This is a genomic window from Uliginosibacterium sp. 31-12, from assembly GCF_030548425.1.
In the GTDB taxonomy this organism is placed as follows: domain Bacteria; phylum Pseudomonadota; class Gammaproteobacteria; order Burkholderiales; family Rhodocyclaceae; genus Uliginosibacterium; species Uliginosibacterium aquaticum.
This window is the reverse complement of record NZ_JAUOOA010000004.1, coordinates 112,926-334,201: the sequence shown is the minus strand read 5'-3', so window position 1 is coordinate 334,201 and position 221,276 is coordinate 112,926. Positions and strand designations below refer to the sequence as shown.

The 221,276-nt window shown below is 63.3% G+C and carries 225 protein-coding genes and 2 tRNA genes (2 of these 227 cut by a window edge); 119 read left to right on the top strand and 108 right to left on the bottom strand.

Annotated features, from left to right (window positions below; all coding sequences use genetic code 11):
* From Q3Y64_RS10580 to Q3Y64_RS10565, 4 genes are all read right to left on the bottom strand, one after another.
* A protein-coding gene (locus Q3Y64_RS10580) for an alpha/beta hydrolase (RefSeq protein ID WP_303561642.1) crosses the window boundary here: on the bottom strand, nt 1–442 show its beginning. It extends 491 nt beyond the left edge of the window; only the first 442 of its 933 coding nucleotides appear in the window; it begins with the start codon at nt 440–442; its stop codon lies beyond the left edge, outside the window.
* A 108-nt stretch (nt 443–550) separates the two neighbouring features.
* Nucleotides 551–766: a hypothetical protein gene (locus Q3Y64_RS10575; protein WP_303561640.1), complete on the bottom strand. Its 216-nt coding sequence runs from the start codon at nt 764–766 to the stop codon at nt 551–553.
* Entirely contained in the window at nt 763–1,365 is a 603-nt protein-coding gene (locus Q3Y64_RS10570) for a TMEM175 family protein (RefSeq protein WP_101940628.1), read from the bottom strand. The genes Q3Y64_RS10575 and Q3Y64_RS10570 overlap by 4 nt, the downstream gene beginning before the upstream one ends.
* Before the next feature lie 23 nt (nt 1,366–1,388).
* Nucleotides 1,389–2,090 (bottom strand): rhamnogalacturonan acetylesterase, encoded by a 702-nt coding sequence (locus Q3Y64_RS10565; RefSeq protein WP_101940627.1) that lies wholly within the window; start codon nt 2,088–2,090, stop codon nt 1,389–1,391.
* 179 nt (nt 2,091–2,269) lie between these two features.
* Between Q3Y64_RS10565 and Q3Y64_RS10560 the strand changes: the two genes are divergently transcribed.
* The 3 genes from Q3Y64_RS10560 to Q3Y64_RS10550 all read left to right on the top strand — a co-directional run bounded on the left by Q3Y64_RS10560 (nt 2,270) and on the right by Q3Y64_RS10550 (nt 3,278).
* The gene (locus Q3Y64_RS10560; protein WP_101940626.1) at nt 2,270–2,626 is read left to right on the top strand and encodes a NirD/YgiW/YdeI family stress tolerance protein; all 357 of its coding nucleotides are present in this window, start codon (nt 2,270–2,272) and stop codon (nt 2,624–2,626) included.
* Between the two features lie 27 nt (nt 2,627–2,653).
* The gene (locus Q3Y64_RS10555) at nt 2,654–2,797 is read left to right on the top strand and encodes a hypothetical protein (RefSeq protein WP_158239107.1); all 144 of its coding nucleotides are present in this window, start codon (nt 2,654–2,656) and stop codon (nt 2,795–2,797) included.
* Nucleotides 2,798–2,870: 73 nt separating this feature from the next.
* Nucleotides 2,871–3,278 carry a hypothetical protein gene (locus Q3Y64_RS10550; protein WP_101940625.1) on the top strand — a complete coding sequence of 136 codons (408 nt, stop codon included), beginning with the start codon at nt 2,871–2,873 and terminating at the stop codon, nt 3,276–3,278.
* Between the two features lie 48 nt (nt 3,279–3,326).
* Here the strand turns inward: Q3Y64_RS10550 and Q3Y64_RS10545 are convergent, their stop codons facing one another.
* Nucleotides 3,327–4,961 carry a PAS domain-containing methyl-accepting chemotaxis protein gene (locus Q3Y64_RS10545; protein ID WP_303561633.1) on the bottom strand — a complete coding sequence of 545 codons (1,635 nt, stop codon included), beginning with the start codon at nt 4,959–4,961 and terminating at the stop codon, nt 3,327–3,329.
* Nucleotides 4,962–5,356: 395 nt separating this feature from the next.
* Between Q3Y64_RS10545 and Q3Y64_RS10540 the strand changes: the two genes are divergently transcribed.
* Complete coding sequence (locus Q3Y64_RS10540) at nt 5,357–5,854, top strand: LexA family transcriptional regulator (RefSeq protein WP_101940624.1); 498 nt, start codon at nt 5,357–5,359, stop codon at nt 5,852–5,854.
* A gap of 104 nt (nt 5,855–5,958) precedes the next feature.
* Nucleotides 5,959–6,402 carry a hypothetical protein gene (locus Q3Y64_RS10535; RefSeq protein WP_303561630.1) on the top strand — a complete coding sequence of 148 codons (444 nt, stop codon included), beginning with the start codon at nt 5,959–5,961 and terminating at the stop codon, nt 6,400–6,402.
* Nucleotides 6,403–6,416: 14 nt separating this feature from the next.
* Here the strand turns inward: Q3Y64_RS10535 and Q3Y64_RS10530 are convergent, their stop codons facing one another.
* Both Q3Y64_RS10530 and Q3Y64_RS10525 read right to left on the bottom strand, forming a co-directional pair.
* The gene (locus Q3Y64_RS10530) at nt 6,417–6,992 is read right to left on the bottom strand and encodes a DUF5610 domain-containing protein (RefSeq protein ID WP_303561628.1); all 576 of its coding nucleotides are present in this window, start codon (nt 6,990–6,992) and stop codon (nt 6,417–6,419) included.
* A gap of 198 nt (nt 6,993–7,190) precedes the next feature.
* Nucleotides 7,191–8,585: a right-handed parallel beta-helix repeat-containing protein gene (locus Q3Y64_RS10525; RefSeq protein WP_303561627.1), complete on the bottom strand. Its 1,395-nt coding sequence runs from the start codon at nt 8,583–8,585 to the stop codon at nt 7,191–7,193.
* A 300-nt stretch (nt 8,586–8,885) separates the two neighbouring features.
* Here Q3Y64_RS10525 and Q3Y64_RS10520 point away from each other — a divergent pair, with 300 nt between their 5' ends.
* Nucleotides 8,886–9,338 (top strand): DUF441 domain-containing protein, encoded by a 453-nt coding sequence (locus tag Q3Y64_RS10520; RefSeq protein WP_303561625.1) that lies wholly within the window; start codon nt 8,886–8,888, stop codon nt 9,336–9,338.
* Between the two features lie 31 nt (nt 9,339–9,369).
* Here the strand turns inward: Q3Y64_RS10520 and bla are convergent, their stop codons facing one another.
* On the bottom strand, nt 9,370–10,224 hold the full coding sequence (gene bla, locus Q3Y64_RS10515; RefSeq protein ID WP_303561623.1) for a class A beta-lactamase: 855 nt from the start codon (nt 10,222–10,224) through the stop codon (nt 9,370–9,372).
* Nucleotides 10,225–10,445: 221 nt separating this feature from the next.
* Between bla and pelA the strand changes: the two genes are divergently transcribed.
* A complete protein-coding gene (gene pelA, locus Q3Y64_RS10510) occupies nt 10,446–12,155 on the top strand; it encodes a pectate lyase (protein ID WP_303561620.1) in 1,710 nt (569 codons plus the stop codon).
* 74 nt (nt 12,156–12,229) lie between these two features.
* Here pelA and Q3Y64_RS10505 read toward each other — a convergent pair whose 3' ends face one another.
* The 4 genes from Q3Y64_RS10505 to polA form a co-directional block, all read right to left on the bottom strand.
* Complete coding sequence (locus tag Q3Y64_RS10505) at nt 12,230–13,258, bottom strand: alpha/beta hydrolase (protein ID WP_303561618.1); 1,029 nt, start codon at nt 13,256–13,258, stop codon at nt 12,230–12,232.
* 121 nt (nt 13,259–13,379) lie between these two features.
* Nucleotides 13,380–14,435, bottom strand: a complete 1,056-nt coding sequence (locus Q3Y64_RS10500; RefSeq protein WP_303561616.1) for a zinc ribbon domain-containing protein — start codon at nt 14,433–14,435, stop codon at nt 13,380–13,382.
* Between the two features lie 109 nt (nt 14,436–14,544).
* The gene (locus Q3Y64_RS10495; protein ID WP_303561613.1) at nt 14,545–15,582 is read right to left on the bottom strand and encodes a hypothetical protein; all 1,038 of its coding nucleotides are present in this window, start codon (nt 15,580–15,582) and stop codon (nt 14,545–14,547) included.
* Nucleotides 15,583–15,707: 125 nt separating this feature from the next.
* A complete protein-coding gene (gene polA, locus Q3Y64_RS10490; protein WP_303561611.1) occupies nt 15,708–18,494 on the bottom strand; it encodes a DNA polymerase I in 2,787 nt (928 codons plus the stop codon).
* Nucleotides 18,495–18,607: 113 nt separating this feature from the next.
* Between polA and Q3Y64_RS10485 the strand changes: the two genes are divergently transcribed.
* From Q3Y64_RS10485 to Q3Y64_RS10465, 5 genes are all read left to right on the top strand, one after another.
* Nucleotides 18,608–19,336, top strand: coding sequence for a TIGR00730 family Rossman fold protein (locus tag Q3Y64_RS10485; protein ID WP_101940614.1), 729 nt, complete (start codon nt 18,608–18,610; stop codon nt 19,334–19,336).
* 101 nt (nt 19,337–19,437) lie between these two features.
* On the top strand, nt 19,438–19,794 hold the full coding sequence (locus Q3Y64_RS10480; protein ID WP_303561608.1) for a hypothetical protein: 357 nt from the start codon (nt 19,438–19,440) through the stop codon (nt 19,792–19,794).
* Complete coding sequence (locus tag Q3Y64_RS10475) at nt 19,791–20,141, top strand: hypothetical protein (protein ID WP_303561606.1); 351 nt, start codon at nt 19,791–19,793, stop codon at nt 20,139–20,141. Before Q3Y64_RS10480 ends, Q3Y64_RS10475 begins: the two co-directional genes overlap by 4 nt.
* An 18-nt stretch (nt 20,142–20,159) precedes the next feature.
* Nucleotides 20,160–21,149 carry a Gfo/Idh/MocA family protein gene (locus tag Q3Y64_RS10470; protein ID WP_303561604.1) on the top strand — a complete coding sequence of 330 codons (990 nt, stop codon included), beginning with the start codon at nt 20,160–20,162 and terminating at the stop codon, nt 21,147–21,149.
* A gap of 23 nt (nt 21,150–21,172) precedes the next feature.
* Nucleotides 21,173–22,855 (top strand): tetratricopeptide repeat protein, encoded by a 1,683-nt coding sequence (locus Q3Y64_RS10465; RefSeq protein WP_303561602.1) that lies wholly within the window; start codon nt 21,173–21,175, stop codon nt 22,853–22,855.
* A 50-nt stretch (nt 22,856–22,905) separates the two neighbouring features.
* On the opposite strand, the gene Q3Y64_RS10460 is transcribed toward Q3Y64_RS10465, so the two are convergent.
* A complete protein-coding gene (locus Q3Y64_RS10460; RefSeq protein ID WP_303561599.1) occupies nt 22,906–23,400 on the bottom strand; it encodes a nucleoside 2-deoxyribosyltransferase in 495 nt (164 codons plus the stop codon).
* Between the two features lie 67 nt (nt 23,401–23,467).
* Nucleotides 23,468–24,367 (bottom strand): recombination-associated protein RdgC, encoded by a 900-nt coding sequence (locus tag Q3Y64_RS10455; protein WP_101940610.1) that lies wholly within the window; start codon nt 24,365–24,367, stop codon nt 23,468–23,470.
* An 87-nt stretch (nt 24,368–24,454) separates the two neighbouring features.
* Here Q3Y64_RS10455 and Q3Y64_RS10450 point away from each other — a divergent pair, with 87 nt between their 5' ends.
* Genes Q3Y64_RS10450 through murB form a run of 3 tightly spaced genes read left to right on the top strand, consistent with a single transcriptional unit; the run spans nt 24,455 to nt 25,906 of the window.
* Nucleotides 24,455–24,667 carry a hypothetical protein gene (locus Q3Y64_RS10450; RefSeq protein WP_303561597.1) on the top strand — a complete coding sequence of 71 codons (213 nt, stop codon included), beginning with the start codon at nt 24,455–24,457 and terminating at the stop codon, nt 24,665–24,667.
* 24 nt (nt 24,668–24,691) lie between these two features.
* The gene (locus Q3Y64_RS10445) at nt 24,692–24,853 is read left to right on the top strand and encodes a hypothetical protein (protein ID WP_303561595.1); all 162 of its coding nucleotides are present in this window, start codon (nt 24,692–24,694) and stop codon (nt 24,851–24,853) included.
* 30 nt (nt 24,854–24,883) lie between these two features.
* Nucleotides 24,884–25,906, top strand: a complete 1,023-nt coding sequence (murB, locus tag Q3Y64_RS10440; protein WP_303561594.1) for a UDP-N-acetylmuramate dehydrogenase — start codon at nt 24,884–24,886, stop codon at nt 25,904–25,906.
* Here the strand turns inward: murB and Q3Y64_RS10435 are convergent.
* The gene (locus Q3Y64_RS10435) at nt 25,903–26,076 is read right to left on the bottom strand and encodes an oxidoreductase-like domain-containing protein (RefSeq protein ID WP_101940607.1); all 174 of its coding nucleotides are present in this window, start codon (nt 26,074–26,076) and stop codon (nt 25,903–25,905) included. The two genes, murB and Q3Y64_RS10435, sit on opposite strands and share 4 nt — an antisense overlap.
* A 74-nt stretch (nt 26,077–26,150) precedes the next feature.
* Here Q3Y64_RS10435 and Q3Y64_RS10430 point away from each other — a divergent pair, with 74 nt between their 5' ends.
* The 5 genes from Q3Y64_RS10430 to purU all read left to right on the top strand — a co-directional run bounded on the left by Q3Y64_RS10430 (nt 26,151) and on the right by purU (nt 28,967).
* Entirely contained in the window at nt 26,151–26,609 is a 459-nt protein-coding gene (locus tag Q3Y64_RS10430; protein ID WP_303561590.1) for a hypothetical protein, read from the top strand.
* A gap of 80 nt (nt 26,610–26,689) precedes the next feature.
* Nucleotides 26,690–27,310, top strand: a complete 621-nt coding sequence (gene thrH, locus Q3Y64_RS10425; protein WP_303561588.1) for a bifunctional phosphoserine phosphatase/homoserine phosphotransferase ThrH — start codon at nt 26,690–26,692, stop codon at nt 27,308–27,310.
* 37 nt (nt 27,311–27,347) lie between these two features.
* Nucleotides 27,348–27,740 carry a hypothetical protein gene (locus tag Q3Y64_RS10420; RefSeq protein ID WP_101940604.1) on the top strand — a complete coding sequence of 131 codons (393 nt, stop codon included), beginning with the start codon at nt 27,348–27,350 and terminating at the stop codon, nt 27,738–27,740.
* Nucleotides 27,741–27,743: 3 nt separating this feature from the next.
* Nucleotides 27,744–28,103: a 5-carboxymethyl-2-hydroxymuconate Delta-isomerase gene (locus Q3Y64_RS10415; RefSeq protein WP_303561586.1), complete on the top strand. Its 360-nt coding sequence runs from the start codon at nt 27,744–27,746 to the stop codon at nt 28,101–28,103.
* Nucleotides 28,104–28,106: 3 nt separating this feature from the next.
* Nucleotides 28,107–28,967, top strand: coding sequence for a formyltetrahydrofolate deformylase (gene purU / locus Q3Y64_RS10410; RefSeq protein WP_170022157.1), 861 nt, complete (start codon nt 28,107–28,109; stop codon nt 28,965–28,967).
* An 87-nt stretch (nt 28,968–29,054) separates the two neighbouring features.
* On the opposite strand, the gene Q3Y64_RS10405 is transcribed toward purU, so the two are convergent.
* From Q3Y64_RS10405 to Q3Y64_RS10390, 4 genes are all read right to left on the bottom strand, one after another.
* Nucleotides 29,055–30,704 (bottom strand): hypothetical protein, encoded by a 1,650-nt coding sequence (locus Q3Y64_RS10405; protein WP_303561583.1) that lies wholly within the window; start codon nt 30,702–30,704, stop codon nt 29,055–29,057.
* 200 nt (nt 30,705–30,904) lie between these two features.
* Nucleotides 30,905–32,395 (bottom strand): ammonium transporter, encoded by a 1,491-nt coding sequence (gene amt / locus Q3Y64_RS10400; protein ID WP_303561581.1) that lies wholly within the window; start codon nt 32,393–32,395, stop codon nt 30,905–30,907.
* A 19-nt stretch (nt 32,396–32,414) separates the two neighbouring features.
* Nucleotides 32,415–32,753 (bottom strand): P-II family nitrogen regulator, encoded by a 339-nt coding sequence (gene glnK / locus Q3Y64_RS10395; RefSeq protein ID WP_101940599.1) that lies wholly within the window; start codon nt 32,751–32,753, stop codon nt 32,415–32,417.
* 53 nt (nt 32,754–32,806) lie between these two features.
* Nucleotides 32,807–33,592 (bottom strand): TorF family putative porin, encoded by a 786-nt coding sequence (locus tag Q3Y64_RS10390; RefSeq protein WP_303561580.1) that lies wholly within the window; start codon nt 33,590–33,592, stop codon nt 32,807–32,809.
* Between the two features lie 269 nt (nt 33,593–33,861).
* On the opposite strand from Q3Y64_RS10390, the gene Q3Y64_RS10385 reads away from it, so the two are divergent.
* The 7 genes from Q3Y64_RS10385 (at nt 33,862) to Q3Y64_RS10355 (ending at nt 38,373) form a co-directional block, all read left to right on the top strand.
* Nucleotides 33,862–34,113, top strand: coding sequence for an accessory factor UbiK family protein (locus Q3Y64_RS10385; protein ID WP_101940597.1), 252 nt, complete (start codon nt 33,862–33,864; stop codon nt 34,111–34,113).
* A 53-nt stretch (nt 34,114–34,166) separates the two neighbouring features.
* A complete protein-coding gene (locus tag Q3Y64_RS10380; protein ID WP_303561576.1) occupies nt 34,167–35,669 on the top strand; it encodes a YifB family Mg chelatase-like AAA ATPase in 1,503 nt (500 codons plus the stop codon).
* 50 nt (nt 35,670–35,719) lie between these two features.
* Nucleotides 35,720–36,619, top strand: a complete 900-nt coding sequence (locus tag Q3Y64_RS10375; RefSeq protein WP_303561574.1) for a hypothetical protein — start codon at nt 35,720–35,722, stop codon at nt 36,617–36,619.
* A gap of 69 nt (nt 36,620–36,688) precedes the next feature.
* Nucleotides 36,689–37,228 carry a DUF2628 domain-containing protein gene (locus Q3Y64_RS10370; protein WP_303561572.1) on the top strand — a complete coding sequence of 180 codons (540 nt, stop codon included), beginning with the start codon at nt 36,689–36,691 and terminating at the stop codon, nt 37,226–37,228.
* Nucleotides 37,229–37,307: 79 nt separating this feature from the next.
* The gene (locus Q3Y64_RS10365; RefSeq protein ID WP_101940593.1) at nt 37,308–37,688 is read left to right on the top strand and encodes a hypothetical protein; all 381 of its coding nucleotides are present in this window, start codon (nt 37,308–37,310) and stop codon (nt 37,686–37,688) included.
* Nucleotides 37,685–38,071 (top strand): YchJ family protein, encoded by a 387-nt coding sequence (locus Q3Y64_RS10360; protein ID WP_303561569.1) that lies wholly within the window; start codon nt 37,685–37,687, stop codon nt 38,069–38,071. Before Q3Y64_RS10365 ends, Q3Y64_RS10360 begins: the two co-directional genes overlap by 4 nt.
* A complete protein-coding gene (locus tag Q3Y64_RS10355) occupies nt 38,068–38,373 on the top strand; it encodes a hypothetical protein (protein WP_303561568.1) in 306 nt (101 codons plus the stop codon). Before Q3Y64_RS10360 ends, Q3Y64_RS10355 begins: the two co-directional genes overlap by 4 nt.
* Nucleotides 38,374–38,397: 24 nt before the next feature.
* Here the strand turns inward: Q3Y64_RS10355 and queC are convergent, their stop codons facing one another.
* The 10 genes from queC to Q3Y64_RS10305 all read right to left on the bottom strand — a co-directional run bounded on the left by queC (nt 38,398) and on the right by Q3Y64_RS10305 (nt 45,791).
* On the bottom strand, nt 38,398–39,078 hold the full coding sequence (gene queC / locus Q3Y64_RS10350; RefSeq protein WP_303561567.1) for a 7-cyano-7-deazaguanine synthase QueC: 681 nt from the start codon (nt 39,076–39,078) through the stop codon (nt 38,398–38,400).
* A gap of 104 nt (nt 39,079–39,182) precedes the next feature.
* Entirely contained in the window at nt 39,183–39,572 is a 390-nt protein-coding gene (locus tag Q3Y64_RS10345; RefSeq protein ID WP_216821617.1) for a group II truncated hemoglobin, read from the bottom strand.
* A gap of 18 nt (nt 39,573–39,590) precedes the next feature.
* Nucleotides 39,591–40,616 carry an RNA 3'-terminal phosphate cyclase gene (gene rtcA / locus Q3Y64_RS10340; RefSeq protein ID WP_303561565.1) on the bottom strand — a complete coding sequence of 342 codons (1,026 nt, stop codon included), beginning with the start codon at nt 40,614–40,616 and terminating at the stop codon, nt 39,591–39,593.
* Between the two features lie 132 nt (nt 40,617–40,748).
* Nucleotides 40,749–41,075 (bottom strand): low molecular weight protein tyrosine phosphatase family protein, encoded by a 327-nt coding sequence (locus Q3Y64_RS10335; protein ID WP_303561563.1) that lies wholly within the window; start codon nt 41,073–41,075, stop codon nt 40,749–40,751.
* The gene (locus Q3Y64_RS10330; RefSeq protein WP_303561561.1) at nt 41,072–41,380 is read right to left on the bottom strand and encodes a nucleotidyltransferase domain-containing protein; all 309 of its coding nucleotides are present in this window, start codon (nt 41,378–41,380) and stop codon (nt 41,072–41,074) included. The genes Q3Y64_RS10335 and Q3Y64_RS10330 overlap by 4 nt, the downstream gene beginning before the upstream one ends.
* 134 nt (nt 41,381–41,514) lie before the next feature.
* A complete protein-coding gene (locus tag Q3Y64_RS10325) occupies nt 41,515–42,543 on the bottom strand; it encodes a hypothetical protein (RefSeq protein WP_303561559.1) in 1,029 nt (342 codons plus the stop codon).
* A 61-nt stretch (nt 42,544–42,604) separates the two neighbouring features.
* The gene (locus Q3Y64_RS10320) at nt 42,605–43,822 is read right to left on the bottom strand and encodes an RtcB family protein (protein ID WP_303561557.1); all 1,218 of its coding nucleotides are present in this window, start codon (nt 43,820–43,822) and stop codon (nt 42,605–42,607) included.
* 11 nt (nt 43,823–43,833) lie between these two features.
* Nucleotides 43,834–44,244, bottom strand: coding sequence for a zinc-ribbon domain containing protein (locus Q3Y64_RS10315; RefSeq protein ID WP_101940583.1), 411 nt, complete (start codon nt 44,242–44,244; stop codon nt 43,834–43,836).
* Nucleotides 44,245–44,319: 75 nt separating this feature from the next.
* Nucleotides 44,320–45,459: a slipin family protein gene (locus Q3Y64_RS10310; protein ID WP_303561554.1), complete on the bottom strand. Its 1,140-nt coding sequence runs from the start codon at nt 45,457–45,459 to the stop codon at nt 44,320–44,322.
* A 261-nt stretch (nt 45,460–45,720) separates the two neighbouring features.
* Nucleotides 45,721–45,791 (bottom strand) — tRNA-Ile (locus Q3Y64_RS10305).
* A 326-nt stretch (nt 45,792–46,117) separates the two neighbouring features.
* Between Q3Y64_RS10305 and rtcR the strand changes: the two genes are divergently transcribed.
* On the top strand, nt 46,118–47,713 hold the full coding sequence (gene rtcR, locus Q3Y64_RS10300; RefSeq protein WP_303561552.1) for an RNA repair transcriptional activator RtcR: 1,596 nt from the start codon (nt 46,118–46,120) through the stop codon (nt 47,711–47,713).
* On the opposite strand, the gene Q3Y64_RS10295 is transcribed toward rtcR, so the two are convergent.
* Nucleotides 47,700–48,278, bottom strand: a complete 579-nt coding sequence (locus Q3Y64_RS10295; protein WP_303561550.1) for a 5-formyltetrahydrofolate cyclo-ligase — start codon at nt 48,276–48,278, stop codon at nt 47,700–47,702. The two genes, rtcR and Q3Y64_RS10295, sit on opposite strands and share 14 nt — an antisense overlap.
* 68 nt (nt 48,279–48,346) lie before the next feature.
* Between Q3Y64_RS10295 and Q3Y64_RS10290 the strand changes: the two genes are divergently transcribed.
* From Q3Y64_RS10290 to Q3Y64_RS10275, 4 genes are all read left to right on the top strand, one after another.
* Nucleotides 48,347–50,299, top strand: a complete 1,953-nt coding sequence (locus tag Q3Y64_RS10290; protein WP_303561549.1) for a lytic transglycosylase domain-containing protein — start codon at nt 48,347–48,349, stop codon at nt 50,297–50,299.
* A 128-nt stretch (nt 50,300–50,427) separates the two neighbouring features.
* Nucleotides 50,428–51,066, top strand: coding sequence for a glutathione S-transferase family protein (locus tag Q3Y64_RS10285; protein ID WP_101940579.1), 639 nt, complete (start codon nt 50,428–50,430; stop codon nt 51,064–51,066).
* On the top strand, nt 51,066–51,464 hold the full coding sequence (locus Q3Y64_RS10280; RefSeq protein ID WP_303561547.1) for a VOC family protein: 399 nt from the start codon (nt 51,066–51,068) through the stop codon (nt 51,462–51,464). The genes Q3Y64_RS10285 and Q3Y64_RS10280 overlap by 1 nt, the downstream gene beginning before the upstream one ends.
* A gap of 3 nt (nt 51,465–51,467) precedes the next feature.
* Nucleotides 51,468–51,851 carry an RNA-binding S4 domain-containing protein gene (locus Q3Y64_RS10275; RefSeq protein ID WP_303561546.1) on the top strand — a complete coding sequence of 128 codons (384 nt, stop codon included), beginning with the start codon at nt 51,468–51,470 and terminating at the stop codon, nt 51,849–51,851.
* Nucleotides 51,852–51,932: 81 nt separating this feature from the next.
* On the opposite strand, the gene Q3Y64_RS10270 is transcribed toward Q3Y64_RS10275, so the two are convergent.
* From Q3Y64_RS10270 to dksA, 3 genes are all read right to left on the bottom strand, one after another.
* Nucleotides 51,933–52,835: an AEC family transporter gene (locus tag Q3Y64_RS10270; RefSeq protein ID WP_368506648.1), complete on the bottom strand. Its 903-nt coding sequence runs from the start codon at nt 52,833–52,835 to the stop codon at nt 51,933–51,935.
* 121 nt (nt 52,836–52,956) lie between these two features.
* Nucleotides 52,957–54,180: an STAS domain-containing protein gene (locus Q3Y64_RS10265; RefSeq protein WP_303561544.1), complete on the bottom strand. Its 1,224-nt coding sequence runs from the start codon at nt 54,178–54,180 to the stop codon at nt 52,957–52,959.
* Between the two features lie 83 nt (nt 54,181–54,263).
* Entirely contained in the window at nt 54,264–54,671 is a 408-nt protein-coding gene (gene dksA, locus Q3Y64_RS10260) for an RNA polymerase-binding protein DksA (RefSeq protein WP_101940574.1), read from the bottom strand.
* A 141-nt stretch (nt 54,672–54,812) separates the two neighbouring features.
* Between dksA and ybgC the strand changes: the two genes are divergently transcribed.
* The 9 genes from ybgC (at nt 54,813) to Q3Y64_RS10215 (ending at nt 60,888) form a co-directional block, all read left to right on the top strand.
* On the top strand, nt 54,813–55,244 hold the full coding sequence (gene ybgC, locus Q3Y64_RS10255) for a tol-pal system-associated acyl-CoA thioesterase (RefSeq protein ID WP_303561542.1): 432 nt from the start codon (nt 54,813–54,815) through the stop codon (nt 55,242–55,244).
* On the top strand, nt 55,241–55,918 hold the full coding sequence (gene tolQ, locus Q3Y64_RS10250; protein WP_101940572.1) for a protein TolQ: 678 nt from the start codon (nt 55,241–55,243) through the stop codon (nt 55,916–55,918). Before ybgC ends, tolQ begins: the two co-directional genes overlap by 4 nt.
* A gap of 3 nt (nt 55,919–55,921) precedes the next feature.
* Nucleotides 55,922–56,332 (top strand): protein TolR, encoded by a 411-nt coding sequence (tolR, locus tag Q3Y64_RS10245; protein ID WP_303561540.1) that lies wholly within the window; start codon nt 55,922–55,924, stop codon nt 56,330–56,332.
* Between the two features lie 20 nt (nt 56,333–56,352).
* The gene (locus Q3Y64_RS10240; RefSeq protein ID WP_303561538.1) at nt 56,353–57,165 is read left to right on the top strand and encodes an energy transducer TonB; all 813 of its coding nucleotides are present in this window, start codon (nt 56,353–56,355) and stop codon (nt 57,163–57,165) included.
* Nucleotides 57,162–58,463, top strand: a complete 1,302-nt coding sequence (gene tolB, locus Q3Y64_RS10235; protein ID WP_235943840.1) for a Tol-Pal system beta propeller repeat protein TolB — start codon at nt 57,162–57,164, stop codon at nt 58,461–58,463. The genes Q3Y64_RS10240 and tolB overlap by 4 nt, the downstream gene beginning before the upstream one ends.
* Before the next feature lie 51 nt (nt 58,464–58,514).
* Entirely contained in the window at nt 58,515–59,042 is a 528-nt protein-coding gene (pal, locus tag Q3Y64_RS10230) for a peptidoglycan-associated lipoprotein Pal (protein WP_303561535.1), read from the top strand.
* Nucleotides 59,043–59,114: 72 nt separating this feature from the next.
* Nucleotides 59,115–59,885 carry a tol-pal system protein YbgF gene (gene ybgF / locus Q3Y64_RS10225; RefSeq protein WP_101940568.1) on the top strand — a complete coding sequence of 257 codons (771 nt, stop codon included), beginning with the start codon at nt 59,115–59,117 and terminating at the stop codon, nt 59,883–59,885.
* Nucleotides 59,886–59,887: 2 nt separating this feature from the next.
* The gene (queE, locus tag Q3Y64_RS10220; protein ID WP_101940567.1) at nt 59,888–60,541 is read left to right on the top strand and encodes a 7-carboxy-7-deazaguanine synthase QueE; all 654 of its coding nucleotides are present in this window, start codon (nt 59,888–59,890) and stop codon (nt 60,539–60,541) included.
* A 182-nt stretch (nt 60,542–60,723) separates the two neighbouring features.
* Nucleotides 60,724–60,888, top strand: coding sequence for a hypothetical protein (locus tag Q3Y64_RS10215; protein ID WP_303561533.1), 165 nt, complete (start codon nt 60,724–60,726; stop codon nt 60,886–60,888).
* Between the two features lie 215 nt (nt 60,889–61,103).
* Here Q3Y64_RS10215 and Q3Y64_RS10210 read toward each other — a convergent pair whose 3' ends face one another.
* The 4 genes from Q3Y64_RS10210 to Q3Y64_RS10195 form a co-directional block, all read right to left on the bottom strand.
* Nucleotides 61,104–62,477, bottom strand: a complete 1,374-nt coding sequence (locus tag Q3Y64_RS10210) for an efflux transporter outer membrane subunit (protein WP_303561532.1) — start codon at nt 62,475–62,477, stop codon at nt 61,104–61,106.
* Nucleotides 62,478–62,479: 2 nt separating this feature from the next.
* On the bottom strand, nt 62,480–64,435 hold the full coding sequence (locus Q3Y64_RS10205) for a MacB family efflux pump subunit (protein ID WP_101941005.1): 1,956 nt from the start codon (nt 64,433–64,435) through the stop codon (nt 62,480–62,482).
* A gap of 105 nt (nt 64,436–64,540) precedes the next feature.
* Nucleotides 64,541–65,863 (bottom strand): efflux RND transporter periplasmic adaptor subunit, encoded by a 1,323-nt coding sequence (locus tag Q3Y64_RS10200; RefSeq protein WP_303561530.1) that lies wholly within the window; start codon nt 65,861–65,863, stop codon nt 64,541–64,543.
* 404 nt (nt 65,864–66,267) lie between these two features.
* Nucleotides 66,268–68,247 (bottom strand): UvrD-helicase domain-containing protein, encoded by a 1,980-nt coding sequence (locus Q3Y64_RS10195; protein WP_303561712.1) that lies wholly within the window; start codon nt 68,245–68,247, stop codon nt 66,268–66,270.
* 266 nt (nt 68,248–68,513) lie between these two features.
* Between Q3Y64_RS10195 and Q3Y64_RS10190 the strand changes: the two genes are divergently transcribed.
* Nucleotides 68,514–69,026, top strand: coding sequence for a hypothetical protein (locus Q3Y64_RS10190; RefSeq protein ID WP_303561528.1), 513 nt, complete (start codon nt 68,514–68,516; stop codon nt 69,024–69,026).
* A gap of 94 nt (nt 69,027–69,120) precedes the next feature.
* Here Q3Y64_RS10190 and Q3Y64_RS10185 read toward each other — a convergent pair whose 3' ends face one another.
* Entirely contained in the window at nt 69,121–70,365 is a 1,245-nt protein-coding gene (locus tag Q3Y64_RS10185) for a TIGR03862 family flavoprotein (protein WP_303561526.1), read from the bottom strand.
* Between the two features lie 340 nt (nt 70,366–70,705).
* Here Q3Y64_RS10185 and Q3Y64_RS10180 point away from each other — a divergent pair, with 340 nt between their 5' ends.
* The 6 genes from Q3Y64_RS10180 (at nt 70,706) to pta (ending at nt 78,259) form a co-directional block, all read left to right on the top strand.
* Complete coding sequence (locus tag Q3Y64_RS10180; RefSeq protein ID WP_303561524.1) at nt 70,706–71,689, top strand: DmsE family decaheme c-type cytochrome; 984 nt, start codon at nt 70,706–70,708, stop codon at nt 71,687–71,689.
* An 18-nt stretch (nt 71,690–71,707) separates the two neighbouring features.
* On the top strand, nt 71,708–73,945 hold the full coding sequence (locus tag Q3Y64_RS10175; RefSeq protein ID WP_303561522.1) for an MtrB/PioB family decaheme-associated outer membrane protein: 2,238 nt from the start codon (nt 71,708–71,710) through the stop codon (nt 73,943–73,945).
* A 61-nt stretch (nt 73,946–74,006) separates the two neighbouring features.
* Nucleotides 74,007–74,954 carry a cytochrome c3 family protein gene (locus Q3Y64_RS10170; protein WP_303561521.1) on the top strand — a complete coding sequence of 316 codons (948 nt, stop codon included), beginning with the start codon at nt 74,007–74,009 and terminating at the stop codon, nt 74,952–74,954.
* Nucleotides 74,947–75,618, top strand: a complete 672-nt coding sequence (locus Q3Y64_RS10165; RefSeq protein ID WP_101940561.1) for a cytochrome b/b6 domain-containing protein — start codon at nt 74,947–74,949, stop codon at nt 75,616–75,618. The genes Q3Y64_RS10170 and Q3Y64_RS10165 overlap by 8 nt, the downstream gene beginning before the upstream one ends.
* Nucleotides 75,619–75,649: 31 nt before the next feature.
* Nucleotides 75,650–75,988, top strand: coding sequence for a c-type cytochrome (locus tag Q3Y64_RS10160; RefSeq protein ID WP_303561518.1), 339 nt, complete (start codon nt 75,650–75,652; stop codon nt 75,986–75,988).
* Between the two features lie 219 nt (nt 75,989–76,207).
* Entirely contained in the window at nt 76,208–78,259 is a 2,052-nt protein-coding gene (gene pta, locus Q3Y64_RS10155) for a phosphate acetyltransferase (RefSeq protein WP_101940559.1), read from the top strand.
* A 109-nt stretch (nt 78,260–78,368) separates the two neighbouring features.
* On the opposite strand, the gene Q3Y64_RS10150 is transcribed toward pta, so the two are convergent.
* Nucleotides 78,369–78,653: a DUF2917 domain-containing protein gene (locus Q3Y64_RS10150; RefSeq protein WP_170022127.1), complete on the bottom strand. Its 285-nt coding sequence runs from the start codon at nt 78,651–78,653 to the stop codon at nt 78,369–78,371.
* 108 nt (nt 78,654–78,761) lie between these two features.
* On the opposite strand from Q3Y64_RS10150, the gene gcvA reads away from it, so the two are divergent.
* A complete protein-coding gene (gene gcvA, locus Q3Y64_RS10145; protein WP_303561515.1) occupies nt 78,762–79,706 on the top strand; it encodes a transcriptional regulator GcvA in 945 nt (314 codons plus the stop codon).
* Nucleotides 79,707–79,881: 175 nt separating this feature from the next.
* On the opposite strand, the gene Q3Y64_RS10140 is transcribed toward gcvA, so the two are convergent.
* From Q3Y64_RS10140 to ybaL, 3 genes are all read right to left on the bottom strand, one after another.
* A complete protein-coding gene (locus tag Q3Y64_RS10140; protein WP_303561513.1) occupies nt 79,882–80,385 on the bottom strand; it encodes a DUF6622 family protein in 504 nt (167 codons plus the stop codon).
* 125 nt (nt 80,386–80,510) lie between these two features.
* Nucleotides 80,511–80,930, bottom strand: coding sequence for a helix-turn-helix domain-containing protein (locus Q3Y64_RS10135; protein WP_303561511.1), 420 nt, complete (start codon nt 80,928–80,930; stop codon nt 80,511–80,513).
* A gap of 226 nt (nt 80,931–81,156) precedes the next feature.
* On the bottom strand, nt 81,157–82,845 hold the full coding sequence (ybaL, locus tag Q3Y64_RS10130) for a YbaL family putative K(+) efflux transporter (RefSeq protein ID WP_101940553.1): 1,689 nt from the start codon (nt 82,843–82,845) through the stop codon (nt 81,157–81,159).
* An 83-nt stretch (nt 82,846–82,928) separates the two neighbouring features.
* On the opposite strand from ybaL, the gene Q3Y64_RS10125 reads away from it, so the two are divergent.
* From Q3Y64_RS10125 to Q3Y64_RS10110, 4 genes are all read left to right on the top strand, one after another.
* Complete coding sequence (locus Q3Y64_RS10125; RefSeq protein ID WP_303561507.1) at nt 82,929–83,225, top strand: helix-turn-helix transcriptional regulator; 297 nt, start codon at nt 82,929–82,931, stop codon at nt 83,223–83,225.
* 111 nt (nt 83,226–83,336) lie between these two features.
* Nucleotides 83,337–84,362, top strand: a complete 1,026-nt coding sequence (gene arsB, locus Q3Y64_RS10120; RefSeq protein WP_303561505.1) for an ACR3 family arsenite efflux transporter — start codon at nt 83,337–83,339, stop codon at nt 84,360–84,362.
* Between the two features lie 117 nt (nt 84,363–84,479).
* Complete coding sequence (gene arsC, locus Q3Y64_RS10115) at nt 84,480–84,899, top strand: arsenate reductase (glutaredoxin) (RefSeq protein ID WP_303561503.1); 420 nt, start codon at nt 84,480–84,482, stop codon at nt 84,897–84,899.
* Between the two features lie 51 nt (nt 84,900–84,950).
* Nucleotides 84,951–85,514 carry a sigma-70 family RNA polymerase sigma factor gene (locus Q3Y64_RS10110; protein ID WP_303561501.1) on the top strand — a complete coding sequence of 188 codons (564 nt, stop codon included), beginning with the start codon at nt 84,951–84,953 and terminating at the stop codon, nt 85,512–85,514.
* A 27-nt stretch (nt 85,515–85,541) separates the two neighbouring features.
* On the opposite strand, the gene Q3Y64_RS10105 is transcribed toward Q3Y64_RS10110, so the two are convergent.
* Genes Q3Y64_RS10105 through Q3Y64_RS10095 form a run of 3 tightly spaced genes read right to left on the bottom strand, consistent with a single transcriptional unit; the run spans nt 85,542 to nt 91,318 of the window.
* Entirely contained in the window at nt 85,542–87,008 is a 1,467-nt protein-coding gene (locus Q3Y64_RS10105) for an efflux transporter outer membrane subunit (RefSeq protein WP_303561499.1), read from the bottom strand.
* Nucleotides 87,005–90,139 (bottom strand): efflux RND transporter permease subunit, encoded by a 3,135-nt coding sequence (locus Q3Y64_RS10100; RefSeq protein ID WP_303561497.1) that lies wholly within the window; start codon nt 90,137–90,139, stop codon nt 87,005–87,007. The genes Q3Y64_RS10105 and Q3Y64_RS10100 overlap by 4 nt, the downstream gene beginning before the upstream one ends.
* A gap of 12 nt (nt 90,140–90,151) precedes the next feature.
* Entirely contained in the window at nt 90,152–91,318 is a 1,167-nt protein-coding gene (locus tag Q3Y64_RS10095; RefSeq protein ID WP_303561495.1) for an efflux RND transporter periplasmic adaptor subunit, read from the bottom strand.
* Between the two features lie 152 nt (nt 91,319–91,470).
* Here Q3Y64_RS10095 and Q3Y64_RS10090 point away from each other — a divergent pair, with 152 nt between their 5' ends.
* Nucleotides 91,471–92,865 carry an ATP-binding protein gene (locus Q3Y64_RS10090; RefSeq protein WP_216821616.1) on the top strand — a complete coding sequence of 465 codons (1,395 nt, stop codon included), beginning with the start codon at nt 91,471–91,473 and terminating at the stop codon, nt 92,863–92,865.
* Complete coding sequence (locus Q3Y64_RS10085) at nt 92,862–93,575, top strand: winged helix-turn-helix domain-containing protein (RefSeq protein ID WP_303561491.1); 714 nt, start codon at nt 92,862–92,864, stop codon at nt 93,573–93,575. Before Q3Y64_RS10090 ends, Q3Y64_RS10085 begins: the two co-directional genes overlap by 4 nt.
* Here the strand turns inward: Q3Y64_RS10085 and Q3Y64_RS10080 are convergent.
* The 3 genes from Q3Y64_RS10080 to Q3Y64_RS10070 all read right to left on the bottom strand — a co-directional run bounded on the left by Q3Y64_RS10080 (nt 93,562) and on the right by Q3Y64_RS10070 (nt 95,957).
* The gene (locus Q3Y64_RS10080; RefSeq protein ID WP_303561489.1) at nt 93,562–94,428 is read right to left on the bottom strand and encodes an NAD(P)-dependent oxidoreductase; all 867 of its coding nucleotides are present in this window, start codon (nt 94,426–94,428) and stop codon (nt 93,562–93,564) included. The two genes, Q3Y64_RS10085 and Q3Y64_RS10080, sit on opposite strands and share 14 nt — an antisense overlap.
* 2 nt (nt 94,429–94,430) lie before the next feature.
* The gene (locus Q3Y64_RS10075; protein ID WP_101940545.1) at nt 94,431–94,943 is read right to left on the bottom strand and encodes a polyketide cyclase; all 513 of its coding nucleotides are present in this window, start codon (nt 94,941–94,943) and stop codon (nt 94,431–94,433) included.
* Between the two features lie 144 nt (nt 94,944–95,087).
* On the bottom strand, nt 95,088–95,957 hold the full coding sequence (locus Q3Y64_RS10070; RefSeq protein WP_101940544.1) for a LysR family transcriptional regulator: 870 nt from the start codon (nt 95,955–95,957) through the stop codon (nt 95,088–95,090).
* Between the two features lie 100 nt (nt 95,958–96,057).
* On the opposite strand from Q3Y64_RS10070, the gene Q3Y64_RS10065 reads away from it, so the two are divergent.
* Complete coding sequence (locus Q3Y64_RS10065) at nt 96,058–96,759, top strand: type 1 glutamine amidotransferase domain-containing protein (RefSeq protein WP_303561485.1); 702 nt, start codon at nt 96,058–96,060, stop codon at nt 96,757–96,759.
* A gap of 75 nt (nt 96,760–96,834) precedes the next feature.
* Nucleotides 96,835–97,938 (top strand): NADH:flavin oxidoreductase/NADH oxidase, encoded by a 1,104-nt coding sequence (locus Q3Y64_RS10060; RefSeq protein ID WP_101940542.1) that lies wholly within the window; start codon nt 96,835–96,837, stop codon nt 97,936–97,938.
* Between the two features lie 96 nt (nt 97,939–98,034).
* Here Q3Y64_RS10060 and Q3Y64_RS10055 read toward each other — a convergent pair whose 3' ends face one another.
* Nucleotides 98,035–98,943 carry a LysR family transcriptional regulator gene (locus Q3Y64_RS10055; RefSeq protein ID WP_303561484.1) on the bottom strand — a complete coding sequence of 303 codons (909 nt, stop codon included), beginning with the start codon at nt 98,941–98,943 and terminating at the stop codon, nt 98,035–98,037.
* Between the two features lie 21 nt (nt 98,944–98,964).
* Nucleotides 98,965–99,477 carry a disulfide bond formation protein B gene (locus Q3Y64_RS10050; protein ID WP_158239099.1) on the bottom strand — a complete coding sequence of 171 codons (513 nt, stop codon included), beginning with the start codon at nt 99,475–99,477 and terminating at the stop codon, nt 98,965–98,967.
* Between the two features lie 190 nt (nt 99,478–99,667).
* On the opposite strand from Q3Y64_RS10050, the gene Q3Y64_RS10045 reads away from it, so the two are divergent.
* A complete protein-coding gene (locus tag Q3Y64_RS10045) occupies nt 99,668–100,603 on the top strand; it encodes a DMT family transporter (RefSeq protein WP_303561482.1) in 936 nt (311 codons plus the stop codon).
* On the opposite strand, the gene Q3Y64_RS10040 is transcribed toward Q3Y64_RS10045, so the two are convergent.
* The 6 genes from Q3Y64_RS10040 to crcB all read right to left on the bottom strand — a co-directional run bounded on the left by Q3Y64_RS10040 (nt 100,588) and on the right by crcB (nt 104,347).
* Nucleotides 100,588–101,742: an HPP family protein gene (locus Q3Y64_RS10040; RefSeq protein ID WP_303561480.1), complete on the bottom strand. Its 1,155-nt coding sequence runs from the start codon at nt 101,740–101,742 to the stop codon at nt 100,588–100,590. The two genes, Q3Y64_RS10045 and Q3Y64_RS10040, sit on opposite strands and share 16 nt — an antisense overlap.
* Before the next feature lie 123 nt (nt 101,743–101,865).
* Nucleotides 101,866–102,207, bottom strand: a complete 342-nt coding sequence (locus tag Q3Y64_RS10035) for a hypothetical protein (RefSeq protein WP_303561479.1) — start codon at nt 102,205–102,207, stop codon at nt 101,866–101,868.
* 18 nt (nt 102,208–102,225) lie between these two features.
* Complete coding sequence (locus Q3Y64_RS10030; RefSeq protein WP_170022101.1) at nt 102,226–102,456, bottom strand: thioredoxin family protein; 231 nt, start codon at nt 102,454–102,456, stop codon at nt 102,226–102,228.
* A gap of 12 nt (nt 102,457–102,468) precedes the next feature.
* Entirely contained in the window at nt 102,469–103,512 is a 1,044-nt protein-coding gene (locus Q3Y64_RS10025; RefSeq protein ID WP_303561476.1) for a permease, read from the bottom strand.
* A 66-nt stretch (nt 103,513–103,578) separates the two neighbouring features.
* Nucleotides 103,579–103,896, bottom strand: coding sequence for a DUF190 domain-containing protein (locus Q3Y64_RS10020; protein ID WP_101940535.1), 318 nt, complete (start codon nt 103,894–103,896; stop codon nt 103,579–103,581).
* Nucleotides 103,897–103,963: 67 nt separating this feature from the next.
* Nucleotides 103,964–104,347: a fluoride efflux transporter CrcB gene (gene crcB / locus Q3Y64_RS10015; protein WP_303561473.1), complete on the bottom strand. Its 384-nt coding sequence runs from the start codon at nt 104,345–104,347 to the stop codon at nt 103,964–103,966.
* A gap of 89 nt (nt 104,348–104,436) precedes the next feature.
* Here crcB and Q3Y64_RS10010 point away from each other — a divergent pair, with 89 nt between their 5' ends.
* Nucleotides 104,437–104,868, top strand: a complete 432-nt coding sequence (locus tag Q3Y64_RS10010; RefSeq protein ID WP_101940533.1) for a copper chaperone PCu(A)C — start codon at nt 104,437–104,439, stop codon at nt 104,866–104,868.
* 304 nt (nt 104,869–105,172) lie between these two features.
* Complete coding sequence (locus Q3Y64_RS10005; RefSeq protein ID WP_303561469.1) at nt 105,173–106,726, top strand: amino acid permease; 1,554 nt, start codon at nt 105,173–105,175, stop codon at nt 106,724–106,726.
* Between the two features lie 143 nt (nt 106,727–106,869).
* On the opposite strand, the gene Q3Y64_RS10000 is transcribed toward Q3Y64_RS10005, so the two are convergent.
* Nucleotides 106,870–107,787, bottom strand: coding sequence for a LysR family transcriptional regulator (locus Q3Y64_RS10000; RefSeq protein ID WP_303561467.1), 918 nt, complete (start codon nt 107,785–107,787; stop codon nt 106,870–106,872).
* 94 nt (nt 107,788–107,881) lie between these two features.
* Here Q3Y64_RS10000 and Q3Y64_RS09995 point away from each other — a divergent pair, with 94 nt between their 5' ends.
* Entirely contained in the window at nt 107,882–108,883 is a 1,002-nt protein-coding gene (locus tag Q3Y64_RS09995; RefSeq protein WP_303561465.1) for a sodium-dependent bicarbonate transport family permease, read from the top strand.
* 11 nt (nt 108,884–108,894) lie between these two features.
* Here Q3Y64_RS09995 and Q3Y64_RS09990 read toward each other — a convergent pair whose 3' ends face one another.
* The 3 genes from Q3Y64_RS09990 to Q3Y64_RS09980 are packed head-to-tail and all read right to left on the bottom strand — an operon-like array spanning nt 108,895 to nt 112,073.
* Nucleotides 108,895–109,950 carry a chemotaxis response regulator protein-glutamate methylesterase gene (locus tag Q3Y64_RS09990; protein ID WP_101940527.1) on the bottom strand — a complete coding sequence of 352 codons (1,056 nt, stop codon included), beginning with the start codon at nt 109,948–109,950 and terminating at the stop codon, nt 108,895–108,897.
* Between the two features lie 7 nt (nt 109,951–109,957).
* A complete protein-coding gene (locus Q3Y64_RS09985) occupies nt 109,958–111,697 on the bottom strand; it encodes a chemotaxis protein CheA (protein ID WP_303561462.1) in 1,740 nt (579 codons plus the stop codon).
* Between the two features lie 22 nt (nt 111,698–111,719).
* Nucleotides 111,720–112,073, bottom strand: a complete 354-nt coding sequence (locus tag Q3Y64_RS09980) for an STAS domain-containing protein (RefSeq protein ID WP_328824907.1) — start codon at nt 112,071–112,073, stop codon at nt 111,720–111,722.
* 89 nt (nt 112,074–112,162) lie between these two features.
* Between Q3Y64_RS09980 and Q3Y64_RS09975 the strand changes: the two genes are divergently transcribed.
* From Q3Y64_RS09975 to Q3Y64_RS09965, 3 genes are all read left to right on the top strand, one after another.
* Nucleotides 112,163–113,029 (top strand): fused MFS/spermidine synthase, encoded by an 867-nt coding sequence (locus Q3Y64_RS09975; RefSeq protein WP_303561459.1) that lies wholly within the window; start codon nt 112,163–112,165, stop codon nt 113,027–113,029.
* Between the two features lie 4 nt (nt 113,030–113,033).
* Nucleotides 113,034–114,242, top strand: coding sequence for a radical SAM family heme chaperone HemW (gene hemW, locus Q3Y64_RS09970; RefSeq protein WP_303561458.1), 1,209 nt, complete (start codon nt 113,034–113,036; stop codon nt 114,240–114,242).
* Nucleotides 114,243–114,390: 148 nt separating this feature from the next.
* On the top strand, nt 114,391–114,882 hold the full coding sequence (locus Q3Y64_RS09965) for a GNAT family N-acetyltransferase (RefSeq protein WP_303561455.1): 492 nt from the start codon (nt 114,391–114,393) through the stop codon (nt 114,880–114,882).
* Between the two features lie 63 nt (nt 114,883–114,945).
* Here the strand turns inward: Q3Y64_RS09965 and Q3Y64_RS09960 are convergent, their stop codons facing one another.
* The 18 genes from Q3Y64_RS09960 to rpmH form a co-directional block, all read right to left on the bottom strand.
* A complete protein-coding gene (locus tag Q3Y64_RS09960; RefSeq protein WP_303561453.1) occupies nt 114,946–115,758 on the bottom strand; it encodes a polysaccharide lyase family 7 protein in 813 nt (270 codons plus the stop codon).
* Entirely contained in the window at nt 115,755–116,153 is a 399-nt protein-coding gene (locus Q3Y64_RS09955; protein WP_101940520.1) for a hypothetical protein, read from the bottom strand. Before Q3Y64_RS09955 ends, Q3Y64_RS09960 begins: the two co-directional genes overlap by 4 nt.
* Before the next feature lie 30 nt (nt 116,154–116,183).
* Entirely contained in the window at nt 116,184–116,528 is a 345-nt protein-coding gene (locus tag Q3Y64_RS09950) for a cupin domain-containing protein (protein ID WP_303561450.1), read from the bottom strand.
* A complete protein-coding gene (locus Q3Y64_RS09945) occupies nt 116,525–117,433 on the bottom strand; it encodes a hypothetical protein (RefSeq protein WP_303561448.1) in 909 nt (302 codons plus the stop codon). Before Q3Y64_RS09945 ends, Q3Y64_RS09950 begins: the two co-directional genes overlap by 4 nt.
* A gap of 354 nt (nt 117,434–117,787) precedes the next feature.
* The gene (locus Q3Y64_RS09940) at nt 117,788–118,204 is read right to left on the bottom strand and encodes a type II toxin-antitoxin system VapC family toxin (RefSeq protein ID WP_303561446.1); all 417 of its coding nucleotides are present in this window, start codon (nt 118,202–118,204) and stop codon (nt 117,788–117,790) included.
* Nucleotides 118,204–118,425, bottom strand: a complete 222-nt coding sequence (locus Q3Y64_RS09935) for a hypothetical protein (protein WP_303561444.1) — start codon at nt 118,423–118,425, stop codon at nt 118,204–118,206. The genes Q3Y64_RS09940 and Q3Y64_RS09935 overlap by 1 nt, the downstream gene beginning before the upstream one ends.
* A gap of 208 nt (nt 118,426–118,633) precedes the next feature.
* Nucleotides 118,634–119,575: a tetratricopeptide repeat protein gene (locus tag Q3Y64_RS09930; protein ID WP_303561442.1), complete on the bottom strand. Its 942-nt coding sequence runs from the start codon at nt 119,573–119,575 to the stop codon at nt 118,634–118,636.
* A 22-nt stretch (nt 119,576–119,597) separates the two neighbouring features.
* Nucleotides 119,598–120,452, bottom strand: a complete 855-nt coding sequence (locus Q3Y64_RS09925; protein ID WP_303561439.1) for a ParB/RepB/Spo0J family partition protein — start codon at nt 120,450–120,452, stop codon at nt 119,598–119,600.
* Between the two features lie 13 nt (nt 120,453–120,465).
* The gene (locus Q3Y64_RS09920) at nt 120,466–121,236 is read right to left on the bottom strand and encodes a ParA family protein (protein WP_303561437.1); all 771 of its coding nucleotides are present in this window, start codon (nt 121,234–121,236) and stop codon (nt 120,466–120,468) included.
* A 4-nt stretch (nt 121,237–121,240) separates the two neighbouring features.
* The gene (rsmG, locus tag Q3Y64_RS09915) at nt 121,241–121,867 is read right to left on the bottom strand and encodes a 16S rRNA (guanine(527)-N(7))-methyltransferase RsmG (protein ID WP_303561436.1); all 627 of its coding nucleotides are present in this window, start codon (nt 121,865–121,867) and stop codon (nt 121,241–121,243) included.
* Nucleotides 121,864–123,771 (bottom strand): tRNA uridine-5-carboxymethylaminomethyl(34) synthesis enzyme MnmG, encoded by a 1,908-nt coding sequence (gene mnmG / locus Q3Y64_RS09910; RefSeq protein WP_303561434.1) that lies wholly within the window; start codon nt 123,769–123,771, stop codon nt 121,864–121,866. Before mnmG ends, rsmG begins: the two co-directional genes overlap by 4 nt.
* Nucleotides 123,772–123,912: 141 nt before the next feature.
* Nucleotides 123,913–124,665, bottom strand: a complete 753-nt coding sequence (locus Q3Y64_RS09905) for a TSUP family transporter (protein ID WP_101940513.1) — start codon at nt 124,663–124,665, stop codon at nt 123,913–123,915.
* Between the two features lie 24 nt (nt 124,666–124,689).
* The gene (locus Q3Y64_RS09900) at nt 124,690–125,022 is read right to left on the bottom strand and encodes a hypothetical protein (RefSeq protein ID WP_303561431.1); all 333 of its coding nucleotides are present in this window, start codon (nt 125,020–125,022) and stop codon (nt 124,690–124,692) included.
* 1 nt (nt 125,023) lies between these two features.
* Nucleotides 125,024–126,376 carry a tRNA uridine-5-carboxymethylaminomethyl(34) synthesis GTPase MnmE gene (mnmE, locus tag Q3Y64_RS09895; RefSeq protein WP_303561429.1) on the bottom strand — a complete coding sequence of 451 codons (1,353 nt, stop codon included), beginning with the start codon at nt 126,374–126,376 and terminating at the stop codon, nt 125,024–125,026.
* A complete protein-coding gene (gene yidC / locus Q3Y64_RS09890) occupies nt 126,351–128,078 on the bottom strand; it encodes a membrane protein insertase YidC (protein ID WP_101940998.1) in 1,728 nt (575 codons plus the stop codon). The genes mnmE and yidC overlap by 26 nt, the downstream gene beginning before the upstream one ends.
* 42 nt (nt 128,079–128,120) lie before the next feature.
* A complete protein-coding gene (gene yidD, locus Q3Y64_RS09885; protein ID WP_101940510.1) occupies nt 128,121–128,330 on the bottom strand; it encodes a membrane protein insertion efficiency factor YidD in 210 nt (69 codons plus the stop codon).
* Nucleotides 128,327–128,728, bottom strand: a complete 402-nt coding sequence (rnpA, locus tag Q3Y64_RS09880) for a ribonuclease P protein component (RefSeq protein WP_254048164.1) — start codon at nt 128,726–128,728, stop codon at nt 128,327–128,329. The genes yidD and rnpA overlap by 4 nt, the downstream gene beginning before the upstream one ends.
* A 2-nt stretch (nt 128,729–128,730) precedes the next feature.
* Nucleotides 128,731–128,865, bottom strand: a complete 135-nt coding sequence (rpmH, locus tag Q3Y64_RS09875) for a 50S ribosomal protein L34 (protein WP_018604832.1) — start codon at nt 128,863–128,865, stop codon at nt 128,731–128,733.
* A 272-nt stretch (nt 128,866–129,137) separates the two neighbouring features.
* Between rpmH and dnaA the strand changes: the two genes are divergently transcribed.
* The 18 genes from dnaA to Q3Y64_RS09785 all read left to right on the top strand — a co-directional run bounded on the left by dnaA (nt 129,138) and on the right by Q3Y64_RS09785 (nt 147,880).
* Nucleotides 129,138–130,562 (top strand): chromosomal replication initiator protein DnaA, encoded by a 1,425-nt coding sequence (gene dnaA / locus Q3Y64_RS09870; protein WP_216821615.1) that lies wholly within the window; start codon nt 129,138–129,140, stop codon nt 130,560–130,562.
* Between the two features lie 640 nt (nt 130,563–131,202).
* Nucleotides 131,203–132,306: a DNA polymerase III subunit beta gene (gene dnaN, locus Q3Y64_RS09865; RefSeq protein WP_101940509.1), complete on the top strand. Its 1,104-nt coding sequence runs from the start codon at nt 131,203–131,205 to the stop codon at nt 132,304–132,306.
* 77 nt (nt 132,307–132,383) lie between these two features.
* Nucleotides 132,384–132,701, top strand: coding sequence for a hypothetical protein (locus tag Q3Y64_RS09860; RefSeq protein ID WP_303561419.1), 318 nt, complete (start codon nt 132,384–132,386; stop codon nt 132,699–132,701).
* A 43-nt stretch (nt 132,702–132,744) separates the two neighbouring features.
* Entirely contained in the window at nt 132,745–135,222 is a 2,478-nt protein-coding gene (gene gyrB, locus Q3Y64_RS09855) for a DNA topoisomerase (ATP-hydrolyzing) subunit B (RefSeq protein ID WP_101940507.1), read from the top strand.
* 171 nt (nt 135,223–135,393) lie between these two features.
* Nucleotides 135,394–136,488 carry a Fic family protein gene (locus tag Q3Y64_RS09850; protein WP_303561416.1) on the top strand — a complete coding sequence of 365 codons (1,095 nt, stop codon included), beginning with the start codon at nt 135,394–135,396 and terminating at the stop codon, nt 136,486–136,488.
* A 205-nt stretch (nt 136,489–136,693) separates the two neighbouring features.
* On the top strand, nt 136,694–138,085 hold the full coding sequence (locus tag Q3Y64_RS09845) for an amino acid permease (protein WP_303561414.1): 1,392 nt from the start codon (nt 136,694–136,696) through the stop codon (nt 138,083–138,085).
* 73 nt (nt 138,086–138,158) lie between these two features.
* Nucleotides 138,159–138,635, top strand: coding sequence for an Lrp/AsnC family transcriptional regulator (locus Q3Y64_RS09840; protein WP_101940499.1), 477 nt, complete (start codon nt 138,159–138,161; stop codon nt 138,633–138,635).
* 89 nt (nt 138,636–138,724) lie between these two features.
* Nucleotides 138,725–139,339 carry a YitT family protein gene (locus Q3Y64_RS09835; RefSeq protein WP_303561410.1) on the top strand — a complete coding sequence of 205 codons (615 nt, stop codon included), beginning with the start codon at nt 138,725–138,727 and terminating at the stop codon, nt 139,337–139,339.
* A 205-nt stretch (nt 139,340–139,544) separates the two neighbouring features.
* Complete coding sequence (locus Q3Y64_RS09830; protein WP_101940497.1) at nt 139,545–140,741, top strand: amino acid aminotransferase; 1,197 nt, start codon at nt 139,545–139,547, stop codon at nt 140,739–140,741.
* 29 nt (nt 140,742–140,770) lie between these two features.
* Nucleotides 140,771–141,670: a histone deacetylase gene (locus Q3Y64_RS09825; protein ID WP_303561407.1), complete on the top strand. Its 900-nt coding sequence runs from the start codon at nt 140,771–140,773 to the stop codon at nt 141,668–141,670.
* Nucleotides 141,671–141,779: 109 nt separating this feature from the next.
* Nucleotides 141,780–142,661 carry a helix-turn-helix transcriptional regulator gene (locus Q3Y64_RS09820; protein WP_303561405.1) on the top strand — a complete coding sequence of 294 codons (882 nt, stop codon included), beginning with the start codon at nt 141,780–141,782 and terminating at the stop codon, nt 142,659–142,661.
* 81 nt (nt 142,662–142,742) lie between these two features.
* Nucleotides 142,743–144,143 (top strand): MATE family efflux transporter, encoded by a 1,401-nt coding sequence (locus Q3Y64_RS09815; RefSeq protein ID WP_303561403.1) that lies wholly within the window; start codon nt 142,743–142,745, stop codon nt 144,141–144,143.
* 101 nt (nt 144,144–144,244) lie between these two features.
* Entirely contained in the window at nt 144,245–144,508 is a 264-nt protein-coding gene (locus tag Q3Y64_RS09810; protein WP_101940492.1) for a DUF2282 domain-containing protein, read from the top strand.
* Nucleotides 144,509–144,529: 21 nt separating this feature from the next.
* Nucleotides 144,530–145,366, top strand: a complete 837-nt coding sequence (locus tag Q3Y64_RS09805) for a DUF692 domain-containing protein (RefSeq protein ID WP_303561399.1) — start codon at nt 144,530–144,532, stop codon at nt 145,364–145,366.
* Nucleotides 145,359–146,153 (top strand): DNA-binding domain-containing protein, encoded by a 795-nt coding sequence (locus Q3Y64_RS09800; RefSeq protein WP_303561397.1) that lies wholly within the window; start codon nt 145,359–145,361, stop codon nt 146,151–146,153. Before Q3Y64_RS09805 ends, Q3Y64_RS09800 begins: the two co-directional genes overlap by 8 nt.
* A complete protein-coding gene (locus tag Q3Y64_RS09795) occupies nt 146,150–146,629 on the top strand; it encodes a DoxX family protein (protein ID WP_303561395.1) in 480 nt (159 codons plus the stop codon). Before Q3Y64_RS09800 ends, Q3Y64_RS09795 begins: the two co-directional genes overlap by 4 nt.
* Nucleotides 146,630–146,636: 7 nt before the next feature.
* On the top strand, nt 146,637–147,152 hold the full coding sequence (locus Q3Y64_RS09790; RefSeq protein WP_101940488.1) for a sigma-70 family RNA polymerase sigma factor: 516 nt from the start codon (nt 146,637–146,639) through the stop codon (nt 147,150–147,152).
* Nucleotides 147,149–147,880: a DUF3379 family protein gene (locus tag Q3Y64_RS09785; protein WP_303561392.1), complete on the top strand. Its 732-nt coding sequence runs from the start codon at nt 147,149–147,151 to the stop codon at nt 147,878–147,880. The genes Q3Y64_RS09790 and Q3Y64_RS09785 overlap by 4 nt, the downstream gene beginning before the upstream one ends.
* 37 nt (nt 147,881–147,917) lie before the next feature.
* On the opposite strand, the gene bamE is transcribed toward Q3Y64_RS09785, so the two are convergent.
* On the bottom strand, nt 147,918–148,391 hold the full coding sequence (bamE, locus tag Q3Y64_RS09780; protein ID WP_158239096.1) for an outer membrane protein assembly factor BamE: 474 nt from the start codon (nt 148,389–148,391) through the stop codon (nt 147,918–147,920).
* 99 nt (nt 148,392–148,490) lie between these two features.
* Between bamE and dusA the strand changes: the two genes are divergently transcribed.
* Entirely contained in the window at nt 148,491–149,495 is a 1,005-nt protein-coding gene (gene dusA, locus Q3Y64_RS09775) for a tRNA dihydrouridine(20/20a) synthase DusA (RefSeq protein ID WP_303561388.1), read from the top strand.
* Between the two features lie 21 nt (nt 149,496–149,516).
* Here dusA and Q3Y64_RS09770 read toward each other — a convergent pair whose 3' ends face one another.
* The 7 genes from Q3Y64_RS09770 to Q3Y64_RS09740 are packed head-to-tail and all read right to left on the bottom strand — an operon-like array spanning nt 149,517 to nt 157,202.
* Complete coding sequence (locus tag Q3Y64_RS09770) at nt 149,517–150,044, bottom strand: hypothetical protein (RefSeq protein WP_303561386.1); 528 nt, start codon at nt 150,042–150,044, stop codon at nt 149,517–149,519.
* A 5-nt stretch (nt 150,045–150,049) separates the two neighbouring features.
* Nucleotides 150,050–153,904: a pilus assembly protein gene (locus Q3Y64_RS09765; protein ID WP_303561385.1), complete on the bottom strand. Its 3,855-nt coding sequence runs from the start codon at nt 153,902–153,904 to the stop codon at nt 150,050–150,052.
* Nucleotides 153,905–153,935: 31 nt separating this feature from the next.
* Nucleotides 153,936–154,535, bottom strand: coding sequence for a hypothetical protein (locus tag Q3Y64_RS09760; RefSeq protein WP_303561383.1), 600 nt, complete (start codon nt 154,533–154,535; stop codon nt 153,936–153,938).
* Nucleotides 154,536–154,538: 3 nt separating this feature from the next.
* Nucleotides 154,539–155,702 carry a PilW family protein gene (locus Q3Y64_RS09755; RefSeq protein WP_303561381.1) on the bottom strand — a complete coding sequence of 388 codons (1,164 nt, stop codon included), beginning with the start codon at nt 155,700–155,702 and terminating at the stop codon, nt 154,539–154,541.
* Nucleotides 155,699–156,127: a hypothetical protein gene (locus tag Q3Y64_RS09750; protein WP_303561379.1), complete on the bottom strand. Its 429-nt coding sequence runs from the start codon at nt 156,125–156,127 to the stop codon at nt 155,699–155,701. Before Q3Y64_RS09750 ends, Q3Y64_RS09755 begins: the two co-directional genes overlap by 4 nt.
* Nucleotides 156,124–156,729 carry a GspH/FimT family pseudopilin gene (locus Q3Y64_RS09745; protein WP_303561377.1) on the bottom strand — a complete coding sequence of 202 codons (606 nt, stop codon included), beginning with the start codon at nt 156,727–156,729 and terminating at the stop codon, nt 156,124–156,126. Before Q3Y64_RS09745 ends, Q3Y64_RS09750 begins: the two co-directional genes overlap by 4 nt.
* A complete protein-coding gene (locus Q3Y64_RS09740; protein ID WP_303561375.1) occupies nt 156,723–157,202 on the bottom strand; it encodes a type IV pilin protein in 480 nt (159 codons plus the stop codon). The genes Q3Y64_RS09745 and Q3Y64_RS09740 overlap by 7 nt, the downstream gene beginning before the upstream one ends.
* Nucleotides 157,203–157,374: 172 nt before the next feature.
* On the opposite strand from Q3Y64_RS09740, the gene Q3Y64_RS09735 reads away from it, so the two are divergent.
* The 4 genes from Q3Y64_RS09735 (at nt 157,375) to Q3Y64_RS09720 (ending at nt 160,302) form a co-directional block, all read left to right on the top strand.
* Nucleotides 157,375–157,899 (top strand): DOMON-like domain-containing protein, encoded by a 525-nt coding sequence (locus tag Q3Y64_RS09735; protein ID WP_101940478.1) that lies wholly within the window; start codon nt 157,375–157,377, stop codon nt 157,897–157,899.
* A gap of 94 nt (nt 157,900–157,993) precedes the next feature.
* Nucleotides 157,994–159,208, top strand: coding sequence for a DUF1343 domain-containing protein (locus Q3Y64_RS09730; RefSeq protein ID WP_303561372.1), 1,215 nt, complete (start codon nt 157,994–157,996; stop codon nt 159,206–159,208).
* Nucleotides 159,209–159,239: 31 nt separating this feature from the next.
* Nucleotides 159,240–159,818, top strand: coding sequence for a DUF4337 domain-containing protein (locus Q3Y64_RS09725; RefSeq protein ID WP_303561370.1), 579 nt, complete (start codon nt 159,240–159,242; stop codon nt 159,816–159,818).
* A gap of 145 nt (nt 159,819–159,963) precedes the next feature.
* A complete protein-coding gene (locus Q3Y64_RS09720) occupies nt 159,964–160,302 on the top strand; it encodes a zinc ribbon domain-containing protein YjdM (RefSeq protein ID WP_101940476.1) in 339 nt (112 codons plus the stop codon).
* Nucleotides 160,303–160,400: 98 nt separating this feature from the next.
* On the opposite strand, the gene Q3Y64_RS09715 is transcribed toward Q3Y64_RS09720, so the two are convergent.
* Nucleotides 160,401–160,796 carry a hypothetical protein gene (locus Q3Y64_RS09715; protein ID WP_170022050.1) on the bottom strand — a complete coding sequence of 132 codons (396 nt, stop codon included), beginning with the start codon at nt 160,794–160,796 and terminating at the stop codon, nt 160,401–160,403.
* Between the two features lie 155 nt (nt 160,797–160,951).
* Here Q3Y64_RS09715 and tyrS point away from each other — a divergent pair, with 155 nt between their 5' ends.
* Entirely contained in the window at nt 160,952–162,226 is a 1,275-nt protein-coding gene (gene tyrS, locus Q3Y64_RS09710; RefSeq protein WP_303561366.1) for a tyrosine--tRNA ligase, read from the top strand.
* Nucleotides 162,227–162,244: 18 nt separating this feature from the next.
* The gene (locus tag Q3Y64_RS09705; protein ID WP_303561364.1) at nt 162,245–163,072 is read left to right on the top strand and encodes an AraC family transcriptional regulator; all 828 of its coding nucleotides are present in this window, start codon (nt 162,245–162,247) and stop codon (nt 163,070–163,072) included.
* Here Q3Y64_RS09705 and Q3Y64_RS09700 read toward each other — a convergent pair.
* Complete coding sequence (locus Q3Y64_RS09700) at nt 163,069–163,656, bottom strand: LysE family translocator (protein WP_303561362.1); 588 nt, start codon at nt 163,654–163,656, stop codon at nt 163,069–163,071. The two genes, Q3Y64_RS09705 and Q3Y64_RS09700, sit on opposite strands and share 4 nt — an antisense overlap.
* Nucleotides 163,657–163,961: 305 nt before the next feature.
* On the opposite strand from Q3Y64_RS09700, the gene Q3Y64_RS09695 reads away from it, so the two are divergent.
* From Q3Y64_RS09695 to Q3Y64_RS09680, 4 genes are read left to right on the top strand one after another with little or no spacing between them, the layout of a single operon-like run.
* On the top strand, nt 163,962–165,353 hold the full coding sequence (locus Q3Y64_RS09695) for a diguanylate cyclase (protein WP_101940472.1): 1,392 nt from the start codon (nt 163,962–163,964) through the stop codon (nt 165,351–165,353).
* 4 nt (nt 165,354–165,357) lie between these two features.
* On the top strand, nt 165,358–166,641 hold the full coding sequence (locus tag Q3Y64_RS09690) for a glycosyltransferase (RefSeq protein ID WP_303561359.1): 1,284 nt from the start codon (nt 165,358–165,360) through the stop codon (nt 166,639–166,641).
* 1 nt (nt 166,642) lies between these two features.
* A complete protein-coding gene (locus Q3Y64_RS09685) occupies nt 166,643–168,721 on the top strand; it encodes a TolC family protein (protein WP_303561357.1) in 2,079 nt (692 codons plus the stop codon).
* On the top strand, nt 168,718–169,767 hold the full coding sequence (locus Q3Y64_RS09680; RefSeq protein ID WP_303561355.1) for an HlyD family secretion protein: 1,050 nt from the start codon (nt 168,718–168,720) through the stop codon (nt 169,765–169,767). Before Q3Y64_RS09685 ends, Q3Y64_RS09680 begins: the two co-directional genes overlap by 4 nt.
* A 4-nt stretch (nt 169,768–169,771) precedes the next feature.
* Here the strand turns inward: Q3Y64_RS09680 and Q3Y64_RS09675 are convergent, their stop codons facing one another.
* The 16 genes from Q3Y64_RS09675 to Q3Y64_RS09605 form a co-directional block, all read right to left on the bottom strand.
* Entirely contained in the window at nt 169,772–171,034 is a 1,263-nt protein-coding gene (locus Q3Y64_RS09675) for a Zn-dependent hydrolase (protein WP_101940468.1), read from the bottom strand.
* A 13-nt stretch (nt 171,035–171,047) separates the two neighbouring features.
* The gene (gene hydA / locus Q3Y64_RS09670) at nt 171,048–172,502 is read right to left on the bottom strand and encodes a dihydropyrimidinase (protein ID WP_101940467.1); all 1,455 of its coding nucleotides are present in this window, start codon (nt 172,500–172,502) and stop codon (nt 171,048–171,050) included.
* A 24-nt stretch (nt 172,503–172,526) separates the two neighbouring features.
* Nucleotides 172,527–174,047 carry a CoA-acylating methylmalonate-semialdehyde dehydrogenase gene (locus tag Q3Y64_RS09665; protein WP_254048162.1) on the bottom strand — a complete coding sequence of 507 codons (1,521 nt, stop codon included), beginning with the start codon at nt 174,045–174,047 and terminating at the stop codon, nt 172,527–172,529.
* A complete protein-coding gene (gene preA, locus Q3Y64_RS09660; protein ID WP_101940466.1) occupies nt 174,044–175,351 on the bottom strand; it encodes an NAD-dependent dihydropyrimidine dehydrogenase subunit PreA in 1,308 nt (435 codons plus the stop codon). The genes Q3Y64_RS09665 and preA overlap by 4 nt, the downstream gene beginning before the upstream one ends.
* A 27-nt stretch (nt 175,352–175,378) precedes the next feature.
* Nucleotides 175,379–176,743, bottom strand: a complete 1,365-nt coding sequence (locus Q3Y64_RS09655) for an NAD(P)-dependent oxidoreductase (protein WP_303561347.1) — start codon at nt 176,741–176,743, stop codon at nt 175,379–175,381.
* 48 nt (nt 176,744–176,791) lie between these two features.
* Nucleotides 176,792–178,150: an aspartate aminotransferase family protein gene (locus tag Q3Y64_RS09650; RefSeq protein ID WP_303561345.1), complete on the bottom strand. Its 1,359-nt coding sequence runs from the start codon at nt 178,148–178,150 to the stop codon at nt 176,792–176,794.
* A 513-nt stretch (nt 178,151–178,663) separates the two neighbouring features.
* Complete coding sequence (locus Q3Y64_RS09645) at nt 178,664–179,032, bottom strand: VOC family protein (RefSeq protein ID WP_170022037.1); 369 nt, start codon at nt 179,030–179,032, stop codon at nt 178,664–178,666.
* Nucleotides 179,033–179,091: 59 nt separating this feature from the next.
* On the bottom strand, nt 179,092–179,406 hold the full coding sequence (locus tag Q3Y64_RS09640) for a luciferase family protein (RefSeq protein ID WP_303561344.1): 315 nt from the start codon (nt 179,404–179,406) through the stop codon (nt 179,092–179,094).
* Between the two features lie 119 nt (nt 179,407–179,525).
* A complete protein-coding gene (locus Q3Y64_RS19505) occupies nt 179,526–180,260 on the bottom strand; it encodes a competence protein CoiA (protein ID WP_368506649.1) in 735 nt (244 codons plus the stop codon).
* 161 nt (nt 180,261–180,421) lie between these two features.
* A complete protein-coding gene (locus tag Q3Y64_RS09635) occupies nt 180,422–180,988 on the bottom strand; it encodes a hypothetical protein (protein ID WP_303561342.1) in 567 nt (188 codons plus the stop codon).
* Nucleotides 180,989–181,391: 403 nt separating this feature from the next.
* A complete protein-coding gene (locus Q3Y64_RS09630) occupies nt 181,392–182,081 on the bottom strand; it encodes a TetR family transcriptional regulator C-terminal domain-containing protein (protein ID WP_303561340.1) in 690 nt (229 codons plus the stop codon).
* A gap of 103 nt (nt 182,082–182,184) precedes the next feature.
* Nucleotides 182,185–183,201: an ABC transporter substrate-binding protein gene (locus Q3Y64_RS09625; RefSeq protein ID WP_170023162.1), complete on the bottom strand. Its 1,017-nt coding sequence runs from the start codon at nt 183,199–183,201 to the stop codon at nt 182,185–182,187.
* Nucleotides 183,202–183,254: 53 nt separating this feature from the next.
* Nucleotides 183,255–184,388, bottom strand: coding sequence for an ABC transporter permease (locus Q3Y64_RS09620; protein ID WP_303561338.1), 1,134 nt, complete (start codon nt 184,386–184,388; stop codon nt 183,255–183,257).
* Nucleotides 184,385–185,263 carry an ABC transporter permease gene (locus Q3Y64_RS09615; RefSeq protein WP_101940458.1) on the bottom strand — a complete coding sequence of 293 codons (879 nt, stop codon included), beginning with the start codon at nt 185,261–185,263 and terminating at the stop codon, nt 184,385–184,387. The genes Q3Y64_RS09620 and Q3Y64_RS09615 overlap by 4 nt, the downstream gene beginning before the upstream one ends.
* On the bottom strand, nt 185,260–186,093 hold the full coding sequence (locus Q3Y64_RS09610; protein WP_101940457.1) for an ABC transporter ATP-binding protein: 834 nt from the start codon (nt 186,091–186,093) through the stop codon (nt 185,260–185,262). The genes Q3Y64_RS09615 and Q3Y64_RS09610 overlap by 4 nt, the downstream gene beginning before the upstream one ends.
* Nucleotides 186,094–186,498: 405 nt before the next feature.
* Nucleotides 186,499–186,574 (bottom strand) — tRNA-Phe (locus tag Q3Y64_RS09605).
* Between the two features lie 145 nt (nt 186,575–186,719).
* Here Q3Y64_RS09605 and Q3Y64_RS09600 point away from each other — a divergent pair.
* The 16 genes from Q3Y64_RS09600 to pdxH all read left to right on the top strand — a co-directional run bounded on the left by Q3Y64_RS09600 (nt 186,720) and on the right by pdxH (nt 207,472).
* Nucleotides 186,720–188,030, top strand: coding sequence for an HD-GYP domain-containing protein (locus Q3Y64_RS09600; RefSeq protein ID WP_101940456.1), 1,311 nt, complete (start codon nt 186,720–186,722; stop codon nt 188,028–188,030).
* Complete coding sequence (locus tag Q3Y64_RS09595) at nt 188,027–189,925, top strand: PAS domain-containing hybrid sensor histidine kinase/response regulator (protein WP_303561334.1); 1,899 nt, start codon at nt 188,027–188,029, stop codon at nt 189,923–189,925. Before Q3Y64_RS09600 ends, Q3Y64_RS09595 begins: the two co-directional genes overlap by 4 nt.
* A 71-nt stretch (nt 189,926–189,996) precedes the next feature.
* Entirely contained in the window at nt 189,997–190,308 is a 312-nt protein-coding gene (locus tag Q3Y64_RS09590) for a ferredoxin (RefSeq protein WP_101940454.1), read from the top strand.
* Nucleotides 190,305–190,961, top strand: a complete 657-nt coding sequence (locus Q3Y64_RS09585) for an alpha/beta hydrolase (RefSeq protein WP_303561329.1) — start codon at nt 190,305–190,307, stop codon at nt 190,959–190,961. The genes Q3Y64_RS09590 and Q3Y64_RS09585 overlap by 4 nt, the downstream gene beginning before the upstream one ends.
* 117 nt (nt 190,962–191,078) lie before the next feature.
* Nucleotides 191,079–191,687, top strand: a complete 609-nt coding sequence (locus tag Q3Y64_RS09580; protein ID WP_303561327.1) for a glutathione S-transferase — start codon at nt 191,079–191,081, stop codon at nt 191,685–191,687.
* Nucleotides 191,687–192,616, top strand: a complete 930-nt coding sequence (locus tag Q3Y64_RS09575) for an ATP-binding cassette domain-containing protein (RefSeq protein ID WP_101940451.1) — start codon at nt 191,687–191,689, stop codon at nt 192,614–192,616. The genes Q3Y64_RS09580 and Q3Y64_RS09575 overlap by 1 nt, the downstream gene beginning before the upstream one ends.
* A complete protein-coding gene (locus Q3Y64_RS09570) occupies nt 192,609–193,394 on the top strand; it encodes an ABC transporter permease (RefSeq protein ID WP_101940450.1) in 786 nt (261 codons plus the stop codon). Before Q3Y64_RS09575 ends, Q3Y64_RS09570 begins: the two co-directional genes overlap by 8 nt.
* Before the next feature lie 101 nt (nt 193,395–193,495).
* Nucleotides 193,496–195,364, top strand: coding sequence for a sensor histidine kinase (locus Q3Y64_RS09565; protein ID WP_101940449.1), 1,869 nt, complete (start codon nt 193,496–193,498; stop codon nt 195,362–195,364).
* 29 nt (nt 195,365–195,393) lie between these two features.
* Nucleotides 195,394–195,717 (top strand): divalent-cation tolerance protein CutA, encoded by a 324-nt coding sequence (gene cutA / locus Q3Y64_RS09560; protein WP_303561323.1) that lies wholly within the window; start codon nt 195,394–195,396, stop codon nt 195,715–195,717.
* The gene (dsbD, locus tag Q3Y64_RS09555; RefSeq protein WP_303561321.1) at nt 195,714–197,528 is read left to right on the top strand and encodes a protein-disulfide reductase DsbD; all 1,815 of its coding nucleotides are present in this window, start codon (nt 195,714–195,716) and stop codon (nt 197,526–197,528) included. The genes cutA and dsbD overlap by 4 nt, the downstream gene beginning before the upstream one ends.
* Nucleotides 197,525–197,881 carry a RidA family protein gene (locus Q3Y64_RS09550; RefSeq protein WP_101940446.1) on the top strand — a complete coding sequence of 119 codons (357 nt, stop codon included), beginning with the start codon at nt 197,525–197,527 and terminating at the stop codon, nt 197,879–197,881. The genes dsbD and Q3Y64_RS09550 overlap by 4 nt, the downstream gene beginning before the upstream one ends.
* A gap of 175 nt (nt 197,882–198,056) precedes the next feature.
* The gene (locus Q3Y64_RS09545) at nt 198,057–201,980 is read left to right on the top strand and encodes a DUF3683 domain-containing protein (protein WP_303561319.1); all 3,924 of its coding nucleotides are present in this window, start codon (nt 198,057–198,059) and stop codon (nt 201,978–201,980) included.
* A 170-nt stretch (nt 201,981–202,150) separates the two neighbouring features.
* Nucleotides 202,151–202,579, top strand: a complete 429-nt coding sequence (locus Q3Y64_RS09540) for a hypothetical protein (protein WP_143707313.1) — start codon at nt 202,151–202,153, stop codon at nt 202,577–202,579.
* Nucleotides 202,580–202,701: 122 nt separating this feature from the next.
* The gene (locus Q3Y64_RS09535) at nt 202,702–203,760 is read left to right on the top strand and encodes an efflux RND transporter periplasmic adaptor subunit (RefSeq protein ID WP_303561316.1); all 1,059 of its coding nucleotides are present in this window, start codon (nt 202,702–202,704) and stop codon (nt 203,758–203,760) included.
* 10 nt (nt 203,761–203,770) lie between these two features.
* Entirely contained in the window at nt 203,771–206,842 is a 3,072-nt protein-coding gene (locus Q3Y64_RS09530) for an efflux RND transporter permease subunit (protein WP_101940442.1), read from the top strand.
* Nucleotides 206,843–206,878: 36 nt separating this feature from the next.
* Nucleotides 206,879–207,472: a pyridoxamine 5'-phosphate oxidase gene (gene pdxH / locus Q3Y64_RS09525; protein WP_303561312.1), complete on the top strand. Its 594-nt coding sequence runs from the start codon at nt 206,879–206,881 to the stop codon at nt 207,470–207,472.
* 96 nt (nt 207,473–207,568) lie between these two features.
* On the opposite strand, the gene Q3Y64_RS09520 is transcribed toward pdxH, so the two are convergent.
* Nucleotides 207,569–208,627 (bottom strand): ABC transporter ATP-binding protein, encoded by a 1,059-nt coding sequence (locus tag Q3Y64_RS09520; RefSeq protein ID WP_303561309.1) that lies wholly within the window; start codon nt 208,625–208,627, stop codon nt 207,569–207,571.
* Nucleotides 208,628–208,719: 92 nt separating this feature from the next.
* Between Q3Y64_RS09520 and Q3Y64_RS09515 the strand changes: the two genes are divergently transcribed.
* Both Q3Y64_RS09515 and Q3Y64_RS09510 read left to right on the top strand, forming a co-directional pair.
* Nucleotides 208,720–210,345: an iron ABC transporter permease gene (locus Q3Y64_RS09515; protein ID WP_303561709.1), complete on the top strand. Its 1,626-nt coding sequence runs from the start codon at nt 208,720–208,722 to the stop codon at nt 210,343–210,345.
* A 62-nt stretch (nt 210,346–210,407) separates the two neighbouring features.
* Nucleotides 210,408–212,060: a GGDEF domain-containing protein gene (locus Q3Y64_RS09510; protein ID WP_303561307.1), complete on the top strand. Its 1,653-nt coding sequence runs from the start codon at nt 210,408–210,410 to the stop codon at nt 212,058–212,060.
* 46 nt (nt 212,061–212,106) lie between these two features.
* On the opposite strand, the gene Q3Y64_RS09505 is transcribed toward Q3Y64_RS09510, so the two are convergent.
* The 3 genes from Q3Y64_RS09505 to Q3Y64_RS09495 form a co-directional block, all read right to left on the bottom strand.
* Nucleotides 212,107–213,120: a Fe(3+) ABC transporter substrate-binding protein gene (locus Q3Y64_RS09505; RefSeq protein WP_101940437.1), complete on the bottom strand. Its 1,014-nt coding sequence runs from the start codon at nt 213,118–213,120 to the stop codon at nt 212,107–212,109.
* A gap of 132 nt (nt 213,121–213,252) precedes the next feature.
* Nucleotides 213,253–214,311: a hypothetical protein gene (locus Q3Y64_RS09500; protein ID WP_303561304.1), complete on the bottom strand. Its 1,059-nt coding sequence runs from the start codon at nt 214,309–214,311 to the stop codon at nt 213,253–213,255.
* A 223-nt stretch (nt 214,312–214,534) separates the two neighbouring features.
* Nucleotides 214,535–215,584 carry a hypothetical protein gene (locus Q3Y64_RS09495; RefSeq protein WP_303561303.1) on the bottom strand — a complete coding sequence of 350 codons (1,050 nt, stop codon included), beginning with the start codon at nt 215,582–215,584 and terminating at the stop codon, nt 214,535–214,537.
* A gap of 393 nt (nt 215,585–215,977) precedes the next feature.
* On the opposite strand from Q3Y64_RS09495, the gene Q3Y64_RS09490 reads away from it, so the two are divergent.
* The 8 genes from Q3Y64_RS09490 to Q3Y64_RS09455 all read left to right on the top strand — a co-directional run.
* A complete protein-coding gene (locus Q3Y64_RS09490; RefSeq protein WP_101940434.1) occupies nt 215,978–216,394 on the top strand; it encodes a DUF2170 family protein in 417 nt (138 codons plus the stop codon).
* Nucleotides 216,395–216,406: 12 nt separating this feature from the next.
* On the top strand, nt 216,407–217,141 hold the full coding sequence (locus Q3Y64_RS09485; protein ID WP_303561299.1) for a PspA/IM30 family protein: 735 nt from the start codon (nt 216,407–216,409) through the stop codon (nt 217,139–217,141).
* Entirely contained in the window at nt 217,138–217,479 is a 342-nt protein-coding gene (locus Q3Y64_RS09480; protein ID WP_101940432.1) for a hypothetical protein, read from the top strand. The genes Q3Y64_RS09485 and Q3Y64_RS09480 overlap by 4 nt, the downstream gene beginning before the upstream one ends.
* A 112-nt stretch (nt 217,480–217,591) precedes the next feature.
* Nucleotides 217,592–218,215: an OB-fold-containig protein gene (locus Q3Y64_RS09475; protein ID WP_216821612.1), complete on the top strand. Its 624-nt coding sequence runs from the start codon at nt 217,592–217,594 to the stop codon at nt 218,213–218,215.
* 64 nt (nt 218,216–218,279) lie between these two features.
* Complete coding sequence (locus Q3Y64_RS09470; protein WP_303561295.1) at nt 218,280–220,382, top strand: flotillin family protein; 2,103 nt, start codon at nt 218,280–218,282, stop codon at nt 220,380–220,382.
* Nucleotides 220,383–220,397: 15 nt separating this feature from the next.
* The gene (locus Q3Y64_RS09465; RefSeq protein WP_101940429.1) at nt 220,398–220,637 is read left to right on the top strand and encodes a hypothetical protein; all 240 of its coding nucleotides are present in this window, start codon (nt 220,398–220,400) and stop codon (nt 220,635–220,637) included.
* Nucleotides 220,637–221,179, top strand: a complete 543-nt coding sequence (locus tag Q3Y64_RS09460) for a zf-TFIIB domain-containing protein (protein WP_303561293.1) — start codon at nt 220,637–220,639, stop codon at nt 221,177–221,179. Before Q3Y64_RS09465 ends, Q3Y64_RS09460 begins: the two co-directional genes overlap by 1 nt.
* Nucleotides 221,180–221,223: 44 nt before the next feature.
* Nucleotides 221,224–221,276, top strand: the start of a protein-coding gene (locus tag Q3Y64_RS09455; RefSeq protein WP_303561291.1) for a DNA repair ATPase. Its footprint extends 5,206 nt past the window's final position; 53 of the gene's 5,259 nt are visible here — the first part of the coding sequence; the start codon lies at nt 221,224–221,226; its stop codon lies off the right edge, out of view.

Below are 221,276 nucleotides of genomic sequence, written 5' to 3'. Positions count from 1 at the left end.
AGCCGGCCGCCTTGCCCTGCGCGAAGGCAAGCGCCCGGGCCACGTCTTGGGCCTGCTCGTGCGGAGGGGTGGGCAGCAAGCGGTAGTTGGTCGAGATGAAAATCACGCCGCGTGCCAGCCAGCGCGCCGCCTTGTTGTCCACCACCCGGCTCATGGCCTTGTCGCCAGTACGCCAGGCGCCACCATGCACCATCAGGATCACCGGCGCTTGCTTCGGCGCGGCCGGCAGATAGACGTCCAGACGCTGACGGGCATCCGGACCGTAGACCAGATCGCGCAGCACCCGGCTACCGGCAGGCAGCTTGCCGGCGCTCGCGCCATCGGCCTCCTCGCCCCACTCCGCACGCTCGGCACGGCGCTCACGCAGGCGATCGAGCAAAGGGCCGGCCTGGGCGGCCTGCAAGCCCAGCACGATCAGGGTCACGGATAGTACGGCTCGCATCGTTAACTCTCCTCGGAAGCGATTCACGATTCATTCGCAAAAGCCTGCAGGGCTGACCTCGGCCCGCCAGCACCAGAGGGGCGACGGAGCTCGCACCTGCGTTCTTGTTCAGCCAAACAGACCGCTGCCGGCCACAAGCATCAGGCCTAGCAACAGGATCAGGGCGGCAGCCTTCAGGCTGCGTGGCCAGTCCCGCGCCAGGTGCTGCAAGGGGCGCGCCCGGGTAGGTGGGGTGGCCGCGGCCAGGCGCGCCCGCAACTTCAGCAGTGCCGCATCCTTGGCCTGATCATCGCGCGCGAAAAGCTCGCGCTCAAGCTGGGTCATGGCGCGCTACCGTTTTGCTCGCCCCGCGCACGCAAGACTCGTTCGATCCGCGTATCCGGCACCAGCCACAGAATCGCCACCAGCACGTAGATCGCGCAGGCCAGCCAGGCCGACACAAAGGCCAGGCCAATCGCCACGGCGTACAGCAGGACCGAGCCATAACCCTTCCAGTCTGGTCCGATAGCCTTTTTCAGGAGCGAGCCCGAGCCCTGCGCACAGATGATGACGTGGGCCAGGATCCAGTAGGCCACCGCCGCCATCAGCAGCACAAAACCATACAGCGCGGCCGGAGCGGCAGCGAAGTGGTTCTCGCCGAGCCAACCGGTGGCGAAGGGAATCAGCGACAGCCAGAACAGCAGGTGCAGGTTGGCCCACAGGATGCCGCCAGTCACCTCGCGCACCGTGTGCAGCATGTGGTGATGGTTGTTCCAGTAGATGCCGATGTAGATGAAGCTCAGCAGGTAGCTGAGAAACACTGGCAGCAGAGGCTGCAGCACCGCCAGTTCGCTGCTGTGCGGCACTTTCAGCTCCAGCACCATGATCGTGATGATGATGGCGAGCACGCCATCACTGAAGGCTTCAAGCCGGGTTTTGCCCATCGTGCGTCTCCTTTCTGCAGGGCTCAGTCCAGCCCGCTGACGCGCTGCGCCAGGGGCGTATCGAGGCCTTTGATCGCCCGCGCCATCAGCTTCGCGATTTCGGCTGCGCCGGCGGGCAGGAAATGGGTGTCGTCCTTGCCGTCCTGGGCGGCGACAAAGAGCTTGATCGTCGCGCTATAGCCGATCTTGCTGTAGTAGGCCTCGCTCAGCGCGGTGAGGTCGATGGCCAGCACGCCCTTCTTCTTCGCCAGCTCCAGCATCGCATCCGGGTAGCGCCCGTGCGAGCCCGGCCCACTGGAGCGCTTCAGCCCGCCGCGCCCGACCGGCGTGACCAGCACCGGTATGCCGCCGGCCTTCTGCGTGTCTTCCACATAGCGCGAGAGAAACTCCTGATAACTGCCGAAGGGATCGGTGCTGCGCGCTGCATCGCGCTTCTGGTCGTTGTGGCCGAACTGGATGAAAACGTAATCGCCGGGCTGGACCGCGGCAGCCACCGGTGCCCATGCGCCCTCCTCCAGGAAGCTCTTCGAGCTGCGCCCGGAGAGGGCGAAGTTCTTCACCGCCACCTCCGGCGTGAAGTACTGACCGATCACCTGGCCCCAGCCATTGCGCGGATCCGGCGGGGTGTAGCTGGAGACGGTGGAATCCCCGATCAGGAACACGGTTTCTGCGGCCGCGCTGGTCGCCACAAAGGCCAGCGCGAGGAGGAGGGAATGGAGTTTCATGCCGGGCTTTCGTGGATCAGGACTCGATCAGCCGGAGCATAACGGCATCCGCAGTCCTCGCAAGCCCTAAGCCGCCGGAACGCGCCGGCAGGCATTCATCCGACGTTCAGGATCCGCTCACTAGACTGGTTTCCATGCCGCGCTGAAGACCAGCCGGCCCCATTCCAAAGGAGTTGAAAATGAAATCCCTGCTCGCCCTCTGCAGCTTGTCCGCCCTGCTCTGCGCCGCCCCGGTCACGGCGCAATACGTCGGCCCGAACAGCGCGGCCACCCATATCAATCAGCTGAGCGGCCTGTCCAGCCACGACCAGTTCGTCACCCTCCAGGGCCACATCACCCGCCGCGCCAGCAAGGATCTCTACGCGTTCACCGACGGCAGCGGCAACATCTATCTCGATATCGACGACAAGCACTGGGCCTGGCCCCTAGGCAGCCCGGTAGATGCGAAGACCCGGCTCGAAATCCAGGGCAAGTACATCGGCAAGGCCTTCGGTTTCAGCAAGGTGAAGGTCATCGGCATGCGCGTGCTGAACTGAGCCGACGCAATCCAAGGGGCTGACATCATGTTCGACCTGCTGTGCTTCGCGCTCTGCTTCATCCGCTGCCCCTCCGCCACCGGCGCGCTCCTGGGCGCCGTATTGCGGCCGGCCTCCTTGCCCCGGGCGAGCGTCAACGAAAGCCTTCGCCAGGCAGCCCGCAGGATTTGACCTGCATCGATTCCCCGCCTGCCCACTTGCGCCAAGCTGACGTTTTCCGATGCTTCAGCGAAAGGCGCAGGCGATGAAGATAGCTATCCCGACCAAGGATTTCCGGACGGTCTGCGGCCACGCCGGTCAGGCCCGCCGCTGGCTGCTCTACACCCTGCCCGCACCGGTGGGCCTTACCCAGACCCTGCCTGCCGCCGAGGAAATCGAGCTGCCGAAGGAGATGGCCATCCATCATTTCAATGATCAGGGGCCGCATCCGCTGGATGGCGTCGACCTGATCCTGAGCTTCAGCGCCGGCGATGGCTTCTTCCGGCGCATGGAGCAACGCGGCACTCGCGTGCTGCTCACCGGCGAGCCTGATCCGGTGATCGCGATCCGCAACTTCCTGGCCGGAGACGCGCAGCCCAAACCGCCTTTCGATATCACGGCAAAGTTCTGCAAGATTCACGACCTCTTTTCGCGCCATCGCAAACCGGCCTGAGCCTGTGATGGGTGAATGGATAGCCATCCAAAGTTCGTGAGCGGCCGCTCACACCCGGTACTGGGTCACTGCCCGCCGCATGCGTTCCACGCTGCGTTCCAGCTGATGGGTGGTGTCGTCCGTGGCGTGTGCCACCCCCAGATTGCTTTCGGTCTGCCGCGCAATAGCTTCGATGCCGCCGGCCATGTGCTCCATCGCACCGCGCTGCTCCTGGGTGGAATGCGCGATTTCGCCGATGCGCTCGAGCATGGTGTCCACCTCTTGCGTGATGCGGCGCAGCGCAGCCTCGGCATCATGCACCAGCGCCACGCTCTGCCCCACCTGCTCGGCGCTGCGACGCATGCCTTCGACGGCCTCGCCGGTATCGCCCTGAATCCGGCCGATCATGGTGTCGATCTCCTGGGTGGCCTGGCGGGTACGCTCGGCCAGCTTGCGCACCTCGTCCGCCACTACCGCAAAGCCGCGGCCCTGCTCGCCGGCCCGCGCGGCCTCGATGGCGGCATTCAGCGCGAGCAGATTGGTCTGGTCGGCAATATCCTTGATCACCCCAGCGATCTTGCCCACCTCCTGGGTGCGCTGCCCAAGCTGCTCCACCGTTTCGGCGGAGTGCCCGACCGTGACCGACAAGGCGCTGATGGTCTGGCTGGCCTCCACGGACAGGCGCGCGCCGGCTTGCGCTTCCTCTTCCACCTGACGCGAGATGCGATGGGCTTCCTGCACATGCGTGGCCACCTCGCCGATGGACACCGTCATTTCCTCCACGCTGGCCGCCGCACCTGAAGTGTCGCGGCTCTGCTGTTCGGAGGAAGTGAGCAGCCCGGCCATGTCACTGCCCAGCCGCGTCGTGGCTTCGGCCACCTCACGGGTGGTATCGCCAATGATCTGCAGAGTGGCGCGGGTGGCCGCCAGCAGGCTGTCGACACGCCGGGCGATATCGCCGATCTCATCGTTACGCGTCGAATTCAGATTGCTCAGCAGATCGCCATGGCTCAGCACATCGTCCAGACTGCGCCGCATGCTGCGCAGCTCGCCACACACCCGCGGCATCTGCCAGACCACCAGCCACAGGCTGGCGAGCAGACTCAGCCCGGCCAGAGCGCCAGCCAGCGTGCGCGTGAGCGCCCCGGGCCACAGCAGCAAAGCCAGGCAGCTCAGTGCGGCCAGGCAGGCCAAGGCCGCCACGGCTGCCATCTGCACCGGAAAGGCCGTTGCCGCGCGCACCAGCGGGCCGTGATTGCGCCGCACCAAGCCCTGCTCCACGCGCAGGCTACGATCGCCAGCACGCAGGCGGGCGTAGGCCGCGCTGGCCGCTGCAATCTGCTGCGCCGTGGGGCGCGTACGCACCGACTGAAAGCCGACCACCTGGCCGTTTTCGCGCACCGGCGAAACATTCGCCTCCACCCAGTAGAAACCGCCATCCTTGCGCCGGTTCTTGACCACTCCGCGCCAGGGCGTACCGGCCTTGAGGGTACGCCACATGTCATCGAAAGCGGCTTCCGGCATGTCCGGGTGGCGCACGATGTTGTGCGGCTCGCCGATCATTTCCTCGCGCAGAAAACCGCTGATCTCGGCAAAGGCTGCATTGGCCTCGGTAATGCGTCCCTTGAGATCGGTACGCGAATAGATGAACACCCCGCTGGGGATGATTGTCTCGACTTGAGTGACGGGAAGGTTGCTGCGCATGTTGGGGGGCTCCATTGGGTTATTGCCTGTCTTCTGGCCGCCCCTGTGCAGGTGATCTTGCCTGTCAAACTTTGCATGTCTTGCTGCTTGAAACTAACGAAAAGTCGTCAAACAACTTTAGCCCGGATACCTTTCATATAGGCCTTTGGATATAGAGGGTCATTCCGCCCAAAAGCGCCCTTAAATATCCAATATTCCATTTATTAACAATGCGTTGCATTAAAAGTTCAATACCCACTCAAGCACTGCGTGCTTGTGAAAACATTTGTCATACCAATTGCATGGATCTGCAGCCTTAAGCACGAGCCGACCCAAGCCCCGCTTACAACCCACGCGGTGCTTGACAGCAACAGCCACACACTCGGATACTGTATTTATTTACAGCATCTGCCGCCATGACCGATCAGATCCCGCTTCCCTTCGTCAGCCTCGTCGGTGCCTCGCCGTCCGCGCCGCCGGAAGCGCTGCCGGGCATCCGCCGAACCCGTCGCAACCCTGCACGCAGCCGGCCCTTGCTGGTGGCAGGCCGGGCGGCAGAAGCTCCGCCGCTAACAAGCGCCGACGACGACAGCAACAGCCTCGATGTGCACGACTATCTGGTGCGTCGCGACGAAGCGAGTTTCGTCTTCGAAGCGCGTGATGACGCGATGACCGGCACCGGCATCTTCGAGGGCGACCTGCTGATCGTGGACAAGCGCATCCAGCCGGTGCACGGACACATCGTGCTGGCCTTCGTGAACGGCGAGCGCCTGGTGCGCCGCCTGCACCACCGCGGGCATAAAACGGCGCTGCAGGCCGACCACCCGGATCTGCCCGAATTGCTGCTCGAAGCCGGCAGCGAGCTGACGATCTGGGGCGTGGTGGTCGGCAGCTTCAAACGCTTCTGGGCCTGAGCAAAAGAGCCCAGGCCAACCTGGAGCCCACAGGATCAGCCCTGATGGCAAGCCAGGCACCGCCGGATCTATAGTGCAGTTCAGCGTATCCGGCGAGAAATGCCATGTCCCATCCCCCTCATGGTGAATGCAAGGTTTACTGGTGCGATCAGGCATGCTTTGCCGTACTGCAAGGCAGCTTCAACCGCGAAGGCGTGCTGGTCATGACGGCCACGATCCAGCAAGCCTGGCGTGACGCTGGGCAGCCCACGCATTGGGCGCATGTCATGGATCTGCATCAATGGCAGGGCGGCACCGAAAGCGGCTTTGCCGCCTCGCACGATCTGCTGGTATGGGCCACCAGTCATGGCGCAGATGCCATCATCCGCATCCACACCGTGGGCTTCCTGGCCCGCGTGACTGAAAACCAGGGGGTGTTCGACGGCATCGAAGTGCCGGTCATCACCGTCAGCACGCGTGAGCAGGCCTGGGAATGGCTCAGCGCGAACGGCTTTGAGTGTGAAGCCTGCAAGAGGCTGGCAGCGGCCGGAGACTGTCCGGTCGCGTAAAGCCGGCGCTCCGCCTACCCCGCCCGGTCTGCCAGAGGCTCAGCAGCCCTGGTGGTGTGCGCCGCTTCAAAATCGGCATAGCCTTGCAGCACCAGCGCATGGGTCTTTTCGATATTGCTCGCGATATCGCCCTCGAACACCTTCAGGCCTTTGAGGATATCGACGGCTTCCTTGAAGCCTCTCTCAAAACCGCTGCGGATCGTGGCCATGAAGTTCTGCAGCACCTCGGCTTCGTCTTCCCCCGCGTGCTGGGTCTTGAAAGCCTCCAGAAAGCCGGTGGAGAGAGCCACGATGCGCCCGGCAGTGCCTTCCGGCGTGTTGTCCTGACTCATCGCCGCCTGCAGCGCGTTGTCACCCAGCTCCGGCTGCAGAGCTTCATTGATGGCATCAATCGCCGATCTGTACAGCAGCGCCAGTGGCTCATTCCTTGAACTGATCGACACATCGAGCGATGCCTGCAGGATCGAGGCATTCAGCTGGGCACGCGATCGCGCACCGGTAGTGGTGTATTCCTCCGGCGTTCCCACCGCATCAACACTCCGCAGGCGGGGAACAGCGCTTGAATCAATGGCATGCACAGGCATCGTCATACGGGCCTCCTGACCGGGCGCCAGAGAGGCGCCCTGCCCGCTTTGAGTATAGGTCCGCACAAATAGCGTGCTGCGTTCATTTCCCCCGGCAAGCACCTGGTGCATCTGGCCAGCCCCGGGCAGGTATCGCAACTCACGAAAAAGCCCCGCCGGGCGAACCGACGGGGCTTTTCATCAGTGTCTGCCGGAGGGCGTGAATCAATAGACCCGGTAGGAGCACTTGTTCGGCCGGCCACCCGGATCAGAACCAAAGCTGGCGACCGTGCAGCTCACCGCATGGCCGGTTCCGATGTACTTGGTGACCCAGTTGCCCTTGCGGCCAAAGGCCACCCAGCCAGCGCCGGTCTTGACCTTGCAGATCTCGCCGGCGTCGGCACACTTGGTGTAATTCTCCATGTAGTCACCTGCCGGAGCATGACGATCATGCATGTCGTGTTCGTCATCATCACGCCCCAGGCAGGCAACAGGCGTCAGCTGCTTGAGCTTCTTGCCCACACCGGCGTACTTGCGCAGCTTGTTCTTCACGCACTGCGGGCTGACCGATTCGTACACATAAGGCAGTGTCTTCGGGAAAACAGCAGTGGTCTTCCACTCGATGGCAGTCACGGTATTGATGCCGTCATCCGGCGTCCAGGCTATGCCATAGCGGTTGAAATCGGCCGGGCTTTTCACGTTGTTGTTGCGCAGATCCCACCAGCCGCACAGCGTGGCGTCATAACGGCAGACCACCGGATTGACCGAGTTCTCGAACCAGTTCTGCTCGATCAGCGCATAGCCTTCACGGCGCACGTTGATGCCGGAATCGGTGATGCCGCTGTAGAGGTTGTTGTACATGTGCGTCCAGCCACCGCGCTGCAGGGGCAGGCGCTGGCTCACGTTCGAGTACAAATTGTGGTGGAAGGTGATCTCGCGGCCGCCGGCGATGTCGGTGCCGGAGGAGCCATCCAGGCCGACCTTCTTGTGGTCATGGATGTAGTTGTAGGAAACGGTGACGTTGTGCGAGTTCTTCTTGATGTCGATCGCGCCTTCGAAGGTCAGGTCGCCTTCGGGCGAACCGTTGCATTCGTGGCTGTTGCTGAGCAGCTCGTTGTGGTCGATCCAGACATTCGAGGAAGAATCGACGCGCAGCAGGTCGGCATCCTTGGCCGCGCCGCCGAGCGCGCCAAGCTTCATGTTACGGATGACGACATTGCTGGAGTTGGTCAGCGTGATGCCGAAGTTGCCGGAGGAGCCGTCGGCCCCGAGGATGGTCAGGCCGGCGGTATATCCGGTGACGGCCACCTGGCGGTAAGCGTCGTTCCAGTGCGGGTTCGGGCAATTGCCGGCTGCATCCGGATTGTGATCCATCACGATCGTGGCGATCGCGGCATCCTCGTTGCCGGTGTAGGTAATGACCAGCGGATAGGCGCCACCGGGGACGGTGGATGCGCTGGTGATGATGTTGTTGATCTCCTGGTAATTCGCGGCAGTGAAATACCGTGCGCCAGGCAGATCACCGCCATCAGCGGTTGCGAAACCACCGGTACGGGCGGCAAATGCGTTGCCTGCCAACAGCAGGATCGCTGTGGCAAGGATTGTGGGGGTGAGCTTCATGCGCTAGGTCCCGGGCAAGGGTGATGTTGAAGAAATCTGCCGGCGTGGCAGTGCCAGACAGGCATTCCCTCCGCGCTGCTGACACTCAAAAGTAGGGGTTTACTCTTACATTTTTAGCATCAGGCTCAGCGCAGGCCCGATGAACGGGCGTAAAGCAGGCTCAGACGGACGGGCGGCATCGATTTGCCCTGAACAGGCCGGCCAGCTTTCTTGGCTAGATCCGCCAGACATGCTCAGGCAAGGGCGACTAGACTCCACACATCCCCAGTACGACGGTGGCCCTTGATGGGTCGGATCCCCATGAGTTTCGAAAACCTGCCCCTCCTCCTGATCCTTGCGCTGGCCGTGGTCGGCAACAACAGCTCGGTTGCCATCGCGGCGAGCGCCCTGCTCCTGCTGAAATTGCTCGGGCTCACGAGCTGGCTGGGCACGGTGGAAACGCATGGCCTCACCACCGGGGTGATCATCCTGACCGCCGCCGTACTGGCGCCCCTGGCCTCAGGCAAAATCGACCTCGCCGGGCTCGGCAATACCTTCAAATCACCGGCCGGCGTGATCGCGGTAATCACCGGGCTCGCCGTCGCCTGGGTGGCCGGGCGGGGCGTGAGCTATATGCAGGCCTCACCCGAGATCGTCACCGCCCTGATGGTCGGCACACTGATCGGCGTGTGCTTTTTCAAGGGACTCGCAGTTGGCCCGCTGATCGCCGGCGGCATGGTGGCCCTCATCGTTGGCCTGTTTCACCTCAAGTAAGGGCAGCACACACACGCCCTGACCCGCGCACTCAGGGACGATAGGCAGCGAAAACCTCACGGCCGATTTCTGCCACGCTGCGATTGAGCTCGGGCATGTCAGCACGGGTCCCGGTCAGGTACAGGCTGACAATCAACGGCGCGCGCTGCGGCGGCCACAGGATCGCCGTGATGCCGCGCGAGCCGTTGTCGCCAGCACCGGAGCGATCAGCGATCGCCCAGCCAGGGGGCAGCGTAGCGCGAAACAACGGGCCGGCCACCTCGTTGCCCCGCATCCACTGCAGCAGCCGGTCGCGCGAAGCCGGCCTCAGCACATCCCCGAAGAGCAGCGCTTGCAAGCTGCGCACCATTGCCACCGGGCTGCTCGTATCGCGCGGATCATCCGCCAGAGCGGAGTTGAGCTCTGGCTCGATGCGGTCCAGCCGGGTCACATCGTCGCCAAGGCCGCGCATGAAACGCGTCACCGCCGCCGGACCACCGATGGCCTCCAGCACCAGATTGGCTGCCGTGTTGTCGCTCGTGTGCATCGTTGCGTCACAGGCCTGCTGCAGGCTGAAGGACTGGCCGACAAATTTTCCGGTCACCGGCGAGTAGCTCAGCAAGGCCTCGCGCCTGATCTCCACCTGTGTCTCCAAACGCAGACGCCCGACATCGACCTCCGCTAGCAGCGTTGCGCACGCCAGCGTCTTGAAGGTGCTCATCATCGGAAACCGCTGCGTACCCTTTACCGTCTGCAGCGCGCCGCTACCGGTATCGAGAATAGCCAGACCGATGCGCCCGCCCAGACGCGCCTCATGGCTCGCCAGGATGTCTTCGAACGAAGCCGCCTGCGCAAATGGACCGAGAAGCATCAGGAACAAAACCCACAAGCGGAAGGAATGAAGCATGCGGTTATCCGTCATGAAAGCTGATGCGGGTATTTTCGGTCAGGGACGGCGAAAGAAGTGGCCGAAACTCCGCCGCCGGGCCGCAAAAACATGACCAAGGCTTGCCAGAATTCATTTGTCCGACTACGTTAGCATTCTTTATGTAAGAACTTTTCTTACAACCAAAGTCTTATCACACGAGCGCGCCCGAAGAGTCGCGCCATCCATTCCGGAGACAAGCAATGCAGAGCAAATGGTTGTTGGGCGGTGCTGCCGCCCTGATTCTGTCGGTACCGGCGCATGCCGCAAGCGATGCGCCCACGGGCTACACGAAGTGCGCACAAGTGGGCGGTGCCTGCAGCATGAGCGGCACGCACAGCGTCGCGCTGGGCAAGTCCGGCAGCTTCGTCTACGCCACCTTGAGCGGCAATTTCACCTGTTCGAAATCCCTGTTCACCGGCGGCAGTGCCCTCTCCGACTCGGCCTGGTGCTCGGTTGGCCCGGTCAGCAGCAGTGCCTCCTCTGCAGCCCAGTCCTCAGCAGCAGCTTCATCCGCAGCCGCGTCCTCGATTGCAACCTCGTCCAAAGCCTCTTCCGCTGCATCGTCGGCCGCGGCTTCTTCCAAGGCAGCCTCTTCTGCCGCAGCAAGCAGCACCGGCAATGACGGCGCCTGTGTCAGCGCCTGCACGGATTACATCCGCCAGAACGTGAAGGCCAAGCCCCTGACCCAGGCTCGCATCGACAGCGAGGCCGGCAGCCTCAAGAGCGCCTTCACCACCTACCTGAGTGCCTCGAACTCTGCCCTGGCTGCCGACAAGGCCGCGCTGAAGGCCGAACGCGCGGGCCTCTCCTCGGTGCCCTCGGCACGCGGCTCAGACAAGACCGGCCCGGACACCATGCCGCTCTCGGAAACTGCCTCCTACTACGCCGGCAGCAAGGCCCTGTCGATCGCCCGTGAGATCGTCAGCTTCCAGATCCCGTCCGGCGGCTGGGCCAAGAATATGGTGAGAACCGGCGTTGTACGCGCCAAGGGCCAGTCCTGGACCGGCGGCGGCATTGATCCAAACAGCTCCGATCCGGCCAACTGGCCTTACGTTGGCACCATCGACAATGGCGCCACCATCACCGAGCTGCGCTACCTGGGCAAGGTGCAGGCTGCCCAGAGCACCGACCGCACCAGCATCCAGGCCTCAATCACCAAGGGCCTGAACTATCTGCTCGCCGCACAGACACCCAACTGGGGCTGGCCGCAGGTCTACCCGCTCAATGGCGACTATCACGACGCCATCACGCTCAATGACGACGCCATGCTCAGCGTGATCAAGCTGCTGCGCGAAATCGGCACCAGCGCCAACAGCGACTTTGCCTTCGTCGACACCCCGCTGCGCAACAAATGCGCTACGGCAGCGAGCAACGGCACCAGCTGGCTGCTCGCCAATCAGGTCTTCGTGAATGGCAAGCGCACCGTATGGGGCCAACAGCATGACGTACTGAGCGGCGCCCCGACCCCGGCCCGTGCCTACGAAATGCCGTCACTGACCTCGCAAGAAAGCGCCAAGATCGTCAGCTTCCTGATGAGCCTGCCGAACCCGGATGCCACCACGCGCGAAGCGGTCTATGCTGCGGCCGACTTCTTCAAGGCCAGCCAGATCAACGACAAGAAGTGGTCCAGCGGCGTGCTCTCCAGCGTCTCCGGCACCAACGCCTGGTCGCGCTACTACGACCTGTCGGTCTACAACCCTACGGCCAGCACCGTCACCGCCCGCGTGCGCATGCTCTTCGGTGATTTTGCCGACCGCCACGGCAGCGCCAGCACGGTGTACGGCCTGATCTTCGGCTCGACCACTTCAGTGTCTGCCGAACGCCTCACCGGCTACGCGCAGTACAACAGCACCGCCCAAGCCATGCTGACAAACTTCGCCAGCTGGAGCAGCAAAAACGCCCGGCCGTAAGCTTCGCTTGGCGCGCCAAAAGAAAACCGGGCCTTGCGCCCGGTTTTTTTGTCTCGCGAATCAGCACATCCGACTCACAGATTGGCCTTGTCATCCCGGATAGCCGGCACACGCTTGAGGGGCTGGCCCAGGGTCTGCCGGAACCAGCTGGTAACCCGCTCGATCACCGGGGCCTGAAACCAGGTCAGATCTCCATGGCCCGCGCCTTCTACCAGCACATACTCGGCCTTGTTGCCACCGGCAACCAGAGCCCGATAAAGCTGGGCACTCTGCTCCGGGGAAACATGTTGGTCGGCGCTGCCGTGAAAGAGCAGGAACGGCGGCTTCCGGCCCTTCACGTGTCCCATAGAGCTTGCGTCTAGCGCCTTCTCAGGCGTGCTCTGCACCGACGCGCCCGCAAAGCCCGCAAACGCCGGGCCATTCAGCAGCAGGGCTTCGGTCACCGCAGGCGATTCATGAACCAACCGGAGCTTGTCCGGAAAACCGGCGCCAATGTTCAGCAGGCTGGAAATGCCATACAGGCTGACCACGGCCTGCACGTCACCGGACTTGTCGAGAAAGACGCCCTTGTCGAAGCGTTTTTCGCCCGTTGCTGCACCGAGCAACTGCGCCACATAGCCCCCAGCCGAATCCCCCAGCGCGCCAATCCGCGCCGGATCGATGCCGTACTCCGCCGCGTGCTCACGCAAGTAACGCACGGCCGCGCGGGCATCCTCAAGCGGCGCCGGGAAGCGATCGGGCACCGTGCGGTACTCAACCGCCGCCACGACAAAACCCGCCCGGGCCAGTGCCATGCGCATCTCGATGAACTTCTCATGTTCAGACGAGATAAAGCCTCCTCCCGGGAAGTACACAATCGCAGGCTTCAGCTCATCGGTGCGGGGCACAAGCAAGGCCATGCGCATCTGGCGAACCGATCGCGTCGATTTCCATTGTGCATAGATCACCCCGCTGATGCTGTCGACCTGGCCCGTCTCCTGGGCAATCCGGATCACCTGGGCCCCCTCGGTATAGCCCGCCAAGTCGGCAGGCCCGCTGGCCTGCGCCCACTGGGTCGAACCCAGCATCCCGATCAGCAGCAGCAGCAAGAGGGAGCGAAACATGATGGCAATCCTTTCAGATAGAAGCTTGTGGCGATCGGCTCGGGTTAGCGCAACCCGGCCTGGCCGGGCTGTCATTCTGCTCTTTGTCCTGCCCGCGCGAGCCCGGAAATGAGCGCGAATTTCATGCGGCCTTGGCGACCGAAGCCTTGGCCGAGGCCCCGCACGCGTAGCAGTAACGCGCAAACGCGTTTTTGCGCGTGTTGCACTGGCCACAGTGATCGAACAGGCTCAGGCCGCAGTGCGGGCAGAAGTCGGTTTTGCCGTCGCTCATATTTACCGTGCGCTCGCAGCCTGGGCAGATGTTTTTCGACATGCGTGTCTGCGCCAGGTCGTAGTCCATCTCGCGTTGGCGCTGCTGTGCCGGTTGCGCCTCGGCCTGCTTCTGCTGCTCCAGATAGCGCTGCAGGGCCTGGATCGCATAGCGCCCGCCCACCACCGTGATCACGATGCCCACGATGTAGCGCACATAGCCGCCGTAGCTCGGCAGGTAAGGCACCAGCTCCACGAAGAAGGCGAACAGCGCAAAGATGATGAAGCCCCACACGAAGGGCCAGGAACTCGTCTTGCGCTTCTTCGCGAACAGCCAACCCGCCGCCGCCAGCAGGGGCAAGGTCAGCAGCAAACGGTAACCAAAGACGCGCAACTCCTGTGCGCGTAGCGCGCTCAAATATGCGTCGCGAGCGCTGTCCTGCAGGCTCTGCAGTTCACGCTGGGCGCGCTCCTTGGCCTGACGCGCATCCAGCGCCGCCTGCTGCTGCTTCTCCATGCCGGCCAGCGCCTCGCGTTCGGCCTGCCGCAATGCGTCCAGCTGCTGGGTGCGGGCAATCAGCTCCTGATCCTGCTCGGGCCGCGCGGTGGCCTTGCGCGTCGCCAGCCAGTTGCTGAAGGTCTCGCGCGCGGCGCGATTGTTCGCCGCCGCCGACTGATGGCCCAGCTGCGCCTGTTCGAGTGCGTCCTGCGCCTCGCGGGCATTGATCTCGGCCACGCGGATGGCCTCTTTCACGGCTGGGGCACGCGCCGGATCCAGATAATCATCCAGCGAGCGCCGCACCTCCACCTGCGGCAAATCGCCCACGATGGTATTGCCCAGCCCCACCAGAAACCACGCAAACAACAAGGCCACCAGCCACAGGCCGCGATGAAACCATTTCTCGGAAAAACGCAGGGTTTTGCTCATGAAATGCTCCTTGTTGTTGAACCTAGTGGCGTAGTTTCAAACCAGCAGTGGCTGAAACAGTTGGGGCAAAAAGCAAGGCTTGACCCCAGCCTTTTCCGGGTTATGGCCTTTACGCTCGACTCCCCCTCGTGGAACACACTCCGTGTGCTGCCATCGCGTCGTTAAAGTAGGTCACCGCCAACTTATAACGTGTATAGAAAACGTAAATGTCAGTGTGGAATTTTTCACCACTCAATATATCTGCCAATCGATAAGTATCCTCCGGCAGAATTTTCTCCGGCAGAGGAGCTCCAGACAGCACTTGCGTCACGACGGAAAGCGGCCTCGCCGAATCGGGGCAAGTCACAGCCAGCGGGGGCAGTACCTTCAACACTTCATCAATGCGCTTCTTTGCCTGCGAGAAGTCGCGAGCATCCTCGAGATATAGAGTCGCCCGCCGCAAGACACAGTAACTATCCTGATCTTCGCAAGGGCTACCAAACAGCGACGAAGAGGCCCCCTGCTCTGGAAATTCTTGTTTGAATTGAAAGCTGAAGACAAATGCCAACATCCACACACAAACAGGAATAAGGATTGCTGCCCGAAACAATTGTCCCAACATTCCATCACTCTTTTCTTTGGCCGCATCCACCCCCAGCGTCTCAGCATATTCAGCAGACACGCCCGTTTCGCGAGCTTCCATCGTTGCATTCGCAAAACTCACTTCAAGCTCACCCCTCCAGATCAAGACAATGGCGGTTATCGCCAGAGAAAGCATCAAAGCTTTGAAACCAAGCTCAAAAAAGAAATAAGCCTGGCTTGACGCAGAAAACCTCGGCACCCAAGCTAGGGCAAAAACCAGCAGCAAATTCAAGCAGCAAATCACCAACTCACTTCGCCAATCAAGCCTTTTCAGGCCAAAGCGATTCCGTACGCCTCGCAAAATCAGATAGCTACTCCCGCAAACAATGGGCACACCACACAGCAACGTTGTGGTCCAGAACCCGAACTCCCAGAAAATGGCCGGCGTTCCGAAAAATCCCAGAAAAGTAGCCCCCATGCTCCCGGCAGCACCCGCAATCAAACCACTCGTAACTCCAATGATGAAAACCATCGACAACACCGAACTGGTCTTTGACAGCACCTTTTGAAACTTTGAACTGAGCATGCTCTCTTCCCCTATTGTTTTTTATTTTGGTCACATTCGAAAATCTGGGTAAGCAAGCCCGGTTACTAGATCAACGATTAGCCCTGTTGAGACATAGTCGGATCCAGGTCGCCCGGACCTTGTCTTCAATGCGCCTCATCCCAATTTGCTCCCACCCCAACTTCTGCCAGCAAGGGCACCTTCAGCTCCGCTACCCCCGCCATCAGTTTCGGCAGCATTTCCTTCACCAGCGCCAGCTCTGATTCCGGCACTTCGAGGATCAGCTCGTCATGCACTTGCAGCAGCAATTTACTCTGCAAGTTTTCGGCATTCAGCCAGTCATACACGCGGCGCATCGCGAGTTTGACGAGATCGGCCGCCGTGCCCTGCATCGGGGCGTTGATGGCGGCGCGCTCGGCGCCCTGGCGGCGGCCGGCGTTGCTGCTTTTGATCTCGGCGAGCCACAGGCGACGGCCGAAGACGGTTTCCACAAAACCTTGGGTGCGCGCGGCGATGCGGGTGTGCTCCATGTAGCGGGCGACGCCGGGGTAGCGGGCGAAGTAGCGGTCGATCCAGCTTTGCGCAGCGCTGCGTTCGATTTCCAGCGAGCGTGCGAGGCCGTGGGCGCTCATGCCGTAGATCAGGCCGAAGTTGATGGTCTTGGCATAACGGCGTTGTTCGCTGCTGACTTCACTGCTCGGTACGCCGAAGACTTCGGCGGCGGTGGCGCGGTGCACGTCTTCCCCCTTGGCGAAGGCTTCGAGCAGGCGCTCATCTTCTGAGAGGTGGGCCATGATGCGCAGCTCGATCTGCGAATAGTCGGCCGAGACGATGCTGTAGCCCGCCGGGGCGATGAAGGCCTGGCGGATGCGGCGGCCTTCCTGGGTGCGCACGGGGATGTTCTGCAGGTTCGGCTCGCTGGAGGCGAGGCGGCCGGTGATCGCGCCGGTCTGCGAGAAGCTGGTGTGCACGCGGCCGGTGGCCGGGTTGACCATGCGCGGCAATTTATCGGTGTAGGTGTTCTTGAGCTTGGCCATGCTGCGGTATTCGAGCAGCAGGCGCGGCAGCGGGTAATCGAGGGCGAGTTCGGCGAGCACTTCTTCGTCGGTGCTCGGCGCGCCGCTGGGGGTCTTTTTCTTCACCGGCAGCTTGAGCTGATCGAAGAGGATTTCGCCGAGCTGCTTGGGGCTATTCAGGTTGAAGGGCTGGCCGGCCGCCTCATAGGCTTGCGCTTCGATGGCCATCATCTTGCGTCCGAGTTCGTCGCTCTGCTGAGCGAGCAGGCTGGAATCGATCAGCACGCCCTGGCGCTCCATGGCCCACAGCACTTCCTGCACCGGCAGCTCGACTTCGCGATAAACGCGGGTGAGGCCTGGCTCGGCCGCGATCAGCGGGCTGAGCTTCTGGTGCACGCGCAAGGTGACATCGGCATCCTCGGCGCCGTAAGCGGTGGCGAGGGTGAGATCCACGTCGGCAAAGCCGATGGCTTTCGCACCCTTGCCGCAGACATCGGCGTAGGAGAGGGTTTCCATGTTGGTGTAACGCTTGGCGAGGCCGTCCAGATCGTGGCCCTTGTCGCTCTCCCACGCGGCGGATTCGAGCAGGGTGTCTTCCGCCACGCCGCGCAGGCGGATGCCATGGTTGGCAAGCACATGCATGTCATATTTCAGATTCTGACCGAGCTTGGGCTTGCTCGCGTCTTCGAGCCAGGGCTTCAGCGCGGCGAGCACTTCATTCAGCGCTAACTGATCCGGCACACCGGGGTAACGATGGGTGAGCGGCAGGTAGGCGGCCTCGCCCGGGGTGACGCAGAAACTCATGCCCACCAGCAGCGCCTGCATGCCATCAAGGCTGTCGGTTTCGGTGTCGAAGGCGGTGAGCGGCGCGGCATTGATTTTCGCCAGCCATTTCTCCAGCGCCTCGCGGGTGAGGATGCATTCGTAGGCCTCGCGGTGGGCGGCACTGCGCTCGGTGGGCGCTTCATCGGCTTCGCGCACCGGCGCGGCGGGAGCGCGCAAAGCGGGCGCGCTGCTGTCACCAAAGAGGCCGCCCTGCTCGCCGACTTCGGCTTTCGGGGCCGCGGGTGCGTCGCCCTGAAGGCCGCGCAGCCAGCCACGAAATTCCCAGCGGGTGTAGTGCTCCAGCAGGGTGGCGTTGTCCGGCTCGCGCCAGGTGAGTTCGTCGAGCGATTCGGCGAGCGGCACATCGGTGACGATGGTGACCAGCTTTTTGCCCATGGGGATGAAGTCGAGCGCCTTGCGCAAATTCTCGCCGACCACACCCTTGACCTTGTCGGCGTTGGCGACGAGGTTATCCAGCGTGCCGTATTCGGTGAGCCATTTCACGGCGGTCTTGGGGCCGCATTTCTCGACGCCCGGCACGTTATCGACGGTGTCGCCCATCAGCGTGAGGTAGTCGACGATGCGCTCGGGCGGCACGCCGAATTTCTCCAGCACGCCGGCGGAATCGAGTGATTCGTTCGTCATGGTGTTCATGAGCGTCACGCCGGGCTGCACGAGCTGGGCCATGTCCTTGTCGCCGGTGGAGATGATCACCTCGAAGCCGCGCTCCACGGCCTGGCGCGTGAGCGTGCCGATCACGTCATCCGCCTCCACGCCGGGCTCCACGATCACCGGCCAGCCGAGCGCACGCGCGCAGGTCTGGATCGGCTCGATCTGCGGAATCAGATCCTCGGGCGTGGGTTTGCGGGTGGCCTTGTATTCGGGGAACCAGTCGTTGCGGAAGGTCTTGCCCTTGGCATCGAACACGCACACCGCGTGGGTGGCGCCGATGGAATCCCGCAACGGCATGAGCATGCTGAGCACACCGCGCAGCGCGCCGGTGGGCTCGCCGGCCTTGTTGCGCAGATCAGGTAGCGCATGGAAGGCGCGGAACAGGTAGCTGGAGCCGTCGACGAGCAGGAGTTTGGACATGGTGGATTCTGGAATACGGACTGGGAAAGAGTGAAAGCCGGGCAAGCGGCTTGCCTGATACGGCGAATTGCACGCAGACTGTCTGCTCAAGTCCGACAAGAACAGGATGAGCCATGAGTACCAAACACAAGCTGCCGCCGTTTCGCGCCCCTTCGCTTGCCGAGCAAGGCGAACTGGCCCGCGAGGCCTGGCGGATCTTCGGGATTATGTCAGAGTTCGTGGAGGCCACTGAGCGCCTGAAGCCGATCCGCCCGGCCGTTTCGATCTTCGGCTCGGCCCGCACCAAACCCGATCACCCTTATTACGAACTCACCGAAAAGATCGCCCGCCTGCTGTCGGACTCCGGCTTCTCGGTGATTTCCGGCGGCGGCCCCGGCATCATGGAAGCAGCCAACAAGGGCGCCTTTGCCGGCAAGAGCCCCTCGGTAGGCCTGAACATCCAGCTGCCGCACGAGCAGAGCGGCAATCCGTATCAGGACGTATCGCAAACCTTCCGCCACTTCTTCCCGCGCAAGGTGATGTTCGTGCGCTTCGCCCAGGCCTATGTGGTGATGCCCGGCGGCTTCGGTACGCTGGATGAAGTGATGGAAGCGCTGACCCTGATCCAGACCGGCAAGGGCCGCAAGATCCCGGTGATCCTGGTCTGCAAGGATTTCTGGGCGGGCCTGATCGACTGGTTCCGCAATACGCTGGTGACCGAGAAGATGATCAACCCGGCCGACATGGACCTGATCCAGATCATCGACGACCCGGAGGAGATCGTTGCCGCGATCTTCAAGCACTACGAACAGCGCGGTTTCAATGATCTGCCGGACGAGCACGAGCTGATGCTCAATCTTTGACACTGCGCGGGGCACCCTCTGCCCGCGCATGGCAAACTGCCGGCCGCCCTGCGAGGCATGCCCAGCCATGGGCACTGATATTCAAACCACAGGAGACACACTTGATTGCCAGGAAACTTCAGGGCCTCGCCCTGCTGCTGCCTGCATGCCTGCTGCTGCAGGCATGCAGTTCAGCCCCTACCATGGTCGCCCCGCAGCCGCCGGCCAAATACCAGAAGCTCGGCCGCGCTGAAGGCCAGGCTTGTGGTGCGCTGGGCATGGTCGCCACGGCTTACTACGCCATCCCTATGGGCCTCAACAGCCGCGTGGAACGCGCCTACGCAGCTGCGCTGGAGAGCGTGCCGGGTGCCACCAGCCTGATCAACGTGGAAATTCAGGAGCAATGGACCTGGGCCGTGCTGGCCACCGCCCGCTGCACCACCGTGACCGGCGACGCGATCAAGGAGAACAAGGAATGAAGAAGACTCTCACCCCCCTCCTGCTCGCCCTGAGCCTGCTACTGGGTGCCTGCGCCAGCCCGGTGGTGAAGCTCGGCAGCGTGAGCTCGCTGGAGCAGATCGACACCAGCAAGGGCGAGAAGCTCACCGCCTCGGCCTCCGGCTTTCAGCTGCTGCTGTTCATCCCGATCGCGGTCAACGGCCGCCAGCGCAATGCCTACGACAACCTGCTCGAACAGGCCGGTGATCGGCTGCTGACGGATGTGAAGATCACGGAATCGTGGACTTACGCTTTCATCGGCACGGTCTATACCACCACTATCGAGGCCACCGCGTATCCGAAACGCACGGCCGACGTGAAGCAATAAGCAGCAAGGAGCGTGACGATGACGGCGAACGGCAATCCTGCACTGAAAATCCGCTGGGGCATTCTCGGCTGCGGTGAAGTCACCGAAGTAAAAAGCGGCCCAGGCTTCCAGAAGGCGGCCGGCGCCGAACTCGTCGCCGTGATGCGCCGCAATGGCGAGCTCGCCGCCGATTACGCGCGTCGCCACGGCATCGCGCGCAGCTACGACGACGCGGCCCGTCTGATCGCCGATCCGGAGGTGGATGCGGTCTATGTCGCCACCCCGCCCGGCGCCCACCTGCCGCTCGCCCTGTTGTGCGCCGAGGCCGGCAAGCCCTGCTATGTGGAAAAACCGCTGAGCCTGAACCATGCCCAAAGCCTGCAGATGGTGGAAGCCTTCGCCGCACGCGGCGTGCCGCTGTTCTCCGCTTATTACCGGCGTGCCATGCCGCGCTTCCAGAAAATCCAGGCCTTGCTCGCCAGTGGTGCCATCGGCGCACCGCGCTATGCAAACCTGCAACTGCATCAGCCGATCCCGGCCGAGGACCTCGATCCGGACGGACCGGGCTGGCGCGTAAATCCAGCCCTCTCCGGCGGCGGACGCTTTGTGGACATGGGCTCGCACCAGCTCGATTTCTTCGACTACCTGTTCGGCCCGGTGAAGGATGTCCACGGCTTTGCGGCCAGCCATGCCGGCCTGCCGGCGGAAGACACGGTGAGCGCCGTGCTGCGCTTCGAAAACGGGATATCGGCCAGCGCCAGCTGGTGTTTTGCGGCCGGTGACCGGCTCGATCGCTGCGAGATCGTGGGCGATGCGGGGCGCATCGTGTTCGCTACATTCGACGACAGCCCGGTACGCCTCTTCAATACCGAAGGCGAACAGGCCTTCGCCATCCCGAATCCGGCCCATGTGCAGCAACCACTGATCCAGAACGTGACGGACTGTCTGCTGGGCCGCGCCGAAGCGCTCTCCACCGGTGCAAGCGCGGCACGCACGGACGCGGTGATTGACCGGATTCTGGGGCGCTGATTTTCAAATCTAAGATCAAGGTCATGCTGCTTGACGTCCTCTTTGATGCTTTCCGGGAACGCAGAGCCATTCGGTTAAACAACCGAGGTGATCAGCTCTGGCAGCAGGGGCGCACTGCCGAAGCGGAAAATTGTTTTCGGTCGGCAATCAGAACGGATCCTTCATGTGCCCTAGCATTCAGTAATCTCGGAATGCTATTGATGGCGCGCCACCGCTACGAAGATGGATTCAAACTGATCAAGCGTGCCGCTGCACTGAACCCGACTCACTCCGGCATTTTGGTTAATTACGGCAATGGTCTGATGATGGCAGGCCAAGTACAGGAGGCTGTTCGCCAGTACCAGAAGGCGCTAGAACTGGATCCAAACAATTCAAGGCTCGCGGCGAGTTTGGTTCGGCCTTTACTAGATGTATGCGACTGGGACGGAATTGACCAGCTCCTTGCACGTACCCGGTCCAGACAGGATACGGATACAGCGCTGGACGTTATTCAACCATTCAACGCACTGTTCCTGCCTCTATCTCGTCGGGAGCAACTAAATATTGCTCGCAATTGTGCCAAGGCTTATGAAAGAGAATTCACACCACTCAAGCCACGTACAGCGCGCTCCAGTCCCCGCATCAAGGTTGGGTATCTGTCCGCGGATTTTCATGACCATGCAACGGCGCACCTAACCTTGGGACTCTACCATCGTCACGACCGCTCTCGTTTCGAGGTGTATGCCTACTCTCTGGGACATCCAGACGAAGGGCTTTATCGCAAGAAAATCATGGGGGACTGCGACCACTTTTTGGACGTTCATTCTCTCGATGATGCACAAATCGCTACCCGCATTCAGGCTGATGGCATCGATATACTTCTGGATATGAAAGGCTATACGGGCGGCAGTCGCCCAGGGATTCTTGCTATGCAACCGGCTCCAGTCCAGGTTAATTACCTAGGGTACCCGGGAAGTATGGGTGCGGATTTTGTCCCCTATCTGATTGCTGATCCGGTTCTTATTCCGGAGTCCCACGAAATCGATTATTCAGAGCGAATCGTACGCCTGCCAGATAGTTACCAACCCAATGATGATCAGCAAGCCATCTCCGAGCGCTTCCAGTCTCGTGAGGAGGCGGGTTTGCCGGCAAAAGGCTTCGTCATGTGTGGGTTCCACGCCAGTGCCAAGATAACTCGGAGCACTTTTACCGCATGGCTGGAACTGTTGAAACGCATACCAGGTTCAGTTCTGTGGCTACTGAAGCTTCCCCCGGAAGCGGAAAGTAGGTTGAATAATGCCTGCGCGGCGGCAGGCATTGACCCATCACGCATGATTCAAGCCCAAGCATTGCCGAAAGCTGATCATCTGTCGCGACTGCGTTTTGCGGACGTATTTTTGGATACTTTCACTTGTAATGCCCACACGACTGCCAGCGACGCTCTTTGGGCAAAGGTTCCGGTTGTAACCTTGACTGGTGAAACCTTCGCGTCACGAGTTGCCACCAGTCTTCTCCATGCCGTCTGGCTGCCGGAGTTGTGCGCACGATCTGAGATTCAATATCTCGAAATCGTTTCAAACCTAGCAGCTGACCCTAGACTTTTATCTCATCTCAAGCTGCATTTAGCACAGGGGAATGCTCTGCCATTGTTCAATACGGATCGTTACGTCAAGAATCTGGATAATGTTCTTGAGCAACTGTTGGCTAAGCATAAGGTAACAACGTAAAACGGGCAGGGCTTCTAACACTGCTCTAACCCTCGCGATAGAACCAGCCCCTAGCAGCCCTGCGGTTGCGCCAGCGCCTTGAACAATGCCTCGTCCAACCCGCCCACCACAATCTTCGCCGGCACGGCCAGCATGAGGTTGAGCGGCAGGCCGAAGTTCTCCACGCTCAGGCCGTCGCGATCAAGCACGTGGCACTCGCTCTGAGTCAGTTCAGCCCCTTGCCAACGCGCAACGCGCGCGGCATGGCTGCAGGCTTCGTCCACATAGCCAATCACCGGCTTGCCTAGCGCCAGCGCAAAGCCGACCTCGAAGCTGGTGCCGGAGTCCGGCTCGGCGCCACGAAAGGCATTCAGGTTGGCCAGCACCACGTCGGCCGCTCGGATCATGGCGATGTTCTGCGCATAGATGCCGGCCGGGGTGGTGGCATCCCCATCCAGCGGGATCAGGGCCTCAACGCCCCGCGCCGCGCACAGGGCACGTGCGTCTTCCGCCCAACGCAAAACGTCGGGGCGGAACACATCAGGGCCGGCCAGGTAGGCTTTCATGCTTGAAATACTGTCGGAGCAGTTCTGGCCGCGAACGGCATTTGCGGCGACAGCCGCTCCTACAAGATCAGATCGTCTTCACTTCCCCACCCAGCGCGTCCAGAAGCGCCGGGAAGAGCTTGCCGAGTTCCAGGCTCATCAGTGCGAAGTCGGCGTCGAACTGCTCTTCGCGGCTCTTGGCATCGCCCTCTTCCTTGCTATTGAGGGTGTCCAGCGCTTGCACACGCTTGACCTCGAACTTGTCGGTCAGGATGAAGCTGATGCGGTCATCGAAGGTCAATGCAAGCTTGCTGACCTGCTTGCCGCTGGCGATATGCTCGCGTATTTCCTCGCCTTCGAGGCTGTGGCGCACATAACGCACGGCACTCGCTTCGTCGGTGAGGGCACGTAGTTCGCAATCCTGATCGATGGTGAAACCGGCCGGGGCTTCGCCGCCGGCGAGCCAGTCGGTCATCGCGGCGCCGGGGCTGCGCTCGGTGTTGAGCAGTTTGAGGGGCAGCTCATCAAGTGCCTTGTGCAGAGCTTCAACCAGCGGTTCGGCAGAGGTACGGCTGGAGGCGTCGACGGCCAGCCAGCCATTCTTCGGGTCGATCCAGGCGTAGGACTTGCGGCGGCGCGTGAAGGCGCGCGGCATCAACTCCATGGTGACCGCTTCCTTGAGCTCCTTCATCTGCTTGCGGCCGGGCTTGAAGCCTTGCTGGGCTTCGATTTCCTCGGCGCGATCATCGCATTCCTGCTTGATCACCGAGGAGGGCAGCAGACGCTGCTCCACCCCGAGGGCGATCAGCCACTGGCCACCCACGCTGTGGACCAGACTATCCTGAATCACCGGCGCCCAGCCCTGGCTGGACAGATCCTGGCTGCCGCAAGGCTGGAAAGTGAGGCGTTCGAGTTGCTCGGAGAGGCGATCAGCGGTCATGTCCCACTGTTCGGGCAGGCGGTAGAGTTGAACGTTACGGAACCACATGGCGGGATCAAGGGTATTTGAAGGAAGGCGGCATGATACGTGTCCGCTTGCCCCCGGTCATCCTGCTTGACGCGAAGGAGCTCGAGAATGAAGAAGTCGATTTGTGTATCCTGCCTGCTGCTGGTGCTGAGCGCCTGTGGCGTTTCCGAGACAGCCGTGACGGCCGCCGCCGTGGGCAAGAGCAAGGCCGAGGAGATCAAGCAGGGCCAGCAGACCATGCAGAAAGTGCAGCAGGACATCGATGCTGCCAACCAGCAGGCCGAGGCCCAGCGTAAGGCTACCGAGCAGGCGGCGCAGTAAACAATCTTCCAGAAGGAGTCACCGATGCAGTTCAAACCCAGAAATCCGATCGTGCCGGCCATGGCGCAGCGCCGCGGTGCCGGCGCGCACAAAAAAACCGCCAAGGCTCGCCGCCAGGATGAGAAGCGCGCCCTGCGCCGCGCACGTGACGAAGCGGGTTTTGTTCAGCACATGCGTGTGTGCTGAACAAAACCCGCTTCACTACCCACTGACCCGATGCCCTTTCCCTTCCAGCCAGACTTTGCGCTCGACGCGCTGAACACTTTCGGCCTGCCCTGCGTGGCTCGCCGCTATGGCGAGATTCTGTCCGCCAGCCAGCTCGCCAATCTGGTCCGCAGCGGCGAACTGAACGGGGATCGCGTGCTGGTGCTGGGGGGCGGCAGCAACATGCTGCTGCCGGAAAAGTTCGAGGGCACCGTGTTGCGCATGGCCATCCCGGGCCGGGAGCTGATCGGCAGCGACGACGATCACCACTTCGTGCGTGCCGGCGCCGGCGAGAACTGGCATGCGTTCGTGCGCTGGACGCTGGAGATGGGCTGGCCGGGTCTGGAGAACCTGTCCCTGATCCCCGGCACGGTGGGGGCTGCACCGGTACAAAACATCGGCGCTTACGGGCTGGAGATGTATGAGCGCTTCCTGGTGCTAGAGGCCGTGGACCTGAAAAGTGGCAGCACCGTGAGCTTCGATTTCGACAGCTGCCATTTCGGCTACCGCGATAGCGTGTTCAAACAGGAGGCGGCCGGCCGCTTCGCGATCTGCTCGGTGACTTTCCGCCTGCCCAAGCGCTGGACACCGCTGACCCGTTATCTCGACGTGAGCAAGGAACTGGCTGCGCGCCACATCATCGATCCGAGCCCGCTGGATGTCTCCGACGCGATCATCGCGATCCGCGAGCGCAAGCTGCCGGACCCGGCCCGCATCGGCAATGCCGGCAGCTTCTTCAAGAACCCGGTGGTCAGCGCTCCGCACCATGAAAAGCTGCTGGCGACCTTCCCGGCCCTACCGAGTTACCGCCAGCTCGATGGCAGCTTCAAGCTTGCCGCCGGCTGGCTGATCGAGCAGGCGGGCTGGAAAGGCAAGGCGCTCGGCCCGGTCGGCATGTACTCGGAACAGGCGCTGGTAATGGTCAATCAGGGCGGCGCCCGGCGCGCCGACGTGGAACAGCTCACCGAAGCCGTGCGCCGCGAAGTCGACACCCGCTTCGGAGTGAAGCTCGAAGTGGAACCGGAACGCGTCTAGTCTTCCTGCTCCAGCTGACGCAACTGCCAGGCTTCCAGCTCCAGTGCATAGCGCCGCTGGGCATGCTGGTAGATGGTCCACACACAAGCCTCGCCGCATTCATTGCCACAGCAGGCAAAGGCATCCGGCTCACGCGGCGGTTCGGGGCGGGGGTCAGGTATCTGGCTCATGGCCTGATCTTACCCGGTGGTGCTGGCGCGCATAACTGCTACATTTCCGGGGTCTTTCACGGAAGGATTTCCTCATGCGTATTCCCATCCTGCTGGCCGCCCTGCTCGCTTCCGCCAGCATCCAGGCCCAGACGCCGCCCATGCCCAAGCTGCTGCCACTCACGACAACGGACATCCCGCAGGAGTGCGGCTGCAGCTTCGGCGTGAAGAAGGGCGAGACGCTGATGTTCTGGAGCTGGGAGAACGACAAGCAGCACGCCCTGATCCGCGAGGAAGGCGACGGCCTGCGCAGCCTGCGCCTGTTCAGCGAAAAGTATTTCCCGGCCCAGCACGAACCGCCGCGCCCCGGCGAGCGCATGACCCTGCAGCTCTCCTACGGCAACTGGAGCATCCAGAGCGCCAGCGAAGTCACGCGAGCCTGCTCGCCCAAGGCCAAGAGCTGCACCGGCACCGATTACCGCAACCTGATGGTGCTGCAGTGGGCCGGGCGCCAGCGCCTGGAGCTCAAGGGCTGGGCGCACTGCGGCTGTTGAGTGCGGCTGCAGCACACATGATCCCGCTTGCCCGGACGGGTACAATGCCGGGTTTTCGACTTTAGCTCCGAAGGTTCATCGTGCAGATCGTTTGTCTCGACATGGAAGGCGTGCTGGTCCCTGAAATCTGGATCGAGTTCGCCGAACGCACCGGCATCCCGGAGCTACGCCGCACCACCCGCGACGAGCCGGATTACGACAAGCTGATGCAGTACCGCCTGGCTATCCTGCGCGAGCACAAGCTGGGCCTGCCGGACATCCAGAAGGTGATCGGCGAGATGGGCCCAATGGAGGGCTGCGTCGAGTTCCTCGATGGCCTGCGCCGTGATTACCAGGTGGTCATCCTGTCCGACACCTTTTACGAATTCGCCAAGCCGCTGATGGCGCAGATGAGCCAGCCCACGCTCTTCTGCCACCGCCTCGAAGCCGATGCGGCGGGCATGCTGGTGAATTACCACCTGCGCATGCCGGACCAGAAGCGCCACGCGGTGGAAGCCTTCAAAGCTCTCAACTTCACCGTGATCGCCGCCGGTGACAGCTACAACGACACCGCCATGCTCGGCGCCGCGCACGCCGGCATCCTGATGCACCCGCCCGAAAACGTGGTGCGCGAGTTCCCGCAATACCCGGTGGTGCGCGATTACACCGCCCTGCGTGCCGAGATCGACAAGGCCGCGGCGCGCCTCGGCGAAGCGGCCTGAGCCTCCCCATTCCAATCGGTACCAACAGGAGTCGTTCATGAACACCCCGGTGAATCCTTATCAGGCCCCCAAGGCCAGCGTTGGCGATATCCATGATGGCCTGAACACTTCCGGCGGTGGCAAGGATGCCGTGATTCCGGAAGGCGTGAAGGGCTGGAGCTGGGGAGCCTTCCTGCTCAACTGGATCTGGGCCATCGGCAATAAGACCTGGATCGGCCTGCTCGCGCTGGTGCCCTACATCGGCTTCATCGTGGCCATCTACCTGGGCATCAAGGGCCGCGAGCTGGCCTGGCGCAACAAGGAGTGGGACGACCTCGAGCACTTCAACCGGATCCAGAAACGCTGGTCCGCCTGGGGCGTCGGCCTGATCATCGTGCCGGCCCTGATCGGCATCCTTGCCGCCATCCTGATCCCGATGTTCAATCGCTGAACCATGCCGCATCTCGTCCTTGAATACACCGCCAACCTGCTGCCGGACTTCGAACCGGCCCAGGCCCTGCATCGCATGAACACGGTACTGCTGGCGTCCGGCGAATTCATCCCGGATCACATCAAGAGCCGCGCCGTGCGCCTCGACGATTTTCTCGTCGGCGATGCCGCTCCGGGCGGTTTCCTGCATGCGCGCCTGCACCTGCGCGCCGGGCGCAGCGCTGAAACCAAGCAGGATCTGGCCGAAGGTCTAGTCGCCGCCCTGCGTTCCTGCGTGATGAGCAGCCCGGTGCTGCCGGTGCAGATCACGGCCGAATCACGCGACATGGATCAGGCCTACGCCAAGGCCATCGTTCAAAGCTGAATCATGCACACCCAACGCTTCTACACGCTGACCGCCTCCTGCCCAGACCGCAGCGGCATCGTCGCCCGCGTCTCCGGCTTCCTCGCCGAGCACGGCGGCTGGATCTTCGAATCCAACATGCACACCGATCACGACACGCAGCGCTACTTCCTGCGCATCGAGATCCGCGCTGACTCCATCCCCTTCATGCTGGCCGAGTTCCGCGAGCGCTTCCGCCCGATCGCCGAAGAGCTGAAGATGGACTGGAAGATCACTGACAGCACGGTGAAGAAGCGCGTAGTGCTGATGGTCAGCAAGCAGGAACACTGTCTGTACGACCTGATCGGCCGCTGGCAGAGCAAGGAACTCGATATCGAGATCCCCTGCGTGATCTCCAACCACGAAACCTTCCGTGGTCTGGTCGAATGGCACGGCATCCCCTTCCATCATGTGCCGGTCACCGCCGACAACAAGCCTGCCGCCTACGCCGAAGTACGCCGCATCTTCGAGGAAGTGCGCGGCGACGTAATGGTGCTGGCGCGCTACATGCAGATCATCCCGCCGGACATGTGCCGTGATTACCCTGGCCAGATCATCAATATCCACCACAGTTTCCTGCCCAGCTTTGTCGGCGCCAAGCCCTATCACCAGGCCTACACACGCGGCGTGAAGCTGATCGGCGCCACCTGCCACTACGTGACGGAAGAGCTGGATCAGGGCCCGATCATCGATCAGGACGTGATCCGCGTCGACCACTCCGACTCGGTGGAAGACATGGTGCGTTACGGCAAGGACATCGAGAAAGCCGTGCTGGCCCGCGGCCTGCGCTACCACCTTGAAGACCGGGTGCTGGTGCACGGCAACAAGACGGTGGTCTTCCGCTGACAACTGCAGGCGCAGCCGCCAACTTCGAGCTGCATCGCACCCAATAAAAAACCCACCGCAGCGGGTTTTTTATTGTCCTCAGGCATTTCAGGCCACCGTCAGCGGGTAGATATCCTTGATGTCCATGATGTTCTTCTTGCTACCGTCCTCGATCTGGATATCGCCGTGGATGTAGCCACCCTGTGAGCGGAAGCCCGGAACAGCTTCGGGGCAGCCGCGCTCGGTAGCGATCAGGGTCAGCAAGGCCAGCGCATCGGTGTCGTCGAAGCGGCAGTGGATGTGCTTCTCACTCGGCACGAACATGCCGCGATGGGCATGCTTTTCCATGATCCGCTCGCCGATACTCCTGGCCAGTTCCAGATAGGCCGGCGCGCCAGTACTGCGAGCAACTTCCAGCACCGCGAAGAGCAGGATCGCGTCGGCTTTGGTGGCCACCAGCGGACCCTTGGGCGCTTTCGGGTCGGCGACATTCCATTCGCCAAGGCCGAAATTCTTTGCCATCGCCACCACGTGCTGCCACAGCGAATCGCGCCCGGAGATGGTCCAGGCCGTCACTGTGCTGAGGAACACGATGGTATTGATCGGCTTGCGCTCGAAGACCCAGCCCTTCTTACCGTAGAAACCACGGCGCTTGAATTCCTGGCCGGTAAGGTCCTTGCCATCGGCGAACATCGGCTTGATCTGGTTAGTTTCCGGCACGTAGGCATAGTGGAGCCAGGCTTCCAACCCATCTACCGCCCATTTCTTGAGCTTCTCGCCTTTGACGCCGAGCTGGCGCGCGAGGGTCAATTGCGCCAGGGTGCTATCACCATAGATGCCTTCCGGTCCGTTCATGGCGTCCGGGTCCATCTTGAAGAGCACCCAGGCTTCCTTGGCGACTTCGCCATACTCCGGGCCGAACTGGCGCTCGGCACGATCGCCGTAGAAGGAATAGGTGAATTGCGGATGGTTCTCGTCGGTCGGTGCTTCTTCGCGTTTGACCGGGCGGTTGAACTGGTAGCAGCCCAGGCCGGTCGCGGGATAGCGTGTGCGCACATATTGCCAGGCCATGAATTCGGCCCAGTCGAGCGCCTTCTCCTCGCCCGGCACCATCTGGCCCAGCAAACCGGCGGAATAGATCAGGTCATTGCCGATGTTCACGAAAGACAGGCCCTTGGCCTCGCGCATGATTTCGAGATCCGCATGCATCGGCTTGTCCCAGAAGCCCTCTTCGACCAGCGGACGGCCGTAGCTGCCGTGGCGGGTGAGTTCGAGGGTTTCCCAATTGTCGATGTGACAGTTCCACTCGGCTTTAATGAGCTTCGCCGCAGCCTGCGGATCGACTTCGAACATCAGTTCGTAGAAGGGGTAATGGTGCTTGATCTCATGCACCTTGTTCTTGCCCTCCGGGCCAACGGTGTCGAGGGTCTTCAGATCAAGGAAGCAATGGCCGCCCCAGGTCAGCAGACCACTCGGGTCAGCATGCTCGAAGTGCCACTGGATGGCAGCCTTGGCGGCCTCCTTGTATTTCGCGTCACCGGTCAGCGCAGAGAGCGCTGCCAGGGTGCGAAACAGGTTCTGCTGCGAGGCGATATTGGAGGGCTCCCAGTCGGTCCCCTCCATGTTGCGCCATTTCACCGGCTCGCCGGTGAAGGTATTCATGCCGTCGAAAAACAGCGGCGTGCCGTGATAGGGGTCGCGATACTTCTCGAGAATGGTATCGGCGTACTGGCGAATGTAATCAAGCATCGGGGTCATGGCGCATTCCTGATCTTCTGGAAGGGTGCGCTGCAGCAAGCGGCAGTGCGGGTCTTTCGTTCCATAGCTTACGACATTCGTAGCAGCCGACTTGAGCATTGGCTCAACTATTGATTCGATAAACGAAAAAAAACGGGCAGCCCTGAGGCTGCCCGTGGATCCTGGATCCGCCGCTCGCGCGACGGACTCCTTTCATATGCTCAGTAGTGGTAAGCCGATTCGCCGTGGCTGGTAACGTCCAGACCTTCGCGCTCTTCGTCTTCCGGCACACGCAGACCGATGAACATATCGACCAGCTTGTAAGCCACCACCGCCACGATACCGGACCAGATGATGGTCAGGCCGACAGCCTTGGCCTGAATCCACACCTGACCAGCGATCGAGTAGTCAGCCGAAACTGCGTTCGCAACGTAGTCGAAGATGCCCATGCCGCCCAGCGAAGGTGCAGCGAACACGCCGGTCAGCAGGGCGCCGAGGATACCGCCCACGCCATGCACGCCGAACACGTCAAGTGCGTCATCGGCACCGATCAGGCGCTTCAGGCCATTCACACCCCACAGGCAGATCACACCGGCAGCCAGGCCAATGATCAGTGCGCCACCCACGCCGACGAAGCCGGCAGCAGGCGTCACGGCAACCAGACCCGCCACGGCACCCGAAGCGGCACCCAGCATGGAAGGCTTGCCCTTGATCAGCCATTCAGCGATCAGCCAGGACATGGTGGCAGCAGCGGTGGCAACCCAGGTATTCACGAAGGCCAGACCCGCGTAGCCGTTGGCTTCCAGAGCGGAACCGGCGTTGAAACCGAACCAGCCCACCCACAGCAGCGAAGCGCCGATCATGGTCATGGTCAGGCTGTGCGGAGCCATGGATTCGCGACCGAAACCAATACGCTTGCCAACCATGAAGGCGCCGACGATGCCGGCCACTGCGGCGTTGATGTGCACCACGGTACCGCCCGCGAAGTCCAGCGCGCCCAATTGGAACAGATAACCTGCGGTGGCACCGGCAGCAGCACCCGCTTCAGCCGAGGTATAGGCATCGGGACCCGCCCAGAACCAGACCATGTGGCAGACCGGCAGATAGGAGAAGGTGAACCAGATCACCGAGAAGGCCAGCACGGCGCTGAACTTGATGCGCTCGGCAAAGGCGCCGAGGATCAGGGCCACGGTGATGGCGGCGAAGGCACCCTGGAAGGCCACGTAGATCAGTTCGCTGACATAGGAGCCCTTCGAGAAGGTGCCCGCTACGCTCTCCGGCGTCACGCCGGCGAGGAAGAGCTTACTGAAGTTGCCGATAAAGGCATTGCCTTCAGTGAAGGCCAACGAGTAACCGTAGACGATCCACAGCACGGTGATCAGCGCGAACACCACGAAGACCTGGATCAGCACCGACAGCGCATTCTTGGTGCGCACGAGGCCGCCGTAGAACAGGGCCAAGCCAGGAATCGACATCAGAATCACGAAGGCGGCAGAAACCAGCAGCCAGGCATTGTCACCCTTGTTAGCCACGGGCACGGCGGCAGCTGCCGGAGCCGAGGCTTCAGCCGCCGGAGCGGCGGCCGGGGCGGCAGCGGCCGGGGCCGCAACGGCCTCAGCAGCAACCGGGGCACTGGCGGCTTCCTGAGCCAGCGCAGCGCCGGAAAGCATGACGGAGAAAGCCGTCAGTGCAATGGCGAGAAACTTTTTCATTGTCTCTACTCCTGAAAGATCACAGAGCTTCCGAGCCGGTTTCACCGGTACGGATGCGGATGGCTTGCTGCAGGTCGAACACGAAGATCTTGCCATCGCCAATCTTGCCGGTGTTAGCAGCCTTCTCGATGGCTTCGATGACCTGATCGAGCAGCGCATCGTCGATGGCGATTTCAACTTTGACCTTGGGCAGGAAGTCGACGACATACTCAGCGCCACGGTACAGCTCGGTGTGGCCCTTCTGACGACCGAAACCCTTCACCTCGGTGACGGTGATGCCCTGCACGCCGATGGCGGACAGCGCCTCACGCACTTCGTCGAGCTTGAAGGGCTTGATGATGGCGGAAACGAATTTCATGGGTGGCTCCTTTGTTGGGCGCACTGCGAAGCAGCCCGCCCTGGTTGGAATGATCAGAAGGTCTTGCCGACGGTAAACACGACTCGGTCGGAGCCCAGATCACGGTTCAGTGCGCTGCGGTAGAAATCGCCAGAGCTGGCCTTGGCCGTAGTGGTCACGTAAGCCGCGCCGAGTGCCCAGCCCTTCAGGTCATAGGTCACGCCAATCTTGTAGTCGTTGTAGGAGGCGCCGGGGAAGTTGGCGACCAGCTGACGACCGGCATGCAGGTTCAGCACGAAGCCAGCGCCCAGTTCAGGATTCAGAGAGAGATCAAAGTACTGGCTGCCTTCGGACTTCTTGGTCGAACCATCCTCCTGAACGGCCTGGGCACCGAACAGGTTGGTGAAGGAGTAGGAATACTTGAAGGTGGCGAACTTGTAGCTGGTGCCGAAGTAACCTTCCAGCGTTTCCGGGTTCACAAAGCCGGCCGGGTAGGTGCCCGGGTACCAGTACTTCAGCACGCCCACATCAAGGGTCACATCGCCCACCGGCAGCTTGAAGCCGCCATAGGTGTCCACTTCAACCGAAGAGCTGACCTTGGCATCCGTGGCGCTCAGGTCCGACAGCCAGCTGATGTTTGAAGCCCAGGCACCGGCATACACGCCGCTGCTGTGGCTGTAATCCGCACCACCCTGGATGGCCGGCTTGCGATTGGTCTGGGCGATGCCGCGATAGATGTACTCGGAGGCCAGCGTCATGTTGCCGGTAAAAGTGTGAGCCGAAGCCGGCTCGTCAGCCGCAAAGGCCGGAACAGCAGCAAAAGCCGACAGCAGGGATGCAGCAATGATGGACAGACGCATGTGATTCGCTCCTTGAAAGAAAGAGACCAGAAACTGGTGTGCGGAGTCCTTAGCCGGTTTCGTGCCACTTTATCGAAACCCTCTCCAAATGGTCGTTTCTGCTCTTTATCCAGTCTCTGCCCGAAAGGGCTGGCGCACGCTTGTTGAGCATCATCAAGAAGGCTGCACCAAAGCCATGCATCAAGCTGGTGCATCCTCTGCGGCGTGTCGCAGTGTAAGCAAAAGCACTACACTGCCGGCGATTCCCCACCCTTCCGGAGCACGAAACCATGATTGATCCCAGCAAACCCGCGCAGATCTTCGAAGAAATGGGCAACAAGTTCAGCGAACTGATGCAAAGCGGCCCGGCCAAGGATTTCGAAAAGAACGCTAAGGCCATGCTGGCCGCCGGCTTTTCACGTCTCGATCTAGTCACCCGGGAAGAGTTTGAAGTGCAGAAAGCCCTACTCGAGGCAGCCTGTGCCCGGATCGAGGCACTGGAAAAGCGCCTCGCTGAGCGCGACAACCAGCCCCCTGCCTGATACCCATGGGCAGGCCACGGCCTGCCCCGTACGGACGGCTTAGACTCGGGCGCATGTCACTTGCCCTGATCAAAAGCCGCGCTCTGGCCGGCATGGATGCGCCGGAAGTCACCGTCGAGGTGCATCTGGCGGGTGGTCTGCCGGCCGTGTCGCTGGTCGGCCTACCGGATACCGAAGTCAAGGAAGCGCGCGACCGGGTACGCGCGGCCCTGCTCACCGGTCAGTTCGAATTTCCCAACAAACGCGTCACGGTCAACCTCGCACCGGCCGATCTGCCCAAGGAATCCGGGCGCTTCGACCTGCCGATCGCCATCGGTATCCTGGCAGCCTCGGACCAGATCAAGGCCGCCACGCTCGACCAATACGAACTGGCAGGCGAACTCTCGCTCTCCGGCGAGCTGCGCCCAGTGCGTGGCGCCCTGGCCATGGCCTGGCGCGCGGCGCAGGCAGGCCGTGCGCTGATCCTGCCCCTTGAAAACGCGGCCGAAGCAGCGCTGGTGCAAGGCATCACCATCCTGCCGGCGCGCAACCTGCTTGAAGTAGCCGCCCATTTCAACGGTCACGCCACACTCACGCCCTATTCCGGTGCGGTGCTCGGGAACGAGCCGGTATACCCGGATCTGGCGGACGTCAGAGGTCAAGCGCAGGCGCGTCGCCTGCTGGAAGTCGCAGCCTGTGGCCTGCATTCACTGCTGCTCTACGGCCCACCCGGCACCGGCAAATCGATGCTGGCGAGCCGCCTGCCGGGCCTCCTGCCACCACTATCGGAAGCCGAGGCGCTCGAATCGGCGGCCATCCAGTCACTGGAGGGGCGCTTCGATCCGGCGCGTTTTCGTGCCCGCCCCTTCCGCAGCCCGCATCACTCCTCGTCCGCACCTGCACTGGTTGGCGGCGGCATGATTCCGCGCCCCGGCGAGATCAGCCTGTCGCACCACGGCGTGCTCTTTCTCGATGAGCTGCCGGAATTCGACCGGCGCGTGCTCGAAGCCCTGCGCGAGCCGCTGGAAACCGGCCAGATCACGATTTCGCGCGCGACCAGCCGGGCCGAATTTCCGGCCCGCTTCCAGTTCGTGGCGGCCATGAACCCGTGTCCCTGTGGTTTTCTGGGACATCCTAAGCGGGCCTGCCGGTGTACGCCGGATCAGGTCGCACGCTATCGCGGCAAACTCTCCGGCCCCTTGCTCGATCGCATCGACCTGACCATGGAGGTCGGTAGCCTCAGCGCTGATGAGTTGCAGGCTGCTCCCTCAGGTGAAGCCACCAGCACCGTACGCGCCCGCGTGATCGCCGCCCATGCACGCCAGCACGCACGCCAAGGCAAAGCCAACGCCCATCTTGCGGCGGGTGAGGTCGAAACCCACTGCGTAGCTGACGATAAGGCGAAGGCGCTGTTGAGACAGGCCATCGAACGCCTGGGCCTCTCAGCCCGCGCCTATCACCGCAGCCTGCGCGTGGCGCGCTCGATTGCCGACCTTGCCGGTGCAGAAGTAATCGGCGCCGCCCACGTGGCCGAAGCCGTGCAATACCGGCGTGGCCTGCCCGGAGGCGGGCCATAGCTCAGGCGCCTCCGGCATAATGACGGCGCTTTCTCCCGTGCCTGCCTCTCGTGCTCCTGCTGCGCCTTCTCACCTTACTGTTCTGCCTCACCAACCTGCCCGCCACAGCCGCCAGCCTTTTCTGGTGCAATGGCCGCTTTCTTGATCCGGCCGCCAAACCTTTCGACAACCAGCACCTGAAGGTTGCGCAGCGCGGCTATCTGTACGCCGTGGCGGCGGCACTGGTCCTGCAACAGGACAATGCCGAAAGCCGCGCTCATTACTTCAGCCGGCCCGAACGCCTGCGCGAAATCGATCGCCCACGCCGCGACCGCTCGGGGTTTGAGGCAGCGGCCTTCGAAGTGCTGGACGCTCCGGGCGGCAGGCCCAAGGAGCTGGTGATTGCCTTCGCCGGCTCGAATGACGACGCGGACTGGCAGAACACCAATTTCGGGTTTGACACCCGCCAGTACACGCTGGCCCGCGCCTATTTCAAGCGCCTCGCCAGCCGCCCGGAGTACGCGGGTCTGCGCGTGATTGCCAGCGGCTTTTCACTCGGCGGGGCACTCGCTGTGCACGTCACCAAGCACCACGACACGCGTACCCTGGTCAGCGAGACCTGGGCCTTCAACCCCAGCCCCAAGATCTATGCCAGCAATCGGCAGGACCCGCGCATCTGGCTTGCCGCCACCGCCAACGATGGCGTCGGCCTCGCCCGCGAATGGGCTGCCGCCGCCGGCCTGCTGCCGGGCCTGGCCAGCATCGGCGCACCGGCCAGCCAGCGCGCCGAAGGCTACTACCTGCTCGACGCCAACCCGGTGATCAGCCACTACCGCTGGGTGCTCACACGCAACCTGCTCCATGCGGCCGATCTGGCCGTGCAGGAGGAACAAGGGCCAGACGCCCCCAGTGAGCCGCTGGCCATTCTGGAAGCCTCTCACTTCAGCGCCTGTGCCAAGGGTAGGCACTGAAACCGACACATGCCGAAAGCAATACTAATGTCATAATCCCGTGATTCTCAGCAATCTGCCGGATCCGTCATGAATCAGCCGGTCAATCCCTATCAGCCGCCCACTGCAGAATTGCTGCATGTGCCCGTCATCGAACAGCTTGATCTGCAGGAACAGCGTCTGGCCAACTTCGTGGGCACCAAATACCCCATCTATCGCGACAAATGGGCTGCCGCCGCGCTCAAGCGCCAAGCCACTAGCTGGAATTGGGCTGCCTTCGTGCTCGGCCTGTCCTGGCTGGCCTACCGCAAGATGTACGCCTACTGCGCCATTTTCATCGCCATCATCGGCCTGGAAACCCTGCTGGAACTGGTCATCGGACTACCGGACAGCCTCAGCTACGCCATGAACATCGGTACTTCGGTCATGTTCGGCTTGTATGGCAACACCCTCTATCGCCACTTCGCACAAAGCCGCATCGCCGCGATCGAGGCCGCAGGCGGGCCCCCGGAGCAGATCGAGGCCGAGATCACGCGTGCAGGCGGCACCCATCTTGGCGCAGCCTTCGGCTTCATGCTGCTGCTTTGCGTGCTGCTCGTCTGCCTGGCGCTGATGTTTCCGGGCGACTGAGCTGGCGACTGTTTCCTTGCGCACAGTTCCTGCTTTAAGTCGCTAAACTCGATCTCTCGAACGCACTGGACTCTCGCTCATGCCCTCCTCACACCAACGTGGCGCAGCCCTGCTAATCCTCGCCCTGATCCTCGGCGGCCTGATCCTTCTCGTGACGCTCTATACCTGGATCGCCCTGAGCTACAACTACTCCGATGGCGAACGGGCTGGCTACGTGCAGAAGCTTTCGCGCAAGGGCTGGGTCTGCAAGACCTGGGAAGGCGATCTGGCGCTGGTCAACCTGCCGGGCCAGCCTGCGGAAATCTTCCAGTTCTCGGTACGAGATGATGCGATTGCCGAGCAGATCAACAAGCTGGTCGGCAAACGCGTCGCACTGACCTACGAGCAGCATATCGGCTTGCCGACCACCTGCTTCGGTGAAACCCAGTACTTCGTCACTGCCATCCAGGCGGTGGAATGAAAGCCGGGCTACCCTGCCCCTGCGGCCTGCCCGCAAGCTATGAGCACTGTTGTGGCCGCTATCACGGTGGGCAGGCTGCGCCCACGCCAGAAGCGCTGATGCGCTCGCGTTACAGCGCTTTCGCGCTCGGCCTCGGTGACTATCTGATTGCGAGCTGGCATCCCGGCAGCCGGCCCACCGAACTGGATCTGAGCACCCCGCCGCTGGCGAAATGGATCGGCCTGAAGATCGTGAGCACCGCGCTGCAGGATGCCGATCACGGCACGGTGCACTTCATCGCCCGCTGCCGCGTAGGTGGCCGCGCCGAACGTCTGGAAGAGCTCAGCCGCTTTGTGCGCGAAGACGGTCGCTGGTTCTACCTGGACGGGAAAATCGCAGCATGAAAGGCTGGCAATCAGGCCTCCTGGCCCTGCTTCTGGCTGCCTGCGCGACCGAACCTGGCGAACGGCGCGAGGCGCCACGCCCGCTGGAGCATTGCGACGCCTTCGGCTGCTGCGTGGACGATTTCGGTCGGCGCTACTGCTGTGACCCGCGCTTCGACCCTTACTGCTCCCCCTACTCCGACCGCTACCGGCGCGAACACGAAACCACCCGTCAGCGCTCCCAGGACAACGAGCGCAACCGCAACAGCCTGCCGCTGCCGCCTGTGCCCCGGCTTCCGGCGCCAGGCCTGCCTCGTCTGTGAAACTCAGCCCTTGCGGGCAACGGCTCAGGCGTAGCGCGTCGGATCAACGAGCCCGGCAGCCTCAAAGCCAGCCCGGCGCAGGCGGCAGGCATCACACTGGCCACAGGCACGACCTTCGTCGTCCGCCTTGTAGCAGGACACAGTCATGCCGTAATCCACGCCCAGCGCGCTACCGCGCTGCACGATCTGGGCCTTGGAGAGCGAGATCAGCGGCGCGTGGATGGAAAGCTTGAGGCCTTCCACGCCAGTCTTGGTGGCCAGGTTGGCCATCTTCTCGAAAGCGGCAATGAATTCGGGGCGGCAATCCGGATAACCGGAGTAATCCACCGCATTCACGCCCACGAAGATCGCATTAGCCTTCAGCACCTCGGCCCAACCCAGGGCCAGCGAGAGCATCACGGTATTGCGCGCCGGCACGTAAGTCACCGGGATACCGCCGGCTTCCACGCCCGAGGTCGGCACTTCGATGCTCGCATCGGTCAACGCCGAACCGCCGAACTGCCCCAGATCCACATGTCCCACACGATGTTCTTTAGCGCCCAGCGCGGCGGCCACACGCTCAGCGGCGGCCAGCTCGGCGGCATGGCGCTGACCATAAGCCACCGACAGGGCGTAGGTTTCAAAACCCTCGGCACGAGCAATGGCGAGGCAGGTGGCGGAATCGAGTCCGCCGGAGAGCAGGACGACGGCGCGGGGAGCAGACATGGGGCTTACTTCCGGGGAAATGCGATGAACAGGACGGGATTATCCCCCGCACGAGGCCACAGCCGCCAGCCGCGTTTACACATGTCCATCATTCAGGAAGCCATTCAGCCTTCCCGATTACGCATCCAGTCAGCCAGCCCCACCACCCTTTGCCAGAACGCATCGCGCGGCTCGCCAGGCGGCAGCACCTCATCAAAGGCCTGCGCCATGCACAGCAGCCAGGCATCGCGCTCAGCCTCGCCGATGGCAAAAGGCATGTGCCGCGCGCGCATCCGCGGATGGCCATACTTTGCCTCATACAGCGCAGGCCCGCCGAGCCAGCCGCAGAAGTACTCAAAGAGCTTCTGGCGCGCACTGGCGAGATCGTCCTGATGGATCTTGCGGATCACGTAAGCCTCGGGCAACGCGTCCATCAGATCGTAGAAACGATCCACCAGGCGGCGCACGGTGGCCTCGCCACCGAATTCTTCGAAGGGCGTTTTTTCAGTGCTCACAGCCATTCCCGGTCAGGATCAAGAGAGCGCAATTCTATGTGCACTCGCTTCTGCTGCAATCGAGAATTCCACCGGCAGGAATTTCTGGATGACTTCAATGTTCGTCTGCAGGTGCGAAGAGAGCGTGCTGGTGCAGAACGATCCCGCCCCCGCCAGTGCAATCGGCAGCAGCAACTGATCGGCCAGATGCTCGCCCACGGCCGAATTGCTGCGGTGAAAGGCCACTACCTCCTGCGCCAGCCGGCAGGCCACGGTCTGCGCGGGTAGCCCCTTCTCACCAAAGGCCGTGAACAATTCGGTGGCGCCTGCATACTGCAACTCAAGCAGCAGAGCATTACCCGGCCCTTCGCGTGAGGACAGGCCTCGAATCTCGCCTGCCACCTCACCCAGCGCGCCGGCCAGCGCCTCGTTCAGCGTATCCAGCTCACGTTTCGCTACATCGCCAGGCACACCCGCCACAATCGCCGTGGCGCGCGCCTGGAGCAGTTCGCCGCGCTCCGGCAGATGCAAGGATTGCAATGCCTTGAGCGGCTGCACGCGCGCCTGCAGCTCACCGCCCCCCGCCGGGTAGAAACCGTGCCGCAGCAGTTCCAGCTCCATCTGCACGCCCATCCGCAGCATCAGCGGCAACCAGGCGCGCTGCAGGAAGTCCGCCGGCGGCGCGGCGGAATTATGCGTGCCACCGCTCAGCGTCACCGTGCTCGGCGCATCGGCGAACCACAGCGCCGGCAATACCGTCTGCAGCACCAGCGTGCAACTACCTGCCGTGCCGATGGCATAACGGTAGTCGCCGCCGCGAATCCTGCCCGGCACGAAGCTGAGGCTCAGCGAACCAGCCTCGGCGCCTTCCACCTGGGCACCGCAGATCTCGGCCGCAGCCTTCACGGCCGTCAAATGCTGCCGCAACAGCCCCGGCTTGCTGCGCTTCGCGCGAATGCGTTCGATGCGAAACGGCGTGCCGGTGATCATCGAAAGCGTGAGCGCCGTGCGCAGAATCTGCCCGCCGCCTTCGCCTTGCGAGCCATCGAGTTCAATCATGTTCATGTCGTGGCCTTTTCAGGCACACGCCTTAAATAATTTTCGTCGTTCCAGCGCAAGCGGGAACCCAGTGTCTGGGTCCCGCGAACTTCACGTCGCTGGACTCCAGCCTTCGCGGAAATGACGGCCGCCGTCGCATCACGCCGGCAAATGCGGCGCCACCTTCTTCTCCAGCAGCGCAACCAACGCCGGCTCCATGAAGCGGTAGTTGTCCGGGATGTTGAGGCACACCACGCGCTTGTCGTGCAGATGCTCGCCAAAGCGCGCCTGCAGCTTGCTGCGCTGCGCCTTCTCCATCACGAAGATCAGCTCGGCCCATTCCAGCAACTCCGGTGTCAGCGGGTTCTCGGCGTCGTGGTTGAGCCCCGCCGACGAACACCCGATGCCCGGATACTCCGCAAATACCTGCTCGGCCGTCGGGCTACGCAGCTTATTCTGGCTGCAGAGGAACAGCACATTCGTCATCGTGATGCTTCCTGCGCCATCACCACATCCATCAGGAAGCGATCCAGCTCGTCGCTGATCGGCAACTCGATCACGTCGCGCTGCGGCTCCACCGTCAGGTACCAGGGCAGGCGATGCACGTAGACGAAGCGCACGTCGTAGTCGCTATCGGGCGAGGCAAAGCCCCAGCCGCGACTGCCGGACTCACAGGCGAATAACACCTTCACCTCATGCTCGGCCTCGCTCTGGTCGAGGGCCTGCATGACGCGTGCGCGGATGCTGTCGTCGATGGGATGGGCGCTCAGCAGCGCGGGTTTTGTGTTCATTTCAATTGCTCGTTGTTCTGGCGCTCACGGACCGCCGATGTAGCCCGGATGCAGGCCGTAGGCCGGAATCCGGGGTTGTTGTTATTGATCGTCCGCCTGTCCCGGATTCCTCTGCGCTGCATCCGGGCTACTTGCTATTTGCTTGTTAGCCCCGCACGCTTCATTAAATTTTGGCATGCCCAAGGCGGTAGAACGAGGTTGTGAATTGTCTGAAAAACAGTTTCCTTTTTGTCATGTTCGGGCAGTGGTAACTTGAACGCCAGATCGACATGGCTCTCGTAGACACATAAGCCGGCTGGCGTTATGGCCAAACAAAAATCAGGCTCGACATCGAGAGCCATAATCTCTGGCGTTCGAAACAGTCCGTTGTTATCGGCAACCTCCTCCGCGAGGACCTCTAAGCAGTCGAACAGGTAGTCGCATGCCTTACCTACCTTGAGTGAGGTAGCCGCAGATGTCAGGCCTCCACCTGGGCCCATGTACATCGAGTTGTGGAGTGAGATTGGGATGATTAGTCCAGCAGCCCTTAGCTGATGTATCTCATTCTGTGTCCAAGTCCTATCTGTGGGCATCATGCCTTTCAGCTCGAACGGACTCATGACGTCCGGCCAGTTCCTTGCCACCGTCCTGATCAACTCGGGGTTTGCAAAGTCGCTCGTTGTTCCATGTGGCAATACATCAATCACCGCAAGTACGTTTCCTCCGACCAAGCAAAAGGCTAGATAGTCAGCACGTGGTGAGAAGTACTCATCATGTGGCAAAGGATCGGTGCTGAGGTGGAAGTGATGGATACCCCATTCCGCCCATAGCAAGTCGGTGCGCCTCCCCTTCTTGTCTCCGCTGAAGTCGTTGTGCAGGCTCAACCCCTTTCCTTGGTAAGGGTTCAAATCGCCACCGCTTTCAACTCGTTGTACAAACTGCTTGAGAGCATCTCTCGTCGCGCGTGGAAGACCCGACTTCGGAAACCTATCCGAGAGAACAACCGGCCGAGGCATTGGATCTACGTAGCGAAACCTGAAGTCCAGCCAACGCATGGTCGCTTGACTCAGTTCTGGCACTTCCTGCTTGAACCTCAAGCTGTAAGCCGCTATCAAGTCCTTCGATATTTCTTCGACATCGTTGTAGAACCTCTGCTTCAAGACGGATTTGCGATCGTTGTTCATGGCTAGTCAAAGGATTGGTTGGGAATAGACAAAGCGATGAGAGTGCATGGGCAGTTGTAACTCACCCCTTCACACAAACAACCTGCCGCAGCGTATGCACCACCTCCACCAGCTCACGCTGCGCCTCCATCACCGCATCAATATCCTTGTACGCCATCGGGATTTCATCAATCACTTCGGCGTCCTTGCGGCATTCAACGTGAGCGGTCGCAGCCACCTGGTCGGCAACCGTGAAGCGGCGCTTCGCTTCGTTGCGGCTCATGGTGCGACCCGCACCGTGGCTGCATGAGCAGAAGGCTTCTTCGTTACCTAGCCCGCGCACGATGAAGCTCTTCGCCCCCATCGAGCCGGGGATGATGCCGAGCTGGCCTTTCTGGGCCGACACGGCGCCCTTACGGGTGACGAGAACCTCGGCGCCGAAGTGTGTTTCCTTCTGCACATAGTTGTGGTGGCAGTTCACTGCTTCCACGTCGGCGTCGAAGGGTTTGGCGATCACGCTGCGAGCCGCAGCGATGACGTTCTGCATCATCACGGCGCGGTTGCGGCGGGCGAAGTCCTGCGCCCAACCGACGGCCTCGACGTAGTCGTCGAAGTGCTGGCTGCCTTCTTCGAAGTAGGCCAGATCCTTGTCCGGCAGGTTGGCGATGTGCTGTTGCATGTCTTTCTGCGCAAGCTCGATGAAGTGCGTGCCGATGGCGTTACCCACTCCACGAGAGCCGGAGTGCAGCATGAACCACACGCGGTCGACCTCGTCGAGGCAGACTTCGATGAAGTGGTTACCCGTTCCCAGCGTTCCGAGGTGCTTGTGGTTGTTCGTCTTCTTCAGGCGCGGGTGCTTTTCGCAGATGCGCCCGAAGCCTTCAACCAGTTCGCCCCACATGCTGTCGACAGTCGCGGGCGGTGTATCCCAGGCGCCCTTGTCGCGACCAGCACGTGTGTTGCTGCGACCATGTGGCACGGCGCGTTCGATGGCGCTGCGCAGGCCGGCGAGGCTGTCGGGCAGGTCGCTGGCGACGAGCGTGGTGCGCGCGGCCATCATGCCGCAGCCGATATCCACACCGACAGCGGCCGGGATGATGGCGCCCAGGGTGGGGATCACGCTGCCGATGGTCGAGCCCTTACCGAGGTGCACGTCGGGCATCACGGCCATGTGCTTGTAGATGAAGGGCATCTTCGCCGTGTTCATGAGCTGCTGACGCGCTTCGTCTTCGACGGGCACGCCTTGCGTCCACATCTTGATGGGCTTGCCGTTTTCGACTTCGAGAAGCTGGTATTCCATTTCACTTTCCTTTACTTCACAGCGGCAGCCTGCTTTGCCAGCAGACCTGCGTGATGAACTTCGCGAGCCTGCGCCTTGCGAGCCCGCTCGATGGCGCGGCAGGACTTGCATCGTACTGCGCGCGTTTCCACATTGCCCTTGGCGACTTCGTACCACCACTTCTGCCGCGCGGCTGTCCAGATGCCTTCGGCATCGCAATCCTTGCAGCGGAAAGCGGTATCAACGTAGTAGCCGCGAAACACGAAGGCGGGTATCCCATAGCTATTGCTGGGCGCAAGCTGGTTTGCATCGCACACCACCACGCCTGCAGGCAAGCGCTTGGGCTTGATCTTGGGCGTGCAAGACACACTGGCCTTAAATCGGGCTACGCGTTGCAGGCGAGCCGCCTTGATTTCTGCCTTGCGTTGTTTTCCGCTTTTCATTTTCAAACCCGATCATGGCGATGGGCTTCTCTGGCCTCTCATCCTCCCCCGCTCATGCGAGGGAGGATGAGAGGCTCATGCGCCCTTGATGCTGACCAATCCGTTCAGAACCTGATCCAGCCCACCGAACACGGAGATGCGGTCGATCCTTTCGGCCACGCGCTCAAGGGTTTCCAGCTCCTTGAGACGCAGGGCGGTAGGGTTGTCTTCCATCACCTTTGCCGTGTTGAGCAGCGAGCGGGTCGCGGCGGTTTCTTCGCGACGACGAATCACGTTCGACTCGGCGGCCTTTTCGGCTTCTACGACCTTGGCGAGGATGGTCTTCATCTCGCCGGGCAGGACGATATCCTTCACACCGATACTGCCGACCTCGATGCCAAAACCATCGAGCTTGCGCGCCACGTAAGTACTCACCACCTCGTCGATCACCTGTTTGTTTTCAAGCAGCTCATCAAGCGTCCGCGTACCTACTGCAGCACGCAAACCGAACTGCAATTCGCGGTAGAGGTGATCTACGGGCTTGGCCAGCTTCTCGAACGAGAGCAGCACATCGGTGTAGCGCCAGGTCGCGGCAAGGTTGAGACGCAAGCTCACCTTGTCGCGCGTCAGGATGTCCTGTCCGCTCACTTCCATGCTCTGCAGCCGCGTATCGACCAGCTCGACCTGCACCTCGCGGTTGAAGCGCCAGAAGGCTTCCGCACCCGGCTTGAGCAGACGTTCGATCTTGCCGTCGACACGCAACACGCCGAGGTGATACGCCGGCACCTGCGCCAGCAACACGCCGTTCAAGCCGCTGATGGCACGGCCGCGCAGATTGGGCTGCACAAGGCGCGCAGTCAGCACGGCCGGCAAACCATAGCCCTCGCTTAGCCGAAGCTTCTCCAAACGCTGCGCCAGCAAGCCTTTCCAATACACACGACGCGAACCTGGCGCCAGAACCTCAACCAGAAATTCGTTCTCGTATCGCAACCCGGCTTCGTCTTCACCCAGCTCCATGGATTCGAAACACTCGGCGGCGGTATCGGGGTCGTTCTGCACAAGGTAGTCGACCAACGCCACATCGTTCATGGGGGTGTCGAGCTTCCAGGTTTGCACCGCGAGGCTGCCAAGCGGGTCGAAGAAGTAGTGACGACCGGCATTCAGGATGCGTTGGTAATCGCCGTCCCTGAGCAACACACCACGTTCGTTCTTCTTGATCACAAAGCGCTTCAACATTTTCATTCCCCTTTTGATTTCAGTTTGTGCCGGTCTTCACCGGCCCGGAGGGCCTGCCCTTCGACACGGACGGGGAGGCGGGCGGTGGAGGCTTCAGTCCGGGTTGCGGTAAGGGTCAAAAGGCCCGCACCACTCCAGACGTCTGCCTCTCACCGGACGCCCTGCCACCTGTGTGGGCGGGAGGCCGATCCGGGCCGGTGGCGGGTGCTCACGCATTCCGCGACCGACGGGTACTGCATTTCCAACACTGCCTTGTTAAGGCTGGAGCGGGATTCGAACCCGCGACCCATCGGTTATGAGCCGATTGCTCTACCCAATTGAGCTATCCAATTTGGGGGTGACCCGGGAATCGAACCCGGCCAGCTCCCAACGAGATCACCCGTTCATCGCAGTCGTCTGCGGCGGCATACCGGCGAACGACAGATCGGAATCCGGCTCTCCGGCACCAGCGGGGCTTTGATCCCCTGCTCGTGGGCTGTTGCTTCAGGCTGCAATGCACTCTGTATTGCGAGTTGCGTGCCAGTGCATGCGCCAAGTGCTACCGGGCTTACAGAGTATTGTTTTAATTGATATTTTTGTTCTTGCGACAAATCCTGCTCGCCGATCAATGCCCTGCGTTGATAGACTTAAATATCGCTTCTTATCTTTTTAGATAGCCATGAAGAAAAATGTCGTCATCGGATTCCTTGGCACTCAGCTCGACTACGGCGGCAAGGGTTCCCAGCGCTGGGAGAAGTGGCGGCCGACGGTGGGCCTGTGCCAGCAGGAAGATCTGGTGGTGCATCGACTGGAGCTGTTGCACGACGTGCGCAGCCAGAGCCTGTTCGATCGCGTGAAAGGCGACATCGCCGCCGTGTCGCCCGAGACCGAGGTGGTGAGCGTGCTCACGGCGCTGCGCGACCCCTGGGATTTCGAAGAGGTCTACACAGCGCTGCACGACTTCGCACGGGGCTATGCCTTTGACGTAGAGGCCGAGGACTACCTGATCCACATCACCACGGGCACGCACGTGGCGCAGATCTGCTGGTTTCTGCTGGCCGAGGCGCGTTACCTGCCGGCGCGGCTGCTGCAGACCTCGCCGCCACGCAAGAAGGAGGTGGCGGACACGATTGGCAGCTATGCGCTGATCGACCTCGACCTGTCGCGCTACAACAAGATTGCGCAGCGCTTTGCGCGCGAGCATGACGACACGGTGAGCTTTCTGAAGTCGGGCATCGCGACGCGCAACGCGGCTTTCAACCAGATGATCGAGCAGATCGAGAAGGTGGCCGGGCGTTCAAAGGCGCCAATGTTGATGGTGGGGCCAACCGGGGCGGGCAAGTCATTCCTGGCGCGACGGGTGTATGAACTAAAGCATCAGAAGCAGCGCCTGGTCGGGCGCTTTGTGGAGGTGAACTGCGCGACGCTGCGTGGCGACTCGGCGATGTCCACACTCTTCGGCCATGTGAAGGGCGCCTTCACCGGCGCGCAGACCGAGCGGCCGGGCCTGCTGCGTGCGGCCGATGGCGGGCTGCTGTTTCTCGACGAGATCGGCGAGCTGGGGCTGGACGAACAGGCCATGCTGCTGAAGGCCATCGAGGAGAAGCGCTTCTTCCCCTTCGGCGCTGACCGCGAAGTCGAGAGCGACTTCCAGCTCATCGCCGGCACACATCGCGACCTGCGTCAGTGGGTGACCGAAGGGCGCTTCCGCGAAGACCTGTTCGCGCGCATCAACCTGTGGACATTCGACTTGCCGGGGCTGGCACGGCGGCCTGAAGACATCGAACCGAATCTGGACTTCGAGCTGGAACGCTTCGCGCGCGAGCACAACCTGCAGGCGCGCTTCAACGTCGAGGCGCGCCGCCGCTATCTGGACTTCGCCAGTTCGCCCGATGCGCGCTGGAGTGGCAACTTCCGCGAGCTGTCGGCATCGATCACGCGCATGGCGACGCTGGCCGAAGCGGGGCGCATCACCGAGCAGAATGTGCAGGACGAGGTGGCACGGTTGCGCGCGGGTTGGTCAGGCAGTGCGGCGCAAGATGTGGTCGCCGAGGTGCTGGGCGATGGGGCCGACACGCTGGACCTGTTCGACCGCTGCCAGCTCGACGCCGTCATCAAGGCCTGTCGTGCTGCGAGCAGCCTGTCGGAGGCTGGGCGGCGCATCTTTGCGGTGTCGCGCCAGGAGAAGAAGGTCGCCAACGATGCCGACCGACTGCGCAAGTATCTGGCGCGCTTCGGGCTGGCCTGGCAGTCGGTTCGGGCTAATCAGGGCTGACGACGACGCCATCCTCGGTCAGGATCCAGTCCAACGGCACGTCGTGCGGCTCCGGCTGCACGTCTTCAAGGCGGGCGATTTCAAAACCCACGCCGACAGTGACCGGCTTCGGCTGCAGCGCGGCGAGGGTGCGGTCGAAGAAACCGCCGCCGTAACCAATGCGATAGCCGCGTGCATCGAAGCCATTTACTGGCACGATCAGCACATCCGGATGCAGGACGGCCGTGCCTTGCGGGGCGGGAATGCCGAAGCGATCTGGCGCCATTGGCACGCCGGGGCGCCAGGCATGGAAGGCCATACTCGCCGCCTGCTCATGCACCACCGGCAGGGCCAGCTCACGACCACGCCCCTGGGCGCGCCAGAGGCTGAGGAATTCACGCAAATCGGGCTCGCCACGATAAGGCCAGCAGAAACCCAGCACGCTCGGCTCAAGGCGATCCAGCAAGTCCCCTAGCGGCGGGAGCAAGGCGTGGGTCAGCTGCAGGCGCAACATCGGCGCTTGTGTTTCGCGCTCGGCTATCAGGGCTTCGCGCAGGGCGCGGCGGTCAAGGGCGGCGGAACTCACGTAACATGCGGCTTTCTAAGTTGGTTAAGGGTCGCAGCATGCGATCCGGCTGCAGGGGATGTTACGTGATGAAGTACAGATTGTGCGTGGCCTGGCTGGTATTGAGCGGCTTGAGTGGAGCCTCTTCGGCCGAAACGGGCGACGCACGCATCCTGGCCGCACGGGATGCCGCCACACGGGGCGATGCCGCAGCCCTCAGCAAGCTCGCTGACCAGCCCTCCAGCCACACGCTGGAGCCCTATGTGCAGTACTGGCTGCTCAGCAACCGGATTTCCCGCCTCACCGAAGCGGTGCCAGCAGGCGCCGTCAGCGCCTTCCTGCGCAGCAACAGCGGCAGCTGGCTGGCCGAAAAGCTGCGCAATGAATGGGTGCGCCGCCTCGGCTTCGAAAAGCGCTGGAGCGAGATGGATGCCGAGTACGGCCTGCTGATGCAGCCCGATCAGGCCGCGCAGTGCTACGCGATCCAGTCCGGCGGGCCAGCCGCCGACGCGGCGCGGACCGCCCTTGAAGCCCAATGGCTGAGCCTGCTGGATGTACCAGACAGCTGCATTCAGCCCCTGCAGGAACTCGTGCTGCTGGGTCGCCTGGGCAACGAGGAGGTGTGGCAACGCTTCCGCCGCCTAGTCGAAGGCAAGCGTTTCCCTACTGCCCGGAATGTCCTCAATCTCCTGCCGGAAAGCCAGCAGCCAGCCGGCAGCAGCCTCGCTCTGGCCCTCGACAGCCCGGCCCGCTTCCTGGCCTCACCCGCTGCGCGCAATCCACAAGGCCGTGCCGGTCGCGAACTGGTTCTGGCCGCCATCGCGCGCCAGGCGCGCAGCAATGTGCGCGAGGCTGCGTCGATCTGGCAGGACCTGGCTGACAAGGGCTTCCGCGACGAAGAACGCGCCTATGCTTGGGGCCAGCTTGCCTGGCTGGCCGCCCAGAGCCACCTGCCCGAGGCCAGTGCCTGGTTCGCACAGGCCCAGGCCACCAGCATGGTGCCGGAGCAACGCGCCTGGCGCGTGCGTGCCAATCTGCGCAGCGGCAACTGGGCCGGCGTGCGCCAGGCCATCGAAGCCATGCCGGGCGAGCAACGCGATGCGGCCGACTGGAGCTACTGGTACGGCCGTGCCCTGCAGGCCCAGAACCGGCCGCAAGAGGCCCAGCAATACTTCCTGCGTAATGCCGATGCAGCGAGCTTCTACGGAATCCTGTCCACCGAAGCCCTCGGCCGCAGTTACCAATGGCCCAGCGCCAGCGCACCGATCACGGCCCAGGAGCTCGGCCGCGTCCAGCAGAGTGGAGACTTCCGCCGCGCCGAAGCGCTTTACCGACTCGAAATGCGCACCGAAGGCATGCGCGAATGGAACTGGGGCATCCGTGGTGCGGACGACCGTTACCTGCTTGCCGCTGCCGAGCATGCCCGCCGCCTCGGCCTGTATGACCGCGCCATCAATACCGCCGAGCGCACCCGCAATGAACACGATTTCGGGCTGCGCTATCTCGCCCCCTACTACGACGTTTTCTCGCGTGAAGCGCAGACGCAGCAGCTGGATCTAGCCTGGGTGTTCGGTCTGGTGCGGCAGGAAAGCCGCTTCCAGCCGGTGGCACGCTCCGGGGTCGGCGCCCAGGGCCTGATGCAGGTGATGCCTGCCACCGGTAAGTGGATCGCCGGCAAGCAGGGCTGGAAAGACTACGAACCGGGCTGGCTGACCCGCATCGACACCAATGTAAAGCTCGGCAGCGCCTATCTGCGCCATGTGCTTGATTCGCTCAGCAATCACCCGGTGCTGGCTTCGGCGGCCTACAACGCCGGCCCCGGCCGTGCCCGCAAGTGGCGCGATACGCGGCCGCTCGAAGGCGCGGTCTATGCCGAAACCATTCCCTTCACCGAAACCCGCGATTACGTGAAGAAGGTGATGGCCAATGCCGAGCTCTATGCCACCTTGCTGGAGCGCCGGCCAGCGTCGCTGAGCAGCCGTCTCGGGCGCGTCCCGGCCTCTGGTGGCCCGGAACTGGCGCTGTCGAGCGATGAGCCTTGAGCCTTGAGCCTTGAGCCTTGAGCCTTGAGCCTTGAGCCTTGAGCCCAGAGGAACCGGGAACATCCGAAGACACTTGAAACCTGCCCCTTCGGGCATGCCATAATCATGGGTCACATGAAAGTCATGCCATGAAACTGATCATTGCCAACAAGACTTACTCCTCCTGGTCGCTACGCGCCTGGCTAATGCTCAAGGCCAGCGGACACACCTTCGAGGAAATCAGCATTCTGCTGCGCCAGCCCGAGACGCACAGCCAGATCCTGCGCTGGAGCCCGTCAGGCAAGGTCCCCTGTCTGATCGACAGCGGCATTGCCGTCTGGGACTCGCTGGCAATTGCCGAGTATCTGGCCGAAGAAAGTCCGCCGCTGTGGCCGCTGGATGGCGCTGCACGCGCTATCGCCCGCTCGGTGTCGGCCGAAATGCACAGCGGCTTCCAGGCCCTGCGCAACCAGATGCCGATGAACCTCAGGCGCGCAGCACCACTCGCCAGCCATAGTCCTGAGCTCGCCGCCGACATCCGCCGCATCGAACAGATCTGGAACGAGAGCCGCGCCCAGCATGGCAGCCACGGCCGCTTCCTGTTCGGCAGTTATTCGATCGCTGACATGATGTTCGCTCCAGTGTGCTTCCGCTTCGACAGCTATGGCGTACGCCTCCACGGCGCAGCGCAGGATTATCTGCAAACCATGCTGGCCCATCCGCACATGCAGGAATGGAAAGAAGCGGCGGCAGATGAAACGGCCGTCATCCCGGATTACGACGTGTAATGGAGGCGCGCCTCTCGCTCGTCACCCTGGGCGTAAATGATCTCGCCCGTGCCCGTGCCTTCTATCTGGCGCTGGGCTTCCCGCTGCGCCCCGAGAGTCGGGACAGCGTTGCCTTCTTTCAGCTGCACGGAATGTGGCTCTCGCTCTACGCCCGCGAGGCGCTGGCCGAAGATGTGGGCTGCGACGCAACCGGCAGCGGTTTTCGCGGCATCACCCTGGCCCACAACGTGCGCACGAAAGAAGCCGTCGCTCAAGTTCTGAATGAAGCCGAAGCGGCCGGCGGACGCATCGTGAAGCCCGCACAAGACGTGTTCTGGGGCGGCCATTCCGGCTACTTCGCTGACCCCGACGGCCACCTGTGGGAAGTGGCCTTCAATCCCTTCTTCTGGATCGAGTGAAGCATGGCTGAGCTTTCGGCAGTCCGGGCCGACAAGTGGCTATGGGCCGCGCGCTTCTTCAAGACCCGCTCGTTGGCGACCGACGCCGTCGATGGCGGCAAGGTGCAAGTGAACGGAATGCGCGTGAAACCGGCCAAGGACGTGAAGCTTGGCGACCGCATCGAACTCACGATCGGCGACATGCACTGGGAGCTGATCATCGAAGGTCTCTCCGAAAAGCGTGGTCCGGCGCCCGAAGCACGCAAGCTCTATCGCGAAACAGAAGCCAGTGAAGCTGCGCGGCAGAAGGTCGCGGAGGCGCGCCATCTGCGCGTCGAACCCTCGCTCGAAATCCACGGCCGCCCGACCAAGCGCGACCGGCGTTCGCTGGACCGCTGGCGCAGCTGAAGATTTTCGTAGGAGCGGCCAGAGGCTGCTCCTACGAACACCACTCGATCTGCGGGCTGCACTCGAAGCGCAGCAGCCGGTCTAGCGCAAAGCGAAATACAGCGCCACCGGCAGTACCGCAATGCTCAGCAGATTGCCCAGCAGAACGATGGACGCCACCCGGTCCGGCTCGGCGTCATAGCGCTCGGCGAAGATGTAATTCATCACCGCCGGCGGCAGGGCGCCGTAGATCACCAACAAACCTTTCTCGAAGCCCTGCAGACCCAGCAGATCCGCCACCCCCCAGGAAAACAGCATCCCTGCCGCCGGCCGCAGTAGCCCGGAAATCGCGCCGACGCTCCAGTCCTTGAAGGAAATGTCGGTCATGCGCACACCCAGCGAGAACAGCATCAGCGGGATACAGATGTCGCCCAGCATGCGCAGCGCCACCACCGCCGGCTGCCACACCTGAATGCCCGCCAGTGACACCACCAGCCCGGCGATCATGGCCAGCAGCGACGGCACTCGCCACATCTGCGAAATGCGTGCCTGGTGGTCCAGCAGCCACAGGCCGTAGGAGTAATGCAGCAGGCTGGAAATCAGGAACAGCACGATGGCCGGCTGCAAAGCCTGGTCACCGAAAGCCAGCACCGCCACCGGCACGCCAAGATTCACCGAGTTCGAGAACATCATCGGCGGCACCAGCACCCGATGACTCACGCCCAGGCCACGCGCCAGCGCGAAGCCCAGAGCGCCGCAAGCAATGGTCACCAGCAGCATCGCCAGCGCCAGCCAGCGAAACTCGGCAATATGGAAGCTGCGATCAGCCAGTGCGCCGAATACCAGCGCCGGCACAAATACATCGGCAATCAGGCGATTGGTCTGGGCCATGTCCGGCTTCTTGTGGCGCGCCACCAGATAGCCGATGGCCGGGATCACGAAGACCGGGAAGAGGATGGCGACGATGCGCTCGATCATGACGGAGAAGGGAGAAGAGACCGCCACATTCTGCGCCCGAACTCAGCCGACAAGTGGCTGAGTCATGCAGCAGGCGTCGCGAGCGGGTCGAGATCTGGCCGAGGAGCGGAGGCCGGAGATCGGCCCGCGCTTAGCCTGATGCGTGGCTCTAGAACTTTTTGTGTTCGATCTGGGCAACCTGATCGATGCCCATCACCCGCATCAAGGCCGCCACCATCTCGTTGGGATGATGGATCACATTGAGCTTGCCCTGAGTCTGGAACGTGGCGAGCTGATTGAACAACGCACCGGCACTGACGAATTCGAGACGCTTGAGCTTGCTGGCATCAATCTCGATGGCATTTCGCTCAGAGCCGTATACCGCAAGCTTGCGCAACACCTCGGGCTGGCCGCCGGCCACCACACCGTCCATCACGAAACCATCCTTCAGCAACGGGCCTTCTTCAGCCTTGGGCGCGATGCCACCGGTATCCGTGGGGCTGGACTGCAGGATCTCGGGCGGATCCCAGGAAGGGGGAGACTCCTCGAAGGTGATGGCGAAATTCACGGCCATATCTTCAAAAGGAGCCTGCTCGCCCAGCTGCTGCAGCATGGCCAGCGCACACAGCCAGAACACCCGGCCCTGCGGCTCGCCCACCTTGAGTTGCGGCTCCAGCAAGCTGAAGGCCTGACGTGCGCCAAGCAGTGCAACCTTGACCTTGGCCCGCCGCAACGCGTCCAGCGTGTCGCTGAGCAGCGTCGCGCCGGCTTCATCGACACCGCGCAAACGTGACAGGTCAATACGCAGCTTGCCCATCTTGGCGCCGATTCGCACCAGTTGCTCGAACTGCGGGCGGGCGTTGCCAGAGAGATTGCCGGAAAGATTCACCGCCGGCGCCGCATCCTTGGGCGCGGCCGGAGCAGCGGCCACGGGCGTGGCTTCGTCCCAGATCGGTGGAGATTTTTCGAATAACTCGGCGAACACTACGCCACGTGCTTCAAAGGACGGGCGATCGCCCATCAGACGATAGAGATCGAAGAGCATCCGCCAGAGGCGATCAGAACTCTTGCTGGCGCCATCCAGGGCCTCTTCCAGCACCTCCTTGGCACCGGAGTCATTGGCATTGGCATACAGGACAGCCGCTTCCTCAATCGCCGCAACATCCTCAACCGAAACTTCCAGTACCTGGATCTTGCCGGCTGCGGCCGCAAGCGAGCGCCCGATATCACCGACATGGGTGAATTCGAGCGAGGTCGTGACATCGCCACGGTCAGTTTTACCAGGCCGCGAGTCATCCGCGGACTTGCCACCGCCGGAGGGCTTCTTGCCGAAAAGAGAGGTCAACACCATCTTGTCTTGCACCCGGTGCAGCCGGCAGACGGAGTCTGCCACGGCGAAACACCTTCATCAGGCTAGGCTGCACGCAAAAACGCAACAGCGGCCGTTCCCGTGAGGGTGGCCGCTGCACGCAGCGCTCAGTCTGCGTACATCTTCTGCAGGCGTTCGCGACGCGCCTGCGCTTCTACCGAGAGAGTAGCCGTCGGCCGTGCCAGCAAGCGCGCCAAGCCAATCGGTTCTCCCGTCTCTTCACAATAACCATAAGACTCGTCGGCAATCCGTGCCAGCGCCTGCTCAATCTTCTTGAGCAGTTTGCGTTCGCGATCGCGGGTACGCAACTCGAGCGCGTGCTCCTCTTCAACCGTAGCGCGGTCTGCGGGATCGGCAACGGTTTCCTGCTCGCGCATGTGTTCAACGGTTTCGTCGACCTTCTGCTGCAACTCGTCGCGCATGGCGATCAGGCGTTCGCGGAAGAATCCCAGCTGCGCCGCGCTCATGTAATCCGACTCGGGCATTTTCAGCAGTGCTGCTTCGGTCAGAGCCATGGAAAAACTCCTCCATCAGTTATACGACTGCAAATTTAATCCGGCATTGTGCCGGACTGGCGTGGCATTTCACAGCCCGGCGGCCAGTTTTGGGCGATCCGCCCGTCCCGGCCCGGCGGTCCGGGGCGGTACAATAGCAGGATGGCTCCGATTCACAATACCAGCAGCCCCCGTCAGTCCGTCTGGCCCGTCCGCGTATACTATGAAGATACTGACGCTGGCGGCGTTGTCTACTACGCAAACTACCTACGCTTCTGCGAGCGTGCCCGCACCGAGTGCCTGCGCGCACTGGGCATCAATCAGCACAGCCTGCGTGGCGATCTGGGCATCGTCTTCGTGGTCCGGCGCGTGGAAGCAGATTATTTGCGCAGTGCGGAACTCGACGACGAATTGCAGGTCATGTCCACGATCTACGACATCGGTGCCGCTTCCCTGAAGTTCGAACAACACGTCCTGCGCGGTGACACCTGCCTGTTCAAGGCTCATGTGACCATTGCTTGTCTCGATGTCGAGCGCTGGCGCGCCACCCGCATCCCTGATTTCCTGCGTACCCTCTTCGAAAGCGAAGCATGATCCATACCGGAGATATGTCCATTCTCAGTCTGATCGTCCAGGCCAGCCTGGTCGTCAAATGCGTCATGGCCATGCTGGCCGGCGTGTCCTTCATGTCCTGGTACTGGATCTTCCGCAAGGGACTCGCGATCAGCGCTGGACGCAATGCCACCAGTGATTTCGAGCAGCAGTTCTGGAGCGGCTCCGACCTCGTCCAACTCCATCGTCAGGTTTCGCAGAACCGCGAAACCGCAGGTTCGCTGGGGCGCATCTTCGAGGCTGGCTTCCGCGAGTTTTCCAAGCTGCATGGTCAGAAGGGCCTGGAACCGGCCGATATCATCAATGGCGCGCGCCGCGCCATGCGGGCCACCTACCAGCGCGAAATCGACGATCTCGAAGCGCATCTCGCTTTCCTGGCCTCGGTCGGTTCGGTGAGTCCTTATGTGGGCCTGTTCGGCACCGTGTGGGGGATCATGAACTCCTTCCGTGGCCTGGGTAACGTCGCTTCCGCCACCCTCGCCCAGGTCGCTCCGGGCATCGCCGAAGCCCTGGTGGCGACTGCCATCGGCCTGTTCGCTGCCATTCCGGCCGTGGTGGCCTACAACCGCTACATTCATGACGTGGATCGCCTGTCGATCCGCTTCGAGAGCTTCATCGAAGAGTTCTCCAACATTCTGCAGCGCCAGTTGAGATAAGCCATGCGCCAACGCCGCCTGATGAACCAGATCAACGTCGTGCCGTATATCGACGTGATGCTGGTGCTGCTGGTGATCTTCATGGTCACTGCCCCGATGTTGCCCACCGGCACAGTTGATCTGCCCAGCGTGGCCAAGACCAGCCAGGTCAAGACCGATCCGGTCACGCTCACCGTAAAAGGCATGGACAAGATCGATTTCGAGGACAAGGAGACCCAATCGCGCTTCTCGTCCGTTTCAGAGGATGAACTGCTGGAAAAACTGCGCACTATCCAGGCAACGAACCCGGACCGCGCCGTGGTGATCGCCGCAGACAAGAGCGTGCGCTACGAGGCCGTGATGAAGCTCATGGATCTGCTCCAGCGCAACAACATCAACAAGGTCGGCCTGCTCGTGCAGCCGGCCGGCAAGTGAGCACGGAAGCCTTTCGGACAGTGGAACACTCTCTCCAGCGCCCCCCGCAGCAACCCGGCAAGTGGAGCTCGGCCGCTTTCAGCGTGACGATGCACGCGCTGCTGGTCGCTGCGCTCTTCTGGGGCGTGCAGTGGCAGCGGCGCCCACCGGAGCCGGTCAGTGTGGAGCTGGTGCGCGCCGCGCCGCCAGTTGCACAGCCGGAGCCGGAAGTAGTCAGGCCCCAGCCGCCCAAGCCAGTCGAGATCAAGCCGCCCGAGCCGCCCCCCAAACCCATCGCCAAGCCGGATATCGCGCTCAAGGAGCCAGACAAGAAGCCGCCGGTCAAGAAGGAAGAGCCCAAGCCCGAGCCGCCCAAGCCGGAAAAAAAACCGGAGCTGAAGCCACTTCCGGAGAAGAAGCCCGACGCGCCCAAGCCACCACCGCAGAAAAGCCTGATGGATCGCGAACTGGAGAAGATCCAGGCCGCCAAGAGCCAGAAGACGCAGGACTCTGACCGGCTCGACAAGATGCTCAATGCCGAAGCGACCACGGCCTCGCTGGGCCGTATCTCGGCCGACTGGGGGGCGCGCATCAGTCAGAAAGTGAAGTCCAACTTCATCCGCCCGCCGAGCCTCACGGGGGACCCCAAGCTGGTATTCCGCATCCAGCTCCTGCCTTCCGGCGAAATCCTCGGCGAGCCACAACTGGTCTCCAATAGCAGCGGCAACGCCAATCTGGAAGAAGCCGTGCGACGGGCGATCCTGAAATCCTCGCCGCTGCCCCGGCCGGAAAAGAACGAAGCCTTCCAGCGCGAAATCGTATTCACCTTCTATCCCACGCGGGATATGCAATGAAGCAAGGAAAACTGACCAAGATGAAACTGATCCGCACACTGATCGTTCTGGGCAGCGCCCTCGCCGGCCTGCTGCTGAGCCCGCTGGCGAGCGCCCAGCTGAACGTCGAAATCTACGGCGCTGGCGCTGACCGCATCCCGGTGGCCGTCTCCAGCTTTGCAGGCGAGGGCCTGATGCAGGGCGGCGGCGTAACAGCCATCGTACGCAAGGATCTGGAGCTCTCCGGCCTGTTTCGCATGATCGACACCGGCGCCACCGCTGAAGGTCTGCGCCCGGATCTGCCGGGCTGGCGTGGGCGTGGGGCCGACGCCGTACTGGTCGGTAGCATGAGCCCTGGCGCAGGTGGGTTGGTGGATGTGCGTTTCTCGCTCTTCGATGCACCGCGCAACACCGAATTGTTTGCGCTCAAAGTATCCGTCAATCCGAATCAGGCACGTCCGCTGGGCCACCACATCGCCAACAAGGTGTATGAAAAGCTGATCGGCCAGCCCGGCATTTTCTCGACCCGCATTGCCTACGTCGAGAAGCGCGGTCAGACCTACGACCTCGTGATCGCGGATTTCGATGGCGAGAACCAGCACCGCCCGGTCACCCTGCAGGAGCCGATCATGTCTCCGGTGTGGTCGCCGGACGGCCGCCAGCTGGCCTTCGTTGATTTCCATTCGCGCAAGCCCATCGTCAAGGTACTGACCCTAGAAACCGGCGCCGTGAAGGTGATCGCAAACTACCGCGGTTCGAACTCAGCTCCGGCCTGGTCGCCGGATGGTCGCCGCCTGGCTCTGACCCTGACCAAGGACGGCCAGTCCCAGATCTACATCCTGAATGCCGATGGCAGCGGCCTGCGCCGCCTGATGAGCTCCAGCGGCATCGATACCGAGGCCAACTGGTCGCCGGATGGCAACCAGATCTACTTCACTTCGGATCGTGGCGGCAGCCCGCAAATCTATCGTGTGAATGCTGATGGCAGTGGCGTGCAGCGCATGAGCTTCAACGGAGCGTACAATGTGAGCCCACGGATTTCGCCGGACGGCAAGACCCTGGTGTATGTATCGCGCAACGAAGGCCGCTTTCAGGTGACCATGCAGGATCTGGCCACCCAGCAAGTACAAGCCCTCACCGATTCACAGCGCGACGAGTCGCCGAGTTTCGCCCCGGATGGCCGCACCCTGCTCTATGCCACGGAAGTGGGTGGGCGTGGCGTGCTGGCTGTCACCTCGATTGACGGACGTACCCGCTACCGGCTCAACAACCGGGCTGGCGATGTGCGCGAGCCGGCCTGGGGTCCGTTCGAGAAGTAAGCTGGTTTGTCTCATCCACAACAACACCCCCTTTTGATCAAGGAGAAACGCATGAAGAAGTCACTCATCATTACCGCTGCCCTGGCCGCTCTGCTGGCCGCCTGCTCCAGCACTCCGACCGCTCCGGTTGAAGATCGCAGCGCCGCTCAGTCAGCACCAAAGTCCGATATCGGCACCAAGCCGGTGGCACCGGCCAAGATCGATCCGTTCAAGGAAGCCGGCGCACTGGACAAGATCCCCCTGCTGCAGAAGCGCTCGATCTACTTCGAATACGACAAGTACGACATCTCGCTCGACTACGTGACCATCATCGAAGCCCACTCCAAGTACCTGAAGGCCAACCCGGCCGCCAAGGTGCTGATCCAGGGCAACGCCGACGAACGTGGCTCGCGCGAGTACAACCTGGCTCTGGGCCAGAAGCGTGCTGAAGCTGTGGCCAGCAACCTGAAGCTGCTGGGCGTGAAGGCTGATGCCGTGGAAGCCGTGTCGCTGGGCGAAGAAAAGCCCAAGGCCACTGGCCACGACGAAGCCTCCTGGGCTGAAAACCGTCGTGCCGATCTGGTCTACGGCGCCAAGTAAGCTGCGTCTGTTGTTGCTGTAACAAGAAGCGGGCCCTGTGCGGCCCGCTTTCCTCATCTGCGGAGAAGTGCCGTGAAACTGCGTGAATTGTCCCTGTGTCTGCTGCTTGCCAGCGCCCTGCCGGCCCATGCCGGCCTGTTCGACGATGAAGAAGCGCGGCGGCGCATTGAGCAGATCAAGCAGGATCTCGACAACCGCCTGCTGAAAGTGGAAACCTCCGCTGACACCACCTCGCGTGCCCAGGTTGAACTCAACGGCCAGCTCGAACGCATGCGTCAGGAAGTCGCTCAGCTGCGCGGCCAGCTGGAGCTGCTCAGCAATGAAAACGAGCAGGCCCAGAAACGCCAGAAGGACTTCTACGTCGACCTCGACGCCCGCCTGCGCAAGTTCGAAGGGCAATCAGGCAGCGCTGCGGCAACGGCCACCAATCAGACGGCAAGCTCCAACACCGAAGCCAAGCCGGCCGATCAGGGCCAGGAGGCCCGCGATTACGAAGCGGCCATCAACCTGCTGCGTAGTAACAAGCATGTTGACGCCATCTTCGCCTTCAAACAGTTCATCAAGAGCTGGCCCAAGAGCAGCTTCCAGCCCGGAGCCCATTTCTGGGCCGGTGCGGCGCTGCTGCAGGCCCGCGATTTCGAAGGCGCCAAGGAGTATTACGCCAAGCTCGTGAGCATCTGGCCGGAAGACACCCTGGCCCCGGATGCCATGCTGGGTCAGGCCAATGCCGAAGAGCAGGCCGGCGCCGCCAAGACTTCGCGTGCCACGCTCGAAAAGCTCGTCGCGGCTTATCCCAACAGCGAAGCGGCCAAGACCGCCAAGCAACGCCTGAAAAAGAAGTAAGCATGGCTGCAGCAGCACCCCGCCTGCGCATCAGCGAGATTTTCCACTCGCTACAGGGCGAATCCACCCGTGTCGGCCTGCCAACGGTGTTCGTGCGCCTCACCGGCTGCCCGCTGCGCTGTGTGTGGTGCGACACCGAATACGCCTTCACCGGCGGCAAGATGCGCGAGCTGGAAGACATCCTCGCGGAAGTTGCCGGCTATGGTGCGCGCCATGTCTGCGTCACCGGCGGCGAGCCGCTGGCGCAGAAGCCCTGCCTCACACTGCTCACCGCGCTGTGCGACGCGGGCTACTCGGTGTCGCTGGAGACCAGTGGCGCGCTGGATGTAAGCGAAGTCGATGCGCGCGTCTCTAAGATCATGGATCTGAAGGCGCCCGGCTCCGGCGAAGTAGACAAGAACCTGTGGAGCAATCTCGCCCACATCACGGCACAGGACGAGATCAAGGTCGTGGTCGCAGATGAGGCCGACTATCAGTGGACCCGCGCGGTGCTGGCCGAGCACGGCCTCACCTCGCGCTGCACGGTGCTGCTGTCGCCGGTGCAGGGCAAGCTGGACCCGCAGGACCTGGCTGCATGGATCCTGCGCGATCGCCTGACGGTACGCATGCAGCTGCAGATGCACCGCATCATCTGGGGTGAGCGCACCGGCGTCTGAAGCTGGCCACACCCTGCCCGAACGGCCGGGCGGTTCGGAAAGCCGCGCTCCGGCTGACGTTGGCAGAGGCAGAAAGCAATTTTCTGCCGCGATTCAAAAGCGCTATTGGCTGTGCCCTGATTGCTCAACCAAGCTGGAAACAGCGGGCCGCACCGAGCCTGCCCCAGCCAGAGATGACGATCATGCCCTCCCTCCGCGCCCGCCGCCCAAAAACACCTTTTTCTGCCTTCCAGCCCGTGCCGCTAGTCAGCGTGCTGATGAGCCTGCTCGGCTGGCGCAAGCGTAAGTTGCGCGCCAAGACCGACCCGGACTGGGAGCGCGACGAACCGATGACCGGGCTCTCCTGAGGGCTTACTTTTGCATGTAGCCCGGATGCATTTCGACGTGCCCGTGCCAGTCGGTGCGGCTTCAGCCTCATCCACGCAAGTTTTTGGCTCGGGCCCGGCCGGCTGAAGCCGGCCCTACAGATCCAATGCGAAGCTGGCTGGATCCCCTTTTGCAGGTGCGGCTTCAGCAGCGTCCATGCAAAGCTTGGCTCGGGCCCCGGCGTCCGAAGCCGGCCCTACAGATCCGCACTGCCGCCCAGTGCGAGGCTCAGGCTGGCGTGCGCGGCGAACTGGTTGTAACGATTGTCGGCCAGCGCCGCCTCGGCGCTGCGGCGTGTCTGCTGTGAATCGAGCCAGGTCTGCAGCGGGATGGCGCCGCTACGGTAGCGCAGCTCGTTGATTTTCTCGGCGGCTTCGGCTGCGCGCAGCGAGCGCTCCAGATGTTCGCCCTGGGCCCGGTACTGGCTGCGCGCCGACAGGGCGGTATCCACCTCGCCCAGCGCGGCATACAGGCTTTGGCGGAACTGCAGCGCGGCCAGCTCGTAATCCGCCCGCGCCACCCCGTTTTTGAGCTTCATTTCCTGATATTGCAGGAAGGGCAGGCTCAGTTCGGCCATCACACCCGCAATCGGATTGTTCAGCAGCTGCAGCAGGCTGGTGCTGCTGGTGCCGAGCGAGCCGGTGAGGCTCAGACCGGGGTAGTAGCTGGCGCGAGTGGCGTCAGCCGTGGCCAGCGTGCTGCGCAGACGCAGCTCGGCCGCGGCAAGATCCGGGCGCCGGGCCAGCAGGCTCGCCGGCAGGCCGGCATCCACCGCCGGCAAGGCCGCTTCAGGCAGATGCGCCGGCTCGGCGAAATCCTTGCTGACGCCATCGAAGAGCAAAGCGAAGGCGCTGCGACTCTCCTCGCGTTGCTGCAGCAGCTGGGTATGGCTGGCGCGCAGGCTGGCCAGATCCTGCTCCGCCTGCAGCACATCGAGCTTCGACACCGAGCCGGCCTCAAACTTGCGCAGGGCCAGGGCCAGGGTGGTTTCGACATGGCTGATGTTCTGCCTGGACAGATCGATGCGCTGGTTCAGCCAGGCCAGCTTCCAGTACAGGCTGGCAACGCTGCCGGTGAGGGACAGCGCGGTCGCCTCGCGATCCTGTGCGGTGGCCAGCGCTTCCCAGTCTGCGGCATCGCGGGCATGTGCGAGCTTGCCCCACAGATCGGCCTCCCAGCTCAATGCAAGGCGGCCGGTGGCACTGCGGGTGGATTCCTGACCGTAACGCAGCTGCTGGCCGCGCGTATCGCTGGCGCTCGCGGAGAGCACCGGATTCATCGCATCCGCACTGAGGCCAGCCTGCAGGCGAGCACGCTTGAGTTTGATGGCGGCAGCGGCGAGATCGGGATTGCGCGCCAGGGCCTCCTCGATCAGGGCATTCAGGCGGGGATCACCGAAGGCCAGCCACCAGCGGGCCGGTACGGCTTGCGGCACGGCTTCGCCGGCATGCTGCCACTGCGCCGGTACCTCAGCGGCAGGCGTCTGGTAGTCCGTGCGGGTGAGGCTGGCGCAGCCGCTGAGCAGACTCAGGGCGATCAGGGCGGAGAGGGAGGTGCGCTTGAAGTTCATGTTCATTCCCGCGCCAGCGCATCGACCGGGTCGAGACGGGCGGCATTGCGTGCCGGCATGAAGCCGAAGATCAGGCCGATCAGGGTGGAGCAGCCGAAGGCGGCGATGATGGCGGCAGTGGAGTAGAGCATCTGGAAATCCGGCGCGAATTGACTGACCAGCACGCCGACAAGGCGCGCCAGCAGAACGCCGAGCACGCCGCCAGCGAGGCAGACCAGCACAGCCTCGATCAGGAACTGCTGCATGATGTCGCCCTGACGTGCGCCGACCGCCATGCGCACCCCGATCTCGCGGGTACGCTCAGTCACCGACACGAGCATGATGTTCATCACCCCGATGCCGCCCACCACCAGCGAGATCACGGCAATCGCCGAGATCAGCAGGGTCATGGTGGCGGTAGTCTTCTCGATGGTCTGGCGCACACTGTCGGAGTTGAAGAGATAGAAGTCCTCGCGGCCATGGCGCAGCAGCATGAGCTTATTGATGCCCTGCTCGGCGGCGGCGGTGGAGATCCCGTCATTCATCCGCACGGTGATGCTCTTCAGGTAGTACTGGCCGAGGATGCGAGCCTGGGCGGTGGTGTAGGGCACCCACACGTTGAGGCTGTCGTTGTTACCGAAGCCGCTTTCCTTCTTCTTGGTGACGCCCACCACCCGCGCCGGCAAGGCACCGAGCAGGATCACCTCGCCAACAACCCGGCGCTGATTGCCGAAGAGGGCCTTGCGGGTGTTTTCGTCGATAACCACGTCCTGCGCCAGTTCCTCCTCGCTCTGCTTGTCGAAGGCTCGCCCCTCGGCGAACTCGAGGCCGCGCACGCGGAAGTACTGGGCACCCACGCCATTGACGTTGCCGCTGGCGGAGATGTTGCCGAAGCGCAGGGTCTTGGAGCCGGATACGCTGGGCGTGACGCTGTCCACATAAGCCTGCTCGGCCAGCGCTTCAGCATCGGCCGAGACGAGGGTGCGCACTGCGCCCGAGCGCATGTCGCCAAAGCCAGCGCCGGGATAGACATCGATGGTGTTGGTGCCCATCGAGGCGATGTCCTTCAACACACTGGCCCGCGTACCCTGCCCCAAGGCCACGACCGACACCACCGAGGCGATACCGATGATGATGCCGAGCATGGTCAGGAAGGTGCGCATGCGGTGTGCGGCCATCGCCACCAGCGCCATCCGGAAGGCCTCGCCGAGGCGGTCACGCAGCGCCAGCCACGGGCGTGCGACGGGAGGCACCGGCGGCGGCGCAGGACGGGCCGCTAAGGCGGCGGCCGGCACGCTGCTACGGTCGGCCGTGATACGTCCGTCACTGATCTCGATGATGCGATGGGCATGACTCGCGACCTGCATGTCGTGGGTCACGATGATGATCGTATGGCCCTCGGCGTGCAGCTCCTTGAGCACCGCAATGACTTCCTGACCGCTGTGCGTGTCGAGCGCGCCGGTCGGCTCGTCGGCAAGGATCACCTGGCCACCGTTGACCAGCGCCCGCGCAATCGACACACGCTGCTGCTGGCCGCCAGAGAGCTGGCCGGGGCGGTGATGAAGGCGATCGGCGAGCCCCAGGCGCTCGAGAATCCGACGGGCGCGCTGGTGGCGCTCGCGCCGCTCACTGCCAGCATAGATCGCCGGAATCTCGACGTTGCCCTGAGCATCGAGATCCGCAAGCAAGTGGTAGCGCTGAAAGATAAAACCGAAGTGTTCGCGGCGCAGCTGCGCCAGCTCGTCCGGCGCGAGGCTGCCGGTAGCGCGGCCGGCCACACGATAGCTGCCCTCAGTGGGCCGATCGAGGCAGCCGAGGATGTTCATCAGGGTCGACTTGCCAGAGCCGGAGGCACCGACGATGGCCACCATCTCGCCGGCCTGGATGGCGAGATTGACCTGGTCGAGCACGCGCAGCTTGCCTTCGCCAGCGGGGTAATCGCGGCAGAGATCCTGCAGTTCGAGAAGAGGGGTGTTCATGCTGATGGCCTGCGTATCCAGGAAGCGCTGCAAAGTGGGGCGAAGTGACACGAAGCGGTTCTGGCCAGGCGCGACGAGGCCGCCAGAACCATTTCCGGCGTTCCCTTACATTGGCGGCGGGCCCATGCGGCGGCGCGTGGTAGAGGTCGGCGTATCTGCGGTGGCCTCGCCCAGAATCACCTGCTCACCCTCGCTCAAGCCTTCCAGCACCTGGGCATTGGTCTTGTTGTTGATGCCGATCTTCACCTGACGCATTTCAGGCTGACCATCCTTGCCAAGCACCCGCACGCTGTAGAGGGCGCTAGGCGCTTCAGCCTGCTCGGTTGCTGGGCCGTTCCGCTCTCGGCTCGGCTCACCCGGCGGAATATCCGAGGGAGGGTGGCCGGCCTTCGGCGCGCGAGCCGGGCTATCCGGACGAAGGCGCTCACCCAATGCAACTGCCGGAATGCTGAGTGCTTCCTTTGCTTCCGCGAGCAGCACGCGGACCTGGGTGGTCATCGAGATGCGCAGCTTGTCATCGGGGTTGGGCACGTCGAGCAGGCCGTTGTAGTAGATCGCGGTGCTGGTGGAGGTGGTGCTGGTCGTGCTGCTGGTAGTGGAATCGGTGCTGATCGAATCGGGCGCCGGCTCAAGCGCGCGCAAGGTGCTGCTGTACCGCTTCCTCGGCTCGCCGAGAATCGTGAAATACACCTTCTGGCCTGGCTTCACGCGGGTCACGTCGGCCTCCGAGATCTGGGCCTTGATCGTCACGGTATCCATGCGCGCCAGCTTGATGATGGTCGGCGTGCTCTGGTTGGCATTTACCGTCTGCCCTTCCTGGTTGATCAGGGCCACCACGGTACCGGCCATCGGCGCCACGATGCGGGTGTAGCCGAGGTTCAGGCGGGCAGTGTCGACGCTGATCCTGCCCTGGGCGATCTGGGCTTCGAGCGCGCGGATCTCGGCGCGGGTTGCGTTCAAGGTGGCCTCACTCGCCTCGAAGCTCTCGCGTGAGCCGGCATCCTGCTGCAGCAACTGCTCGGCACGCTGGAAGGCGAACTCGGCCTGCTTCAGGGTGGCCTGCTTGGCAGCGAGCTGAGCCTGGGTGTTCTGCAGCGCGGCTTCAGCGTTACGCAGGGTGTTCTGCTGGGTCAGCGAGTCGATCTCCGCGATCAGATCACCGGCCACCACCTTGTCGCCCAATTTCACGGCCAGACGCTTGATCTGCCCGGAGACCTGGGCGCCCACGTTGACCTGCTTGTAGGCCTGCACAGTGCCAGTGGCCAGCACCGCTTCCTCCAGATCCGCCTTTGTGACTGGCGCAGTCAGGTAAGAAGGGCGCGGAGGCGGCGCCAGAAAATAGGCGGCGAGCCCGCCGAACGCCAGCAGAGCGACAAGCGCCAGCACGACGTTGCGCAGGCGGAACCAGCTTGAAGGAAGGTTTTTCACGATGAGGCGGGTGGCCGGCGGGCGGCCGGCGCATGACGGAGGAAAGTAGGCTCATTATTCCCGCGGCCTGGGTTAAGTGCTGATAACCGCGGGTAAGGAAAGGTCAAGGAAGGGTCAAGGAAGGGTCAGGAAATGTGGCGCTGATTCCATTTCCAGGCCAAGGATGTCGCGAAGACGAAACGCAGATCAGTGCTGGAGTACGGCAAGCGGAAGTCGACAAAGACAGGCTAGTGCAGTGTTTCGCGTAGATTGCGACTTATAAAAATGATGGCTGTCTCGTCGAAACGAGGCGAAAACCACAGCAATAGCGAGCTATTGCGCGGATTTTCAACGAAGTATCGGCGGGAAATACGCATTTTATGTCGCAAGAAGAGCAAAACGCTGCACTAGGTCTGGAAATGGAATTACTTCTGCAGCATTGCCATCAGGCCAGCAAAGCGAGCTTTGCCTTCTTCCTTGCTGACAGGCGCGTCGTCCTTGCCGGCGCGCTTGAGGCCATCGCCCATTTCATCAATGAAACGTGAAGGGTCGACCAGCTTGCGCTCGCCGGCCACGCGACGCGTCTCACACACGGTGATGGTGAGACTCCTCTGCGCCCGGGTCACGCCGACGTACATCAGGCGGCGTTCTTCCTCGATCTTGTCCTCATCAATGCTCGATTGGTGCGGCAACATGCCTTCTTCCACGCCGATCAGGAACACATGCGGCCACTCCAGGCCCTTGCTGGCGTGGAGCGTGGCCAACTGCACCGCATCCGCCTCGTCCTCGTTGCCCTTGTCGAGCATGTTGATCAGCGCGATGGTCTGCACCAGATCGTGGAGGGTCTTCTGGTCTTCATCGCCCTTGCGACTGAGCCAGTCGACGAAGTCGCGCACATTGCGCCACTTGGTTTCGGCTTCCTTGACCTCGCAGCTTTCCATCAGCCAGGCCTGATAGCCGATGGTGCGCAGCAATTCCTCCAGCAACACGCCGGCGGACTCCTTGTGGGCGCGGTGGGCGAGCTCCTTGATATAACGCCCGAACTTGAGCACGCCTTCGAGCTGGCGTGCCGCCAGATGCTCGGCCACCCCTTCTTCAAACGCCGCGACGAAGAGGCTGCTGCCGCGCGTGGCCGCGTAGCTGCCGAGCGCTTCCAGCGTGGCGGCGCCCACTCCGCGGCGTGGCGTGGTGATGGCTCGGATGAAGGCCAGATCATCATCCTCATTGGCCATCAGGCGCAGATAGGAAAGCAGGTCGCGGATCTCGGCGCGATCGAAGAAGCTCTGCCCGCCGGACATCACGTAAGGGATGTGGTGGCTGCGCAGTTTCTGCTCGATCACGCGGGCCTGATGGTTGCCGCGATAGAGGATGGCGTAGTCGGAGAAGGCCGTCTTGAACTCGAACTTGTGCGCGGTGAGCTTCATCGCCACCAGCTCCGCCTCGTGCTCCGGCTCGCGTGCCATGCTGATCTGGATCGGTTCGCCAAGGCCGTGCTCGCTCCACAACTTCTTCTCGAAGAGCTTCTCGTTATTGGCGATCAGGGTGTTGGCCGCGTTCAGGATACGGTTGCTTGAGCGGTAGTTCTGCTCCAGCTTGATGATGCGCAGCTGCGGGTAGTCGCGCTGCAGAAGGTGCAGGTTTTCCACGTCTGCACCGCGCCAGGCGTAGATGGCCTGATCGTCGTCGCCCACGGCGGTGAAGGCACCGCGCTCGCCGGCAAGCTGGCGCAGGAGCTTGTACTGGGCCTTGTTGGTGTCCTGATACTCATCGACCAAGAGGTAGCGCAGCTTGGAGCGCCAACGCTCCAACGCCTCCGGTTCGGTATCAAACAGCCGCACCGGCAGCGCGATCAGGTCGTCGAAGTCCACGCCCTGATAGGCGCGCAGGGTCTTCTCGTAAGCCGGGTAGATCTTGGCGGCAGCGTGGGTCATCTCGTCATTGACCAGCTTGACCGCCTCACTCGGCGTGATCAGCGCGTTCTTCCAGCCCGAGATGGCCCACTGGATGCCTTTGAGCATGGCCTTGTCGGCGTTGCCGGAAAGCTCGGCGAGGATCTGGTGGATGTCCGAGGTGTCGAGGATCGAGAACTGCGGCTTCAGGCCGACCAGCTTGGCCTCCTGGCGCACGATGCGCACCCCCAGCGCATGGAAGGTGCACACCGTGAGCTGGCGCGCCGAGCGCGCATCGAGCAGCTTGCCGACGCGTTCCTGCATCTCGCGCGCGGCCTTGTTGGTGAAGGTGATGGCGGCGATGTTGCGCGCCTCCAGCCCGCACTCCTGCACCATGTAGGCGATCTTCTGGGTGATCACGCGGGTCTTGCCGCTGCCTGCGCCAGCCAGCACGAGGCAGGGGCCGTCGAGATACTTCACGGCTTCGCGCTGGGGAGGATTCAGGTGGGACAGCATCGGAACAACAACCGGTGAAACGAAGGCTGCCATTGTAGCCCGCCAACCCCTCTGGGCAGGCTGAAGCGGGCACCGGAAAGCCTGCCGGCACACCCTGCCCTTCGGTCTGTTTTCATTATAAATCAGTCACTTGAATTTGTTTTTGGGCAGGAATAAACCGCTCGTCGTGCTCGCCGGCACAAATCGAATTTATCTATTCGCTATCGCTCTGCTGCTTCGCACAATTAAGTGACTTTTGTCACACATTTTTTGTTCAGGAGCTCCGGATGTCCAGCGTCTTCCCCAACGATTTCGTGCCCCGCAAAAGCCCCTTCGGGGCCCGCCTGATTGCCAATCACGATACCAGCCTGCCCGCCGGCTTGCGCCGCCTGCTCCTGCTGGCGGACGGCCAGCGCACCGTCTTTACCCTCGGCAGCATGGTGCCGGACCGCAACGTGGCCGCCGACCTGCATGAACTGATGCAGCGCGGCCTGATCGAGGAAGCCGGCCAGACCCCGCCCGCCTCGCTTGCCGAACGTATCAACAATATGGCTGACCCGGATCTGCCCGACGGCTGGGAAAGTGCTTCGGACTTCATGGTCAGCCGTGCCCGCGAGAGCCTCGGGGTGACGGCCATTGACGTGATCGATGCACTTGAACAGGCCAACGGCCCGGAAGCCGCCCGCGCCGCCATGAGTCAGTGGTATCGCGCCATGCGCAGCTCGCGCGAAGGGCGCGAGCAGGCCGATCTGGACCGCATCAAGGCCAACGCCATGCTGCGCGGCCAGAGCCCCGCTTAAGAAGCTATTCAGTTCCTCCCGTAGCACCCTGCGCCCTGTCAGTGAAAGCTGGCAGGGCTTTTTCTCGTTCAAGCGGCGGCCGCTGGCCGCTTGCTCAACGCCCGGCCAGCCAGCGCAGTGTGCCCTGCCCGGCCGCCCGGCCAGTCGCAAAACAGGCAGTGAGCAGATAGCCGCCGGTAGGCGCTTCCCAATCGAGCATCTCGCCGGCCACGAACACCCCAGGAAGCCGGGCCAGCATCAGGTTCGCATCGCATTCTTCGATACGGATGCCTCCGGCCGTACTGATGGCTTCGGCAATCGGTCGTGGCGCCACCAGTTCGAGCGGCAAGGCCTTGATCGCAGCTGCCAGCTGCACCGGATCTCGCATCGCGGCCTTGCCAAGGCATTCGTAGAGCAGACCCAGCTTCACGCCTTTGAGGCCCAGGCGGCTCTGCAAATGGGACGAGAGCGAGCGGGCGCCGCGTGGATGGGCAACCTCGGTCGCCACCCGCTCAGCACTGAAATCCGGCAGCAGATCCAGCGCCAGCCTGGCGCGGCCATCCACCCGCAAGAGCTCGCGCAGCGGCGCGGACAGCGCATAGATCAAGCCGCCCTCGATGCCCGTGGCACTGATCAGACACTCCCCGGCACGCTGCCAGAGGCGGCCATCCGGCCCGCCGCAGCGCGCCACCACGTTCTTCAGGGGCTCGCCGACGAAACGCGCGCGGAAGTGTTCGCTCCAGCCCACGTCGAAACCGCAGTTCGCCGGCTGCAGGGGCTCGATCACCACCCCACGCGCAGCCAGCCAGGGCAGCCAGGCCGCGTCCGAGCCCAGTTGCGGCCAGCTCGCCCCTCCCAGGGCCAGCAACGTGGCGGCCGGGTTCCGCCGCACTTCGCCCTCCGGCGTCGAAAAGCGTAAGTCGCCCGAATCGGTCCAGCCCAGCCAGCGATGCCGCACATGGAAGACCACACCCGCTTCGCGCAGGCGATGCAGCCAGGCCCGCAGCAAGGGGGCGGCCTTCATTTCAGTCGGGAAAACGCGACCGGAGCTACCAATAAAGGTGTCCACGCCGAGCCCATGAATCCAGGCCCGCAGGGCTTCCGGGCCGAAATCCTGCAGCAGCGGCGCCAGCCAGTCCGCACGCGCACCGTAGCGAGCGATGAAATCCGGCAGCGGCTCGGAGTGGGTGATGTTCATGCCGCCCTTGCCAGCCATCAGGAACTTGCGCCCCACCGAAGGCATGGCATCGAAAACCTCGACAGCATGGCCGGCCGCGGCCAGTTGCTCGGCCGCCATCAGCCCGGCAGGGCCGGCGCCAATGATGGCAAAGCGACAGGAAGGAAGAGGATTCGGGGGCATGCGCGATTGTGGCGGATCAAATGGGGCAGCGAATTCTAGCCCCAGCCCTCAAACCCGCAGCACTTTGGCCGCAATGGCTGCAGACAGAGCTCGTTAGGGGTGCTGTTAACAAAAAGCAACACGCCTTGCAGGGGCTGTAAAAAATTCCCTGCTCTAGCGCAAGGGCATTCCTATAGTTCATGGGCGTGTCTTGATAAAAACTTACTTGGTCTTGCAAGTTATTACCGTCCGAATCCGCCATCAGAGGCGCGAAACAGGGCGGACAACAGCAGCGGTGACAGGCGAATGTCCGGACGGACATCTGCGCGGCGTTGAGGTGAGGGGCGGACAAATGACGAGCATGCGCAAACTGATGGGCATCTGTGTGCTGCTGGCGAGCCTGGTAGGCGCCGCAGACTTGGCGGCGGCCGAACCGGTCCTGCCGGATCTGGGGAGCAGCACCTCCCCGGCTCGCACGGCGGAACAGGCCGTCAAGCGAGACGCCGTGTGCACGCGCTGCCATGACGAAGACGAGCCAATGCCGGTGCTCTCCATCTACCAGACCAAGCACGGCGTGAAGGGCGATCCGCGTGCCCCCTCGTGTCAGGCTTGTCACGGCGAGAGCGACAAGCACGTGAAAGTGCCCGCCGGCGCCAAGGAACGGCCGGCGCCCGACGTGGTGTTCAAGAAAGGCGCTTACAAGCTTTCGGAAGACCACACCCGCGCCGATCAATGCCTCAGCTGCCACAAGGCCAGCGTGAAGCACAACAACTGGACCGGCAGCCAGCATCCGGCCAACGGCGTGTCCTGCAACGACTGCCATGTAGCACACACCCCGCGCGACAAGGTGCTCAGCAAGATGACCCAGCCGGAAGTCTGCTACACCTGCCACAAGGAGCAGCGTGCCGACAGCCACAAGATCTCGGCCCACCCGATCACGGTCGGCAAGACGGCCTGCTCGGACTGCCACAACTCGCATGGCGGCCTCGGCCCCAAGATGCTCAAGAAGGCCACGCTCAACGAAACCTGCTACCTGTGCCATGCCGACAAGCGCGGGCCGATGCTCTTCGAGCACCAGCCCGTGGTGGAAGACTGCGCAGCCTGCCACACGCCTCACGGCTCGAACATTTCGCCGCTGCTCAAATCGCGCTCGCCGATCCTCTGCGACGAGTGCCATGACGGCCCACACATCAGCCGAACACCGATCGGGCCGAACGCTGCTGGCCGCCAGGGCGGCTTTACCGGCGCCAACATCAGCGGCAGCGCCACCGGGCGTGCCTGCATGAACTGCCACGTCCAGGTCCACGGCTCAAATAGCCCGGCCGGCGGCTATCTGCTGCGTTGATGACAGGAGGAACCCATCATGAACACACGTCATCACACCTGCGCCCGCTTCAATCCGGTCTATCTCGCGGTCGCCGGCGCGCTCTTCTGCATGCAGGCCCAGGCCGACGAAGCCGCCCTCAAGAACCCAGGCAACAGCGTCGAGGCCGGTCTGATCGGCGTCTCCAACGACTCGGCCAAATTCGGCGAGTACAACGGCCTGGGCAAGAACGGCACTTACTTCAACCTGAACCTCGACCTGCGCGGCGGTGACGGCTACAGCCAGAACGAGAAAGGCGGGCTGACACGCTGGTCGATCAGCGGCGAGAACCTCGGCCTGAGCTCACGCAGCCTCAATGCCAACGCCAGCCAGCAAGGCCTGTGGCGCTTCGGTTTTGGTTACGACAGCCTGCAACACCTCATTACCGACAGCTACCAATCGCCCTACTCCGGCAACAGCGGCGACAACAGCTTCACCCTGCCCGCCAACTTCGGCACCGCCAGCAATACCAACGCCCTCACGGCCACCCAGCGCGGTGCCTTCCAGAACAAGGACATCAGCAGCACACGCGAAAACACCTTCTTCAACGGGGTGGTGCACCTGAGCCCCAGCCTCAGCGCGTCCATGGACTTCAACCATCTCGACCAGAGTGGCTCCAAGCTGATGGCCTTCGGCGCGGCCTACCGCACCGGCGGTGCAACCGGCCAGACCATCGCCATCCTGCCGAACCCGACCAAATCCCAGACCGACACCTTCTCGATGGCCCTCAACTGGGCCAACGAGCAAGGGCACCTGGCCACCTCCTACTTCGGCTCCTTCTTCAACAACGCCAACAACCAGGTCAATTTCCAGACCTTCGCCGGCACCAATGTCATGCAGAGCATGAGCACAGCCCCGAGCAACCAGCTGCACCAGCTCAATCTCGACGGCGGCTACGCCCTGACGCAAAAGACCCGCCTGGTCGGCAACCTCTCGTATGGCCGCAACACCCAGAACGAAGCCTTCACGGTCGACTCCGGGCTGATGAATGCCGCCCTGCCACAGTCTTCCATGGACGGCCTGATCGTCACCAAAAACGCCAACCTCAAGCTCAGCAACCAGAGCATCAGGAATCTGACCCTCAACGCAGGCTTCCGCTACAACGATCGCGACAACCGCAGCAGCTCGAACATCTACAACTTCTACGCCATCAACGGCTCGGCCACCGGCCTGCCGGACAACGCGGTGTATCCGAACACCCCGCTGAGCACCCGCAAGACCCAGTACGAACTGGCCGGGGATTACCGCGTCACGCGCGGCCAGATCCTGCATCTGGCCGTGACGCGTGACGACACCAAACGCTGGTGCAACAACTACGCCACCAACAACGTCTATGTGGCCGGCACCCATTGCGTGGTCGCCACCGGCACTTCAGAAAACAAGCTCGACACCAGCTACCGCCTCAAGGCCACCGAAACCGTTGACCTGAAATTCGGCTACCTCTACTCGGATCGCACCACCACTTCCGACCGCTATGCCCGCGCCGCTTTTTCCGGCAACTCGAATGCTCTGGGCGCCGGCGTAAATGGCGGCGACGTACTCGGCTACTACCCCTGGTTCGATGCCTCGCGCAAGCAGCAGCAGGTGCGCAGCAGCGCCAACTGGCAAACCACCGACAAACTCTCCTTCGGACTCGGCGGGCGCTACGCCGTCGACAGCTACGACGACTCCCTCTACGGCGTGCAGAACGGCAAGAGCTGGAGCCTGAATCTCGACAGCACCTACGCCTACAGCGACAAGGGTGCCGTCTCTCTCTACGCCACCCAGCAGTTCCGGCAACGCGATCTGGTCCAGCTCAACGCTGCCAACACCACCAACTACTGGACCAATCTGCTACGCGATGAAGATCTCACCCTTGGCCTGGGCGTCAAACACTCCGACTGGTTCGGCGGCAAGCTGGATCTGGGTGCAGATCTCAATTACGTGATCGCCACCACCCGCTACAGCACCCAGGTGCCCTACCAGTCCAGCACCTGCGGCGCCGCCGCCACCTACACCTGCGGTGACCTGCCGGACATCAAGAGCCGCAGCGCCCAGCTCAAGCTGACCGGCAGCTACAAGTTCGATCGCCAATCGGCGCTGCAACTGCAATACATCTATGCCCGCTTCAGCTCGAGCGACTACTACTACAACGCCTACCAGTACGGCTATACCCCCACAACCGTGCTACCCAGCAACCAGGAAAGCGGCAACTACCTGACGCACGTCATCGCGGCAATGTATCGGCATGATTTCTAATGCACTCGAGACAAGGGAGGAAAGCTTCGATGTGCTTGTGCCGATTCAAATGCGGGGCGCCATGACCCGGCAGCTACTGAGGCTGGCTGCGAGCCTTCTGCTGGCCTGTGGTTTGGCACAGGCGGCGGGCCCTTCACCGGAAGCCATCGCCAAGGCCAAGCTGGCCAACGAGCAATGCTTTGCCTGCCATTCGCAGGAAGGCCTGGCCCACCCGCCGCAAGCCGATCTCGATCTGGCCAAGCTGCGCGGCCTGCTGGTCGACAAACCGACCTTCGAAGATGCCGACCACGGCAAATTCGCCTGCACCAAGTGCCACAACGAAGGCTACGACGACTTCCCGCACGAGAAAGACGCGGCGGACAACACTTCGACCTGCCAGGACTGCCACGCCAAGAAAGCCGACAAGATCCAGACCGAGTTCGACAAGTCGGTACATGCCAAGCACCTCGCCGACAAGTTCAGCTGCACCACCTGCCACGACCTGCACTCGATCAAGGTCGCCAAGAATCAGGACGAGGCGCGCAAGATCGTCGCCCAGGACAACCGCATCTGCCTCGGCTGCCACGACTCCGATCAGACCTTTGCCCGCTTCGCGCCGGAGAAAAAAGCCCGTCCGCCGATCGACGAGATCCACGACTGGCTGCCCAATGCGCGCACCCACTGGAAAGCCGTACGCTGCGTGGAATGCCATACCCCGCTCGGCGGCGACATGCTCTCCCACGAGATCCTCAACAAGGATCGTGCCGAGCGAAAATGCGTAAGCTGCCACAGTGCGGATACCAGCCTGAAAGTGCGGCTCTACCGCCATCTGGCCAAGCAGGAGCAGGAAAAGCTCGGCTTCATGAACAGCGTCGTGCTCAGCGAGAACTACGTCATCGGCGCCACGCGCAATCTGGCCCTGGATTCCGTGATGATCGGCCTGGTGGCCCTGACCCTGCTCGGCGTGCTGGTCCATGCCGCACTGCGCGTGCTGATGCACACCCTGCGCCGGAGGAAGAAGGATGACTGAAGAGCATCGCCACGGCGAACGCCGGCACGCTGACCGGCGCCATCCGGAAGATGGCGGCCGGATCTACATCCTGCCGGGCTGGGTACGCATCTGGCACTGGTGCAATGCCCTGCTGATCCTGACCCTGATCGCCACCGGCATCAGCCTTCACTTTGCGGGCGGCAAGGCTCCGCTGATCGAATTCTCGCTGGCCGTGCGCATCCACAACGTGGCCGGCCTGCTGCTCGTCGTTCTCTACATTTTCTTCGTTGTCGCCAACGCCGTAACCGGCAACTGGTGGCAGTTCGTACCCCGCCCGCCAGGCATCCTCGAGCGCTGCCTCAAGCAGACCCGTTTCTACCTGTGGGGCGTATTCAAGGGGGAAGCCGAGCCTTACCCGGTCACCCGCGAAGAGAATTTCAACACCCTGCAGGCCATCACCTACTGGTTCATGATCTATCTGGTCATGCCCGTGCTGGTCGGCAGCGGCCTGATCTTCATGTTTCCGCAGTTCGCACCGGGCGAAATGTTCGGTCTGGATGGCCTGCTGCCGGTCGCGGTGCTGCACTACGCCTCGGCCTGCATCGTGCTTGCCTTCCTGATCGCGCATGTCTATCTGTGCACTTTCGGCAAGAAGATCAGCTCGACATTCAAGACCATGATTACCGGCTGGCATGAGCATTAGCCACTTACAGCAGCACTGAAGGAGTCACACGATGAAAATGAAACTGTTGGCAGTCTCCGGCGCGCTTCTCACCGCCCTCGCATTCTCGCCCGTGGCCAGCGCGCTGGACGCCGCAGGCGCCGAAGCCCTCGCCAAGAAAGAGGGCTGCCTCAAGTGCCACGGCATCGACAAGAAGAAAGAGGCGGACTCCCTGATTTCGATCTCCGCCAAGCTCAAAAAGCTGAGCGATGCCAAGATTCTCGAGCACCTCACCACGGGCCCCAAGGTCAAGATGGCCGATGGCAGCGAAGAAGAGCACAAGATCCTCAAGACCAAGGACAAGGGCGACATCGACAACCTCATCGCCTGGCTGCGCTCGCTCGCCAAATAAGCCTGTCTAGCCCACCAGCGGCCCGTCATGCGACGGGCCGTTTTCTTGTCTGCGGCAGACACATCTGCTGGCAGCCGGTCAGCGTCTGGCCCAGATCAAAACTTGGCTAAATTGCCCGCCCTTATGGGCAAGCTCGCTCTAAGATTGCTCCGCTTTTGGTGATTTTGTGGCAATGCAGCAAAATATCGTCCTAGCTCTCCCCCTCCAGGAAATTAAAAAATGCAAACCTTCTTCCTTGCTCCGACCCGCCAGAACGTGGGTCTTACCTCCGTCGCGCTCGGCGTGGTGCGCGCCCTGCAGCGCCAAGGCCTGCGCGTAGGCTTCGCCAAACCGGTCACGCAGGACGACACCGCCAACGAACGCTCGGTGCATTTCGCTCGCGAAATCTGCAAGATCGAGTGCCCGAATGCCCTCTCCACCGCCCAGGTGGTCGGCCGCATCTCCGAAGGCCAGATCGACGAGCTGCTCGAAGACATCGTGAGCCTGTGCATGAGCGCCGCTCAGGATGCCGATGTGCTGGTGATCGAAGGTCTGCACACCGACCCGAGCTTCTCCTACACCACCCGCCTGAATGCCGACATCGCCCGCAGCCTGCAGGCCGAAATGGTGCTGGTCGCTTCGGCGCAGGATGAAGTACTGGCCGCCTCCGAAGTGCACCTGACCGCCAGCCAGTTCCGCGCGGCCGGCTGCAAGGTTGCCGGCACCATCTTCAACAAGGTCGGCGCGGAGTTCGATGCCGCCAAAGCCGCCGCAGCGCTGGAAGACATCGCACTGTGGGGTGCCATCCGCAACAACCCGGCCCTGCTCGCCCCGCGCACCCTGGACGTGGCCCGCCACCTGAATGCCGAAATCCTGGTGCCGGGCGAAATCGCCAAGCGCCGCGTGCTCGAAACCGTTGTATCGGCCCGCTCCGCCGCCGATATGATCAACCGCCTGAACCCCTGTGCCCTGGTCGTCTGCCCCGGCGATCGTGACGATGTGATGCTCGCTACCGCACTGGCCGCATCGCGCGGTATTCAGCTGGCCGGCCTGCTGCTGACGCACTCCACCTCGATCGATCCGCGCATTCAAGACCTCGCCGCCAAGGCTTTCGATAACGGCCTGCCGATCCTGCGTGTGGATACCGACAGCTACGTCACCGCTACCAACATCAGCCGCCTCTCGCCGGCCGTGGCGGAAGACGACTATGAACGCATGGAACAGGTGCTCGACGGTGTGGCCGAAGAGCTCGATACCGACGCCATCCTGACCTGCGTGAAGCTGCCGGGCACCACCCGCATGAGCCCGCCGGCCTTCCGCTACCAGCTGATCCAGAAGGCTCGTGCCGCCAAGAAGCGCATCGTGCTGCCGGAAGGCGACGAGCCGCGCACCATCAAGGCCGCCGTGATCTGTGAAGAAAAGGGCATCGCACGCTGTGTGCTGCTCGGCAAGCCGGAAACCATCAAGGCCGTGGCGGCCGCCCAGGGCGTGACCCTGCCGCCGACGCTGGAGATCCTCGATCCGGACGACGTGCGTGAAAAGTATGTCGACCCGATGGTTGAGCTGCGCAAGAGCAAGGGCCTCACCCCGGGTCAGGCCCGCGAGCAGATGCAGGATACCGTCGTGCTCGGCACCATGATGCTGGCCACCGACGACGTGGACGGCCTCGTCTCAGGCGCCGTGCATACCACCGCCAACACCGTGCGTCCGGCCCTGCAGCTGATCAAGACTGCGCCGGGCAACTCCATCGTGTCCTCGGTGTTCTTCATGCTGATGCCGGATCAGGTGCTGGTGTATGGCGACTGCGCCATCAATCCGGACCCGAACGCCGCCGAGCTGGCCGAAATCGCCCTGCAGAGCGCACATTCGGCCAAGGCTTTCGGCGTTGATCCGAAGGTCGCGATGATCAGCTACTCCACCGGTACTTCCGGCGCGGGTGCCGACGTGGTGAAGGTGGCCGAAGCCACCGCGATTGCCAAGGAAAAAGCGCCGGATCTGGCGCTGGACGGCCCGCTGCAGTACGACGCCGCCTCGGTGGCCGACGTGGCTGCTTCCAAGGCACCGAACTCCAAGGTCGCCGGCAAGGCCACCGTGTTCATCTTCCCGGATCTGAACACCGGCAACACTACCTACAAAGCCGTGCAACGCAGCGCCAACGTGGTCTCCGTGGGCCCGATGTTGCAAGGCCTGCGCAAGCCGGTGAACGATCTGTCGCGCGGCGCGCTGGTCGATGACATCGTGTTCACCATCGCCCTCACCGCCATCCAGGCGGACGCTCAGAAAAAAGCCTGAGTCTGGCCTGATGGCTGATTGAAGAACGGCCCTCGCAAGAGGGCCGTTTGCATTAGCACGCCAGCGCGTCTGCACAAAATCCTGCCACGACTGGCAAGCCGGTGCGGCTTCAGCCGCAGAGCCGCTCTTCGGTGCAGGCACCGTTGGCTGAAGCCGGCCCTGCCACCCACGCGCCCGCCCGGCTGATCTGCACTCGCGCCTCACCCGCCGCGTCGATCAACACCCGTCCGCCCTGCCGCACACGATGGCAGGCCCCGCTCTGCAGTACGAAGTCCTGCGCCACGCCAGCCTCGGTCAGCCACACCTCGCCCTGCAGCACCGCCAGCAGGGTACCTGCCGCCGCCTCCAGCACAGTCAGTTCCCCATTCCTGATTAATGTGATTTGATCTTGCATGTCGGCACCCTCACTCCGGACAATGTGTTGCACATGCGCTGATTGTGGAGAGCTGGAGCGCGCCCCACAAACGACATTATCTCCACCACTCATGAGCTGAACTCACACATGGACAAGCCCGCCCGACTCCCACCGCTGGGCATGCTGCGAGTGTTCGAGGCCGCCGCCCGCCTTGGCAGCTTCTCTGCGGCAGCCAGCGAACTCTCCGTGACCCACAGTGCCGTGAGCCACCAGATCCGCGCCCTCGAAGAACAGCTGGGGTTTGCGGTCTTCCTGCGCGAGGGTCGTGGTGTGCAACTCACACCACTGGGGCAGGAGCTGGCCCGCCAGGTTAATGAATCCCTCTGCGGCATCGGACGCACACTGGCCTTGTTGCGCCAGCGCGCCAATCCACGCCGCCTCACCGTCACCACCATGCCGTCGTTTGCCTCGCGCTGGCTGGGGCCGCGCATCGGCAGCTTTCTGGATCAGGAGCCGGACATCGAGTTCAACGTAATCAGCACCGCCTCGGTACTGGATTTCGCACGTGATGGCGTGGATGTCGCGATCCGTTTCGGCTTTGGCGACTACCCCGGTCAGCAATCCGAATTTCTCATGGGCGACGAGATGCTGGTGGTCGCCAGCCCCGCCCTGCTGGCAGGCCGCCGCCTGAACCATCCGGAAGCGCTGCGCGACTGGCACCTGCTGCGCTCGGACGGCGAATTCTGGCGCGGCTGGTTCGAACGCGCCGGGCTGGACTGGCCCGAGCCCCAGGGTGGTCTCTACATCAATGATTCGGCGCTAGTGCTACAGGCCGCCCTGGATGGCCGCGGCATCGCCCTGAGCCGGCGCAGCCTGTGTCAGCTGGAACTCGATGCCGGCCGCCTGCAGCAGGTATTCCCGCTGACCCTGCCGAACAGCCGCGCTTACTGGTTCGTGACGCCGGAAGGGCCGGACATCTCTCCGCTGACCCGGCGCTTCCACGCCTGGATATTCGCCGAAGCGGCGCGTTGCCCGCCCATTTCGGACAGCCCACCGGTCGATGACGCCGAGCTGGATCGCTGCGTGCATTAGCCCCACTCAGGGCTGCGGAGGCCTGCTGTTGCGGCGGCGGATGACGGCCCCCAGCGCAGCCGCCGCGCCAGCCACCCGCAGCGCGAAACCGAGGGCGAAAAGTGTCGTGGCCATGCGTCAGGGCGCGTTGATTTCGAGCACTAGAATAGCCTGGCCGAGGGAGCTCACAGGCTTGCTACGGAAGTCTGGCCTGATCCTTTGCCGCTTTCAGCACCCGCAGCGTACGCGTCAGGAACAGACCGCTTAACAGACCGTAGCCAAGACTCACACAGACCACGAACGTCGACTCAGTCGCAAGCGGAAGTTGCCTTGCCACGACCACCGCAACGGCAAACTTCATCACAAAGATCGCCATCATCAAAACCAGTGGCAGCCAACTGCCAGGCACGCTGAACTCCCGGGTCTGCTCAGACCAGGTAACAGCGCCCGGAGATGCAAAACGCAGGCCCACCACGCTGCTCGCAGCGGCGCTGATCGTCCAGCACACGAGCGCAGCCCATGCCAGGCCGAAATCCGCGACAAGCCCGTACAAGGACAGACCGGCCATGACAAGGGGAAGGGTCGAGACGCGAACGCGACCGAGCCGCCTGTCCTTGCTTTGCGCCAGCCCCGCTGCGAGCAGAAGCGCGAAAAGCAGATAGACCCAGAGTGGTGTGTGTTTGAGAATCTCGATCAGCAAACAAGCCTCCTTGCCGCACGGCAGGCAGCGCTTCACCGGAACGTCGGGGAAAGGCTCGCCCAGCCTGCCGGATCAGGCGCGCTTCAACGCCAGGGATGGCGCCGACAGAATGACCGGAAGCCGGCTCAGATTTCGCGCGGCGCCACGAAGTGCCGCTTGAACCAGCGCAGGCCCAGCACCAGCACGGCGCCCAGCAGCACCCAGCGCGACCAGGTCAGGCTGGCATGGCGATACAGGTCGACACCCACCACACCGGTCAGCACCAGTGCCAGACGCAGCAACTGGTACTGGGCCCGGCTCAGCTGCCAGCGTGTCGGCTCCTGAACCGGCGCCGGAGCCGAAGCCTCCTGCGCCGTCAGCAGCGCCAACTCCACGCCGAAAGCGCCCGCCAGCGCCAGGCGCGTTTCGGCCGAGGCCTTGCCTTCCGCCTCCACCCGCTGGATGGTGCGCAGACTCAGCCCGGCTGCTGCCGCCAGATGCTCCTGCGACCAGGCGCGCGCTTCACGTAGTTTGCGAATCTGCTGTCCATTCATGATCAGGTCCATGTTCTTGCCCTCCGGCTGAAAGATGAGGGCAGTATCGGCATCAAACGCGGATGGCACCCCGCCAGAATGCCGCCAGTCTCACGTCAGCATAGCGCCAGAGCGTGCCAAGACTGTTCACGATCTGTAGCGAGAGACCGTCAGCGGGGGCAAGGCCGAGTAAGCACGGAGCATGCTCCGTGCTGCCGCAGCCGGTTTGCTGCGCAACGCAAAGATCGGGGACAGTCTCTCAGGCATGCCCGAAACGCCCCAGCACATGCTGGCTGACCGCCTGGGCCATCTCGTCCTCGGCCGAGAACACCCGCTCGATCCGCTCCTGTGTGAGGAGGGCTGCGGCATCTGCGCTATCGGCGAGTACGGCGCATTCAATGCCCGGATTGAGCTCGCGCGCGCAGCTCACAGCCTGACGCGCCAGCACCGCATCCGGCACGGTCACCAACAACATGCCGGCTTTGGCCACATGTGCCTGTACCAGCGCCAGCGGATCGGCCGCATCGCCCCACACGGCGGCGATGCCCGCTTCGCGCAGGCGCGCCACCCGCTCCCGCTGCTGCTCCACCACCACATAGGGCACGCCCTGGGCGGCAAGCGCTTCAGCCACCCTGCGGCCCAAGCCGCCGTAGCCGAGCAGAACCACCTGACCGGAGAGAAATTCGGGCCGCGTCTCCTGCGGCAGGCCGGCCAGCGGGTCTGCCCCAGCTTCGAGGCTGCGCGCCAGCGCCGAACGTTCGCGCAACCAGCCCAGCAGCGGCCGTACGCTGCGGAAGAGCAAGGGATTCAGGGCAATCGAGATCAGCGCGCCAGCCAGGATCAGGCTCTGTCCTTCAGCCGGCAAGAGCCCCAACTGCATGCCAAGGCCGGCGAGGATGAAGGAGAACTCACCGATCTGCGCCAGCGCCGCCGACACGGTCAGCGCCGTGTTGAGCGGATAGCGGAAGGCCAGCACTAGCATCGCGGCGGCCAGCGACTTGCCGAACACGATGATCGCTACCACCGCCAGCACCTGCAGTGGCTGACGGATCAGCACCATCGGGTCGAAGAGCATACCCACCGACACAAAGAACAGCACCGCGAATGCCTCGCGCAGCGGCAGCGATTCCTCAGCTGCACGATGGCTGAATTCGGATTCACGCATCACCATGCCGGCGAAAAAGGCCCCCAGCGCGAAGGACACGCCGAAGAGCTGGGAAGCAAAGTAGGCGATGCTGATCGCCGCCACCAGCACCCCCAGTGTGAACAGCTCGCGCGAGCCACTCGCCGCCACCCACCACAGCACGCGTGGCAGCAGCTTGCGGCCGGCCAGCAGCATCAGCGCGATGAAGGCGCCGATCTGCAGCAGGGTCTTGCCCAGCACCGGCCACAGCTCGCTGAAGGACACGGCGCCGCCGCCTGCCAGCACTCCGGCCAGAGGCGGCAAGAGCACCAGCACCAGCACCATCGCAAGGTCTTCCACCACCAGCCAGCCGACCGCGATGCGGCCATTCATCGAATCCAGCACGCCCGCCTCTTCCAGCGCCCGCAACAACACCACCGTGCTCGCCACCGACAGGGCCAGGCCGAAGATCAACGCTGCCCCCGGCGCCCAACCCCAGCTCAGACCCAAGGCTGCGCCAAGCGCTGTGGCCACCGCAATTTGCAGCACCGCCCCCGGCAGCGCGATGCGTTTCACCGCCAGCAGATCATCCAGCGAAAAATGCAGGCCGACGCCGAACATCAGCAACATCACGCCGATTTCGGCCAGTTGTGCGGCAATCTGGCCATCGGCCACCAGGCCCGGCGTGAAAGGGCCGATCACCACCCCGGCAAGCAGATAACCAAGCAGCGCCGGCAAACGCAGGCGCATCGCCAGCAGGCCCAGCAGCAGGGCCAGACCGAAGCCGGCCGCCAGCGTGGTGATCAGGGGGTAGTCATGGTGCATCCGGCAATCCTCGCGTTATTCATGTCTTATGAATGAGTGAGTGGGCTTTACTGCCTTTGGTTCATTTCCATACAATTGGAAATATGGAAACCAATCAAGCCGTCAGTCAGTTAGCTGCCCTCGCTCAGGAGCACCGCCTGGCCATCTTCCGCCTGCTCGTGCAGCAGGGGCAAGACGGCCTTGCGGTCAGCCGCATCGCCGAAGCCCTGGGCCTCGCCAACGCCACCCTGTCCTTCCACCTCAAGACGCTGGCACAAGCCGGCCTGATCAAGGCGCGGCAAGACGGTCGCTTCATCCACTACTCAGCGAATTTCGCCGGCATGAACAACCTGATCGGTTTCCTCAGCGAAAACTGCTGCGGGGGCCAAAAATGCTGTTGAACACCGCCCACAACCAACGTCAAGCCTGTGTAGATGCAACTTAAGTCGCACTCCGAGCACGCCGGCGGACTGAAGTCCGCCCTACGCCCCTCCACTCACGACTTCCGAAAAATGAATCTCTTCGAACGCTATCTCACCCTCTGGGTCTTCCTCTGCATCCTCGCTGGCGTGTTGCTCGGCCAGGCTTTCCCCGCTGCCGTGCAAGCCGTCGGCGGCATGGAAATCGCCCAGGTCAACCTGCCGGTGGGCCTGCTGATCTGGGTAATGATCATCCCGATGCTGCTCAAGGTGGATTTCGGTGCCCTGCATCAGGTGCGCCAGCATGTGCGCGGCATCGGCGTGACGCTGTTCGTAAACTGGCTGGTAAAGCCCTTCTCGATGGCCTTCCTCGGCTGGCTCTTCATCCGCAATGTGTTCGCGCCGCTGCTGCCCGCTGATCAGCTCGACAGCTACATCGCCGGCCTGATCCTGCTGGCTGCCGCGCCCTGCACCGCGATGGTCTTCGTGTGGAGCCGGCTCACCAACGGCGAGCCGCTGTTCACTCTGAGCCAGGTCGCCTTGAATGACACGATCATGGTCTTCGCCTTTGCCCCGCTGGTGGGCCTGCTGCTCGGCGTAGCGAGCATCTCGGTGCCGTGGGACACGCTTTTCACCTCAGTCGTGCTCTACATCGTGATCCCGGTGATCCTCGCCCAGCTGATCCGCCGCGCGCTGCTGGCGAAGGGTCAGGCCGCCTTCGACGCAGCGCTGGAAAAAATCGGCCCCTGGTCGATCAGCGCGCTCCTCGCCACGCTGGTGCTGCTGTTCGCTTTCCAGGGACGCGCGATCATCGAGCAACCGCTGGTGATCGCACTGCTCGCCGTGCCGATCCTGATTCAGGTCTTCTTCAATTCGGCGCTGGCCTATTGGCTCAACCGCAAGCTCGGCGAAAAGCACAATGTGGCCTGCCCCTCGGCCCTGATCGGCGCGAGCAACTTCTTCGAGCTGGCGGTAGCCGCCGCGATCAGCCTCTACGGCTTCGAATCCGGCGCCGCGCTGGCCACCGTGGTCGGCGTGCTGATCGAAGTGCCGGTGATGTTGCTCGTGGTACGCATCGTGAATGCCAGCAAGGGCTGGTACGAACAAGAACAAACCTGAGTTTTCCGCAGATGCGGCCGCAGGTGCGACTTCAGTCGCACACCCTTCGTGGATGGCGGGTTAAAACCCGCCCTACACCCATTCGCGGCTGAAGCCGCTCCTACGCCTCCCGAGACCATGACAACGATCTATCACAACCCCGCCTGCGGCACCTCGCGCAACACCCTCGCCATGATCCGCAATGCCGGCATCGAACCCACCGTGATCGAGTACCTGCAAACCCCGCCGGATCGCGCCACCCTCGTCAAGCTCATCGCGGATGCCGGCCTCACGGTGCGCGCCGCCCTGCGCGACAAGTGCGAGCCCTACGAAACACTGGGCCTCAAGGAAGACCGCTTCAGCGACGAAGCGCTGCTGGATTTCATCGTTCAGCACCCTATTCTGCTCAACCGCCCCTTCGTCGTTACCGAGCAAGGCACCCGCCTGTGCCGACCCTCCGAAGTGGTGCTGGACATCCTGCCCGCCGCCCAGCAAGGCGCCTTCAGCAAGGAAGACGGCGAAGCGGTGGTCGATGCGGACGGTCAGCGCCTCAAGTAAAGCTGCGCTGGCTCAGGGACGCTGGCGCCGCCCTCGACTACGCTCAGTAGCATGAACGAGAGCGCTGCCGTCCCCTGTCTGCTCACCGCCTGGCATGCCCATGAACATGCGCTGCGCGGCTGGCTGGTTCATCAGCTGCACGACAAGGCACTGGCCGAGGATCTGCTGCAGGACGTGTTCCTCAAGGCCCTGCGCCAGGGCCAGCACTTCTGCACGCTGGAGAACCCGCGTGCCTGGCTCTTCGCGGTGGCACGCAACACCCTCAGCGACCAGCTGCGCCGCCAGCACGACAGCATCGAGCTGCCGGACGATCTGCAACTCGAGCATGACGAGCCAGCGGCCGTCGACAGCCTCGCCCAGTGCCTGCCGCGCGTACTTGGCGAACTCTCACCGGCCGACCGTGACGCCATCACCTGTTGCGACATCGAGGGCATGAGTCAGGCCGACTACGCCGCCCGCCTCGGCATCAGCCTGCCCGGGGCCAAATCACGCGTGCAGCGCGCCCGCCAGCGCCTCAGGAGGCAACTCGCCAGCGCCTGCAAAGTACAGCTGGATGAAGCCGGCAAGGTCTGCTGCTTCACGCCGCGCCCACCGCTGGAGGGCCGCCACCGCTGAAGCCGAGCCCAAAAGAGGGTTCGTGACTCAACCCGCCGCGCCCCCGCTCTCCGCGCTGCCTCCACCGAGCACCTTGAACAGGGTGATGCGGTTGCTCTGCTCGGCCAGACGCAGGCTGATCAGGCTCTGCTGCGCGGTGAACAGCGCGCGCTGGGCCACCAGCACATCGAGGTAGCTGCCGCTGCCTTGGCGATAGAGTTCGGTGGCGAAATCCAGGGCCTGCTGGCTGGCGGCCACGTACTCGCGCTGCGCGTCGAGCTGCTCAGCAACATGGCTGCGCACCGTGAGTGCATCGGCCACTTCGGCAAAAGCGGTCTGGATGGCTTTTTCATAGCTGGCAATATCGGCCGCCTGCTGGGCCTTGCGAGCATCGAGGGTGGCGCGGTTGGCACCGGCATCAAAGATCGGCAGGCTGATCGCGGGCGCAAAGCTCCAGGCGCCGCTCCCCGAGCTGAACAGATCACCCAGCGCACGGCTGCTGCTGCCCCCAGCGGCGGTCAGCGAGATGCTCGGGAAGAAGGCCGCGCGGGCCGCGCCGATGTTGGCGTTGTCGGCCCGCAGGGTGTGCTCGGCGGCCAGCACATCCGGCCGGCGCAGCAGCACTTCCGAGGAGAGTTCGGCCGGCACGCTGAGCAGTTGCGCGGCACGCTCGGCCTCCTCGCCCGTTCCGGCCGGCGGCAGCAGCTCTTCACCAAGACGGGTGCCGACCAGGAGCTCCAGTGCGGTGCGATCCTGGCCAACACTGCTGGCATAGCTGGCCACGCTGGCGCGGGCGGCTTCGCGACTGGCGCGGGCCGAGGCGAGGTTGGGGCCGGATTCACCGCCAAGAGCCTTGGCCTGCTGCATCAGGCTCAGGCTCCGCTCGCGGGACGCCAGGGTGGCTTGCGCGAGGGCCAGCTGCTGCTGGTCCGCGGCAAGCGTCAGCCAGGCCGTGGCAACTTCTGCAACCAGGCTCAGGCGGGTGGCGCGGCGGGTTTCCTCGAGCCCCAGATAGGTCTGCAAGGCCGCTTCGCTGAGGTTCTGGACGCGCCCGAAGAGGTCCAGCTCGAAGCTGCTGATGCCCAGCTGGGCCTTGAAGCTGGAGCTCGTGGCAGCCTGGCCGGAGCTGCTGGCGGTTTTCGAGGTGTGCTCGCGGCTCGCGCTGGCCGTGCCATTGAGGCTCGGCAGCTGGTCGGCACGCTGCACACGGTAGGTAGCGCGGGCCTTGTCGACATTCGCCAGGGCCACGCGCAGGTCGCGGTTCTGCTCCAGGGCGAGACGGATCACGGCGCGCAGACGGGCGTCGACGATCACCGCCTGCCAGTCACTATCGACCACCTCACTGGCCGTCAGCGCGGCGCTGCCGCTGACGGCTGCGCCGCCCAGGCTGGCCGGCACCGGAGCCGCAGGGCGCTCGTATTGCGGCGCGAGATTGACGCAGGCCGCAAGGCTCAGGCCGAGGAGCAGGGGGAGCACGCGCGGGGCGTGGTTCAGCAGGGGTTTCAGGGCACTCACGATGCAATCTCCGCAGGGGCGGTGGCCGGGGCGCGGCGCTTGAAGATACTGCGCACCAGCACATAGAAGAGGGGGATGAAGAACACGCCGAGCAGGGTGGCCGAGACCATCCCGCCAAGCACACCGACGCCGATGGCACGGCGGCTTGCCGAGCCGGCACCGGTGGACAGGGCCAGCGGCAGCACGCCGAACATGAAGGCCAGCGAGGTCATGATGATCGGGCGCAGGCGCAGGCGCAGCGCTTCGAGGGTGGCGTCAAGCAGGCGCAGGCCCTGCTCCTCGAGGGTCTTGGCGAACTCGACGATGAGGATCGCGTTCTTCGCCGAGAGGCCCACGGTGGTCAGCAGGCCGACCTGGAAATAGACATCGTTGTGCTGCCCGGCGAGCCAGCTCGCAAACACCGCACCGAGCACGCCCAACGGCACCACCAGCACCACCGAGAAGGGCACCGACCAGCTCTCGTAGAGGGCGGCCAGGCACAGGAACACAAACAGGATCGAAACCGCGTAGAGCAGCGGCGCCTGCTGGCCGGAGAGGCGTTCCTGATAGGACGCACCGGTCCATTCGTAGCCGATGCCGCGCGGCAGCTGGGCCACGATACGCTCGACCTCGGCCATCGCGGTGCCGGAGCTTACGCCCCGGGCGGGATCGCCAACCAGCTCGAAGGACGACAGGCCGTTGTAGCGCGTGAGCTGCGGCGAGCCGTAGCTCCAGTGCGCGGCAGAGAAGGCCGAGAAGGGCACCATGTCGTCATTGGCATTGCGCACGAACCAGTTCTGCACGCTGTCCGGGCTCATTCGGAAAGCTGCGTCGGCCTGGATGTAGACCTTCTTGATGCGTCCGTCGTAGATGAAGTCATTCACATACTTGCCGCCCATGGCATAGGACAGGGTGCTGTTCACATCACCCGCTGAGAGGCGCTGGGCCACAGCCTTGGCATCATCGATGTCCACCTGCAGCTGCGGCGTGTCATCGAGGTTGTTGCTGCGCGTCTGGGCCAGCAGCTTGCTCTGCCGGGCCAGGCGCAGGAACTGGTCGCGGGCGGCCGTCAGCGCCTCGTGGCCGAGGCCGCCAAGATCCTGCAGCTGCACGTCGAAGCCGGAGTTGGAACCGAGGCCGCGCACGGCCGGCGGCTGCAGCATGAAGACTGTGGCATCCTGCATCTCGGTGCCGAGTTCCTGCGAATAACGGCGCACCAGGCTGGCGGCGTCCTGCCCCTTGGCCGTGCGCTCGCTCCAGTCCTTGAGCATGATGAAGGCGCGCGCCGAGGCCTGGTCGCCATCGATGCCGGTCACCGTCATGTAGGCCTTCACTTCGGATTGCTGCGAGAGGTAATGCTCGAAGCTCGTCAGCGATTTCATCAGGCGCTCGTTGGTAGAGCCGGCCGGCAGCTTGATCTGGGCCATCAGGGTGCCCTGATCTTCATCGGGCAAAAAGGAAGTCGGCAAGACCTTGAACAGCAGCGCCGTCAGCGCCACCAGCAGCAGATAGGCCAGCACGCCCAGGCCACGCCGGCCGAGCAAACCCGCCACCCCTGTACGGCAGCCCTCGCTGCCCTGCAGGAAGCCCTTGTTGAAGCCGCCGAAGAAACGCCCCAGCCAACCTTTGTGGCTGACATGGCCGCCCTGCGGGATGGCCTCCAGCAACGTGGCGCACAAGGCCGGTGTAAGCGTCAGTGCAACCACGACAGACAAGACCATGGCCGACACGATGGTGATCGTGAATTGACGGTAGATCACGCCGGTGGAGCCACCAAAAAATGCCATCGGGATGAACACCGCCGAGAGCACCAGCGAGATGCCGATCAGTGCGCCGGTGATCTGGCCCATCGATTTCTGGGTGGCCTCGCGCGGCGAGAGCCCCTCCTCGCTCATGATCCGCTCGACGTTTTCGACCACCACGATGGCGTCATCCACGAGCAGGCCGATGGCCAGCACCAGGCCGAACATGGTGAGGGTGTTGATCGAGTAGCCGAAGGCCGCCAGCACCCCGAAGGTGCCCAGCAGCACTACCGGCACGGCCACCGCCGGAATCAGCGTGGCGCGCAGGTTCTGCATGAACAGGTACATGATCAGTACCACCAGCGCGAGCGCTTCGAGCAGGGTCTTGACCACTTCCTCGATCGAGATCCTCACGAAGGGCGTGGTGTCATAGGCCACCACGGCCTGCATCTTGTCCGGAAAGAAGGGCTGCAACTCGGCAATCTTGGCCTTCACGGCAGCGGCGACCTTCAGCGCGTTGGCACCGGAGGACAGGGTGATGCCAAGACCGGCAGAGGGGTGGCCGTTGTAACGCGTGCTCACGGTATAGCTCTCGCGGCCGAGCTCGATGCGGGCCACATCGGACAGGCGCACCACAGCGCCGTCGGCGGCGGACTTGATGATGACCCGGGCAAACTGATCCACCGACTTGAGCTTGCTGCGCGCCGTGATCGTGGCGTTCAGGCTCTGGCCTTCGGCCGCCGGCAGCGCGCCAACCTGGCCGGCCGACACTTCGGTGTTCTGCGCGCTCAGGGCACTGCTGATGTCGGAAGGCATCAGGGCGTACTTCTGCATCTTGGCCGGATCCAGCCAGATCCGCATGGCATAGCCAGAGCCAAGCGCCTGGGCCTCGCCCACGCCGTCGATGCGGCTCAGGGTGTCCTTCAGGCTGGTAGCGATGTAGTTGGCGATATCGGTGGAGGTCACGGCCGGATCCTCCGAGATCAGGTTCAGCACCAGCATGAAATCCGAACTGGACTTGGTAACCGTCAAGCCCTGATCCTGCACCGCGTCGGGCAGCTGCGATTCAGCCTGCTGAAGCTTGTTCTGCACCTGCATCTGGGCCACATCCGGATCGGTGCCGGCCTCGAAGCTCAGCTCGACGCGGGCACTGCCGTCGGACTGGCTCTTGGAGGAGATGTAGGTGAGGTGATCGAGGCCGGTCATCTGCTGCTCGATGACCTGGGTCACCGAGTTCTCGATGGTTTCGGCCGAAGCGCCGGGATAGGTGGTCTTGATCGAGATGCGGGTAGGCGAGATGTCCGGATACTGCTCAAGAGAGAGCTGGCTGATCGCGCCAGCGCCGGCCAGCATGATGACAATCGCAATGACCCAAGCAAAGATCGGGCGGTCGATGAAGAAACGTGACATGGATCGGCCTCCTCAGCGCTTGCTGGCCACGGTGGCCGCAGGCGTGACCGGCTTGACCAGCTCGCCGACACTGACCTTCTTGCTGCCTTCGACAATCACCTGCTCGCCCGGCTGCAGCCCGCCAGTCACCAGCCAGCGGTTGCCCACCGCACGCCCCAGCGTGACTTTACGCGTAGCAACACGACCATCGCGGTCCACCACCAGCGTGCTGGCCTCGCCGGAGGCCTTGCGGCTCACCGCTTCCTGAGGCACCAGCAGGGCCTGCTCCAGCTTGCCGGCTTCCACCACCGCCCGCACATACATGCCGGGCAGCAGCACACCGTCCGGATTGGGCACCAGGGCGCGCAGGGTCACCATGCCGGTGCTCTCGTCCACGCTGACCCCGTCGAACTGCAGGCGGCCGCTCTGGGCGTAGGTACTGCCGTCTTCCAGCAACAGCTTCACCGCCACCTCCTGGCCACGCGTGCGCGGGCTGGCCGCCTTGAGTTCCTGGCGCAAGCGCAGCAGCTCGGCGCTCGATTGCTTGACGTCCACCACCACCGGATCGAGCTGACGCACCGTGGTCAGCGCCGTGGTCTGGCCTGCGGTGAGCAGCGCGCCAGGCGTGACCGCGGAGAGATCGACGCGGCCGCTGATCGGTGAGGTGATACGGGTGTGCTCAAGATTGATGCGCGCCGTGTCCAGTGCCGCCTTGGCTACGTCCACCGCGGCCTGGTTCTCTTCCACAGCAGCCTGGCTATCGTCCGCCACCTGCTGGCTGATCGCCTCGATGCGTGCCAGGCCTTCATTGCGCTTGGCCGTCACGGCTGAAGCCTTGAGGGTGGCCTCGGCCTTGGCCAGCGTTGCCTTGGCACTGGCATACGCCGCCTCGTAACTGGAGGCCTCGATCTGGTAGAGCACCTGGCCCGCCTTCACGGATTCGCCTTCGGTGAACAAACGTTGGGCCAGGATGCCACCCACCTGCGGGCGGATCTCGGCGCTGACCCGGGCCGCTACGCGCCCCGCGAGTTCGGTGCTGACCGTAGTGTCAGCAGCGGCCACGGTGAACACGCCCACCTGCGGCGGCGTGGCAGCGGCCGAGGCGGCTTGCGAGCCAGCACCGTCGCAGGCGGCCAGCACGCTGCAGGCCAGGAGGCCCAGGAAGAGGCCCGGGCGAGTGGGGAAGGAAATCTTGTACATGGCGCAATCCGGCTTTGTTCAGGGATGGCACCGAGCTTGCGCGGCAATTGTGGAGCGATATTGAAGATGCGAAAAAACCGCCCGATGTGGCCGCCGCGCTTGCCAGAATGCCAGCCAGGCGCTCCAATTCAGGCATGAACCGGCTAGCGCGCATGTCCATCTCGACCCGACTCTTCATCGCCGTGCTGGCTGTGGCCGCTGCGGCGGTCGTTGCCGCGGGCTTTGCCTCGCACCGCAGCTTCAGCCACGGCTTCCTCGGCTATCTGAACAAGCTTGCCATCGAGCGCATCGACAGCGCCCTGCCGCGCCTCGAAGCGGCTTACGCCGAACACGGCAGCTGGGAGTTCCTGCGCGAGCAGCCGCGCAACTGGATCCGCCTGATGATCAGGAATGCGGACGACGATCTGCACGCCGAACACGAGGCACCACCGATCTCGGATCTGACCGGCGCCTTCCTGCGCGTCACCCTGCTCGATGCCGAGCGCCTCTTCGTGATCGGCTACCCCGGCCAGATTGATGACGACCGCATCGAGCGGCCGATCCGGGTGAACGGCCAGATCGTCGGCTGGCTCTCGCTGGCGCGCTTCCAGAGCGTCACCGAAGTCGGCGCGCAGCGCTTCGAGCGCGCCCAGCAGCGTGCCACCTGGCTCATTGTGGCGGCCGCCATCCTGCTCGCCGCCGCAATTGCCTGGTGGGTGGCACGCGCCGTACTCCTGCCGATCCGCCGGGTGGCCCGGGCCACCCACGAACTGGCGGGCGGCAACTATGCCCGCCGCGTGCCCGAGATCGGCGAGGACGAAGTCGGCCAGCTCTCGCGCGACTTCAATCACCTCGCCCTCACGCTGGAGCGCAACGAAACCCTCAGGCGCGAATTCATGGCCGACATCGCCCATGAGCTACGCACCCCGCTGGGCATCCTGCACGGCGAGCTGGAAGCCATCGAGGACGGCATCCGCCCCTTCAGCCGCGAAGCCCTGCACTCGCTGCAGAGCGAAGTCGGCCAGCTCAACAAGCTGGTCACCGACCTCAACGATCTGGCCCTCACCGATGTCGCCGCCCTTGCCTATCGCAAGGAAAACATCGATCTCGCCGCCTGCGTGGCCGAAGTGACCGAGCGCTGTGCGCCACGTCTGGCCCAGCACGCATTGCAGCTGCAGTGCGCGCTGCCAACGCAGCCGGTGATGGTCTTCGCCGACCCGGCCCGCCTGCGCCAGCTGCTCCACAACCTGCTCGAAAACAGCTGCCGCTACACCGATTCCGGTGGGCAGCTGCAATGGCGCCTCGACACCACTGGCCACCCAGCCGAAGCCATCTTGCGCTGTGAGGATTCGGCACCGGGGGTGGCCGTGGAACTGTTGCCGCGCCTGTTCGACCGCTTCTACCGTGTCGAAGGCTCACGCAACCGCGCCAGTGGCGGTGCCGGCCTCGGCCTGGCGATCTGCCGCAACATCGTGCAGGCCCACGACGGCCAGATCGAAGCGACCGCCTCCAGCCTCGGTGGCCTGGCCATCACGATCCGGCTGCCGTTGGCGCGGAGTGGCGCATGAACGCGCCCCGGCCGGCCAACATCCTGGTCGTCGAGGACGAACCGAAAATGGCTGGCCTGCTGCTGGACTACCTGCGCGCCGAAGGCCACCACCCGCGCCATCTGGCCGAAGGCTCCGGGGTGGAGGCGGTGGTGCGCGCCAGCCCGCCGGACCTGATCCTGCTCGACCTGATGCTGCCGGGGCTCGACGGCCTCGCCGTCTGCCGCGCCCTGCGCGCCTTCTGCGCGGTGCCGATCATCATGCTCACGGCCCGCAGCGAAGAAGCGGACCGCCTCGCCGGCCTGGATGGCGGTGCCGACGACTACATCGGCAAGACGCCCTTCAGCCCACGCGAAGTGATGGCCCGCGTGCGCGCCCAGCTGCGCCGGGCTCAGGGCCGGGTTACCGCCCTGCCCAGCACGCCACAGCTGCGCATCGACGACGGCGCCTGGCAGGCCAGCCTCGATGGGCAGCTGCTGGATCTCACCCCGGCCGAGTTCCGCCTGCTACGGGTGCTGGCCGCAGCACCGGGGCAGGTCTTCAGTCGCGAGCAACTGCTCGATCAGCTCCACGATGATCACCGCGCGGTGACCGACCGCACCGTGGACAGCCACATCAAGAACCTGCGCCGAAAGCTCGGTACGGCCTGCGGCAGCGACCCGATCCACTCCATCTACGGCGTCGGCTACCGCTTCCAGTGGCCGGAGCAGAAGCCCGCTACGCCGGGCTGAACAAGTTGGCAACTGCCGTCATGTTCTGGCCCCCGAGGCCCTGCCCGATGCCACGCTGAAACACCCCACGGGCCGCAGCAAACGTCGGGGCGGCCTCTTCAGCGCCGACAGCAGCCAGCAGATAGGCAAAGTCCTTCTCGATCAGCTCGACCGGGAACTGTGGCCGGAAATCCTGTTGCAACATGCTGCCCGCCAGCACCTGCGCCACCGGTGACCATACCGGCGTGGCGGCGACCGCCTGCAGAACCTGGGCCGCGTCAACGCCACTGCGCTGCAGCCAGCCGATCAGCTCAGCCAGTGCGGTGACCTGGATGCCCAGCAAGGCGTTGGTCGCCAGCTTCGCCATGCAACCGGCACCGAGCGGACCAACATGCCGGATGGCCGCGCCCATGGCACCCAGAACGGCTTCGGCCCGGCCTAAAACAGCCGCCTCGCCCCCCGCCAGATAAACCAGCTTGCCGGCCTCGGCCGCCGGGCGTGATCCCGAAACAGGGGCGTCAAGCAGGGCTATGCCGCGCAGCTGAGCCGCCTCGCCCAAAGCGCGGACGCCTTCCAGCGACAGGGTGGAACTCTCGATCGCCACAGCGCCGGTCGCCATCGTGCTGAACGCACCCGACTCCGGATCGCACCACACGGCGCGGGAGGCCTCATCGCCGCGCAACATGGCAATCACGAAATCAGCCTCGACAGCCGCCTCGGCCGGACTGGCAGCGAGCCGCGCACCTGCCTGGACCAGTGCTTCGGCGGCCTGCGGGCTGCGATTCCACACCGTCAGTGCATGACCGGCCTTGAGCAGATTAGCGGCCATGCGGCTGCCCATGGCGCCCAGACCCAGAAAAGCGATGCGTGCCATGTTCAGCCCTTCGCCTTCAGCGCTGCCGCCACCATGCCCTTGAGCCATTGATCGTGGCCATTGATCATCGGGTTCGGCTCGGCCGCAGCAAGCGCCTTGGCCGGTTCGCCGCACTGGGTCTCCTGGGTCAGGATACGCACCCGGCCACCGGCGAGGTCTTCGAGCAGCCAGGCGTGATGCACATCGAGGCGATCTTCCTGCGTGCTGCCCGCCCAGCCATGCCAGGCCACGCGTGCCGGCTCGCCGGCCTTGGGCGCAACGTGTTCCACCACCTGCGCCTCGACCGGGAAACCGAAGGTCTCGAAATAGAAGCGGACACCGTCTTCCAACTCGGGGCCCTTGCCATCGTAGAAGCGCACATTGGCCGAATTGGCGTAGTAGCTGGGCCAGCGCGCGGGGGTGTTCAGGAAGGGCCAGACCTCGGCCACGCTGAGGCCGGCCACGATCATTTCATTGGAGGCGAAGTTGTCGGTGAAGCCGGGGACATAGCCTTGCGGCCAGAAGATCTCGTTCATGCGGGATTCCTTGTGTGAGGGAACCTGGCACCCGGTCGGGTAGCAGGCCGTGTTCACATCATGCGAATCCGCGAGATATCAATCAAATCGAAAAAAAGCATTCAACACATAAGCTGGATAGATATCTGGCTTTGCCTGCCGCCCTCAAGCCTCCCGCATCGCGACGCGCAACTGCTCCAGCACGAAGCTGGCCCGCGCCGACAGGGGCCATTCGGCGCGCTGCACCAGCCACAGCGGATAGGCTTCGCCGCTCAGGGCCACGCTGATCGCCGCCGGCTGGGCATAGGCCTGGCGAGCATGGCGCGGGATCACCGTGAAGCCGAAGCCCTGCGCCACCGCGTCGAGGATCAGGCTGACCTGATTGATGTAGCCATGACGCGGCAGGCTGCGCACCCCCGGATTGGCCGGGAAGGCCCGGCTGAGCAGCCGGGTGGCCATCGCCGGGCCATCCGGATGCTCGATGAAGCCGAGGCGCACGAGGTCTTCCCACTGCTCGACCGCCACTCCGGCCGGCACGACCAGCTCCAGCACCTCTGCGGCAAATTCGCTGGCAGCAAAACGCGGGTCATCCGGGCGCAGGGTCACCACGCCGAAGTCGTACTGCTTCTCCAGCAGGGCCGCGAGGATCTCGGTATCGGGTGCGAAGCGATGACGGATCACCAGCCCGGGATGCGCCGCCTGCAGCACCAACAACGGGCCGTGCAGGGCCAGGCCAACACTGCCCGGGGTTGTCAGGCCCACCTCGCCGCTGAAGGCCTCGGCGTCGGCGAGACGCACCTGCAGACGCCGGCCGGCCTGCTCAACATCCCTGCAGTAGTCGAGGAAGGCCAGGCCAGCCGGCGTGAGTTCCAGTGCGCGCGGGCGGCGCAGCAGCAAGGACCCGAGCTGCATCTCGAGCTGGCGCACATGCTGGCTCACCGCTGCCTGAGTGAGGCCCAGGTGCTCGGCAGCACGGGTGAAGCTGCCGCTCTCGGCGATGGCCAGAAAGGTGTGGATCCACTGCGGGCTGAACACAATGAACTCTTATGGATTCAATAAGGATCTATCAGTTTATCTAAAGTCCGCAGGCTCGTAGGCTGAAGGGGTTAAACAAACCTGCCTTCAGGAGATCCGCATGAGCCCCGTTTTCAAGATCCTCGTGATCCTCACCTCTCACGCCACGGCCGGCACCAGCGGCCAATCCACCGGCCTGTGGCTGGAGGAATTCACCACCCCTTACTACGCCTTCGTCGATGCCGGCGCGCAGGTCGAAGTGGCCTCCATCGCTGGCGGCCAGGTACCGGTCGACCCACACTCCATCGAAGCCGTCGGCAAAAATCCGGCCAGCGTCGAGCGCTACCTGCAGGATGAAGCGCTGCGCACGCGCCTCGCCACCTCGATAAAAATCGATGGCCTCGCCGCCGCCGACTATGACGCGGTCTTCATGCCCGGCGGCCACGGCACGATGTGGGATCTGCCCACGAGCGACACACTGGCACGCCTGGTGAGCACGGCCTGGGGCGAGGGCAAGATCGTGGCAGCGGTTTGCCACGGCCCGGCCGGGCTCGTGAACGCAAAGGACGAAAAGGGCCAGCCGTTGGTGGCCGGGCGCCGTGTGGCCGCCTTCAGCAATACCGAGGAAGTCGCTGCCGGCATGGACAAGAGCGTGCCCTTCGCACTCGAAACACGCATCCGCGCCCTCGGCGCTCACTATGAGAGCGGCCCGGACTTCCAGCCCTTCGCCGTACGCGACGGCCGCCTTGTCACCGGTCAGAACCCGGCCTCCTCCGCCAAGGTCGCCGAGCTGGTGCTGCAGGCGCTGCGCGAGGCCAAGTAAGCCATTATCCGCGTGATAACCAGGCCCCGGCGGATGCCGGGGCTTTCCCGTTCACCTTTCCGCTCAGGACACACCATGTCAGCCCTGTTCTCCCCCTTCCAGCTCAAGGACGTCGCCCTACGCAATCGCATCGCCGTACCGCCGATGTGTCAGTACAGCGCCAGCGACGGCCTCGCCAACGACTGGCATCTCGCCCACTACACCGGTCTCGCACGTGGCGGTGCAGGTCTGGTCATCGTCGAAGCCACCGCCGTGTCACCCGAAGGCCGCATCACCCCAGCCTGCCTGGGATTGTGGAACGATGCCCAAGGCACCGAACTGGCACGCATTGCAGCCGCCATCAAGGCCGCCGGCGCAGTGCCCGGCATCCAGATCGGCCACGCCGGCCGCAAGGCCAGTGCCAACCGGCCCTGGGAGGGCGACGACCATATCCCGGCCGGCGACGCCCGCGCCTGGGACACCCTCTCGCCCTCGGCCAGCGCCTTCGGCGCCAACCTGCTACGCGTGCCGAAGGCAATGACGCTGGCCGATATCGCCCGCGTCACCGGCGACTTCGCCACCGCCGCGCGCCGTGCCCGCGAAGCCGGCTTCGAGTGGCTGGAGCTGCACTTCGCCCACGGCTATCTCGCCCAGAGCTTTTTCTCGCCGCATGCCAACCAGCGCACGGATGGCTACGGCGGCGAGCATGCCGGCCGAGCCCGCTTCCTGCTCGAAACCCTGGCCGCGGTGCGCGGCGAATGGCCCGAAAACCTGCCGCTCACAGCCCGCTTCGGGGTGATCGAATACGACGGCCGCGACGAGGAAACCCTGGCGGACTCCATCCAGCTGGTGCGTGAATTCAGGGCGGGCGGGCTGGACCTGCTGAATGTGAGCGTCAACTTCTGCACGCCGGAAGCCCAGGTGCCCTGGGGCCCGGCCTTCCTCGCCCCGATCGCGGCGCGCGTGAAGCGCGAAACCGGCCTGTCGGTGGCCTCGAGCTGGGGCATCGAACGCGCCAGCGATGCCGAACGCGTGGTGGCCGAAGGGCAGATGGATCTGGTGATGATCGGCCGTGCCTTGCTCGCCAACCCACACTACCCCTATGCGCTGGCAAAAAAGCTGGGCGTGGCCAAACCCTCGTGGGTGCTACCGGCGCCCTATGCCCACTGGCTGGAACGCTACCGGCTGGAGGCGGACTGAGCGAGGTGACGCGCCGGCTTTCTCAAGGTCGGCAGCTGCCGGCCAGGCCCGGGACAACGCAAAGCCCATGCGGCTGAAGCCGCACCTACAGCCCCCTCAGCGAGCCTCCGCGCCACAGCGCTCCACCAGCAGCTCGCGCAACCAGCGCTGGCCGGGGTCGCTGTGGCTGCGCGGATGCCAAACCAGCAGCTTGGTGAAGCCCGGGATCGCCAGCGGCGGCTCGCACAGGACGAGCCCCGCCAAGCCCGCCACCAAGCGGCGCGGCAGCACCGCCACGAGATCGCTGGCACGCAGGATCTCGGGCAGAACCAGGAAGCTCTGCACCGACAGGCTGACCCGCCGCGTGCGCCCCAGCTGAGCCAGTGCCACATCGGTCACGCCGCTGAAGCCCCCGCCGGTGTAGGACACCAGGGCGTGCTCCAGCGCACAGAACGCGTCCAGGCTCAGCACCGGCGCTTGCGCCGCCGGGTGATCGGCGCGCATCACGCAGACATAGCTTTCGTCGAACAGACGCCGCGCATGCAACTCAGGCGGGCTGCTCTCAGGCGTGAGCAGGGCCAGATCCAGCTCGCCGCGCTCCAGCTGCGCCGACAGTTCGCCCTCACGCAGCGGCAGCAGGGCCAACCGGATGCCAGGCGCCCGCACCCTCAGGGCAGCGAGAAACGGTACGGCCACCGCGCGTAAGGCATAGTCGGTAGCTGCTACCCGCAGCGTGAAATCTGCCGCCAGCGGATCAAAGCGCACCGGCTGCAGCAAGGCATCGATCTCGCCGAGGATCTGCTTGAGCGGCGCGGCCAGTTCCAGCGCACGCTCGGTCGGGACGATGCCGCGCTGGCTGCGCACGAAGAGCGGGTCAGCAAAGCCATTGCGCAGCCGCGTGAGCATGCCGCTCATGGCCGGCTGGGTGACATTCAAGCGCTCGGCTGCGCGGGTCACGCTGCGCTCGTCGAGCAGGGCATCGAGCGCCTTGAGCAGGTTCAGGTCGGTAGTTTTGAGGTCGCGCATGGCCTCAGGATAGCCTGCCGTTCAGCGCGCCGGCAGGGCCCGGCGCTGGCTCAGCCACCAGATCAGATACAACGCGCCGATGCTGCAGAAGGCCAGCAGGCTCCATTGCGGCAGATACAGGCCCAGCAGCAGGGGCTGGTTTTCGGCACACTCCACGCCACCGAGCAGGCCTGCCTGCAGGAAGGCTTCGTAGTTACCAATCTGCAGGTAATAGAGCAGGCCGGCACCACAGTGGCCGCTGGCCTCGGCCGGATGCAGCAGCAACCAGCTCTGGCGCGCCGCGCTGGCCAGCCCGATCAGCAGGCCCAGTTCGCCGAGGCGCTGGGTCAGGATCGCAGCACGCGGCGCGGCCGCCGCAAGCAGAAAGCCGGTCCCGGCGGTGAGGAAAGCCAGGCGCTGGAACCAGCACATCGCACAGACTTCGAGCGCGAAAAGATGGCCCAGCAGCACTGCTGCGCCAACAGAAACCAGACAGAAAATGCCCAGGGCCAGCAGCACCAGGCGGGGACGCGCATGAATCAGCTCGGACAGCATGGAGGCCACTCCGGAACAAGGTTTGCAGGGTTGCTGCGCTTCGAGCCGGACGCCACGCAATGGTTCCGGCCTTCTGTCAGGCGAATGCAGCAAACTGTGCCGGCGGCGGGACCGGGCCACCGCGGCGCCACTGTCCATAGCCATCAGAGATGCACACGTGCAGACTGCGTTTTTGTGTGTGGAGCACGCCGTGCCTGCCGTTCTGCCGAGTTCCTTCCTGTATGCCATCGCCAGCCTGATCTGGGGTTCGACCTGGATGGCGATCACTTTCCAGCTCGGCACGGTGGATCCGGCCGCTTCGGTGGGCTACCGCTTCCTGCTCGCCGGTGGCCTCTTTCTGCTGTGGAGCCGCTGGCGCGGCGAGGCCTGCCGGCTGCCGCTGCGCACTCTGCGCTGGGTGGCGCTACAGGGGGTGCTGCTCTTCGGCATCAGCTACACGCTCACTTACGAGGCCGAGCGCCACATCGCCTCGGGCCTGATGGCGGTGCTCAATTCGAGCATGCTGCTGTTCAACCTGATCGGCATGCGTCTGGCTTTCGGCCGCCGGCTGGACGGCAAATCCCTGCTCGGCGCGGGCCTTGGCTGCCTCGGCATCGTGCTGGTGTTCTGGCCCGAGCTCAGCACGGTGGATGACGCCTCCGGCTGGCTCGGCGTGGCCTGTGGCCTCAGTGCCGCCGTACTGGCCTCGATCGGCAATCTGGTCGCCCAACGCCAGCATCAGCACGGCGTGCCGCTGCTGGCCGGCACCGGCTGGGCGATGATCCTCGGCGGTGCTACCGCGCTGCTGATCGCGCTGGCCAAGGGCCAGAGCCTGGCATTCGATACGCGCCCCGGCTACATCCTCTCGCTGCTGTATCTGGCGCTGTTCGGCTCGGTGTTCGCCTTCGCCGCCTACTTCACCCTGCTCGGCCGCATCGGAGCCGGGCGCGCCGGTTACGTGGCAGTGGCGGTGCCGATCCTGGCGCTGATCCTGTCGGCCTTCTTCGAGGGCTTCGTGTGGCAGCTGTGGACCGTGTTGGGCATCGCCTGTGCGGTGGCCGGCAACCTGATCATGCTGCTGGAGCCAGGCCAGCTGCGCTGGCTGGAGCGGCTACGCCGCAAACCGGCCACTCAGCCCGCGCCCTGACCGGCCCGGCTCAGCGCCGTCACCAGATCGGACTGGGTGATGATGCCGACCAGGCGCTCACCCGAGCCAATGATGGGAATGTGGTGGTGGCCGGTGCTGCCGAAGAGCGGCAGCAGCTCGGCGAGGTGGCGCTGCTCGCTGGCCACGCGCACCTTGCGCGTCATGATCTGGCCGACGACTTCGGGCTTGCTTGAATTTGGCCCCGGTGTCGGGCGCAGCAACTGACGCAGCTTGCTGTCCATGCCTTCAAAGGCGTCCAGCTCGGCGGCGCGCATGAAGTCCGCCAGGGTCACGATGCCGACCAGACGCTGGAAGTTGTCCACCACCGGCAGGGCCTTGATGCGCTTCTCGCGCAACAAGGCCCAGGCTTCCTGCAAGGAGGTGCCGAACTCGACAGTAATCAGCGTGCGCGACATCACATCGCTGCAGCGCAACTCAGCGAGCTGGCGCTGATAGCTGCGCAGACTGGTCTCGGCGAGCAAGGCCTTGAGGTCGTCGCGGCTGATGTCCAGCACCTGGTTGTAATGCGCCAGCACCGCGTCAAGGTCCGCATCCAGCCCGGCCTCGGCCGGCTTCGGCGCCACAATCTGGGGATGCGGATAGGGCCGGCGCGTGGCGTGGTTGTAGGCAATGCCGGCGGCCACCAGCAGCACGGAATTCAGCAGCACCGGATAGAACGCGAAGAGCGGGCTGCTGATGCCGTTCAGCGCCATCAGCAACGCGCTCGCCCCGCCCGGCGGGTGCAGGCAGCGCAGGGCCAGCATGGCGGCAATCGCGCCGGCCACGGCGAGGCCGGCGGTGAGCTCAGGCATGCCCAGCGCGGCCGTGAAATGGAACATCGCGATGCCGACCAGCGCTGACACCGTATTGCCGGCCACCACCGCCCAGGGCTGAGCCATCGGGCTGGCCGGCGCGGCGAAGACCAGCACCGCGCTGGCCCCCATCGGCGCCACCAGCCACACCGCTGCGCCGAAGCTGCGGCTGGCAAGATGGCTCAGCAGGGCCGTGAGCGCGATGCCAAGCAGGCCGCCGACGACGGTGCGCAGGCGTTCGCGGGCATTGATCGGCGTGCGGGCAGGCAGGAAGGCCCGCCACCAGGCCGGCGCGGTGGCGCCGTCCGGACGATGTGGAGTATTCATAGTCTCTGCTTCAGGGCTGCACCCGTGGTGCGGAATGCGGGCTGCTGATCACGACGGCAGCCTCTCTTTTCAGGACCACAGGATAGCGCAGCGCCACGCCCGGGCGCCGTGGCCGCAGCCTACTCAGGACTTAGGAGCCTGCCCGGCATCCGGCAGCGTAGCCGGTGGCCCGGCTAGGCAACGGCCCTGCTTTTCGAGCCAGTAGATGGTGTTGCCGACGATCACGATGCTGCCGGAGATCACCGCCGAGGCGGCCGACACCCCACCGATCAGGACCAGTGATCCAAGGCAATCCGCACTGGTGCGGCAATTCAGGCCCGCACCACTGCCGCTGCCCTCCAGCACGTCAAAACGCATCTGCTTGAACTGGATCTGGCACTGCGGATCGTAGATCACCTCGGTGCGCGGCACCACGATGCAGGAGGCGAGCAGAAACAGGACGGGCAGAAGCAGGTAAGCGCGCATGTCGGCAGTGTAGCCGCTTCAGCCCAGCCAGCTCTCCACCTCGGCCACTGTCGGCAGTTTGCCGGTGCTCACCAGCCGGCCATCCAGCGCCACGCCGGGCGTGGCCATCACGCCAGCCACGGCCATCGCCGCGTAATCGGTGACCTTTTCGAGCTCAACGGGGATGCCGCGCGCAACGAGCACCTGCTGCACGACTTCGGCAGTTTTCTGGCAACGGGCACAGCCCGGTCCGTAAACGGTAACTTTCATGGTGATGCCTCCTTACAGGACGAGGTTGAAAACATAGCCAACAAGCATGATCCCGCCCGCCACCACCCCGGCAAAAGTAGCGATCAGGCGTGGTTTGAGTGCGCGGCGCAGGATGATCATCTCGGGTGCCGAAAGCGCGATCACGCTCATCATGAAAGCCAGCACAGTGCCCAGCGCAGCACCTTTTCCAAGCAGGGCCTGCACCACCGGAATGATGCCGGCAGCATTGGTGTACATGGGCACGCCGAGCAGCACGGCCACCAGCACGGACCACCAGGCATCACGCCCCATGATCGCGGCCATGAAATCCTCCGGCACATAGCCGTGGATACCGGCACCCAGCGCGATGCCGGCCAGCACGTATGGCCACACCTTGCCGACGATCTCACGCACATGGCGCGCACCGGTCTCGAAGCGGGCCACCCAGCTGATCTGCTCATCCGGCACGTACGCCGCCCCCCGCGCGATCTGCTGCACCCAGTCTTCCAGATGCCGCTCCATGTTCAGCTGGCCAATCACCAACCCGGCCACGACCGCCACCGTCAGCCCGAGGCTCAGATACAGCACTGCGACCTGCCAGCCGAAGAGGCCGAAGAGCAGCACCAGCGCCACTTCATTGACCATCGGCGCCGAGATCAGGAAAGAGAAGGTCACCCCCAGTGGCACGCCAGCCGACAGAAAGCCGATGAACAGCGGCACCGCCGAACAGGAACAGAACGGAGTGACGATGCCCAGCGAAGCGGCGAGGACATTGCCGACGCCCAGACGCTTGCCAGAGAGCAGCGCACGCGTGCGTTCCGGCGCGAAGAAGGTCTGCACCACGCCCATCACGAACACCACGCCGAAGAGCAGCATCAGCACCTTGGGCGTGTCGTAGAAGAAGAAATGCAGGGCTTCGCCGAAGTGGGTCTGACGCGTGAGGCCCAGTGCGCTCACCAGCCCGTTGGCGGCGGCATCAAGCTGGCCGTAGACAAACCACCACAGCGGAATCAGCAGCGCAAGCGCAGCGAGCCAGCGATGGAGTGGATTCAGGGCGGGAAAATGGCGGGCCAGCATGGCTGCATCCTCGTTGAAAAACAGATGTGTTCACCGGGGAGACGCAGCAGGATGAAAAAGGATGCGCTAGCCCGCACCCGTGATGCCGAACTCGATCGGCGTCTTCACATAGAACACCTTGATGCCTTCTTCCGCGAGACGCGCAAAGAAACGTTCGGCATCGGCTGCACTGACCGCCAGGGTAACCTCCTGCGGCTGGTCGGCGAGCTCGACGAAATGTGCCGAATGCAGCTTGCCGTGATGACCGAAGCCTTCGCTGGCGGCAATCAGGGTGGCGCCGCCGAGGCCGAGACGGCGCGCCTCCTGCAGCAGCCATTCGGCCAGCGGCAGACCCGCATGCTTGTGGTCTTGGCGGGTGAAGAAACTCAGTTGAAAGCCTTGCATCACACAGCTCCTGTTGAAAGTGCTGGCGCTGCTTTCAGTAAAGCCTGTGCGCAGACTTCGCGCTGGCTCAGTTGGCGCGAAACAGCGCGAAACTGGCCAGCCCGGCCAGCGTGGCGGCCAGCGAGCCCAGCACATGCACGGCAATGGCCGCGCCCGCCATCAGCATCCGGCCCTGCTGCAGGAGCGTGGTGACTTCAGCGGAGAAGGTCGAGAAGGTGGTCAGCCCGCCAAGAAAACCGGTGATCACAAACAGCCGCCACTCCGGCGCCAGCCCGGCATGCTGGCCGAAGAAGGCCACCGCGAGGCCGATCAGGTAGCCACCGATCAGGTTCGCCAGCAAGGTGCCGGGCGGGATGGCCGGGAACAGCGCGTTCAGCGAAGTGCCCAACAGCCAGCGCAGCACGGCACCGAGTGAAGCGCCGGCACTGATGGCGAGAATGGAGTTGAGCATGCGGGCTCCGGCGAGATCGGGACAGGAATGCCCGCAAGCATAGCGCGAGCACGGTTTATCATGCGACGCAAAGCTTGAAGGGGAAGATCATGCGCAAACTCGGCGCCGCGTTGTTACTGGGGCTGCTCGCCAATCTGGCGCAGGCAGGCGAAATCAAGGTGAGCCAGCCTTGGGCCAAAGGCATTCTCGAATCCTCGCGCACCACCATGGCCTACATGGAGCTGTTCAGCGAAGAAGAAGCCGTGATCGTTGCCGCCAGCTCGCCATTGGCAAATCAGGTGGAAATGCGCGACATGCAAATCACCTTTGATGGTGGGCCGATGCGCTCGGTCAAGGTCGATTCGATCACCCTGCCCGCCCGCAAACGGGTGCAGCTCACACCGGTCAGCGAGCACTTCGTGCTGCAAGGCCTCAAGCAGGCCATCAAGGCCGGCGACAAGCTGCCGCTGATCCTCAGCGTACGCATGAAGAACGGCGAGACGCGCGAGCTGAAGCTTGAAGTCGTCACGCGCGGGATGTAGCCGCAGCAAACCACGCATCACCTGTGCAAGACATCTGACCCTGCTCTGAGCAAGGCATACGTGGTCGCATGGTGCTAGCATCCGCGCTTTTCCTGCCCTGCTGGCTTGTGGTGTCGGCGGCCGGAAAGGGTCTGCTGACCTGTATTCGTCGGTCGCGCTCGCGGTGATTGGGGTGCGGAACAAGGCGCGCGACACAGTGTGGAGTGGGTCTCCACACAAGGAGCGCAACGCAGTGCGACGGGCCATACGCTTCAACGCGATCCGCCGAATACAGGCCAGCAGACCCTAGCACATGGAACATGCCATGAATGCTCCCGCATCCGCCCCGTCCGGGGCCACCGGGCTGCGCCGCAGCCTCAAAACCCGTCACCTCACCATGATCGCCATCGGTGGCTCGATCGGCACCGGCCTCTTCGTGGCCTCCGGCGCCACAGTTGCCCAGGCCGGCCCCGGCGGCGCCCTGCTCGGCTATGCGCTGATCGGCCTGATGGTGTACTTCCTGATGACCAGCCTCGGCGAGATGGCCGCCTACATGCCGGTGGCCGGCTCCTTCGCCACCTATGGCGCACGCTTCGTAGAACCGGGCTTCGGCTTCGCGCTCGGCTGGAACTACTGGTACAACTGGGCCGTGACCATCGCGGTGGAGCTCTCCGCCGCCAGCATCGTGATGAAGTACTGGTTCCCGGAGATTCCGGGCGTGGTGTGGAGCGGCGTTTTCCTTGCCGTGATGTTTGCCCTCAACGCGATCTCAGTGAAGGGCTTCGGCGAAGGCGAATACTGGTTCTCGCTGATCAAGGTCGTCACCGTGCTGTGCTTCATCGGCGTCGGCCTGCTGATGGTCTTCGGCATCCTGCAGGGTGGCCGCGAGCTGCCGCTGGAAAACTTCACCACCGGCGACGCGCCCTTCGCGGGCGGCATCATGGCCCTGATCGGAGTGGCGATGATCGCCGGCTTCTCCTTCCAGGGCACCGAGCTGATCGGCATCGCCGCCGGCGAGTCGGACAACCCCGGCAAGAACATCCCGCGCGCCGTGCGCCAGGTGTTCTGGCGCATCCTGCTCTTCTACGTGCTGGCGATTGCGATCATCGGCCTCTTGATTCCCTACACCGATCCGAACCTGCTCAAGACCGACGTGACCGAAATCGGCGTCAGCCCCTTCACGCTGATCTTCGAGCGCGCCGGCATCGCCTTCGCCGCCAGCGTGATGAACGCGGTAATCCTCACCGCCATCCTCTCGGCCGGCAACTCCGGCATGTACGCCTCCACCCGCATGCTCTATGCGCTGGCCCGCGAGGGCAAGGCACCGGCCATCTTCGCCCGCCTCACCCGCAACGGCGTGCCGCTCAACGCGCTCTACGCCACCACGGCGGTCGGCGCGCTGTGCTTCCTGACCTCGATCTTCGGCGACCAGACGGTCTACCTGTGGCTGCTCAACACCTCGGGCATGACCGGCTTCATCGCCTGGCTCGGCATCGCCGTGTGCCACTACCGCTTCCGCCGCGCCTGGCTCGCACAGGGCCGTGATCTGGCGGAGCTGCCCTACCGCTCGGCCTTCTTCCCCTTCGGCCCGCTGTTCGCCTTCGGCCTGTGCCTGCTCATCGCGCTGGGCCAAAACTGGCAGGCCTTCAGCGCCGACAAGATCGACTGGATCGGGCTGGCCGCCACCTACATCGGCATCCCGCTGTTCCTCGTGATCTGGTTCGGCTATCGCCTGCGCCATGGCAGCCGATTGATTGCGCTCACCGCCATTGATCTCACCAGCGACGCTCAGGCTGCCAGCGCCAAGGATCAGCGCACAGAAGTCGACGATGACGACGACGATTTCATTGGTGAGGCCGTGCCAGTCGCCGCAGGTTGAGCGCCCCTCTCTCACCCCGGATAGCAAGCCCGGATGAAGGCAAAGCCGGAATCCGGGGCTTTTTGAGGGAGGGAAGACCTCCGGATTCCGCTGCGCTGCATCCGGGCTACACAATAGATGTGTGGATTTCCCCCAAGGCCACCTCAGGTCTGCACTGGAAACCGCTCACGCAGCTCTTCCGCACTCGCTTCCAGATGGCGCAGAAACTCCTGCGCGATGGGCGACAGGCGCTTGCCGCGCGGATAGAGGATCCACCAGCTGCAGCGCACCGGAAAACCGCTCACCGGCAGGACGACGAGCTGATCGTTTTCCAGATGGGGCGACAACGCGTGCTGCGACAGCACCGATAAACCCAGCCCGCCGGCCACGGCCTGCTTGATGGCTTCGTTGCTGCCCAGCTCCAGCCTCACCCTGGGGCTGAAGCCGGCACTGCGGAAATGCGTATCGCAGGAGGTGCGCGTGCCGGAGCCGCGTTCGCGCAGGATGAAGCGCTCGTCGGCCAGATCAGTCAGCGCCAGTCTGCGGCGTTTGGCCAACGGGTGAGCTAGCGGAGCAATCACCACCAGCGGATTGGGCAGGAAGGGGTGGCGCTCGATATCGATGTCCTCCGGCGGGATGGACATGATGTAGAGGTCGTTGCGGTTGGCGCGCAAGTTGGCGACCACGCCGTCGCGGTTCTGCACCTCGAACTCGATGTCGATCTCCGGGTAGCGCTGGCAGAAAGTGCCCAGGATGCGCGGCACGAAGTACTTGGCGGTGCTCACCACGGCCACGCGCAAACGGCCCCGGGTGAGGCCCTTCATGGCGTCAACCTGCTGCTCGAAACGCGCCCATTCCTCGACCATGGCGCGCGCGGTTTCGGCCAGCGCTTCGCCGGCGGGTGTGAGGTCCAGACGCTTTCCGACCATCTCGTAGAGCGGCAGGCCGACCGATTCGGTGAGCTCCTTGAGCTGCATCGAAACCGAAGGCTGGGTGACATGGCAGACCCGCGCCGCAGCGGTGATGCTGCGCTGCTCGGCCACGGCGAGAAAGAGCTTCAACTGGCGGAAACTAGCGTTCATCAGTAATCCCTTATCACTGACATCAGGATAATAGATTTTTAATGATCCGTTCCAGCCGCTAGGATCAGCCCGTCTTCATCCGCAGGGCTGCGCCATGCAAAACCTCATCGATCCCGCCATCCTCTTCTTCGCCTTCGGCCTGCTGGCTGGAGCGGCGCGCTCCAACCTTGAAATCCCGCCGCAGATCGCGCGCTTCCTCTCGCTCTACCTGCTCATGGCGCTGGGCCTCAAGGGTGGCTTTGCGCTGGCCGCCTCGGGCCTGACCAGCGAAGTGGCGACTAGCCTGGCTTGCGCGGTGGCCCTGGCCTTCATCGTACCGGCCTGCGGCTATCTGCTGCTGCGCCGCTACCTGCCGGGCTTCGATGCCGCCGCGATTGCGGCGACCTATGGCTCAGTCAGTGCGGTGACCTTCATCACCACCATCCAGTATCTCGAAAGCAATGGCGTGGCCTATGGCGGCCATATGGCGGCGGCGATGGCACTGATGGAATCCCCCGCAATCATCATGGCGGTGCTCTTCGCCAATGCCCTGCGCCAGCGTGCGCAGCCGGTGTTGGCTGTGGGTGGCGGGGCGGCCGCACTAGGCGGCCCGAATGAGTCGTTCTCGCTGCGCAAGGTACTGCACGAATCCTTCACCGACGGCGCACAACTGCTGCTGCTCGGCGCGATGCTGGTCGGCCTCATCACCGGCGAGGCCGGCAAGCATGCCATGCAGCCTTTCTCCGGCGACTTGTTCAAGGGCATGCTGGCTTTCTTCCTGCTGGACATGGGCCTGCTCGCCGCCCGCAACCTGCGCGAGCTGAAGGACGTGCCGCGCTGGCTGATGCTCTACGCACTGGCCGGCCCGCTGTGCCATGCCAGCCTGGCCTTGCTGCTGGCCCACGCGGCAGGCCTCGGCGCCGGCAACACCACCCTGCTGATGGTGCTGGCCGGCAGCGCCTCCTACATCGCGGTGCCGGCGGTGCTGCGCTACGCGATTCCGGAAGCCCGGCCCTCGCTGTATCTGGGCATGTCGCTGGGGATCACCTTCCCCTTCAACATCCTGCTGGGAATTCCGCTCTACGCCGGCGTGGCAGAACGTCTGGCAGGCAGCTGAGGTAATCCTGCTCAGCCCACCCAGGCGCGGACGCGCTCGGCAATCTTGTGCAAAGGCTGCACCTCACGCACACCACCACGCGCAATCGCTACCCGCGGCATGCCAAAAACCACGCAGGTCTCCTCGCTCTCGGCAATGGTATGGGCGCCGCAATCGAACATTTCCTTCATGCCCAGCGCACCGTCGTCCCCCATGCCGGTCATGATCAAACCCAGGGCGCGCGGCCCGGCAACCTTGGCCACCGAGCTGAAGAGGCAATCCACCGAGGGCCGGTGTCGGTTGATGATCGGCCCCTCCACCACTTCCACGATGTAGCCGCTGCCACTCTTTTGCAGACGCATCTGCTTGCCGGCCTCGGCCAGCAGCGCGAGACCCGGCTCGACACGCTGGCCGTGCTGGGCTTCGCACAATTCGATCCGGATGTCCTGATTCAGGCGGTCGGCAAATTTCTTCGAAAAGCCCAGCGGCATGTGCTGCACGATCACCATGCCGGGCAGATCGGTGCCGAGTGCGCCAAGCACTGTTTCCAGCGCCTGAGTGCCTCCCGTAGACGATCCAATTGCGATCACCCGGCCATCAGCACTCAGCGTGCCCGGGCGTGCCGGCTTCACCAGCGGGGGAATCGGGCGCAGGGTGGTGGCGATCTGACGCAGACGGGCAAGGTTCGTATGTGAGGCCGCGCGCACGGCCGCCACGAGGTTGTCGCTCTCGTTCTCGAAGAAGGCACTGACACCGGCCTTGGGCTTGCTGATCAGACTCACCGCGCCCGCCCTCAGCGCCTCCACGCCAATCTGGGCACCATTCCCCACCAGCGAGGAGCAGATCACCACCGGTGTGGGCCGCTCGGCCATGATCTTCTTCAGGAAGCTGATGCCATCCATGCGCGGCATCTGGATATCCAGCACGATCACGTCCGGCCATTCCCTGGCCATCTTTTCCATGGCGTAGAGCGGATCCATGGCGGTATCCATGACCTCGACGCCGGGCTGGCCGCTCAGCGCCTGGCGGGCTGCCTCGCGCACCAGAACGGAGTCGTCGACGATCAGGACGCGGATCGGCTTCGGCATGGCTGCTTCAGACCGCGGCATGAAGTGCTGGCAAGGCGCTCTGCGGGGGCGCGGCCGGCACCCGGATTTCAAAGCAACAACCTTGGCCCGACCTGCTCTGCAGCTTGATTTCACCGCCCAGCGCGTGGATCGCCGCGCGCACGGCATCCAGGCCGACACCGCGCCCGGAGTAGTGGCTGAGGCGTTCGGCGGTGGAAAAACCGGGCGCGAAGAGTTGGGCCAGCAGACTCACCTCATCCGCCAGCTGATCCGCAGTGAGCAGGCCACGCGCTTCGGCAGCGGCCCGCACACGCGCCAGATCCACCCCGGCACCGTCGTCGCTAACCCGCAGCAAGACCCAGTCGGCCTGCGGCTTAATACTCACACTGAGGCTGCCGTGGGCGGGCTTGCCGGCAGCCTGGCGGACGTCTGGCGCTTCGATGCCATGATCGATGGCATTGCGCAGCAGATGCATCAGGACGTCACCGAGGGCATCGGCCACCGCCCGGTCCATCTCGACTTCACCGCCGGAAACGAGCAAATCGGCGCGCTTGCCCAGCTCCAGGCTGGCATCGCGCACGAGGCGGTGAAAACGCCGGAACTGTTCGCCAAAGCGCGCCATGCGCAGGCCTTCGGCGAGCCGCCGGGCCTTCTCCAGCGCATGCTGCAAGGCCACCATTTCGACGGCCGAGACGCGCGTGCCACGCTGGGCAAGCTGAGCCAGCGAGCCCTGCATGCCCGCCAGCGAATTGACGAGCTGATCGAGACGTTCAGCGGAGACGCGCAACTGGGCCGCCTCCCGTTGCAAGGCAGTCTTGATCTCGTCCTGCCGGCGCAAGGCAGCATCCACCACCTGCGGCGGCACAAAGCCTTCGTCGACCAGGATGCGGCCAATCGGCCCGGAGCCCTCACCTCCGCGCTGAGCACGCAGGCCGCTGGCCAGCTCATCCGGCGTCAGCGCGCCAACCCGCACCAGCATCTCACCGGTCTGCAATTCGTCTTCAGGCAATGAATCGAGGCGATCCACCCAGTCATCGAGCTGACTCGCTGGCGGCTCGATCTGCAGCGTGCAGGCATCGCGCATGAAGGAGAACACGTCTTCGATGGCCTGCTTGTCAGCGCCTGTGTCGAGCAGCACTTCGAAACGCAGGTAACAGGCTTCGGGATCGAAGCCCTCGCTGGGCGGAATTTCGTCATCCACCACGCGCAGGCTGTGCAGGCGACCCAGAGTTTCGAGATGGCGCAAGAAGTTCAGCGGATCCAGCCCCTGACGCAGGGATTCAAAGCCCGGCTGCAGGCTGATGCGCCAGCAATCTTCCTCGCCGCGCCGAGGCGTGGCAGCCGCATGCGGCGCCACCTCCTCCAGCTCGTCACCCAGCCAGGGCACCAGCAGGCCAATCAGGCGGGCCCGGTCTTCCTCCGCGAAGGCCGGGCTGGCATCTGCGCCAAAGCTGGCATTGGTAACCAGATACCGCAGGTGATCCGAGCAAGCCAGCAGCAGCGTGATCAGCTCGCAGCCGGCCAGCAGCTCACCGCTGCGCAGGCGTTCCAGCACGCTCTCGGTCACGTGCGCAAACCACTCGACCTCGCCGAGCTGCACCACAGCGGCATTGCCCTTGATGGTGTGGGCGGCACGGAACAACGCATCGAGTGCGGCATGGTCGGCCGGGTCACGTTCCAGCGCCAGCAACTGGCCTTCCAGCACGTCCAGCTGCTGGGTGCTGTCGGCCACGAAGAGGGCGAGAGTTTCGTCGATGCTGCCATCCATGCTGGCGGCCCTGGTTCCGGCTTCAGGCGGGTTCGCTCACGATGTAACTGGCGAGCACCCGATCCAGGCGGTAGAAGCTCAGCAATTCGCTGACGGCCGGACTAGGGTTCTCCAGCGCCAGCGGGGTACAGGCCCGCGCGGCTTCGCGGCGAATCGCCAGCAGCAACTGCATGCCGGCCGTGTCGATATGGCATACGCCAGACAGGTCCAGCGCCAGCGCATCACCGCTGCGAGCCAGATCGATCAGGTGCGGCGTGATCGCACGTACCTGGTGGAGGGTCAATTCTTCGGGTACGGCAACAGAGCTCATGGCATCGTTCTCCCTGGATGACGGTCCGTCTTTTGCACAGACGTGGCCAGTCTCATTACGGAACAGCCGCCGAAAACTTTCGCCCGGCTTGCCCTTTCGTGGCGCTACCCTTGTGGACGCTCACCGGCCCGCGAAGCGCCACGCATATTCAAGCCATGAACCCCGACAGCTGCGACCGCTTCCGCGAAACCCTCGGCCCTGCGCTCGATTTCGACTGCGCGGGCCACCTGCTGGCCGGCGGGCGCAGCGACTACCAGAGCTGGGAGGTTTGGCAGACCGCCGCTTTCGGCCGGCTCTACCGGCTCGACAGCCGCAGCATGGCCTCTGAAGCCGACAGTTTCCTGTGCCACGAGCCGCTGGTGCACATCGCCGGTCTGGCTCATCCAGAACCGCGCCGCGCGCTGGTACTGGGCGGCGGCGACGGGGCCACGGCGGCCGAGCTGCTCAAGTATCCGACACTGGAAGAGGTGGTACTGGCCGAGCTGGATCCAGCCGTGCTGCGCCTGGCGCGCGACTTCCTGCCGATGCTGCATGACGGTGCGCTGGACGACCCCCGCCTGCAGATCGTGCTCGGCGACGCGGCCGCTTATGTACAGCGCTGGCAGCCCGCTGACGGCCACTTCGACCTGATCGTGTTCGACCTCACCGATCCGGACACCACCGCCGCGCCCTTGTTTACCGCCGATTTCTTCCGCGCCTGCCGCCGCCTGCTCAGCCCGCAGGGTGCGCTGAGCCTGCATCTGGGCTCACCACTATGGCAGCGCGAGCAGATCGACAGCCTGCTTGAGCGGCTCCGCGAAGTCTTCCCACTCGTGACGCCCTTGTTCCCGGCGATTCCGCTCTATGGCGGCCTGTGGAGCATGGCCGTGGCCTCCGATACGCTGGACCCGACCACCCAGCCCGCCACCACGCTCGCCGCCCGCATCGAAGCACTGCTTGGCAACCTGCGTCTGGTCGACGTGAGCCAGTATCATGCGTTGCTCGCCTGCCCGCCCTGGCTTGAGTCGCTTGAAGGTATTTAGCCCCATGTCCCGCACCATCCCGATCATTCCCCGCGCCGCTGCCGCACTGAAAAGCCACGCCCCGCAGCTTTCCGCGCCGCCGCCGCTGTCGCTCTACATCCACTACCCGTGGTGCGTGAGGAAGTGCCCGTATTGCGACTTCAACTCGCACAACGTGAAAGACACGGGCATTCCGGAACAGGCCTATGTCGACGCCCTGCTGCGCGACCTCGAAACCAGCCTGCCGCGCGTATGGGGTCGCCGCGTGCACAGCATCTTCATCGGCGGTGGCACACCCAGCCTGCTCTCGCCGGAAGGCCTCGATCGCCTGCTCACCACCACCCGCACCCTGCTGCCGCTGGAGCCCGACTGCGAGATCACACTGGAGGCCAATCCCGGCACCGTCGAGTCGGCGCGTTTTGCGGCCTTCAGAGCGGCCGGCGTAACGCGGGTGAGCGTGGGCATCCAGAGCTTCAATGAAACGCACCTGAAGGCGCTGGGACGCATCCACGACCGTACCCAGGCCATTCAGGCCCTCGAAGCGGCCGCGACCCACTTCGACACCTGGAACGCGGACCTGATGTACGCCCTGCCACAGCAGACGCTCGCCGAAGCCGAGGCCGACCTGGCTCAGGCGCTGCAATTCGCCCCGCCTCACCTCTCCTGCTACCACCTCACGCTGGAACCCAACACCCTCTTCCACCGCGACCCGCCCAGCCTGCCGGACGACGAGACCTCGGCGGACATGCAGGAAATGATCGAGGCGAAACTGGCGGAGGCCGGCTACAACCACTACGAAACCTCGGCCTTCGCCCAGGCGGGCCATAAATGCCGCCACAACCTGAATTACTGGCGCTTCGGCGACTACCTCGGCATCGGCGCCGGCGCGCACGGCAAGCTCTCAGACCATCTGGGCGTGCATCGGCAGATGCGTCACAAGCATCCGAATACCTACCTCGAACGCAGCGCGCAGGATGATTTCATTCAGGAACAGCACACCGTGGAAGCCCACGAGCTGCCCTTCGAATTCATGATGAATGCCCTGCGCCTCACCGAAGGCGTGCCGCGCAGCCTGTTTCAAGAACGCACCGGCCTGCCGCTGGACGCCATCGAGGACAAGCTCATCGGTGCCCGCCAGCGCGGCCTGCTGGAGATCACCGACAGCCTGATCCGCCCCACCGAACGCGGCCAGCGCTTCCTCAATGATTTGCTTGAGCACTTTCTGGCGCATTGACCTTGTAGGGACAGCCTGTGCCCGCGAGAATGCTGGTTCGCGGCCGCAGGCCGCTCATTGAATTATCAAGCCACGTTCTCGTAGGGCCGACTTCAGTCGGCCGTTACGCTCCGCGTGCAACCGAAGTCGCGCCTACAAGATCAACACCATGACCGATACCGACGAACCCTTGCAAGAAGTCAGCACCCGCGATTACCAGCCCGCCGACGCACCCGCGCTGGCTGCGGTCTATCGCACCGCCATTCTTGAAACCGGCCGCAGCGCCTACAGCGCCGAGCAATGCGCCGCCTGGGCCGCCACAGCCGACGACGCCAGCGCTTGGGCCGCCCGCCTGCAGGACAACTGGGTGCGCGTGGCGGTGGATGAAGAAGGCGAGATCGTCGGCTTCGGCGGCATCCTGATGCCGGGCCAGATCGATCTGCTCTTTACAGTTCCGGACGCTAATCGTCAGGGCATCGGCAGCCTGATCCTCGAAGATCTGCTGGAGCTGGCTACCGCCATGGGCGCGAAGAAGGTTACGGCGATTGCCAGCGAACTCTCGAAACCCTTCTTCGAGAAGCACGGCTTCAAGCTGGTGGAGAGCGGCGAACACGAGCGCTGCGGCCAGAGTCTCACCTGCCACAAACTGGTGAAGGGCTAAACGCTCGGGAATCAGCAGGTCGTAGGTGCGACTTCAGTCGCACATGGCGGGTTGAAACCCGCCCTACATTTCAATCCGCTGGATCAGCACTTCCGCATATGCCTCAGGTGCATCGTAACGCCGCGCATCCCAGCCCTTTTTCTCGCACACCGCGTTGGGTTTGCCGTAAGCGTCCAGCTTGCTGCAGGCCTGGATATACACCCCGACCTTGAAGAAGCAGGCGCCCACAATACTGGTCGGATCAAGCCGTGCGGCGACCTGTTTTTCAAGGCCACTGACGAGGTTGCGGTAAGTCACCTGCACTGCACCCTTGTTCACTGCCAGCTTCACCCGCATCGGCTGGCCGAGGGTATAGGCCGCATCCAGCACTTCGCTCTGCGCAGCATCGTTCCACAAGAGTTCGATGCGGCCGGTATCGGTGCTGCCGTTAGCACCGGCCGGGCCCACGTACTTGAACATCAGGTTGTCGTTTTTGGCATCGTGGATCTGGCCGATGGTGGCCTCGGGCTTGGCCGTGGTGGTGTGCAGCACGACTTGCTCCAGCTTCAGGTTGCGCGTATCGCCCAGGCAATCCCAGGCGGCTGGCCGTCCTGATTCATCCAGCTCACGCAACTCGGCGCGTGCGTAGGCGGTACTGCCACTGGTGCGCGCGCCACCGGCATTGGCCCGGAACAGGATGCCTTCGGTAGTCGGCGTGAACCAGGGCGGATTACGGTAGCCAGCCAGACGGGAAATTTCATCGGCTTTGCCGTCACCGTCGGCATCCAGCGGCAGGGTGAGCTTCCAGTGCCTCAGCTCGCTGGTTGTCAGCAGAGCTTGCTGTGCTGCAGCCGGACCGCAGATAGCGATCAGCATGCAGCACAGGGTGCGTTTCACTTGCGACGGGTCCAGAAATCCGTGCGCGGCCCCTTGGGGGTCGAGTATTCGTCGCGCAGCAGATCAGCATTCTCAACGCTCAGGCGGCTACGCGTGCTCCACTTGGTCGAAGGCAGGTAGAAGCCGATCTCCAGCACCTTTCCATCCCATTGCAGTTCCGGGATCTCGAAGTACTCATCGGCCTGCACGTCGCGGGCATACACGCACACTTCACGCCCCTTGGCACGGATCGAATAACGCACATTGAGCGGAGCAACTTCCCAGTTGCCGGCCAGACGGTTGTCGAATTTCTTGCCCGGCACGAAACAGGTGGGTTCGGGCAAAGGCGCAGCCTGTGCCGCAGCAAGGCAGGTCAAGGCAAGAAGAGCGAACAGGCGGTGGCGGATCATGGTCATCGAAGAAGGATTTTCAGGGCAGCCGCGATATTACCGCGCCGCGGCGACCTCAGCCGTACAGAACACCGCCAGCCACACACTGCGGGGTGCCGTAAAGACCACGCGATGACGACAAGCGGCAGGAATCAGCAGGGTGTCGCCCATCACCAGCGCCACCTGCTGGCCATCTTCATACTCCAGCACAGCCTGGCCGGCCAACAGCAGCAGCCATTCGTCCTCGGCCTGCTCGTACCAGAAGCCGGGCGGACTGACCTGACCATCCGACACGATGCGCTCAATGCGCAGGCCGGGGCGGGTCAGCAGGGTTTGAAAATCCTCGCTCGCAGCAGACTCAGGCAGGGGATACAGAAGATTCAGGATGGACGTTGGTTTCATAGCAGCTTCGTTGAAGAGTGAGGCGGCATGCGAACATCAGGCGGGGTCAATCGGAACCTCCGATGGACTGGCAAACCATTTTCGAGATTTCGCGCAAAGCACATTGTCGCGTGCGCGATGTTGCAGGCCACTTCGTACACGGAATCAAGCTTGCGTACCCAGTCACCCACATCACAGTGGTGCTCCTTGCCGTCGTCAAAGCCCTCCTCGCGATGCGCGGTAAAACGCAGGGCCTCCGGTGCCACCGTGTCCGGCTCGCCACCCCTCAGGACGCCGTCGGGCAAGCGGGTACTGAAAATCGACCGACCGCCAGGCAGATCATGCACACTCAACTCACCACTCGGCAGCTGGCCTAGACAGGAGTCGCGCGCCGACACGGCCAGTAGTAGCCCCGGATTGCGGAAAACATAAACCGGCCCCCGCAGGTCGGCCAGCACACGCAAGCTCGGCTTCTCCGGCAACACGCTGCGGTGGATATCCACCCCGCCATCGATGCCGACGCGCTCGGTATGCGCCTCTTCCACGCGCTTGATCTGCAGTTCGTAAGACGGCCCGTTGTCGCGCAAGCTCAGCTGCTTATGCTGCGCGGACAGATCGACGCAGTCGCAGCCTTTGATGGGAATCAGCGGATGCAAAACATCTTGCCGCGCCTGAAAGACGGCGATGTACTCGCTCAGTTGCGCCTCCTCGACCGGCTGCGGAAGTTTCGCCAGCGCCGCGATGAAGCCATCCATGTCATCGAGCGCCGCGGCCGACAGCTCAGGCTGCGCGGCCACAACCGGCACCGTCTCGGGCGACTGGCGCAGCAGCACCCAGACGCCAACCAATGCCCACAGGGTGAGCACAGCGCCGATCAGCAACCAGCGGGCCCGCGTGCTCACCAGCGCATCCCCGTGATCGAGCACATGCCAACGGCGTATAGCATCAGGGCCACGTAGGCCAGGGCGAACAGCAGGCCCACACGCTGGCGCTCGCGTGCCGCGCAGAACTCCTAAACATGAATATCCACGACTTCACTCAGTGCTCAGCCCAACCAAAAACAAGTGCAGCCGGCTCATCGTCGAGCAGCTGCCCGAGCCCGTCAAAAGCCGGAAAGCTGGCAAAGCACTGGAAGCGCTCCAAGGCCACCGTCTCCGTCCAGCCGTCATTCTATGCGGGGCATTGAAAACCGAAACGTAGAGCGGGAGAAAGTGCGCGATGTTGTCTGGGTTGAGGCAGATGAATTCGTGCTTCATAGCAGCATTCCTTCGCGCGCGCGCTCACGCCCAGTCCATCAAATGACTAGCATGACGCCAAGCCCGCGCCGCCTCCAGATAGCGCGCATCAGCCGTCACAAACGTCGCGCCCGATTCAATCGCCAGCGCATGATAGGCCGCGTCATAAAAGGTGACCCCACATTCACGCATCAAGCGTAGCGCGGTCACCTCGGCCTCAACGCCCAGCATCCGCTCCTCAATGGCAAAGGCCCGCAGCCCTGCCAATGCACGCGGCGCCTGCTCCGGAAAACGCCGTCCCAGCGTGTTACCGACCTCGAAGTACCACAGCGGCGGCAGCAGTGCCTGCACCCGCCCGGCGATAATGTCCGCCTGCAGGGCCAACGCCTGATCCAGATGCGATTCGCCCTCGTGGAGCACCCATTTCAGCAGCACCGACGCATCCGGCACCACGCGGCGCATCAGTGGCTACTCCGCTCTTCGCGCAGCAGATCCTCGGCATACGTGGCGCGCGGCATTTCAATGCGCAACGCCGCCATCTGCTGGGCTGCCGCTTCACGCTGCTGGCGCAGCAGATACTCAGCCAGAGCCCGATTCAGCACCCCGCTACGCTCTCCCGGCGGAATCGCCTGAAAGCCTGCCCAGAGGCTGTCGTCGATCATGATATTGACGCGGTGAGTCATGAGTGAACTCCTGTTATTACACACTCAATATACACACCAAAAGATAGAGTGCGCAAGACGCACCAAGCAGCAGGCCATCCATAGCCGGTCCCGGTTTGATCCCAAGAATCCGCGTGCGCAGCCCTCAGCACAAGTCAAACCCTGGCAGATTGTTCTGCTGCCATAACTGGGGGAAGGGATCGCCACCCACTCAGAGCCTGAAAAACTATTACTCCAGCACCAGGGTCTTGAGGTAGGCGTCCAGCACCTCGATCGGCTTGCCTTGCTGCATCTTGCGGGCCAGTCCTTGAGCTGTTGCTACTTGGTCAGGACTCATCTCCTTGATCATTGCGCCAAGACCAGCATCCGCCATGCTCGCAACGGACGAATCGCCAGCATTGGCATGTGCGAGGCTCATGACTGCATAAGCTACAACCTTATTGCTTGGAGCCCCCTTGCCATTCCAGTACATACCAGAGAGGAGTCCCTGCGCTACAACATCCCCATTTCCGGCGGCTAAAGATACCAAGCGCAGAGCCTCCTGGTAGTCCTGCACGACGCCTTGGCCATTGGCATGCATCAGGCCAAGAATTCTTTGCGCAGAGGTATTTCCCTGCTCCGCAGCAAGCTGAAACCATCGCAAGGCTTCCACATAGTTCTTACCATCGCGAAGAATCTGACCGAGTTTGTACTGCGCCACTGGATGCCCCTGTTCGGCAGCCAAGCGATACCAGTGATACTCGTCTTTGCTGTCAGGCTCCAAACAAAGACTCATTTCGCATATGGCACCGAGGTTGATCTGTGCCAAAACGTTCCCCTGCTTGGCAGCAAGAAGGTACCAGCGCATTGCCTCCAAGGAGCTCTGCTTCACCCCCCAACCTTCGGCGTACATGAGTCCGAGATTGTTTTGCGCAGAAGCATTTCCTTGGTCGGCAGCAAGACGGAGCCAGCGCACCGCCTCCTCGTAGTCCTGCGCCACACCTTGAGCATTCTTGTACATAAAGCCAAGGGTCAACTGCGCTCGGGCATCGCCGCTCTGCGCCAGTGGCCGAACTTCACGCAAGGCCGTCTCGAAATTCCCCTTCTGGTAAGCCGCCACGACATCATCCCAACCCGCCCAAGCATTCCCCGCCAGCACCACCAGTAGTGCAACAACAACCCAGCTCTTCATGCCCCGTCTCCCTTGACGATCTTCACACCTGCAGCTTGCCAATCAGCCCGTCGAGCTGATCAAGGCTCGCAAATTCGATGGTGAGGCTGCCGGCGCCTTTCTTGTTGGCCTTGATCTTCACCACCGCGCCGAGCTTGTCGGCCAGCTCTTCTTCCAGCCGCGCCACATCGCGATCAGCGGCGGGCTTGGCCTTGAGGCTGTCGTCCTTGGGCTTGGTCTGGCTGTTCACCAGCTTCTCGGTTTCACGCACCGACAGGCGCTTGGCGACAACTTCGTTGGCGGTAAGGATCTGCTCGGCAGACGGCAGGGCGAGCAGGCTGCGGGCATGGCCCATTTCGATGTCACCGGCCATCAGCAGCTCCTGCACCGGCTTGGGCAGGTGCAAGAGGCGCAGCAGGTTGCTGGTGGCCGGGCGCGAGCGGCCGACCGCATCGGCGGCCTGCTGGTGGGTCATGCCGAATTCGTCGATCAGGCGCTGAATACCAGTGGCTTCTTCGAGCGGGTTGAGGTCTTCGCGCTGGATGTTTTCGATCAGCGACATGGCCAGCGCGGCTTCATCCGGAATCTCGCGGATGATCACCGGCACTTCGGTCAGCTCGGCGATCTGGGCTGCGCGCCAGCGGCGCTCACCGGCGATGATTTCGTGCCGGCCACCGGCGATGGGACGCACGGTGATTGGCTGCATCAGGCCCTGAGCACGAATCGAGGCGGCCAGCTCTTCGAGCGAACCAGCATCCATGCGCGTGCGCGGCTGGTACTTGCCGGGCTGCAGGTCTTCAACGCGCAGGGTGGTGAGGTTGCCGGTGTCAGAAGGCAGCGCGTCGCCGCCGAGCAGGGCTTCCAGGCCGCGGCCGAGGCCTTTCATCTTAGGTTTCATGAGGAAATTCCGTTCAGATTGTCTTGATCCGCTCGATCATCTCGGCGGCAAATTGCAGATAAGCCTGCGAGCCCTTGGCGGCCTTGTCGAAGACCACACCGGGCATGCCATGGCTGGGCGCTTCGGCCAGACGCACATTGCGCGGGATGATGGCCTTGAAGACCTTGTCACCGAAGTGCTCTTCCAGCTGGGCCGACACCTGCTGGGAGAGCGTGCTGCGGGTGTCGAACATCACACGCAGCAGGCCAATGATCTTCAGGTCGCGGTTGAGCTTGGCATGCACCTGCTTGATGGTGTTCACGAGATCCGACAGGCCTTCGAGCGCGTAGTACTCGCACTGCATCGGGATGATCACGCCATGCGCCCCGCAGAGGCCGTTCAGGGTGAGCATGGAGAGACTGGGCGGGCAATCCACCAGCACGAAGTCGTATTCGCCATCAACAGCCGCCAGCGCATCTTTAAGGCGCTTCTCGCGGTTGTCCATCCCCACCAGTTCGATCTCGGCACCCGCCAGTTCGCGGTTGGAGGCCAGTACGTCATAGCCGCCGGATTCGGAGCGGGCGCGCGCTTCGGCCACGCTGTGCTGACCAATCAGCACCTGATACACCGTGGAAGCCACGGTACGCTTGTCCACGCCGGAACCCATCGTGGCATTGCCCTGCGGGTCTAGATCCACCAGCAGCACACGCTGACCATGCGCGGCCAGCGCGGCCGAGAGGTTGACGGTGGTGGTGGTCTTGCCGACACCACCCTTCTGGTTTGCGACTGCGAAAATGCGAGCCATGAGGTCAGGTCCGGGTAAGGAAGAGAAGATGTCGTTCCGCCTCGACGCCGGGCACCTGCAGGCGGCGCGATTCACGCAGCTGGATACCAGGCGGGAGTGCATCGAGTTCGTCTTGAGGATACTGACCCTTCATGGCGATCCATTGACCGTCGGGGGCGAGCAGATGGTCGGTCAGGCTGACGAAATCGTAGAGACTGGCAAAGGCGCGCGAGCTGATCGCCGGATACAGCTCGGCCGGCTTGAAGTTCTCGACCCGAAGGTTATGCACCGAGAGATTGGCGAGGCCCAGCTGGGCCTTGGCCTGCAGCAGGAAGCTGGTTTTCTTGCCGACAGTCTCGACCAGCGCCACCTCGCAATCCGGCCGGCAGATCGCCAGCGGAATGCCGGGCAAGCCACCGCCGCTGCCTATATCGGCGACGCGCGTCACATGGGGCAGATGCGGCAGGATGGAGAGCGAATCGAGCAAGTGCAGATCGATCATCGCCGCCTCATCGCGGATCGCGGTGAGGTTGTAGACCTTGTTCCACTTCATCAGCAGCGCGCCGTAGGCCAGCAGCTGCTCCTGTGTTTCTTCATTCAGATTCAGACCGAGCTGCTTGATGCCGGTGGCGAGGCGCTTAGCTGTGCTCATGCGCCCTCCCCTTTCACCGCACGTGCGGCAATCTCAAGCTTCTTCAGGTGAATCAGCAGCAGCGAGATCGCGGCCGGCGTGATCCCCTGGATGCGCGAAGCCTGGCCGAGGGTTTCCGGTTTGTGCAGGCGCAGCTTCTGCTGCACTTCATTCGAAAGCCCGCTCACCACGCTGTAATCGAGGTCCGGCGGCAGCACGGTGTTTTCCTGCCCGGCCGCACGCTGCACCTCTTCCTGCTGGCGCTCGATATAGCCCTGATATTTCGCAGAAATTTCAATCTGTTCAATGACTTGCGTATCCGTTTCGGGATTTTCCGGGGCCACCGAAAGCGCCATCAGCGCGGCGTAAGTCATGTCCGGCCGGCGCAGCAGATCGAAGAAGCGGGTTTCGCGCTCCAGCGACTTGCCGAACGTAGCCTCGGCCTCACCTTCCGCCAGTTTGTGCGGAATCGCCCAGGTGGCGCGCAGACGCGCCGTTTCGCGCTCGATGGCCTCGCGCTTGGCGCTGAAGGCCGCCCAGCGGCGCTCGTCGATCAGGCCCAGCGCGCGGCCCTGTTCAGTCAGGCGCAGGTCGGCATTGTCTTCACGCAGGGAGAGACGGAACTCGGCACGCGAGGTGAACATACGGTAAGGCTCGGTCACGCCGCGCGTGATCAGGTCATCCACCATCACGCCCAGATAGCTCTCGCTGCGCGCCGGGCACCAGGCCGGCTTGCCCTGCGCCAGCAGCGCGGCATTCACGCCAGCGAGCAAGCCTTGCGCGGCGGCTTCTTCGTAACCGGTCGTGCCGTTGATCTGGCCAGCAAAAAAGAGACCGGCAATGGACTTGGTCTCGAAGCTGGACTTCAGGTTGCGCGGGTCGAAATAGTCGTACTCGATGGCGTAGCCGGGGCGCAGAATGTGCGCGTTCTCCATGCCACGGATCGAGCGCACCAGCGCCAGCTGCACATCGAAGGGCAGCGAGGTGGAGATCCCGTTCGGATAGATTTCGTGCGAGCTGAGGCTCTCCGGCTCAAGGAAGATGTTGTGGCTATCCTTGTCCGCAAAGCGGTGAATTTTGTCTTCGATGGAAGGACAGTAGCGCGGGCCCACGCCTTCGATCACGCCGGTGTACATCGGCGAGCGGTCCAGCCCGCCGCGGATGATCTCGTGGGTGCGGGCATTGGTCTGGGTCACCCAGCAAGGCATCTGCTTGGGGTGCTGAGCGGCGTTGCCGAGGAAGGAAAACACCGGCAGCGGATCGTCGCTGTGCTGCTCCTGCATCACCGAGAAATCAACGGTTTTGCCATCGATGCGCGGCGGCGTGCCGGTCTTCAGACGCCCCACCGGCAAGGCCAGCTCACGCAGACGATGGGAGAGCGAAATTGCGGGCGGATCCCCTGCCCGGCCACCGGAATAGTTTTCCAGGCCGACGTGAATCTTGCCATTCAGGAAGGTGCCGGCCGTCAGCACCACGGTCGGCGCCTCGAAGCGCAGGCCGATGGCCGTCACCACGCCAGTGACGCGCTCGCCTGCGACCGTGATGTCGTCCACGGCCTGCTGGAAAAGAGTCAGATTGGGCTGATTTTCGAGGCGGCGGCGGATCGCTGCCTTATACAGAATGCGATCGGCCTGAGCGCGGGTCGCCCGCACCGCCGGGCCTTTCGACGCGTTCAGGATGCGGAACTGGATGCCACCTTCGTCCGTAGCTTCGGCCATGGCACCGCCCAGCGCATCTACTTCCTTGACCAGATGGCCCTTGCCGATGCCGCCGATGGAAGGGTTGCAGCTCATCTGACCGAGGGTCTCGATGTTGTGCGTCAGCAAAAGCGTCTTGCTACCGGTACGGGCGGCCGCCAGAGCAGCCTCGGTGCCGGCATGACCGCCACCTACCACAATCACATCGAAACGTTCGGGATACAGCATCGGATCAAGTTCCACAACAGGGCTCGCAATGATACGCCGCGAGGGTTTTCGGGCCTAGTGGATAGGTCTGTGGAAAAGCTGTGTGTAGCGCTGTATAAGCGCGGGACAACCCGAGGTTTCAGGTGTGTTTCACGTGAAACATTACTTAGCCAGATCCCAACCCAGTTTCACAATAAGAACCGAAACCACCACAAGCAGGAGCCAGCGGATGAAATGATTGCCATGGCGTACGGCCAGGCGCGTCCCCACCTGTGCCCCCACTACATTGGCACAAGCCATGGCAAGGCCCAACTTCCACATTACGCCTTCATGCAATAGAAAGAAGCTCAGAGCAGCCAGATTGGTCGCGAAGTTCACCAGTTTGGCGCTGGCTGAAGCATGCAGCATATCCATACCGAACAGGCGCACAAAACCAAAGATCAGGAAGCTGCCAGTTCCTGGCCCGAAAAATCCATCGTAGAAACCGATCCCTGCGCCCAGCAAACTAGCCAGCACACGAGGATGGCGCCGTTCATGTTCCACTCTGTTCTTGCCGAAATCAGGCTTGAACCAGGTGTAGGCACCAACCACGATCAATAGAATTAGCACCATCGGGCGCAAAGCCGCAGGCGGCAGAAAGGAAACCGTCGCTGCCCCTGAGGCAGCACCGATTAGTGCTGCAGCACTTGCTGGAAAGGCAAGTTTCCAGGGAATCGAAATCTTGCGCGAGTACTGCCAGACCGCACTCGCAGTACCCGCAATACTGGAAAGCTTATTGGTGCCGAACAGCACCGGGATCGACATTCCAGGAAAAACTGCCAGCAACAGAGGCAGCTGAACCAGGCCACCGCCACCAACCACAGCATCAATCAGACCAGCAAGAAAAGCTCCGCAGAGCAGAAGCGCGTATTCCACTTAGAGTTGTTTCACGTGGAACATCTACTTCGCAGCAGCTTCTTTCTCTGCCCACAGCGCACGGGCAACAGCTTTCCACAACTCAGTGCCGTGAATATGCTCGCCCTCCTGCGCTCCCTCTTCCATGGTCTGAAACATCAATGCCACCAGACCATAAAACTTCAAACGGGCATGAGCCTCGAAATCAGTTGCCTCAAGATGCTGACCGATCTGTTCGGATTTGTAGCTCAGTGCTTCACGCGCAAGCTTGCGTAGCTCCGTGTGATTACTCCAGTCAACATTCAAAGCGATCAGGCAACGCGCTAGTTCGCTGGAAATCTGCAGAGCATCCGCCTGCTGGTTTTCAAGTTCAGACATATTACTTGCCTATACAGAAACGGGAGAAGATCACACCGAGCAGATCGTCGGCGCCAAACTCACCAGTAATGGTATTCACAGCTTCTTGAGCCAATCTCAATTCCTCGGCCAGGAGATCAAGCTGTTTCACGAGTTGCAAGGCCAGACTCACATGCTCAGCAGCCTCGCGCAAGGCAATCAGGTGACGCTCACGGGCGAGATACACATCTTCGCCATGTGACTCCCAACCTGCAATCTGCAACAGGGTCTGACGTAGTAGTTCTACACCACTCCCCTGCTTGGCAGATAGCCACACACCTGTTCCACCTTCGAGTACATCCTTGCGAGGCGACTCACCATTACGGTCAATCTTGTTGAAAACCCAGATTACCGGCACACCTGCCGGCAAGCGAGCATCAATCTGATGGTCAGCCATCGTGATACCGACACCAGCATCCACCATGCGCAGGATGACATCTGCGCCGGCAATCTCTTGCCATGAACGTTCGATACCGATCTTCTCGACCACATCCTCGGTTGTACGCAAACCCGCCGTATCAATGATGTGGAGCGGAATACCCTCGATCTGGATGGCTTCACGCAGCACATCGCGGGTCGTGCCGGCCACGTCTGTAACGATGGCCCGATCCTCACCCGAAAGCTGATTGAGCAGGCTGGACTTGCCCACATTGGGCTGACCCGCCAGCACCACCTGCAGTCCCCGGCGCAGCAAGCTCCCTTGTTTGGCCCGAACCAGGATCGATTGCAACTCGACACCCAGCGCTTCAAGACGTGGAATCGCGCGCGCAGCTTCCAGGAAGTCGACTTCCTCTTCGGGAAAGTCCAGCGTGGCTTCGACCAGCATGCGCAGATCGACCAGCTTGTCACGCCAGGTATGGATTTCGCCAGAGAAACGCCCAGACAGAGAGCGCACGGCTGAACGCGCAGCCGCGCTGGTCGTCGCGTCGATCAGATCTGCTACGCCCTCAGCCTGAGCCAGATCGAGGCGTTCGTTCAGAAAAGCTCGGCGGGTGAATTCCCCAGGCTCGGCGATTCGCGCTCCGAGTTCCACACAGCGTGCGAGCAGCATCTGCATGACGACCGGACCACCGTGACCTTGCAGCTCAATCACGTCTTCACCGGTATAGGAATGCGGCGCAGGAAAATACAGCAGCAAGCCCTGATCGATGGCTTGCGTATGCGCATCAAGGAAATTGGCCAGCGAAGCGTGGCGAGGCTTGGGAGAGCGCCCGGTGAGGGTCTGTGCAAAGCCGGCGAGATCCGGGCCGGACACCCGGACCACGCCGATCCCACCGCGACCGGGAGCGGTCGCGATGGCGGCAATTACATCACTTTGCTGGCTTGGCACCTGCATTCTCGATGGACCGTGTGATGTACCACTGCTGTGCGATCGACAGCACGTTGTTGAGCACCCAGTACAGCACCAGACCGGACGGGAACCACAGGAACATGAAGGTAAACATGATCGGCATCAGCATCATCACCTTGGCCTGCACAGGATCCGGCGGCGTCGGGTTGAGCTTGGTCTGGATCAGCATCGTCACGCCCATGATGATCGGCAGCACAAAGTAGGGGTCCTTCACCGACAAGTCAGTAATCCAGAATTCCCAGGGAGCCTGACGCATCTCGACCACGCCCAGCAGCACCCAGTACAGCGCGATGAACACCGGCATCTGCACCAGAATCGGCAGACAGCCACCCATCGGGTTGACCTTCTCGGTCTTGTAGAGCTCCATCATGGCCTGATTGAGCTTCATCTTGTCGTCCTTGTAACGCTCCTGCAGCGCCTTCATGCGCGGCATCACGTTCTTCATCTTGGCCATGGACTTATAGCTGGAAGCAGACAGCGGATAGAAGGCCGCTTTGAGCAACAGGGTCACGATAATGATGGCCCAGCCCCAGTTACCCACCAGCTTGTGGATCACGGACAGCACCCAGAACAGCGGCTCGGCAATCACGGTCACCCAGCCATAATCCACCACCAGATTGAAGCCGGGGGCGAGTGCCTTGAGTTTGTCCTGCTCCTGCGGGCCAACATACAGCGGTACCGACAGCTTAGCGGTCTGACCAGCTGCAGCAGTCAGCGGCAGTTTGATGCCAGCACCAAACACACCCTCGGAAATCTTGTGGGTATAGAAATCGCGTTGCAAGCCCTCAGCCGGCAGATAAGCGCTCACGAAATAGTGCTGCACCATGGCCATCCAGCCATCCTTGGCACTTTTCACATACTTGGCTTCGTCCTTTGCGATCTTCTTGAAATCGATTTTCTGGAACTTGCCTTCCTGAGTGAATACAGCCGGACCAGTATAGGCACTCACCCCACCAAACATGCCACCACTACCTTCAGTAGCCTTGTCATCGCGCGCCAGCTGGAAGTAGGCCGTCGTGGCAAGCGGATTGGCTGAAGCGTTGTTTACTTCGTAGCTCACATCGATCAGGTAAGAACCGCGCTTGAAAGTCAGCACCTTGGTGACAGCCACGCCATTGACGGCTGGCGCACTCATGCGCAGCTGCACTTCATCCTTGCCATCCTGCAACGTGTATTCACCTGCCTTCAGTTCAAACAGGGTCTTGTGGGTCGGCAAACCTTCGCCAATCAAACCTGTGTTGGCGACATAGAAATGTGCGCCCTCTTCCTGCAGCACCACAAAATTCTTGCGGCTATCCTCTTGCTGAGAACCCTGACCAAAGATCGATTTGGCCAGATTCAGCCAGCTACGATGGTCTTCGTTGGTCTTGTGTTGAGTCAGCTCGACACGAATGATGTCACCACCTTGAGCGGAAACCGTCGCGATCATCGTATCGGTCTTCACCACCGCCTTCGCTGCACTGGCATAGACGCCAATCTTGCTGTCGGTCGCACCGGGTACTGCACCGGCAGCTGGAGCATTACCAGCCGTAGCCGATGCCATCGGTGCCGGAATAGACCCATCCTGCGCAGCAGACTGGGCAGCTACTGGAACTTGCGGCGGATTCTTGTAGACCTGCCAACGCTCCCACAGCATGACCAGGGAGAAGGCAAAAATTGCCATCAGGATAAGACGCTTGAAATCCATCTGCATGATGAAGACTCGGGTGAGGGATGTTTGAAACCTGATTCAGGGAACCGGATCGTGGCCGCCATCGCACCAAGGGTGACAACGGGCCAGACGAAAGACCGCCAGTTTAAGGCCTTTCAGCAAGCCGTGCCGCTGCAAGGCTTCGGCCGCATAGGCCGAACAACTGGGGTAAAAACGGCAGCGACTGCCCAGCCACGGACTGACGAGATATTGATAGATCTTGATGAGCGCAAGCAGGAGTGTTTTCACTTCGGCAGACGCTTGAAGAGAGCAGCCAGATCCTGACGCAGATCGGCACGCGTTACGCCCAGCGCAGGAGCGTTGAGGCGCAGGATCAAATCATGGCGCGGCAAGGTTTCACGCGTATGGCGAAACCATTCGCGAGCCATGCGTTTGATCAGATTGCGCAGCACGGCGCGACGGGCCAGTTTCTTGGCCACGACGACACCGAGACGGGCAGTGGGGCTTTCAGAAGGACGGTAGTGGAGCACAAAGTAGCGCCCACGCACCGCCTTCCTGAAAGCAAAAACGGATGAATACTCATCCGTTTTGCACAAGCGATAGGCAGGTCTGAAAGACCGTGCCCCTGTCTGCGGTTGGACTGAACCGGCCGGTGCCAAGTGCAGCTCCGAACCCGCGACGAGCACGCTCAGACTGCCAGGCGATGACGGCCCTTGGCGCGACGAGCAGCAATCACCTTGCGACCACCCTTGGTGGCCATGCGAACCAGAAAACCGTGGGTGCGCTTGCGACGAACCACAGAAGGTTGATACGTGCGTTTCATGATCTTTCCCTAATCGAACTGATGCGGCGAACTCGCGATTAGATATTTTCTCAAGCGGTTTGTCAATAGAGACTTCCTTCAGCGGCGCAGTCTGCCTGTGGATAAATCTGGGGTAAAACTGTAGAATTCTCCCTCTTGGCACCAATCTTCCGCCACGCCGGAAGACACAGCCTGCAGCCCTTGCCGCACACGGCAGGGCTGGATTGATCAACCCGGGGCAGCCCCCTCCAGCCGCAGCAGCGCTGGACACAAGAACAAGATCCGAACAAACCGTGAGTCAAGCTTTCTGGAATGCCTGTCTGGCCCGCCTGGAGAATGAACTGCCCGCACAGCAGTTCAACACCTGGATCCGTGCGCTCGAGGTAGCCGAAGCTGGAGAAGCGGGCGGTATCAAACTCTGCGCGCCCAACCGTTTCGTCCTCCAATGGGTGCGCGAGCGCTATCAGCGCCGCCTTGAAGAACTGGCCGCTGAATTTTTCGGCGCCCCCACCGTACTGAGTCTGGAACTTGGCACTCCCGGCAAGAAGCCAACCGCAACACCAGCCCGTCCGGCTGCGGCACCAAGTTCTCCACAGTCCATTTCCAACAGCCTGCCCAAGACTGCAAGCCAGGCTTCAGGCAATGTAATCGAAGCCCCGGCGATTCATACCGGTGGCAGCACTGCCTACGAAAAGACCCGCCTCAACCCGGCCTTCACCTTCGACACCCTGGTGACCGGCCGCGCCAACGATCTGGCCCGCGCTGCCGCCATTTCGGTCGCCAACAACCCTGGCAGCAGTTACAACCCGCTCTTCGTATATGGCGGTGTTGGCTTGGGCAAGACGCACTTGATCCACGCCATCGGCAACGAGGTATTGCGCCACAATCCGAAGGCTGTGGTGCGCTATGTACATGTGGAGGACTATTTCTCCGACGTACTGCGTGCCTATCAACAAAAGAACTTCGACGCATTCCAGCGCTACTACCGTTCGCTGGATCTGCTGATGATCGACGACATCCAGTTCCTCGGCGTCGGCAACAAGGATCGTACACGTGAAGAATTCTTCCACGCCTTCAATGCGCTGACTGAAGCCAAGAAGCAGATCGTGATCACCTGCGATACCTATCCTAAGGATATCCAGGGTCTGGAAGACCGCCTGATCTCCCGCTTCGACTGGGGCCTTACGGTGCAGATCGAACCGCCCGAGCTCGAGATGCGCATTGCCATTCTCAAGAAGAAGGCTGAGTTCGACAACGTGCCGTTGCCGGATGACGTGGCCTTTCTGATCGCCAAGAACCTGCGCTCCAACGTGCGCGAACTCGAAGGTGCGCTCAAGAAGGTCGTGGCTTACGCCCGCTTCCATGGCCGCGAAATCAGCCTGGAGCTGGCCCGTGAAGCACTACGCGACCTGCTCGCAGCGCACAACCGTCAGATCACCTTTGAACTGATCCAGAAGACCGTGGCGGACTTCTACAAGATCAAGCTTGCCGAGCTGCTCTCCAAGAAACGTACGCGCAACATTGCACGTCCGCGTCAGATCGCCATGTACTTGGCCAAGGAGCTCACCCCGGCTTCACTGCCGGCCATTGGTGATGCTTTTGGCGGGCGCGACCATACAACGGTACTGCATGCCTGCCGCACGGTGACTGAACTGCGCCTCGGCGACCAGCAACTCAACCATGATTTGCACGTCCTGACCCAGACCTTGAGGGGATAAAAAGCGACAAACAGCCTGTGTACAAGCATGGGAGTGGCAGCGGAGCAAATGTGGACAAGAACGGGTTTGCCGCTTGTGCCAGAAATCATCCCCACTCCCCCACAAGCTTCAAGTGCTCCTGCACACAGGCTAATGAACAGGGTTAAGCTGTTGAATAAAAAAGAATTTAAAGGCTTATCCACAGAAAAGTGGCTGATATATTAGTAGTAATAGGTTTATATAAGAACTCTTGTTAACAACAGAACAGTCAGCTGCAAAGCCTGCGGCCTCCGTCCAGATGGAAGCTAGGTGAGTGGATTGGCAAACTGAAAATTCCTGAAAGACTGCTGACGATCTATTGCAAGAAATCGTCAGCGGAATGAAGAACGCCCGGAACTCCCGATCGCTGCCTCGCAGTAAGATCATGAACAAGCTCCGGAACGCGGCAGGAATGTGGACAAGAGCAGGCAAGCCCTGGGAAGGAATTGTGAACAAGTAGGTTTCAAGCTAGTCAGGCAAAAACGCTCCACATTTGCACACACACTTGTCCCTACCCTTTCCAACAGCTTCATGAACATGGTCAAGCTTTTGAATCAATTGCTTTTTTTGTGCTTATCCACAGAAAATGGCGCGATATATAAATAATAGGAGGTTTATATAAATGCTCTTGTTAACAAGCAGTCGTGATGCCTTGCTGGCGCCTTTGCAGTCGGTTTCAGGCATCGTTGAAAAACGCCATACCCTGCCGATCCTGTCGAATGTTCTGATCGAGAAGCTAGGTGACACGCTCACCCTGCTGGCTACAGACATCGAGATCCAGATCACCACCCACCAGATTTCTCAAGGGGGCGGTGAGGATGCTTCGATCACAGTGGGCGCACGCAAACTGCAGGACATCCTGCGCGCCCTGCCTGATGGCGAAGTGAGCCTGCTGCTGGACGACAAGCGCCTTACGCTGAAGGCCGGCAAGAGCCGCTACAACCTGCAGACCCTGCCTGCCGCCGATTACCCGCGCATGCAGCTCAACACGGGTGAAAGCCTCACCCTGCGTCTGCCACAGAAAGATTTCCGCCGCCAGTTGGCCCAAGTAGCCTATGCTATGGCCGCTCAAGACATCCGCTACTACCTGAACGGCCTGCTGATGCAGGTGATGGGCACAGAATTGCGTCTGGTGGCCACGGATGGCCACCGCCTGGCCCTGTCGTCCAACACACTCGAAGAGGAATTCCAGAAAACCGAGGTGATCCTGCCGCGCAAGACCGTGCTGGAACTCACCCGCCAGCTTGCCGACAGCGATGATCCGGTCGAGATCGTGATTACCGGCAACCAAGCCTGCTTCCGCTTCGGCCCGATCGAGCTGATCACCAAGCTCATCGACGGCAAGTTCCCGGATTACGAACGGGTGATCCCGCAAGGCAATCCGAAGCTGGTCACGGTGCATCGTGCCAGCCTGCTCTCTGCCCTGCAGCGAGCTGCGATCCTGACCAACGAGAAGTTCCGTGGCCTGCGTGTGGTGCTCGAAGCTGGCCTGCTGCGTATCATCAGTTCCAACGCCGAGCAGGAAGAGGCCCAGGAAGAGCTCGAAATCTCCTACTCGGGCGACAGCCTGGAGCTGGGTTTTAACGTGACCTACCTGCTCGATGTGCTGAACAACGTGGTCACCGATACCGTCGAGATCCACCTCAACGAGCCGATGTCCTCCGCACTATTCACCCTGCCTGGCAATGAGCAGTTCAAGGCTGTCGTGATGCCGATGCGAATCTGAGCATGGATGCAGCCTTGCTTCGTTGCTTCCTGATCCTTTGCGCAGCCGTCCTCACGGCTTGCTCTGCGCCTGCTCCCTTGCCGCCTCACGCAGCCCGGGAGCAGGTACGCGAGATCAGCGGACGTGAGCAGCTGGCCGGTCGTATCGTGGGTCAGCCACTTGCTGGCGGGCGGTTTGTCCGCCTCGAGATCGGCATGAGCCGCAGCGAAGTTGAGCAGCTGATTGGCAGGCCTGCTGCCGTGGATGCCCAGTCCGGTGGCGTGGGCTGGTTGCCCTACTACTTCGGCTCGGATGCCTGGAGTACCGAAAGCTACTACAAGGGTGAGGGCCGGCTGGTATTCAACGCTGACAGCCGCCTGATCCTCATCGACGCCAGCGAACAGGCGCGCAAGTAAGCGCCTGATCCTGCCCATCGAATATCCCTGAAACAGGAACACCATGTCCGAACAGAACCAGCAACCCGCCTACGACGAAGACAGCATCCAGCAGCTCGAAGGTCTGGAAGCCGTGCGCAAGCGCCCCGGCATGTACATCGGCGATACCTCCGATGGCACCGGTCTGCATCACATGGTGTTCGAGGTGGTCGATAACGCTATCGATGAAGCACTGGCCGGCCACTGCGACGACATCGTGGTGACCATCCACACCGACAACTCGATCTCGGTCACCGACAACGGCCGCGGTATTCCGGTCGGCATCAAGTTCGATGACAAGCACGAGCCCAAGCGCTCGGCAGCTGAAATCGTGATGTGCGTGTTGCATGCTGGCGGCAAGTTCAACCAGAACAGCTACAAGGTCTCTGGCGGCTTGCACGGCGTGGGCGTGAGCTGCGTGAATGCGCTCTCCAAGTTTTTGCGTCTCACCGTGCGTCGTGATGGCAAGAAGCACTTCATCGAGTTCAACAAGGGCAAAGCGATCAACCGTGAAATCGAGATCCAGAACGGCGTCGAAGTCTCGCCGCTGAAGGTGATTGGTGACACTGAAAAGCGCGGCACCGAAGTTCATTACCTGGCTGATGAGGAAATCTTCGGCAAGATCGAATACCACTACGAAATCCTTGCCAAGCGCCTGCGCGAGCTTTCGTTCCTGAACAATGGTGTGAAGATCAAGCTGGTCGACCAGCGCAACAACAAGGAAGAGGATTTCGCCTTCTCCGGTGGCGTGAAAGGCTTTGTCGACTACATCAACCGCGCCAAGACCACCCTGCACCCGAACGTTTTCTACGCCGCGGGCACTACGCTGGTGACTACCGGCCAGGTTCAGAACGTCGAGCTGACGGTCGAAGTTGCCATGCAGTGGAACGACAGCTACCAGGAACAGGTACTGTGCTTCACCAACAACATCCCACAGTCCGACGGCGGAACCCACCTTACCGGCCTGCGCGCGGCGATGACCCGCGTCATCAACAAGTACATCGAAGAAAACGAGATCGCCAAGAAGGCCAAGGTCGATATCTCAGGTGATGACATGCGTGAAGGCCTGGCCTGCGTGTTGTCGGTCAAGATGCCGGATCCGAAATTTGCCTCGCAGACCAAGATGAAGCTGGTGTCCGGCGAAGCCCGTCCGGCGGTGGAAGAAGTTGTAGCCGCCAAGCTAGCCGAATTCCTGCTCGAAAAGCCGATTGATGCCAAGACCATCTGCGGCAAGATCGTCGAAGCCTCGCGTGCCCGCGAAGCGGCCCGCAAGGCTCGCGAAATGACCCGCCGCAAAGGCGTGCTGGATGGCATCGGCCTGCCCGGCAAGCTCGCCGATTGTCAGGAAAAGGATCCCACCAAGTGCGAGATCTACATCGTCGAGGGCGACTCCGCCGGTGGTTCCGCCAAGCAAGGCCGTGACCGTAAGTTCCAGGCCATCCTGCCGCTGCGCGGCAAGGTGCTCAACGTCGAGCGGGCGCGTTTCGACAAGCTGATTTCCTCCGAGCAGATCACCACCCTGATCACCGCGCTCGGCACCGGCATCGGCAAGGACGACTACAAGCCCGAAAAACTGCGTTACCACCGCATCATCATCATGACCGATGCGGACGTTGACGGTGCCCACATCCGTACCCTGCTGCTCACCTTCTTCTACCGCCAGATGCCCGAGCTGGTCGAAGGTGGCCACATTTACATCGCCCAGCCGCCGCTCTACAAGATCAAGCACGGCCGCAACGAGATGTACATCAAGGACGATCACGAGCTCTCCGGTCACCTCCTCAAGCTTTCCCTTGATGGCGCTTCGCTGCTGCCGCGCGAAGGCGCTACGCCCATAGAAGGCACTGCCCTCGAAGAAATGGCCCGTGCCTACCTGCTCGCCGAAGCCGTCATCAACCGCCTCACCAGCTGGATCGATCCAGACGTGCTGCAAGCCGCCATGGCCCACGATATCGAGCTGAGCCTTGTGGATGAAGCTGCTACCCGGGCCTCCGCCCAGCGCCTGCAGGTTGTTGCACCGGTCAATGTCACGGTGATTGCCGAGTTCAACGAGATTCACGAAGCCTGGCAACTCACGCTTGAGCGCATGCATCACGGCAACATCAAGCGCACCGTGATCGATCCGGAATTCATCGTCTCCGGCGATTACGTCACCATCCGCCGTGCCAGCCAGCTCATCAACGGCCTGATCGGTGAAGGTGCCACCATGCGCCGCAACGACAAGGCCAGCCCGGTGAAGAGCTTTAGCGAAGCCATCACCTGGATGCTTAACGAAGTCGAACGCAACCTTGGCAAGCAGCGTTACAAGGGGCTCGGCGAGATGAACCCCGAGCAGCTGTGGGAAACCACCATGGACCCGGCCGTGCGCCGCCTGCTAAAGGTGCAGATCGACGATGCCATCGCTGCCGACGAAATCTTCACTACGCTGATGGGCGATCAGGTCGAGCCGCGCCGGGATTTTATCGAGCGCAATGCCTTGAATGCCCGCAATATAGACGTTTAAATATTTGATTTATTGGAAACTTTATTTTCAAGCATCTAGTTTTCAGTACCTAAAAACAGCAGTTAAAAAAATAGCCGTTTTCTATACATGTCCGCGATAAATGTATAGAAAACGGCTATTTTCTATACATGTCACAAAAACATGTATAGGAAAACCGGAGACTGTTTACACATGAGCGATGCTTTTTCAGCCTTGGAAAATCTGAGCGCATTGAAACCGGAGCACTTCGAAACTGCTGCCATTCTCAAAAAGGCGATGACAGCCGGCCGCAAGCTCGCCGAGCTCAAAGGCTTGGCTGCCTCCATGCCCAACGACGGTATCCTCATCAACACCCTTGCGATGCAGGAAGCCAAGGACAGCTCAGCCATCGAAAACATCGTCACCACTCATGACGAGCTTTTCAAGTCTGACGCCTTCCCTGACATGGGCAATCCTGCCGCCAAGGAAGTGCGTCACTACATTCAGGCGCTGCGCATCGGACATGAACTGGTCATCCAAACCGGTCTGCTCACCAGTAACCACATCATCCAGATCCAGGCCGAGCTGGAAAAGAACCGGGCTGGGTTCCGCAAATTGCCCGGCACCGCACTCAAAGACGGCCAAGGCAATACTGTCTACACCCCGCCACAAGAGCCCGACACCATCATTGCCCTGATGAGCGATCTGGAGCGCTTCATCAACGACGATGCGATTTTCGACGCCGACGCGTTGATCAAGATGGCGATCATCCATCACCAGTTCGAGAGCATTCACCCCTTCTACGATGGCAATGGCCGCACCGGCCGCATCATCAATGTGCTCTACCTGATGCAGAAGGGCTTGCTCGATATTCCGCTGCTCTATCTGTCTCGCCATATCGTGCGCAACAAGGCCGATTACTACCGCCTGCTGCAAAGCGTGCGGGAGGGCGACAATAAAGCTGCAGCCTGGGAAGAATGGGTGCTCTACATGCTCAGTGCGGTCGAAGAGACCGCCCAGCACAGCATTGAAACGGTCACCCTGATCCGCGATGCCGTTATGGACTACAAGCATCGCATTCGCGAAAGCTTCAGGTTCTACAGTCAGGACCTTATCAACAGCCTGTTCCAGCACCCCTACACCAAGATCGAGTTCATCGAGAACGATCTGAAAGTGACCCGTCTCACCGCCACCAAATATCTTGATGCGCTGTGCAAGGCGGGCTTTTTGGAGAAGCGAAAAGTTGGTCGGTCGAACTACTACATCAATCTTGCGCTGAACCAGATTCTCATGCGCGATGAAGCATGAATGTATGGCCGAGCTGTTCCGGATGACCAAGCAGAATATCGCCAAGCATCTGAAGGCGATCTTCGCTGAGGAGTTTGAGCCGGGGCAATCCAGCAGGATTGGATGAGCAGACCTTGATGCACGAATCGTGTAAGGTTTCGGATCCTTGAGGATGGTTTGTGCGGAATTCTGCATACCTCTTCATTTGCTTCCGGTATCGAGATCCATGTCTGCACACGAGAAAAATCCGGCCTTGAAGAGAGGCCTCAAGAATCGCCACATCCAGCTGATCGCGCTGGGCGGTGCTATTGGCACCGGGCTTTTCCTCGGCATCGCGCAAACCATCAAGCTGGCTGGTCCGGCGGTGTTGCTGGGCTATGCGATTGCCGGTCTGGTGGCTTTCTTCATCATGCGCCAGCTCGGCGAGATGGTGGTCGAGGAGCCGGTGGCGGGCTCCTTCAGCCATTTTGCGAACCGTTACTGGGGCGGCCTGGCCGGCTTCATGTCCGGCTGGAATTACTGGGTGCTGTATGTGCTGGTGAGCATGGCGGAGCTGACCGCCGTGGGCATCTATGTGCAGTACTGGTGGCCCGGCATTCCGACCTGGATCTCGGCGCTGTTTTTTTTCGTGCTGATCAATGCGATCAACCTGCTTCATGTGAAGCTTTTCGGCGAGATGGAGTTCTGGTTCTCGATCATCAAGGTGCTGGCCATCATCGGCATGATCGGCTTTGGCGGCTATCTGCTGGTGAGCGGGCAGGGCGGTGCGCAGGCCAGCGTGGCCAACCTGTGGCAGCTGGGCGGCTTCTTTCCGCACGGCATCAGCGGGCTGGTGATGGCCATGGCGATCATCATGTTTTCCTTTGGCGGGCTGGAGCTGGTGGGTATCACCGCGGCCGAGGCGGACGACCCTGCGCACAGCATTCCGAAGGCCACCAATCAGGTCATCTACCGCATCCTGATTTTCTATGTGGGTGCGCTGGCGGTGCTGCTGTCGTTGTTCCCGTGGGACAAGGTCCAGGAGGGCGGCAGCCCCTTCGTGATGATCTTCCATGCGCTGGATTCGGATCTGGTCGCCACGGTGCTCAACGTGGTGGTGCTGACCGCCGCGCTGTCGGTCTATAACAGCTGCGTGTATTGCAACAGCCGCATGCTGCTGGGCCTGGCGCTGCAGGGCAACGCGCCGGAGGCGCTGGCGCGGGTCAATCGGCGCGGCATTCCGGTGGCGGCGCTGGGCGTGTCGGCGCTGGCCACGGCGGGCTGTGTGCTGCTTAACTACCTGATGCCCGGCAAGGCATTCGGCCTGCTGATGGCGCTGGTGGTGGCGGCGCTGATCATTAACTGGGCGATGATCAGCATCACCCACCTCAAGTTTCGTCAGGCCATGGCGCAGCGCGGCGTGACGCCGCGCTATCGCAGCTGGGCCGCGCCGCTGACCAACTACCTGTGCCTGGCTTTCATGGCCGGCATCTTGGTGGTGATGTGGCTTACGCCGGACACGCGCATCTCCGTGTCGCTGATCCCGCTGTGGCTGATCGTGCTGTGGGCTTTCCATGCCCTGCGGCGCAGGCTGCCGCAAGCCGCGCTCGGCGAGCCTTTGCCGGCCGAAGCCGAGTAGTCGCCTCTTCGCAGCGCGGCCTTCCAGCCACGTTGTGATTCTTTACGCCATCCTTCACCGGGAACCTGCAGGCATGAGTGATTCCATCGACGACAACGACCGCAAGATGCTGGATCTGTTGCGCCATAACGGTCGCCTCACCAACCAGGAGCTGGCCGACCTGATCGGGCTCTCCGCCTCGCAGTGCTCGCGCAAGCGGATCGCCCTGGAGCAGGCCGGGCTGATCCTCGGTTATCACGCCCAGCTCTCGCCGGAGGCCGACGGCACGCCGGTGATGGGGGTGGTGGAAGTGCGCCTGCTGAACCACACGCCGGAGTCGACCGAGCTGTTCCATGCCTTCGTGCGGCAGGCCGAGTCGATCCGCGATGTGTTCAAGCTCACCGGGGATTACGACTATCTGCTCAAGGTGGCGGTGGCGGATCTGGCCGAGCTGAGTCGCCTGATTCAGCAACTGGCCGGCCTGCGCAACAGCGTGGGCCACCTGCGGACCTCGGTGGTGCTGGAGCGGCTCAAGGAATCCGGCGTGGTGATTGCTCAAGCGGCATCCTGAAGCACATATCGGTGTTATATCTGAAACAAATGCATACTTTGTGCGTTTTTGTCTTAAAATTGCACGATTAAATTATTTTCGTGCTTTCCATGACTAGCGCAAGCCTGCCTGAACGCGTTCCACACACGGCGATTGAAGACATCATCGCCCTGCTGCTCGGCACCCTCGTTGTTTCCTTTGGTGCCAGCCTGCTCAAACAGGCTGGTGCACTCACCGGCGGCATGGCCGGTCTGGCCTTCCTGATCCACTACGCTACTGGCGTGAAGTTCGGCGTGGCCTTCTTCCTGCTCAACCTGCCCTTCTACTGGCTGGCCTTCCAGCGCATGGGCAAGGCCTTCGTGGTGAAAACCTTTTGTGCGATCGCGCTGGTTTCGGTGTTCACCGAACTACACCCGCGCTTCATCGATATTTCCAACCTGAATCCCTTCTACGCCGCGATCTTCGCCAACACGGTGATGGGTCTGGGCTTCATCGTGTTGTTCCGCCACAAGGCCAGCCTCGGCGGCGTTAACATCCTTGCGCTGTATCTGCAGGATCGCTACAACATCCGCGCCGGCAAAGTGATGATGGGAGTGGATCTGATCATCGTGCTGACTTCCCTGTTCCTCGTCAGTCTGCCCCTGCTGGCCGCTTCGGTGTGCGGCGCGGTGATCCTGAACCTGATCATCGCCATGAATCATCGCCCGAACCGCTACCTAGCCTGAGAGGCTTCACGATTTTGCTGCGAGGCCGCTCATTGGTCACTGAGGGGGCTCATGCGCTGCTCGGAATCCTCATGTATTCACATACACTCCGGTTCCTGCGCTGCTCCTTATTTGGCAAATGAGCCCGCTGACGGCCTCTCGCTACAGATCCTGATAGCCTCTAACTCGTACGCGCCACCGCTCAATCGACCCGACGGACCCACCCATGTTCCAGCATATCGACGCCTACGCCGGCGACCCCATTCTGTCGCTGATGGAAACCTTCAAGACCGATCCGCGCGCGGACAAGGTCAATCTCTCCATCGGCCTCTACTACGATGCCAAGGGCGTGATTCCCCAGCTCGACGCCGTGCAGCAGGCCTACGGCCGCATCGACGGGCGTCGTGCGGTGCCCAGCCTGTATCTGCCGATGGAGGGCATGAAGCCCTACCGCGAGGCGATCCAGGGCCTGCTCTTCGGTGCAGACAGCTCGGTGGTGGCCGCTGGCCGCGTGGCCACGATCCAGACCCTTGGCGGCTCCGGCGCACTGAAGGTGGGCTCGGACTTCCTCAAGCGCTATTTCCCGCAGTCCGAAGTGTGGGTGTCGGACCCGACCTGGGACAACCATGTGGCGATCTTCGAAGGCGCCGGCTTCAAGGTCCACACCTATCCCTACTTCGACCCGCAGACCCTTGGTGTGGCCTTCGACGCCATGCTCGCGACACTTTCCGCGCTGCCCGCAAAGAGCATCGTGCTGCTGCATCCCTGCTGCCACAACCCGACCGGCTCGGATCTCACGCCGGCGCAGTGGGACCGCGTGATCGAAGTCGTGCGCGCCCGCGAACTGATTCCCTTCCTCGACATTGCCTATCAGGGCTTCGGTCTGGGCATGGAAGAGGATGCCTATGCGATCCGCGCATTGGCCGCGGCAGGCCTGCCCTTCCTGGTGGCCAACTCCTTCTCCAAGATCTTCTCGCTGTATGGCGAGCGCGTCGGCGGCCTGTCGGTGGTGTGTGAGAGTGAGGACGCCGCGGCTCGTGTGCTGGGCCAGCTCAAGGCCACGGTGCGCCGCAACTACTCCAGCCCGCCGATGCTCGGCGCCGAGCTGGTCGCCACGGTACTGGGTGATGCCGGCCTCAAGACGACCTGGCTGGCCGAGGTGGAAGGCATGCGCACGCGCATCCTGGCGATGCGTGAAACCTTGCGTACCGCGCTGGGCAACAGCCTGCCCGGACGCAATTTCGACTACCTCGTCGAGCAGCGCGGCATGTTCAGCTACACCGGCCTCTCCGCCGCCCAGGTGGATCGCCTGCGCGAAGAAGCCGGCATTTACCTGATCCGCAGCGGCCGCATCTGCGTGGCCGGGCTCAACGATGGCAACGTCGGCCGGGTGGCGGAAGCGTTTGCGAAGCTGATGGCGTAAGCCTGTGATGGGTGTGGCAAGCTTCAGGCATGGAGCTTTTCTACACCGATCACTTCGTATTGCCCCTGCCTGAGGGACACCGCTTCCCGATGAGCAAATACCGGCTGCTGCGCGAGCGCTTGCTCGCCAGCGGCCGTTTTCATGCCGGGCAATTCCTGATTCCGCCCGCTGCGACCGATGCGCAACTATGCCGCGCCCATGCGCCGGACTATGTGCAGCGGGTGGCTCGCGGCGCACTGAGCAGCAGCGAGTTACGCGAGATCGGCTTCCCGTGGACGCCCGAGATGGTCGAGCGCTCGCGGCGCTCCTCCGGCGCTACGCTCGCCGCCGCCCGGGCGGCCCTGGCCGGCAGCGGCTGTGCCGTGAATCTCGCCGGCGGCACGCATCACGCGGCTCACGACAAGGGCAGCGGCTTCTGCGTTTTCAACGATGCCGCCGTCACCGCCCGCGCGTTGCAGGCCGAAGACGGCCTCGGCCAGATTGCGGTGATCGATTGCGACGTGCATCAGGGCGATGGCACGGCGGCCATCCTGGAAGGCGACGCGTCGGTGTTCACCTTCAGCATCCACGGCGAGAAGAACTTCCCTGCTCGCAAACAATGCAGCGATCTGGACATCGGCCTGCCGGACGATTGCGACGACGCGGCCTATCTGGCGGCGCTGGATGGCGCACTGGAGCGGGTCTTTGCCGTGCGGCCCGAATGCGTGATCTATCTGGCCGGGGCCGACCCTTTCGCGGGCGACCGGCTCGGTCGCCTCGCCCTGTCCAAGGCCGGCCTGCTCGAACGCGACCGCCGCGTCCTCACGCGCTGCCGTGATGCCGGCGTGCCGGTGGCGGTCACCATGGCTGGTGGCTATGCCGACAACATCGAGGACATCGTCGATATCCACACCGCCACGGTGCTGCTGGCTGCCCGCCTGTTTGGCTGAAGCTGTGGGTGCGGCGGGCGCTGTACCGCTGGCGAAGCCTGCGGCCATAATGCGGTTTTGCCATCCATGCCGCTGCCATGCCGGCATCGACTTCCAAGCATCTGCTGCCATGCCCCTGAGCCTGTTCGCCTATCGCCGCCAGAACGGCAACATGCGCCGCGTCACCAACAAGATCGCGGCGAGTCTGGACGAGGACGTCACGCTGGAGGATCTGGCGGCCGCCACCAATCTCTCGCCGGCCCACATGGTGCGCCAGTACAGCCGCCTGTGTGGCGAATCGCCGATGCAGACCCTGCGCCGCCTGCGCCTGCAGCGCGCTTTCGACTTGATCGGCAAGGGGCCTTACGGCCGCTTCACGGCCATCGGCTTTGCAGCCGGCTACGGCTCCAGCGCAGCCTTTACGCATGCCTTCCGCAAGCAGTTCGGCATCGCACCGAGCGATGTGCCCTCGATCATTCGGCCGGAACCTGTGCCGCAGCCTCTGGAGCTGGTCTATCTGCCCGAGCGCACGGTGTGGAAGTTCGACTATGAAGGGCTGTACGCCCAGAACGGCTGGTACAAGGCGCATCTGGTCTGGCAATGCACGCTGGCCGGGCGCGATGATCTGTTTTCCTGGCGCATCAACGACCGCGACCATCCCTTTTCCGAGCGTGGCGCGAATCGCGTCAAGCTCACTCATTTTGTGCCTGAAAGCGAATTGCCCACACCGCTGGATGCGGACCGACTCACCCTGCCCGGCGGGCACTATGTGGTGACCGAAACCGTGTTCAACGAACGCACCGGCTTTGTCGCCGCGCTGGTGGACCGGATCCGCGACGAACTGGACTGCCGCTTCATTGATCGCCCCAGTCTTGAACGCGAGCCGGCCGAGCGCTGCTGGCGTGTCCCGCAGGAGCGGCGGGTGCTGATGTATCTGCCAGTCGAGCCGCTCAATGCGCGTGGTCGCGCGTTATGCCAGCGGGCGGAAGCTGCGGCAAGACGCAAATCCTGATCAAAAGCGTGCTGCCCGGATCCGCCATAGTGGGCGGGCGGGCCGCTTCCGGCCCTTGTCCGAGAGAGAGGAGCACGATTCATGCAGCGCAAGTCACCCGCCGGGGAAAAACACGCCGAACTGGAGCTGTTTTCCCTGTCCTGGCCGATCTTCGTCGAGATGGCGCTGTTCATGCTCATCGGTACCCTCGGCCTGTGGATGGCCGGCCAGGTGTCGGCCGCAGCGGTAGCCGTGTTCGGCATGGCCAACCAGCTGCGCACCGTGTTCGACCGCATCTTCCGTGTGGTCAGCATGGGCAGCAGTGTGGTGGTCACGCAAAGCCGCGGCGCGGGCGATGCCGCCGGCGCACAGGCGCTGGCCCGCGCCGGTTTCTCCACCTCGCTGTGGCTGGGCCTCTGCGCCGCGCTGCTGGTCGGCGCCGTGCCGGAATGGCTGCTGCGCGTGCTGCATCTGCCCGCCGAGCTGATGGCGATGGCCGTGCCCTTCATGCGTGTGATCGCCGTGGCGATGGCCATCGAGGCGGTGAACATCACCATGTTCGCGGTGCTGCGCGCCTTCACCTTCACCAAGGTGTCAATGCGCATGGTGCTGGCGATGAATGTGCTGCATGTGCTGGTCAGCGCGCCGCTGGTGTTTGGCGTCGGCCCCCTGCCGGCGCTCGGCGTGATGGGCCTGGCCTGGGGCCAGCTGGCCTCGCGGGCGCTGGTGTGCGGCCTGCTGGTGTGGATGTGGGCACGCCATCTGGGTGTGCGGCTGCGCCTGCTGGATCTGGTGCATGTGCCGCGCGAGCCGCTGCGCGCCATCCTGCGCATCGGCCTGCCCAGCGCCGGCGAGAAAATCGGCTTCCGGGTGTGCTTCATGGCCACCGTGGCGATGGCCGGCAGCCTCGGCACCGCCGCGCTGGCCGTGCATGCCTATGCCATGCAGATCAACGGAATCGTGAACATGGTGGTGAACGCGGTGGCCAGCGGCGTGGAGATCATCACCGGCCATCTGGTCGGCGCTGGCCGCCTGCGTGATGCCAATGTTCTGATGCGGCGCGCCCTGCGCATTTGTCTCGTCGCCAGCGGTGTTGGCAGCCTGCTGGCCTGGTTGCTGATGCCGCAGGCCATCGCCCTGTTTTCCGATAATCCCGAAGTGCCGGCATTGCTCGCCAGCATCCTCGCCATCGAGCTGTTGGCCGGGCAAGGCCGCGCGCTGAATGTGCTGGTGACTGGTGGCTTGCGCGCCGCAGGCGATGTGCTGTTCACGGCCAAGACCAGCATCTACATCAACGTGCTGGCCGGCACCGTGTTGGCCTGGCTGCTGGGCATTCACTTCGGCTTCGGCCTGCCCGGCATCTGGCTGGGTTACATGGCCGACGAATGCCTGCGTGGCCTGGTGGTGCTGGTGCGCTGGCAATGGCGCTGGTGGACACCGCTGGCCCGCATCGCGCGGCGCCGCGCACTGGCACGGCAGCGGCTGACGGCGCAGGCGAGCTGAAAAATATTCAAGGCCTGATGTAAGGATCAGGCGGGTCGTCCTGTCTTGTCGCATGAGAGGCAAATTCCTGCCTCCACATGAACCGACAGGAGAGACCCAACATGAACAAGCAGATCCTCGCCACTTCCGCCCTCGCTTCCATTCTTGCCCTGGCTGCAGTGCAGCCGGCGTTTGCCGCCGACGACGCCAAGGAAAAGTGCTACGGCGTGGCCAAGGCCGGTGCCAATGACTGTGCCTCGGCCGCCGGTACCCATTCCTGCGCCGGCCAGTCGAAGATGGACAATGACCCGAATACCTTCAAGCTGGTGGCCGCAGGTTCCTGCGCCAAGATGGGTGGCATGCTCAAGGCTCCTGCTAAAAAGTAAGCCGGCATCGGGGCCGCAGCCATGCACACGACTCTCCCTCACCGCAGCGCCGGCATCGGCCTGCGCGCCCCGCATTACCGCGAAATTTTGCGCGATCTGCCTGCGCTGGATTTTCTCGAAGTGCATTCCGAGAACTTCTTTCATGCTGGCGGCGCGGCCATGGCCACGCTGGAGGCCGTGCGTGGGCACTATCCGCTGAGCCTGCACGGCGTGGGCCTGTCGATGGGCTCAGCCGAGGGTTTGCGCGTGCCGCATCTGGAGAAACTGGCGGCGCTGGTCGAGCGTTTCGAGCCGGCGCTGGTCTCCGAGCACATGGCCTGGGCTGCTGTAGATGGCCTGCATCTGGCGGACCTGCTGCCCTTGCCCAGCACGCAGGAAGCGCTGGCATGCATGGTCGAACATGTCGATCAGCTGCAGACACGTTTGCGCCGCCCCATCCTCGTCGAAAACATCTCGGCCTATCTGCGCTTTCGCGATTCTGAATTGAGTGACCTCGAATTCCTCGCTGAGCTGGCGGCCCGCACCGGCTGCGGCGTGCTGCTCGATGTGAACAACCTGTATGTCAATGCCATCAACCATGGCTTCGATGCGCTGGCCGAACTGCAGCGCCTGCCGGCCGCCTGTGTCGGCGAAATTCATTTGGCTGGCCACAGCGAAACACCGCTGGGCCTGATCGACACCCACGGCACGCCAGTGTGTGAAGACGTGTGGCAGCTCTATCGCGCCGCCATCGCCCATTGCGGGCCGCAGCCAACGCTGATCGAGCGCGATACAGATCTTCCGCCGCTGGGCGAACTGCTCGCTGAAGCCGCCCAGGCACGCGCGCTGATGGCAGCGGGGGAGCTGGCACATGTCTGAGCTGCTGGCCCTGCAACGGGATTTTGCTGCGGCCCTGCGCGAGTCGGCACAGGCACCGGTTTTTTTGGCGCGGCTGGCCGGCCCGGCGGCGCGCAATGCGGATCTGCTTGCGATCTATCGCGGCAACGCGGTGAGCAATGCACACGCGGCCTTGCGGCTGGCCTATCCGGTGTGTGACGAAGTGCTCGGTGCAGAATGTTTCGCGCAGCTGGCACGTCTTTACTGGCACGAGAATCCGGCCAGCGAGGGCGACCTGAATCTGTATGGCGCGTCGCTGCCGGAATGCATCGCCGCGCGCGACGACTTTGCCGAGCTGCCCTGGCTGCCGGATCTCGCCCGGCTGGAATGGGCGCTGCATGAAGCTGGCATGGCGCCGGATCATCAGCCGACGCCTTTCGTGCAGCTGGCCAGCTTGTCGGAGGCGGATTTGGCCGGAACGCGTCTGCAGTTCCAGCCGGCACTGTGCCTGATCGCATCAAGCTGGCCCATCGCCAGCCTGTGGCAGCAGCATCAAGCCGAGTGGCGGGCGCTGCATGGCGAAGTCTTTCAGCTCGAAGATTGCGGGCCAGAGACCGTGCTGATCTACCGCGACGGCTTCAAGCCCCGCGTGCTGGCCTTGCCGGCGGCTTCGGCCGATCTGCTGGTCGCGCTGCAGGCTGGTGAGATGCTCCTGCCGGCCTTGTCTGCCTGTGCCGAAAAACATCCGGATTTCGAGTCGCAACACGTTTTGCACGACATTTTCCAGCGTGGTCTGGTCACCGCCATCCTTCCCGGAGAAGCACCATGAACTGTGCCCTGCCCGCCGGCCTGTGCCGCGCTTACGAGTCTGCTCTCGCAGCCCTGCGCGATATGCTGTTGCTCGCCCTGCGTCTCTACATCGCTTGGGTGTTCTTCAAGTCCGGCCTCACCAAGATTGAGGACTGGAGCAGCACCCTGGCTTTGTTCGAGTATGAGTACAGCGTGCCGCTGCTGCCGACAACACTGGCTGCGGTGATGGGCACGGCCGGTGAGTTGCTGCTGCCCCCGCTGCTGGCGCTGGGTCTCGTCACGCGCTTTGCGGCGCTGGGCCTCACGGTGGTGAATGCGATGGCGGTGATCAGCTATCCCGCGCTGTGGGGCTTTGAATGCCCGGCCGCGATTCAGTCCCATTTTTTCTGGGGCGCTGGCTTACTTGTGCTGTTGGCATTCGGCGGCGGGCGTGTAGCGGCCGATCCCGTTGTGTGGCGCAAGTTGTGCGGCAAGGCGCCAGGCGATTGCCGATAATCCCGCTATGTTCTTCAAATCTTCCGCCCAGCGCGAATTCGAGCAAGTGGTGCGAGCGTGGAGCCCGGAGCTCTATCGCTTCGCCTACTGGCTTTCGCGCGACCGCTTTCTGGCCGACGAGCTGGTGCAGGAAACTTTTGCCCGCGCCTGGCGGGCCTGGGATCAGCTGCAGGACAAGGCCAATCCCAAGCCCTGGCTGATCAGCATCCTGCGCAACGAACACGCCCGGCTCTACGCGCGCAAGCAGTTTGACTACAGCGACGAGGCGCCCGAGGAGCTGAGCCTGCCGGCGCTGGACGACCACGCTAGCCAGTACGAGATGGAGAACCTGATCGGCAGCCTGCCGCTCTCGCTGCGCGAACCTTTTCTGCTGCAGACGCTGGGCGGCTACAGCTGCGCCGAGATCGCCGCCGAGCTGCAGACCAGCGAAGGCGCGGTGATGGTGCGCCTCACCCGTGCCCGCAAAGCCCTGCAGGAAGCCCTGCATGCCCCGGCCAGCGGCCGGAACAGGAAGTTGTCATGAGCCACGAAACCACCCCTACCAGCTGCCTCGATTTCCGCCGCGAATATCTCGCGGATCCGCGCCACCTGAGCGCCGCCGCGCAAAGCCATGCGGAAAGCTGTGCCTTGTGTCGCGCCTGGAGCCAGCGCGCCCAGCACGCTGAGCAGCAGATCGCGCAGGCGCTTGGCGCCGTGCCGCTGCCAGAGGGGCTTAACGAGCGCATCCTGCTGCGGGCGCAACACGCCGGGCCGCGCGCGTCGCGCCGCTGGCAGCCACTGGCGCTGGCCGCGAGCATTCTGCTGAGCCTCGCACTGGGCTTCTCGATGTGGCATCTACGTCCGGTGTCGGGCAGCGATCTGGCGCAGGTTGCGGCTCGCCATGCGAATGATGAAGGCTTCGAGTTGGCGATTCACCGCAGCGAGCCGCCCGAGAAGTTCGGTGCCGTGCTGGCCAGCTTTGGTGGCCGCTTGCAGGCACCGCTGGGCGAAGTCAGCTACATCCACTTCTGCCCGGTGGAAGGCTTCGGCCAGGGCTGGCACATCATCTACAACACGCCGGCCGGCAAGCTGACCCTGCTGCTGATCCCAGCGAAAGAGGGCGCGGCGAAAGTTGAGACCGTGCAGGTGGAAGGCCGCAGCGTGAAGGTGGAGCGTGCGGGCGCCGGCTACTACGCGCTGATTGCGGATGACCCGCGCACGCTGGAAGAAGCGGCGGGTAACCTCAAGCGCCGGGTGCGCTGGGAGACCTGAGCACCCGGGCCGCTGCGGCGGCGCATGCTGAAGCAGATCAGGGGAAGCGGTTGTCGCGCGCCACGCGGGTTACGGCATCAACCGAGGGATGGAAGATGACCAGAATCACCGATTGGGGGTCGCCCTGGTTCTTGGCGTCCAGCGGCCATTCCCACACTTCGCCGACGCTGGGCTGATTGCGCCAGATCTTGTTGGGCGTGCCGAGGATGCGCTTCACTTCCTGGCGGGTCATGCCGATGCGGATCCGCACCAGGTTTTCCTGCGTGATGACGATATAGGAATCGGTCAGCAGGCCCTTGCTGTCGAAATCCATCATCACGTTCTGCTGGGTGCCGGGGCGGTCGGCGTATTCGAGGGTGACCGTGCCATCCTGGTTGGGCCACTCGGCGGTGGGTTTTTCGCGCGCCCGCATCTGTTCGAGGGTGATGCTGCCCGGCTTGATGCCTTCGAGGTTGGCCGAGGCACAGGCCGAGAGGAGCAGCAAGGCGGCGAGCCAGTTCCAGCTTTTCATTCCAGATTCCTCATTATGGCCACCGCAGGGATGGCGCAAAGCGAGCATGCTACCAGTTCGATCCGGCAGGCTGGCGCTGCACTCCGGTAAAATCGGCGCATGAATAGTTCAATGCACTCGCGCCGCATCACGATCGCCCCCATGCTGGACTGGACCGATCGTCACTGCCGCCATTTCCACCGCCTGCTGGCGCCGCATGCCTGGCTGTACACCGAGATGGTGACTACCGGTGCCCTGCTCTTCGGCGATGTGGCGCGCCATCTGCGCTTCAATCCCTCCGAACATCCGGTTGCCCTGCAGCTGGGCGGCAGCGAGCCGGCAGATCTGGCGCGCTGCGCGCAGATGGCTGAGGAGTGGGGTTACGACGAGGTGAACCTGAACTGCGGCTGCCCTTCGGAGCGCGTGCAGCGCGGCGCATTTGGTGCCTGCCTGATGAACGAGCCGCAGCTGGTGGCCGAGTGTGTGGCGGCGATGTGCGAAGCCACCAAGCTGCCAGTGACCGTGAAGCATCGCATCGGCATCGATCAGATCGAGCATTACGATTTCGTGCATGGCTTCGTCGATACCGTCTCGAAAGCCGGCTGCAGCACCTTCATCGTGCATGCCCGCAATGCCTGGCTGAAAGGCCTCTCGCCGAAGGAAAACCGCGAGATTCCGCCATTGAGATACGAGGTGGCGCACCAGCTCAAGCGCGATTTTCCGCAGCTCGAGATCCTGCTCAATGGCGGACTGGCGACCACTGCCGCCATCGCCGAGCAGCTCCAGCAGGTGGATGGCGTGATGATCGGCCGTGAGGCCTATAACAACCCCTGGCTGCTGGCCGAGTGGGAGCGCAGCTTCTGTGACCCGGCTTGGGCGCCGAGCCGCGATGCCATCATCGAAGGCATGGTCGAGTACGCTGCGCAGGAAGCGCGTGAACATGGCACACCGCTGCGCGCCATCGTGCGTCACATCCTCGGCTTCGCCAACCATCTGCCCGGGGCGCGGAGCTTCCGCCGCCTGCTGTCGGACCCGAATGCGCTGCGCGACGCGCAGCCGGAGCTGATCCGTGAGGCCTGGGCGCTGGTGGGGGCACGGGCGGCGGCAGAGGATCTGGCGGGCTGAAGCCTGCCCGCGTGAATCCGATCAGATCACCCGCAGCAGTTCGCTGAGCTTGATCTCGATGTCCATCTGGCTGGCCACTTCGTGGCCGCCCCGGCGAGCGGGCAGGAAGCGGGTGCGCTGGAACATCCGGCGCAGGGGTTGCACGTCTCCGGCTTCAGCGCCGAGCACTTCCACTTCATCGACGGCCCCTGTGGCGCTGATGTAGAGCCGCAGGCGCAGGTGCTCAGCGCTCAGCTCGCTGCCCTCCAGCAGCGCAACATCCGGCGCGGAAACCGGCAGCGGCAGTTGCTGCAGGGCTTCGGCGGGCCAATAGGCGGGGTCTGCCGATGTGGACGAGGTGGATGAGGCGCCCGCCGGCTGGGCCGGCTGCGCCGCCGGCGCGGTAGAGGGCGGGGGCGTGGCGGCGACGAAGCGGCCCAGCAACGGCTGCGTGGGGGGCGTGGCGGCTGCCGGCCCAGTTTGCGGACTGCTGGCTCGCCAGCCCCACAGGCCGCCTGCGTGCAGCAAGGCGGACAGGGCGAGGGCAGCGAGGGCGGGCTTGGCCGGCATGGCGCTCAATCTGCCGTCGGCACCACGCGCCAGTTCAGGCGCTTGACCGAACCGCTGCTGGAGAAGCTGCCGGGCAGGTTCACCACCGTACCGGCGGAGGTGCCGGCGAGCAGCCGAGTCTTGCCGGCGATGTTCACGAAACCGATCTCGGTGGTGACTGAACTCAGTGACAGGGAGGCGACTGACTTGCCGCTGCTGTCGCTGAGCAGGCTCTGGCCGGTTGAGAGACTCACCGCGAAGGCGCGCGAAGTACCCGCCGGGGAGCACACCTCGCCGTTGGGCAGGTTGGCGGCGAAGGCCACCACGCCGTTGTTGGCGGTAGGTGTCACGTTGATGCGCTCCGCCACGCCGCTTGAAGCGGCAGACAGATCGAAGTACCAGCCCATGACCTTGGCCGGGTTGCTGCCGATGCCGCTGAGCAGATTGCTGTTCTCCTCAAGCACCGCCCGGGTGATCGGAAAGCTCACGCCATCGGGCAGGCTGGTGCTGCCACCGTAGAAGGCGCCACTCGTACTCATGCCGTCAATGAGGGCGTAGAAGCTCTGGATCTGGATGCTGGCGATGTCGCTGTCGGCCAGCAGGCGCCCGGTGCCGATCAGCACGTAGCGCTTGAGCGAATCCGGCTCGATCTCGATCAGCGGTTTGGTGGTGACGGGCTGCACCGTGCCGGCCGCATCCTTGAGGATCGCGATGCGCGTCGGCGTGGCGTAGCTGCCCGAAGTCGGCGTGAGATCGAGGCGCCATACATTGCCCTGCAGGTCGCCGGCATACAGGGTGTCGGCGGTGCCGTCCTTGTAGTTCGGCACGAAGGCTGAGGCGTGGGCGAGGTTGCTGGCTTCTTTGAGTTCCACGGTTTCAAGCAGGGCGCCAGTGCGCGGGTGGACGAAGAAGAAGTAGCCCTTGCCATCGCTGTTGTTGTAGCCGGAGGTGAGCACTACCACCCAGCCGTACTTGGCGGTCTTCACGACTTGCGCATCGCCGTAGCTGTAGCCCATGCGCGTGTCGGTGAATTCCCACAGCACCTTGCCGGCCACGGCACTTTCGCTGGTCCAGGCCGAGGGGTCGGTCACGTCGATGGCGTAATAGCCCTTGCCGCCCTTGCCAAGGCCGCCGATCAGCAGGCTGTGCCAGTCATTGCTGGTGGCCGTCGGCGAAGGTGTCTTGTAGAAATCGACGTCGAACACATTCGGTGTGGCATCCACCAGATAGTGATGGCTGAAACTGGGGCTGCCGAGCGAGGAGAGGCCGCCATCGGCGGTATCGAGGCTGCTGTCGCTATACACCAGACTCGGGATGTAGGCGAAGAGTTCGGCTCCACCAGTACTGGCCGTGACCGAGCCATCGAAGGCGTGCAGCATGCCGTCATTGGCGCCGACGTAGACCACCGTCTTGCGGCTGGCGTAAGTGCGCCGGAAGCTGCTATAGCCGGGGTTGTAGAGATCGGTCAGCTCGGCATCCGGGCCGGCCACGGCAGTCACCTTGGAGCCGACGATATCGCCCAGCAGGCTGGTGCGGGTGCGGTACTTGCCGCCGTTGGCGATTTCCTTGCTGCGGTCACCGCGCAGATACAGGATGTAGTCGCTGGCGGACTGGCTGCTGACCCCGGTCACGTAGTTGAAGGAGCCGCTGCAGCTGAGGCTGGTCTGGAAGGGAACGGCGCCGCTGCCGCACCAGGTGACGATCTTGCGGTTGGCCTGGCCGAGGCTGCTGATCAGCCCTGCGGCACTCCACACATCGGTATAGGTCGGGCTGCCACTGCTGTCGTAGCTGGCTGTCTGGCCCTTGAGGCTGCCGGTCCAGGTCGAGGGGTCGTAGCTCGCCACGTAGTTGGCATTGCCGCTGGTGGTCTGACGCGGCGAGGGCGAGGCCAGTGCGGTGGCGGTGGCCGCGGCGGCTTCGGAGCTGATCTTGGCAAAGGCTGTAGTCAGCCCGCTACGCATGGCTTCCGGATTATTGCCGGTGAAGTAGTTGTCTGGCCGGGAAGCGGTCTTGCTTGAATCCTTGGTGTTGGTGATGGTTTCGGCGTTGGTGTACCAGCTGCTGCTTGCGAGCGTGCTGGTGCCATTGCTCGTTGCATAGGGCTCGAAGCCGTCCGGCACTTCGAAGCCGCCATACTTGGCGGCGAGCCAGTACTGGTTTTTCGGGATGAAGTACTGGTACTCGACGACGTCCATCCAGTAGGTGTTGATGGTCTGAGTGCCGGTCAGGTCGCTGCGGATGTCCTTCACATGCGCGTCATAGGCCAGACCGGCGATGTAATTGGTTGCGTTGCCGCCATAGGAGTTCAGCGAACTGCCACCAGTAGACGAGTTCTTCTTCGTTCCCAGCGCGCCGAGACCCTCGAGTTGACCGACCATGTTGGTGGCCGTCGTCACGTTCACCGTTGTGTCATCCGATGGAATGGTTCCGCCCTGTGCGAGCGAAGTGCCGTACAAGTCGCCGTCGTAGTTGGCATTCACGTCTCCGATGCCGAGGATGAAGTTCTTCTGGCAGCTGTAGGCGATCGGATCGCTCCAGGTGGTGATCACCGGAAAGCCGTCCAGCCGGGTGGCGATGCTGTCGTTGGAGTCGCCGTCGGAGGTCGCCCAGGAAGAATAGGCGCTCACATTGCCGAGATTGCGGAAGTAGCGCGTGGCCGCGTAATACAGTTCGCTGACCGGGTCGTATTTCTTGTAGCCCTTGGTGGTGACCACCTTGCCGAACTTGTTCAGGTAGTTCAGCACGCCACTGTTGGCGATCGTGACACCGGCGGCCGTGGCGGTGGTGGAGGCGGCCGAGCTGTCCGGGTTCTGCAGCATCACCCCGGTGGATGAGCTCCATTCCGCTGCCGTATTGGTAATGGCGGTGGAGCCCGGCACGGGCTGCTCCGGCCCGACAAATTTCATCGGTGCGCGCAGCGCGCCGCCATCCTTGCTCGTCGTCCAGGTATTGATGTAGCCGAGGGCGGCATACCTCAGCTTGCTCGAATAGCTCTGCAACAGGCCCTCTGGCTTGTAATTGCTGCCATAGGCCACGCAGTTGCTCTCCACGCCGACCGTGCTGTCACACACCTTCACGCGGATGTAGAGCTTGTAAATGGTGCTGGCGCTGGCGCCTGCTGAGGAGCTTGAGCTCGACGAAGTGCAATTCCTGCCGCTGCATGTCGAGGATGAGCTTGAGCTGCTGGTCAGGGCATATTGCGCGTTGTAGTCCGTCGAAGCGGGAGTCGAATCGCTGCTCAGCGTGCCGCTGCCAGTCACCCACATCGCGATGCCGCCACCCCAGTTCCGTGTCTTGACTCCTGTGCTCCAGTTGAAAGGCGTGGCTCCGGCTGCGTAGGTCGATGAAAGTGTCTTCTCCGGAGTGTTGGAGGTATGCGTGCCCTGGCTCGAAACATAGGTCTTCTCGAGGATGGTGCTGGTCGTGGTGTCATCGTTGCTGGCCGTGCCACGGGTCCCGCCGGTGAGCACCCAGCGGAAACCATCGAGCGACATCATCGACGACCAGTTGAGATAGTTGCCGCTCCATAGCGGTACGCTCGCCGTGCTGCTGCAGGTGTGCGTGCTCGCCATGCTGTAGGGCGTGAAGTAGCTCTCGGCTGGCGTGGTGCTGTTGTACTTGTATAGATAGCACTTGGCCGGATCGAAATAGCCGTAGTAGGTGGAGCTCGCGACGTAGTCCGTCGTGCCGGGATAGGCCGGGCTGATGGCCGTTGGATATTCCACGGACAGCGCCAGTGCCAGATTGCCCGGCACCGAGACAGACGAAAACAGCGGTGCATCCGCCAGATCGATGCTGGCGGCGTGGGTGGGCAGGCTGGCCAGTGCGGCTGCACTCAGCAGGGCGCCCAGCGGGCGGTGAAAACGGTTCAGTAGGTTCATGGCAATCTCTCGCGGAAGGGCGGGCCGTGCCTCAGCGGGACAGCGTGGTCTGTAGGAAAACCTGGGTATTGCGCGGGCCGCTGACCCGCACGCTGATGCGGTAGGCCGGCACGTATTCGGCACCGGCTTTTTTCAGCCAGTTGGTGCCGCCCACGTCAGAGGCGCCCGGGATGTAGACGCAGGTGCTGGCATCAAAACTGCCGGCGCTGGAGCATTGGCGATCGATCACGGTGCGGATCGTCACGCCGGTGCTGCTATCCGTGATGTCAGTGGCGCTCATGCCCTTGCTGCTGAAGGTCGAGTCATTGACCAGCACCAAGGGGATGCCACGCGCATTGGAGGGCAGGATCGTGGCGGAGTAGTTGCTGCCGGCCAGATCCGCCGTGCGGCTGCTGTCGCTGGCGAGCGCACCGCTCTTGAAGAGGGTGATGGCCGCGGCCATGCCACGCTCGCCTTCATTGACCAGATCACGCTTGAAAGCGAGGTTGCCGGAAAGCAGCACTGAGGTATCCAGCGAACGCAGCAGGGCGACCGCCGAGATCAGCAGGATCACCATGGCGAGCAGGGTCACCAGCAGGATCAGGCCTTGTTGAGAGTGGGCTCTAGCCCGGGGGCGGTAAATGTTGCGCATCGCTTACTCCAGCATCATCGCGTTACGCAGCGGCACGCTGATTTCCAGCGTGCGGTAGCGGTATTTCTGTTCGCTGGCCGTGAGGCTGCGGGTGAATTGCAGACTGCTGCCGAGATCACTGAACAGCGTCAGGCTGCTGGCGCTCACAGCGGTTTTCTCAGCGATATCGGTGCGCAGGATCAGGCCGACGCGGATCGCCTTGATCGTGCTGATCAGGCCGTTGGCGGTGCTGCTGCCGTCGCTCAGGGCGCTGAAGGCGTAGCTGCCGCTGGGCTTGACCCAGCTATCCACCTTGCCATCGGCATTGCTATCGAGGCCGTACAGCGCGTGTAGCTCGAACAGGCCATTGGCAACCGCCTGCAAGGGGGTCGCCGAGGTCTGCAACAGGTCGTAGGCATACAGAGTGTTGTTGTCACCCACGCCCAGCACCTGGAAGGCCGGCGGGTTGGAGGCCGACACATTGCCCAGGTTGAAGGCCACTGCATTCTTCGTGAAACCGGCCACGCTGACCGAGTTGATTTCGGCAGCGTAGTAAGTGCCGGCCAGCGCCAAGCTGCCTGCGCCGCTCTCGCTGAAGCTGCTGCTGACCTGGCTGACGAGGCAGGGCGCGATGCCGCCATTCTTGGCTTCCTGGTCGGTCAGCAGCAGCAGATCGCTGGCGGCGAAGGCGAGGGTGTTCTTGAGCGTGAGGCTGCTGCTGGAAGGGTAATCGGTCAGGTAGGCCGGGGCTTCGCTGCGGCCGGCGGCACCGCTCATCACCAGCAGCACATCCGAGCTGCTACCGCTGGCGGCAGGCGTGGTTCCGTCTGCGAGGATCAGCAGCGGGGCGAGGCGAAAAGTCGTGCCGAGGCTGGCGAAAGGCGCCGGCAGCGCCGCCGTGCGCGGCAGGGTCTGGCTGCCATTGGTGGCTTGCAGGGTGCAGCCGAAGGCATATTCGGCGGATTGCGAAATCCCCGAGCCGGCGCTACGCAGCCAGTTGTCGAGCACATAAGCGGCGTAGTTGCCGGCCTGGTCGATGTCATTGACCGAGGTGGAACTGCGCTTGCGCGCTTCGAAACCGATCATCACCGAGCTTACGGCGAGCACCAGCAGGGATGCGATGACGATCGCCACCATCAGTTCGATCAGGGTCAGGCCGCGCTGGCGGTGGCTGGACGGCCGGCTCATGGAATCATCACCTTGGTGACGTAGCTGTTGGCCTGCTCAGCGCTCTTGCGCCAGGGAGCCTTCCAGCTGATCGTTACGGTGGCCAGCCCCAGGATCTCACAATCATTCTTGAGGTCGACTTCTATACATAAACTCACATCGCCATCCCCTGCTGGCAGGCCGCTGCTGGTGGCGCTGACCTGGGCCTTCCAGCTGCTGAGCGTGGCGGCATCCAGTGTGGTGCTCTGCTGGGCCCACATCTGACTGACGATCTGGTTGGCGAGCAGAGCAGCGCGGGTGCGGTCTTCCGAATCCACCGAGAATTGCGTGGCCTTGGCCTGCAGGGCGACGATGCCCAGCACGCCCAGCGAGAACAGCAGGATCGAGATCAGGGCTTCGAGCAGGGCGGCGCCGTGCTGGCGGTGGGCGAGAGCGGTGTGTTTCATGATGTCGTGCACCCATCCGGATTGCTGACTGACAGGGTTTTCTGCGGATCGCACATGCGTACCTTGCCGCCCGCGTACACCTGCACCGCGAGCTTGCGATCCGCGCCCGTCGTGGTGAGGGTGTAGGTCACGCTGTCGGCAGGTGCCGTGCAGCTTGCCCCGAGGCCGGTGGCGGTATTGCTGACGAGGCGGCCGGCCGAGTTGAAGCACAGTGCGGCATTGCCGCCGCTGATGCTTACCGAATACTGGTTGGCGAGGGTTTCGCCGCGCACGAAATCCGTGTTGCTGGCGGCCTCCGAACTGCCGGTCAGCGGCAGGCTCTGGATGTACCAGTTCGGGCCGCTGCTGCTGGGCGTGGCCGACAGGGCCGGGCTGGCGGCGGTGAGCACGAAGCTGGTCTGGCGGCTGCGCTTGATGGCCTCCACCTGGGCCTGGCGCAGCGCGTTCTGCAGCGCCTCGGCGACGGTGCGCACCCGGTTGTTGGCCAGCCAGGTGGACAGGTTCGGCACCGCCACGAGGGTCAGGATGCTCATCACCGCGATGATCACCATCAGCTCGATCAGCGAGAAGCCGCGCCGGGATGCGCAATGCGGCCTCAGCACGTCTGCCCCTTGCGCTGCACCCAGCAGCCGGATTGCGGATACGTGCCCCAGCCAGAAGGCAGGCCGGTGGTTTTCTGGGTGCCGTCCTGGTCAATCGTATAAACGAAGCCGCTGGTGCTACCGCTGCCGGTGGCGGTGATCGTGTAGGCCGTGGCCGACAGCGCCGAGCCTGCGCATTGCACGCTGAAAGTGCCTGCGGTCTGGGCTGTGGCGCAGGGCGCGGCGTAGCCGGTCACGCTGGCGTAGGTTCGGTTGTCCTGATAGTGCTGCTCCATTTTTGCGCGTGTCGTGGCCAATGCGTTGGTGGCGTCAACCAGGCGGCCGCGGGTCACGTAATCGCTGTAGGCCGGCAGGGCGACGGCGGCCAGGATGGCGATGATGGCCACCGTGATCATCAATTCGATCAGCGTGAAGCCGGCGCTGGTGTTCTTGCTGCCATGGCTGTTGGCCGGGTGTTGCTGCGGGGTATTCATGACTCGATTACCGTGGGTTCTTTACTGCTGGACATCATCCACGGGGGCTTGCAAAACGACCTCAAGGCTTGCAAAAGCACATTTGTTTGCATCAGGGGCCGACCAGCGGTGTCTCCCTCGCCTGTGAGCGGCTCCGGTAAAGTAGCGGGCCGTCTCCTCACCAGCCCTTGCGATGCCCGCCCTGCTTTGTCACCGCGCCAGCCCTCTTCCGCCCCTCAGCGCCTGCAGCCTGTCGCTGGCCTGGCAGGAGGATGGCGCGCTGCAGCTGTGCTATCGCCTGATAGGCGACATTTCCGCCCTGCGCCTTCCGCCCCTCAGCCCGGCGCCCGGCTTTGCCGATGGGCTCTGGCAACACAGCTGCTGCGAGCTTTTCGTGGCCGAGGGGGAGCGGGGCTATCGGGAATTCAACTTCGCGCCCTCGGGCAACTGGGCGGCCTATGCCTTCAGCGACTACCGCGTGCGGCGTGACTGGGTTCCGGATGCGCAGCCACGCATCCGTGTGAGCCACAGCCCGAGCGCATTCGAATTGCAGGTCGACCTGCCCGCTGCGCTGCTGCCGCCCGCCCGACCCTTGCAGCTTGGCGCCACGGCCGTGATCGAAACCACCACGCCTGAGCTGAGTTACTGGGCCCTGCAGCACGCTGGCGAACGGCCGGACTTTCACCGGCGCGAATCCTTCGTCCTGTCCTTGCCATGAACACATTGGCGGCAGCGGTCAGCGCCCACGAATCCTGCCTCGTCCCTCATCTGCCATTCGCGGTCAGTGGCCGCTCCTACAGAAAACGCCTGCCATGACTTCACCTGTCCTCTTCGGCCTCGACCGCCTGCTCACCGACCCCACCCTGCGCGCACCGCTCGCGGGCCGCCGGGTGGCGCTGCTCGCCCACCCCGCCTCGGTCACCCGGAATCTCGATCACGCCCTCGATGCGCTGGCCGCCTGCCCCGAGATCACGCTCAGCGCCGCCTTTGGCCCGCAGCATGGCCTGCGTGGCGACAAGCAGGACAACATGGTTGAATCCCCCGATTACCTCGACCCGCAGCTGGGCATCCCGGTCTTCAGCCTCTACGGCGAGGTGCGTCGCCCTACCGACGCGATGATGGCCAGCTTCGACGTGCTGCTGGTCGACCTGCAGGATCTGGGCTGCCGCATCTACACCTTCATCACCACCCTGCGTTACGTGCTCGAGGCGGCGGCAAAACACGGCAAAACGGTGTGGGTGCTGGATCGCCCCAACCCCGCTGGCCGGCCGGTCGAAGGCCTGAGGCTGCGCGAGGGCTGGGAGAGCTTCGTCGGTGCCGGCAGCCTGCCGATGCGCCATGGCCTCACCATGGGCGAGCTGGGCCACTGGTTCATCGCCACGCTGGGCCTGCAACTGGAATACCGCGTGATCCAAATGCAGGGCTGGCAGCCCGAGGCCGCGCCCGGCTATGGCTGGCCGGAAGAGCGCGCCTGGATCAATCCCAGCCCCAATGCGGCGAATCTCTCGATGGCGCGCGCCTACGCCGGTACCGTGATGCTGGAAGGCGCAACGCTCTCGGAAGGGCGCGGCACCACGCGTCCGCTGGAGCTCTTCGGCGCACCGGATATCGAGGCTCGCGCGGTGATCGCGAAGATGCGCGCACTCGCCCCGCACTGGCTCGCGGGCTGCGTGCTGCGCGAAATCTGGTTTGAGCCGACCTTTCACAAGCATGTCGGCAAGCTCTGCGCTGGCGTGCAGATCCATGTCGAAACGGCGCACTACGATCACGCCGCCTTCCGCCCCTGGAGACTCCAGGCCCTGGCCTTCAAGGCCATCCGCCAGCTGTATCCGGCCTACCCCTTGTGGCGCGACTTCGGTTACGAGTACGAACATGAGCGTCTGGCCATCGACCTCATCAACGGCTCGCCGCTCCTGCGCGAATGGGTGGATGATGCGGCCGCCATGCCGGATGATCTGGACGTGATCACGCTGGCGGATGAAGCGAGCTGGCGCGCGGAGCGTGCGGCTTTCCTGCTCTATTGCTGAGCGGCCTATCCCTACAAGTACGGAGAGAAAAATGTCAGGACACGGATTTCATGTGCACGGCCCGCACGATCATGAACTTGAACACGCCAGCCAGCACGGCGCCAGCGACCGATTTGCCGGACGCATCGCCGTCACTACCGCCACTCTCGCTACCCTCGGCGCCCTCTTTGCCTATCAGGGCGGTGCGACTCAGGCAGATGCGATGCTGTTCAAGAACAACGCCGCGATCAAGAAGACCGAAGCCTCCAACCAGTGGAATTTCTATCAGGCCAAGAGCACCAAGAGAGCCTTGGCTGAGCTCGGTGCTGCCTGGTCCGCTGGAGAGCGCGGGGACTACTACCGCAAGGAAGTGGAGCGCTATCAGGGCGAGATGAACGTGATCAAGACCCAGGCGGAGGCACTGGAAGCCGAGGCCAAGGTCTGGGATGAGCGCTCGGAAGCCCAGATGCATAACCATCACCGCTGGGCGCAGGCCACCACGCTGCTGCAGGTCGCTATCGCCCTTTCCGCCATTGCCTTGCTCACTCGCCGAAACTGGTTGCAATGGGGCGTGTATGGCGTATCCGTCGTCGGCACGGCACTGGGTATTGCCGCCATGCTGCACTTCTGATCGTCCTGAAGAACCGCATCACACCTTGCTTTGCACACGCCCTGCCTCACCGCCATGTGTGGCAAGGCTCTCCACCGGGGCAAAGCCCTGATGCCGGGCGGGGCTATAATCCCGATCCTCCTGGTTTCACACACTGAAAGTCATCATGTCCGCCATTCCCGCCTGCCCCGTCTGCTCGATGGAAAACACCTACCCGGACGGCGACAACTACGTCTGCGCGGATTGCGGCCACGAATTTCCGCAAGTTGCGGCCAGCAGCGAGGAAGACAGCCGCATCGTGCGCGACTCCAATGGCACCGTGCTGCAGGATGGCGATGCCGTGGTGCTGATCAAGGACCTGAAGGTCAAGGGTTCCTCGATCACCCTGAAGCAGGGCAGCAAGGTGAAAAGCATCCGCCTCGTCGGCGATGGCGATCACGAAGTCGACTGCAAGCTCGACGAAGGCAAGTTCATGCTCAAGGCCTGCTTCCTCAAGAAGGTTTGACTGCAGGAGCGGCCAGAGGGCCGCTCCTTGTCTTGTCGAACGTGAGGCCGCTGTTGTGCGACTGAAGTCGCACCTACAGACGTGGCACTCAGCCGCAACTACGGAATCTGCGGCTCCAGCAAGCGATAGCGCAGCAACTGTGGTGCCTGCCCCTCCTCCTGCACGATCACGAATTCCTCGCGCGCCGCGCCATTGGCATAGGCCGTGGTGTAGGTGAGGGTGGCCTGGCGGCCGTCCACCGTCGTGGTCATGCGCTCGGCACCGCGCACTTCGCCGAGCCGGGCACGGATCTTCTGCAGGCCGGCGACGAATTCGGCCTGCGCCTGGGCTTCGCGCAGGGCAGGTGCGGCGCGCTGGTAAATACCGGCGAAATCCCCCTCGATCATGGCCAGATGGAAAGCCGGCACGGCGTGTTCCGCTTCGTCCGGATTCACCGGCGGGGTGCAGGCGCCAAGCAGGCAGGCGAGGGCCAGCAGCGCTATCCATTTCCTCATGTCTGTCTCCTGATCGTTCGGCGCATGTTCGCATGCCTGCGTCGGCTACACCGCAGCGGCGCGCAAATTCGCCTTGCCTGCGCCCAGCCGTTAAAATGCTCAGCTTGTATTCATGGCTGGCGCTTCCGCCCAGCCTTGTCCGTGGAGAAACCGTGATGTACCAGTCCCCCCTTCTGCAAGATCTGCATGCCCGTGGCCTGATTGCCCAGACCACCGATGCAGAGGCACTCGATGAAATGCTCGCGAAGGGTTCGGTGACGCTGTATTGCGGCTTCGACCCGACCGCCGATTCGCTGCACCTGGGCCATCTGGTGCCGGTACTGGTCCTCAAGCGCTTCCAGCAGGCCGGCCACAAGCCGATCGCATTGGTCGGCGGCGCCACCGGCATGATCGGCGACCCGAGCTTCAAGGCCACCGAGCGCAAGCTCAACACTCCAGAAGTGATCGCTGGCTGGGTGGACAAGATCCGCGGCCAGGTCGCGCCTTTCCTCGATTTCGAGGGCCCCAACGCGGCCATCATGGCCAATAACTACGACTGGTTCTCCGGCATGGGCGCGCTCGAATTCCTGCGCGACATCGGCAAGCACTTCTCGGTGAATGCCATGATCAAGAAGGAATCGGTGCAGCAGCGCATCAACCGCGACGGCGAGGGCATCTCCTACACCGAGTTTTCCTACGCCCTGTTGCAGGGCTACGACTTCGCCGAGCTGAACCGCCGCTACGGCTGCGTGCTGCAGATCGGCGGCTCCGATCAGTGGGGCAATATCACCGCCGGCACCGAGCTCACGCGCCGCATGAATCAGCAGCAGGGCTACGGCCTTACGCTGCCGCTGGTCACCAAGTCCGACGGCACCAAGTTCGGCAAGACCGAATCCGGCGCCATCTGGCTCGACGCCAAGAAGACTTCGCCCTACGCCTTCTACCAGTTCTGGCTGAACACGGCGGATGCCGACGTGTACAAGTTCATGCACTACTTCAGCTTCCTTACGGTGGAAGAAATCGCCGCCATCGAAGCTGCCGACAAGGCCGCAGAAGGCCGCCCGCAAGCCCAGCGCATCCTCGCCGAACAGGCCACCGAACTGGTGCACGGTAAGGCCGCGCTGGAAGCCGCGCAGCGCATCTCCGCCAGCCTCTTCTCCGGCGATCTGGCTTCGCTGACCGAAAACGATCTGGAGCAGCTCGCACAGGATGGCGTGCCCGGCGTTGAGCAAGACAAATCGGTCAGCAACCTGATCGACCTGCTGGTCGCCAGTGGCTTGGCCAAGTCCAAGACCGAAGCGAAGAGCTTCATCCAGAGCGGCTCGGTGGCGGTCAACGGCGCCAAGGCCGAGGCACTGGACCATGCCATCACCGATGCCGAGCGCCTGTTTGGCCGCTTCACCCTGCTGCGTCGGGGCAAGAAGCTCTACGCCATGATCCGCTGGGCCTGAGCGCGAGCGCCGCACGCCATGTCTGCAAGGGGCCAGATTCCCGCGCGACAGGCGTTCTGGCGCGATCCGGCACTGCCCTTCATCGAAGTCCGCACCGTCGAGGATGGGCGCAGCGTCTGTTACGACCGGCATGCCCATGACAACTTCTCGATCGGTGCCATCACCGGCGGTTGCAGCACCTATCTGAATGGCCGCCTGCGCGAGCGGGTCGATACCGGTGCGGTGGTGCTGATGAACCCGGGCGAGGTGCATGCCTGCAGCCCGCTGGCCGGTACCTGGTCCTACCTGATGCTGTATGTGGACCTCGCCTGGCTGGCGGCGTTGCAGGAAGAACACGGCGTGGCGGCGGGCGGCCAATTCGTGCCGCTGGTGGCGCGCCTGAGCAGGGATCCCGGGCTCTACCGTCGGCTGAGCCAGCTGCACACCACCCTGCTGGATACCTCCGGCGATCTGATCGGCCGCGAAGTCGCCCTGCACGAGTTCTTTGGTGCGCTGTGCCAGCACGCCCCGGCTGTGCCCCAGGTATTGCCGGAGCCGCTGGATCCGCGTCTCGTGCGGGCGGCGGACTTCATCCGCAGCAGCAGCGCCACGGCCTTGCGTCTGGAAGACATCTGCCGCGTCGCCGGGCTCTCCGCCTCGCGCCTGATCCGTGCCTTCAAGGCGCAGTACGCCATGACCCCGCATGATTACCTGACCCATTGCCGCATCCAGCAATGCCGCCAGCGCCTACGCCGGGGCGAGCCGCTGGCTCAGGTGGCGGCAGAGACCGGCTTTGCCGATCAGGCCCATTTCCAGCGCGCCTTCAAGCGTTATGTGGCCGCCACGCCAGGTGAATACCGCAACTAGCCCAGCAGCATGCCCGGGGCGCACAGCAGCAGCATCACGGCCAGTCCGCCATTGAGCAGTCGTACCCGCCGTGGCTGCTGCAGCCAGTCGCGCAGATGGCAACCGGCCCAGACCCAGCAAGCCAGCGAGGCGAAGCACACCACGAAGTACAGCGCCGCAAACAGGCCGATCCGGCTCGCCTCGCCATCCGCCGCAAAAGCCCCCATGCCGGCAGCCGAGGCCAGCCAGGCCTTCGGATTGAGCCACTGCATCAGCGCGCCCTGCAGGAACAGCGAGCCGGGGCGCGCTTCGCCGGCCTCGAGCTGACCCTCGTCGCGCCACAGCTTCCAGGCCATGTAAACGAAGAAGGCCGCCCCCGCCCAACGGATCAGTGCCAGCAGCCAGGGCCATTGCAGCAAGAGGGCCTGCAGGCCGCAGCCGATCAGCACCAGTAGCACGGTGAAGCCACAGGTGGCGCCGGCCACATGGAGCATTCCGGGCAGAAAACCGCGCCGTGCCCCGGTGCCCAGCCCGACCAGATTTACCGGCCCCGGAGAAAGCGAAGCCGCCAGGGCAAACAGGAACATCGGGAGCAGGGAAGTCATGATGTGGGCACGCCGCAAGATCGAAGATGCCCAGACTGCCCGCTGTGGCCACTCAGGTATTGAACAAAATTGCCGTTCTGGCCCTCATAACCCTCCCTGGGGCGAATATGCGTGATTTTGTTGAGTTTGACGAATCTTGTGTTTTTCCCCGGGACGGGCGTTTGTCCGGCCAAGCTAAAATCCTTTACAGACTGGGCGCTGCGCCTTTCCTGCCTGCACGGTCCGCATTGATCCTGAATCAGGCAAGTGAGGATTCGCCCGCCGGCAGCGCACTCCTGTAGCTGCCGTATAAGGAAGTTCTCAACATGCAATGGATAGGTCTCAGTGAGCAGCCTGCGTCGGTGCTGGTTGCCGACATGCAGCGCCTCGATCTGGCCGCCCTGCTGGCGGAGGAGCCGCGCGCCCCGGTGCTGCTCGAGACCTCGGCATGGCCGCAGGCTGCCGCCTGGGTACGCGCCATCCGGGCCCAGCCGGCTCTGAGTCATCTGCCTCTGTTCCTGGCGACCCGGCCGGACGGCGCGGAGCCGCCAGGCCTTGCCAGCCTGCTTGACGGTATCGCGCTGGATGCCGCCGGGCGGGATGCGCAGGCCGGCGAGATCATGGCCCAGGCCGCCCGCCTGACGCATGTGGCGGCCACGCCCGGCGAGGCGCTGGCGCAGTACCTGGCGTGCCGGCCGGCGCAACGCCTGCATCCGGTGAAGGACTGGACCGCGCCAGCTTATTACCGCTATCCGCTGGTCGAAACCCTGCTCACCGAGGGGGAAGATCCCTATGTCTGGCTCGAGCGCTGGAGCCGCCGGCGCATCCTCGATACCGAGGTGGTCGTCGATCGCCTGCGCCTGTGCGACCAGTGCAGCAGCGCGCACATGAACCATGTGGACGTCTGCCCGTCCTGCGCCAGCATCGACATCACCAGCACCCGCCTGCTGCATTGCTTCACCTGCGGTCATGTCGATCAGCAGGAGAGTTTCCAGCGTCAGCACCGTCTCGAATGCCCCAAGTGCTCGGCCGCCCTACGCCATATCGGGGTGGATTACGACCGGCCGCTGGAGCAGCTGCAGTGCCGCCAGTGCAAGAACCTGTTCGTCGATGCCGACGTGCGCAGCCAGTGCATGGCCTGTGGCGCAAGCAGCTCGCCCGAGCGCCTGCCGGTACGCCCGATCGCGGTCTATCGCCTGGGCGGTGCCGGGCTGCTGCTGGCGCGCCAGGGCAATCTGTCGCCAGTGCTGTCCGGGCTGGATACGGTCAACTTCATCGTGCCGGCGCTGTTCGAACGCCTGCTGGACTGGCAGATCGCGCTGGCCCGGCGCTATCCCGAGAGCCACTTCTTCAGTGTGATCGGCCTGCGTGTGCGCAACCTGGAGGAACTGGTAAGTACGCTGGGTCGCTCGGTCACCGCGACCCTGATCGATGGGTTCGCCGAGCGTCTGCGCGCCACCCTGCGCACCACCGATCTCACCACCCGGGGGGACGATGACCACATCTGGCTGCTCACCCCGCATACCGATGAAGCCGGCGCGCGTCTGCTGGTGTCGCGCATGCGCGAGCTGGGCCAGGCTTCGCGCCAGGCCAACGCAGCTGTGCTGGCGCTATCCACCGCGGTGGTCAGCATGCCCGGGGCGGACGGGCTGCCGCTCGAAGCCAACCAGCTGATGGGCCTGATGGCCTCGCGCCTGGAAACCGAGATCGAGACCTGAGCCCATGTTCGAGTCGCGCGGCCTGGCCGAGATTCTGCTGAGCGTGTTCCCGCTGGTGCTGCTGTTCGAGCTGCCGGCCTACCTGCTGTGCTGGCTGGGCGTGATCAGCTATGCGTTGCGGCGCAAGGCGCGCCCGCAGCTGGATGCCTTCCGGCCGCGCGTGAGCTGCGTCGTCACCTGCTACTCGGAAGGCCGCGACGTGGGCAAGACGGTCGAAACCCTGATCGAGCAGACCTACCCGGGCGTCATCGAGATCCTGATCATGGTCGATGGTGCCGTGCAGAACCGCGCCACCTATCTGGCCGCGCGCGAATGGCAGGAAGCGGCGCGTCGTCATCCGAGTCGCATCCTCAAGATCCTGCCCAAGCGCACGCGCGGCGGCCGCGTGTCCAGCCTGAATGCCGGCCGCCACTTCGCGACCGGCGAAGTGGTGCTGGCGCTCGATGGCGACACTTCGTTCGACAACGACATGGTCTGGCAAATCACCCGCCCCTTCGCCGATCCGCAGGTCGCCGGCGTCTCCGGTGCATTGCGGGTGCGCAATGCGGCGGCCAGCCTGGTCGCCCGCCTGCAGGCGCTGGAATACATGCTGACCATCCAGCTCGCGCGCACCGGGCTCACCACCTTCAACACCGTCAACAACATCTCGGGGGCCTTCGGTGCCTTCCGCGGCAGCCTGCTCGACAGCCTCGGCGGCTGGGACGCCGGCACCGCCGAGGATCTGGACCTCACCCTGCGCATCAAGAAGCGCTTCGGCCCGGGCGAGCGCTACCGCATCGTGCACCAGCCACTGGCCATGGGCCACACCGATGCGCCCACCGAGTGGAAGGTGTTCTTCAAGCAGCGCCTGCGCTGGGATGGCGACCTGTTCTACCTCTACGTGCGCAAGCACTGGCACAGCCTGCGGCCGGGCCTGCTGGGCTGGCGCAATTTCATCATGCTGATGTGGACTGGGGTCTACTTCCAGCTCGTGATGCCCTTCATCATCGTCGGCGCCACCCTGTGGCTGGTCTGGTCCCTGCCCTGGCCGGTGCTGCTGGCGGTGCTGGGGCTCACCTACCTGTTCTACACCCTGCTCACCGGCACTTTGTTCCTGAGCTATCTGCTGCTGCTCTCCGAGCGCCGCCGCCAGGATTGGCCCTACCTCGCCTTCGTGCCCCTGTTTCCCTTCTTCACCTTTGCCTCGCGTGTGTGGAATGCCTTTGCCACCCTGGCCGAGCTGGTCACCCGCCAGCATCTCGATTCCTCCATGGCGCCCTGGTGGGTGCTGCGCAAGACCCGCTACTGACATGTCAGCCACCTTTCTCCTCCGTTTGGTCTGTTGCCTGCTGCTGCTCTGCGCTGGCGCGGTGCAGGCTGCGCCGGCATTCCGCCTGCAGGATTTCGCCGACGCGCTGGAGAGCCACCCGGACTACGCCCTGGCCGGTGCCGAGCGCGAGCTGGCCGAGTCGCAGCTCGAACGCGAGCGGGCCAGTGGCGGCCTGCGCTTGTATGGTGATGCCGGCGCGGCCAACGTCTATGAACCGCAGTTCGGCGGCGGCTCGCGCGATTACTACAGCCTGCTCGGCAGCCTGGGGCTGCGCTATCCGCTGCTCGGCACGGCTGGCGAACAGCGTTTGCGCGTCGGTTATGCCGGCATCGACGCGCTGCTCAGCCGGGTCCAGCGCGAAGCCCTGCGCCAGCGCCTGCTGCAGGATTTGCGCAGCAGCTACTACGGCTATGCCCGGGCCGAGGCGCAGCAGGCCCTGGCGCGCCACTTCCTCGCGGCCGCACCGCAGATCCGTGCGGCCCTGGCACAGCGCCAGCAGGCCGGCCTGCTGCTTGAGGGCGAGGCGCGCGAGCTGGCCCTGAGCCTGACCCAGGCCGAGCGCCAGCAAGCCAATGCCGCAGCCGAGCTGCTGCGCTTCGGGCGCGAACTGCGGCGCTGGCGCGCGGATTTTGCCGGCCAGCTCGTGGCCGGCCCCGGCGGCGGGCTGGATCTGCCGGCGGAGCAGACCAGCGATCAGGCCCTGCTGGCCTTGCAGACCCTGCAGGACGAGCTGGCCCGTGCCGGCAGCAGTCCGCTGCGTGCCAACGCCTATGTAGCCGGCAACCTGCGCCGTGATGATGACCTCGGCCGTGCTTCCAGCATCAATGCCGGCATCAGCTTCGAACTGCCGCTGGATGCGCCCGGCGTTGCCCGCAGCACGCGGCGCGAGTCCGCCGCCCGGGTACAGCGCGCCCGCCTGCTCCTGCAGCAGCAGCGTGACGAGGCGGCGCGCTGGCGTGAAGCCATGCTCAACGAACAGGCCGATGCGCAGGCCGAACTGCGCCTGGCCGCCGCCGCGGCCGCGGCCAGCGGCAGCCGCGTACGCGAAACCGGCCAGCGCGCCCAGCTCAAGGCCGGCGTGGCGGGTGACCCGATCGAGCGCTGGGTCGCAGCGCGCAGCGCCCACTTCACTGCACTCAACGCCTTGATTGCGGCTCAGGCGCGTGCCTGGGCGGCCGGCGATGACAGCCCGCTTACCGCGCAGGGCTGCCTGCTGCCGGCCGCGGCCTGGCTCAGCTGGGAGGCGCTGCGCCAGCCGCCGGCCGAAGCATGTCCGAACCTGCTGGCGGTGCAGCCCGCGCGTCGCGCCGTGTATGCCTGGGGCGGCCTGCAGGCGCTGGAGGGTGAGGCTGTGCGGCGGGCGCTGGGCGAACTGCTGGTCAGCGAGGTGTGGCTGTCCTTCAGCCCGGCCGATCTGCAGCAGCTCACTGCGGCTGGTCCCCGCCAGCGCCTGGCCGCGCAGATCCGTGCGCAGCAGCGCGCCGGCCGCCGCGTCAGCCTGCTGCTGGGCGACCCGGACTGGCTGCGCGCGGGGCGCGGCGAAACCCTGCTGGCCATCGTGCGGAACCTGGCCGAGCTGCCTTTCGACGGCCTGCAGCTTGATCTCGAACCGGACCAGCTGAGTGCCGCTGAGCGCAGCGGGCCGGGCGAGGCGCAGGCCTGGCGCGAACTGGCCCGGCGGGTGGCCGAGCTGCGGGCGATCAGCCCGCTGCCGATCGGCCTCAGCATCCACTGGCGGGCCCTCGTGGCCGATGCCGGCGGGCTGTGTGCGGCCTGCCGCGCAGCTGCCAGCGCTGACGACGTGGTGGTCATGCTGTATTCCACTTCAGCCGCCTCGGCCCGTGAGCGCATCCAGCGCATCGCTGCCAATCTGCCCGGCAAGGCGCTGTGGCTGGCGCAGAGCATCGAACCCGAGCTGGCGCCAGACGAGAGTCATTTCCGCGCCGGCCAAAGCGCCTTGCGCAAGCACCTGGAAGGTCTCCAGAGTCTGGCGGAGCAGGGCGTGGTGGCCGGCTTTGCCGTGCAGAGCCTGGAAACCTATCTGAAAGCCAGTCCATGAAAATCCGATTCCGCATTCCGGAAGCCGCTGATCCGCGCCGCGAAGGGGGGCTGAGCCTGCCGCCACAGGAGTCGAAGCGTGTGCCGCCGCGTCTGCGCTGGTTGTTGATCACCCTGCTGGCCCTGAGCCCGGCGATCTGGGTCGCCGTCCACTTCATCCGCGAGTGGCTGTGGGTGGAGGCGCGTGGCTTCGTGATGTTCGAAGAGCTCAGTTTGCAGGCACCGCAGGACGCTACCGTGACCGAGCTGAACCTCAGCAGCGGCAGCCAGGTCACGCAGGGCAGCGTGCTGCTGCGCCTGGACAACCCCGCGCTGCGGGCGGAATACGAAGTCCTGCGTGCAGCCAATGTGGCGGCGAGCGCCAAGGAGGCTGTGGCCATTCATCAGGCTCAGCTGCAGTCCCAGCGGCAGACCCTGAAGGCCCTGCAGCAACGCCAGACGGCGCTGCATCAGCGTGTGCTGGTGCTGCGTGATCTGGCTGCCCGGGATGCCGCCACGCGCGGCGAAGTGCTGGCAGCGGAAGGCGAGGAGCTGGCCCTGCTCGGCAGCATCCAGGCCCAGCAGGAGAGCATCCTGCGCAGCACGCCTTCACCCTTGCCGGTGGTCAGCGCCTCTTTCTCCGCCGAGCAGCGCGCGCGCCTGGCCAGCCTCGAGGCGCGGATGGGAGAGCTGACGGTGCGGGCGCCGGTGGCGGGTACGGCGGACAACCTGATGCTCACCCGCGGCCAGCGCGTTTCCCAGGGCGAGCCGATGCTGGTGCTGCGCCATGGCCGCCCGCATGTGGTGGCCTTCATGCAGGGCCGCGAGCTGGGGCTGACCCATAGTGGCGAGACGGTGCGCATCGTGCTGCCCAACCGTGTCACGCTGCAGGGGCGCATCCTCGGTCCGGCGCCCTCCACCCGCCGCCTACCGGAAGAGCTGGCCGGCACGCTCGATCCGCGCAATCAGCGTCTGCAGGTGTTGATCGAGACCGATGCCCTGCCCGCCGAGGCGCGCATCCATCAGCTGCCGGTCACGATCCGCAGCTTCCGCTTCAGCGGCTGGTAGGCGCTCAGGTCAAGACGCCGGCGCGTTCCAGCATCGCGTGCAGCAGCACGTTGCAGCCGGCGGTGATGTGCTCCGGCTTGGCGTCTTCGATCTCGTTATGGCTGATGCCGTCCTTGCAGGGGATGAAGATCATCCCGGCCGGGGCGAGGCGAGCCATGTAGACCGCGTCATGGCCGGCACCCGAAACCGCCGGCATCGCCGAGTAGCCCAGCTTCTCCGCCGCCTTCGCCACCGCCGCGATACAGCCCGGCTCGAAGGGCTGGGCCGGATATTGCGAGACCAGCTCGATCTGGATGCCCAGGCCGGTCTCCGCTGCGAGCGCGGCGGCATAGGCGCGGATCTCGGCATCCATCGCATCGACCGCCGCATCGCTTTCGTTGCGCAGGTCGATGGAGAACTTCACCCGACCCGGAATCACGTTGCGGCTGTTCGGATGCACGTGGACCATGCCCACCGTGCCGCGTCCGTGCGGCGCGTGGCGATTGGCCAGGGCCACCACTTCCTGCATCAGGCGCGTAGCCACCTGCAGCGCATCGCGGCGCAGCGGCATCGGCGTGGGGCCGGCGTGCGCCTCCATGCCGGTCACCGTGCAGTCATACCAGCGGATGCCCAGCACGGCCTGCACCACGCCGATCACCTTGTCGTTGTCTTCCAGCACCGGCCCCTGCTCGATGTGGGTCTCGAAGTAGCTGCCAATCGGGTGATCACCCGGCTCCTCCTCACCGATGTAGCCGATGCGGGCGAGTTCCTCGCCGACCTTCTTGCCTTCGGTGTCGGTCGCGGCGTAGGCATGCTCCAGTGTGAAGGCCTTGGCGAACACGCCCGAGCCCATCATCACCGGCACGAAGCGCGAGCCTTCCTCATTGGTCCAGAAAGCCACTTCCAACGGCGCTTCGGTTTCGATGCCGAGATCATTGAGCGTGCGGATCACTTCCAGCCCGGCGAGCACGCCGTAGTTGCCATCGAACTTGCCACCGGTGGGCTGGGTGTCGATATGGCTGCCGGTCATCACCGGCGGTAGCGCCGGATTGCGGCCTTCGCGGCGCATGAACACGTTGCCGATCTTGTCGACCGTCACGCGCATGCCGGCCTCCTTCGCCCAGCCCACAACCAGATCGCGCCCCTGGCGGTCCAGATCGGTGAGGGCGAGGCGGCACACGCCGCCCTTCTCGGTGGCACCGATCTGCGCCAGCGTCATCAGCGAATCCCACAGACGCTCGCCGTTGATGCGCAGCGCGTCGATATTTGTGCTTGTCTTCATGTCCATGATGGGCTCCTGTTCAAGTCCGTACGACTGCGGTCGGCGCGAGTTCGCGGGCGCGCTTCTCCGCCGCCGCAAAACCCGCCCCGAAGGCCGGGCGCTTGATGTAACGGCCCGCGCCGCGCACCGCGCGCAGATCGCCGTTGGCATACACGAGGCGGCCCTGGCTGATGGTGTGCGAGGGCACGCCGGTGAGCGCCATGCCTTCGAAGATGTTGTAGTCGCCCTTGGAATGCTGGGTCTTCACCGAAAGGGTCTTGGTGCCGGCCGGATCCCACAGCACCAGATCGGCATCCGCGCCTACCGCCACACAGCCCTTCTTCGGGTAAATGTTGAAGAGCTTGGCGGCATTGGCCGAAGTGATCGCCACCCATTCGCTGGGGGTGAGGCGGCCGGTATTCACTCCAGCGGACCACAGCACGGCCATGCGCTCCTCGACCCCGCCGGTGCCGTTCGGAATCTTGGCGAAGTTCTCCGCGCCCATGCGCTTCTGCTCGGCGCAGAAAGTGCAGTGGTCGGTCGCAGTGGTGTGCAGCTGGCCGGACTGCAGGCCGCGCCAGAGCGCCTCCTGATGTTCCTTCGGGCGGAAGGGCGGGCTCATCACATGCGCCGCCGCCTTGGTGAAATCCGGATCGCGATAGACGCTGTCGTCCACCACCAGATGGCCGGCCAGCACCTCGCCATATACGCGCTGGCCACGCGCGCGGGCACGCGCGATGGCCTCGGCCGACTCGATGCAGGACACGTGCACCACATAGATCGGCACGCCCAGCACATCGGCAATCGCGATCGCGCGGTTGGCCGCCTCGCCTTCCACCATCGGCGGGCGCGAGAGCGGATGGCCTTCCGGCCCGGTGATGCCCATCTTCTGCACTTCCTGCTGGAGCAGATAGACCAGCTCGCCGTTCTCGGCATGCACGGTGGGCATTGCGCCCAGTTCCAGCGCGCGGCGGAAGCTGTTCACCAGGGTTTCGTCGTCGCACATGATGGCGTTCTTGTAGGCCATGAAGTGCTTGAAGCTGTTGATGCCTTCGTCGCGCACCAGGGTGCCCATGTCATGTCGCACCGATTCGTCCCACCAGGTGATCGCCATGTGGAAGCTGTAGTCGGAGGCGGACTTTTCGGCCCAGCCGCGCCAGGTCTGATACGCCTCCAGCAGCGGCTGCTGCGGATTCGGGATCACGAAGTCGATGATCGAGGTGGTGCCGCCGGCCATCGCCGCTGCGGTACCGGTGAAGAAATCGTCCATCGTCACGGTGCCCATGAAGGGCAGCTGCATGTGGGTGTGCGGATCGATGCCGCCCGGCACCACATACTGGCCGCTGGCGTCCAGCACTTCGCAGCCGGCCGGCGCGAGTGCCGCAGCACCCTCACCCACGGCGGCAATCACGCCGTCGATGCACAGCACGTCGGCGCGGGTTTCGCAGTCGGCATTCACCACGCTGCCGCCACGGATCAGGATGCTCTGGCTCATCTGTCTCTCCTTGAATGCGGGAACTCAGCCCATCTGCGGGAATGCAAACTCCGGGCCCTTGGCGGACTGGCTGTCCGGCCAGCGCTGCATCACGGCTTTCTGCCGGGTGTAGAAGCGCACGCCTTCCGGGCCGTAAGCGTGGTGGTCGCCAAACAGGCTGCGCTTCCAGCCACCGAAGCTGGAGAAGGCCATCGGCACCGGCAGCGGCACATTCACCCCAACCATGCCGACGCGGATATGCCGAACGAATTCGCGTGCCACGCCACCATCGCGGGTGTAGATCGCCACGCCGTTGCCGAACTCGTGATCGTTGATCAGCTTCACGGCGGAGGGCAGATCCGGCATGCGCACGATGCACAGCACCGGACCGAAGATTTCTTCGCGATAGACGATCATCTCGGGCGTCACGCCGTCGAGCAGGGTCGGGCCGACGAAGTAACCGGCTTCGAAACCCGGCACCGCAATCGCGCGGCCATCCACCACCGCCTCGGCGCCAGCCGCCACGCCCTCGCCGATCAGGCGCTTGATGCGCGCACAGGCTTCGGCGGTGATCACCGGGCCCATGTCGACCTTGTCCTGATGACCTTCGCCCACCTTCAGCGCGGCGATGCGGCTCTTCAGGGCCTCGATCAGGGCCGGGCCCACATCGCCCACCACCACCGCCACCGAGATCGCCATGCAGCGCTCGCCGGCCGCGCCAAACGCGGCCCCGATCAGTGCATCGGCGGCCATCGCGATATCGGCATCCGGCATTACCACGAGGTGGTTCTTGGCGCCGCCGAGGGCCTGCACCCGCTTGCCGGCCGCGGTGCCGGCACGGTAGATGGATTCGGCCACCGGCGTGGAGCCCACGAAGCTCACCGCCTCGATCTGCGGATGGGCCAGGATGGCTTCAACGATAGTGCGGTCGCCCTGCACCACGTTGAACACGCCATCGGGCAGACCGGCTTCCTTGAGCCATTCCGCCATCAGCAGGCTGGCTGCCGGATCGCGCTCGGAGGGCTTCAGCACGAAGGTGTTGCCGCAGGCTATCGCCAGCGGGAACATCCACAGCGGCACCATCGCCGGGAAGTTGAAGGGCGTGATGCCGGCGACCACGCCGAGCGGCTGGCGCAGCGTCCAGGCGTCGATGCCGGTAGCGATCTGGTCGCTGAAATCGCCCTTGAGCAGTTGCGGAATGCCGGTGGCAAATTCGATGTTCTCGATGCCGCGCGCGACTTCGCCCATCGCATCCGGGAAGGTCTTGCCATGCTCGCGCACCAGGCAATCGGCCAGCACCGCCGAGCGCTCCTGCACGATGGCGAGGAATTTGTAGAACACCCGGGCGCGGGCCAGCGCGGATTTCGCGGCCCAGGCCGGGAAGGCGGCGGCAGCCGCCGCCACGGCGGCCTCCAGGTCGGTGCTGCTGCCCAGCAGCAGCTTGCCCTGCACCGCCCCGGTGGCGGGGTTGAAAATATCCTGCGTGGCGACTGGCGTGCCGCGTTGTGCGGCGCCGTTGATCCAGTGACTGACTTCGTAGAGATCGCTCATGGGCTTGGCTTTCACGCGGTGACTTCGCGCATCGGGTTGTTCGGGTGGGTGGTCCAGTTCTGGTACTCGCCGGTTACGGTTTCACCGGTGCGGGTATCCACTTCACCCGGCTTGAGGCTCTTCATCGTGATGCAGCTGGGCACCGGGCAGATCGACACGCACAGGTTGCAGCCGACGCACTCTTCTTCCTTCACCTCGTAATGGCGCTGGCCATCCTTGAAGGCGGTGATCGCCTGGTGGGAAGTGTCTTCGCAGGCCACATGGCAACGGCCGCACTGGATGCATTTGTCCTGATCGATGACGGCCTTGTCGATGTGCTTGAGGTTCAGGTAACGCCAGTCCGACACGGTCGGCACCGCGCTGCCCTGGAAGTCGGCAATCGAGGCGTAGCCCTTCGCGTCCATGAAGTTCGAGAGGCCCGAAATCATGTCTTCCACGATGCGGAAGCCGTAGACCATCGCGGCGGTACACACCTGCACCGTGCCGCAACCCAACGCGATGTATTCAGCCGCATCACGCCAGGTCGAGATGCCGCCGATGCCGGAGATCGGCAGGCCGGCGGTGAGCGGATCACGGGCGATCTCGGCCACCATGTTGAGCGCGATCGGCTTCACCGCCGGGCCGCAGTAGCCGCCGTGCGAGCCCTTGCCGCCGGTGCTGGGGCTCATGATCATGGTGTCCAGATCCACGCCCATGATCGAGTTGATGGTGTTGATCAGCGATACCGCATCCGCCCCGCCGGCCTTCGCAGCGCGGGCCGGGAAGCGGATGTCGGTGATGTTGGGGGTGAGCTTCACGATCACCGGCATCTTCGAGTACTGCTTGCACCAGCGCGTGACCATCTCGATGTATTCCGGCACCTGGCCCACTGCCGCGCCCATGCCGCGCTCGCTCATGCCGTGCGGGCAGCCGAAGTTCAGCTCGATACCATCGGCCCCGGTGTCTTCCACCATCGGCAGGATGCGTTTCCAGGATTCTTCCTGGCAGGGCACCATCAGCGACACCACCACCGCGCGATCCGGCCAGTTGCGCTTCACCCGGGCGATTTCTTCGAGGTTGATCGCCAGCGAGCGGTCGGTGATCAGCTCGATGTTGTTCAGGCCCTGCACGCGGCGGTCCGGCCCCATCAAGGTGGCATAACGCGGGCCACTCACGTTCACCACATGCGGGTCTTCGCCCAGTGTCTTCCACACCACGCCGCCCCAGCCCGCCTCGAAGGCGCGCACCACGTTGTATTCCTTGTCGGTCGGCGGCGCCGAGGCCAGCCAGAAGGGGTTCGGGCTCTTGATGCCCAGAAAATTGCTACTCAGATCAGCCATCGCTCAATCTCCTAAAGTGTGTCGGGGTCAGGCGCGCAAGGCGGCGTCGATTGCAATCGCGGCCTGTTTGCCGTGCTCGACGGCTTCCACCGTCAGGTCCAGGCCGCCAGCCCGGCAGTCCCCACCCGCCCAGATCTTCGGATGCGAGGTCTGGCCCGACGGGTCGGTCGCGATGCGGCCCTTCTCCAGCACGAGGCTGAGATCCAGCGGCTCGGCCACGAAGCTCTGGCCGATGGCCTTGAGCACCATGTCGGCTTCCAGCGTGAAGGTCTCGCCGGTTTCGACCAGCTTGCCGTTCTCGTCGCGGGTGACGGCGAAAACCGCGCCGGTCACGAAGCCGTCGCTGCCGACGATTTCGCGCGGTGCGGCCCAGTGGCGGATCGTCACGCCATTGATCTGTGCCCATTGCTGCTCGTAGGCCGACGCACTCATGGCCTCCGCTCCGCGGCGATACACCATGGTGACTTCACGCGCGCCGAGCTTCTTGGCCTGCACTGCGGCATCCACCGCCGTCATGCCGCCACCGATCACCACCACGCGGCGGCCCACCGGCACGGCCGAGAGATCCTTGGCCTGACGCAGCTCGGCGATGAAATCCACCGCAGCCTGCAAGCCGACGAGCGCTTGCTCGGCAATTCCCAGCGAATTGACACCGGCGAGACCCATGCCGAGGAACACTGCGTCGTATTCCGCGACCAGGCCACTCAGCGTGATGTCGCGGCCCAGCTGTTTGCCGCATTGAATCTCGATGCCGCCGATGGAGAGCAACCATTCGATTTCGCGCTGGGCGAAGCCATCGGGGGTCTTGTAGCGGGCCAGACCATATTCGTTGAGGCCACCGGGCTTGCTGTGGGCATCGAAGACGATCACATCGTGACCCAGTGTGGCCAGGCGATGCGCGGCTGAGAGGCCAGCCGGCCCGGCGCCGACCACAGCCACGCGGCGTCCGCTCGGGGCGGCCCGGGTAAACATCGGCTTGGTCGGTGCGGCAAAGTAGGCGTCGGTCGCAAAGCGCTGCAGCAGGCCGATCTCGACGGGCTTGCTCTCATTGGTCTGGCGCACACAGGAGCCTTCGCACAGGTTCTCGGTAGGGCAGACGCGCGCGCACATGCCGCCCAGCACATTGGCTTCGAGAATCGTCTCGGCAGCGCCCAGCACATTGTCCTGAGCGATGCGCTGGATGAAGTGCGGGATGTCGATGCCGGTCGGGCAGGCTGAAATGCAGGGCGCGTTGTAGCAGTAGTAGCAGCGCTCGGCTTCGAGCAGGGCCTGCAGCGGGTTAAGGGGCGGATGCGCGTCCGTGAAATTGAGGGCGCAGCTTTCGGGCGCGAGGCGGCCTGCGGCAATGCCGGGCAGATCCAGTGCGCCAGGTTTTTCGATGGGGCGGTTCATGCAGTCTCTCCGTGCGTATTGAGGCGGTGCGTGCGGAAGTTGGGGAAATCAGTCAGCCATGGCGATGCGGATCGCGCGGCGCAGCATGTCGCCCATGGCGCGCAGCTCGTCCGGCGTGCTGATGAAGGGCGGGCCCATGGCAATCGTGTCGGCGGTAAAGCGCAGCAGCACGCCCTCATGGATGCCGGCCTCGAAAGTCTTGAGTGCGCGGGCGCCGGGCTTGCCGGCGATGGGTTGCAGATCCACCGCAGCGGCGAGGCCGATGTTGCGGATGTCGATCACGCCCGGCTCGCCCTTGAGGCTGTGGATCACCTCCTCAAGCACTGGAATCAGCGCTGCAGCCTGAGCGATGGCGCCGCCCTCGGTCAGCGCGTCCAGCGCAGCATGGCCGGCCGCCGCTGCCATCGGGTGGCCGGAATAGGTGAAGCCGTGGCACAGCTCCACCGCGTATTGCGGCGCGTTGATGCCCATGAAGGTCTGGAAGATGTCTTCGCGCACAATCACCCCGCCCATCGGGATGATCCCGTTGGTCACGCCCTTGGCGAAACAGATGATGTCTGGCGTCACACCGAAGAACTGGGCCGCGAAAGGCGTGCCCATGCGGCCGAAGCCGGTAATCACCTCGTCGAAGATCAGCAGGATGCCGTGCTTGGTGCAGATCTCGCGCAGCTTCTGCAGATAGCCCTCGGGCGGCACCACCACGCCCACCGAGCCCTGGATCGGTTCGACGATCACCGCCGCGATGGTGGAAGCGTCGTGCAGGGCGACGATGCGCTCCAGCTCATCGGCGAGATGCGCGCCCCACTTCGGCATGCCCTTCGAGAACGCCATCTCGGAGAGGTTGTAGGTGTGCGGCAGATGATCGACACCGGGCACCATCACCGGGCCGAACATCTTGCGATTGGCTGGCATGCCGCCCACTGACATGCCGCCGAAGCCCACGCCGTGATACGCCTTCTCGCGGCCGATGAAGCGGGTGCGGCTGCCCTCGCCGCGCAGGCGCTGATAGCCATACGCGATCTTCAGCGCAGTATCGACGGCTTCGGAACCGGAGTTGGTGAAGAACACCCGGTCCAGCCCCGCCGGTGCCAGATCGGCGATGCGCTTGGCCAGACTCAGGGTGAGCGGATTGCTGATCTGGAAAGCCGGCGAGTAATCCAGCTCCAGCACCTGGCGGCTGATCGCCTCGGCGATGCCGGCGTGCGCATGGCCCAGCGGGCAGCACCACAGACCGGAGAGCGCATCGAACAGACGCTGGCCCTCGGTGTTCGTGTACCAGGCCCCCTTGGCGCTGGCCATCAGCTTCGGATGCGCCTGGAAGTAGCGATTCGGCGTAAAGGGCAGCCAGCTGTTGTCCAGCCCCGCCACGCCCGCTTCCTGCGTCGGGACCTGCTTCGGATCGTTCATCGACAGTGCTCCTGAACACGGCAGGCAGGCGGCGCGCTGTGCGCTGCATATCCTGACCGTTTGGTTAAGTTTCAGAAGCTGTTCTTAGCCATTTCCGTGCCACTTACCCTCAAAGGCCGGTGTGGCGCAGAACGCCCGTTTGCGCAAACGAAGCGGGCCACGGGATCTGCACTGCGCTGGGGCGAAAAATGCAGTGCCCCGCATCAAAGTGGATCGTTTGGTCAGAAAAATGAGCTTTGGGTTTGGGCGCTTGCCGCTCTGGAGAACTCAGGCCGGTCAGGGGGCACATCTGCTCGTGATACGTGGCTGACCCTGCTCCGGCAACACATCAAACGCGCATCGCAGGCGTAGCCCGGATGCAGCGCAGCGGAATCCGGGAATCATTCTTTGCAGCGAGAAAAGCCCCGGATTCCGGCTTTGCCTTCATCCGGAACTACGCCGTACGCGGTGCGACAGGTCCGGTGGAACGAAGGGTTCGGCGTCGATTGCAGCCGGATGGCTGTCCCTTGGGTTTCAGTCGATGTTCTGGCCAATGCGCCAAAGAACACCTGATGGATCGTAGAGACAGAAATCACGCATGCGCCAAGCTTGATCTTCCAGCGCAGTGACCTTCACCCCGTATTTTTCGAGCACACCACTTTCGTGGACCTGCTGCCACCATGCATTCACGTCTTCTACCAGGATGTGCATCATGAAATTTTCAGCAAACGCTTCAGCACAGAAATCCTGGAGTAGAAAGCTGACGTGCCCGAAGTGGAAGTAAGCGATACCGCCGCCTTCAGAGGCCATCGTAAAACCAAGGTCCTTGTAGAACTGCTTGGAAAGCTCGAAGTCTTTCGACGGAACAAATGCCTTGATTTCTGTGATTTTGAGATTTGACATGGATGCTTCTCGCTACGACGCCGAACGTGAAGGTGAGCGATGCCGGAGGCAGCCCGTGACTAGAGCTGCACGATAGCCAGCTTGACCAGCTCTGCGACCCGCTGAACCTCGGCGGGGGTGTTGAAGCGAACTTCGATCCACTGCGACGACGCCGCGCGAGTGGGATGTAGCTGGGAATCGGAGGGATGTGAGAGGCCAAGCGACTTAATGATCTTGCGAGTCAAGCGCAGGTCGATCTCCTGATCGTTATGGAAGTGCGCAAATTCCTTGCCGCGGAAGAACAGAGCAGTGCCGCCGGCAACCTGGGAAGGCTGAGCTTCAAATCCTTCAATGGATGCAAGCAGGGCTAAGAGTTGGTTCTTTAGGGATGCCATGATTCTGGGCCAGAGCGTAGTTTGGCGGCAGCGGCCGAAATTCGAGGGAGGAGCACGCAGGTTGTTGGTTTTTTTCGGCCTAAAAGCGTAGCTTTTGGCTATCCCTGTTAATTGAAGGGCTATGCCCCGACAGTACCTTCGTTTTCGATAATGAACGAGGCCTTGCTCAACGATTTCAAGCAACGTGTTTGCCCCACATTAAATTTCTTTAGTTGCCATAGCACAGACCCACCAAAGTCTAGGAATACGGGAACTGTTGAACGGTACCAAATTTCTCGCGGATGCTTCCAAATGAACAAATGGTGGCCATCATAGGTTTTCTCTACGAATGACTCACAGTCTCTGCTGCCATGTAGAAGGACCATTGTTGCATTAGGCTCGTTTTCAGAAACCAAGTAGTACATGAAGTCAATGGCCCCACTCCGTGGCTGGTAAAGACGCATGTCATGTGACCCCGGATGATCCGGACTAGGAAGCTTTGCACATATCTCGACATTCTTTAAGAATGAGGCCCCATTCACGACCCAAACCATGTTTCCGTAGAACGCCTCTCTAGAAGAAAGCTCTTCGTCGTTCATGGCCGAGTTCTGAAATTCGATCACAAGCTCAGAAGCCGTCTTAACGTCAGCAATGTGCTTTTCTTGGCTTTCTGGCGAGAACTGAACTACCTCCCGAAACTCTGGAGGCCAATGCGATTTCCATGCTCTATGCCAGGGGGTTTCATTTTCCCACCATGGATCACAGATCTGCCGACTCACGTGTGCCCAGTGCCATAGTTTTTGGGTGCCGCACTTTGAAACCGTTTTCGCGCCACATGCAGGGCAAACCCCCTCGCTCTTGGGGGAAGGCGGCACCTTGACTCCATTCACTAGTGAGAACTGCACGAAATTATCCAAGGGGCATAACGTTGGAGGTAACCGGCAGCCGGAGCGCGAAGCGCGGAGGGCGCCCAAAAGCGAAGCTTTTGGGCTGTCCGGTTGACCGAGAGGTTATACATTGGACGGGCACTGAATAATTACTTTGGCTCAGTTCCGCCCGGCAAGGTCCACCACGACCCAGTTATCAACTGTTGTTTCACAGTTGAGCCATTTATCCACGGATAGATAGATTGAAAATTCTTAACGTCTTCTGCGAATCGGTCACGGAATTGACCGGTTCCCAGTGGGCGAATGGCATTGAAGTTTCCAACGTAAATTACTTCGCCTTTATTTAACCTAAAAGTGAATGGTTCATTTGGCTCTTTTGCAGAACCCCCATCTGTTTTAACCAGATACCAAGACAAAAATTTGTATTCCCCTGGCGGAAGTGTGAAAGCTCCGTAGAACCTTTTCCCCTTCCCCTCTTTCTGAGGTATTTCATTAGGCCAGTCCTTTACGGTTAGTATTGTCCGTTTTTCGTTTAAATCTGAAACCACAAAAGATACCCCTGTGGCCGTGAACAATGCACGATCGGTGACAGGCAAGAGAATCAGCCCGTTCTCTTTCAGATCAGGTGCAACATCTTTTTGCAGCCCCCCTGTCGTGACGCATCCAGTTAGGAACAATACGAAGAGAAAATATATAGCCAATATTTTTTTATTCATGTGATGTTTCCTGAAGCGGTGAAGAGTATGTCTAACGTGTTATGGGGATCAGTTTTGCCGCATAACATCGGCGCATGCCCCCTAACATGGCATGACCGATCAGCGAAGATTGGCTTCCAGACTAGTTTTCCACGACTCTGCTGTACATCGGACCCGCATTAACAGCGTCGACAAAAACCTTACGCTGCAGATTTCAGGTTTTGAGCTTCGTATGGCCGCTTTGCTGCGGCAAGCCTGAACATCCGAACCTGACCCGCCGCAGCCATTCTAGTCCGCTGGAATCAAGGGCGGCGTCGGTGAGCCGTCGCCCGAGATGATGCCTGTGCCGTGGGTCTTGCCCTTGAGCGTTGCAGAGGTCCGGAGCGCGATCTCAGCGCCACTTCAGATCACAGCAGCGTTGTGATCATGACGAAGAGTTGGAAAGCGACGAAAGCCCGCAGGCCCGCAGCGTGACGTTCAGTACATGCTCTAGGGCACGTTTGCGCGCACGCGGGCTGTGGGTATCCGCACCGAGCACGGCCTGGATCTGCACGTCGAAATCGGCATAGGTCTGGGTATTGGCCCACAGCGTGAAAAAGAAGTGGGTGCTGTCCACCGGGGCGATACGCCCGGCGGCAATCCAGGCCTCCAGCACGGCCGCTTTCTCGCGCACAGTGCGGCGCAACTCGCTTTGCAGCATTTCGCCCACAACCGGCGCGCCATGCAGCAATTCGTTGGCGAAGACCCGCGAGGCATCCGGCCGTTCATAGGCCAGGGCCATCTTGTGGCGCACATAGCTCTCGATCGCTTCACGCGGATCAGCGTCTGCCGTGATCACGTCGGTGGGTGAGAGCCAGTCGTGCAGCACCCGATCGAGCACTGCGCGATAGAGCTCGGCCTTGTTGCCGAAGTAGTAATGCAGATTGGGTTTTGGTACGCCCGCTTCTTCGGCGATCTGGGCCATGGTGGCGCCGCCGAAGCCGGCTCGCGCGAAGACGCGTTCGGCGCCGCTGAGGATGGCGGTTTCGTTGAGCTGGCGGATGCGGCTTTTGCTGACGTCTGACTCTTCAACGAGCGTGGCCTTCGCACGGCTTGCGGTTTTCCGGGTCGTCATGGCCATGGTCTCGGGCGGGCAGTGGGGCCCACATTCTAGCTTCCGGGCCGGATGGCCGGGGTAGCCGGGAGGGGGCGGTGCCGCCCCTCCCGGCCGGGCTTGCTTACTTCGCGGCTGCGTCCCACACCATGTGAGTCATGGCGGCCTTGCCCGGATCCTTCTTGATGACCGGATCCGAACCCCCGCTCATCAGCACCTTCACCGTGCGCTCATAGGCGGCCGGGTCGAGGTAGCCGATCTTAGGCGTGTTGGCGTTGGAGATCAGCTTGGCGACGTTTTCCATCTGGCGCTTTTGCACCGCGACGGTGGCGCTGCCCGAAGCATCCTGGGCCACCACGATCTTGGCGGCTTCTTCCGGATTCTTCACCGCGTCGTTCCAGCCCTTGAAGCTGGCCTTGAGGAACTTGGCCATCTTGGCGACGAAAGCCTTGTCGCGCAGGTTGGATTCAAGCACGTAGAGGCCGTCTTCCAGCGAGGCCACGCCCTGATCCTGATAGAAGAAGGCGAGCAGATCGGACTCTTTCACGCCGGCGTCCACCACCTGCCAGTACTCGTTGTAAATCATGGTCGAGATACAGGCGGCCTGGTTCTGCAGCAACGGATCCACGTTGAAGCCCTGCTTGAGCACGGTGATGTCCTTGCCCGGCTTGTAGCCCAGCTTGCCCATCCAGTTCAGGAAGGGGTACTCGTTGCCGCCGTACCAGACGCCGAGGGTCTTGCCCTTGAGATCCTTGGGTGAGCTCACGCCGGAAGCCTTCTTGCAGGTGAGCATCAGGCCGGACTTGTCGAAGACCTGAGCGATGTTCACCAGCGGTACGCCGGCTTCGCGTGCAGCGAGGGCATCCGGCATCCAGTTCACCACCACGTCGGCCGACTTGCCGGCGATCACCTGCACCGGCGAGATGTCCGGGCCGCCCGGCTTGATCGTTACATCCAGCCCGGCTTCCTTGTAGTAACCCTTGGCCTGCGCCACGTAATAGCCGGCGAACTGCGCCTGCGGCACCCATTTGAGCTGCAGGGTGACCTTCTCGGCCGCCTGGGCGCCGATCGAACCGAAAGCCGCAGCGGCCGCCAGTGCGCTAAAGACAAGATGCTTCCTGAACATGTGCAACGTGGACATCGGACAACTCCTTGGTTGGGTGAAACGAGGGGGCAAGAACGAAAAGAAGGGGCTCAGGACTGCGCCGCGCGCACCGACGGATGCCAGAAATTGACGCGTCGTTCGCAGAGCACCAGCAGGCTGTAGAGCGCCGAACCCACGATGGCCGAGAGCACGATCGCGGCCCAGACCAGCGGCATCTGCATGCGCGCAGCCTCGGTGGAGATCCGGAAGCCCAGGCCTGCCGTGGGCGAGCCGAAGAACTCGGCGACGATGGCGCCGATCAGGGCCAGGCTGGCATTGACCTTGAGCGCGCCGAAGATGAAGGGCATGGCTGCGGGTAGCCGCAGCGCCAGCAGCTGCTGACGCGCGCTGGCCGCGTAGGAATGCATCAGTTCGCGCTCCAGCTTGCCGGCGGCCCCAAGGCCCGCCAGGGTGCTGACCATGGCCGGGAAGAAGGTCATCAACACCACTACGGCGACCTTGGAAGGCCAGTCGAAGCCGAACCACATCACCGCGATCGGGGCCACGCCGACCAGCGGAATGGTGCTGGTGAGCGAGGCAATCGGCAGCAGGCCGCGCTGCAGGAAGGGGGAGCGCTCGATGGCAATGCCGGTGGCGATGCCCAGCCCGCTGCCCAGCACATAGCCGGTCAGAACGGACTTCAGCACGGTCTGCACAAAATCGCCGCTGAGCTTGTCGGCTTCGGTGAACAGCGCAACGAGGATGTCGGCCGGTGCCGGCAGAAGTACGCGGGGCACGGCAAAGGCCGTCACCAGGAGTTGCCAGAAATAGAGCATCCAGAGGCCGAACAGGACGGCCGTCAGCGTGGCGACCCAGGGCGGCGAATCCAGCATGGCCAGTCGCTGCACGCTGGTGCGAGCGAGCAGGAACTGGGCGATGCACAGCAACCAGAACGCAGTGGCCGGCTCGGACTCTCCGCTAGGCACCGACAGCAACAGCAGGGCTCCGGTGAGCAGGCTGCCCAGCAGCAACGGGAGGGTGCCGAGCAGGCAGCGCAGGGGTTGCGCCGCCAGCAGCACGCAAACGATCTGGAGTGCCGCAATGCGCAGCGCGGGGCTGTGCAGGGCGGGCAGCGGGATGACCGGATCGAAGCCGCTGAGCGAGAAGGTCTGGCTCAGTGCCAGGCCGGCCGGAATGATCGCCAGCAGTGCGCCGATGGCGCCGGGAAGTTTGGTCTGACTCATGCCTGCCTCCTGCGCCCGACAATCAGGTATTCCACCGCAGCGACCAGCGCGGTGAGCACTACGCCCAGCAGCGCCGCCATGATCAGGGCCGACCAGATCTGCAGGGTGTTGCCGTAGTACGAACCTGTGAGCAGCCGCGCGCCGAGGCCGGCCTGCGCACCGGTGGGCAACTCGGCCACGATGGTGCCGGCGAGCCCGGCGGCGATAGCCACGCGCAGGGAGGGAAACAGGAAGGGCAGGGAAGAGGGCAGGCGCAGGACGAAGAAAGTCTGGATGCGCGAGGCCGAATAGGTGTGGATCAGCTCCATCTCGAGGCGCTGCGGGGCACGCAGGCCTTGCACCATGGCGACCGTGACCGGAAAGAAACACAGGTACATCGCGATCGTGGCCTTGGGCAGCATGCCGGTGATGCCGAGGCTGCCAAGAATGATCAGTACGATCGGGGCGATGGCCAGCACCGGCACGCTCTGACTCGCGACAATCCACGGCATCAGCGCCCGGTCGAGCGTGCGCGAATGCACGATGCATACGGCGAGCAGGCCGCCGAGGGCCAGACCCATGAGGAAGCCGGTCAGCGTGGCACCGGCCGTGACCCAGGCGTGCAGCAACAGGTTGCGCGGTGAGTCGAGCGGCGCGTCAAAAATCGAGGTCCACAGATCCAGCGCGATCTGATGCGGCACCGGCAGCACTGGGCGCTGCATGCTGAAGGTCGCGGCGACCAGCTCCTGCCAGCTCCAGGCACCTTGCGGTGCGAGGACCCGCTCGATCACCCCGGCCGCATTGAGCCAGATAGCGAGCAGATACCAGAGGACGAGCCCGACCGCGAGCAGGGTCGCGACCGGAACCAGATGCTGTTGAAACCGATTCTGGCTCATTGATGCCCCTCCGCCAGCGCCTCGCGTACTTCCTGGGCCAGGCGGGTGAACTCGGGGGTATCGCGGATCGACAGATCGCGTTCGAAGGGCAGTGGTGATTCGATCACTTTCACGATCCGCCCGGGACGCGGTGACATCACCACGATGCGCGTCGACAGATACACCGCCTCGGCGATCGAGTGAGTGACGAACACCACGGTGCGGCGCTCGCGCAGCCACAGCTGCTGCAGCTGCTCGTTGAGCTTGTCGCGGGTGATTTCATCCAGCGCGCCGAAGGGCTCGTCCATCATCAGGATCTTCGGTTCGAAGCCCAGGGCGCGGGCAATCGACACGCGCTGCTGCATGCCGCCGGAGAGTTGCCAGGGATACTTTTTCTCGAAGCCGGCCAGCCCGACCCGCCCCAGCTGCTCGCGCGCAATCTCCTCGCACTCGGCCTTGCTGCGCCCGATCAGCTGCAGGGGCAGCATCACGTTGGCCAGCACGGTGCGCCAGGGGAACAGAGCCGGCGCCTGAAATACATAGCCATAGGCGCGGCGCTCGCGTGCATCGCTTGGCGTCATGCCGTTGACTAGCACCTCGCCTGAAGTGATTGGCTCCAGATCGGCGATTACGCGCAGCAGGGTCGTCTTGCCACAGCCGGACGGCCCGATCAGCGATACGAACTCGCCCCGGTTGATCGTGAAATCGATTTCGCTCAGCGCATGCACCGGGCGATCCGCAGCCTGGTAGATCACGCTGGCCTTGCGGGCTACAACCGCGGGCCGGGCAACGGGGGTTTCAACTGCAGAGTGGGGGCTGGCCTGAAGTTCGGTGGGGTGCGGTGCATTCATCGGGAAGGCGTCCTGAACCGTCAATTTCTTGACCAAATGGTTTAAATTCAGAACACCTATCGCAAACTTCATGCCACCACCGCAATACGCCGCAGAATCGTTCCCGCGCCCGCAAAACGGGTCTCAGACCGTCCGAAAACGGTGCGTGGCAACGCGGGATTGATGCAAATTGGGGCGTCGCAGGCGGCTTGCCTGCTCGTGCGATCTCGGAAGGTGCTGACCGGCTCAGGGGCTGCAGGCTGGTCGCCGACTCGAAGCGGCGCAATGGCGAAAGCGCCCGGGCAGATTCCGGCGCGCTCAGGTGCGTCCAGGCCGTGACATTCAGGCCGGCAGGTGCGGCACAGGTTTTCGGCAGCCGGAAAGCAAAAAGCCCAGCGCGAGGGCTGGGCTTTTTGCTTGAATCTTTGGTGGCCGGTCGCGGAATCGAACCACGGACACGCGGATTTTCAATCCGCTGCTCTACCAACTGAGCTAACCGGCCAAACGAGCCAAGAAATATAGCAATACTTTTTACGTTTGGCAAGCCATTCGTGCAGAGAAACTTGGATGTACCCGCATGTGTAACTCAATTTATCCGTGCGGATGCCGATAGCCCTGCGAATACGTTGAAACAGACCGCTCACCCCATGAATACCGAGAGCTCCCAGAAAGATTATTTCATCACCCCCGAGCAGCTGAGCGTCGGGCTCTTCGTGTTCATCGATCTGCCTTGGTTCAGTCATCCGTTCAGTTTCAACAGTTTCAAGATCCGCAGCAACGACCAGATCCAGACCCTGCGTGGGTTGGGGGTGAAGCGTTTCCGTTATGACCCGGATCGCAGCGACGCTCCGCAGTTTCCGGCCGCCGCCATGGCCACGGTTGAGCCGGTGGCGACGACGGCTGAGGCGTCTTTGCCGGAGTCTGCCGATGCGGCTGATCCGGCTTTGGCTGCCAAGCGCGAGCGCGTTGAGCGTTTGCGCGAGCAGCGCGTTCGTATGGGCAATGTGGAGAAGGCCTTCGTGAAGGCCGCCAGCATCATGCGCAACATCAATCGCAACCTGCAGGCGCGGCCGAAGGAATGTATCGAGGAAATCGGCGAGCTGGTGCAGCAGATGGCCCAGGCCTTTCTTGAGGCCCCCGAACTGACCCTGCATGTGATGGGCGAGAAGGCGGGTGGTGAAGAGGTGTATTACCACGGCCTCAATACCTCGATTCTTTCCATGATGCTGGCCCGCGATATGGGTATGGCCATGGAGGAGGGCAAGGTGCTGGGCCTTGGCGCACTGATGCACGACATTGGTCTGATCGAGATTCCGGACCGGGTGCTGAAGAAGACCGATGAGCTGACCCACGCCGAGAGCGAATTGCGCAAGCTGCATTGCGAGTACGGCGTGCGCATCGGTCAGAAGGCGGGGCTGCCGGGCAGCGTGCTGAGCATCATCTTCCAGCACCATGAGATGGCGGACGGTACGGGCTATCCAAAGGGACTCAAGGGCGAGACGATCCATCCGCTGGCGCGCATCGTGTCGCTGGCAAACTACTACGACAATCTGTGCAATCCGGTGAATACCGCGAAGGCGCTGACACCTCATGAGGCCTTGTCGCTGATGTTCGCGCAGCGGCGTGCCAAGTTCGATGCCAAGGTTCTGCAGATCCTGATCAAGAACCTCGGCGTCTATCCGCCGGGCAGCATCGTGAAACTATCTAACGATGCGCTGGCCTTGGTACAGTCGGTGAATCCGCAGAAGCCCCTGCGCCCCTGGGTAGTGGTGTATGACCCGGATGTGCCCAAGGAAGAGGCCATCATGCTGGATCTGGAGCAGGAGCCCGATATCAATATCAGCAAGGCAATCCGCCCGGGCCAGTTGCCGGCCGAGGTGTTCCGCTACCTGAGCCCGCGTACCCGGGTAACGTATTTCTTTGACGCTGATTCGCGTGGCGGAGGCGGCAGGTCATGAGTCAGCCGGCACCGGAAGCGATCCTGCTCGACGCCTGCAGCGAGATCATGCTGCTGGTCGATCCGGTCTCGCTGGCGATTGTCGCGGCGAGTGCGGCGGCCACCCGTGAGCTGGGCTATTCGCGTGAGGAATTGCTCGGCAAGCTGATCACCGATATTGAATGTGCGCTCGCGGACGTGTTCTTCTGGGAAGAGGTGCGTAACGGTGGCAGTGCTGAGCTGGTGGATGCGGAAGGCCTGCATCAGTGTGCCGATGGCGAAATGCTGGCCACGCTCAAGAATGTGACCCGGATGAGCGAGGCGCCGGGCTGGATCATCGTGCGGGCGCACGGAATCGCAGCCAGGAAGCGTGCTGAGGAAGAGCTGGCGCTGATGACCTCGCAGCTGCGTGCCACGCTCGAAGCTACGGCCGATGGCATCCTGGTGCTGGATCGCCAGGGCCAGATCAGCAATATGAACCGGCGTTTTTCGCGGATGTGGCAGCTGCCGGGTGAGCTGCTGCTGCGCCACGAGGATCGGCGCCTGATGGCCTACATTCTCGACCAGATCAGTGAGCCGGAAATCCATGCGCGACGGATCACCGAACTGGGCGCCGATGACGAGCGCGAGACTTTCGATGCCTTGCCGCTGCGCGATGGCCGCATGTTCGAGTGCAAGTCGCGCCCGGCGCGCCACGGCGAACAGGTGATCGGCCGGGTGTATTGCTTCACTGACGTCACCCAGCGCCACCGCGCCGAACAGGATCTGATCGCCGCGCGCGATGCGGCCACCTCAGCCAGCCGCGCCAAGGGCGAGTTTCTCGCCATGATGTCGCACGAGATCCGCACGCCCATGAACGGCATCATCGGCATGGCCCAGCTGCTCGAATCCACCCCACTGAACACCGAGCAGCATGAGTACGTGCGCACCATGCGGACCTCGGGCGATGCTCTGCTGGCGATCATCAATGACATCCTCGATTACTCGAAGATCGAGGCGCGCAAGCTGGAGCTGGAGAAGACCCGTTTCCGCCTCGACAGCCTGCTCGAAGATCTTGGCCGCCTGTTCTCGCTGCAGGCGCGTGACAAGGGCCTCAGCTATCACAGCCTGATGGCACCGGGCACCCCGCTCAGCGTGGAGGGTGATCCCACCCGCCTGCGCCAGATTCTGGTCAATCTGATCGGCAATGCCTTCAAGTTCACCGCCCGTGGTGCCATCCATGTCACCGTGAATGAAGTGCAGCGCGAGGCTTCGCGGACTCGCCTGCGCTTTGCCGTGCGTGATTCAGGCATCGGCATTCCGGCTGATAAACAGGCCAATATCTTCACGCCTTTCGAGCAGGCCGACATGAGTACTACCCGGCGTTTCGGCGGCACCGGCCTGGGGCTTTCCATCTGCCGCATGCTGTGCGAGCTGATGGAGGGTGAGATCGGTGTCAGCAGCCAGGCTGGCGAGGGCTCGGAATTCTGGTTCGAGATCTGGCTCGCCTGCGCGGAGGTCGACGTCCAGCGCGAGGCCCGGCCCAGCGTGTCGCAGGCCATGGTGCCGGAGGAGGCCAGCATCCTCATCGTCGAAGACAACAGCGTGAACATCATGGTGATCAGCAACCTGCTCAAGAAGCTGGGTGCTCGTCAGCTCAGTGTGGCCCGCAACGGTCTCGAAGCGCTGGAGCAATGCGCAGCCCGGAGCTTCGACCTGATCTTGATGGATACCCACATGCCCGAGATGGATGGCCTCACCGCCACCCGCCTGCTGAGGGAGCGCGGGGTCAGCACGCGCATTGTTGGTGTCAGCGCCGATGCCATGGCCAGTGACCACCATGCCGCCTTGGGTGCCGGCATGGATGACTACCTGACCAAGCCGGTGGCACTTGAAGCCCTGCGCCGTACCATCGAGGCTTGGCTGGGCGCGGCCTGAGCATCGCCGTCGGGCGCGGACCGGCCTACAATTGCTGACTTCCGTCAGAACAACAAACGAGCGCCCCCGCCATGAGCCAGTATTTCACCCATCACGTCTTCGTCTGCTGCAACCAGCGCGCAGCGCCCGATGCCTGCTGCAACACCCATGGTGCCAGCGAGCTGCAGACCTATGCCAAGGAGCGCGTCAAGGAACTGGGCCTGTCCGGCAAGGGCCAGGTGCGTATCAACAAATCCGGCTGCCTCGGCCGCTGTGATGATGGTCCGGTGCTGGTCGTCTATCCGGAGGGCACCTGGTACACCTTCGTCGATAAGGAAGACATCGACGAGATCATTCGCGAGCACCTGCAGAACGGCCGCATCGTGGAGCGCCTGAAGGTATGAAGGCCCTGCCTACTGAAGCCCAGCTGATCGCAGGCCCGGACGGGGCCATCGAGCTGCTGATCGATGCGCCCGAGGCCCCGCGGGGCATTGCGCTGGTTTGTCATCCGCACCCGCTGTTCGGCGGCGCCAACACCAACAAGGTGGCGCACACCCTGGCCCGTACCCTGCGCGATCTGGGCTACGTCGCGCTGCGACCGAACTTTCGCGGTGTCGGCAAATCGGAAGGGACACACGACAATGGTGGTGCCGAGACCGAAGACATGCTCGCCGTGCTCGACTGGGCCCATGCGCGCTGGAACCTGGATGCCTACCGCCCCACCGTGCTGGCCGGTTTCTCCTTCGGCGCTTTCGTCCAGACCCGGGTCGCCAAGCGCCTGAGCGACGCCGGGCAGGCCGCCAAACGCCTGATTCTCGTCGGCACCGCCGCCGGGTTTGTCGAAGGTGCTCGCCAGTACGCGACCGAGGCTGTCAGCCCGGACAGCCTGGTGATCCACGGGTCCAAGGATGAAACCGTACCGCTCGCCAATGTGCTGGCCTGGGCCGAGCCACTCGATGTGCCGGTCGTGGTAGTGCCCGGCGCAGACCACTTCTTCCACGGTCGCCTGCACTGCCTGAAGGACATCATTAATCGCTCCTCCTGCGAGTGCCACTGAACAACAGTAATCCTGTAGGCCGACCTCAGTCGGCCTCCACGTATGGCGTGCGGTTGAAGCCGCACCTACGTGCGACTCACGCTTGATCTCCTGAACAATCCTGAACGGAGCAACATCATGAAGCTGATCGGTTCCCTTACCAGCCCCTATGTGCGCAAGATTCGCGTGCTGCTGCTCGAAAAAGGCATTCCCTTCGAGTTCGTGAATGATTCCCCGTGGGAGCCAGGTAATCATGTGGCGGAGTTCAACCCGCTCGGCAAGGTGCCGGCGTTGGTGACGGATACCGGCGAGATCTTCTTCGATTCGCCGATTCTCGCCGACTACCTTGAAACCCTCGGTGTGTATCCGCCCGAGCTGCCCACTGACGCGCTCGAAGTCCTGCGCGTGAAGCAGCTCGAAGCGTTGGCCGATGGCATTACCGATGCTGCCGTGGTGTGGCTGCTCGAAACCCGCCGCGCCGTCGAAAAACAGGATGCCGCAGTGATCGAACGCCAGCGTGGCAAGATGGAGCGAGGCCTGGATGCTGTCGAAGCGCGTCTGGGCAGCCATGAATTCCTGTACGGCGGCCAGTTCAGCCGCGCGGACATCGCGATGGCCTGTGGTCTGGCCTGGATCGACTTCCGTTTCCCCGCTTATGACTGGCGTAGCAGCCGCCCGGCGCTCGCCGCCCACACCGCGCGCGTGCTGGCCCGGCCGAGTTTCGAAAAGACCATCCCCGTCGCCTGATGCCGCTGCTCATCGAAAACCTGCACAAACACTATGGTGAGCTGGAGGTGGTGCGTGGCATCAGCCTTCAGCTTCAGCCTGGTGAATGCTTCGCCCTGCTCGGCCCCAATGGCGCCGGCAAGACCACCACCCTGCGCTGCGTGCTGGGGCACACCGAGCCATCCGCCGGCAGCATCGAACTCTGCGGCCTGCCGGTACCGGCCCGTGCCCGCGAAGCGCGTGCCAAGGTCGGCGTGGTGCCGCAGAGCGACAGCCTCGACCCGGATTTCACGGTCACCGAAAACCTGCTCACCTTTGCGCGCTATTTCGGCTTGAGCCGGGAGGCGGCACAGGCACGTGTGCCCGAACTGCTGGCTTTCGCCGGGCTGGAGGCCAAGGCCGACGCGAAAGTGCCGTCGCTCTCCGGCGGCATGAAGCGCCGCCTCACCATGGCCCGCGCGCTGGTTGCCGACCCGGATCTGCTGATCATGGATGAGCCCACCACCGGGCTGGACCCGCAGGCCCGCCACCTGATCTGGGATCGCCTCAAGGGCCTCATCGCGCAGGGCAAGACAATTTTCCTGACCACCCATTTCATGGACGAAGCCGAGCGCCTCGCTCACCGCATCGCCATCCTCGATCGCGGCCAGATCATCGCCATGGGCACGCCACGCGAAGTGATTGCGGCCCACATCGAGCCGCAGGTCGTCGAAGTCTTCGGTGAGTGGCAGGGCCATGAAGGCGGTGCGGCGGCCTGGGCGGCAGCCCATGCCGGTGAGTTTGCGAGCCGCTTCGAAGTGAGTGGCGAAACCGCCTTCTGCTACCTTGAGCACCCCGAAGCCCTGCTCGCCCACCTTGCCGCCCAGGGCGGCCTGCGTACCCTGCACCGCCCGGCCAATCTGGAAGATGTGTTCCTCAAGCTCACCGGACGGGAGATGCGGGATGAGTAAACTCCTGGTTCCACTGGATCTCTCCCCGCGTCGCGCCCTGTCAGTATGGCGCCGTAATGCCGACGTCTGGCGCCGCCTCGCGATCCCTTCCTTGCTCGGCAATCTGGCCGATCCGCTGATCTACCTGCTGGGTCTGGGTCTGGGTCTGGGCGCCCTGCTACCGCAGGTGCATGGCGTGAGCTATATCAGCTTCCTTGCCACTGGCACGGTGGCTTTCTCGACCATGAACGCCGCCACTTTCGAGGCGCTCTATTCCGGCTACGCACGGGCGCATCAGCAGAAAACCTGGGAGGCGATCATGAACGCACCCCTCTCGCTGGACGATGTGATGGCCGGCGAGTGGCTGTGGGCGGCGACCAAATCGCTGTTCTCGGGCGGCGCCATCCTGATCGTGATCAGCCTCTTCGGGCTGGTGCCCTGGACGCATGCGCTGGCTGCGCTGCCGCTGGTGTTCCTCACCGGTCTGTGTTTTGCCGGCATCGGCTATATCGCCACGGCGCTGGCGCCGGGCTATGACTTTTTCATGTACTGGTTCACGCTCTTCATCAGCCCGATGGCCATGCTCTGCGGGGTGTTCTTCCCGCTGGAACAGTTGCCGGCCTTCGTGCAGGGCGCGGCGCTGGTGCTGCCGCTGGGGCATGCCATCGGGGCGATCCGGCCACTGCTGCTGAGCGGAGCTACGGATGGGCTCTGGCTGCATGTGCTGGTGCTGTCTGCATACGCCCTGATCGGCATGGCGCTAGCCAGAGCCCTGATGCGTCGTCGCCTGCTGCGCTGATTGCCCGCAAGGGCAAGTGCACTTGGGCTGCCGGCCCTCAGAATCAGCGGGCCGGTGCCTTGCCGGGGCTGGCCCGAAGGGCTGCTTAATCTGTCTCGATCATGAAATTACCCCAGGAGTCCGGAAGCGATTCAGACGAGGAGCTGCTTGCGCGACAGGCCACCGGCCTGCTGCGCATGATCATTCTGCTCACCCTGAGTCTGGGCGTCGGTCTCGGTCTACTGGTCGTTCTGGGTAACGAACAGCCGCAGCCACTGGGCTGGGCGGTGGTATTCGGGCTGGCACTGCTGTGTGGGGTGTCGCTTCTTCTGCTGGAACACTATCCGTCAGCCGTGGCGCGGCGGACCTTCACCTGGGGCTTTACGGGCCTGATCGTGTTGCAGTGTCTGCTGGTCAACGGCATCCGCAGCCCGATTGCGGCGCTGTTGCCGGTTGTGGTGATGCTCAGTGCCTGGTCCGGCCGCCAGCGCGAGACGCTCGCTCTGGGCCTCTTCGCGCTCAGCGCGCTGGGCCTGATGGCGGGTTTGGACGGCATTTTCTGGCCCCAGCAGCAACCCCGCTCGGCGCTCAATTTCTGGGCCAGCTATGCCTTCTGCATTATCACTGGCTCCGTCATTGCCAGCCGGATCGCCCACACCTTGCAAGGCCATTACAGTCGCCAGAAGCAACTCGGGGAACAGTTGGCCGATCAGGTGCGCGAGATGCAGCAGGCCAGGGAGAAGTTCTCCACCTTCTTTTTCATGAACCCGGTGCCGGTGAGCATTACCTCACTCAGCACCGGGCGCTATGTGGAGGTCAATCCGGCCTGGGAAAAGATTGGCGGCTGGACCGGCGAGGAGTTGCGCGGCCGTAACTCGCTGGATCTGGGCATCTGGGTTACGCCGGAGGAGCGTGAGGAATGGATTGCCGAATTCAGTGCGGCCGGACGCATGAGCAATCGGCTGACGCGTTTTCGCCTGCGCGATGGTTTGATTCGCTATTTCCTCGCCAGCAGCGAGGTGATCAATTACGAGGGCGAGCGCTGTGTGTTTGCGGCTTTCATCGATATCACCGAGCAGCGCGAAGCTGAGGCCCGCCTGCGCGAACTCAATGTAAAGCTCGAGGAACACGTGGCCGAGCGCACACGCAGCCTCGCTGAAGCCAACCAGTCGCTGGCGCGCAGCCTTGAGACCCTGCAGCAGACGCAGGACGAATTGGTGCATGCTGAAACCATGGCCTCGCTGGGCTCGATGGTGGCGGGTATTTCGCATGAGCTGAATACCCCGATCGGCAATGCACTGACGGTCAGCACGGCTCTGCAGGATCAGGTGCGTGACTTCTCGGAACGCATCCGGCGTGAGCCGATCACCAAGCAGGCCCTTTTCGATTTTCTCGGCGATCAGCACACCGGTGCAGACCTGGTGGCGCAAAGCCTGCTGCGGGCGGCCGAGCTGGTCACCAGCTTCAAGCAGGTCGCGGTGGATCAGGCTTCCGAGCGCCGCCGCGGTTTTGATCTGGCCGGTGCCATGGGTGACATCCTCAGCACCTTGAGGCCCATGTTCAAGCACAAGCCGATCGAGCTGCGCGTTGATCTGGCTCCCGGCATTGCCATGGACAGCTATCCCGGCCCGCTCGGTCAGGTCATCAGCAACCTGACCCAGAACGCCATCCTGCACGGCCTCGATGGTGCAGACCACGGTACGGTTAGCATCGAAACCCGCGCCGTCGGCACTGAGCGGCTGGAGATCGTGGTCAGCGACAACGGTCGTGGCATTGCCGCCGAACACCTGCCGCGCATCTTCGACCCCTTCTTCACCACCCGCCTGGGCCGCGGCGGCTCCGGGCTGGGCCTGTCGATCACCCACCGTCTCGTCACCACCATCCTGGGCGGCAGCATCAGCGTGCGTTCCACCGAGGGCGAGGGTGCCAGCTTCAGGCTTGAGCTGCCGCGCATCGCACCGCAGCGCGAAGAGGTCGCGGACGACGCCTAGCGGCCGGTGGCGCTGGTAAGCTTGCCGCCATGCCTGCCACCGATGCCCTGCTGATTCTTTGCAACGTACCCGATACCACTTGTGCACACACGATCGCCCAGGCGCTCGTGGAACGCCGGCTCGCCGCCTGTGTCAACATCCTCGCGCCTTGCCAATCGGTGTATCGCTGGCAGGGCAAGGTCGAAACCGCCAGCGAAGTACCGCTGCTGATCAAGAGCACGGCCGAGCGTTACGCCGAGCTTGAAAGCGCGCTGCGCTCGCTGCATCCCTACGAAGTCCCGGAAATCATTGCCCTGCCGATTGCTGCCGGCCTGCCGGCTTACCTCGCTTGGCTTGTTCAGGAAACGGCATGAAAGCCCTGTTTACCCTCCTGCTGCTGTGTGCAAGCCTGCTTGGCCATGCCGCCCAGCCCGAACCGCTGCCACCGGAGCAAGCTTATCGCCTTGCCGCCAGCCTGCTCGATGAACGCACGATTGAAGTGCGTTTCCAGATCGAGCCCGGCTACTACCTGTATCAGTCCAAGCTCGGCTTCGCGCTGGCCGGCACTCCGGCGACGCTGGGCAAGATCGCATTGCCACCGGGCCTGCCCCACGAAGACCGGTTCTTCGGCAAACAGCCGGTCTATCGTGAAGGCGTGGTCTTCACCCTGCCACTGGATCAGGCGGTGGGCGAGGGCGCAGTGCTCACCGTGAGCCACCAGGGCTGCGCTGATTTCGGCATCTGCTACCCGCCCAGCGAAGTGCCGATCGAGCTTCACCCGGCCACCATGAGCCAGGTGAGCAAGCCCTCCGGCGCCTCGCTGCTCGCGCTTGAAACTCCATCGCCGGGGGCACAGGAAACCGCTTCCGCCGCGGTGTCTGCGCCTGAAGAGGAGCGCATCTCTGGTCTGCTCGACGGCGGCAACCTCCTGCTGATCCTTGCCAGCTTCTTCGGCTTCGGCCTGTTGCTCTCCTTCACGCCCTGCACCCTGCCGATGCTGCCGATCCTCTCCGGCATCATCGTCGGCCACGGCCACAAGATCAGCCAGCGCCGGGCCTTCTTCCTGTGCAGTGCCTATGTGCTGGGGATGGCCGCCACCTATGCTGCGGCTGGAGTCGCCGCGGCCTTCTCGGGCCAGCTGTTGTCCGCCTGGCTGCAGAACGTATGGGTGCTCGGTGCCTTCGCGCTGCTCTTCGTGGTTCTCGCGCTGGCCATGTTCGGTGTGTACGAGTTGCAAGTGCCGGCGCGCTGGCAGCACAAGCTCTCCGCCAGCGCTCATCATCATGGCGGCTCGGCCCGCCAGCTCGCCATCATGGGCGCCATCTCGGCGTTGATTGTGGGCCCCTGCGTTGCCGCCCCGCTGGCCGGCGCCCTGCTCTATATCGCCAAGACGCACGATGCCCTGCTCGGCGGCCTTGCCCTGTTCATGCTGGGCCTCGGCATGGGGGCACCGCTGATCCTGGTTGGCGTAGCCGCGCGCCGCTTCCTGCCCAAACCCGGCGCCTGGATGGAAGGCGTCAAGCGCTTCTTCGGCTTCCTGTTGCTGGCCACTGCGCTGTATCTCGTCGCCCCGGTATTGCCACCGCTTCTGCCCATGCTTGGCTGGGCCGCACTGCTGCTGGTTGGCGGCATTTTCCTGCATGCGCTGGATAGCCTGCCGCCCGATGCGAAGCCGCTGCAACGTCTGTTCAAGGCCTCGGGCATTCTGCTGCTGCTCGCCGGCGCCGCCATCTTCATCGGCGCGCTGGCCGGCAGCCGCAATCCGCTGCAGCCTCTGTCTGGCCTCAGCGGCTGCAGCACGGCAGCCGCCTGTGAAAATACCGCACCGCGCTTCGAGCGCATCAACAGCAGCGCCGAGCTGGATGCGCGCATCGCCGCCAGTAGCCGGCCGGTGATGCTCGACTTCTACGCCGACTGGTGCGTGAGCTGCAAGAAAATGGAGCAACAGACCTTCGCCGACCCGGCCATCGCGGCCCAGCTCGCCGGTTTCACGCTTCTGCAGGCAGACGTCACCGCCAATCTGCCCGAGCACCGCGAACTGCTCAAACGCTTCGGCCTCTTCGGCCCGCCCGGTACTCTGTTCTTTGCGCCGGCCGGCAAGGAAGTGGCGGGTAGCCGGGTGATCGGCTTCATGGCACCGGAGCGCTTCGGCAAAATCTTGCAAAACGTGAAAGGCCACCCATGAGCGATATCGAACGCCTCAATCCGGCGGCCCGCTATGCCGACGCCACGATCTTCAAGGGCTTGGTGCAGGCTGTCGAAGTACCCGCCTCGGAGGAAGGTGATATCCGCAGCCAGACCGCCGAAATGCTGGCTCTGCTTGAATCCACGCTGGAAGCCGCTGGTTCGGACAAGGGCCGGCTGTTGATGGCCACCATCTACCTCATCGACATGGCTGACTACGCGGGTATGAACGAGGTGTGGGAAAAGTGGTTGCCCGCCGGTAGCGCGCCGGCGCGGGCTTGTGTGCAGGTGGCCGCGCTGGCCCGGCCAGGCTGGCGGGTGGAGATTGCGGTGATGGCGGCACAGGGCGCGTAGGTGCGACTTCAGTCGCACACCGAGCGTGGTAGCGAACCGAAGTCCGCCCTACAGCCCTCCTTCACGTTCATGTTTGCCCAAACCCGCACTCAGCTACGGGTCGCGTTTGCCCCCCCGAAGCCCTAAAATGGAGGGTCTGCCGCCCCCGGCAGGCCACAGAAAAGCGTCCCCAGCCATGCAACTCGCCCCAGAATTCGTGACCGCCCAGCCGCCCGTGCGTTTGCGCGAGATTCCTTACAACTACACCTCGTTTTCCGATCGCGAGATCGTGATCCGCCTGTTGGGCGCCGAGATGTGGGCCGTGCTGGATAGTTTGCGCGCCGAGCGCGTCACCGGTCGCTCCGCACGCATGCTTTACGAAGTGCTCGGCGATATCTGGGTGGTGCAGCGCAACCCGTATCTGGAAGACGATCTGCTCGATAATCCGGGCCGCCGCAAGGCCTTGCTCGAAGCCCTGCGCCATCGCCTGCGTGAAGTCGAGAAGCGGCGCCTGGATTCGCAAACCGAAGATGTGGATCGCAGCGAGAAAGTGGGCCTGCTGGTCGCCGCCGCCAACAAGGCAGTGGACGCCTTCGCAGCCCATTTCGAGCGCACCGCCGCGCTACGCGCCAAGGCACTGAAGCTGCTCTCACGCCATACCCGCCGCGACAACATCGCCTTCGATGGTTATGCTCGCGTCGCCCACGTCACCGATGCGACCGACTGGCGCGTCGAATTCCCCTTCGTGGTGCTCTACCCGGATACCGAAGAGGAAATCGGCCATCTGGTGCGTAGCTCGATCGAGCTGGGCCTCACCATCATCCCGCGTGGCGGCGGCACCGGCTATACCGGCGGCGCCGTGCCGCTCACACCGAACTCGGTGGTTATCAACACCGAGAAGCTGATCGATATCGGCAAGGTGGATTTCAATACTTCACTGCCCGGCGTGGAGCAGCCTTACGCCACAGTCTTCACCGGCGCCGGCGTGGTCACGCGCCGGGTGATGGATCTGGCCGACGATACCGGTCTGGTCTTCGCCTGCGATCCGACCTCGGCCGATGCCTCGTGCATCGGCGGCAACATCGCCATGAACGCCGGTGGCAAGAAGGCCGTGCTGTGGGGCACGGCGCTGGACAACCTCGCCTCGTGGAAGATGGTCACGCCGGACGGCAACTGGTTGGAAGTCGAACGCCTGAACCATAACCTCGGCAAGATCCACGATCAGGCCGAAGTGATGTTCCGCCTGAAGCGTTTTGATGCCGATGGCAAGAAGCTGCTTGGCGAAGAATTTCTGACCATCCCCGGCGAGCGTTTCCGCAAGGTGGGCCTCGGCAAGGACGTGACCGACAAGTTCCTCGGCGGCCTGCCCGGCATCCAGAAGGAAGGCTGCGACGGCATCATCACCAGTGCACGCTGGATTCTGCACAAGATGCCGCCGCACACCCGCACGGTGTGCCTGGAATTCTTCAGCCAGGTGCGTGAAGCCGTGCCGGCGATTGTCGAGATCAAGGACTTCATTGAGCGCCTGCCCAAGGTGGGCGATGCGCGCGTGCTGCTGGCCGGCCTCGAGCACCTCGACGAGCGTTACGTGAAGGCTGTCGGCTACGCGACGAAAGCCAAGCGCCACGGCCGGCCAAAGATGGTGCTGATCGGCGATATCGTCGGCGACGACGAGAACGCCGTGGCGCAGGCCGCCTCCGAAGTGGTGCGTCTGTGCAATGCGCGCGGTGCCGAAGGCTTCATCGCCGTTACCGCCGAGACGCGCAAGAAATTCTGGCTCGACCGCTCGCGCACCGCCGCAATCGCCAAGCACACCAACGCCTTCAAGGTGAATGAAGACGTGGTGATCCCGCTGCCGCGCATGGGCGATTATTGCGATGGCATCGAGCGGATCAATATCGAACTCTCGATCAAGAGCAAGCTGCGGCTGGTCGAAGCACTGGATACTTTCTTCCGTGGCAATCTGCCGCTACGCGCCACGGAATCGGCGCTGGAAAAAGACGAGCTGATCGGCGACCGCCGCGTGCGCGTGCTGGATGCCATCGCTACCGTGCGCAGCCGCTGGACCTGGCTGCTGGAAAACCTCGATCTGCCGCTGAGTGAGGCCGAAGCGAAGTTCGCAGAGCTGGGCATCAACGCCGGCCCGCTGCAAAACCGGGCCGACGAACTGCGCCTGTTCCATCGCGTTCAAGACTATTCCGTGCGCATTTCGTGGAAGGCCGAGCTGAAAGCCGCCATCGAAGAGATTTTCGAAGGCAACACCTACCGCCCGATCATCGAGCGCATGGAGGCGATCCACAAGGAAGTGCTGCGCAGCCGCGTGTTCGTGGCCCTGCACATGCACGCCGGCGACGGCAATGTGCACACCAACCTGCCGGTGAACTCCGATCACTACGCCATGCTGCAGGAGGCGTACGCGGCGGTCGAGCGCATCATGCATCTGGCGCGCGGGCTGGGCGGCGTGATCTCCGGCGAGCATGGCATCGGCATTACAAAATATGAATTCCTCAGCGAAGAAGAGCTCGCACCCTTCCACGCTTACAAGCAGAAGGTTGACCCGGAAGGGCGCTTCAATGCCGGAAAGCTGATGCCCGGCGCCGATCTGCGCAATGCCTACACGCCCTCTTTCAACCTGATGGGCCACGAGTCGCTGATCATGCAGCAGAGCGACATCGGCGCGATCTCGGCCTCGGTGAAGGACTGCCTGCGTTGCGGCAAGTGCAAGCCGGTCTGCTCCACGCATGTGCCGCGCGCCAACCTGCTCTACTCGCCGCGCAACAAAATCCTCGCCACGTCTCTGCTGATCGAGGCCTTCCTGTACGAGGAACAAACGCGGCGTGGCGTGTCGATCAAGCACTGGGAAGAATTCGAGGACGTGGGCGACCACTGCACGATCTGCCACAAGTGCTACACGCCCTGCCCGGTAGATATCGATTTCGGCGACGTGTCGATGGCGATGCGCAGCCTCTTGCGCAAGATGGGCAAACAGAGCTTCAACCCGGCCAAGACGCTGGCCATGGCCTTCCTCAATACGACCTCGCCGGAGAAGATCAAGTTCCTGCGCAAGGTGTCGATCGAGTGGGCCTACAAGGCGCAGCGTCTGGGTGTGGATCTGCTGCGGCCGTTCAGTAAGGGCAGCACAAAGCAGCCACCGGCCTCGCTGGGCAAGCCAGCGCTGAAGGCGCAGGTGATCCACTTTGTGAACAAGAAGATGCCGGGCAACCTGCCGAAGAAGACTTCGCGTGCGCTGCTCGACATCGAGGACGATCACGTCGTGCCGGTGATCCGCGATCCGCAGAAGACCAAGGTCGATTCGGAAGCCGTGTTCTACTTCCCGGGCTGCGGCTCGGAGCGACTCTTCTCGCAAGTGGGTCTCGCCACCCAGGCCATGCTCTATCACGTCGGCGTGCAGACGGTTTTGCCGCCGGGCTATCTGTGTTGTGGCTATCCGCAGCGCGGCTCGGGTCAGGATGACAAAGCCGAGAAGATCACCACCGACAACCGCGTGCTCTTCCATCGCGTTGCCAACACCCTCAACTACCTCGACATCAAGACCGTGGTGGTGAGCTGCGGCACCTGCTTCGATCAGCTCACCAAGTACGAATTCGATAAGATCTTCCCGGGCTGCCGCCTGATGGACATCCACGAATTTCTGCTCGAGAAGGGCGTGAAGCTGGAAGGGGTGAGTGGCACCCGCTACATGTATCACGACCCCTGCCACAGCCCGATGAAGCAGCAGGATCCGCTCAAGACGGTGAATGCGCTGATTACCGGTGTGGCCGGTCAGGCCAAGATCGAGAAGTCGGACCGCTGCTGCGGCGAATCCGGCACGTTGGCCGTGGCCCGCCCGGACATCTCGACCCAGGTGCGCTTCCGCAAGGAAGAAGAGCTGGTGAAAGGCGCAGACAAGCTCCGCGCGGATGGCTTCGAAGGTGATCTGAAGGTGCTCACTTCCTGCCCCGCCTGCCTGCAGGGGCTGCAGCGTTACAACGAAGATGTTGAAAAGCTCGACGCCGATTACATCGTGATCGAGCTGGCCAAGAACATCCTCGGCCCGGACTGGCTGCCCACCTATGTGCAACAGGCCAATACCGGTGGCATTGAGCGCGTGCTGCTCTAAGCCTCTACAAACGAGTGTCATCAAGAAGGCCCGTGTGACTTTTGTCACACGGGCCTTTTGCTTGGTGCCTGTCCCCTCGGGCAAAACCTCGCAAACTGCCCTTTCGGCAGGCCGGCAAGGCCGGCACGGCTTCGTAGAATCAGTCCGCTACCGTATCTATGGATGAAGCCATGCAGCACGCAACCCGCAATGACGATGCCCTGACTACGACCTGCTTCGATCTCGAGGGCTACGAGGTTTTCGCGAATAAAGAAGAGTACCCGGCCACTCTGGCCCTTACGACGCCGGCCGCCTTGGCGGCTAACGGGCCGATCGATCTACCGGCCATCCCCACCGTTTGTCTGTCTCAGCCTCCTGCTCCGATGCGCCTCGACAACTGGCGCTTGGTGCTGGTGCGTGGTGTCATCGAAGCCATTACCCCGAATCACATCGTGGGCTCGGCTGTGCAGATTCCCAAGGGCCGCACCAGCCCGATTGCCGCATTCGATCCGCTGACCCGCCGCGTGCGTACCCACAGTGGCTCGGTGTATGAGCTGGGAATCCCCGAGATGGCTTTCGAGCGCGTGTCGCCAGAGGTCATGCGCTGCCTCGGTTTCTGAGCTAATAAGCACATTGCCTCCTGTCATCCAGCAGGCATGACAGTGGCGCTGTTTTACGGCAGCATGGCATTCCCGAGCGGATTGCTCGGGCTTTCCTCTTCATCTGCTGATCCGCTGCCATCATGTCTTTCCGCCTGCTTGCCTGCATCGCCCTTGTTCACGTTGTTTCAGCGGCTGCCCAGCCGGCTGGTAAGCCCGCGCTGACGGTCAGCCTGGTCACCCCCCAGGCGCAGGAGTGGTCCACCCAGATCACCGCCAACGGCAGCATTGCGGCCTGGCAGGAAGCCATCATTGGCGCCGAGATTGGCGGCTTGCGCCTCGACGAGGTGGCGGTGAACGTGGGCGATCACGTCAAGCGCGGTCAGGTGCTGGCTCGCATGCAGCGCGATGTGGTGGAGGCTGAGCTGGCACAGAGCCGGGCCAGTCTGGCCGAGGCCGAAGCCGCCCTGTTCGAGGCCAAGACCAACGCCGATCGTGCCCGCCAGATCAAGGACAGTGGCACTTTCAGCGCCCAGCAGGTGGATCGCTACATCACCAGTGAGGCGACTGCCCAGGCCCGAGTCGAGGTGCTCAAGGCCAAGCTCCGCGCGGATCAGTTGCGCATGGATAAGACGGTGGTGCGGGCGCCCGATGACGGCACGATTTCCGCTCGTAGCGCCACTCTCGGCGCTGTGCTCCAGGCTGGCCAGGAGCTGTTCCGCCTGATTCGTCAGGACCGCCTCGAATGGCGCGCCGAGCTGCCCGCGGCCGATCTGGCCAAGGTGAAGCCGGGCATGACGGCACAGGTCTTCCCGGCCAGTGGCGAACCGATTGCGGCCACGGTGCGCGCACTCGCCCCGACCGTGGACCCGAAGACCCGCAACGCCTTGGTTTATGCCGACATCAAGACACGGGGTGAAGCGCGGCCCGGCATGTTTGCGCGCGGTGAAATCCGTCTGGGTGTCCAGAAAGTGCTGACGCTGCCGCAGGGCGCAGTGCTGCTGCGCGACGGCTTTGCCTATGTGTTCCGGCTCGGCACGGACAGCCGGGTGCTGCAGACCAAGGTCACGCTGGGGCGTCGCCAGGGCGAGCGGGTGGAAGTCAGTGCCGGGCTGGAGGCGGGCAGCCAGGTGGTCGTGAGTGGCGTGGGCTTTCTCGCGGATGGCGATCTGGTGCGTGTAGCACCGGCCGCAGCACGCTGAGGGGCCGTCCATGTTCAACGTCTCCTCCTGGTCGATCCGCAATCCGATTCCGGCCATCCTGCTCTTCGTGCTGCTCACCCTGGGCGGCCTGCTGAGCTTCCGTGCGATGCAGATCCAGAACATGCCGGACATCGATCTGCCGATGGTCGTCGTCACCGCCAGCCTGCCTGGCGCTTCGCCGGCACAGATGGAAACCGAGATCGCGCGCAAGATCGAAAATTCGGTGGCCGCGATTCAGGGCGTGAAGCATATCTACACCCTGGTGCAGGATGGCACGGCCTCGGTGACCATCGAATTCCGGCTCGAAAAGCCGACCCAGGAAGCCACCGATGACGTGCGCGACGCCGTGTCGCGGATCCGCTCGGATCTGCCCGGCGACATGCGCGATCCGGTGATCGCCCGCTCGTCCATCGCCGGTACGCCGATCCTGACTTACACCGTGGCCTCCTCACGCATGGACGAGGAAGCCCTGTCCTGGTTTGTGGACAACGACGTCGCCCGCTCGCTGCTCTCGGTGAAGGGCGTGGGCGCGGTCAGCCGCGTCGGCGGGGTGACGCGCCAGGTGGGCGTTGAACTGGACCCGGACCGCATGCTGGCGCTGGGCGCCACCGCCGCCGAGATCTCGCGCCAGCTGCGTCAGGTGCAGCAGGAAGCCTCCGGTGGGCGTACCGACCTGGGGGGCGCCGAGCAATCGGTGCGCACCATTGCCACCGTGCAGAGCGCGACCGAACTGGCCGCCATCGAGATTCCGCTCAGTGATGGGCGCAGCGTGCGCCTGGATGAAGTTGCGAACGTCAGCGACACCATCGCCGAGCGCCGCTCGCAAGCGCTCCTGGACGGCCAGCCGGTGGTGGCCTTCGAGATCGTGCGCAGCAAGGGCGCCAGCGAAGTCGACGTCATGAACGGTGCGCGCAAACAGCTCGAGCAATTGCGCGAACGCCATCCGGACATTGCCATCACCGAGGCCTTCAACTTCGTCAATCCGGTGATCGACAACTACGACAGCTCACTGAACCTGATGTACGAGGGCGCACTGCTGGCAATTCTGGTGGTGTGGCTGTTCCTGCGCGATTGGCGCGCCACCCTGGTTTCCGCCACCGCCTTGCCGCTGTCGATCATCCCGACCTTCGCGGTGATGTACCTGATGGGATTCACCATCAACGTGGTGACCTTGCTGTCGCTCTCGCTGGTGGTCGGCATCCTGGTGGATGACGCCATCGTCGAGATCGAAAACATCATCCGCCATCTGCGCATGGGCAAGACGCCTTATCAGGCGGCGATGGAAGCGGCGGACGAAATCGGCCTGGCGGTGATTGCCACCACCTTCACCCTGATCGCGGTGTTCCTGCCCACCGCTTTCATGACCGGCGTGGTCGGCAAGTTCTTTGTCCAGTTCGGCTGGACCGCCGCGATCTCGGTGTTCTTCTCGCTGGTCGTGGCGCGCATGCTCACCCCGATGATGGCGGCCTACCTGTTGCGCGCCGATACCCCCGGGCATGAGCTGGCGCGCTGGGAGCGTCTCTACATGCGTCTGGCCGACTGGTGTCTGGCTCACCGCGTGAAAACAGCCGTGATCACCATCGTGTTCTTCTTCGGTGTGCTGATCGGCCTCACCCCGCTGTTGCCAGCCGGCTTCATGCCGCCGGACGATCTGCCGCAGACCCAGGTGATGCTGACTCTGCCGCCGGGCAGTACGCTGGTGCAAGCCCAGAGCGTCGTGGCGCAGGCCGAGGCCGTGGTGCGCAAGCATCCGCAAGTGAAGTCGGTCTACACCGCCATCGGGGGCGGCGCCTCGGGGGCAGACCCCTTCGCGCCCAAAGGCGCGGCGGAAGTTGGCAAGGCCACGCTGACCATCAATCTCAGCGCGCGCAGCGAGCGGCGCGGGATCAGCAAGCAGGACATCGAGGCCGACTTCCGGCAGCAACTCCAGGACATTGCCGGCGTGCGCATCAAGGTCGGCTTCGGTGGCTCCAGCGAGAAGTACCAGATGTCGCTCGCCGGGGACGATGGCGAAGTGTTGCTGGAGCAGGCGCGCAAGATCGAGCGCGAGATGCGCAGCGGCATTCCCGGCATTGGTGCGATCACCACCAATGCCAGTCTGGTGCGCCCCGAGCTGGTGATCCGGCCGGACTTCGCGCGCGCCGCTGACCTCGGTGTGAGTGCTGCCGCCATCGCCGACACCCTGCGCGTGGCACTGGCGGGCGATTACGATCAGTCGCTGGCCAAGCTCAACCTTGCCCAGCGCCAGGTGCCGGTGATGGTCAAGCTGCGGGATTCGGCGCGCCAGGATCTAGACCTGATTTCGCGTCTGAATGTGCCCGGTGCACGCGGCCCGGTCAGTCTTGCCAATGTCGCCAGCATCACGCTGGATGGCGGCCCGGCACAGATCAACCGTTACGATCGCCGCCGCAGCGTGAACTTCGAGATCGAGCTCAACGGCCAGCCGCTTGGCGAAGTTGAAGCGCTGGTGCAGAAGCTGCCTAGCGTGCGGCAACTACCACCGGGCGTGACCCAGACCGCCTTCGGCGATGCCGAAGCGATGGGCGAGCTGTTCACCGGCTTCAGCATGGCGATGGGCGCCGGCGTGCTGTGCATCTACATCGTGCTGATCCTGCTATTCAAGGATTTCGTGCAGCCGGTCACCATTCTTGCTGCGCTAGTGCTGTCGGTGCCTGGGGCGATCCTGGCGCTGTTCGTGACCCGCAACGCGCTGACCATGCCGGCCATGATCGGCATGATCATGCTGATGGGGATTGCCACCAAGAACTCCATCCTGCTCGTCGAATACGTGATCATGGCCCGCCGCGATCACGGCCTGGGCCGGCTCGACGCCCTGCTGGATGCCTGTCGCAAGCGCGCCCGCCCGATCGTGATGACCACCGTGGCGATGGGGGCCGGCATGCTGCCGATCGCCATCGGCATGGGCACCGACCCGAGCTTTCGCGCGCCGATGGCCATCGTCATCATCGGTGGCCTGATCACCTCCACCTTCCTGAGCCTGCTGGTGATCCCGGTGTTATTCACCTACGTGGATGACGCACGCCTGTGGGCACTCCAGGTGCTGCGCCGCAAGCGTGCCTGATCCGTCACAATACGACCTCTGCAGCAAGGATTCGCCATGAGCCACACCCTGCACACCACGCCCTTCGAACTCTTCCAGCAATGGCTGTCCGAGGCCGAAAAAAGCGAACCCAATGATCCGAACGCGATGTCCATCGCCTCGGTCGGGCCGGACGGCATGCCCTCGGTGCGCATGGTGCTACTCAAGGGTTTCGATGAGCGCGGCTTCGTGTTCTATACGAATCTGGAGAGCCAGAAGGGGCATGAACTGGCGGCGCATCCCAAGGCAGCGTTGTGCTTCCACTGGAAGTCACTCAAACGCCAGGTGCGCGTCGAAGGCAACGTGGAGCCTGTCAGCAAGGAAGAGGCCGACACCTACTACGCTAGCCGCGCGCGTGATTCGCGCATCGGTGCCTGGGCCTCGAAGCAGTCGCAGGTTATGGAAGGTCGCTTCGAATTGGAGCAGCGCGTGGCCAAGTACGCGCTGAAATTCGGCATCAGCGAAATCCCGCGCCCGGAGTTCTGGAGCGGCTTCCGCATCGTGCCGACCAAGATCGAGTTCTGGAAAGACAAGCCCTTCCGCCTCCACGAGCGCATCGTGTATCGCCCGACAGAAGACGGCGGCTGGGACACCAGCGTGCTGTTTCCCTGAGCGGCACCGAACGTTTTCGTAGGTGCGACTTCAGTCGCACAATATAGGTAGCAAGGCCGACTGAAGTCGGCCCCAAGACGACCGCCCCTAGAAAGCTCAAGCGTGCGGGAAGGTCACTACCTGCTCAACATCCAACCGGATGCCGATCGGCTGGCCAATCGTATGGTTGTGGTGACTGGGCACCAGTGACAGCACTTCCGCGCCGCTCGGCAGGCGCAGGGTGTAGAGGATTTCGGCACCCTTGAAGGCCTTGCGGGCCACGATGGCCTGCAGCGGGCTGCTGTCGTCATGCACGATGTCGTCCGGGCGCAGCAGTACGTCCACCACGCATTCGCGGCTGCCATGGCAGCACTCTACCGGTACGTTCGAACTCAGCCGCCCGAGTTCGATTTCCACCGTGGCCGGATCGCGCACCACGCCTTGCACGATGGCGCCCTGGCCGACGAAATCGGCTACGAAGCGGTTCGCCGGCCGGTGGTAGAGCTGCCAGGCATCGGCCCATTGCTGAATGCGCCCTTCGTGCATCACGCCAATCTCGTCCGCCATGGCGAAGGCTTCGTGCTGATCGTGGGTAACCAGAATGGCGGCGGTACCGGCTGCCTTGAGAATGTCGCGCACTTCCAGCGACAGGCGCTCGCGCATCTCACTGTCCAGATTCGAAAAAGGCTCATCCAGCAACACCAGCGCCGGATGAGGGGCCAGGGCGCGGGCCAGGGCTACGCGCTGCTGCTGGCCACCGGAGAGCTCGTGCGGGAATTTCTGTGCTTCGCTGGCGAGGCCGACCAGTTCGAGCATTTCGGCGACCCGTGCTTCGCGCGCCGGCCGTGCCAGCTTGCCGAGGCCGAAGCTGATGTTGGCGACCACGGAGAGGTGGGGGAACAGGGCGTAATCCTGAAACACCATACCGATGCCGCGCGCTTCGGGTGCCAGGTGGGTGTCGGCACTGCCGATCAGACGCGCCTCGAAGTGAATTTCGCCGCCCAGCAAGCGCTCGAAACCTGCAATCGCGCGCAACACCGTGGTCTTGCCGCAACCCGAAGGCCCCAGCAGGCAGGCGATGGCGCCGGGCGCCAGCTCGAAACCGAGGCCACGCACGACTTCATGCCTGCCGTAGGCGAGGCGCAAATCACGGGTTTGCAGGACGGGTGCGGGCATGTGCAGCAATCAGGGCGAGTCAGATGAGAATCATTATAATCTCGACACTCCTCTCTACCGGCACCACGCCCGTGCAGTCTTTCCTCCCGCGCCTGCGTTCCTCCTTCAGCCCGCTCACCCTGATCGGGGGGCTGTGCGCGCTGATCCTCGCCGTGCCGGTGGTGGTGGTGGCCGGCAGCGTGTTTGCAGGCGGCACCGGCGAGACCTGGGTGCATCTGCTGGAAACCGTGTTGCCCGAGTTCGCGCTCAATACCGCGATCATGGTGGTGGCCGTCGGTGCCGGCGTGGCGGTGATCGGCGTGGCCTGCGCCTGGCTTACCACGATGACCGAGTTCCCGGGCCGGCGCGTCTTCGAGTGGGCGCTGATCCTGCCGCTGGCCTTCCCGGCCTATGTGCTGGCCTACGTCTACACCGACTTCCTGCAATTCGTCGGCCCGCTGCAGAGCTGGCTGCGAGAAACCTTCCAGTGGACCCGTGCCGATTACTGGTTCCCGGATATCCGCAGCGTCGGCGGCGCCTGTGCGATGTTCACGTTGGTGCTGTATCCCTATGTTTACATGCTGGCCCGCACCGCCTTTCTGGCCCGCGCTGGCAGCCTCACCGAGGCCGCGCGCAGTGCCGGGCTGGGCCCCTGGGCGGCCTTCGTGCGCATCTCGTTGCCGCTGGCGCGGCCGGCCATCGTTGCCGGCGTGAGCCTGGCGCTGATGGAAACGCTGGCGGACTTCGGCACGGTGTCCTATTTCGCGGTGCAGACCTTCACCACCGGCATCTTCCGCGCCTGGTATTCGCTCGGTGACCGCCTTGCCGCCGCCCAGCTTGCCGCGGCCCTGCTCAGTTGCGTGGCCCTGGTGCTGCTGCTGGAAAAGGCTTCGCGCGGACGTGCCCGCCATACTGCTGGCCAGCGCGCCCGTCCCGGCCGGCGTGCCGAGTTGCGCGGCTTGGCCGCCGCGCTGGCGGGCCTCGCCTGTTTTGTGCCGCTGGCTGGGGGCTTCCTGCTGCCGGGCTACTTGTTGCTGCAGATGGCCTTTCGCGAGGGCGATGCGCAACTGGGCAGCCGCTATCTGGAGCTGGTGCATAACAGTCTGCTGGTGGCCGGGCTCACCGCCGCCTGCGCAGTGCTGCTCGGGCTGCTGCTCGCCTACGCCGCACGCATGAGCCGCTCGCGCCTGCCGGTTGGCCTCAACCGGCTGGTCGGCCTCGGCTATGCCCTGCCCGGCGCGGTGATCGCAGTGGGCATCCTGATTCCGGTGACACGTCTGGATCATGTGCTTGCCGCGTTCATCCATTCGGCCACCGGCAGCAACCCTGGCCTGCTCCTGACCGGCAGTCTTGCTGCGCTGATCTACGCCTACCTGGTGCGCTTCCTCACCGTGGCGCTGGGCACCCTGGAAACCGGGCTGGCACGTATCACTCCGTCGATGGACGAAGCCGCGCGCAGCCTCGGCGCCGGCCGCGCCACCACACTCGCCCGGGTGCACTGGCCACTCTTGCGCGGCAGCCTGCTCACGGCAGGCCTGCTGGTGTTTGTGGACGTGATGAAGGAGCTGCCCGCCACCCTGGTGATGCGCCCCTTCAACTTCGACACCCTCGCCACCCAGGCCTACACGCTCGCGTCAGATGAGCGCCTCACCGAAGCTGCAACGGCTTCGCTGGCCATTGTGATCGTTGGCCTGTTGCCGGTGATCCTGCTCTCACGGCGCATCGGCAGGGCTCAATAAACGCCGGTTTTCCGCAGCAGTCGGCGCTTTCGGCAGCTCATTCTGTCACCCAGAATGAGGGAATGCGCCTCCTTCCTTTCAGCCGAAACTTCAGCACCGAACTGATCCTGCGTCTGGCCATCCCGCTGGGCGCGCTGGCGCTCGGTCTGATGATCCTGCTAGGTGTGCTGGCCGAGAAACGGGAACGCCAGGTCATCGGGGAATCCCTGGCCCGTGCGGCGGCACGCATGGCAGCGACTCTGGAAGCCAATCTTGCCGAGCGTGTGGCAGATGTCGACCTGCTGGCCAGCCACGGAGCGTGGTATCGGGAGAACGACCGGGAAGGCGCCCAGCGGGCCTTTGATGTGATGCGCACGCGCCATCCCGCGTTTGCCTGGATCGGCCGTACCGATGCCCAGGGCCGTGTGCAGGCGGCTAGCGATGGTTTTCTGCAGGGCGAGTCGATCGCCACCCGGCCGGTATTCAGCGAAGGCAAGAAAGGTCTGTTCCTCGGCGACGTGCATGAAGCCGTGCTGCTCGCGCGCCTGCTGGGACCACCGCCGGACGGCGAGGCGGCCTTGCGCTTCATCGACATTGCCCGCCCGGTGTATGACCAGCACGACAACTATGTCGGCGTGCTGGCGACCTATCTGTCGTGGAGTTGGGTGCGCCAGTTCTTCGAACAGATGCTGACCGATTTTGATCGTGTGCGTGGCGTCGAGCTGCTGATCCTCAATCATGAAAACCGGGTACTGGCCGGCCCGGACCCGCAGGTCGGACGCATGCTCGCGCTGGAGGGAATGGCTAAGCCTGACGGGGCTGGCAAGGCGCATTGGCATGAAGCAGCCTGGCCCGACGAGCCGCGCCATCTGTTTGCCTGGATCGACATGCCACCTCCCGACCATCTGGCTGCGCTGGGCTGGCGGGTACTGGTACGCCAGCCCAGCGACCGGGCTTTGAGCCCGGTACGCCAGCTACGCATCCAGCTAGCTATCGCTGCACTCCTGCTGACGCTCGGTGTGACAGGCCTGGCCTGCATCCAGGCCCGCCGCATTACCCGTCCGCTGGCGCGCATCGCGCAGGCCGCCGAAGCCATCACCGAAGGCGCCGAGCCACGGATTCCGGCCAGCGATTCTCATCTGTCTGAGGTCGATAGTCTTTCCGGCGCGCTGCAGCACATGCTGGACACCCTGACGCACCGGGAGCAAGCGCTCGATGACATGCAGCAACTCGCCCACCGCGATGTCCTCACCGGCCTGCACAACCGACGTGCGCTGGAGTTGCACATGGAGCTTTCGGCTGAACGAGCCCGCCGCAGCGGCGAAGGGCTGGCGGTGCTGGCCATGGATCTGGATGGCTTCAAGGCGGTGAATGACAACCACGGCCATGGCATTGGCGACGCGCTGCTGCGTGATGTGGCGCGACGTCTGCAGGAGGTGGTGCGTAGCGGTGAAATGCTGGCGCGCCTGGGAGGGGACGAATTTGTGGTCCTGGTGGTGGCACCGCGAGCCCAGCTGCATCAGGTGGGAGAGACCGTGGCGCAGCGCATCCTTGGCTGCTTCGAACGGCCCTTCATGGCGGATGCGCAGGCGCTGCGGGTGGGTTGCAGCCTCGGCGGTGCGCAGGGCGCTGCAGACGACCATCCGCAGGACATCCTTCGCCGCGCCGACGAAGCGCTGTACATCGTCAAGCGCAGCGGGCGAGGGCGCTTTCAATGGTGGACCGGGCAGGCATGAAAAAGCCCCGCACAAGGCGGGGCTTTTTGCTTCGAACCTGATTTGCTCAGCGCCAGCCAGCGCGGTCAAAGATCTTCTGCGCGGTAATCGCGCCCTTCGAGGTCTTGCCGATTTCCAGCGTATCCGCCTTGAACGGGCCGAGGCGTTCCAGCGCCGGGTTCTTCACCTTCACGCTGGGCACGGTGGGCCATTCGTTGTTGCCGTCGGCAAAGTAGATCTGGGCTTCGTCGGAGGCCAGATATTCGAGGAACTTCACGGCCGCTTCCTTGTGCGGTGCGGTCTTGAGCATGCCGCCACCCGAAACATTGATATGCGTGCCCCAGCTCTGCTGGTTCGGCCACACCACCTTTACGGCTTCCATCGCCTTGCGGTCTTCCGGGGCGGAGGAGCGCATCATGCGCGCCACGTAATAGGAGTTGGCCAGCGCCACGCCGCATTCACCCGCACCCACGGCCTTGATCTGATCGGTATCGCCGCCCTTGGGGGCCCGCGCGAAGTTGGCGACCAGCCCGCGCACCCAGGCTTCGGTCTTAGCCTCACCTTCGTGAGCAATCATCGCTGCGCCGAGGGACAGGTTGTAGGGATGCATGCCACCGCGCACACAGACCTGTCCTTTCAGCTTCGGATCAGCCAGTTGCTCGTAGGTCTGCACGTCTTCGGCCTTGATCGACAGCTTGTTGTACACGATCACACGGGCACGCGTGGAGAAGGCAAACCACTCGCCGGTGCGCAGGTGCGCCGGGATGCGGCTGTCCAGCACTTTCGATTTCACTTCGGCAAAGATGCCCAGTTCGTCGGCCTTGGCCAGACGCGTGGCGTCCACGGTGATGAACACGTCGGCCGGGCTGTTCGCGCCTTCGTTCTTGATGCGTTCGAGCAGCGCGTCTTCCTGCGCCTCGATGCGGTTGATCTTGATGCCGGTGGCCTTCTCGAAGTTCTTGTAGAGGGCTTCGTCGGTCTGGTAATGGCGGGCCGAATACAGGTTCAGCTCGGTATCGGCAGCCTGGGCGGCCATGCTGGCAAGGCCGCCCAGCAGGGCAGCGGCGAACAGCTTATGCATGAAGACTCTCCTGAAGGGGAAGATTGGGAGCGGCTTTTGATCATACGCAGCGGTGTTGCTTAATGCAAACCATTCTCAAATGGAGTAAAAAACAAAGCCCGTCGAAGCGGGCTGTGTTTATCTACGGCGTGCTTACCAGATCAGCCAGATCCCGGCGATCACCAGTAAGGTCAGACCCAGCAGCTTGCTTTTCTGCTCATCGATGAAGCGTTGGCGCACGGCTGCGCTGACCGGTGGCTGGTGATGCAGCTCCTCACGCAGACTGGGCGTACTGCGGCGGGCCACTGCGGCGCTGTGACGCACCAGGCCTTCCGGCATGTTGCCCATGATGGTGGTTGGCGTGGCATAGGCCGAGGCATCCATCGGAATCTGCTTCTGGCTCTGGCGACGCTCGCCCGCGCGGCGTTCCATGGCTACGCCGCATACCGTGCAGCGTGTGCTGCTGGCCTGACGGCTACCGCACTGGCCGCAGCGTACATATTCGATGACGCTGCTGCCGGCCTTCGCTGCGGGCACGGCAATCGGCTGTGCAGCGCGTGCCGGCTGAGGCACATGGCGCATCACTGGTGCGCTTTCCGCCGGAGCCGCCGGGCGCATTTCCTCAGCCTCATCCGTGGTGCCGGGCAACTCGAACTGGGTCTGGAGCAGGCCGGCGTAAGGATCCTCACTGGTCTTGCGGGGTACGGGTGCGGCAGCGCTCACTACGGCAGGCGCTTCGGTCTCGACTTCCAGATCGATCTGCATGCCGATGCGAGCCAGTTCCACCACATAGCGGCTCCCCACATCGGAACTCACTCCGCGCTTGAGAACGGCCTTGCTGCCATCAAAGATGCGCACGATCTGCGCCGGATTCAGCTTGAGGCGAGCGGCGGCGGCCTGCATCACGGCGGCGCGCGTAAAACCATCGAGGGTGCGCCCCCAGAACACGACCTTGAACGTAGCCAGTGCCTGTACCGAGGCGTTGCCCCGTGCGATGCGGGCCATTCCGGCATTCATGCCGAGGCCGTGCAGCACGGACAGATAAAGCTTGGCGGACTCTTCAGTGACGCCCTTCTTGAGCACAACCTTGCGGCCACTGAACAGGCGTTCGACCTGCGGCGGGTTCAGCCCGAGGCGCTTGGCGACGGCTGCCTGTACCTTTTCCGGCGCATGCCCATCCAGCAGGCGACCACTAAATACAATGTTGTACATCGAGATTCCCCCGCAATTCTTCTTGTTCCCCGCCGCAAGCGGGTGTTTTGAATCATCTTGGGCAATCTTAACCTGCAGGCCCATTAGGGCATTCACCAACCGCGCCAGACTTTTGCCGCCGAGAAGTTGAGCGTCGCCTATGTACAACAAAAGTACTATGCCTACAGGCTCAATGTTTCATCACGACCGGGCTCGGGGCAGGTCGTCCCGGCCGCATCACGGGTCAGCGCATGAGCCCCCAGACCAGGGCTGCCACGACGACAGCGGCGGCGATCAGCAGTGGCAGGCGGGAACGCCGGGCGGGTGCTTCCTCCTCCTCCTGCAGCTCCTGCTCTTCCATCAGGGTGTGCAGCGAGGGCCCTTTGGCACGCGGCCTTTCCTGTGGTGACAGATAGGGGCGGGCCGCTTCGGCCGGTGTCACCAGCGTGGTGGGTGCAGCATCGTGGAACACGGGTTGGCGGCCGCCATAAGGCCGACGTGCCGGCAAGTCGACACCACACTTCGTGCATTGCGCGGCCTGCGGCTGATACAGGCCGCAGCGCGGGCAGTTCAGGTAGCCGTCCTGATTGGCTGACGCATACCCTTCGGTGCCACGCCGTGCGGGCGGCGGTGGCATGACCGGAACGGGCATTTCCTCGGCGGGCTCCTCATGCGCCACGTTCGAAGATACGTCGTAGCCAGAAAATGCCGTACCCGAGAGATCACAGGCCGTGCGCAACAGGGCGCCGAACTGCGGATCATCTTCCCCCTCCGAAGCCGGCGTCTGGGCCTCCAGCGCGGCGGCAGCCTCCGGCGCGGCCTGCTCCATTTCGAGTTCGATCTGCATGCCGATCAGCGCCAGCCCCACCACCAGGCGAGAGCCCTGGTCGCCGGTGATGCCGCGCTTGAGCACGACCTTCGAGCCGCTGAACATCTGCATCAACTGAGCCGGACTCACCCGCAGGCGCTTGGCGGCGGCGGCCATCACGGCGGTGCGTTCGAAGCCGGGCAGCAGGCGTCCCCAGAACACCGCCTTGAACTCGCTACCGTCTTTGCGCGGCGCCTCTTCCTGCGCCAGCGGCACCAGCCGGGCGTCCAGCCCCATGCCGCGCAGCTCGGTCAGATAAGCCTGGCTGCTGGCTTCGGCGACTGCTTTCTTGAGTACCACGGTCTTGCCCGTAAACAGGCGGTCAACCTGTTTTTCCTGCAGACGCAGGCGCACCGCGACATCCATCCGTACGATCTGCGGATCAAAGCCGGGTAGCAAGACTCCGTTGAACTCGATGCGATACATCACTCCCCCTGCGCTTTCATGGCCGATCGCGAATCCGGCAAATTTTTTGTGATTCGCGATTATGCCTAGAGTGACTTTTCATGCCCTTGCTTGCCCGCAAGTTCCGACGAACGCAGGGCTTCTATCTGTGACAAAAGTCACGCTCGTAGTCCATGTCATGACCAGCGGCGGCTTGAGCTGATTGAGCGGAGGTCGCGCGCGGTGTCCTGAACAAGTGGCCAAGTCTGCACCAGAGGCGCACGCCCTGCTCTATTTTCTGGGGCTTTATGGAAGCCTGGTGCCCTCGTTGCGCATGCAAGCCATGACATTTTATGTCTTGACATTTTATGTCTAAACTTCTAATCTCGAATCACCCTATTGCTTCGACATATTCAGGAGGCGGTGAGAACGATCATGAAAACCCTGCAAGAACAGTTGCGTGGACTGGATCTGATGACGAGTGCTGCACTCGGCGGCTTGAGCGTCCAACTGCAGCCGATCCCGGGCGATGTGGAGGTGATTCAGGTGAGCATTGAGCAGCGTGACGCCTTGCCGATCTATGTGACCTGCTCCGACAGCCAGGTGCTGTGCATGTGTTACCTGTGGGCCGATGAGGATGTGCGTGCCGAGCGGCGGACGGAATTGCTCGAGACCCTGCTGGATCTCAATCCCTCGGTGCCCTTGTCATCCTTTGGGCGGGTGGGCAAGCACTACGTGCTCCTGGGAGCCCTGTCGCGCAATGCGCGGGCCGAGGACGTAGCGCAGGACGTGGCCGCCTTGAGCGACAACGCCATTGACGCGCTGGACGCGATGTCCGAATTCTTGAATTGAGCGGAGGCGATCATGTCTGTACTGAAGAAACTGGCAACCTTGATGCGCAGCAGCGTGCGCGAGATTGGTGAGAGCGTTGTAGACGCTAACGCCACACGCATCTACGAACAGGAAATTCTCGACGCCAAGCACAACGTGGCGCAGGCACGTGGCGATCTGACAGGTGTGATGGCCAAGGAAATGCAGAGTGCCCGTGAGATCGAGCGCCTGCGTGGTGAAGTCGCCCGCTATGAGGCCCTGGCACTGGAAGCCCTCACCAAACAGCAGGACACGCTGGCGGAGGAGGTGGCTGGCCGTGTCGACGAGCTGGAACTTGAACTGAATGAGCAGACCAAGGCGCATGCCAGCTATGCCGTGCAGGTCGCACGCCTGAAGGAGTTGATCAAGGGCGCTGAGGCAAAGATCCGCGAGCATGAGCGCCAGATCGTGATGGCCAAGACGACCGAGAGCGTCTATCGCGCCACGCGCTCCATTGCCGATAGCGTGGATGGCACCGGCTCCAAGCTGCTCAGTGCCAAGGAGTCGCTCGAACGCATTCGCCAGCGTCACGAAGACCTGTCGGATCGCATGACGGCTGCCGAGCAACTGGAGCGCGAAGTGGGCAGCAAGGCGCTGGAAGCCAAGCTGGCGGCGGCCGGCATTGGTCCGGATGCCGATCGCAGGGCCGGCATCCTGGCCCGGATCCGGGCACGCGCCGAAACTTCCGTGGCCTCGAGTGAGGCCGATAAGCCGGCGGTCAGCGAATGAGCGTCAGCAACAAGCCGGCGCGCTGGCAGAGCTCGGATGAAGCGATCCGGGCTGTGCAGGTGGCTTTCGATGTGGAAGAGGCTGTGCTGTCGGCGGTGCGCCAGGCGGCCTTTGACCAGAATCTATCTACCTCGGACCAGATCCGCCAGATTTTGGGCTTGCCTGTTTCGAGCCGCCCCAAGCGGCCACGCCTGACGGTTTCGCTGGCGCAGGCGGATTACGAGATGCTCGGTGCTCGCTATGGCGTGCCTGCAGATGAGCGGCTGGCCATCAAGGAGCGTGTGACACGAGAATTGATTGCCTTTGCGCAGCATGGACAAAAGGGCAGGTCTGGCTAGACCTGCGCCGCCTGCAAGGTCTGGCAAGGAGAATCCGCCTCCAAGCGGATTGCATCGCATAACAGGGCGCCTGGCGTGGCCCGGATGGTACGGGGGAATCATGGGGAGTTTTATGGCAGCGGCTTTCAGTTATCCGACAGCGATACTGAGCGCCTTGCTGCTGGTCGTCGTCTTCTACTGGTTGCTGGCCTTGGTCGGCCTGGTGGATTTCGAAACCAGCGGCATCGAGATCGATACCGATGCGCAACTGGATGGTGATGCCGGCGACATCAGCGTGCTGGCCAGCTACATCCTCGCCATGGGGCTCAACGGCGTGCCTTTCTCCATCGTTGTCAGCCTGCTGACCCTGATTTCCTGGACGCTCACCTGCACCGCCGCAGAATGGCTGCTGCCCTTGCTGCCCGGCAAGCTGCCCGGTCTGCTGGCAGGAACACTGATCCTGCTGCTGTCACTCGCGTTGGCCATCGTGCTGACCGCTCGCATCGTGCGCCCTTTGCGCAAGCTCTTCGTCAGCCATAACGCGGTGTCCAACGCCAGCATCGTGGGCCAGAGCTGTCGCATCCTGACCGGCTCGGTAACCGAAAAATTCGGCCGTGCCGAAGTGGCCACGAATGGTGCGTCGATCAACATCCGGGTCTGGGCGGCCACTCCCAACACCCTGGGCAAAGGCGCCAGTGCAAGGATTCTTGAATACGAAGCCGATACCGGCCGCTATCAGGTCGCAGCCGAGCCCTGAGCGCAGTCCTTCATCACACCCCGTCACTAGTCACTCTCCATCCTTCTTATCCTGAGGATCTTTCATGGAACCGATTTACGTCGCCGCAGGCCTGGGCGCTCTCTTTCTGCTGGTCATCTTCGCGATGTTTGCCAAGTTCTACCGCAAGGTGGAACAGGGCTACGCGATGATCGTGAACACCCTGCGTGCTGAGCCCGAGGTCACTTTCACCGGCCGCATGGTGTATCCCATCATCCACAAGGCCGAGATGATGGATATCGCGCTCAAGACGGTGGAGATCGACCGCACCGGCAATGAAGGCCTGATCTGCCAGGACAACATCCGCGCCGATATCAAGGTGAAGTTCTTCGTGCGGGTGAACAAGACTTCCGAAGACGTGCTCAAGGTGGCACAGGGGATCGGCTGCGAGCGTGCCTCCAGCCCGGAGACGCTCGAAGAGTTGTTTTCCTCCAAGTTTTCCGAAGCCCTCAAGACGGTCGGCAAGGCGATGGATTTCGTCGAGCTCTATCAGGCGCGTGACAAGTTCCGCGACGAGATCATCCGCCAGATTGGCGATGATCTTTCCGGCTATGTGCTGGAAGACGCAGCCATTGATTACCTTGAGCAGACGCCGCTCTCCAAGCTCGATCCGCACAACATCCTCGATGCCCAGGGCATCAAGAAGATTACCGAGCTGACAGCGGTCGAAAATGTGCGCACCAATGAACTGCGTCGTAACGAAGAGATGCAGATCAAGAAGAAAGACGTTGAAACCAAGGAAACCCTGCTCGAACTGGAGCGTCAGCAGGCCGACGCAGAAGCTCGCCAGGCACGCGAGGTTGCCAATGTGCGGGCGCGTGAAAAAGCCGAGTCCGACAAGGTGGCCGCCGAGGAACACACCAAGGCTGAACTGGCGCGCCTGCAATCCGAACAGCTGATCGCGGTGCAGCAGGAAAACGTGCTGCGCGAGAAGGAAGTGGCGGAGAACAACCGCAAGCGTGCCGTGGCCATCGAAGAGGAAAAGGTCACCCGGGCCCGTGAGCTGGAGATTGTGGATCGCGAGAAGGAAGTCACGCTGCAGGAAATCGAACGGGACAAGGCTGTTGAAGTGCAGAAGAAGGCGATTGCCGACGTGGTGCGTGAGCGCATCGTGGTTGAGCGTACGGTTGCCGAGCAGGAAGAAGCGATCAAGGAATTGCGTGTCGTGGCCGAGGCCGATCGCACCAAGAAGGCCGTCGTAATCACCGCCGAAGGCAAGGCAGAAGAGCAACTGGTGCTGGAAGTGAAGGCGGCCGAGGCTGAGGAGCGGCGTGCCCGTCACAAGGCGGCCGAGGAGCTGACCCTGGCAGAAGCCAAGCTCAAGGTGGCCGAGAAGCAGGCCGAGGGCAAGAAGCGCGAGGCCGAGGGCGTGGAAGCCATGGCCGCCGCACCGGGCTTGGCCGACGCCAAGGTTCTGATGGTGTCCGCCGATGCCAAGGAAAAGCAGGGCATGGTCGATGCCAAGGTGAAGATCGCCGAGGCCGAGGCCGTCAGCAAATATGGTCTGGCCGAAGCCGACGCCTTGCGCGCCAAGATGGATGCCGAAGCCGAAGGCAAGGAAAAGCTTGGCTTGGCCGATGTGCATGTCCGCAGTGCGGATGCCGATGCCACTGTCAAATCCGGTCAGGCTGAAGCCCAGGTCATTGAAGCCCGCTTCCAGGCTGAGGCCAAGGGCTTGCGCGAGAAGTTCGATGCCATGAAGGCGATGAGCCAGGACACGCGCGAGCACGAGGAATTCCGCATGCGTCTGGAACGCGCGCATACCGAAACCATGGCTGGTATCGAAGCGCAGAGCGGCATCGCCAAGGACCAGGCCGAGGTACTGGGCACCGCACTGGCCAACGCCAAGATCGATATCGTGGGAGGCCAGGGCGATTACTTCGACAGCTTCGTGCGCGCCCTGTCGATCGGCAAGGGTATCGACGGCGCGATTGCCAAGAGCGATACGCTGAAGATCGGCCTCAAGGATCACTTGAGCGGTGAGCGTGACATGGTGGGTGATGTGCGCGACATCATTGGTGCGCTCGGAGGCTCCGCAGCTGAGCTGCAGAACCTCAGCGTGGCGGCTTTGCTGACCAAGGTGGCGCGCGATGGCAATGACAGCCAGAAGGCTGCGCTGCAGACCCTGATCGATGGTTTCCGCAAGTAACAAGGAGCCGATGCAATGAGCGAGAACCGTGATTACCTGGAGATAGCCTTCCGCTCCATCGAGTGTTTTTCCGACGATGGCAAGCTGCGCGTGGACGAGTTGCAGAAGCTGGTCGATGTCGCTTTGCGCGATGGTGTGGTGGATGCCAACGAGAAGCGCGTGTTGCGCAACATCCTGCGTCGCCTCAAGACCGATGAGCTGACGCCGGACATGCTCGCAAAGATCGACGCCGTACGCGCGGCAACGGGCATCTGATGGGCGCGCGCGTTGTTTGCAACTGTGCGCCACGCGCTGAGCTGGTGCGTGTCGAGCTCGCGCCCGGCTTGCCGGCGCAGCAATGCGAAGCCTGTGGTGGTGTGCTGCTGGGCATGGCCGATCATCGCCACTGGCGTGAAGCCGCGGCAGTTTCAGCCTTGCCTGGAGAGGCCGCGCCGGCGCTGAGCGATAGTCCATCGGCGCGGGCGTGCCCTGCCTGTACCCGCCTGATGCAGCGCTATCGCGCAGGCATGACACCGGATTTTCGCGTCGACCACTGCCCGGCCTGCCAGCTGGTGTGGCTGGACAAAGGCGAGTGGCAGGCGTTGGCCCAGGCAGGGCTGGCGACCCGGCTCGGCGAGATCGTCAGTGCAGCCTGGCAGCGACGCGTGCAGGGCGATGAACTGCGTGCGCGGCGCGAAGCTGGCCTGCGCAGCAAACATGGTGATGCCTGTATTGACGAGATCAAACGCGTGCGCGAATGGCTTGATGGCCAAGCGCAGCGCGATGAGTTGATTGCGTTGCTGCGCGCAGGTTGGTAATCAAGCCCCGCTTGCGGGGGCGCTGAACATTCAAGATGGCGAAGATGGACGACACCTCACAAACGCAACCCGCAAGCAGCCAGGCCGAAAGCATGCT

Excerpts from the sequence above, each read along its gene's own strand:
- Q3Y64_RS10575 (WP_303561640.1), bottom strand. The coding sequence starts at position 766 with ATGACCCAGCTTGAGCGCGAGCTTTTCGCGCGCGATGATCAGGCCAAG.
- Q3Y64_RS10570 (WP_101940628.1), bottom strand. The coding sequence starts at position 1,365 with ATGGGCAAAACCCGGCTTGAAGCCTTCAGTGATGGCGTGCTCGCCATC.
- Q3Y64_RS10565 (WP_101940627.1), bottom strand. The coding sequence starts at position 2,090 with ATGAAACTCCATTCCCTCCTCCTCGCGCTGGCCTTTGTGGCGACCAGC.
- Q3Y64_RS10560 (WP_101940626.1), top strand. The coding sequence starts at position 2,270 with ATGAAATCCCTGCTCGCCCTCTGCAGCTTGTCCGCCCTGCTCTGCGCC.
- Q3Y64_RS10555 (WP_158239107.1), top strand. The coding sequence starts at position 2,654 with ATGTTCGACCTGCTGTGCTTCGCGCTCTGCTTCATCCGCTGCCCCTCC.
- Q3Y64_RS10550 (WP_101940625.1), top strand. The coding sequence starts at position 2,871 with ATGAAGATAGCTATCCCGACCAAGGATTTCCGGACGGTCTGCGGCCAC.
- Q3Y64_RS10545 (WP_303561633.1), bottom strand. The coding sequence starts at position 4,961 with ATGCGCAGCAACCTTCCCGTCACTCAAGTCGAGACAATCATCCCCAGC.
- Q3Y64_RS10540 (WP_101940624.1), top strand. The coding sequence starts at position 5,357 with ATGACCGATCAGATCCCGCTTCCCTTCGTCAGCCTCGTCGGTGCCTCG.
- Q3Y64_RS10535 (WP_303561630.1), top strand. The coding sequence starts at position 5,959 with ATGTCCCATCCCCCTCATGGTGAATGCAAGGTTTACTGGTGCGATCAG.
- Q3Y64_RS10530 (WP_303561628.1), bottom strand. The coding sequence starts at position 6,992 with ATGACGATGCCTGTGCATGCCATTGATTCAAGCGCTGTTCCCCGCCTG.
- Q3Y64_RS10525 (WP_303561627.1), bottom strand. The coding sequence starts at position 8,585 with ATGAAGCTCACCCCCACAATCCTTGCCACAGCGATCCTGCTGTTGGCA.
- Q3Y64_RS10520 (WP_303561625.1), top strand. The coding sequence starts at position 8,886 with ATGAGTTTCGAAAACCTGCCCCTCCTCCTGATCCTTGCGCTGGCCGTG.
- bla (WP_303561623.1), bottom strand. The coding sequence starts at position 10,224 with ATGCTTCATTCCTTCCGCTTGTGGGTTTTGTTCCTGATGCTTCTCGGT.
- pelA (WP_303561620.1), top strand. The coding sequence starts at position 10,446 with ATGCAGAGCAAATGGTTGTTGGGCGGTGCTGCCGCCCTGATTCTGTCG.
- Q3Y64_RS10505 (WP_303561618.1), bottom strand. The coding sequence starts at position 13,258 with ATGTTTCGCTCCCTCTTGCTGCTGCTGCTGATCGGGATGCTGGGTTCG.
- Q3Y64_RS10500 (WP_303561616.1), bottom strand. The coding sequence starts at position 14,435 with ATGAGCAAAACCCTGCGTTTTTCCGAGAAATGGTTTCATCGCGGCCTG.
- Q3Y64_RS10495 (WP_303561613.1), bottom strand. The coding sequence starts at position 15,582 with ATGCTCAGTTCAAAGTTTCAAAAGGTGCTGTCAAAGACCAGTTCGGTG.
- polA (WP_303561611.1), bottom strand. The coding sequence starts at position 18,494 with ATGTCCAAACTCCTGCTCGTCGACGGCTCCAGCTACCTGTTCCGCGCC.
- Q3Y64_RS10485 (WP_101940614.1), top strand. The coding sequence starts at position 18,608 with ATGAGTACCAAACACAAGCTGCCGCCGTTTCGCGCCCCTTCGCTTGCC.
- Q3Y64_RS10475 (WP_303561606.1), top strand. The coding sequence starts at position 19,791 with ATGAAGAAGACTCTCACCCCCCTCCTGCTCGCCCTGAGCCTGCTACTG.
- Q3Y64_RS10470 (WP_303561604.1), top strand. The coding sequence starts at position 20,160 with ATGACGGCGAACGGCAATCCTGCACTGAAAATCCGCTGGGGCATTCTC.
- Q3Y64_RS10465 (WP_303561602.1), top strand. The coding sequence starts at position 21,173 with ATGCTGCTTGACGTCCTCTTTGATGCTTTCCGGGAACGCAGAGCCATT.
- Q3Y64_RS10460 (WP_303561599.1), bottom strand. The coding sequence starts at position 23,400 with ATGAAAGCCTACCTGGCCGGCCCTGATGTGTTCCGCCCCGACGTTTTG.
- Q3Y64_RS10455 (WP_101940610.1), bottom strand. The coding sequence starts at position 24,367 with ATGTGGTTCCGTAACGTTCAACTCTACCGCCTGCCCGAACAGTGGGAC.
- Q3Y64_RS10450 (WP_303561597.1), top strand. The coding sequence starts at position 24,455 with ATGAAGAAGTCGATTTGTGTATCCTGCCTGCTGCTGGTGCTGAGCGCC.
- Q3Y64_RS10445 (WP_303561595.1), top strand. The coding sequence starts at position 24,692 with ATGCAGTTCAAACCCAGAAATCCGATCGTGCCGGCCATGGCGCAGCGC.
- murB (WP_303561594.1), top strand. The coding sequence starts at position 24,884 with ATGCCCTTTCCCTTCCAGCCAGACTTTGCGCTCGACGCGCTGAACACT.
- Q3Y64_RS10435 (WP_101940607.1), bottom strand. The coding sequence starts at position 26,076 with ATGAGCCAGATACCTGACCCCCGCCCCGAACCGCCGCGTGAGCCGGAT.
- Q3Y64_RS10430 (WP_303561590.1), top strand. The coding sequence starts at position 26,151 with ATGCGTATTCCCATCCTGCTGGCCGCCCTGCTCGCTTCCGCCAGCATC.
- Q3Y64_RS10420 (WP_101940604.1), top strand. The coding sequence starts at position 27,348 with ATGAACACCCCGGTGAATCCTTATCAGGCCCCCAAGGCCAGCGTTGGC.
- Q3Y64_RS10415 (WP_303561586.1), top strand. The coding sequence starts at position 27,744 with ATGCCGCATCTCGTCCTTGAATACACCGCCAACCTGCTGCCGGACTTC.
- purU (WP_170022157.1), top strand. The coding sequence starts at position 28,107 with ATGCACACCCAACGCTTCTACACGCTGACCGCCTCCTGCCCAGACCGC.
- Q3Y64_RS10405 (WP_303561583.1), bottom strand. The coding sequence starts at position 30,704 with ATGACCCCGATGCTTGATTACATTCGCCAGTACGCCGATACCATTCTC.
- amt (WP_303561581.1), bottom strand. The coding sequence starts at position 32,395 with ATGAAAAAGTTTCTCGCCATTGCACTGACGGCTTTCTCCGTCATGCTT.
- glnK (WP_101940599.1), bottom strand. The coding sequence starts at position 32,753 with ATGAAATTCGTTTCCGCCATCATCAAGCCCTTCAAGCTCGACGAAGTG.
- Q3Y64_RS10390 (WP_303561580.1), bottom strand. The coding sequence starts at position 33,592 with ATGCGTCTGTCCATCATTGCTGCATCCCTGCTGTCGGCTTTTGCTGCT.
- Q3Y64_RS10385 (WP_101940597.1), top strand. The coding sequence starts at position 33,862 with ATGATTGATCCCAGCAAACCCGCGCAGATCTTCGAAGAAATGGGCAAC.
- Q3Y64_RS10380 (WP_303561576.1), top strand. The coding sequence starts at position 34,167 with ATGTCACTTGCCCTGATCAAAAGCCGCGCTCTGGCCGGCATGGATGCG.
- Q3Y64_RS10370 (WP_303561572.1), top strand. The coding sequence starts at position 36,689 with ATGAATCAGCCGGTCAATCCCTATCAGCCGCCCACTGCAGAATTGCTG.
- Q3Y64_RS10365 (WP_101940593.1), top strand. The coding sequence starts at position 37,308 with ATGCCCTCCTCACACCAACGTGGCGCAGCCCTGCTAATCCTCGCCCTG.
- Q3Y64_RS10360 (WP_303561569.1), top strand. The coding sequence starts at position 37,685 with ATGAAAGCCGGGCTACCCTGCCCCTGCGGCCTGCCCGCAAGCTATGAG.
- Q3Y64_RS10355 (WP_303561568.1), top strand. The coding sequence starts at position 38,068 with ATGAAAGGCTGGCAATCAGGCCTCCTGGCCCTGCTTCTGGCTGCCTGC.
- queC (WP_303561567.1), bottom strand. The coding sequence starts at position 39,078 with ATGTCTGCTCCCCGCGCCGTCGTCCTGCTCTCCGGCGGACTCGATTCC.
- rtcA (WP_303561565.1), bottom strand. The coding sequence starts at position 40,616 with ATGAACATGATTGAACTCGATGGCTCGCAAGGCGAAGGCGGCGGGCAG.
- Q3Y64_RS10335 (WP_303561563.1), bottom strand. The coding sequence starts at position 41,075 with ATGACGAATGTGCTGTTCCTCTGCAGCCAGAATAAGCTGCGTAGCCCG.
- Q3Y64_RS10330 (WP_303561561.1), bottom strand. The coding sequence starts at position 41,380 with ATGAACACAAAACCCGCGCTGCTGAGCGCCCATCCCATCGACGACAGC.
- Q3Y64_RS10325 (WP_303561559.1), bottom strand. The coding sequence starts at position 42,543 with ATGAACAACGATCGCAAATCCGTCTTGAAGCAGAGGTTCTACAACGAT.
- Q3Y64_RS10320 (WP_303561557.1), bottom strand. The coding sequence starts at position 43,822 with ATGGAATACCAGCTTCTCGAAGTCGAAAACGGCAAGCCCATCAAGATG.
- Q3Y64_RS10315 (WP_101940583.1), bottom strand. The coding sequence starts at position 44,244 with ATGAAAAGCGGAAAACAACGCAAGGCAGAAATCAAGGCGGCTCGCCTG.
- Q3Y64_RS10310 (WP_303561554.1), bottom strand. The coding sequence starts at position 45,459 with ATGTTGAAGCGCTTTGTGATCAAGAAGAACGAACGTGGTGTGTTGCTC.
- rtcR (WP_303561552.1), top strand. The coding sequence starts at position 46,118 with ATGAAGAAAAATGTCGTCATCGGATTCCTTGGCACTCAGCTCGACTAC.
- Q3Y64_RS10290 (WP_303561549.1), top strand. The coding sequence starts at position 48,347 with ATGAAGTACAGATTGTGCGTGGCCTGGCTGGTATTGAGCGGCTTGAGT.
- Q3Y64_RS10285 (WP_101940579.1), top strand. The coding sequence starts at position 50,428 with ATGAAACTGATCATTGCCAACAAGACTTACTCCTCCTGGTCGCTACGC.
- Q3Y64_RS10280 (WP_303561547.1), top strand. The coding sequence starts at position 51,066 with ATGGAGGCGCGCCTCTCGCTCGTCACCCTGGGCGTAAATGATCTCGCC.
- Q3Y64_RS10275 (WP_303561546.1), top strand. The coding sequence starts at position 51,468 with ATGGCTGAGCTTTCGGCAGTCCGGGCCGACAAGTGGCTATGGGCCGCG.
- dksA (WP_101940574.1), bottom strand. The coding sequence starts at position 54,671 with ATGGCTCTGACCGAAGCAGCACTGCTGAAAATGCCCGAGTCGGATTAC.
- ybgC (WP_303561542.1), top strand. The coding sequence starts at position 54,813 with ATGGCTCCGATTCACAATACCAGCAGCCCCCGTCAGTCCGTCTGGCCC.
- tolQ (WP_101940572.1), top strand. The coding sequence starts at position 55,241 with ATGATCCATACCGGAGATATGTCCATTCTCAGTCTGATCGTCCAGGCC.
- tolR (WP_303561540.1), top strand. The coding sequence starts at position 55,922 with ATGCGCCAACGCCGCCTGATGAACCAGATCAACGTCGTGCCGTATATC.
- tolB (WP_235943840.1), top strand. The coding sequence starts at position 57,162 with ATGAAGCAAGGAAAACTGACCAAGATGAAACTGATCCGCACACTGATC.
- pal (WP_303561535.1), top strand. The coding sequence starts at position 58,515 with ATGAAGAAGTCACTCATCATTACCGCTGCCCTGGCCGCTCTGCTGGCC.
- queE (WP_101940567.1), top strand. The coding sequence starts at position 59,888 with ATGGCTGCAGCAGCACCCCGCCTGCGCATCAGCGAGATTTTCCACTCG.
- Q3Y64_RS10215 (WP_303561533.1), top strand. The coding sequence starts at position 60,724 with ATGCCCTCCCTCCGCGCCCGCCGCCCAAAAACACCTTTTTCTGCCTTC.
- Q3Y64_RS10210 (WP_303561532.1), bottom strand. The coding sequence starts at position 62,477 with ATGAACTTCAAGCGCACCTCCCTCTCCGCCCTGATCGCCCTGAGTCTG.
- Q3Y64_RS10205 (WP_101941005.1), bottom strand. The coding sequence starts at position 64,435 with ATGAACACCCCTCTTCTCGAACTGCAGGATCTCTGCCGCGATTACCCC.
- Q3Y64_RS10195 (WP_303561712.1), bottom strand. The coding sequence starts at position 68,247 with ATGCTGTCCCACCTGAATCCTCCCCAGCGCGAAGCCGTGAAGTATCTC.
- Q3Y64_RS10190 (WP_303561528.1), top strand. The coding sequence starts at position 68,514 with ATGTCCAGCGTCTTCCCCAACGATTTCGTGCCCCGCAAAAGCCCCTTC.
- Q3Y64_RS10185 (WP_303561526.1), bottom strand. The coding sequence starts at position 70,365 with ATGCCCCCGAATCCTCTTCCTTCCTGTCGCTTTGCCATCATTGGCGCC.
- Q3Y64_RS10180 (WP_303561524.1), top strand. The coding sequence starts at position 70,706 with ATGCGCAAACTGATGGGCATCTGTGTGCTGCTGGCGAGCCTGGTAGGC.
- Q3Y64_RS10175 (WP_303561522.1), top strand. The coding sequence starts at position 71,708 with ATGAACACACGTCATCACACCTGCGCCCGCTTCAATCCGGTCTATCTC.
- Q3Y64_RS10170 (WP_303561521.1), top strand. The coding sequence starts at position 74,007 with ATGACCCGGCAGCTACTGAGGCTGGCTGCGAGCCTTCTGCTGGCCTGT.
- Q3Y64_RS10165 (WP_101940561.1), top strand. The coding sequence starts at position 74,947 with ATGACTGAAGAGCATCGCCACGGCGAACGCCGGCACGCTGACCGGCGC.
- Q3Y64_RS10160 (WP_303561518.1), top strand. The coding sequence starts at position 75,650 with ATGAAAATGAAACTGTTGGCAGTCTCCGGCGCGCTTCTCACCGCCCTC.
- pta (WP_101940559.1), top strand. The coding sequence starts at position 76,208 with ATGCAAACCTTCTTCCTTGCTCCGACCCGCCAGAACGTGGGTCTTACC.
- Q3Y64_RS10150 (WP_170022127.1), bottom strand. The coding sequence starts at position 78,653 with ATGCAAGATCAAATCACATTAATCAGGAATGGGGAACTGACTGTGCTG.
- gcvA (WP_303561515.1), top strand. The coding sequence starts at position 78,762 with ATGGACAAGCCCGCCCGACTCCCACCGCTGGGCATGCTGCGAGTGTTC.
- Q3Y64_RS10135 (WP_303561511.1), bottom strand. The coding sequence starts at position 80,930 with ATGGACCTGATCATGAATGGACAGCAGATTCGCAAACTACGTGAAGCG.
- ybaL (WP_101940553.1), bottom strand. The coding sequence starts at position 82,845 with ATGCACCATGACTACCCCCTGATCACCACGCTGGCGGCCGGCTTCGGT.
- Q3Y64_RS10125 (WP_303561507.1), top strand. The coding sequence starts at position 82,929 with ATGGAAACCAATCAAGCCGTCAGTCAGTTAGCTGCCCTCGCTCAGGAG.
- arsB (WP_303561505.1), top strand. The coding sequence starts at position 83,337 with ATGAATCTCTTCGAACGCTATCTCACCCTCTGGGTCTTCCTCTGCATC.
- arsC (WP_303561503.1), top strand. The coding sequence starts at position 84,480 with ATGACAACGATCTATCACAACCCCGCCTGCGGCACCTCGCGCAACACC.
- Q3Y64_RS10110 (WP_303561501.1), top strand. The coding sequence starts at position 84,951 with ATGAACGAGAGCGCTGCCGTCCCCTGTCTGCTCACCGCCTGGCATGCC.
- Q3Y64_RS10100 (WP_303561497.1), bottom strand. The coding sequence starts at position 90,139 with ATGTCACGTTTCTTCATCGACCGCCCGATCTTTGCTTGGGTCATTGCG.
- Q3Y64_RS10095 (WP_303561495.1), bottom strand. The coding sequence starts at position 91,318 with ATGTACAAGATTTCCTTCCCCACTCGCCCGGGCCTCTTCCTGGGCCTC.
- Q3Y64_RS10090 (WP_216821616.1), top strand. The coding sequence starts at position 91,471 with ATGTCCATCTCGACCCGACTCTTCATCGCCGTGCTGGCTGTGGCCGCT.
- Q3Y64_RS10085 (WP_303561491.1), top strand. The coding sequence starts at position 92,862 with ATGAACGCGCCCCGGCCGGCCAACATCCTGGTCGTCGAGGACGAACCG.
- Q3Y64_RS10080 (WP_303561489.1), bottom strand. The coding sequence starts at position 94,428 with ATGGCACGCATCGCTTTTCTGGGTCTGGGCGCCATGGGCAGCCGCATG.
- Q3Y64_RS10075 (WP_101940545.1), bottom strand. The coding sequence starts at position 94,943 with ATGAACGAGATCTTCTGGCCGCAAGGCTATGTCCCCGGCTTCACCGAC.
- Q3Y64_RS10065 (WP_303561485.1), top strand. The coding sequence starts at position 96,058 with ATGAGCCCCGTTTTCAAGATCCTCGTGATCCTCACCTCTCACGCCACG.
- Q3Y64_RS10060 (WP_101940542.1), top strand. The coding sequence starts at position 96,835 with ATGTCAGCCCTGTTCTCCCCCTTCCAGCTCAAGGACGTCGCCCTACGC.
- Q3Y64_RS10055 (WP_303561484.1), bottom strand. The coding sequence starts at position 98,943 with ATGCGCGACCTCAAAACTACCGACCTGAACCTGCTCAAGGCGCTCGAT.
- Q3Y64_RS10050 (WP_158239099.1), bottom strand. The coding sequence starts at position 99,477 with ATGCTGTCCGAGCTGATTCATGCGCGTCCCCGCCTGGTGCTGCTGGCC.
- Q3Y64_RS10040 (WP_303561480.1), bottom strand. The coding sequence starts at position 101,742 with ATGAATACTCCACATCGTCCGGACGGCGCCACCGCGCCGGCCTGGTGG.
- Q3Y64_RS10035 (WP_303561479.1), bottom strand. The coding sequence starts at position 102,207 with ATGCGCGCTTACCTGCTTCTGCCCGTCCTGTTTCTGCTCGCCTCCTGC.
- Q3Y64_RS10030 (WP_170022101.1), bottom strand. The coding sequence starts at position 102,456 with ATGAAAGTTACCGTTTACGGACCGGGCTGTGCCCGTTGCCAGAAAACT.
- Q3Y64_RS10025 (WP_303561476.1), bottom strand. The coding sequence starts at position 103,512 with ATGCTGGCCCGCCATTTTCCCGCCCTGAATCCACTCCATCGCTGGCTC.
- Q3Y64_RS10020 (WP_101940535.1), bottom strand. The coding sequence starts at position 103,896 with ATGCAAGGCTTTCAACTGAGTTTCTTCACCCGCCAAGACCACAAGCAT.
- crcB (WP_303561473.1), bottom strand. The coding sequence starts at position 104,347 with ATGCTCAACTCCATTCTCGCCATCAGTGCCGGCGCTTCACTCGGTGCC.
- Q3Y64_RS10010 (WP_101940533.1), top strand. The coding sequence starts at position 104,437 with ATGCGCAAACTCGGCGCCGCGTTGTTACTGGGGCTGCTCGCCAATCTG.
- Q3Y64_RS10005 (WP_303561469.1), top strand. The coding sequence starts at position 105,173 with ATGAATGCTCCCGCATCCGCCCCGTCCGGGGCCACCGGGCTGCGCCGC.
- Q3Y64_RS10000 (WP_303561467.1), bottom strand. The coding sequence starts at position 107,787 with ATGAACGCTAGTTTCCGCCAGTTGAAGCTCTTTCTCGCCGTGGCCGAG.
- Q3Y64_RS09995 (WP_303561465.1), top strand. The coding sequence starts at position 107,882 with ATGCAAAACCTCATCGATCCCGCCATCCTCTTCTTCGCCTTCGGCCTG.
- Q3Y64_RS09990 (WP_101940527.1), bottom strand. The coding sequence starts at position 109,950 with ATGCCGAAGCCGATCCGCGTCCTGATCGTCGACGACTCCGTTCTGGTG.
- Q3Y64_RS09985 (WP_303561462.1), bottom strand. The coding sequence starts at position 111,697 with ATGGATGGCAGCATCGACGAAACTCTCGCCCTCTTCGTGGCCGACAGC.
- Q3Y64_RS09975 (WP_303561459.1), top strand. The coding sequence starts at position 112,163 with ATGAACCCCGACAGCTGCGACCGCTTCCGCGAAACCCTCGGCCCTGCG.
- hemW (WP_303561458.1), top strand. The coding sequence starts at position 113,034 with ATGTCCCGCACCATCCCGATCATTCCCCGCGCCGCTGCCGCACTGAAA.
- Q3Y64_RS09965 (WP_303561455.1), top strand. The coding sequence starts at position 114,391 with ATGACCGATACCGACGAACCCTTGCAAGAAGTCAGCACCCGCGATTAC.
- Q3Y64_RS09955 (WP_101940520.1), bottom strand. The coding sequence starts at position 116,153 with ATGACCATGATCCGCCACCGCCTGTTCGCTCTTCTTGCCTTGACCTGC.
- Q3Y64_RS09950 (WP_303561450.1), bottom strand. The coding sequence starts at position 116,528 with ATGAAACCAACGTCCATCCTGAATCTTCTGTATCCCCTGCCTGAGTCT.
- Q3Y64_RS09940 (WP_303561446.1), bottom strand. The coding sequence starts at position 118,204 with ATGCGCCGCGTGGTGCCGGATGCGTCGGTGCTGCTGAAATGGGTGCTC.
- Q3Y64_RS09935 (WP_303561444.1), bottom strand. The coding sequence starts at position 118,425 with ATGACTCACCGCGTCAATATCATGATCGACGACAGCCTCTGGGCAGGC.
- Q3Y64_RS09930 (WP_303561442.1), bottom strand. The coding sequence starts at position 119,575 with ATGAAGAGCTGGGTTGTTGTTGCACTACTGGTGGTGCTGGCGGGGAAT.
- Q3Y64_RS09925 (WP_303561439.1), bottom strand. The coding sequence starts at position 120,452 with ATGAAACCTAAGATGAAAGGCCTCGGCCGCGGCCTGGAAGCCCTGCTC.
- Q3Y64_RS09920 (WP_303561437.1), bottom strand. The coding sequence starts at position 121,236 with ATGGCTCGCATTTTCGCAGTCGCAAACCAGAAGGGTGGTGTCGGCAAG.
- rsmG (WP_303561436.1), bottom strand. The coding sequence starts at position 121,867 with ATGAGCACAGCTAAGCGCCTCGCCACCGGCATCAAGCAGCTCGGTCTG.
- mnmG (WP_303561434.1), bottom strand. The coding sequence starts at position 123,771 with ATGCTGTATCCCGAACGTTTCGATGTGATTGTGGTAGGTGGCGGTCAT.
- Q3Y64_RS09900 (WP_303561431.1), bottom strand. The coding sequence starts at position 125,022 with ATGTCTGAACTTGAAAACCAGCAGGCGGATGCTCTGCAGATTTCCAGC.
- mnmE (WP_303561429.1), bottom strand. The coding sequence starts at position 126,376 with ATGCAGGTGCCAAGCCAGCAAAGTGATGTAATTGCCGCCATCGCGACC.
- yidC (WP_101940998.1), bottom strand. The coding sequence starts at position 128,078 with ATGGATTTCAAGCGTCTTATCCTGATGGCAATTTTTGCCTTCTCCCTG.
- rpmH (WP_018604832.1), bottom strand. The coding sequence starts at position 128,865 with ATGAAACGCACGTATCAACCTTCTGTGGTTCGTCGCAAGCGCACCCAC.
- dnaN (WP_101940509.1), top strand. The coding sequence starts at position 131,203 with ATGCTCTTGTTAACAAGCAGTCGTGATGCCTTGCTGGCGCCTTTGCAG.
- gyrB (WP_101940507.1), top strand. The coding sequence starts at position 132,745 with ATGTCCGAACAGAACCAGCAACCCGCCTACGACGAAGACAGCATCCAG.
- Q3Y64_RS09850 (WP_303561416.1), top strand. The coding sequence starts at position 135,394 with ATGAGCGATGCTTTTTCAGCCTTGGAAAATCTGAGCGCATTGAAACCG.
- Q3Y64_RS09845 (WP_303561414.1), top strand. The coding sequence starts at position 136,694 with ATGTCTGCACACGAGAAAAATCCGGCCTTGAAGAGAGGCCTCAAGAAT.
- Q3Y64_RS09840 (WP_101940499.1), top strand. The coding sequence starts at position 138,159 with ATGAGTGATTCCATCGACGACAACGACCGCAAGATGCTGGATCTGTTG.
- Q3Y64_RS09835 (WP_303561410.1), top strand. The coding sequence starts at position 138,725 with ATGACTAGCGCAAGCCTGCCTGAACGCGTTCCACACACGGCGATTGAA.
- Q3Y64_RS09830 (WP_101940497.1), top strand. The coding sequence starts at position 139,545 with ATGTTCCAGCATATCGACGCCTACGCCGGCGACCCCATTCTGTCGCTG.
- Q3Y64_RS09825 (WP_303561407.1), top strand. The coding sequence starts at position 140,771 with ATGGAGCTTTTCTACACCGATCACTTCGTATTGCCCCTGCCTGAGGGA.
- Q3Y64_RS09820 (WP_303561405.1), top strand. The coding sequence starts at position 141,780 with ATGCCCCTGAGCCTGTTCGCCTATCGCCGCCAGAACGGCAACATGCGC.
- Q3Y64_RS09815 (WP_303561403.1), top strand. The coding sequence starts at position 142,743 with ATGCAGCGCAAGTCACCCGCCGGGGAAAAACACGCCGAACTGGAGCTG.
- Q3Y64_RS09810 (WP_101940492.1), top strand. The coding sequence starts at position 144,245 with ATGAACAAGCAGATCCTCGCCACTTCCGCCCTCGCTTCCATTCTTGCC.
- Q3Y64_RS09805 (WP_303561399.1), top strand. The coding sequence starts at position 144,530 with ATGCACACGACTCTCCCTCACCGCAGCGCCGGCATCGGCCTGCGCGCC.
- Q3Y64_RS09800 (WP_303561397.1), top strand. The coding sequence starts at position 145,359 with ATGTCTGAGCTGCTGGCCCTGCAACGGGATTTTGCTGCGGCCCTGCGC.
- Q3Y64_RS09795 (WP_303561395.1), top strand. The coding sequence starts at position 146,150 with ATGAACTGTGCCCTGCCCGCCGGCCTGTGCCGCGCTTACGAGTCTGCT.
- Q3Y64_RS09790 (WP_101940488.1), top strand. The coding sequence starts at position 146,637 with ATGTTCTTCAAATCTTCCGCCCAGCGCGAATTCGAGCAAGTGGTGCGA.
- Q3Y64_RS09785 (WP_303561392.1), top strand. The coding sequence starts at position 147,149 with ATGAGCCACGAAACCACCCCTACCAGCTGCCTCGATTTCCGCCGCGAA.
- bamE (WP_158239096.1), bottom strand. The coding sequence starts at position 148,391 with ATGAAAAGCTGGAACTGGCTCGCCGCCTTGCTGCTCCTCTCGGCCTGT.
- dusA (WP_303561388.1), top strand. The coding sequence starts at position 148,491 with ATGAATAGTTCAATGCACTCGCGCCGCATCACGATCGCCCCCATGCTG.
- Q3Y64_RS09770 (WP_303561386.1), bottom strand. The coding sequence starts at position 150,044 with ATGCCGGCCAAGCCCGCCCTCGCTGCCCTCGCCCTGTCCGCCTTGCTG.
- Q3Y64_RS09765 (WP_303561385.1), bottom strand. The coding sequence starts at position 153,904 with ATGAACCTACTGAACCGTTTTCACCGCCCGCTGGGCGCCCTGCTGAGT.
- Q3Y64_RS09760 (WP_303561383.1), bottom strand. The coding sequence starts at position 154,535 with ATGCGCAACATTTACCGCCCCCGGGCTAGAGCCCACTCTCAACAAGGC.
- Q3Y64_RS09755 (WP_303561381.1), bottom strand. The coding sequence starts at position 155,702 with ATGAGCCGGCCGTCCAGCCACCGCCAGCGCGGCCTGACCCTGATCGAA.
- Q3Y64_RS09750 (WP_303561379.1), bottom strand. The coding sequence starts at position 156,127 with ATGAAACACACCGCTCTCGCCCACCGCCAGCACGGCGCCGCCCTGCTC.
- Q3Y64_RS09740 (WP_303561375.1), bottom strand. The coding sequence starts at position 157,202 with ATGAATACCCCGCAGCAACACCCGGCCAACAGCCATGGCAGCAAGAAC.
- Q3Y64_RS09735 (WP_101940478.1), top strand. The coding sequence starts at position 157,375 with ATGCCCGCCCTGCTTTGTCACCGCGCCAGCCCTCTTCCGCCCCTCAGC.
- Q3Y64_RS09730 (WP_303561372.1), top strand. The coding sequence starts at position 157,994 with ATGACTTCACCTGTCCTCTTCGGCCTCGACCGCCTGCTCACCGACCCC.
- Q3Y64_RS09725 (WP_303561370.1), top strand. The coding sequence starts at position 159,240 with ATGTCAGGACACGGATTTCATGTGCACGGCCCGCACGATCATGAACTT.
- Q3Y64_RS09720 (WP_101940476.1), top strand. The coding sequence starts at position 159,964 with ATGTCCGCCATTCCCGCCTGCCCCGTCTGCTCGATGGAAAACACCTAC.
- Q3Y64_RS09715 (WP_170022050.1), bottom strand. The coding sequence starts at position 160,796 with ATGAGGAAATGGATAGCGCTGCTGGCCCTCGCCTGCCTGCTTGGCGCC.
- tyrS (WP_303561366.1), top strand. The coding sequence starts at position 160,952 with ATGTACCAGTCCCCCCTTCTGCAAGATCTGCATGCCCGTGGCCTGATT.
- Q3Y64_RS09705 (WP_303561364.1), top strand. The coding sequence starts at position 162,245 with ATGTCTGCAAGGGGCCAGATTCCCGCGCGACAGGCGTTCTGGCGCGAT.
- Q3Y64_RS09700 (WP_303561362.1), bottom strand. The coding sequence starts at position 163,656 with ATGACTTCCCTGCTCCCGATGTTCCTGTTTGCCCTGGCGGCTTCGCTT.
- Q3Y64_RS09695 (WP_101940472.1), top strand. The coding sequence starts at position 163,962 with ATGCAATGGATAGGTCTCAGTGAGCAGCCTGCGTCGGTGCTGGTTGCC.
- Q3Y64_RS09690 (WP_303561359.1), top strand. The coding sequence starts at position 165,358 with ATGTTCGAGTCGCGCGGCCTGGCCGAGATTCTGCTGAGCGTGTTCCCG.
- Q3Y64_RS09685 (WP_303561357.1), top strand. The coding sequence starts at position 166,643 with ATGTCAGCCACCTTTCTCCTCCGTTTGGTCTGTTGCCTGCTGCTGCTC.
- Q3Y64_RS09680 (WP_303561355.1), top strand. The coding sequence starts at position 168,718 with ATGAAAATCCGATTCCGCATTCCGGAAGCCGCTGATCCGCGCCGCGAA.
- Q3Y64_RS09675 (WP_101940468.1), bottom strand. The coding sequence starts at position 171,034 with ATGGACATGAAGACAAGCACAAATATCGACGCGCTGCGCATCAACGGC.
- hydA (WP_101940467.1), bottom strand. The coding sequence starts at position 172,502 with ATGAGCCAGAGCATCCTGATCCGTGGCGGCAGCGTGGTGAATGCCGAC.
- preA (WP_101940466.1), bottom strand. The coding sequence starts at position 175,351 with ATGGCTGATCTGAGTAGCAATTTTCTGGGCATCAAGAGCCCGAACCCC.
- Q3Y64_RS09655 (WP_303561347.1), bottom strand. The coding sequence starts at position 176,743 with ATGAACCGCCCCATCGAAAAACCTGGCGCACTGGATCTGCCCGGCATT.
- Q3Y64_RS09650 (WP_303561345.1), bottom strand. The coding sequence starts at position 178,150 with ATGAACGATCCGAAGCAGGTCCCGACGCAGGAAGCGGGCGTGGCGGGG.
- Q3Y64_RS09645 (WP_170022037.1), bottom strand. The coding sequence starts at position 179,032 with ATGTCAAATCTCAAAATCACAGAAATCAAGGCATTTGTTCCGTCGAAA.
- Q3Y64_RS09640 (WP_303561344.1), bottom strand. The coding sequence starts at position 179,406 with ATGGCATCCCTAAAGAACCAACTCTTAGCCCTGCTTGCATCCATTGAA.
- Q3Y64_RS09635 (WP_303561342.1), bottom strand. The coding sequence starts at position 180,988 with ATGAATAAAAAAATATTGGCTATATATTTTCTCTTCGTATTGTTCCTA.
- Q3Y64_RS09630 (WP_303561340.1), bottom strand. The coding sequence starts at position 182,081 with ATGACGACCCGGAAAACCGCAAGCCGTGCGAAGGCCACGCTCGTTGAA.
- Q3Y64_RS09625 (WP_170023162.1), bottom strand. The coding sequence starts at position 183,201 with ATGTCCACGTTGCACATGTTCAGGAAGCATCTTGTCTTTAGCGCACTG.
- Q3Y64_RS09620 (WP_303561338.1), bottom strand. The coding sequence starts at position 184,388 with ATGAGTCAGACCAAACTTCCCGGCGCCATCGGCGCACTGCTGGCGATC.
- Q3Y64_RS09615 (WP_101940458.1), bottom strand. The coding sequence starts at position 185,263 with ATGAGCCAGAATCGGTTTCAACAGCATCTGGTTCCGGTCGCGACCCTG.
- Q3Y64_RS09610 (WP_101940457.1), bottom strand. The coding sequence starts at position 186,093 with ATGAATGCACCGCACCCCACCGAACTTCAGGCCAGCCCCCACTCTGCA.
- Q3Y64_RS09600 (WP_101940456.1), top strand. The coding sequence starts at position 186,720 with ATGAATACCGAGAGCTCCCAGAAAGATTATTTCATCACCCCCGAGCAG.
- Q3Y64_RS09595 (WP_303561334.1), top strand. The coding sequence starts at position 188,027 with ATGAGTCAGCCGGCACCGGAAGCGATCCTGCTCGACGCCTGCAGCGAG.
- Q3Y64_RS09590 (WP_101940454.1), top strand. The coding sequence starts at position 189,997 with ATGAGCCAGTATTTCACCCATCACGTCTTCGTCTGCTGCAACCAGCGC.
- Q3Y64_RS09585 (WP_303561329.1), top strand. The coding sequence starts at position 190,305 with ATGAAGGCCCTGCCTACTGAAGCCCAGCTGATCGCAGGCCCGGACGGG.
- Q3Y64_RS09580 (WP_303561327.1), top strand. The coding sequence starts at position 191,079 with ATGAAGCTGATCGGTTCCCTTACCAGCCCCTATGTGCGCAAGATTCGC.
- Q3Y64_RS09575 (WP_101940451.1), top strand. The coding sequence starts at position 191,687 with ATGCCGCTGCTCATCGAAAACCTGCACAAACACTATGGTGAGCTGGAG.
- Q3Y64_RS09570 (WP_101940450.1), top strand. The coding sequence starts at position 192,609 with ATGAGTAAACTCCTGGTTCCACTGGATCTCTCCCCGCGTCGCGCCCTG.
- Q3Y64_RS09565 (WP_101940449.1), top strand. The coding sequence starts at position 193,496 with ATGAAATTACCCCAGGAGTCCGGAAGCGATTCAGACGAGGAGCTGCTT.
- cutA (WP_303561323.1), top strand. The coding sequence starts at position 195,394 with ATGCCTGCCACCGATGCCCTGCTGATTCTTTGCAACGTACCCGATACC.
- dsbD (WP_303561321.1), top strand. The coding sequence starts at position 195,714 with ATGAAAGCCCTGTTTACCCTCCTGCTGCTGTGTGCAAGCCTGCTTGGC.
- Q3Y64_RS09550 (WP_101940446.1), top strand. The coding sequence starts at position 197,525 with ATGAGCGATATCGAACGCCTCAATCCGGCGGCCCGCTATGCCGACGCC.
- Q3Y64_RS09545 (WP_303561319.1), top strand. The coding sequence starts at position 198,057 with ATGCAACTCGCCCCAGAATTCGTGACCGCCCAGCCGCCCGTGCGTTTG.
- Q3Y64_RS09540 (WP_143707313.1), top strand. The coding sequence starts at position 202,151 with ATGCAGCACGCAACCCGCAATGACGATGCCCTGACTACGACCTGCTTC.
- Q3Y64_RS09535 (WP_303561316.1), top strand. The coding sequence starts at position 202,702 with ATGTCTTTCCGCCTGCTTGCCTGCATCGCCCTTGTTCACGTTGTTTCA.
- Q3Y64_RS09530 (WP_101940442.1), top strand. The coding sequence starts at position 203,771 with ATGTTCAACGTCTCCTCCTGGTCGATCCGCAATCCGATTCCGGCCATC.
- pdxH (WP_303561312.1), top strand. The coding sequence starts at position 206,879 with ATGAGCCACACCCTGCACACCACGCCCTTCGAACTCTTCCAGCAATGG.
- Q3Y64_RS09520 (WP_303561309.1), bottom strand. The coding sequence starts at position 208,627 with ATGCCCGCACCCGTCCTGCAAACCCGTGATTTGCGCCTCGCCTACGGC.
- Q3Y64_RS09510 (WP_303561307.1), top strand. The coding sequence starts at position 210,408 with ATGCGCCTCCTTCCTTTCAGCCGAAACTTCAGCACCGAACTGATCCTG.
- Q3Y64_RS09505 (WP_101940437.1), bottom strand. The coding sequence starts at position 213,120 with ATGCATAAGCTGTTCGCCGCTGCCCTGCTGGGCGGCCTTGCCAGCATG.
- Q3Y64_RS09500 (WP_303561304.1), bottom strand. The coding sequence starts at position 214,311 with ATGTACAACATTGTATTTAGTGGTCGCCTGCTGGATGGGCATGCGCCG.
- Q3Y64_RS09495 (WP_303561303.1), bottom strand. The coding sequence starts at position 215,584 with ATGTATCGCATCGAGTTCAACGGAGTCTTGCTACCCGGCTTTGATCCG.
- Q3Y64_RS09490 (WP_101940434.1), top strand. The coding sequence starts at position 215,978 with ATGAAAACCCTGCAAGAACAGTTGCGTGGACTGGATCTGATGACGAGT.
- Q3Y64_RS09485 (WP_303561299.1), top strand. The coding sequence starts at position 216,407 with ATGTCTGTACTGAAGAAACTGGCAACCTTGATGCGCAGCAGCGTGCGC.
- Q3Y64_RS09480 (WP_101940432.1), top strand. The coding sequence starts at position 217,138 with ATGAGCGTCAGCAACAAGCCGGCGCGCTGGCAGAGCTCGGATGAAGCG.
- Q3Y64_RS09475 (WP_216821612.1), top strand. The coding sequence starts at position 217,592 with ATGGCAGCGGCTTTCAGTTATCCGACAGCGATACTGAGCGCCTTGCTG.
- Q3Y64_RS09470 (WP_303561295.1), top strand. The coding sequence starts at position 218,280 with ATGGAACCGATTTACGTCGCCGCAGGCCTGGGCGCTCTCTTTCTGCTG.
- Q3Y64_RS09465 (WP_101940429.1), top strand. The coding sequence starts at position 220,398 with ATGAGCGAGAACCGTGATTACCTGGAGATAGCCTTCCGCTCCATCGAG.
- Q3Y64_RS09460 (WP_303561293.1), top strand. The coding sequence starts at position 220,637 with ATGGGCGCGCGCGTTGTTTGCAACTGTGCGCCACGCGCTGAGCTGGTG.